At 68.2% G+C, this 230686-nt stretch carries 216 protein-coding genes and 5 pseudogenes (1 of these 221 cut by a window edge); 91 read left to right on the top strand and 130 right to left on the bottom strand.

Going from position 1 to position 230686, the window contains the following annotated elements; genetic code table 11:
- The 10 genes from IRT45_RS07405 to IRT45_RS07360 all read left to right on the top strand — a co-directional run.
- A protein-coding gene (locus IRT45_RS07405) for an ABC transporter permease (protein WP_194805116.1) crosses the window boundary here: on the top strand, positions 1-112 show its 3' end. 920 nt of this gene lie to the left of the window's left edge; the window shows 112 of its 1032 coding nt (coding positions 921-1032); the start codon falls outside the window, past its left edge; it ends in the stop codon at positions 110-112.
- Positions 109-1038, top strand: a complete 930-nt coding sequence (locus tag IRT45_RS07400; RefSeq protein WP_194805115.1) for an ABC transporter permease — start codon at positions 109-111, stop codon at positions 1036-1038. The genes IRT45_RS07405 and IRT45_RS07400 overlap by 4 nt, the downstream gene beginning before the upstream one ends.
- The gene (locus tag IRT45_RS07395) at positions 1022-2023 is read left to right on the top strand and encodes an ABC transporter ATP-binding protein (protein ID WP_194805114.1); all 1002 of its coding nucleotides are present in this window, start codon (positions 1022-1024) and stop codon (positions 2021-2023) included. Before IRT45_RS07400 ends, IRT45_RS07395 begins: the two co-directional genes overlap by 17 nt.
- Complete coding sequence (locus IRT45_RS07390) at positions 2020-3042, top strand: ABC transporter ATP-binding protein (protein ID WP_194805113.1); 1023 nt, start codon at positions 2020-2022, stop codon at positions 3040-3042. The genes IRT45_RS07395 and IRT45_RS07390 overlap by 4 nt, the downstream gene beginning before the upstream one ends.
- Positions 3039-4160, top strand: coding sequence for an LLM class flavin-dependent oxidoreductase (locus IRT45_RS07385; protein ID WP_194805112.1), 1122 nt, complete (start codon positions 3039-3041; stop codon positions 4158-4160). Before IRT45_RS07390 ends, IRT45_RS07385 begins: the two co-directional genes overlap by 4 nt.
- A 3-nt stretch (positions 4161-4163) precedes the next feature.
- On the top strand, positions 4164-5306 hold the full coding sequence (locus IRT45_RS07380) for a CaiB/BaiF CoA-transferase family protein (RefSeq protein WP_194805111.1): 1143 nt from the start codon (positions 4164-4166) through the stop codon (positions 5304-5306).
- Complete coding sequence (locus IRT45_RS07375; protein ID WP_194805110.1) at positions 5303-6004, top strand: enoyl-CoA hydratase/isomerase family protein; 702 nt, start codon at positions 5303-5305, stop codon at positions 6002-6004. Before IRT45_RS07380 ends, IRT45_RS07375 begins: the two co-directional genes overlap by 4 nt.
- A 9-nt stretch (positions 6005-6013) precedes the next feature.
- Entirely contained in the window at positions 6014-6607 is a 594-nt protein-coding gene (locus tag IRT45_RS07370; RefSeq protein ID WP_228533817.1) for a hypothetical protein, read from the top strand.
- Positions 6604-7350, top strand: coding sequence for an alpha/beta hydrolase (locus tag IRT45_RS07365; RefSeq protein ID WP_194805109.1), 747 nt, complete (start codon positions 6604-6606; stop codon positions 7348-7350). Before IRT45_RS07370 ends, IRT45_RS07365 begins: the two co-directional genes overlap by 4 nt.
- A 170-nt stretch (positions 7351-7520) precedes the next feature.
- Positions 7521-8456 (top strand): oxidoreductase, encoded by a 936-nt coding sequence (locus IRT45_RS07360; protein ID WP_194805132.1) that lies wholly within the window; start codon positions 7521-7523, stop codon positions 8454-8456.
- A gap of 433 nt (positions 8457-8889) precedes the next feature.
- Here the strand turns inward: IRT45_RS07360 and IRT45_RS07355 are convergent.
- A pseudogene (locus IRT45_RS07355) lies at positions 8890-9309 on the bottom strand (hypothetical protein); the annotation flags it as partial.
- 293 nt (positions 9310-9602) lie between these two features.
- On the opposite strand from IRT45_RS07355, the gene IRT45_RS07350 reads away from it, so the two are divergent.
- Positions 9603-10955: an FAD-binding oxidoreductase gene (locus IRT45_RS07350; RefSeq protein WP_194805108.1), complete on the top strand. Its 1353-nt coding sequence runs from the start codon at positions 9603-9605 to the stop codon at positions 10953-10955.
- A 5-nt stretch (positions 10956-10960) separates the two neighbouring features.
- On the opposite strand, the gene IRT45_RS07345 is transcribed toward IRT45_RS07350, so the two are convergent.
- Both IRT45_RS07345 and IRT45_RS07340 read right to left on the bottom strand, forming a co-directional pair.
- Complete coding sequence (locus tag IRT45_RS07345; RefSeq protein ID WP_194805107.1) at positions 10961-11827, bottom strand: sulfurtransferase; 867 nt, start codon at positions 11825-11827, stop codon at positions 10961-10963.
- Positions 11827-12708: a LysR family transcriptional regulator gene (locus IRT45_RS07340; protein ID WP_194805106.1), complete on the bottom strand. Its 882-nt coding sequence runs from the start codon at positions 12706-12708 to the stop codon at positions 11827-11829. Before IRT45_RS07340 ends, IRT45_RS07345 begins: the two co-directional genes overlap by 1 nt.
- Positions 12709-12965: 257 nt before the next feature.
- On the opposite strand from IRT45_RS07340, the gene IRT45_RS07335 reads away from it, so the two are divergent.
- From IRT45_RS07335 to IRT45_RS37970, 9 genes and pseudogenes are all read left to right on the top strand, one after another.
- Positions 12966-14153 (top strand): LLM class flavin-dependent oxidoreductase, encoded by a 1188-nt coding sequence (locus IRT45_RS07335; protein ID WP_194805105.1) that lies wholly within the window; start codon positions 12966-12968, stop codon positions 14151-14153.
- On the top strand, positions 14150-15328 hold the full coding sequence (locus IRT45_RS07330) for an acyl-CoA dehydrogenase family protein (RefSeq protein WP_194805104.1): 1179 nt from the start codon (positions 14150-14152) through the stop codon (positions 15326-15328). Before IRT45_RS07335 ends, IRT45_RS07330 begins: the two co-directional genes overlap by 4 nt.
- Before the next feature lie 53 nt (positions 15329-15381).
- Entirely contained in the window at positions 15382-17073 is a 1692-nt protein-coding gene (locus tag IRT45_RS07325) for an ABC transporter substrate-binding protein (RefSeq protein ID WP_194805103.1), read from the top strand.
- 29 nt (positions 17074-17102) lie between these two features.
- A complete protein-coding gene (locus tag IRT45_RS07320; RefSeq protein WP_194805102.1) occupies positions 17103-18059 on the top strand; it encodes an ABC transporter permease in 957 nt (318 codons plus the stop codon).
- Between the two features lies 1 nt (position 18060).
- Positions 18061-18954, top strand: a complete 894-nt coding sequence (locus tag IRT45_RS07315) for an ABC transporter permease (protein WP_194805101.1) — start codon at positions 18061-18063, stop codon at positions 18952-18954.
- Positions 18951-20627: an ABC transporter ATP-binding protein gene (locus tag IRT45_RS07310; protein ID WP_194805100.1), complete on the top strand. Its 1677-nt coding sequence runs from the start codon at positions 18951-18953 to the stop codon at positions 20625-20627. The genes IRT45_RS07315 and IRT45_RS07310 overlap by 4 nt, the downstream gene beginning before the upstream one ends.
- Positions 20628-20685: 58 nt before the next feature.
- On the top strand, positions 20686-21447 hold the full coding sequence (locus tag IRT45_RS07305) for a DUF1684 domain-containing protein (RefSeq protein ID WP_309240823.1): 762 nt from the start codon (positions 20686-20688) through the stop codon (positions 21445-21447).
- The gene (locus IRT45_RS07300) at positions 21444-22475 is read left to right on the top strand and encodes a ketopantoate reductase family protein (RefSeq protein ID WP_194805099.1); all 1032 of its coding nucleotides are present in this window, start codon (positions 21444-21446) and stop codon (positions 22473-22475) included. The genes IRT45_RS07305 and IRT45_RS07300 overlap by 4 nt, the downstream gene beginning before the upstream one ends.
- Before the next feature lie 274 nt (positions 22476-22749).
- Positions 22750-22884 (top strand): annotated as a pseudogene (locus tag IRT45_RS37970) (IS110 family transposase); the annotation flags it as partial.
- Between the two features lie 18 nt (positions 22885-22902).
- Here the strand turns inward: IRT45_RS37970 and IRT45_RS07295 are convergent.
- Entirely contained in the window at positions 22903-23259 is a 357-nt protein-coding gene (locus tag IRT45_RS07295) for an NUDIX hydrolase (RefSeq protein ID WP_228533908.1), read from the bottom strand.
- A gap of 327 nt (positions 23260-23586) precedes the next feature.
- Between IRT45_RS07295 and IRT45_RS07290 the strand changes: the two genes are divergently transcribed.
- Both IRT45_RS07290 and IRT45_RS07285 read left to right on the top strand, forming a co-directional pair.
- Positions 23587-25152, top strand: coding sequence for an MFS transporter (locus IRT45_RS07290; protein WP_194805098.1), 1566 nt, complete (start codon positions 23587-23589; stop codon positions 25150-25152).
- A gap of 97 nt (positions 25153-25249) precedes the next feature.
- A pseudogene (locus IRT45_RS07285) lies at positions 25250-25708 on the top strand (IS3 family transposase); the annotation flags it as partial.
- Between the two features lie 145 nt (positions 25709-25853).
- Here IRT45_RS07285 and IRT45_RS07280 read toward each other — a convergent pair.
- Positions 25854-27236: an ATP-binding protein gene (locus IRT45_RS07280; RefSeq protein WP_194805096.1), complete on the bottom strand. Its 1383-nt coding sequence runs from the start codon at positions 27234-27236 to the stop codon at positions 25854-25856.
- A gap of 268 nt (positions 27237-27504) precedes the next feature.
- Between IRT45_RS07280 and IRT45_RS07275 the strand changes: the two genes are divergently transcribed.
- The 3 genes from IRT45_RS07275 (at position 27505) to IRT45_RS07265 (ending at position 29369) form a co-directional block, all read left to right on the top strand.
- Positions 27505-27732: a hypothetical protein gene (locus IRT45_RS07275; RefSeq protein ID WP_228533815.1), complete on the top strand. Its 228-nt coding sequence runs from the start codon at positions 27505-27507 to the stop codon at positions 27730-27732.
- Between the two features lie 61 nt (positions 27733-27793).
- A complete protein-coding gene (locus IRT45_RS07270) occupies positions 27794-28402 on the top strand; it encodes a GPP34 family phosphoprotein (protein WP_194805095.1) in 609 nt (202 codons plus the stop codon).
- 82 nt (positions 28403-28484) lie between these two features.
- The gene (locus IRT45_RS07265) at positions 28485-29369 is read left to right on the top strand and encodes a hypothetical protein (RefSeq protein WP_194805094.1); all 885 of its coding nucleotides are present in this window, start codon (positions 28485-28487) and stop codon (positions 29367-29369) included.
- Between the two features lie 52 nt (positions 29370-29421).
- Here IRT45_RS07265 and IRT45_RS07260 read toward each other — a convergent pair whose 3' ends face one another.
- Both IRT45_RS07260 and IRT45_RS07255 read right to left on the bottom strand, forming a co-directional pair.
- Positions 29422-30093, bottom strand: coding sequence for a response regulator transcription factor (locus tag IRT45_RS07260; RefSeq protein ID WP_194805093.1), 672 nt, complete (start codon positions 30091-30093; stop codon positions 29422-29424).
- Complete coding sequence (locus IRT45_RS07255) at positions 30071-31039, bottom strand: phosphatase PAP2 family protein (RefSeq protein WP_194805092.1); 969 nt, start codon at positions 31037-31039, stop codon at positions 30071-30073. Before IRT45_RS07255 ends, IRT45_RS07260 begins: the two co-directional genes overlap by 23 nt.
- Positions 31040-31501: 462 nt before the next feature.
- On the opposite strand from IRT45_RS07255, the gene IRT45_RS07250 reads away from it, so the two are divergent.
- Positions 31502-33466, top strand: a complete 1965-nt coding sequence (locus tag IRT45_RS07250; RefSeq protein WP_194805091.1) for a potassium transporter Kup — start codon at positions 31502-31504, stop codon at positions 33464-33466.
- Positions 33467-34143: 677 nt separating this feature from the next.
- Here IRT45_RS07250 and IRT45_RS07240 read toward each other — a convergent pair.
- The 4 genes from IRT45_RS07240 to IRT45_RS07225 form a co-directional block, all read right to left on the bottom strand.
- A complete protein-coding gene (locus tag IRT45_RS07240; RefSeq protein WP_194805089.1) occupies positions 34144-35478 on the bottom strand; it encodes an FAD-binding protein in 1335 nt (444 codons plus the stop codon).
- An 88-nt stretch (positions 35479-35566) separates the two neighbouring features.
- Positions 35567-36355 (bottom strand): SDR family NAD(P)-dependent oxidoreductase, encoded by a 789-nt coding sequence (locus IRT45_RS07235; RefSeq protein ID WP_194805088.1) that lies wholly within the window; start codon positions 36353-36355, stop codon positions 35567-35569.
- A 195-nt stretch (positions 36356-36550) separates the two neighbouring features.
- Positions 36551-37267, bottom strand: a complete 717-nt coding sequence (locus tag IRT45_RS07230) for a hypothetical protein (RefSeq protein ID WP_194805087.1) — start codon at positions 37265-37267, stop codon at positions 36551-36553.
- 234 nt (positions 37268-37501) lie between these two features.
- Entirely contained in the window at positions 37502-39445 is a 1944-nt protein-coding gene (locus IRT45_RS07225) for an FAD-dependent oxidoreductase (protein WP_194805086.1), read from the bottom strand.
- Positions 39446-39582: 137 nt separating this feature from the next.
- Between IRT45_RS07225 and IRT45_RS07220 the strand changes: the two genes are divergently transcribed.
- The 5 genes from IRT45_RS07220 to IRT45_RS07200 are packed head-to-tail and all read left to right on the top strand — an operon-like array spanning position 39583 to position 45114.
- Positions 39583-40620: an ABC transporter substrate-binding protein gene (locus IRT45_RS07220; protein WP_194805085.1), complete on the top strand. Its 1038-nt coding sequence runs from the start codon at positions 39583-39585 to the stop codon at positions 40618-40620.
- A 44-nt stretch (positions 40621-40664) separates the two neighbouring features.
- Complete coding sequence (locus tag IRT45_RS07215; protein ID WP_194805084.1) at positions 40665-41447, top strand: SDR family NAD(P)-dependent oxidoreductase; 783 nt, start codon at positions 40665-40667, stop codon at positions 41445-41447.
- Positions 41448-41451: 4 nt separating this feature from the next.
- Positions 41452-42612: an ABC transporter ATP-binding protein gene (locus IRT45_RS07210; RefSeq protein WP_194805083.1), complete on the top strand. Its 1161-nt coding sequence runs from the start codon at positions 41452-41454 to the stop codon at positions 42610-42612.
- Positions 42612-44309, top strand: a complete 1698-nt coding sequence (locus tag IRT45_RS07205) for an iron ABC transporter permease (RefSeq protein ID WP_194805082.1) — start codon at positions 42612-42614, stop codon at positions 44307-44309. The genes IRT45_RS07210 and IRT45_RS07205 overlap by 1 nt, the downstream gene beginning before the upstream one ends.
- Before the next feature lie 40 nt (positions 44310-44349).
- The gene (locus IRT45_RS07200; protein WP_194805081.1) at positions 44350-45114 is read left to right on the top strand and encodes an SDR family NAD(P)-dependent oxidoreductase; all 765 of its coding nucleotides are present in this window, start codon (positions 44350-44352) and stop codon (positions 45112-45114) included.
- A gap of 30 nt (positions 45115-45144) precedes the next feature.
- Here the strand turns inward: IRT45_RS07200 and IRT45_RS07195 are convergent, their stop codons facing one another.
- The 14 genes from IRT45_RS07195 to IRT45_RS07130 form a co-directional block, all read right to left on the bottom strand.
- On the bottom strand, positions 45145-46095 hold the full coding sequence (locus IRT45_RS07195; RefSeq protein ID WP_194805080.1) for an MBL fold metallo-hydrolase: 951 nt from the start codon (positions 46093-46095) through the stop codon (positions 45145-45147).
- 65 nt (positions 46096-46160) lie between these two features.
- Positions 46161-46496 carry an EthD family reductase gene (locus tag IRT45_RS07190; protein ID WP_194805079.1) on the bottom strand — a complete coding sequence of 112 codons (336 nt, stop codon included), beginning with the start codon at positions 46494-46496 and terminating at the stop codon, positions 46161-46163.
- 68 nt (positions 46497-46564) lie between these two features.
- Positions 46565-47188, bottom strand: coding sequence for a TetR/AcrR family transcriptional regulator (locus IRT45_RS07185; RefSeq protein WP_194805078.1), 624 nt, complete (start codon positions 47186-47188; stop codon positions 46565-46567).
- A 43-nt stretch (positions 47189-47231) separates the two neighbouring features.
- Complete coding sequence (locus tag IRT45_RS07180; RefSeq protein ID WP_194805077.1) at positions 47232-48743, bottom strand: class I adenylate-forming enzyme family protein; 1512 nt, start codon at positions 48741-48743, stop codon at positions 47232-47234.
- A 48-nt stretch (positions 48744-48791) separates the two neighbouring features.
- Entirely contained in the window at positions 48792-49844 is a 1053-nt protein-coding gene (locus IRT45_RS07175; RefSeq protein WP_194805076.1) for an NAD(P)-dependent alcohol dehydrogenase, read from the bottom strand.
- Positions 49844-50626, bottom strand: coding sequence for an SDR family oxidoreductase (locus IRT45_RS07170; RefSeq protein WP_228533898.1), 783 nt, complete (start codon positions 50624-50626; stop codon positions 49844-49846). The genes IRT45_RS07175 and IRT45_RS07170 overlap by 1 nt, the downstream gene beginning before the upstream one ends.
- A 13-nt stretch (positions 50627-50639) precedes the next feature.
- Complete coding sequence (locus IRT45_RS07165) at positions 50640-51398, bottom strand: SDR family NAD(P)-dependent oxidoreductase (protein ID WP_194805075.1); 759 nt, start codon at positions 51396-51398, stop codon at positions 50640-50642.
- Positions 51395-52597 carry an acyl-CoA dehydrogenase family protein gene (locus IRT45_RS07160; protein WP_194805074.1) on the bottom strand — a complete coding sequence of 401 codons (1203 nt, stop codon included), beginning with the start codon at positions 52595-52597 and terminating at the stop codon, positions 51395-51397. The genes IRT45_RS07165 and IRT45_RS07160 overlap by 4 nt, the downstream gene beginning before the upstream one ends.
- Before the next feature lie 29 nt (positions 52598-52626).
- The gene (locus tag IRT45_RS07155) at positions 52627-53577 is read right to left on the bottom strand and encodes a phosphotransferase family protein (RefSeq protein WP_194805073.1); all 951 of its coding nucleotides are present in this window, start codon (positions 53575-53577) and stop codon (positions 52627-52629) included.
- A complete protein-coding gene (locus IRT45_RS07150) occupies positions 53574-54716 on the bottom strand; it encodes an acyl-CoA dehydrogenase family protein (protein WP_228533893.1) in 1143 nt (380 codons plus the stop codon). Before IRT45_RS07150 ends, IRT45_RS07155 begins: the two co-directional genes overlap by 4 nt.
- A 94-nt stretch (positions 54717-54810) precedes the next feature.
- Positions 54811-55962, bottom strand: a complete 1152-nt coding sequence (locus IRT45_RS07145; protein ID WP_194805072.1) for a thiolase family protein — start codon at positions 55960-55962, stop codon at positions 54811-54813.
- Positions 55959-56336 carry a Zn-ribbon domain-containing OB-fold protein gene (locus IRT45_RS07140; RefSeq protein ID WP_194805071.1) on the bottom strand — a complete coding sequence of 126 codons (378 nt, stop codon included), beginning with the start codon at positions 56334-56336 and terminating at the stop codon, positions 55959-55961. Before IRT45_RS07140 ends, IRT45_RS07145 begins: the two co-directional genes overlap by 4 nt.
- Before the next feature lie 47 nt (positions 56337-56383).
- A complete protein-coding gene (locus IRT45_RS07135) occupies positions 56384-57172 on the bottom strand; it encodes an enoyl-CoA hydratase/isomerase family protein (RefSeq protein ID WP_062964233.1) in 789 nt (262 codons plus the stop codon).
- 89 nt (positions 57173-57261) lie between these two features.
- Positions 57262-58407 (bottom strand): acyl-CoA dehydrogenase family protein, encoded by a 1146-nt coding sequence (locus tag IRT45_RS07130; RefSeq protein ID WP_194805070.1) that lies wholly within the window; start codon positions 58405-58407, stop codon positions 57262-57264.
- Positions 58408-58498: 91 nt separating this feature from the next.
- On the opposite strand from IRT45_RS07130, the gene IRT45_RS07125 reads away from it, so the two are divergent.
- The 4 genes from IRT45_RS07125 (at position 58499) to IRT45_RS07110 (ending at position 62103) form a co-directional block, all read left to right on the top strand.
- A complete protein-coding gene (locus IRT45_RS07125; protein WP_194805069.1) occupies positions 58499-58885 on the top strand; it encodes a nuclear transport factor 2 family protein in 387 nt (128 codons plus the stop codon).
- A complete protein-coding gene (locus IRT45_RS07120; RefSeq protein WP_194805068.1) occupies positions 58882-59295 on the top strand; it encodes a hypothetical protein in 414 nt (137 codons plus the stop codon). Before IRT45_RS07125 ends, IRT45_RS07120 begins: the two co-directional genes overlap by 4 nt.
- A 289-nt stretch (positions 59296-59584) precedes the next feature.
- Positions 59585-59953 carry a helix-turn-helix domain-containing protein gene (locus IRT45_RS07115; protein ID WP_194805067.1) on the top strand — a complete coding sequence of 123 codons (369 nt, stop codon included), beginning with the start codon at positions 59585-59587 and terminating at the stop codon, positions 59951-59953.
- A gap of 227 nt (positions 59954-60180) precedes the next feature.
- Positions 60181-62103, top strand: coding sequence for an AAA family ATPase (locus IRT45_RS07110; protein WP_194805066.1), 1923 nt, complete (start codon positions 60181-60183; stop codon positions 62101-62103).
- A gap of 87 nt (positions 62104-62190) precedes the next feature.
- Here IRT45_RS07110 and IRT45_RS07105 read toward each other — a convergent pair whose 3' ends face one another.
- Positions 62191-62814, bottom strand: coding sequence for a hypothetical protein (locus IRT45_RS07105; protein ID WP_194805065.1), 624 nt, complete (start codon positions 62812-62814; stop codon positions 62191-62193).
- Between the two features lie 230 nt (positions 62815-63044).
- Here IRT45_RS07105 and IRT45_RS07100 point away from each other — a divergent pair, with 230 nt between their 5' ends.
- Entirely contained in the window at positions 63045-63497 is a 453-nt protein-coding gene (locus tag IRT45_RS07100) for a GNAT family N-acetyltransferase (protein ID WP_194805064.1), read from the top strand.
- A 675-nt stretch (positions 63498-64172) separates the two neighbouring features.
- Here the strand turns inward: IRT45_RS07100 and IRT45_RS07095 are convergent.
- On the bottom strand, positions 64173-64349 hold the full coding sequence (locus IRT45_RS07095) for a hypothetical protein (RefSeq protein ID WP_194805063.1): 177 nt from the start codon (positions 64347-64349) through the stop codon (positions 64173-64175).
- A gap of 583 nt (positions 64350-64932) precedes the next feature.
- Here IRT45_RS07095 and IRT45_RS07090 point away from each other — a divergent pair.
- Positions 64933-65892 (top strand): Ku protein, encoded by a 960-nt coding sequence (locus IRT45_RS07090; RefSeq protein WP_194805062.1) that lies wholly within the window; start codon positions 64933-64935, stop codon positions 65890-65892.
- Positions 65893-66080: 188 nt separating this feature from the next.
- Entirely contained in the window at positions 66081-66845 is a 765-nt protein-coding gene (locus IRT45_RS07085) for an RDD family protein (protein WP_194805061.1), read from the top strand.
- A gap of 87 nt (positions 66846-66932) precedes the next feature.
- On the opposite strand, the gene IRT45_RS07080 is transcribed toward IRT45_RS07085, so the two are convergent.
- The 9 genes from IRT45_RS07080 to IRT45_RS07040 all read right to left on the bottom strand — a co-directional run bounded on the left by IRT45_RS07080 (position 66933) and on the right by IRT45_RS07040 (position 75327).
- On the bottom strand, positions 66933-68195 hold the full coding sequence (locus IRT45_RS07080) for an acyl-CoA dehydrogenase family protein (protein ID WP_194805060.1): 1263 nt from the start codon (positions 68193-68195) through the stop codon (positions 66933-66935).
- 125 nt (positions 68196-68320) lie between these two features.
- Complete coding sequence (locus IRT45_RS07075; protein WP_194805059.1) at positions 68321-68758, bottom strand: DUF4189 domain-containing protein; 438 nt, start codon at positions 68756-68758, stop codon at positions 68321-68323.
- A gap of 97 nt (positions 68759-68855) precedes the next feature.
- Positions 68856-69227 (bottom strand): metal-sulfur cluster assembly factor, encoded by a 372-nt coding sequence (locus IRT45_RS07070; RefSeq protein ID WP_036502473.1) that lies wholly within the window; start codon positions 69225-69227, stop codon positions 68856-68858.
- On the bottom strand, positions 69220-69717 hold the full coding sequence (gene sufU, locus IRT45_RS07065; RefSeq protein WP_036502476.1) for a Fe-S cluster assembly sulfur transfer protein SufU: 498 nt from the start codon (positions 69715-69717) through the stop codon (positions 69220-69222). The genes IRT45_RS07070 and sufU overlap by 8 nt, the downstream gene beginning before the upstream one ends.
- A 46-nt stretch (positions 69718-69763) precedes the next feature.
- On the bottom strand, positions 69764-71023 hold the full coding sequence (locus tag IRT45_RS07060) for a cysteine desulfurase (protein WP_194805058.1): 1260 nt from the start codon (positions 71021-71023) through the stop codon (positions 69764-69766).
- Position 71024: 1 nt separating this feature from the next.
- A complete protein-coding gene (sufC, locus tag IRT45_RS07055; protein ID WP_194805057.1) occupies positions 71025-71801 on the bottom strand; it encodes a Fe-S cluster assembly ATPase SufC in 777 nt (258 codons plus the stop codon).
- A 51-nt stretch (positions 71802-71852) separates the two neighbouring features.
- Positions 71853-73046 (bottom strand): Fe-S cluster assembly protein SufD, encoded by a 1194-nt coding sequence (gene sufD / locus IRT45_RS07050; protein ID WP_194805056.1) that lies wholly within the window; start codon positions 73044-73046, stop codon positions 71853-71855.
- Positions 73046-74506: a Fe-S cluster assembly protein SufB gene (gene sufB / locus IRT45_RS07045; RefSeq protein WP_194805055.1), complete on the bottom strand. Its 1461-nt coding sequence runs from the start codon at positions 74504-74506 to the stop codon at positions 73046-73048. The genes sufD and sufB overlap by 1 nt, the downstream gene beginning before the upstream one ends.
- Positions 74503-75327 (bottom strand): helix-turn-helix transcriptional regulator, encoded by an 825-nt coding sequence (locus IRT45_RS07040; RefSeq protein WP_375540065.1) that lies wholly within the window; start codon positions 75325-75327, stop codon positions 74503-74505. Before IRT45_RS07040 ends, sufB begins: the two co-directional genes overlap by 4 nt.
- A gap of 163 nt (positions 75328-75490) precedes the next feature.
- On the opposite strand from IRT45_RS07040, the gene mptB reads away from it, so the two are divergent.
- From mptB to IRT45_RS07020, 4 genes are all read left to right on the top strand, one after another.
- A complete protein-coding gene (gene mptB, locus IRT45_RS07035; protein ID WP_194805053.1) occupies positions 75491-77188 on the top strand; it encodes a polyprenol phosphomannose-dependent alpha 1,6 mannosyltransferase MptB in 1698 nt (565 codons plus the stop codon).
- Complete coding sequence (locus IRT45_RS07030; protein ID WP_194805052.1) at positions 77185-78117, top strand: ABC transporter ATP-binding protein; 933 nt, start codon at positions 77185-77187, stop codon at positions 78115-78117. Before mptB ends, IRT45_RS07030 begins: the two co-directional genes overlap by 4 nt.
- Positions 78114-78902, top strand: coding sequence for an ABC transporter permease (locus tag IRT45_RS07025; RefSeq protein ID WP_039778882.1), 789 nt, complete (start codon positions 78114-78116; stop codon positions 78900-78902). Before IRT45_RS07030 ends, IRT45_RS07025 begins: the two co-directional genes overlap by 4 nt.
- A 91-nt stretch (positions 78903-78993) precedes the next feature.
- Entirely contained in the window at positions 78994-79968 is a 975-nt protein-coding gene (locus tag IRT45_RS07020) for a heme A synthase (RefSeq protein WP_194805051.1), read from the top strand.
- A gap of 67 nt (positions 79969-80035) precedes the next feature.
- Here IRT45_RS07020 and IRT45_RS07015 read toward each other — a convergent pair whose 3' ends face one another.
- Positions 80036-81088, bottom strand: coding sequence for an ecdysteroid 22-kinase family protein (locus tag IRT45_RS07015; protein WP_228533811.1), 1053 nt, complete (start codon positions 81086-81088; stop codon positions 80036-80038).
- Positions 81089-81297: 209 nt separating this feature from the next.
- Here IRT45_RS07015 and IRT45_RS07010 point away from each other — a divergent pair, with 209 nt between their 5' ends.
- On the top strand, positions 81298-81522 hold the full coding sequence (locus IRT45_RS07010) for a zinc ribbon domain-containing protein (RefSeq protein WP_063009005.1): 225 nt from the start codon (positions 81298-81300) through the stop codon (positions 81520-81522).
- 7 nt (positions 81523-81529) lie between these two features.
- Here IRT45_RS07010 and IRT45_RS07005 read toward each other — a convergent pair whose 3' ends face one another.
- The 3 genes from IRT45_RS07005 to IRT45_RS06995 are packed head-to-tail and all read right to left on the bottom strand — an operon-like array spanning position 81530 to position 83559.
- Complete coding sequence (locus IRT45_RS07005; RefSeq protein WP_309240821.1) at positions 81530-82402, bottom strand: class I SAM-dependent methyltransferase; 873 nt, start codon at positions 82400-82402, stop codon at positions 81530-81532.
- 25 nt (positions 82403-82427) lie between these two features.
- Positions 82428-83207: a transporter substrate-binding domain-containing protein gene (locus IRT45_RS07000; RefSeq protein WP_194805050.1), complete on the bottom strand. Its 780-nt coding sequence runs from the start codon at positions 83205-83207 to the stop codon at positions 82428-82430.
- A 1-nt stretch (position 83208) separates the two neighbouring features.
- Positions 83209-83559 (bottom strand): hypothetical protein, encoded by a 351-nt coding sequence (locus tag IRT45_RS06995; RefSeq protein WP_194805049.1) that lies wholly within the window; start codon positions 83557-83559, stop codon positions 83209-83211.
- Between the two features lie 82 nt (positions 83560-83641).
- Here IRT45_RS06995 and IRT45_RS06990 point away from each other — a divergent pair, with 82 nt between their 5' ends.
- Entirely contained in the window at positions 83642-84607 is a 966-nt protein-coding gene (locus IRT45_RS06990) for a quinone oxidoreductase (RefSeq protein WP_194805048.1), read from the top strand.
- Positions 84608-84611: 4 nt separating this feature from the next.
- Here the strand turns inward: IRT45_RS06990 and IRT45_RS06985 are convergent, their stop codons facing one another.
- Positions 84612-84887 carry a hypothetical protein gene (locus IRT45_RS06985; protein WP_228533809.1) on the bottom strand — a complete coding sequence of 92 codons (276 nt, stop codon included), beginning with the start codon at positions 84885-84887 and terminating at the stop codon, positions 84612-84614.
- Between the two features lie 18 nt (positions 84888-84905).
- Between IRT45_RS06985 and IRT45_RS37965 the strand changes: the two are divergent.
- The 3 genes and pseudogenes from IRT45_RS37965 to IRT45_RS06975 form a co-directional block, all read left to right on the top strand.
- A pseudogene (locus IRT45_RS37965) lies at positions 84906-85522 on the top strand (FAD-dependent monooxygenase); the annotation flags it as partial.
- Positions 85523-85633: 111 nt separating this feature from the next.
- Positions 85634-85996, top strand: a complete 363-nt coding sequence (locus tag IRT45_RS37960) for a hypothetical protein (RefSeq protein ID WP_375540067.1) — start codon at positions 85634-85636, stop codon at positions 85994-85996.
- A 145-nt stretch (positions 85997-86141) separates the two neighbouring features.
- A complete protein-coding gene (locus tag IRT45_RS06975; RefSeq protein ID WP_194805046.1) occupies positions 86142-87314 on the top strand; it encodes a hypothetical protein in 1173 nt (390 codons plus the stop codon).
- 177 nt (positions 87315-87491) lie between these two features.
- Here IRT45_RS06975 and IRT45_RS06970 read toward each other — a convergent pair whose 3' ends face one another.
- Positions 87492-88478 (bottom strand): heme o synthase, encoded by a 987-nt coding sequence (locus tag IRT45_RS06970; protein ID WP_194805045.1) that lies wholly within the window; start codon positions 88476-88478, stop codon positions 87492-87494.
- A gap of 438 nt (positions 88479-88916) precedes the next feature.
- Between IRT45_RS06970 and tkt the strand changes: the two genes are divergently transcribed.
- Genes tkt through pgl form a run of 5 tightly spaced genes read left to right on the top strand, consistent with a single transcriptional unit; the run spans position 88917 to position 95392 of the window.
- Positions 88917-91061, top strand: a complete 2145-nt coding sequence (gene tkt, locus IRT45_RS06965) for a transketolase (RefSeq protein ID WP_194805044.1) — start codon at positions 88917-88919, stop codon at positions 91059-91061.
- 3 nt (positions 91062-91064) lie between these two features.
- Complete coding sequence (tal, locus tag IRT45_RS06960; RefSeq protein WP_194805043.1) at positions 91065-92195, top strand: transaldolase; 1131 nt, start codon at positions 91065-91067, stop codon at positions 92193-92195.
- 5 nt (positions 92196-92200) lie between these two features.
- On the top strand, positions 92201-93763 hold the full coding sequence (gene zwf, locus IRT45_RS06955) for a glucose-6-phosphate dehydrogenase (RefSeq protein ID WP_194805042.1): 1563 nt from the start codon (positions 92201-92203) through the stop codon (positions 93761-93763).
- A complete protein-coding gene (gene opcA, locus IRT45_RS06950; protein WP_174376488.1) occupies positions 93760-94668 on the top strand; it encodes a glucose-6-phosphate dehydrogenase assembly protein OpcA in 909 nt (302 codons plus the stop codon). Before zwf ends, opcA begins: the two co-directional genes overlap by 4 nt.
- Complete coding sequence (gene pgl, locus IRT45_RS06945; RefSeq protein WP_194805041.1) at positions 94661-95392, top strand: 6-phosphogluconolactonase; 732 nt, start codon at positions 94661-94663, stop codon at positions 95390-95392. The genes opcA and pgl overlap by 8 nt, the downstream gene beginning before the upstream one ends.
- Before the next feature lie 160 nt (positions 95393-95552).
- On the opposite strand, the gene IRT45_RS06940 is transcribed toward pgl, so the two are convergent.
- Together IRT45_RS06940 and IRT45_RS06935 are read right to left on the bottom strand one after the other, a co-directional pair.
- The gene (locus IRT45_RS06940; protein WP_228533805.1) at positions 95553-95798 is read right to left on the bottom strand and encodes a hypothetical protein; all 246 of its coding nucleotides are present in this window, start codon (positions 95796-95798) and stop codon (positions 95553-95555) included.
- An 81-nt stretch (positions 95799-95879) separates the two neighbouring features.
- Complete coding sequence (locus IRT45_RS06935) at positions 95880-96872, bottom strand: alpha/beta fold hydrolase (protein WP_194805040.1); 993 nt, start codon at positions 96870-96872, stop codon at positions 95880-95882.
- A 54-nt stretch (positions 96873-96926) separates the two neighbouring features.
- On the opposite strand from IRT45_RS06935, the gene IRT45_RS06930 reads away from it, so the two are divergent.
- Both IRT45_RS06930 and IRT45_RS06925 read left to right on the top strand, forming a co-directional pair.
- Positions 96927-97763 carry an SDR family NAD(P)-dependent oxidoreductase gene (locus IRT45_RS06930; RefSeq protein WP_194805039.1) on the top strand — a complete coding sequence of 279 codons (837 nt, stop codon included), beginning with the start codon at positions 96927-96929 and terminating at the stop codon, positions 97761-97763.
- A gap of 67 nt (positions 97764-97830) precedes the next feature.
- On the top strand, positions 97831-98322 hold the full coding sequence (locus tag IRT45_RS06925; RefSeq protein WP_194805038.1) for a flavin reductase family protein: 492 nt from the start codon (positions 97831-97833) through the stop codon (positions 98320-98322).
- Between the two features lie 9 nt (positions 98323-98331).
- Here the strand turns inward: IRT45_RS06925 and IRT45_RS06920 are convergent, their stop codons facing one another.
- Positions 98332-99192, bottom strand: a complete 861-nt coding sequence (locus IRT45_RS06920) for a LysR family transcriptional regulator (protein ID WP_194805037.1) — start codon at positions 99190-99192, stop codon at positions 98332-98334.
- Between the two features lie 64 nt (positions 99193-99256).
- Between IRT45_RS06920 and IRT45_RS06915 the strand changes: the two genes are divergently transcribed.
- Entirely contained in the window at positions 99257-100426 is a 1170-nt protein-coding gene (locus IRT45_RS06915) for a YbfB/YjiJ family MFS transporter (RefSeq protein ID WP_194805036.1), read from the top strand.
- Here the strand turns inward: IRT45_RS06915 and secG are convergent.
- The 4 genes from secG to IRT45_RS06895 are packed head-to-tail and all read right to left on the bottom strand — an operon-like array spanning position 100413 to position 103240.
- Positions 100413-100646: a preprotein translocase subunit SecG gene (gene secG, locus IRT45_RS06910; protein ID WP_030518417.1), complete on the bottom strand. Its 234-nt coding sequence runs from the start codon at positions 100644-100646 to the stop codon at positions 100413-100415. The genes IRT45_RS06915 and secG overlap by 14 nt on opposite strands.
- A gap of 20 nt (positions 100647-100666) precedes the next feature.
- Positions 100667-101413, bottom strand: coding sequence for an SDR family oxidoreductase (locus IRT45_RS06905; protein ID WP_194805035.1), 747 nt, complete (start codon positions 101411-101413; stop codon positions 100667-100669).
- 34 nt (positions 101414-101447) lie between these two features.
- Positions 101448-102632: an NADH:flavin oxidoreductase gene (locus IRT45_RS06900; protein WP_194805034.1), complete on the bottom strand. Its 1185-nt coding sequence runs from the start codon at positions 102630-102632 to the stop codon at positions 101448-101450.
- A 2-nt stretch (positions 102633-102634) separates the two neighbouring features.
- The gene (locus IRT45_RS06895; protein WP_194805033.1) at positions 102635-103240 is read right to left on the bottom strand and encodes a TetR/AcrR family transcriptional regulator; all 606 of its coding nucleotides are present in this window, start codon (positions 103238-103240) and stop codon (positions 102635-102637) included.
- A 166-nt stretch (positions 103241-103406) separates the two neighbouring features.
- On the opposite strand from IRT45_RS06895, the gene IRT45_RS06890 reads away from it, so the two are divergent.
- The 3 genes from IRT45_RS06890 (at position 103407) to IRT45_RS06880 (ending at position 107730) form a co-directional block, all read left to right on the top strand.
- Complete coding sequence (locus IRT45_RS06890; RefSeq protein ID WP_194805032.1) at positions 103407-104546, top strand: LLM class flavin-dependent oxidoreductase; 1140 nt, start codon at positions 103407-103409, stop codon at positions 104544-104546.
- Positions 104547-104611: 65 nt separating this feature from the next.
- Positions 104612-105292, top strand: coding sequence for an FMN reductase (locus tag IRT45_RS06885; RefSeq protein ID WP_039778921.1), 681 nt, complete (start codon positions 104612-104614; stop codon positions 105290-105292).
- 122 nt (positions 105293-105414) lie between these two features.
- Complete coding sequence (locus IRT45_RS06880; RefSeq protein WP_375540064.1) at positions 105415-107730, top strand: thiamine pyrophosphate-dependent enzyme; 2316 nt, start codon at positions 105415-105417, stop codon at positions 107728-107730.
- Between the two features lie 56 nt (positions 107731-107786).
- On the opposite strand, the gene IRT45_RS06875 is transcribed toward IRT45_RS06880, so the two are convergent.
- On the bottom strand, positions 107787-108962 hold the full coding sequence (locus tag IRT45_RS06875) for a cytochrome P450 (RefSeq protein ID WP_194805031.1): 1176 nt from the start codon (positions 108960-108962) through the stop codon (positions 107787-107789).
- A gap of 110 nt (positions 108963-109072) precedes the next feature.
- On the opposite strand from IRT45_RS06875, the gene IRT45_RS06870 reads away from it, so the two are divergent.
- Positions 109073-109915 (top strand): SAM-dependent methyltransferase, encoded by an 843-nt coding sequence (locus IRT45_RS06870; protein ID WP_194805030.1) that lies wholly within the window; start codon positions 109073-109075, stop codon positions 109913-109915.
- An 86-nt stretch (positions 109916-110001) separates the two neighbouring features.
- On the opposite strand, the gene tpiA is transcribed toward IRT45_RS06870, so the two are convergent.
- The 8 genes from tpiA to IRT45_RS06830 form a co-directional block, all read right to left on the bottom strand.
- Entirely contained in the window at positions 110002-110787 is a 786-nt protein-coding gene (gene tpiA, locus IRT45_RS06865) for a triose-phosphate isomerase (protein WP_030514034.1), read from the bottom strand.
- A 2-nt stretch (positions 110788-110789) separates the two neighbouring features.
- The gene (locus IRT45_RS06860) at positions 110790-112010 is read right to left on the bottom strand and encodes a phosphoglycerate kinase (protein WP_194805029.1); all 1221 of its coding nucleotides are present in this window, start codon (positions 112008-112010) and stop codon (positions 110790-110792) included.
- A 4-nt stretch (positions 112011-112014) separates the two neighbouring features.
- Positions 112015-113034 (bottom strand): type I glyceraldehyde-3-phosphate dehydrogenase, encoded by a 1020-nt coding sequence (gap, locus tag IRT45_RS06855; protein WP_194805028.1) that lies wholly within the window; start codon positions 113032-113034, stop codon positions 112015-112017.
- 406 nt (positions 113035-113440) lie between these two features.
- The gene (whiA, locus tag IRT45_RS06850; protein WP_036502574.1) at positions 113441-114424 is read right to left on the bottom strand and encodes a DNA-binding protein WhiA; all 984 of its coding nucleotides are present in this window, start codon (positions 114422-114424) and stop codon (positions 113441-113443) included.
- A complete protein-coding gene (gene yvcK, locus IRT45_RS06845) occupies positions 114415-115503 on the bottom strand; it encodes a uridine diphosphate-N-acetylglucosamine-binding protein YvcK (protein WP_194805027.1) in 1089 nt (362 codons plus the stop codon). Before yvcK ends, whiA begins: the two co-directional genes overlap by 10 nt.
- Entirely contained in the window at positions 115500-116441 is a 942-nt protein-coding gene (rapZ, locus tag IRT45_RS06840; RefSeq protein ID WP_194805026.1) for an RNase adapter RapZ, read from the bottom strand. Before rapZ ends, yvcK begins: the two co-directional genes overlap by 4 nt.
- 104 nt (positions 116442-116545) lie before the next feature.
- Complete coding sequence (gene uvrC, locus IRT45_RS06835) at positions 116546-118636, bottom strand: excinuclease ABC subunit UvrC (protein ID WP_194805025.1); 2091 nt, start codon at positions 118634-118636, stop codon at positions 116546-116548.
- 53 nt (positions 118637-118689) lie between these two features.
- Positions 118690-119544, bottom strand: a complete 855-nt coding sequence (locus IRT45_RS06830; protein WP_194805024.1) for a LysR family transcriptional regulator — start codon at positions 119542-119544, stop codon at positions 118690-118692.
- A 71-nt stretch (positions 119545-119615) separates the two neighbouring features.
- On the opposite strand from IRT45_RS06830, the gene IRT45_RS06825 reads away from it, so the two are divergent.
- The gene (locus tag IRT45_RS06825) at positions 119616-120656 is read left to right on the top strand and encodes a bile acid:sodium symporter family protein (RefSeq protein ID WP_194805023.1); all 1041 of its coding nucleotides are present in this window, start codon (positions 119616-119618) and stop codon (positions 120654-120656) included.
- Here IRT45_RS06825 and IRT45_RS06820 read toward each other — a convergent pair.
- On the bottom strand, positions 120634-121920 hold the full coding sequence (locus IRT45_RS06820) for a winged helix-turn-helix domain-containing protein (RefSeq protein WP_194805022.1): 1287 nt from the start codon (positions 121918-121920) through the stop codon (positions 120634-120636). The two genes, IRT45_RS06825 and IRT45_RS06820, sit on opposite strands and share 23 nt — an antisense overlap.
- Before the next feature lie 127 nt (positions 121921-122047).
- Here IRT45_RS06820 and IRT45_RS06815 point away from each other — a divergent pair, with 127 nt between their 5' ends.
- Positions 122048-123718: an FAD-binding dehydrogenase gene (locus IRT45_RS06815; RefSeq protein ID WP_309240820.1), complete on the top strand. Its 1671-nt coding sequence runs from the start codon at positions 122048-122050 to the stop codon at positions 123716-123718.
- Here the strand turns inward: IRT45_RS06815 and IRT45_RS06810 are convergent.
- A complete protein-coding gene (locus IRT45_RS06810) occupies positions 123715-124281 on the bottom strand; it encodes a hypothetical protein (protein ID WP_194805020.1) in 567 nt (188 codons plus the stop codon). The genes IRT45_RS06815 and IRT45_RS06810 overlap by 4 nt on opposite strands.
- A 146-nt stretch (positions 124282-124427) precedes the next feature.
- Positions 124428-125147, bottom strand: a complete 720-nt coding sequence (locus IRT45_RS06805) for an MBL fold metallo-hydrolase (RefSeq protein ID WP_194805019.1) — start codon at positions 125145-125147, stop codon at positions 124428-124430.
- 160 nt (positions 125148-125307) lie between these two features.
- On the opposite strand from IRT45_RS06805, the gene IRT45_RS06800 reads away from it, so the two are divergent.
- Complete coding sequence (locus tag IRT45_RS06800) at positions 125308-126006, top strand: haloacid dehalogenase type II (RefSeq protein ID WP_194805018.1); 699 nt, start codon at positions 125308-125310, stop codon at positions 126004-126006.
- A 91-nt stretch (positions 126007-126097) separates the two neighbouring features.
- Here IRT45_RS06800 and IRT45_RS06795 read toward each other — a convergent pair whose 3' ends face one another.
- A complete protein-coding gene (locus IRT45_RS06795) occupies positions 126098-128146 on the bottom strand; it encodes an MFS transporter (RefSeq protein WP_194805017.1) in 2049 nt (682 codons plus the stop codon).
- 248 nt (positions 128147-128394) lie between these two features.
- Between IRT45_RS06795 and IRT45_RS06790 the strand changes: the two genes are divergently transcribed.
- Together IRT45_RS06790 and IRT45_RS06785 are read left to right on the top strand one after the other, a co-directional pair.
- Entirely contained in the window at positions 128395-129198 is an 804-nt protein-coding gene (locus IRT45_RS06790) for an ABC transporter ATP-binding protein (protein WP_194805016.1), read from the top strand.
- Positions 129199-129285: 87 nt separating this feature from the next.
- Positions 129286-129699 carry a DUF3291 domain-containing protein gene (locus IRT45_RS06785; protein WP_194805015.1) on the top strand — a complete coding sequence of 138 codons (414 nt, stop codon included), beginning with the start codon at positions 129286-129288 and terminating at the stop codon, positions 129697-129699.
- Positions 129700-129709: 10 nt separating this feature from the next.
- Here IRT45_RS06785 and IRT45_RS06780 read toward each other — a convergent pair whose 3' ends face one another.
- On the bottom strand, positions 129710-131179 hold the full coding sequence (locus IRT45_RS06780) for an amino acid permease (protein ID WP_194805014.1): 1470 nt from the start codon (positions 131177-131179) through the stop codon (positions 129710-129712).
- A 100-nt stretch (positions 131180-131279) separates the two neighbouring features.
- On the opposite strand from IRT45_RS06780, the gene ggt reads away from it, so the two are divergent.
- Complete coding sequence (gene ggt, locus IRT45_RS06775) at positions 131280-133223, top strand: gamma-glutamyltransferase (RefSeq protein WP_194805013.1); 1944 nt, start codon at positions 131280-131282, stop codon at positions 133221-133223.
- Positions 133224-133227: 4 nt separating this feature from the next.
- On the opposite strand, the gene IRT45_RS06770 is transcribed toward ggt, so the two are convergent.
- The 4 genes from IRT45_RS06770 to IRT45_RS06755 all read right to left on the bottom strand — a co-directional run bounded on the left by IRT45_RS06770 (position 133228) and on the right by IRT45_RS06755 (position 136197).
- On the bottom strand, positions 133228-133731 hold the full coding sequence (locus IRT45_RS06770) for a PH domain-containing protein (protein WP_194805012.1): 504 nt from the start codon (positions 133729-133731) through the stop codon (positions 133228-133230).
- Positions 133732-133735: 4 nt separating this feature from the next.
- Positions 133736-134215, bottom strand: a complete 480-nt coding sequence (gene ribH, locus IRT45_RS06765) for a 6,7-dimethyl-8-ribityllumazine synthase (RefSeq protein ID WP_194805011.1) — start codon at positions 134213-134215, stop codon at positions 133736-133738.
- A gap of 29 nt (positions 134216-134244) precedes the next feature.
- Positions 134245-135495: a bifunctional 3,4-dihydroxy-2-butanone-4-phosphate synthase/GTP cyclohydrolase II gene (locus IRT45_RS06760; RefSeq protein WP_194805010.1), complete on the bottom strand. Its 1251-nt coding sequence runs from the start codon at positions 135493-135495 to the stop codon at positions 134245-134247.
- A gap of 81 nt (positions 135496-135576) precedes the next feature.
- A complete protein-coding gene (locus IRT45_RS06755) occupies positions 135577-136197 on the bottom strand; it encodes a riboflavin synthase (RefSeq protein WP_194805009.1) in 621 nt (206 codons plus the stop codon).
- 490 nt (positions 136198-136687) lie between these two features.
- Here IRT45_RS06755 and IRT45_RS06750 point away from each other — a divergent pair, with 490 nt between their 5' ends.
- Positions 136688-137155 carry a hypothetical protein gene (locus IRT45_RS06750; RefSeq protein WP_228533803.1) on the top strand — a complete coding sequence of 156 codons (468 nt, stop codon included), beginning with the start codon at positions 136688-136690 and terminating at the stop codon, positions 137153-137155.
- Here the strand turns inward: IRT45_RS06750 and rpe are convergent.
- The gene (rpe, locus tag IRT45_RS06745; protein WP_036502611.1) at positions 137127-137789 is read right to left on the bottom strand and encodes a ribulose-phosphate 3-epimerase; all 663 of its coding nucleotides are present in this window, start codon (positions 137787-137789) and stop codon (positions 137127-137129) included. The two genes, IRT45_RS06750 and rpe, sit on opposite strands and share 29 nt — an antisense overlap.
- A gap of 123 nt (positions 137790-137912) precedes the next feature.
- Between rpe and IRT45_RS06740 the strand changes: the two genes are divergently transcribed.
- Together IRT45_RS06740 and IRT45_RS06735 are read left to right on the top strand one after the other, a co-directional pair.
- A complete protein-coding gene (locus tag IRT45_RS06740) occupies positions 137913-138335 on the top strand; it encodes an anti-sigma factor (protein ID WP_036502614.1) in 423 nt (140 codons plus the stop codon).
- Positions 138336-138529: 194 nt separating this feature from the next.
- Positions 138530-139261: an RNA polymerase sigma factor SigF gene (locus IRT45_RS06735; RefSeq protein WP_194805124.1), complete on the top strand. Its 732-nt coding sequence runs from the start codon at positions 138530-138532 to the stop codon at positions 139259-139261.
- A gap of 8 nt (positions 139262-139269) precedes the next feature.
- On the opposite strand, the gene IRT45_RS06730 is transcribed toward IRT45_RS06735, so the two are convergent.
- Complete coding sequence (locus tag IRT45_RS06730; protein ID WP_194805007.1) at positions 139270-140199, bottom strand: LysR family transcriptional regulator; 930 nt, start codon at positions 140197-140199, stop codon at positions 139270-139272.
- Positions 140200-140302: 103 nt separating this feature from the next.
- Here IRT45_RS06730 and IRT45_RS06725 point away from each other — a divergent pair, with 103 nt between their 5' ends.
- Positions 140303-141505 (top strand): YeiH family protein, encoded by a 1203-nt coding sequence (locus tag IRT45_RS06725; protein ID WP_194805006.1) that lies wholly within the window; start codon positions 140303-140305, stop codon positions 141503-141505.
- 13 nt (positions 141506-141518) lie between these two features.
- Here the strand turns inward: IRT45_RS06725 and IRT45_RS06720 are convergent, their stop codons facing one another.
- From IRT45_RS06720 to IRT45_RS06690, 7 genes are all read right to left on the bottom strand, one after another.
- A complete protein-coding gene (locus IRT45_RS06720; protein ID WP_375540063.1) occupies positions 141519-142853 on the bottom strand; it encodes an RsmB/NOP family class I SAM-dependent RNA methyltransferase in 1335 nt (444 codons plus the stop codon).
- Positions 142847-143095, bottom strand: a complete 249-nt coding sequence (locus IRT45_RS06715) for a hypothetical protein (protein WP_194805004.1) — start codon at positions 143093-143095, stop codon at positions 142847-142849. Before IRT45_RS06715 ends, IRT45_RS06720 begins: the two co-directional genes overlap by 7 nt.
- A gap of 297 nt (positions 143096-143392) precedes the next feature.
- Positions 143393-144316, bottom strand: a complete 924-nt coding sequence (gene fmt, locus IRT45_RS06710; protein WP_194805003.1) for a methionyl-tRNA formyltransferase — start codon at positions 144314-144316, stop codon at positions 143393-143395.
- Positions 144317-144877, bottom strand: a complete 561-nt coding sequence (gene def, locus IRT45_RS06705) for a peptide deformylase (protein ID WP_194805002.1) — start codon at positions 144875-144877, stop codon at positions 144317-144319.
- A 67-nt stretch (positions 144878-144944) separates the two neighbouring features.
- Positions 144945-145967 (bottom strand): triacylglycerol lipase, encoded by a 1023-nt coding sequence (locus IRT45_RS06700; RefSeq protein ID WP_194805001.1) that lies wholly within the window; start codon positions 145965-145967, stop codon positions 144945-144947.
- Positions 145968-146022: 55 nt separating this feature from the next.
- Complete coding sequence (locus IRT45_RS06695) at positions 146023-146679, bottom strand: PadR family transcriptional regulator (protein ID WP_375540062.1); 657 nt, start codon at positions 146677-146679, stop codon at positions 146023-146025.
- 100 nt (positions 146680-146779) lie between these two features.
- Entirely contained in the window at positions 146780-147361 is a 582-nt protein-coding gene (locus IRT45_RS06690) for a TetR/AcrR family transcriptional regulator (protein ID WP_194805000.1), read from the bottom strand.
- 73 nt (positions 147362-147434) lie between these two features.
- Here IRT45_RS06690 and IRT45_RS06685 point away from each other — a divergent pair, with 73 nt between their 5' ends.
- Positions 147435-148274 carry an NAD(P)H-binding protein gene (locus tag IRT45_RS06685; RefSeq protein WP_194804999.1) on the top strand — a complete coding sequence of 280 codons (840 nt, stop codon included), beginning with the start codon at positions 147435-147437 and terminating at the stop codon, positions 148272-148274.
- A gap of 44 nt (positions 148275-148318) precedes the next feature.
- Here IRT45_RS06685 and IRT45_RS36715 read toward each other — a convergent pair whose 3' ends face one another.
- The 14 genes from IRT45_RS36715 to pyrR form a co-directional block, all read right to left on the bottom strand.
- Positions 148319-150514 (bottom strand): primosomal protein N', encoded by a 2196-nt coding sequence (locus tag IRT45_RS36715; RefSeq protein WP_375540066.1) that lies wholly within the window; start codon positions 150512-150514, stop codon positions 148319-148321.
- 338 nt (positions 150515-150852) lie between these two features.
- Positions 150853-152067, bottom strand: a complete 1215-nt coding sequence (gene metK / locus IRT45_RS06675) for a methionine adenosyltransferase (protein WP_036502629.1) — start codon at positions 152065-152067, stop codon at positions 150853-150855.
- A 199-nt stretch (positions 152068-152266) separates the two neighbouring features.
- Positions 152267-153484 (bottom strand): bifunctional phosphopantothenoylcysteine decarboxylase/phosphopantothenate--cysteine ligase CoaBC, encoded by a 1218-nt coding sequence (gene coaBC, locus IRT45_RS06670; protein WP_194804998.1) that lies wholly within the window; start codon positions 153482-153484, stop codon positions 152267-152269.
- A gap of 53 nt (positions 153485-153537) precedes the next feature.
- Entirely contained in the window at positions 153538-153813 is a 276-nt protein-coding gene (gene rpoZ, locus IRT45_RS06665; protein WP_025350704.1) for a DNA-directed RNA polymerase subunit omega, read from the bottom strand.
- Between the two features lie 64 nt (positions 153814-153877).
- Positions 153878-154459 (bottom strand): guanylate kinase, encoded by a 582-nt coding sequence (gene gmk / locus IRT45_RS06660; protein ID WP_039779181.1) that lies wholly within the window; start codon positions 154457-154459, stop codon positions 153878-153880.
- Positions 154460-154466: 7 nt separating this feature from the next.
- The gene (gene mihF, locus IRT45_RS06655) at positions 154467-154787 is read right to left on the bottom strand and encodes an integration host factor, actinobacterial type (RefSeq protein ID WP_030513994.1); all 321 of its coding nucleotides are present in this window, start codon (positions 154785-154787) and stop codon (positions 154467-154469) included.
- Positions 154788-155402: 615 nt separating this feature from the next.
- The gene (gene pyrF, locus IRT45_RS06650) at positions 155403-156227 is read right to left on the bottom strand and encodes an orotidine-5'-phosphate decarboxylase (protein WP_194804997.1); all 825 of its coding nucleotides are present in this window, start codon (positions 156225-156227) and stop codon (positions 155403-155405) included.
- Complete coding sequence (locus tag IRT45_RS06645; protein ID WP_194804996.1) at positions 156224-156610, bottom strand: hypothetical protein; 387 nt, start codon at positions 156608-156610, stop codon at positions 156224-156226. Before IRT45_RS06645 ends, pyrF begins: the two co-directional genes overlap by 4 nt.
- 14 nt (positions 156611-156624) lie before the next feature.
- Complete coding sequence (carB, locus tag IRT45_RS06640) at positions 156625-159951, bottom strand: carbamoyl-phosphate synthase large subunit (protein WP_194804995.1); 3327 nt, start codon at positions 159949-159951, stop codon at positions 156625-156627.
- A gap of 70 nt (positions 159952-160021) precedes the next feature.
- A complete protein-coding gene (gene carA / locus IRT45_RS06635) occupies positions 160022-161140 on the bottom strand; it encodes a glutamine-hydrolyzing carbamoyl-phosphate synthase small subunit (protein WP_194804994.1) in 1119 nt (372 codons plus the stop codon).
- A gap of 37 nt (positions 161141-161177) precedes the next feature.
- Positions 161178-161693, bottom strand: coding sequence for a transporter (locus IRT45_RS06630; RefSeq protein WP_194804993.1), 516 nt, complete (start codon positions 161691-161693; stop codon positions 161178-161180).
- The gene (locus IRT45_RS06625) at positions 161693-163033 is read right to left on the bottom strand and encodes a dihydroorotase (protein ID WP_063009055.1); all 1341 of its coding nucleotides are present in this window, start codon (positions 163031-163033) and stop codon (positions 161693-161695) included. The genes IRT45_RS06630 and IRT45_RS06625 overlap by 1 nt, the downstream gene beginning before the upstream one ends.
- A gap of 43 nt (positions 163034-163076) precedes the next feature.
- Positions 163077-164042, bottom strand: a complete 966-nt coding sequence (locus IRT45_RS06620; protein ID WP_194804992.1) for an aspartate carbamoyltransferase catalytic subunit — start codon at positions 164040-164042, stop codon at positions 163077-163079.
- Positions 164039-164701 (bottom strand): bifunctional pyr operon transcriptional regulator/uracil phosphoribosyltransferase PyrR, encoded by a 663-nt coding sequence (pyrR, locus tag IRT45_RS06615; protein ID WP_082856957.1) that lies wholly within the window; start codon positions 164699-164701, stop codon positions 164039-164041. Before pyrR ends, IRT45_RS06620 begins: the two co-directional genes overlap by 4 nt.
- A gap of 208 nt (positions 164702-164909) precedes the next feature.
- On the opposite strand from pyrR, the gene IRT45_RS06610 reads away from it, so the two are divergent.
- Positions 164910-165776 (top strand): alpha/beta hydrolase, encoded by an 867-nt coding sequence (locus IRT45_RS06610; RefSeq protein WP_309240819.1) that lies wholly within the window; start codon positions 164910-164912, stop codon positions 165774-165776.
- A gap of 134 nt (positions 165777-165910) precedes the next feature.
- On the opposite strand, the gene IRT45_RS06605 is transcribed toward IRT45_RS06610, so the two are convergent.
- Complete coding sequence (locus IRT45_RS06605) at positions 165911-166723, bottom strand: alpha/beta fold hydrolase (protein WP_194804990.1); 813 nt, start codon at positions 166721-166723, stop codon at positions 165911-165913.
- A 249-nt stretch (positions 166724-166972) separates the two neighbouring features.
- Between IRT45_RS06605 and IRT45_RS06600 the strand changes: the two genes are divergently transcribed.
- The 3 genes from IRT45_RS06600 (at position 166973) to IRT45_RS06590 (ending at position 169147) form a co-directional block, all read left to right on the top strand.
- Positions 166973-167143 (top strand): hypothetical protein, encoded by a 171-nt coding sequence (locus IRT45_RS06600; RefSeq protein ID WP_194804989.1) that lies wholly within the window; start codon positions 166973-166975, stop codon positions 167141-167143.
- Between the two features lie 589 nt (positions 167144-167732).
- Entirely contained in the window at positions 167733-168359 is a 627-nt protein-coding gene (locus tag IRT45_RS06595) for an alpha-ketoglutarate-dependent dioxygenase AlkB (protein WP_194804988.1), read from the top strand.
- Positions 168360-168406: 47 nt separating this feature from the next.
- Positions 168407-169147, top strand: a complete 741-nt coding sequence (locus tag IRT45_RS06590; protein WP_194804987.1) for an HD domain-containing protein — start codon at positions 168407-168409, stop codon at positions 169145-169147.
- Positions 169148-169151: 4 nt separating this feature from the next.
- Here the strand turns inward: IRT45_RS06590 and IRT45_RS06585 are convergent, their stop codons facing one another.
- Complete coding sequence (locus IRT45_RS06585) at positions 169152-169703, bottom strand: DUF4334 domain-containing protein (RefSeq protein WP_194804986.1); 552 nt, start codon at positions 169701-169703, stop codon at positions 169152-169154.
- 293 nt (positions 169704-169996) lie between these two features.
- Here IRT45_RS06585 and IRT45_RS06580 point away from each other — a divergent pair, with 293 nt between their 5' ends.
- Positions 169997-171139: a serpin family protein gene (locus tag IRT45_RS06580; RefSeq protein WP_194804985.1), complete on the top strand. Its 1143-nt coding sequence runs from the start codon at positions 169997-169999 to the stop codon at positions 171137-171139.
- A 65-nt stretch (positions 171140-171204) separates the two neighbouring features.
- Positions 171205-172449, top strand: coding sequence for an SLC13 family permease (locus tag IRT45_RS06575; protein WP_194804984.1), 1245 nt, complete (start codon positions 171205-171207; stop codon positions 172447-172449).
- Here the strand turns inward: IRT45_RS06575 and IRT45_RS06570 are convergent.
- A complete protein-coding gene (locus IRT45_RS06570) occupies positions 172439-173011 on the bottom strand; it encodes a helix-turn-helix domain-containing protein (RefSeq protein ID WP_309240818.1) in 573 nt (190 codons plus the stop codon). The genes IRT45_RS06575 and IRT45_RS06570 overlap by 11 nt on opposite strands.
- A gap of 88 nt (positions 173012-173099) precedes the next feature.
- Between IRT45_RS06570 and IRT45_RS06565 the strand changes: the two genes are divergently transcribed.
- Positions 173100-174077 (top strand): zinc-binding dehydrogenase, encoded by a 978-nt coding sequence (locus IRT45_RS06565; protein WP_194804982.1) that lies wholly within the window; start codon positions 173100-173102, stop codon positions 174075-174077.
- A gap of 14 nt (positions 174078-174091) precedes the next feature.
- Here the strand turns inward: IRT45_RS06565 and IRT45_RS06560 are convergent, their stop codons facing one another.
- The 5 genes from IRT45_RS06560 to IRT45_RS06540 all read right to left on the bottom strand — a co-directional run bounded on the left by IRT45_RS06560 (position 174092) and on the right by IRT45_RS06540 (position 177401).
- A complete protein-coding gene (locus IRT45_RS06560) occupies positions 174092-174649 on the bottom strand; it encodes a hypothetical protein (protein WP_194804981.1) in 558 nt (185 codons plus the stop codon).
- A 105-nt stretch (positions 174650-174754) separates the two neighbouring features.
- Positions 174755-175012, bottom strand: a complete 258-nt coding sequence (locus tag IRT45_RS06555) for a YciI family protein (RefSeq protein WP_194804980.1) — start codon at positions 175010-175012, stop codon at positions 174755-174757.
- On the bottom strand, positions 175012-175521 hold the full coding sequence (nusB, locus tag IRT45_RS06550; protein ID WP_062997731.1) for a transcription antitermination factor NusB: 510 nt from the start codon (positions 175519-175521) through the stop codon (positions 175012-175014). Before nusB ends, IRT45_RS06555 begins: the two co-directional genes overlap by 1 nt.
- 99 nt (positions 175522-175620) lie before the next feature.
- Positions 175621-176184: an elongation factor P gene (gene efp / locus IRT45_RS06545; protein ID WP_036502667.1), complete on the bottom strand. Its 564-nt coding sequence runs from the start codon at positions 176182-176184 to the stop codon at positions 175621-175623.
- 80 nt (positions 176185-176264) lie between these two features.
- Positions 176265-177401 carry a Xaa-Pro peptidase family protein gene (locus IRT45_RS06540; RefSeq protein WP_194804979.1) on the bottom strand — a complete coding sequence of 379 codons (1137 nt, stop codon included), beginning with the start codon at positions 177399-177401 and terminating at the stop codon, positions 176265-176267.
- Positions 177402-177566: 165 nt separating this feature from the next.
- Between IRT45_RS06540 and IRT45_RS06535 the strand changes: the two genes are divergently transcribed.
- The 4 genes and pseudogenes from IRT45_RS06535 to aroB all read left to right on the top strand — a co-directional run bounded on the left by IRT45_RS06535 (position 177567) and on the right by aroB (position 181778).
- Positions 177567-178148: a prepilin peptidase gene (locus IRT45_RS06535; RefSeq protein WP_228533801.1), complete on the top strand. Its 582-nt coding sequence runs from the start codon at positions 177567-177569 to the stop codon at positions 178146-178148.
- A gap of 44 nt (positions 178149-178192) precedes the next feature.
- Positions 178193-179413: a chorismate synthase gene (gene aroC / locus IRT45_RS06530; RefSeq protein ID WP_084512986.1), complete on the top strand. Its 1221-nt coding sequence runs from the start codon at positions 178193-178195 to the stop codon at positions 179411-179413.
- A gap of 56 nt (positions 179414-179469) precedes the next feature.
- A pseudogene (locus tag IRT45_RS36710) lies at positions 179470-179985 on the top strand (shikimate kinase); the annotation flags it as partial.
- Positions 179986-180641: 656 nt separating this feature from the next.
- Positions 180642-181778 carry a 3-dehydroquinate synthase gene (aroB, locus tag IRT45_RS06520; protein ID WP_194804977.1) on the top strand — a complete coding sequence of 379 codons (1137 nt, stop codon included), beginning with the start codon at positions 180642-180644 and terminating at the stop codon, positions 181776-181778.
- 49 nt (positions 181779-181827) lie between these two features.
- On the opposite strand, the gene IRT45_RS06515 is transcribed toward aroB, so the two are convergent.
- The 7 genes from IRT45_RS06515 to IRT45_RS06485 all read right to left on the bottom strand — a co-directional run bounded on the left by IRT45_RS06515 (position 181828) and on the right by IRT45_RS06485 (position 190212).
- Entirely contained in the window at positions 181828-182301 is a 474-nt protein-coding gene (locus IRT45_RS06515; RefSeq protein ID WP_228533799.1) for a B-4DMT family transporter, read from the bottom strand.
- A gap of 48 nt (positions 182302-182349) precedes the next feature.
- Entirely contained in the window at positions 182350-183192 is an 843-nt protein-coding gene (locus IRT45_RS06510) for a shikimate dehydrogenase (protein WP_194804975.1), read from the bottom strand.
- A complete protein-coding gene (mltG, locus tag IRT45_RS06505) occupies positions 183182-184906 on the bottom strand; it encodes an endolytic transglycosylase MltG (protein ID WP_194804974.1) in 1725 nt (574 codons plus the stop codon). The genes IRT45_RS06510 and mltG overlap by 11 nt, the downstream gene beginning before the upstream one ends.
- Entirely contained in the window at positions 184899-185507 is a 609-nt protein-coding gene (gene ruvX / locus IRT45_RS06500; RefSeq protein WP_194804973.1) for a Holliday junction resolvase RuvX, read from the bottom strand. Before ruvX ends, mltG begins: the two co-directional genes overlap by 8 nt.
- Positions 185507-188173 (bottom strand): alanine--tRNA ligase, encoded by a 2667-nt coding sequence (gene alaS, locus IRT45_RS06495; protein WP_194804972.1) that lies wholly within the window; start codon positions 188171-188173, stop codon positions 185507-185509. Before alaS ends, ruvX begins: the two co-directional genes overlap by 1 nt.
- A 75-nt stretch (positions 188174-188248) precedes the next feature.
- Entirely contained in the window at positions 188249-189553 is a 1305-nt protein-coding gene (locus IRT45_RS06490) for a replication-associated recombination protein A (RefSeq protein ID WP_228533835.1), read from the bottom strand.
- 68 nt (positions 189554-189621) lie between these two features.
- Positions 189622-190212 (bottom strand): TetR/AcrR family transcriptional regulator, encoded by a 591-nt coding sequence (locus tag IRT45_RS06485; RefSeq protein ID WP_194804970.1) that lies wholly within the window; start codon positions 190210-190212, stop codon positions 189622-189624.
- Between the two features lie 67 nt (positions 190213-190279).
- On the opposite strand from IRT45_RS06485, the gene IRT45_RS06480 reads away from it, so the two are divergent.
- A complete protein-coding gene (locus IRT45_RS06480; protein ID WP_194804969.1) occupies positions 190280-191239 on the top strand; it encodes a TauD/TfdA family dioxygenase in 960 nt (319 codons plus the stop codon).
- 1 nt (position 191240) lies between these two features.
- On the opposite strand, the gene IRT45_RS06475 is transcribed toward IRT45_RS06480, so the two are convergent.
- Positions 191241-192410: a phosphotransferase family protein gene (locus IRT45_RS06475; RefSeq protein WP_194804968.1), complete on the bottom strand. Its 1170-nt coding sequence runs from the start codon at positions 192408-192410 to the stop codon at positions 191241-191243.
- A 249-nt stretch (positions 192411-192659) separates the two neighbouring features.
- Between IRT45_RS06475 and IRT45_RS06470 the strand changes: the two genes are divergently transcribed.
- On the top strand, positions 192660-193706 hold the full coding sequence (locus IRT45_RS06470) for a hypothetical protein (RefSeq protein ID WP_194804967.1): 1047 nt from the start codon (positions 192660-192662) through the stop codon (positions 193704-193706).
- 6 nt (positions 193707-193712) lie between these two features.
- On the opposite strand, the gene IRT45_RS06465 is transcribed toward IRT45_RS06470, so the two are convergent.
- Together IRT45_RS06465 and aspS are read right to left on the bottom strand one after the other, a co-directional pair.
- A complete protein-coding gene (locus tag IRT45_RS06465) occupies positions 193713-194687 on the bottom strand; it encodes a DUF389 domain-containing protein (protein WP_194804966.1) in 975 nt (324 codons plus the stop codon).
- A gap of 116 nt (positions 194688-194803) precedes the next feature.
- Positions 194804-196594, bottom strand: coding sequence for an aspartate--tRNA ligase (gene aspS / locus IRT45_RS06460; RefSeq protein WP_194804965.1), 1791 nt, complete (start codon positions 196592-196594; stop codon positions 194804-194806).
- Positions 196595-196818: 224 nt separating this feature from the next.
- Between aspS and IRT45_RS06455 the strand changes: the two genes are divergently transcribed.
- On the top strand, positions 196819-197718 hold the full coding sequence (locus IRT45_RS06455) for a neutral zinc metallopeptidase (RefSeq protein WP_194804964.1): 900 nt from the start codon (positions 196819-196821) through the stop codon (positions 197716-197718).
- Positions 197719-197864: 146 nt separating this feature from the next.
- Positions 197865-198365 carry a hypothetical protein gene (locus tag IRT45_RS06450; protein ID WP_228533797.1) on the top strand — a complete coding sequence of 167 codons (501 nt, stop codon included), beginning with the start codon at positions 197865-197867 and terminating at the stop codon, positions 198363-198365.
- 89 nt (positions 198366-198454) lie between these two features.
- Here IRT45_RS06450 and IRT45_RS06445 read toward each other — a convergent pair whose 3' ends face one another.
- From IRT45_RS06445 to IRT45_RS06430, 4 genes are all read right to left on the bottom strand, one after another.
- On the bottom strand, positions 198455-199534 hold the full coding sequence (locus IRT45_RS06445) for a 2-oxoacid:ferredoxin oxidoreductase subunit beta (RefSeq protein WP_194804962.1): 1080 nt from the start codon (positions 199532-199534) through the stop codon (positions 198455-198457).
- On the bottom strand, positions 199531-201483 hold the full coding sequence (locus tag IRT45_RS06440) for a 2-oxoacid:acceptor oxidoreductase subunit alpha (protein ID WP_194804961.1): 1953 nt from the start codon (positions 201481-201483) through the stop codon (positions 199531-199533). Before IRT45_RS06440 ends, IRT45_RS06445 begins: the two co-directional genes overlap by 4 nt.
- A gap of 171 nt (positions 201484-201654) precedes the next feature.
- The gene (locus IRT45_RS06435; RefSeq protein ID WP_194804960.1) at positions 201655-202698 is read right to left on the bottom strand and encodes an Rv2578c family radical SAM protein; all 1044 of its coding nucleotides are present in this window, start codon (positions 202696-202698) and stop codon (positions 201655-201657) included.
- A gap of 90 nt (positions 202699-202788) precedes the next feature.
- A complete protein-coding gene (locus tag IRT45_RS06430) occupies positions 202789-203781 on the bottom strand; it encodes an NAD-dependent epimerase/dehydratase family protein (RefSeq protein WP_194804959.1) in 993 nt (330 codons plus the stop codon).
- A 172-nt stretch (positions 203782-203953) separates the two neighbouring features.
- Here IRT45_RS06430 and IRT45_RS06425 point away from each other — a divergent pair, with 172 nt between their 5' ends.
- From IRT45_RS06425 to IRT45_RS06415, 3 genes are all read left to right on the top strand, one after another.
- Entirely contained in the window at positions 203954-204277 is a 324-nt protein-coding gene (locus IRT45_RS06425; protein WP_062997762.1) for a type VII secretion target, read from the top strand.
- A 3-nt stretch (positions 204278-204280) separates the two neighbouring features.
- The gene (locus IRT45_RS06420) at positions 204281-205954 is read left to right on the top strand and encodes a hypothetical protein (protein ID WP_194804958.1); all 1674 of its coding nucleotides are present in this window, start codon (positions 204281-204283) and stop codon (positions 205952-205954) included.
- A gap of 207 nt (positions 205955-206161) precedes the next feature.
- Positions 206162-207031, top strand: a complete 870-nt coding sequence (locus IRT45_RS06415; RefSeq protein ID WP_063014369.1) for a TIGR03619 family F420-dependent LLM class oxidoreductase — start codon at positions 206162-206164, stop codon at positions 207029-207031.
- A gap of 25 nt (positions 207032-207056) precedes the next feature.
- Here IRT45_RS06415 and IRT45_RS06410 read toward each other — a convergent pair whose 3' ends face one another.
- From IRT45_RS06410 to hisS, 3 genes are all read right to left on the bottom strand, one after another.
- The gene (locus tag IRT45_RS06410) at positions 207057-208064 is read right to left on the bottom strand and encodes a malate dehydrogenase (RefSeq protein WP_194804957.1); all 1008 of its coding nucleotides are present in this window, start codon (positions 208062-208064) and stop codon (positions 207057-207059) included.
- A 700-nt stretch (positions 208065-208764) separates the two neighbouring features.
- A complete protein-coding gene (locus tag IRT45_RS06405; RefSeq protein ID WP_194804956.1) occupies positions 208765-209421 on the bottom strand; it encodes a hypothetical protein in 657 nt (218 codons plus the stop codon).
- Between the two features lie 91 nt (positions 209422-209512).
- Positions 209513-210790 (bottom strand): histidine--tRNA ligase, encoded by a 1278-nt coding sequence (gene hisS / locus IRT45_RS06400; RefSeq protein WP_194804955.1) that lies wholly within the window; start codon positions 210788-210790, stop codon positions 209513-209515.
- A gap of 165 nt (positions 210791-210955) precedes the next feature.
- On the opposite strand from hisS, the gene IRT45_RS06395 reads away from it, so the two are divergent.
- Both IRT45_RS06395 and IRT45_RS06390 read left to right on the top strand, forming a co-directional pair.
- Positions 210956-211822, top strand: coding sequence for a peptidylprolyl isomerase (locus tag IRT45_RS06395; protein WP_194804954.1), 867 nt, complete (start codon positions 210956-210958; stop codon positions 211820-211822).
- Positions 211823-212022: 200 nt separating this feature from the next.
- The gene (locus tag IRT45_RS06390) at positions 212023-212598 is read left to right on the top strand and encodes a hypothetical protein (RefSeq protein WP_194804953.1); all 576 of its coding nucleotides are present in this window, start codon (positions 212023-212025) and stop codon (positions 212596-212598) included.
- A gap of 91 nt (positions 212599-212689) precedes the next feature.
- Here the strand turns inward: IRT45_RS06390 and IRT45_RS06385 are convergent, their stop codons facing one another.
- From IRT45_RS06385 to IRT45_RS06320, 14 genes are all read right to left on the bottom strand, one after another.
- On the bottom strand, positions 212690-213076 hold the full coding sequence (locus IRT45_RS06385) for a DUF4913 domain-containing protein (protein ID WP_233224818.1): 387 nt from the start codon (positions 213074-213076) through the stop codon (positions 212690-212692).
- Positions 213073-214902, bottom strand: a complete 1830-nt coding sequence (locus IRT45_RS06380; protein WP_194804952.1) for a type IV secretory system conjugative DNA transfer family protein — start codon at positions 214900-214902, stop codon at positions 213073-213075. Before IRT45_RS06380 ends, IRT45_RS06385 begins: the two co-directional genes overlap by 4 nt.
- A 36-nt stretch (positions 214903-214938) precedes the next feature.
- Entirely contained in the window at positions 214939-215559 is a 621-nt protein-coding gene (locus IRT45_RS06375) for a hypothetical protein (RefSeq protein WP_309240817.1), read from the bottom strand.
- Positions 215556-217259, bottom strand: a complete 1704-nt coding sequence (locus IRT45_RS06370) for a M23 family metallopeptidase (protein ID WP_194804951.1) — start codon at positions 217257-217259, stop codon at positions 215556-215558. The genes IRT45_RS06375 and IRT45_RS06370 overlap by 4 nt, the downstream gene beginning before the upstream one ends.
- Before the next feature lie 10 nt (positions 217260-217269).
- Positions 217270-217539 carry a transposase gene (locus IRT45_RS06365; RefSeq protein ID WP_227463133.1) on the bottom strand — a complete coding sequence of 90 codons (270 nt, stop codon included), beginning with the start codon at positions 217537-217539 and terminating at the stop codon, positions 217270-217272.
- A 35-nt stretch (positions 217540-217574) separates the two neighbouring features.
- Positions 217575-220883, bottom strand: a complete 3309-nt coding sequence (locus tag IRT45_RS36705; protein ID WP_228533793.1) for a hypothetical protein — start codon at positions 220881-220883, stop codon at positions 217575-217577.
- A 6-nt stretch (positions 220884-220889) separates the two neighbouring features.
- The gene (locus IRT45_RS06355; protein WP_036502826.1) at positions 220890-222380 is read right to left on the bottom strand and encodes an SCO6880 family protein; all 1491 of its coding nucleotides are present in this window, start codon (positions 222378-222380) and stop codon (positions 220890-220892) included.
- Positions 222377-223852 carry a hypothetical protein gene (locus IRT45_RS06350; protein WP_194804950.1) on the bottom strand — a complete coding sequence of 492 codons (1476 nt, stop codon included), beginning with the start codon at positions 223850-223852 and terminating at the stop codon, positions 222377-222379. The genes IRT45_RS06355 and IRT45_RS06350 overlap by 4 nt, the downstream gene beginning before the upstream one ends.
- An 80-nt stretch (positions 223853-223932) precedes the next feature.
- Entirely contained in the window at positions 223933-224766 is an 834-nt protein-coding gene (locus IRT45_RS06345; protein ID WP_194804949.1) for a hypothetical protein, read from the bottom strand.
- Positions 224767-224865: 99 nt separating this feature from the next.
- Positions 224866-225129: a hypothetical protein gene (locus tag IRT45_RS06340; protein WP_306304678.1), complete on the bottom strand. Its 264-nt coding sequence runs from the start codon at positions 225127-225129 to the stop codon at positions 224866-224868.
- Complete coding sequence (locus IRT45_RS06335; RefSeq protein ID WP_030513931.1) at positions 225126-225422, bottom strand: hypothetical protein; 297 nt, start codon at positions 225420-225422, stop codon at positions 225126-225128. The genes IRT45_RS06340 and IRT45_RS06335 overlap by 4 nt, the downstream gene beginning before the upstream one ends.
- A gap of 106 nt (positions 225423-225528) precedes the next feature.
- On the bottom strand, positions 225529-226173 hold the full coding sequence (locus IRT45_RS06330; protein WP_030513930.1) for a hypothetical protein: 645 nt from the start codon (positions 226171-226173) through the stop codon (positions 225529-225531).
- On the bottom strand, positions 226170-227042 hold the full coding sequence (locus IRT45_RS06325; RefSeq protein ID WP_194804948.1) for a hypothetical protein: 873 nt from the start codon (positions 227040-227042) through the stop codon (positions 226170-226172). Before IRT45_RS06325 ends, IRT45_RS06330 begins: the two co-directional genes overlap by 4 nt.
- A 13-nt stretch (positions 227043-227055) precedes the next feature.
- Positions 227056-228180: a hypothetical protein gene (locus tag IRT45_RS06320; RefSeq protein ID WP_194804947.1), complete on the bottom strand. Its 1125-nt coding sequence runs from the start codon at positions 228178-228180 to the stop codon at positions 227056-227058.
- 916 nt (positions 228181-229096) lie between these two features.
- On the opposite strand from IRT45_RS06320, the gene IRT45_RS06315 reads away from it, so the two are divergent.
- Complete coding sequence (locus IRT45_RS06315; protein ID WP_309240816.1) at positions 229097-229975, top strand: DMT family transporter; 879 nt, start codon at positions 229097-229099, stop codon at positions 229973-229975.
- Here the strand turns inward: IRT45_RS06315 and IRT45_RS06310 are convergent.
- A partial coding sequence (locus IRT45_RS06310; RefSeq protein WP_194804945.1) for an ACT domain-containing protein occupies positions 229951-230686 on the bottom strand: 736 nt, incomplete at its 5' end. The genes IRT45_RS06315 and IRT45_RS06310 overlap by 25 nt on opposite strands.

The following is a 230686-nucleotide window of genomic DNA, read 5'->3' as shown; positions in this document are numbered from 1 at the left end:
GCTGCTGGTGACCTCCGCGGTCGTCCTGCTCGGCACTCTCGCGCTCGGTGCGCTGCAGATCCTGCTCGATCCCGCCGCACGCCGCGGCACCATTCCAGGAGGGCGGCGATGACGACGCTACGCACACTTCTCGCCAATCCCAGCGCCCGCATCTGCCTGCTGATCCTCGCCGCGGTGGCGTTCCTCGCCGTCTTCGGCAGCGCGCTGGCACCGTATGACGCGCTGCGGCAATCCCCGCAGATCCTGCAGGGCCCCAGCGCCGATCATCTGCTCGGCACCGACTATGTCGGTCGCGACGTACTGAGCCGGCTGATGGCCGGCACGCGGCTGTCGGTGGTCGGTGCGATCGAGGCGGTCTCGGTCGGGCTGTGCCTGGGCGTGCCTTCCGGTCTCGCGTCGGTGTGGGCGGGGCGGGCCGGTGAGTGGATCGGGTTGCGGATATCCGAGACGCTGACGGTACTTCCCTTCACCGTCTTCACCATCGCGGTGGCCGCGACCCTCGGAAACGGTATGAACCAAGCCATGGTCGCGGTCGGGATCCTGTCCGCACCGATCTTTTTCCGCATCAGCCGGGCGGTCGCACTCGGACTGCGCAGCACCCAGTACGTCGAGTCCGCCGAGCTGATGGGCGCGTCCACCTGGTGGATCTTGCGCACCCACATGTGGAGCAAGGTGGCGCCGAATGTCGCGGTGGCCGCCGCACAGGCCACCGGTGCCGCCTTGCTGGTGATCGCCTCCCTCGCCTTCCTCGGCGTCGGTGTCACACCGCCGGCTCCGACCTGGGGCGGCATGCTGGCCTCCGATCTCGGCTATCTGGAACTGCAGCCGTGGGCGCCGCTGCTGCCGGGCATACCGATGTTGCTCACTGTCGGCGCCCTCAACATCCTGGCCGACTGCCTGCGCGAGGCGAGCTCGGATGCCCCCCGTGCCCGGCGCGGACTGTTCGCGCGGCTGCTCGGCCGCGGTCTGTCGCTCCCGGCCACCGTGACGAAACCCGCGTTCCCCACCGAGGAGTTCGACCGTGTCACTGTCCGATGATCCGACCGTCACCGATCCGGTGCTTCGTGTCGACGGCCTGAACGTCGACGTCGCCGGTGGCCGTCGGGCCCTGCGCGATGTCTCCTTCCAGATCCGACGGGGCGAGACCGTCGCCCTGGTCGGCGAATCGGGGTCCGGTAAGACACTGACCTGCCGCGCCGTCCTCGGACTGCTCCCGCCAGCGGTCGAAATCACCAGCGGCACGGTCACTTTGGGGTCAGGCGACTCTGCCGTAGATCTCACCGGCGCCCGGCCCGCCACCTGGCGGCGGCTGCGTGGCATCCGGCTGTCCGCGGTGTTCCAGGATCCCGGTTCCTACCTCAACCCCTCACTCACCATCGGCTACCAGGTCGCCGAACAACTGCGGGTGCGCGGCAGTCTCGGCCGCCGGGCCGCGCGCGATCGCGGCCGAGAACTCCTGCGCGAGGTGGGGATTCACGATGCGGAACGAGTCGAACGGCTGTATCCGTTCCAGCTGTCGGGCGGGATGCTGCAGCGGGTACTCATCGCCGTCGCGATCTCGCTCGATCCGGAACTGCTGATCGCCGACGAGGCCACGACAGCACTCGACACCGTGGTGCAGGCCGAGATCTTGGAACTGCTCGAACGGTTACAGCGCCACCACCGGCTCAGTCTGCTGCTGGTGACGCACGATCTGGCGGTAGTCGCCCGGACCAGCCATCGCGTGATGGTCATGTACGCGGGTGAACTCGTCGAGTCCGGGCCGACCGAGGAGGTACTGCGCAACGCACGCCACCCCTACACCCAGGCCCTGCTCCGTGTCGCGTCGCTCGGCGACTGGTCGCGGCGCACCCTGGAGACGATCGACGGGCAACCACCCGCCGCGGGAGAAGAGATCGACGGCTGCCGCTTCGCGGCGCGCTGCCCGCACGCCGGGCCCGGCTGCGCGGACGGTGCGATCCCGCTTCGCGAGGTCGGCTCGGACCATCTCGCCCGCTGCGTCCGGGACCGGGTGGCCGCATGAGTACCGCACCGCTGCTGCGGATCACCGATCTGTCGGTCACCTACGCGGTGCCGCGCCGCGCCGTCGGGCTGGGCACCGGCGCGGCCCTACAGGGCGCGAGTCTGGAGGTGTATCCGGGCGAGATCGTCGGAATCATCGGCGAAACCGGTTCCGGCAAAACGACATTGGCTCGCGCCACGGTCGGGCTCACGGCTCCCGCAGGCGGCACCATCGAGTTCGACAGGCGGGAGCTCACCGGGCTGCGTGGCCGTGAACTGAGAAAATTCCGGCGGCAGGGCCGGATTCAGCTGGTGTTCCAGGATCCGCTGCGATCACTCGACCCCGATCTCACCGTCGCCCGTCTCGTCGGCGAACCGCTGGAGGTGGCGGGCGGCATCGACAGTGCCACCCGCCGGGAACGGACCGACCGCGCGCTGCGCGAGGTCGGCCTGGATCCCGACACGGTACGCGAGCGCCGCCCGCGCGAGCTGTCGGGAGGGCAGCGGCAGCGGGTGTCGCTCGCGCGCGCCATCGTGACCGAACCACAGCTGCTCATCTGCGACGAACCGGTCAGCGCGCTCGACGTCTCCAACCGCAATCTGGTGCTGAATCTGCTCGACCGGCTGCGGCGCGACCTCGGAGTCGCGGTCGTGATCATCGCGCACGATCTGTCCTCACTGGCGGGCATCGGCGATCGGGTGGCGGTGTTCTACCGCAGCCGCCTGGTCGAACAGGGTCCGCTGCGTGACGTGCTGACCCGCCCGGCCCATCCGTACACGGCCCTGTTGGTGGCGTCCGCGCCGAGCCTCGGCACTCAGTCGGCCATCCGGCCCGACGACATCAGGGTCGAACGCGAGCCCGCCCCCACCGGCGGCTGCGTATTCGCCGACCGCTGCCGGTTCGCATACACCGAATGTGCCACGCAGCCAGAACTTTTCGAGGTGGAGCAGCGCTGGTCCGCCGCCTGCCACCTGGCCGGCCGGTGGTCCGGCACGGCATCGGAAAACAGTCACACCACACTCACGAAGGGCGAGCGATGAGCTACGACGACGTCGAGATCCTGGGCATGATCGGCACTGCCGACGCCTCCGAGACACGGCCCGGGAACGGAGCGGTGATCGACCCGGACTATACGATCCGCTTCGCCCGCGCGCACGAGGACGGCGGATTCGACCGGGTGCTGATCGGCTACGGCTCCGGCTGGCCCGAGGGCTCCCAAGTGGCGGCGGCCGTCGCCGCGCACACCGAACGACTCGGCCTGCTCGTGGCACACCGGCCCGGTGTCGTCCATCCCACGCTGGCCTCGCGCACCTTCACGACGCTGGATCAGTTCTCCGGCGGGCGGGTGGCGCTCAACATCGTCACCGGCAGTACCGACGTCGAGCAGCGCCGCGAGGGCGACTACCTTCCGCACGACGAGCGGTACGCGCGCACCGACGAATATCTCCGAATCCTGCGCGCCGCATGGGATACCACCGGACCTCGCGACTTCGACGGCGACTACTACCGGTTCGAGGGTTTCCACCCGCACGTCCCGCCGCACGGCAACCGGCACCTCGAACTCTTCTTCGGCGGCAGTTCCCCCGCGGCCTACACGGTCGGTGCCCGGCACGCCGACACCTACATGCTGTGGGGCGAGCCGCTGCGCGAGACCGCCGAGCAGATCGCCACCGTCACCGAACGAGCGGCGGCCGCGGGCCGGGACCGCAGGCCCCGGATCTCGGTGTCGTTCCGGCCTATCCTCGGCGCCACCGACGAGGCCGCCTGGGAACGGGCGCATCGCATCCTGGACACCATCAACGGCGGCGCGGACAACCTGCGCGCCAACCAACTTCACCCGCGCGGCGCCGAACCGCAGAACGCGGGTTCGCGGCGACTGCTGGCCGTCGCCGAGCGGGGCGAGCTGCACGATCGGTGCTTGTGGACCCCGACCGCGAAGGCGGTGGGCGGCGGCGGCAACTCCACCGCGCTGGTGGGTTCGCCGGAGACGGTGGCGGCCGCGCTGCTCGACTACATCGAGATCGGTGTGAATACGGTACTGATCCGCGGATACGACCCGCTGCAGGACGCGATCGACTACGGCCGCGATCTGGTGCCGCTGGTGCGCCAGGAATTGGCCCACCGCCGGGCGACCCGTTCCGACCGGGCGGTGGTCTAGCGGATGCGGCCGTTGCACGGTGTGCGTGTCGTGGAGTTCGCCCACGTAGCGGCCGGTCCGTTCACCGGGATGCTACTGGCGGATCTCGGCGCCGACGTGGTCAAGGTCGAGCCGCCGACGGGCGATCAGATGCGCGCGTGGCCGCCCTTCGCCGACGACGATGACGAGCGGTTCAGCCACAACTTCGCCTCGGTCAACCGCAACAAGCGTTCGGTGGTCGCCGATCTGCGCGATCCCGGAGATCTGGCCCGGGTCCGCGATCTGGTGGCGGCCGCCGATGTGCTGGTGGAGAACTACCGGCCGGGGGTCCTGGACCGGCTCGGCGTCGGCTACGAGCAGGTGCGCCATCCCGGATTCGTGTACTGCTCGATATCCGGTTACGGCCTGACGAGTCCGTACGTCGACCACGGCGCGTACGACGTTGTCATCCAAGCGATGTCGGGACTGATGAGTGTCACCGGCGAGCCCGGCGGCGGGCCGGTGAAAGCGGGGGTTCCGGTCGGCGATTTCACCGCCGGGTTGTATGCCGCCTACAGCATCGCCGCCGTGCTGCCCCAGGTCCGCGCCGAGAGCCGGTCCGTGCGGCTGGATTGTCCGATGCTCGACTGCCTCATCGGCGTATCGGCGCTACAGACCAGTGAATTCTGGGGCTCCGGTGTGGAACCGGCCCGGCTCGGCACCGCCCATCCGCGCAACGCGCCATATCAGGGATTCGCCGCCGCCGACGGCGATTTCACCGTCGCCGCGGGTAACGATCGGCTCTGGGCGGCGGTCGCCGAGGTGGTCGGGGCACCCGAACTGGCCGACGATCCGCGATTCCTGACCCAACTGGACCGGGTCGCGCACCACGCCGAACTGGCGGCAATCCTGCAGGAGCGCTTCGCGAGCGCGAGACGCGACCATTGGATCGCCGAACTGCGTGCGCGGGGCGTGCCGTGCGGCCCGGTCAACTCGTTCGGCGACATCCTCTCCGATGAGCACGTGCACGCGACCGGATTGGTCGGTTCCCTCGACGTCCCCGTCGCCGGGCCCACCCCGACGGTCGTCTTCCCGGTACGCATCGAGGGCCAGGACCCCCGCCTGGACCGAGCCGCACCGCGGTTGGGCGGTGACGACGAGATCTTCGACGAGTGGTGTGGCACATGACCCTCGCCATTCATCGCGGCCGAGTCTGGCGGGTTCGTCTCGACCGTCCGCAGGCCGCCAACGCACTGTCGTCCGAACTCGTCGAGGCCCTGCACGATGCACTCGAGGAAGCGGCTGCCGTTCGACCGGAAGCGCTTGTACTGGAAGGTAATTCACGGCACTTCGCGGCCGGGTTCGATCTGACCGGGCTGTCCCGCGAATCGGACGCCTCCCTCGCCCATCGATTCCTGCGGATCGGGTCATTGCTCGAACGGCTGGCCACCGCGCCCTACCTCACGGTGGCCGTCGTCGAGGGCGCCGCGATCGGTGCCGGAGCGGATCTGGTCGCCGCGTGCGATCACCGGCTCGCCGGACCGGACGCCCGATTCGCTTTTCCCGGAGCACGTTTCGGCGTCGTGCTCGGCACCGCTCGCCTGCGCGCGATCACAGATCCCGCGATCTTCCTGGGCGGCGACCCGGTCACCGCCGCGGCCGCCGGGCGACTGGTGACCGGCACACCCGGTGACCTCTCCGGGATCCTCGACGCCTGGGCCCGCATCGACTCCGCAACTCGCCCCGCACTGCTGGCCGAGACCCGGCCCGTGCACGACCCCGACGCCGCACTCGCCGCACTGACCCGATCCGTGCTCGCACCCGGCCTGCACGACCGCCTGACCACCTATCGCCGGCGCGTCCTGTCCGCTCGAATCCCCCAGTGAGGAGCTGGAATGACCCGACCCCCGATCGTCCCGATCCAGACCGGCATACCGGAGTTGGCGACGTTCGCCGACACCGTCGCGCGCCTGATCGACGACATCCCCGACGAGCGCTCGCTGACGGCCGCCATCCGCGACGAACTCACCGCCGTCCTGACCGGCGGACTCGAACTGCCGCCGGGCAAGACGCGACCCGATCCCGATCACTACGTCATGTATCCGCTGCACGTCGACCCCGACGGCGCCTTCTCCATCGCCGCCGCGGTGTGGAACGTCGGGCAGGGAACACCGGTTCACGGCCACGAGACCTGGGGTGTGGTGGGAATTCACAGCGGCATCGAGGTCGAGACCCGCTACCGCAAGCCGTCGACCGAGGACGTGCCGCTCGTCGAGGAGGGCACTGCGGAGTGGTCCGCCGGTCAGGTGACGGTGTGCTGCACCACCGACGACGACGTCCACCAGGTGCGCTGCGGCGGCGACGAGCCGGTGATCGGAATCCATGTATACGGCGCGGATATCGGCACTCTGCCGCGCCGGTCCTACAACCCGGAAACCGGTGCGGTGCGCTGGTTCACATCCGCCTGGGCGGAAGGAGCGACCGAATGACAACGACACAGGCACATCCGGCAACCGGCGTGTGGGACGAACCCGAGGGCGCCACACCGCGCGGCACCGTCATACTGCTACCCGGACGCGGGGAGACCGCCGGATCGTACGGTCGTCTAGGCCGGCGGCTCTCGGCCGACGGTTATCGGGTGCGGTACGTGCCGGTGGCACTCGACGATTTCGCAGGGACCCGAGCGGCCGTCGAAAAAGTACTGGCCGACGAGTCACTGCCGGCGCCGCGGATCCTGCTCGGATCGGACAGCGGGGCTACGCTGGCGGCGCGGCTCGTCTCGGACATACCGGTGGAAGGTGCTGTGCTGGCGGCAATCGCTCTTCCCTCCCCCGCGCCACGAAGCTCCTCGACCGATGCGGTGGGCACCGAATGGGCGGACGAGGTCGATGCCCGCACCGCGTGCCCGGTGCACCGCGCCACGATATCAGCGGACGGCGAATTCACCCGCGGCGCAATAGCATTGCCGGTGCCGTGGCAGACGGTCGCGATCGGAGCACACGACCGCCCGACACTAGCGCTGCACGGCACCGACGACCGCATCACCCCCCTGGCCGCGGCGATCGACGCGTACACGCAGGCACCGCGCACCGATCTCCGCCTCGTACGGGGCGGCCGACACGACGTGCTCAACGATGTCGCGCACCGCTCCGTGGCCGCGACAATCGTGCTGTTCCTCGAGTCGCTGCGGCTGGGCGCTGAGGTCCCGCCGATCGTGACCCCGAAACTCTGACCTGCACCCGCAGTATTGTTCGCCATCACCTCGAACGTGACGGCGAGAAGCTGAGCTACGTCCTGGCCCAGGTGTACCGTATCGACAACGGAAAGCTCGTCGAGTATTGGGAGTATCCGGAGCCGGCCTTTTACCACGCGTGGCGATTCCCCCGACGTGAGCGAGGTGAAATGAAAATGAACCGGCGTCAGCGTTGGACGGCTGACGCGATACCGGATCAATCGGGGCGCACTGTCGTTGTAACAGGCGCTAATTCGGGTATTGGGTACGAGATCGCCGCTGCTCTTGCGCGTCGCGGAGCCCGCACGGTGCTCGCCGTGCGAGACATCGGCGCGGGAATCGAAGCTGCCGCCAGAATCGCCGACTCTCAACTCGGCGCTACCGTCAGCGTGCAGCAGCTCGATCTCGCATCCATGCGATCTGTCAGATCCGCGGCCGCCGAACTGCGCGCAAGCTACCCCCGCATTGACCTGTTGATCAACAACGCGGGGCTGGTCGCGTTTACGAAGGGATCCACCGAGGAGGGCTTCGAACTCCACTTCGGCGTGTGTCACCTCGGACACTTCGCGCTGACAGGCTTGCTCTTGGATATGCTGACGAACACACCCGGAGCCCGAATCGTGACCGTGAGCAGTTTCGGCCACCGCATGGCTGGTGACGGCATCGACTTCGCCGACCCACACTGGCAACGGCGTCCCTACAAGTGGGTACACGCCTACGGCCAGGCCAAGCTCGCCAACCTGCTCTTCACATACGAACTCCAACGTCGGCTGGCTGCGGCCTCGGGTACGAACGCCATCGCCGTGGCAGCGCACCCGGGCACGACGAAGACACACCTCGTTAGGGACGCCCCGATATCCATACGGCTGCAGAACAGACTGCTCGGCAGCTTGCGTCAAGGCGCTGCGATGGGAGCACTGCCGATATTGCGCGCCGCAACGGATCCCGCAGTTGTAGGCGGCCAATACTTCGGTCCCAGAGGACTGGGCGAACTACGAGGCCATCCCCGGATCGTCAGCTCATCTGCCACCTCCCGCAATGCCCTGCTTCAGCGCAGATTATGGGAGATGTCCGAGGACCTCACCGGTGTTCGGTATTCCGTATGACCACCGACGAAGCAGTATCTGAAGTGTTTCGGAGGACGGAAGCTCACATGTCGATGGGGAACCTCCAACCGCAAGTGGTGTCTGAACCCGCAGCGCCACATCGGCTCTCGAAGCGGTACATCGCGCCGTCGTTCCGATCATCGCTTCCGCCCACAATGACACGCTGTTCGTCGCTCGCCGCTGTGTCGACGCCCATGCCGGCGTCGTTATCGACCCGATGGGCAGCTGCATCCGCAAACAAGTCCGCGCAGCCGCTAGTACTGCGACGGCAGTTAAGTTTGCGGTCGTCCCCGCCGGCGGTAGTGGCCGAGTCGGGCTTGGTGTTGCCATCGGCGGCGCCAGCTCGACCAGGCCCAGACATGCTCGGCGGAGCGTGTGTGGCGCAGGACCAGGTGTGCGAGCAGGCGGCGGATCTCCGGTAACGTGAAGGCGATCATGCCTTCGTCATGAACTCCGAGTCCCCTTTTGCGGCAACGGCTTTGGATGCGGCGAGCCAGGCCGGTGCGAGCATGGACAAGGTGATGTGGGCATACCATGCCCGGAAGGTCCGGACCTGGTAGTGGTCGAGTCCGGCTTCGTTTTTCGCCTGCTGGAACGCTTCCTCGATGTGCCAGCGTGACCCTGCGACCCAGGCGAGGTCGGTCAGGGTGGAGCGGCGAGGCCCGTAGCAGACGTAGTAGGCGATCTGCTCGGGGTCGCTGATCGAACGCCGGGCCAGCACCCAGTGACCGCGGCCGAACTCGACGTCATCGGGAATACCCGCCGCGCGGCAACGGTCACGGTCCTCGATCCAGGACTGCGGGATATACAACTCCCGATCGACCAAGGCGTGCCCGTGTTTCGACGCGTAGGCCGGATCGGACCAACCACAAGGGAGACTGCAAGAACCGACAGTGGTAATGGAAAGTTCCCATCCGCATAGAGTGACTACATGAAATGCTTGCGTCGCGTATCCGCATTCCGGACATGGCGCAAAATGGTTGAGTATTTCACTCCATAACGATCAAGGGCCAGGCGGTCAGGCTCGCAATAGGCAGTGATCGGATACTTCGATCGTTGCGAGCGGCGCAAAGCTCCGGCAAGCGGAGAAAATGAACCAGCGCCCCGTTGCCACGCCGGCGCACGCGGACCCGAAGGAGTACCTCGATGACCATTCCCGCCACCGGGCCGAAGTCGATCACGGGGACGGTCCTCATCGGCTCCGCGATCCCCGAGCACGTGAAGTCGGATCGATCGGCTCATCGGGCCGACGGGCAGCCCGAGGTGCTGGTGTGCGCGGCGACCGTGGACGACGTGCGGCGGGCAGTGGAATTCGCGGCGGAGGCCGGGCTGACGGTGGTCGTGCGAGGGGCCGGCACCGGGCTGGCGGGTGGCGCGAGTGCCGGTGCCGGTTCGCTGATCCTCGACGTCAGTGGGCTCGACCGAATTCTGCGGATCGCCGAGGCCGACGAGTACGCGGTGGTGGAAGCCGGTGTCAGCGGCGCGGTGCTCGACGCCGCGGCCGCCCGGGCCGGCCTGCGGTATGCGCCGGATCCGGCCAGTGTCGCGATCTCGACGATCGGGGGCAATATCGCCACCAACGCGGGTGGGCTGCGATGTGTGAAGTACGGGGTGACCGGCGATTCGGTGTTGGGCCTGAGCGTGGTCCTAGCCGATGGCAGGCTGCTGCATACCGGACGACGCACCGTGAAAGGCGTCGCGGGACTGGATCTGACGAGCTTGTTCACCGGCTCGGAGGGCACTCTCGGCGTGATCGTGTCGGCGACGGTGCGGTTGCAACCGATTCCGGTGCGCACAGTGACGGTCGCCGCCTATTTCGATGACGTCGAGCAGGCGGCCGCGGCCACAGCGGCCGTACTAGCCGCGCGGGTACGGCCCGCGATGCTGGAATTGCTCGACGGGGCATCGCTTCGGGAGGCCCAGGAGTGGTCGGGGGTGCGCGGTGCGGCGGCGGGCGCGTTCGTCGTCGCCCAGACCGATGGTTTCGGTGCCGACGCAGAGGCCGCGATCGTCGAATCGACGTTCGCGCGCTTCGCTTCCCGCGTGTCCGTCGGCACCGATTCCGCCGCCGCGGACGAATTGCTCACGGTGCGCCGCGCAGCTCTTCCCGCACTGGAGCGGCACGGCCGGGTACTCATCGAGGACATCGCGGTGCCGCGATCACGGATCGGCGAGGCCGTGCGCCGGATCACCGAGATCGCCACCCGGCACGACAGCAGGATCTACACCTTCGGCCATGCCGGAGACGGAAATCTGCATCCCATCATCGTCGTTCCCGAGCACGACCTCGCAGCCCTCGGGCGTGCCGAGAACGCGGCGGACGAGATATTCGCCACCGCATTGCAACTGGGCGGCACCATCACCGGTGAGCACGGCGTGGGGCTGCTCAAGCGGCGCTGGTTGGAGCGCGAACTGGGACCCGACGCGCTGCAGGTTCAGCGCGCGGTCCGGCGCGCGCTGGACCCCTCCGGGCTGTTCAATCCGGGAAAGATGTTCTGATCGGGTCAGTCCGGCGGCGCCGCCGCGGCGACCGGACGCCCGGCCTCCGCGCTCCACTGCGACCACGACCCCGGAAACAACGCCGCGTCGATGCCGGCGATCCGCAAGGCCGCGATGACCACGGCGGCGGTGACCCCGGAACCGCAGTAGGCGCCCACGGCTCTCCCGCCACCCACCTGCGCGGACGCGAAGATCGAGTCGAGTTCTGTTGCGGGACGGAAGAATCCGTGCTCGTCGAGCAGGCCGGCGTACGGGACGTTGACGGCGCCGGGAATATGCCCGGCCACCGGATCGACCGGCTCACTGTCCCCACGGAACCGCTCGGGTGCCCGTGCGTCGATCAGAACTCCCGCGGTGGTGAGCCCGGCCGCCCCGTCCGCGGTCACCGTGTTCGCCGCGCCCGCGTACAGGTTGTCGTGCGCAACCGTGAGATCGCCGAGCGTCGGCTGTTCGTTGCCCTGTGCCAGGTCGCGACCGATCCCGGTCCAGGCGGCGAGCCCGCCGTCGAGGATGCGTACATCGGTGACGCCGGCCGCGCGCAGTACCCACCACGCGCGCGCCGAGCCCGCACGATTCCAGTTGTCGTACACCACGATCGGCACTCCGGTCCGCGCGCCCCAGCGCCGCGCTGCCGCCTGCAGCCGGGCGCCCGCCGGTAGCGGATGGCGCCCGCGCCCGGTGATCGAATGGTCGGACAGTTCGGATTCGAGGTCCACATAGGCGGCACCCGGAATGTGGCCGGCGCCGTAGGCTTTCCGGCCGTCGGGCTGGTCCAGTTGCCAGCGCACGTCGAGAACCGTCACGGGCACCCCGGCATCGAGCCGCTCGGCCAGTTCCTCGGCGGTGATCACACTGTCTGTCCGCGAAGTCATTACGCGACTCCCCTCAGCCGGCGGCCGGTGATCGAGTGATAGTGCGCGGTGATCGCGTCGACGGCGGTGTTCTCGATATCGTGACCGAGTCCGCGCCGGGCTACCAATCGCACATCGATCGAGCCCATCGCGGGCAGCTCCCGGATCTCGGCGAGGCCACCGGGCGGAGCCGTAAGAAACGGCAGCAGGGCGATCCCGAGACCGGCCTTCGCGGCCGCCACCACGCCGTCCAAATTGCCGGATTCCGCGGTCACGGCGACCTGATAGCCCAGCGCGCCAAGCTTCTGCACGGCCCGCCGCCGCAATCCACAGGGCTCCTCGAACGCCACCAGCGAGATGGGCCCCGGTGCGGGCGGCAGCTGCCAGGTGGTTCCCGCGACCCAGCGCAGATCGAGCAGGCCCACCTCGGCGCCGACCGGCTCGGTGGTGTTGCCGCCCAGCACCACCGCGAGATCCACCACGCCCTTACTCACCGATTCCGTGAGCGTGGTGGAGCGATCGATCCGGAAATGCAGATGAGCGTCCGGATAGGCGGTACGCAGGACAGCGAGCAATTCGGTCAGCAGCCCGTCGCCCGCATGCTCGGTCGAGCCGATGGCGATCTGCACCGGCGCCGATCCGGCGAAGCGAGCGAGCACTTCGTCCTGGGCGTCGAGCAGTTTGCGCGCCTCGGCCACCAGGCGTTCGCCGTCCGGGGTGAAATACGAACCGCGGCCGTGCCTTTCGACGAGCGACAGCTTCAGCCGCCGTTCCAGCATGCGGATGTGCTGGCTGACCGTGGGCTGGCTCAGATGCAAGGCGTCCGCCGCACGCCGGAACCCGCCGGTCTCGGCGATGGTCACCAGCGTGCGCAGGTGCGTCAAATCCAGGGGATCCGCCATAAACTTCAGCCACCTTCTGAACGGCACAATAAGTTCGACCAGTTAACGCTGCCCCGCGGGACTTGCATACCTTTGAAATCGACCGGATCAGAATTCCTCGGATATTTCTTTCACCCTATCGGTCGTTATCGGGTAATCGAATCGAATTTCACGATTCGAACTCTGGTTTTCGCGCTCGGCGGCTCATTAGCATGACGTTCCGTGTCCGGCCGTGATTCGGTGCGCGCACATCCGAGACCAATGCCGGAAGGACTGTCATGACCGTGGAAACCAGTGCCGAACCGGTGCCGGCCACCGCCGCACCGACTGTGGAATTCATCAGCCTGACGCATACGAATCCCTCAACCGAACTCGAGCCGATTCCCACCCGCGGCATCGATCTGCCCTTCGTGAAGCGCTACGTCCGCACCCTCGAGGACGCCGGATTCGACGCGACGCTGCTGCCGTACGGATCGTCCAGTGCCGATTCGTTCGTGCTCGCCTCGGCGGTCGGTCAGCTCAGCGACACCTTGAAGCCGATCGTCGCGGTACGCCCCAACACGGTATTCCCGACGGTCGCCGCCCAGCAGCTGGCCACCCTGGACCAGCTCACCGAGGGCCGGGCGGTACTGCATCTGATTTCCGGCGGAAACGATGCCGAACAGGCACGACAGGGCGACTATCTGCCCAAGGACCAGCGTTATGCGCGCACCGGCGAATTCATCGATGTGCTGCGCCGTGCGTGGACCGAGAAGGAGTCGTTCTCGTATGCCGGCGAGCACTATCGCTTCGATGATTTCGGCCCCGGATTCCCGCCCTACGGCGACTCGATTCCGATCTCGTTCGGCGGGCAGTCCGATGCCGCGTTCGCGATCGGCGCGGCCACGGCGGACATCTTCGCTTTCTGGGGCGAACCGCTGGCCGACGTCAAGGGCCAGATCGAACGCGTGCACAGCATCGCCGCGGCGGCCGGGCGCACCGAACGCCCGCGCATCTGGGTGACCTTCCGCCCGATCATCGACCGCACCGACGACCTGGCCTGGGCCAAGGCGCATGACTACGTCGAACGGATCGCACGCAATCTCGACAACAGTCCGCCGCGCAAGCGATTCACCGGCGCACCGCAGAACGTCGGCTCGCAACGAGCGCTGGAATTCGCTCAGCGCCAAGAGATCTACGATCGCGCGCTGTGGACGCGTACCACCGCGGTGACCAATGCCGCCGGTGCGTCGAGCGCACTGGTGGGCAGCCCGGAGACGGTCGCGGCGGCGATTCTGGACTACATCGATCTGGGTGCGAGCTTGGTATCGATTCGCGGCTACGACACCCTCAACGACGTCATCGACTACGGACGCTACGTGCTGCCGCTGGTTCGCCAGGAGTTGGCGCATCGGAAGGCGACCGGCCGGCGCGGCACCCTGCAGTCGGAACACCTCGGCGCGCTCGCAGCGGCGGCCCGCCCGTGACCACCGCACCGAGCGGATATCCGGCGTTGACAGTTCCGGATACCTCGCCCGCCGCCCTGGCGGCGCTGACGACCGAAATCGCCGCAACCGCAGCCGAATACGACCGATCCGGCGATGTTCCGCTCGCCGGCTTGCGCGCCGCGCATCGCGGTGGGTACCTCACCGCCACGATCGCCGCCCGCTACGGCGGACCCGAACTCGATCATCACCGGGTGGCGCGAATTCTGGTGGCTCTCGGCGAGGGCGACCCGTCGGTCGCGCTCATCGCGGCGAACAATCTCGGTGTGCACCGGACGCAGACCGACACCGGCGGCTGGCCCGATACGGTCTACGCCGAACTGGTGCGGCGCTCACTCGACGGCCCGGCGCTGGTCAACGCCGTCCGTGCCGAACCGGAGCTGGGCGCGCCGGCCCGCGGCGGACTGCCCGCCACGATCGCCCGCCGCACCGAATCCGGCTGGATCCTCGACGGGCGCAAGTCTTTCGCCACCGGCGGACGGGCGTTGACCTACCACGTGGTGTGGGCGGCCACCGACGAATCCCCGCAGCGGGTCGGACATTTCCTGGTTCCCGCCGACGCGGCGGGCATCACCTGGCACGACACCTGGGACCATCTCGGATTGCGGGCCTCCAACACCCACGACGTGACCTACACCGGGGTCGCGGTGCCCGCGGAAAACTTCCGCGAGATCCCGTTCGTCGACGGGGTGTATCGCGATCCGGCGGCGACATCGGGGCCTGCCTCGTTCGGGCATTCGGCCCTCTACGTCGGCGTGGCGCGCGCCGCCCGCACCGCATTCACCGCGTACGCCCGCGCGCGCGTGCCCTCCGCGCTGGGTAAGCCGATCGCCGAGACCGAGCGCATCCAGGCGGTGGCCGGCGAGATCGAGAGCCAGATCGTGCAGGCCGAAACCCTGCTGTACGGCACCCTGCACCGGCTCGCCGCCGAGGAACCCGGTGTGCCGCAACAGCTCTCAGCGGTCAAGGTGCTGATCGCACGCTCCGCCATCGCGGCGGTCGAGACGGCCGTCGCGGCGCTCGGCAACGCGGCGCTGACTCGGCACAACCCGCTCGAACGGCATCTGCGCGACGTGCTGTGCGTGCGGGTCCATCCGCCGCAGGAAGACGCCGCACTGCTGGCCGCCGGCCGCGCGATCCTCCGGCCGGGCGCGTAGTCCCGGTTTCCCTGTCCATCCATACTTTTCGTTTCGTCGCGAGGACCATCCCGATGCCGACCTTCCTGAAGCCCACCCCGCACCGCCGCAAGCGCCGATGGCGCACGGGGGCATTCGCGCTCGCCGCTGCCACCGCGCTGCTCGCGAGTGCCTGCGGCGGTGGGGGCAACGACAGCGGACCCTCCGGAGAGGGGCGCGACCCGGTACGCGGCGGCACCTTGCGGCTGGCGTTCTGGCCCGACAACGCGGCCTTCCCGTGCATCGATCCATTCCAGGTGTATTGGATCGAGAGTCGTTCACTGATCCGCAATTTCGCCGATTCCCTGACCGATCAGAACCCCGACACCGGGGCGATCGTGCCCTGGCTGGCCACCGGATGGCAGATCAGTCCCGACGGCCGCGACTACACCTTCACCCTGCGCGACGGAGTGACCTTCGCCGACGGCGCTCCCCTGGACGCCGCGGCGGTCAAAACCAACTTCGACGCCTTCCTCGATGAGACCCGTCGGACCAACGGCACGGTCTTCGGCGCGAGCTACATCGTCGGCCTGGAATCGACCGAAGTGGTCGACGCCAAGACGGTGAAGTTCCACTTCTCCCAGCCGAATTCGTCGTTCCTGCAGGCGACCTCGACCACGAACCTCGCCTTGCTGTCCCCGGCGTCGTTCCGCAAGACTCCGCAGCAGCGCTGCCAGGGCGACATCGCCGGGTCGGGATTGTTCGTCCTCGACAAATACGTCCCGGGTGAGAGCGTCTCGCTGAGCCGGCGCACCGGCTACCACTGGGGTTCGGCGTTGAGCAAGAACACCGGCGAGGCGTATCTGGACGGGGTGAAGGTCAGCTACGTCGCGGAGGACAGCGTCCGCACCGGCAACCTGGTCTCCGGCCAGATCGACATCGCCTGGCCGCGCAATCCGTTCACCGTCGAAGACCGGCAGCTGATTGCGCGCTCCGGCGCCTATGTGCGGTCGCGGCCGCTGCCCGGCGTCTCGTACACGCTGTATCCGAACGTGTCGGACGGGCATCCGCTGGCCGATGACCAGGTCCGCGCGGCGCTGTACAAGGCGATCGACGTGAAAACCTATGCCACAACGGTTTTCGGGTCCGACTATCCGGCCGTCGGCGGACCTTTCGACAGCACCACACCCTACTTCGTCTCGCAGGCCGCCAAACTGAACTACGACCCACAGGAGGCCGGGCGGCTCCTCGACGCCGACGGATGGCGCCTCGCACCAGGCGACCAGTACCGGTCGAAGGACGGCAAGCGGCTCACTCTCACCCAGTTGATCACCGCGTCCAGCCCCGGTGCCGAGCTGTTCCAGGACCAGCTGCGCAAGGTCGGCATCGACCTGCAGTTGAAGGTGGTCACCAACGCGGAACGCCCCGGCGCCATCGCGGGCGGTCAGTACGATCTCATCGAGAACTATTTCACCCGTGCCGATCCGGGTGCCCTGCAGTACATTCTCGTCGAGCAACTGGCGAATTCGAAGGCTCTGGCCCGGAATGCCCAGCATCCCGCGACCGCGGCCCGGGTGCGTGATCTGTTCACGCAGGCGGTACAGGCGACCGACGAGGCGCAGCGGCAGCGGGTCTACACCGAGCTGCAGAACGTCCTGATCGACAACGGTGTCACCTTCCCGCTCTTCGAGCGCCTGCAGTACGCGGGAATCAGGAACCAGGTCAACGGATTCCGATTCACCTCGGAGAGCTTCTTATCTCTCGGCGACACCTGGATTCAACCCTAGCGCCGTCCCCGCGAGAGAAGGAAAATACCTTGACCAGATACGCTGCGCGCCGCATCGCACAGGCCGTCGTGGTGCTGTGGGCGGCGTTCACACTCACCTTCGTCGTGCTGTACCTCCTGCCCAGTGACCCGGTCTCGATCCAGCTCGGCGCGGCCGGCATCGAGACCGATTCGCTGACACCGCAACAGCTCACCGCCGCCAAGGCGGAGTACGGACTCGACCGGCCGATACCCGATCAGTACCTCACCGCGCTGACCGGCGCACTGCACGGCAACTTCGGCACCTCGATCGCCAAACATATGCCGGTGACCCAGCTGATCGGCGACCGGCTCGGCGGGACGCTGCTGCTGAGTGTCCTCGCCGGAACTCTTGCGGTGGTGGTCGGCACCGTCGTCGCCTACCTCGCCGCGTTCGTCCGATTCCGGCCGCTGCGCACGGTGCTCGACCGGATACCCGCGCTCGGTGTCGCGATCCCCTCGTTCCTGGTGGCGCTGCTACTTATTCAGGTCTTCGCCTTCGACCTGGGCTGGGTGCCGTCGTCGGGTAGCACCGGATGGCGGTCGCAGGTGCTGCCGGTCGTCACCATGGCGCTACCGTCGTCGGCCCAGCTGGCCCAGGTACTCACCCACAGTTTCGACGAGACATTGGGTGAGCAGTACATCGTCACCGCCAGGGCCAAGGGGCTGTCGCGGTCCGCAGTGCAACTGCGGCACGCGTTTCGCAATGCGCTGCTCCCGGCGCTGACCATCCTCGGACTTCTGGTGGGCACGACGGTAACCAGCGCGATCGTCGTCGAAACGGTGTTCAGCCGCAACGGGATCGGCCGGCTCGCGCAGGAAGCCGTACTGGCCAAAGACATTCCGGTGGTGCTGGGCATCGTCGTCATCGCCGCGACCGGATTCGTCCTGGTCAATCTGGTCGTCGACCTGCTGTACCCACTCCTGGATCCTCGCATCACACATGCCACGAAAGCGGAGGTGAGCTGACATGGTCCAGGTCCTGGCCGAGGCTCCGGAGGACATCGTCACCGCAGCGGATCCCGCGATACCGCGACGCCGCCCACTGCTACGCCGGAATGCGGTGCGGCTGGCGCGCCGGCCCGGATTCGTCACAGCGCTGGCGATCGTCGCGGGTGTGATCGCCTCGGCCTTCGTGCCGTCGGTGTTCACCTCCTACGACCCGTACGCCACCGCACCGGCCCAGCGACTGCGACCACCCAGTGCGACACACCTTTTCGGTACCGACGATGTCGGGCGGGACCTGTGGGCGCGCACGCTCTACGGTTCGGGCCTGACCGTGCAGGCAGCCCTCATCGCCGTCGGCATCGCCCTGATCGCCGGGCTGGCCCTCGGACTGGTATCCGGCTTCTTCGGCGGGGCCACCGATTCGGTCGTCATGCGCGGAGTCGATGTCCTGCTGGCGATTCCGGGGCTGCTGTCCGCCTTGGCGATCGTGACCGCGCTGGGATTCGGAACCATCCCGGTGGCCATCGCCGTCGGGGTCGGAATCCTGCCCGGCTTCGCGCGAACCACGCGGTCGGAGGTATTGCGCGTCAAGACACTTCCGTACGTCGAGGCCGCCCGTGCCGGCGGCGCCTCGTGGCCGAGGGTGTTGCTGCGCCATGTACTGCCCAACTCGTGGGGGCCGGTGCTGGCGTTGTCGGTGCTGGACTTCGGAACCGCGATCATCGCCGTCGCGGCACTGAGCTTCCTCGGCTTCGGCGCGGCGCCACCGCAAGCCGAATGGGGGTCGCTGGTCGCCGGTGGCCGCAACTTTCTGGTGACCGCGCCGTGGGTGTCGCTGTTGCCCGGCGCGGTGATCGTGTTCACCGTGCTGTCGCTCAATCACATCGCCAAGACGCTGCAGGAGTGGAAGCGATGACGAACGCCGCCGCAATCGCGGAAACCGTGGCCACGCAGGACTCGGCGATCGTCGAGATCGAGGGACTCGAGGTCGGCTACCGGCGCGAGGGCACCGTCGAACCGGCTGTTCGCGATGTCGCGCTGCGCGTTCACCGAGGCGAAATCGTCGCGCTGGTCGGCGAATCCGGGTCCGGCAAGACCACCACCGCACTCGCCGTCATCGGCCTGCTGCCCGATCGGGCACAGATCACCGGCGGCTCGGTCCGCGTCGCCGGAACCGAGCTCGTGGGAGCCGGTGAGAAGACCCTGCGAGCGCTGCGCGGCGCGACGGTGGGGTTGATTCCGCAGGACCCGATGGTCGGGCTGAATCCGACCCAGCGGATCGGCAAGCAGGTGGCCGAGGCGGTGAAGCTGCGCGGCCTTCGCGGCCCCGAACTGCATGCGGAGGTGCTCGACACCTTGCGCCGGGCGGGGCTTGACGAACCGGAACGCCATCTGCACCGGTACCCGCACGAATTGTCGGGCGGCCAGCGCCAGCGCGTGCTGATCGCCATCGCTCTGGCGGGTAAGCCCGACCTCATCATCGCCGACGAGCCCACCAGCGCGCTCGACGTAACCGTCCAGGCGCGCATCCTCGACCATCTCGAGTCGTTGGTGCGTGGCAGCGGTACCGCACTGCTGATCATCACCCACGACCTCGCCGTGGCCGCCGACCGTGCCGACCGGGTGGTGGTGATGCGGCGCGGGCGGATCGTCGAGGAGGGCACGCCCGCGGCGATCCTGATCGACCCCGAGCACCCCTACACGCGCGGCCTCATCGCCGCCGCGCCGGCTCTCGCCCACGGCGGAGTGGTCGAACCCCGGTTCACGCTGCGGCCCGACGAGGTGGAGGTGGCCGAACCGATCCTCGAACTCGTCGCGGTGTCCAAGGAATTCCGTTCCGCGCGTGGCACTCCCGGGCGGCCCACCACTCTCGCCCTCGACGACGTCTCGATTCGCGTGGCAGCCGGGCGCACCCATGCGCTGGTCGGCGAATCGGGGTCCGGGAAGACCACGACCCTGCGCATCGCCATGGCGCTGACCAAACCCACGACCGGCACCGTCCGTTTCGACGGCACGGATCTCACCGGGCTCAGCTGGCGGCGGCTGCGACCGTTGCGGCGCCGCTTCCAGCTGGTGCACCAGAATCCGTTCGCGTCCTTGGATCCCCGATTCACCGTCGGCGACAGCATCGTCGAGCCACTGGTGTCCTTCGGCATCGGCGACCGGCGTAGCCGCCGGGCACGAGCCCTGGAACTGCTCGACCAGGTAGCGCTACCACGCACCTTCCTCGATCGACGCCCCGCCGAACTGTCCGGCGGCCAGCGTCAGCGGGTCGCGATCGGCCGCGCGCTGGCGCTGGAGCCGGAGGTGGTGCTGCTCGACGAACCCGTGTCGGCCCTGGATGTTTCGGTGCAGCAGCAGATTCTCACGCTGCTCGCGGATCTGCAGCAACGGCTGGGCCTGACCTATGTGTTCGTCTCTCACGACCTCGCCGTGGTCGGGCAGCTGGCACACACCGTTTCGGTATTCGAACGCGGAAGGGTGATCGAATCCGGCCCGGCCGCAGAGGTGTTCCGCAACCCTGCGCACGAGTACACCCAGCGACTGCTCGCGGCGATACCCGGCCGGCGCGCCACGGCCCCGTCCTGAGCGCGCATTGCTCTGCCCCGCAGCCACATTCAATCCAAAACATCGGAAAGGCATAACCGTGACCGCATCCACGACACCGGACATCGACCTGTGGTCGGCCGACTGGCACACATGGCGGGCCGAACGTATCGCCCTCGCCACCGCCGCGCACGGACTGGCCGCGGCGATCGGTACCCACTGGCTCGGCGACGAGCCGATCCATATCGACGGCCTACCCGGTGCCTGGGTTGCGGTCGACGGCCGCGCCGTCGGCGCGGACGCGCACGGGTTCCGGGTGGAACTCGAACCCGGCCGTGGACATGTACTCGGCGCCCTTCTGCTGCAACCACTGATTCGGGCCGGCGAACTCGCGCTGCGGGTGTTCGACCCCCAGGCCGCCACCCGGACCGGACTGGCGGGTATCGACGCATTCGCCCCCGACCGCGCGTGGGTGATCGAGGGCGTCGCCGAAAAGATCTCGGCCACACTGCGACTCGACCACATCGACGGATTCGTCAGTGAGAACGCGGCATCGCGCATCCATCTCACCGTCGGCGGCCGTGACATCGCATTCGAGGGCGTGCGCACACCCGAAGGAGACACGCACATCACCTTCGCCGACGCCACCAACGGCACCGAAACCCAGCGATTCCGCTTCCTGACGGTGCCGCCGCCGGACCACAGCGGCCGGGTCACCGTCGATTTCAACCGCGCCTATCTGCCCCCCTGCACCTTCTCCGACCACTACCTGTGCCCCCTCCCACCGGCCCCGAACCGGCTCGACATCCCGATCCGGGCGGGCGAAACCCGCCTGCGCTACAGCGATTCGGCACCGCGGTGACCCGCTATGTGATCGTCGGTGCCGGAGCGGTCGGGACGACGCTGGCCGTGGAACTGGCCGACAGCGGACAGGACGTCCTACTCATCGCCCGCGGCGACGCGCGACGGTACTTCCAGCAGCACCCGGTGAAGTATCACACCCCCACGGGCATCCGGAACGTGCGCCTGCCCGTCGCGGCGACAACCGACGACTTGGCGTTGCACACCGGCGATATCCTTGTACTCACCGCCAAAACCCAGGATGTGGGTGCCGCCGCCGAGGACATGGCCTGGCGCGACGTTCGAAATCCCGACGGCGCCGTGATAGGCCTGGCCGCTGACCACATCCCCGTGGTGACCGTGCAGAACGGGTTGGCCGCCGAAGGCATGGTGGCTCGCTGGTTCGCCTCCGTGATCGGCGCCGTCCTGCTGGTTTCCGCCCGCTACGAGCGCCTCGGGGAAATTCACGTCGGCGCGAGCCCGACCGTCGGCGCGATGATCGCCGGACTCGCCACTGGTGACTCCGCCCGCGGCGGAAGTGCCGTGGCAACCCTGGTCGACGACCTCGGGAAAGCGAACTTCCATGCCGAGGCCGTACCGGATATCCGCGCCCACAAAGCCGCGAAAATCCTGCACAGCGTGAAGAACGGTCTCGAGGTTCTCAGCGGCGCCCCATCCGCCAAGGCCGCGGTCGGTGCCGCATTGGTCACCGAAGCCCGGCTGGTTCTCGCCGCAGCCGGAATCACGTTTCACGAGCCGGTCGCGCTCGCCTCCGCCTTCAGCCGACAACGCGCCACCCGAAACACCGCACCCCCAGGGCGCCAATCCACCTGGCAGAGCTTCGCACGCGGCGCGGCCAGCAACGAAATCGATTACCTCAACGGCGAAATCGCACTGCTCGCCCGCCTGCACGGCGTCGCCGCGCCGCTCAACACCGCGCTGCAACAACTGCTGGGCCGAGCCACCCGCGACGGCGGCGGACTGGACCTCCCCGGACTGAAGACCTTGACGAATCTTCTGCCCGTGCGCGACAGTGCCCCCCGGAGGTGAACACCCCCGCCCCTGGCAAACACTGCTGTCAACAACTCGAGAAGGCTGGATCTGGCCCAGACCTCGTAATTGACCAGCTTCGGGATGCGAAGGGGCGGTAGACAGTTCATGATGTCGCCGGTGCCCTGATCTTGGTCCGATGAGTGTCCTGTTTCCGCATCTGGATGGTCTGCTGCACGGATCGGTGACATCGTGACCTGCCCCACTGGTTGGGTTCCAACTCCGGTTGCCAACTGACAGCCTTACCGAAAGGCTGGCCCGCGTGCCACACGCCAGCCGTGCCTATTACACGCGAAAACGTGACGAGGGCAAGAAACACAACGCCGCCCTCATCTGCCTGGCCCGCCGCCGCTGCGACGTCCTCTATGCCATGCTGAAAACCAAACAGCCCGACCGGATCCCTGCGCCTGCAACGACCTTACCGGGATTACGCCGCGCCGAAGCCGTCCTCCAGATAGGCCAGCGCGCCCGCGTTCCGAACACGGCATGCCGCTGCCACGCGGCGAGCCAACACCTCCGGTAGTCGTTTCGCGACTTCGGCCTCATTGCACCATGCCCAGCTGCGAAGCTCTTCCGCTTGGAGAGTGATCGCGGCCGTCTGGTCGGCGCTGAGCATCCCACCGTCATAGACAAACATCACCCCGTCACTGGGATAGAGCCCCGGCGGAACCCAATCCACCGCCAACGAGCGACCTATCGGCACCGTCAGCCCGAGCTCCTCCTCAATCTCCCGGGCGGTTGCTGCGAGGGGCGACTCGTTGGCTTCGACAACCCCGCCCGGCAGTTCTCAGTAGTCCTTATACGTCGGCTCGACCAGCATCACGTGGTCTCGCTCGTCGACGAACAACGCACCGGCCCCCATCCGCTTACGCGGCAGTCTGGCAACGTCTTCAACTCGTTCAGACTCCATGAGGCGCAACACTATCTACCCCGACCACACGGCGCTTGACGACGCAGGCACGGCCAGGTTGACGAAAACCATAGGGCCCCCCGGGGCAACAGGTCGGACGTATCGGATGATACGATGATACGGTAACCTTCTCAATATATCACCGGTGAAAGTCCCTGGCCGACGGCCGATCGGCGTTAGAGAAAAGAAGGTCCATAACCGATGCGTTCCGTGGTGATTCGATGGCTCGGACTGGCGGCCCTGTGCTTCGCCGAGCTGCTGGTGTTCCTGGACAACACCATCGTCAATGTTGCGTTGCCGAAGATTTCGATGGATTTGGGTGCCGGCACGTCCGGATTGCAGTTGGTGGTGGATATGTACACCCTCGTGTTCGCCGGCCTACTCCTGACCGGCGGTTACCTGGGTGACCGCTTCGGCCGCAAGACTGTGCTCGTTATCGGAATCACGGGGTTCGCGGTGGTGTCTGCGCTTGCGACGCTATCGGCAGACTTGGGACAACTGATCGCCGCACGGGCAGGCCTCGGACTCTTTGCCGCTCTTGTATTTCCGGCCACCCTCGCCATCGTGGTGATACTGTTCGACAACCTCAAAGAACGCGCAATCGCGGTGGCGACGTGGGCCGCCGTTGCCGGAATTGCCGCCGCGATCGGCCCCGTAGTGGGCGGGTGGCTGCTCGACCATTACTCGTGGGGTTCGATCTTCTGGATCAATGTTCCCGCCGGTGTCGTTGCCCTGTTCGGGGTTGCGGCACTTATCCCCCCCAATAAGAATCCCGACGTCGGACGCTTCGATCTCGGTGGCGTACTGCTGTCCATGGCCGGCATCTCGATCGTTGTGTACAGCGTGATCGAGGCGCCGAACCACGGCTGGCTCACCGCCCGCACGATCGGTGGGCTCGTGGTTGGTGCGGCGGTGATCGCAGGCTACGTGGTATGGGAGAACCGATTCTCATCGCCATTGTTCGACATCCGCCTATTCCGTGACCGCAGGTTCGCCGCGGCGGCGCTGCTGATGACATTCGGCATGTTCGCCCTCATGGGATTCGTATTCCTGATGACTCAATATTTTCAGGGCGTCAAAGAATTTTCTCCCTTGGAGACCGGCATTCGAACACTGCCTTTCGCCATCGCGATAGCGATTTTCGCCGGGCCGAGTATGTGGTTGGGCTCAAAGACAGGAGAGGGGCGAACCGCCGTGATCGGATCATTTATCATGGCCCTGGCCTTCTGGCTGACCATACGGTACGACGCAGACACGTCGTACTGGGGCGTGATCGTGCCCGTCATGGTCACATTGGCCGCGGGCGTGGCGCTTGTCTCGGGGCCGGCAACCTTTATGGTGCTCAACGAGCTGTCAACTGGGCAGGTCGGCGCAGGATCTGCGGTCAACGACACGAGTCGCGAACTCGGCGGAACTTTGGGAGTCGCCGTACTCGGCTCAATCCTGGCGTCGGTGTACTCCGGGAAGGTAAACGCCGGTTTGGCAGCCATCCCATTGCCCCAGCCGACACACGACGCGGCGACGAATTCCATGTTGACCGGGGTTCAGGCCGCTCGCTCAATTCCCGGCCCCATAGGCACCAAACTCGGTGGCCTCGTCAAGGATGCCTTCCTCGACGGCTTCCACGTCGCGTCCCTCGTCGCGGGAGGTGTTGCAGCAGTCGCCGCTATCGCTGGATGGCTTCTACTCAGACCGAGTCCGCAGACACGGACGAACCACAACCTGACGGACACCTCGGAGACGAAGCCGGCGTCGCCAGTGAGCTGAGATGAGGTTCCCCCGCTAATCCGGAGGGCTTGATGTTCCCCCGCTTCGACGGAGTTGGTTTGCTTGACTTCTTGGTCGTCCTGCTGGAATCCAAGCGCGTGAGGGCAAGGTGTATTGCGCGGTCGTGCTGGATGTGTACTCGCGGCGGCTGGTCGGCTGGTCGATCGACTCGTCGCAGACCGCGGCGCTTGTGACCAACGCGCTGGGCATGGCGATCGCGAACCGTTCCCCGCAGGCCGGGACGATCATTCATTCCGATCAGGGGGTGCAGTTCACCTCCTGGGCCTTCACCGACCGGGCCCGCAAGTCCGGGCTGGTGCCCTCGATGGGGTCGATCGGGGACTGCTATGACAACGCAGTCACCAAATCCTTTTGGGGCAGAATACAAACCGAGTTGTTAAACCGTCAGCGATGGAGAACCCGCATCGAGTTGGCCAACGCGATCTTCGAATACCTGGAGATCTTCCACAACCGACAGCGCCGTCATTCAGCCCTCGGCATGCGGACCCCGATCGAGTACGAGATGATGCAGCCATCTATCCAACCCGTGGCCTGAAGTCCAGTATCCCGACTCCATGAAACCGGGGGAACATCAGTATCCGCGGCCGCGGACTGCCGTGATCAGAGGGGCTTCGCCGTGTTCGGCGAGTTGACGCTGCCGGGCCCGAGACGGGTCGTCGCTGATCCTTGGTGCGACATGGTCAGGGGCCGGGTGGGAGAGGAAGCCCGACTACGACGCGGGTTCCGCCCTGGGGTGAGTCCTCGATGGTGACTGTGCCGTGGTGGGCGGCAACGATTTCGGCGACGATCGCCAGTCCTAGTCCGGTGCCGCCGCTGTCGCGGCCGCGGTCGTCCTGCAGGCGGACGAATCGCTGGAGGACACGTTCACGTTCAGCGACCGGGATACCCGGTCCGTCGTCGTCGACGATCAGCTCCGCGCGCGTAGCTGTCTGCCTCGTGTGCAATTCGACGACCGAGCGGGAGTGAACAACCGCATTGCCGAGCAGGTTTCGTGCTACCCGCGTCAGTGATCGCGCGTCGCCGCGGAGTCTGACCGGGCGCAGGTCCGTGGTCACCGTCAGGTCGTCGCGGCCGCGGACCGCCGCGAGGGCGATGGCGGCGACATCGTCGAGGTCGACGTCGGTGGTGTGCAGAGTCAGGCCATTTTCGTCGGCCGCGGCCAGGGTGAGCAGGTCGTCGATGAGATAGCGCATGCGTTCGGCTTCCGGCAGGAGCGTGTCGGCGGCGAGATCGGTGTCGAACGCGTGGGGATGGTCGCGGGCCAGCTCCAGGCCCCCGAGGACGGTGGCCAGTGGGCTGCGCAGTTCGTGGGAGGCATCGGAGAGGAACCGCCGCTGGGCGAGGTGGCCGGCTTCGATACGGCCGAGCATTTCGTTCATGGTGACAGCCAGCCGGGCGACCTCGTCGCGCGCGGTCGGCACGGGCACCCGTTCGGCCAGATCGGTGCTGCCGATCCCCGCGACCCGGGACCGGATCGCCTCCACCGACCGCAGCGAACGACCGACCAGCGCATAGGTCGCCCCGGCAGCGACCACCACCACGACCGGGGCACCGACAGCCAACGCGATCGCCACCTCCGCCATCGTGTCTTCCACCGATTCGATGTCGGCCGCCACCACCACCGTGACCGGTCCGGCCGGGGACTCGACCGGGCGTGCCGATAGCCGCAGATCGGAATCTCCACCCACCGACTGTCCGACAACGGTCTGCGCGTTCGGCGCCAGAGGCGCAGCGGCGCCGCCGGAGGATCGAAGGATCCGCCCGGATGGGTCGGTGATTTCGACGATCTCGACGTATCCGTTCGGTGCGAGCAGCGCGGGGTTCAGCGCTGCGGGTGCGGTCGTGCGCAGTTGCGCGGTGATGTCATCGAGCCGGGCGGTGGCGGCAGCGTCCACGGTGCCGATCAGCGATCGATACAGCAGCCACAACATGATCCCGGCACCGAACCCGAGCACCACGGTGATGACCGCGGTGGCGACCAACGCCGAACGAAGCCGCAAACCCCACCGCGACGGCGGCCACAACGGTTCCAAACGCTCGCTGATCCCCAGTGGCCGCCGCATACCGACTCCATCCCGTCTCCGCTACACCGTGACCACATTGTGGGCGATCGATGCCCCTGCTCGGCCATCGCTCTCAGCGTCATCACAGCAGGCGCCTGCGATGGTGGCATCGACACCGAATCAGGTGTCCTCGACCGCGCCGCGCCCACAGTCCACGGCGTCGTGTCCCGACACATGTCGTCTGCCGAAAGCCCGCGTCGAATGCAACATCTGATCCTCACCTACGGCGTTGTCGCCATCGTGGTGCTGATGGCCGCCGAATCAGCGTGTGTTCCGATCCCCTCGGAGGTCCGCGGCCCTCGCGATCGTCGGCTACTTCGCCGGCGCGAATTGGCAACATGTCGAAGACGTTCTGCGTGGCCCGAGTTATGCCGTCGCGGCGGTCGTGGGTCTCGCGATCGTGACGGCCGCGGTGTTGTATCTGCGTCGGCGCTCACGCCGGCAAGCCGGTTCGGTCCGCGCCGTCGACGCCCAGCCCGGAAAAGCCGCCCGATGAGATACCGTCCGCGCCACGACTTCTCAGCGATTCCACAGCCGCCCTGCGCCAAGGTGAGCCCATGACCCCGATTGCGCACGATCTGTTGTGGCTGCTGCTCGACGACGACACTGGTCGGCTTGTCATCGACAGGCATACCACCGGCCTGGCGTTGACCGTCGCTGCTTTCGCCGACAACTCCAGCGGCGCAGGGCACCACAGGCCGACCGCGCCACCGCAGCGGCTTCGCAGGCGGTCACTGGATGCACTGCACGCCACCCACCGCGTGCGCCCCCGCCGCACCCGGTTCGGCGGCGTGATCTCCCGAACGGCATGGCCCACCACGGATCTGCTCGGCAAGCAGGAGCTGCGCCGCTCGCTGCAGCGCGCACTGTTCGACGCCCAACCCGCCGATGACGCGACCCGTGCGTTGATCGCGGTCCTGCACGGCGTCGACGCCCTGGCCATCCAATGCCCGCGATGGTCACCCCGTGAAACGGACTATTGGGCACGGCGATTCATCGCACAGCACGCCGACTGCGCCGACATCGCCGAATCGCTGGCACACGTCGAACGTGAGGCGCTCGCCGAGTCCCTCAGCTTCGGAGCTCGGGCGGTGTTCGCCAACCAGCCGCTGCGGTCCGCGACCGGCACATCTGCGCAGAGAACTTCCACTCCGACACTGGAGTGAGGGTTTCACAGCGTCCTCTCAGCAGCTGTGGCGCAGAATGCGCGACCGTACGCCCGCTTCGACGAAGGAGTCGTCTACGACCATGACAGCGCAGACCGACAACGCGTTCATCCACTACAAGCTGCCGCAGATCACGGTCATGTTCTGGGTGCTCAAGATCGCCGCTACCACCCTGGGCGAAACCGGTGGCGACATGATCTCGCAGACCTTGAAGCTCGGCTACGTCGCGGCCACGGTGTTGTTCCTGGCGATCTTCGTCGTCAGCCTTCTCGCTCAGCTGCGGGCCCGCCGCTTCCATCCCGCCCTGTACTGGACAGTGATCGCCGCGACCAGCACCGCGGGCACCACCATGTCGGATCTGATCAACCGCGGGCCCGGTCACGACACCTCCACCGACGGCGGCCTCGGCTACGGCGCCGGCGCGGCCATCCTCATCGCCGGACTGGCGATCGTGTTCATCATCTGGAAATTCAGCGGGCAAACCTACGACGTCACCAACATCACCACCTTCCGCGGTGAACTGCTGTACTGGGCGGCGATCCTGCTGTCGAACACCCTCGGCACCTCCACCGGCGATTTCCTGTCCGACAGCTCCGGACTCGGCTACTGGGGCAGCGCCTTGTTGATCGGCGCGATCATGGCCGCCATCCTGGCCGCCCACTACTTCACGAAGATCCCCGGCCCGCTGCTGTTCTGGATCGCGTTCATCCTCACCCGCCCCCTCGGCGCCACCGGCGGCGACCTGCTGTCCAAGCCCCGCACCTCCGGCGGGCTCGGTTTGGGTACCTATGGCACCTCCGCGGTCTTGTTCGCGATCCTGGTCCTCGGCATCGCCTACACCCACTGGCGCCACCACCGCGACCGATCCGCCACCGAGTTCGAACCAGTCCTCGCCGCCGACCGTACGCACACCACCGCAACGGATCCGGCCACCGCAGCCGAGCCGACGATACGGCCGGCCAGATGATCGCACCGCGACAGGGAACAGGCGTCGCGGGCTCGAGGCCGAGCCGGCGGCCCTATGTTTCCTCGAGCCGGTAGCCCACGCCGCGGACCGTTTCGATGCTGTTGCGGCCGAACGGTGTGTCGATCTTGCGGCGTAGGTAACCGATATAGATCTCTACGACGTTGGTGTCGCCGGCGTAGTTGGTGTCCCACACCGAACGCAGGATCTCGGTCTTGCTGACGACATCGCCGCAATGGCGCATCAGATACTCGAGGACCGCGAATTCACGTGGCGTGAGCTCGATGTGCTGCTGTCCGCGCTGCACGCGGTGACGACCGGGATCCAACGACAGATCGCCGACGGTGATCACGGGTGGGCGCTCCGTGGCGCCGCGACGTTGCAGCGCGCGCAGCCGAGCCGTCAACACGACCTGGGAGAACGGTTTGGTCAGATAATCGTCAGCCCCCAGATCGAAGGCATCGACCATGTCGTAGTCGCCGTCTTTGGCAGAAAGCATCAACACCGGAGTCCAGATGCGGCGCTGCCGCAATTCACGCACGACCTCGTAACCATTGCGGCCCGGCAGCATGATATCGAGCACGATCACATCGAAGTCGCCGCTCGCGGCGAGATCGAGTCCCTCCACACCGTCATGAGCGACTGCCACAACGAAGCCCTCCGCCCGCAAACCTCGACGCAACGTCTCGGCCAGGGAAACCTCGTCATCCACCACAAGAACGCGCACGAACGCCTTCCCTCCTACTTCCCCTCAGCCCCTGCTCCGCCCGTGGACAGCGAAACCTCATCTCGGACAGAACCTCGTTCTCTCGGGGCACCGGTACGCCGCTGATCCGGCGACCCGGTGACGGCCGTGCCCGTTCTCCGGACCGCCGAGACGGACAGCACCGACTGTCGGCGACAACCAAACCAGCAAATGTGGCCGCAATCAGTGTGACCGCCGTGCCGAGTACCGCGCCCCCGACCACATCGGTAAGCCAGTGAACGCCCAGATACAGCCGCGTGGCCGCGACCGTGGCGACGATTACAGCGGCGCAGACACTGGCAACCGCGGTACGTACGTACCCGGGTCGAGTCAGCACGAATACCACCAGCACGGCACCGACCATGGCCGTGGTGCCTGTGGTGTGGCCGGACGGGAACGAGAAATCGGATTCCGCAGTCAAATGCAGAACAGCGGGAGGACGCGCCCGCGCGACGACATACTTCGTCATTGTGCTCACACCGGCCGCGAAACCCACTGCGCCCAGGACGAATACGGCCGGCACAGCACTGCGCCGCCGCCACGCGAGCACCCCCGACACGATCACCGCCAACGCCACCACACCGACCGGACTGCCGAGCTCGGTGATCACGAGTGCCCACGCAGTCGCGGTACCGTTGCGGTGGTCTACGAACCACCGCAAGGTGGCCGCATCGGCACCGGTGATCCACCCGGAACCAGCGACCTGCACCGCCACCACCACGAACAGCGCCGACACCACGAGCGCTCGCACTGCGCACCAGCCGACCCGCACGCCCGACCTCGACGAGCCCCCGATCCTGCCGGCGAAACCGGAGAGGGCGAGCACTGCCGCACCCACCGCGGCCGCACCGACCGCGATTTCCATGCTCGACGATTCGGTGCGGACCTCATCCAGCAACCCGTGGAAGACATCGACAATCGCTGACACATACCCAGTGTCGCGAAGCAACGCTGTGGAAACGCTGAGCGATCCGAAATGCCGTGCGGCGCGTCACCGCACGCGTTCGCTACCACCGAGCGCGCTGGACGTCACGGCGGGCTAGGGCTCCCGCGTCTGCGGGCCATCTCGACGATCAGCCCTATCCTCGTCCGTCCCTCCATCGCGGGCGAGACAGACGCCGGCGCGGCAGGCGGGGCCAGCGTCCTGCCTGCCGCGCCGCCGCCTGCCACGCTCACACCCACCGGCCCCTATCCACGACCGGCCTCGCGCCCCACTCGACCGTGACGACACGAATGCTCTCGGCCGAAACCTTTTACGGGGTCGCAGGAAGGATCGTGCCCGACCTTCCCTGGTCAGCTGGTGGGTGGTGTGCTCGCCGCTCGGGTGATACTGAGCCCACGCCGCGCTGTATCGTCCGACTGGCGTGACACCACGACGTGGAGGAGCACCATGACAGGGGCGAAGGGCACCATCGGAGGCGGCCCCGCGTTCGAGGTGGAGCCGGGTCAGCCGCCGAGCCACCGCGATACCGTGCGCTGGAGTGTCGTGATCGGCGCGCTGGGGGTGGTGTTCGGCGATATCGGGACGAGCCCGATCTACACCCTGCAAACCGTATTCGACCCGGGCGACCCCCATCCCGTGCCGGTGAACACCGACAACGTGTTCGGCGTGGTGTCGTTGGTGTTCTGGTCGGTGATGATCATCGTCACCGTCACCTACGTCCTGCTCGCCATGCGCGCCGACAACGACGGCGAGGGTGGCATCATGGCACTGATCACGCTGCTTCGCCGATGGAGTTCACCACACGGGCGGAAAACGGCCATCGGCCTGGCCGCGCTCGGAATCTTCGGCGCCTCACTGTTTTTCGGTGACAGCATGATCACGCCCGCGATCTCGGTACTGTCGTCGGTCGAAGGCATCAAGGTCGTCGAGCCGGCCTTGAAAGACCTTGTCATCCCGGTGACCGTCGTGATCATCGTGGCGCTGTTCGTGGTGCAACGCCGCGGCACCGCCACGGTCGGCCGGATGTTCGGCCCCATCATGGTGCTGTGGTTCCTCACCATCGGCACCTGCGGCATCGGCGGCATCGCGCACAATCCCCGCATCCTGCAGGCACTCTCGCCCACCTACGCGCTGGGCTTTCTGGCCGGACACTTCGGCACCGCGTTCTTCGCGCTCGCCGCGATCGTGCTCGCCGTGACCGGCGCCGAAGCGCTCTACGCGGACATGGGACATTTCGGCCGCCGCTCCATCACCCGGGCATGGCTGATCCTGGTCTTTCCGGCCTGCATCCTCAGCTACTTCGGCCAAGGCGCGCTCATCCTCGACAATCCCCACAACATCAGCAGCCCCTTCTTTCTGCTGGCAGCCGGTTGGGCACGACTTCCACTGGTGCTGCTGGCCACCGCCGCCACGGTCATCGCCTCACAAGCGGTGATCACCGGCGCATATTCCGTGGCCTCCCAGGCAGCGCAACTGGGCTACCTGCCGCGGCTGCGCATCGCCCACACCTCCGAATCCACGATCGGCCAGATCTACGTCCCGTGGATCAACTGGTTGCTGATGGTCTCGGTACTCACCCTGGTCTTCGCCTTCCGCAGCTCGACCGCGCTGGCCTTCGCCTTCGGCATGGCAGTGACCGGAACCATCACCATCACCACCCTGCTGTTCTTCTACGTCGCGCGAACCCGCTGGCATATCCCCCGCTGGATCCTCGCCGCCACAGCACTCCCGCTGCTGACCATCGATCTGCTGTTCGTCGCCGCCAATCTCACCAAGTTCGCGCACGGCGCCTGGCTGCCGCTGCTGATCGGCCTGACCGCATTCACAGTCATGACGACCTGGCAACGCGGCCGCCAGATCGTGACCGCCGAACGAATCCGGAGAGAAGGATCCCTGCGGACATTCGTCGACGAACTCGCCGAAGGCACACCCGCCACGACGCGAGTCCCCGGCACCGCCATCTTCCTCAACCGCGGCAAGGAAACAGCACCACTGGCCTTGCGCGCCAACGTCGAACACAACCACGTGCGCCACCACCACATCGTGATCCTGTCCATCCACACCGAACCCGTCCCCCGCATCCCCGACAACGAACGCATCGCCACCGACCCTCTCGGGCCGCCCGACGACGGCATCACCCACGTCACCGCCCGCTACGGCTACATGGAGACCCCCGACGTTCCCCACGCGCTCACACTCGTCGACCGACGAGACACCGAAGGCCCGCTCGATCTCGACCGCGCGACCTATTTCCTGTCCACGATCGAACTCCGCCGCGGCACCACCCCAACCATGGCCTCGTGGCGCAAACGCCTGTTCATCGCCACCTCCTACATCACCGCCGACGCCGCCGACTACTTCGGGCTGCCACGCGAGCGCACCATCATCATGGGCTCACAAATCGAGGTATAAGGCACGAGATCCGGCACCGAGGCTGGACGACCCGCACGACCACGACCAACGAGCCGCCGCAGACTACCTCCAACTCCTTGCCGGCGCGCCGACGGTGTGGTTTACCGGCCACCTGCCCGGGGACACAACATCGTTGGTGGGCACGGACATCGGCCTGTTCGCCATCGCCACGGACAGGCGCGACCCCGGATCAGGGCGCGCCCTCGGATCGGCACTTCCGATGACAACTTCATGGGGCTGACCGTCAATCCCGGCCGCCGATCATCTGTTCGCCTCTGGAAACCCCGGACCGTCGAATTCGGCACCGAGTCGTCTGAGACCGATCGAGAGCATCGACGGCGACCGTTCCTGGACACCGAAATCCTTGACCGGAGAAGCGCACTGCCACTTCTTGGCCGCCACCGACGGCAACCTACTGATCGGCTTCGATGACGACGCTGGCGCGCTCACCGGTGCCGGTTTCAGCTGGATGCCGGAGCCGAGATGGCCGCGACGCACTCGCCGTCACCGATCCCTATACCGATACCGAAAAATGGGCCATGAAATGGGTGGGCTTGCGGTCGAAGCGGATGTTCAGCGGACCGCTGTGGGCACAGTGACCACGAGCGACGACAGCAGCAGCATCCTTCTCCCGCAGGTTTCCGTCAGGGCCGGGACACGGGTTCGCCGGTGTTGGATCAGGCTATTCCAGCGGTGTGTGGCGGTGCCGCGGCGTCGGCTGCAGCCAGGCCGAAGACCAGTGCGGGAGCAATGCCGCCGGCATAGGCGTGGTCGTAGAGGCCGCCGGCGTCTGATCCCACGGCATACAGTCCGTCTACGGTGCCGCCTGCCGCGGCGAGGACTCGGCCGTGCTCGTCGATGCGGATCCCGTGGAACGGGAAGGTCAGAGCGGGACAGGCTTCGATCACGTAATACGGTCCCCGGTCCAGCGGGGCCGAGTCGTGCACGCGTGCGGGGTGGACTGCCGCGCCGGCCGCGTTCACCGCGCGGATCTCGGCCGCGATCGCCGCACCGTCGTAACCCCACTCCGTTGGCAGATAGGCAAGGTCCTCGAGGGTCTCGGCCATTCCGCACCGGCCGCCGCGGCGCTGGGCGAGCTCGAACTTGTCGACCGCGACCGCGCCCTCGACATAGCTGCCGAGGACCCACTCGCGATACACCCGCTCGTCGGCGATCAGCAGTCCACGCGACTCCGGCTGCTCGAGCAATCGCATCGTGGTGAGGTGATCGCCCAGGGTCTCATCGGTGAATCGGCGGTTGTCGAGGTTGAACAGGAGCGCGTGCTCGCTGTAATACAGCGACAGCGCAACGAAGTCGCCCGAATCGCGGAACGGTACCCCGGTCGGGACGAGGTGTCCGTAGAACCCGGACCGGGGCTTGCCGGTTGCGGCGCCGACGGCCTCTGCCAGGCGCAGGCCGTCTCCGGAACTGGCCGGGTTCGACCGCAATTGCATCACGCCTGCATTCGGATGGATGTTCTCGGCGGCCAGTCCGGCATCGGCCTGGAAACCGCCGGTGGCGAGAATCGTTGCGGCGGAATCGACCTCGATCTCTCTGCCGTCCGGCAGGCGCAGGTGCGCACCGGTGATCGCGCCGCCTCGGCTGCGCAATGCAATCGTTTCGGTCTCGGTGAACAACCGCCCGGCGGTGCCGACCCGCCGACGGCATTCGTCGAGGTACTGGTTGGTGTCGAATTGGTGGCCGAGGCCGTAGCGCAGGATCGGCACGGCCGCAGCGCATTCGACACCGAGCGACTCGACCCAGGCGATCGCGCCCCCGAACCCGTCCACGAGCGCCCGGCGCAGCGCCGGATCGCCGCCGGGGTTGATCTCATCCATCACTTCGTGGGTCGGCGCAGTCCACGCGTACCCGGCGAACCGCGCCGATCCGCCCACGGCCGCCGCCTTTTCGACCACCACGACCGAGCTGCCACGCTCCAGCGACCGGGCCGCTGCCGTGAGCCCGGCCATGCCCGCACCGATGACAAGCACGTCGGCCCGGATTACTCGCATGATTACTCCCTCATCGAAACCGCTGCCGCACAACGCGGCTCGCGGTGGGATACAACTGAAATACGCCCGATCCGGCGATCGCCGAGCGTCAGACGGTGAACCTTCCGCCATTGCTCAGCAGCACCGCACCGATGACGTTCGCCGCCCCCGGGGAGGCGAGGTACAGGATGTTGTCGGCCAGTTCCTCGGCTGTCGCGTAGCCGCGGGTGGGGCCGCTGTTCATGGCGGCCCGTAGATGCGCCGGCGTGCGCGCGGCCATCCCGGTGTCGACCGGACCGGGCGCTACGGTATTGACCCGGATTCCCAGGGGCGCAACCTCCTTGGCGACCGCCTGACTCAGTGCGTGCACCCCGGCCTTGGACGCGGCGTAGTGCGGATATCCGATCAGAGTGTCGAAGGCCGAGGAGGAACCCACGGTCACGATCGACCCGCCCCCTGTTTCCCGCATCACCCGGACCGCCTCGCGCAGCACGAAGAAGGTGCCGTCGAGATTGATCGCCATCACCCGCCGCCAGTCGGCGTCGTCGAGCCGGGTGATCACATCCACCGGTTCGTCGCGCTCGGCGGCCTCGTAGATCCACTGCTTGCTCGTGGGATCGTCGACACCGGCCGCATGCACCACCACGTCGACCCGACCGTGCTGGGCCACCGCAGTGTCGAACATCTCCCGCACCCGGGCCGGGTCGGCGACATCGAGCCCAGTGCAATGGCCGACGCCGAGCGCGGCCGCATTCCGCGCGGCCGCGTCCGCATCGATATCGCACAGGTACACCGCCGCGGCGCCACGCTGGGCGAGCAGTCGCGCGGTCGCCGCACCGATACCCGATCCAGCGCCGGTCACCACTGCGACTTTTCCCTCGAAGCGGTCTGCGGTCATCATTACCTCCAGATTCTGCGCGGTTGCATCCGGGCGAGCGCCGGCGCGCCGTCGATGCCGGGCAGCGCCGCCCCGTACCCCGGCGAGGTCACAGCTGTCCGGCTCGGGTGACCATGAAGTCGCCGGGGCGTGGGCGCGCTCTCGGGTGCGGTGCCCAGGGTCACGCGGAGCCGGACCCCCCGCGGTGGGTGCGGATTACTTGGCGGGAGCCGGTCCGGGTGCCGGTACGGCCGGGGCGGGTTCGTTGATGGTGGTGAAGTACTGCACGGCGGCCATGACGGCGACGGGTGCGGTCACCAGAAGTTGCCCGGCGGCGGTGCCGAGTGCCCCGATGGCCACGATGCCGCCGAGGCAGCCGACGGCGGCGGCGGGGACGAACGGGCCGAACATGCCGATGATGGTCGCGGCGGCGACGGTGGCGCCCGCGATGCCGCCCAGGACGCAGCCGACCGCGGCGCCCCCGAGTCCACCGACCATGGTTCCGATGGTGGCGCCGGTGGTGATGGTGGTGACCATGCGGTTCCAGGCGGCTTGTTCGCGGTCGTACTGGGTCTTCCACGGGGCCTGCTCTTCGTAGGGCAGGGCGACGGGACGGTATGTGGCGTGGGCCAAGTCGAATTCGGGTGTGAGTGTGGCGGTGCGGCCGTCGATCGCGGCGGCGATGGGGAAGACGAAATCGTCCACCCGGAAGGACAGGTCGGATCCGGCAAGTACGGTTCCGTTGGGGCTCTTGATCGTGAAGACGCCGTTGCCGGCGTCGAGGCTTCCCGCGTCGATGGTGACGACGGTCCCGGTCGGCGTGGCCGTGGTCCGGTAGTGGACGGCCTCCGATTGTGGTGCTGCCTGCGCGGTTCCGGCGATGCCCACGGTGGCTCCGGCGACCAGTGCGCACATCGCTGCGATTTTCCTCATCGGTGATTCCTCTCATCGGGCTCCTCGGCGTCGCTGCCGAGCAGGTGTGGTTCCGGCGTGCTGCCGGGGAGGGCCGTCGGCCGGTGTGGCGGACGGACCCTTCAAAGGAGTCAGGGGTGGCTCGCTCGCCGGGGTGCTGTATTCCATTCGGGCAGAGCACGTTCCAGATTCCGATACCGCCGGGGGGACGGCTTCACCGGAATCTGGCCCTGGGTCGGCCCGTGTTGTCGCGGGTCACGCTGCGGTGATCGGATGCCGACTCGAGGTGATCGCCTGAGCGGCGGCGTACCCCTCCGCGATGGCGTGCGCCACGCGACGCGGCACGGTCGCATCGCCGATCACCTGAATCCGGGCGTGTGGCAGCTCCTGCGCGAACGGCTGCCAGTCTCGGGCGATGCGCTCACCCACCGTGACGAACAGGTCGCAGACCAGTCGAGTCCTCTTGCCGGACAGATTATTTCGGTATGTGACAAGAGTTTCCGATGTCGAATCCGGCGCGGGGGCCGTCTCGACAGGTGAGGCCTCCACGATGAAGGTCACCGGACGGCCCGCCAGCCGTTCGCGCAGCTGGACCCGGCTCTCCATGGGAAGCGATGTCCCGAATCCTGGTCCGGGGACGAGCACGGTGACCTCGGCGGCGCCGGCCTCCAGCGCCGACTCGATCGCTCCGACAGCCGGCCAGTACCCGAAGCCGTCGTCGGCGACGACCACCCGGCTTCCCGGCCGAATCCGGTTCCGGTCGACGATGGCCTCGGTCGCGCGGCACGCTCCCGCCGTCGACATCTCCGTCGCGCCCGTGGCGATGATGATCTGGTCGAAGCCGTCCAGATCCGCAGGCCGCGCGGTGTGTTCGAGCCGTAGCGTCGCGGCGCCGATGTTGTCCTGGTAAAACCGAAGCAACCGGGCCCACCCGTCGCGATGAGGTGCGTGCGCGGCGGCCCGTAGCTGGCCGCCGATGTGAGCGCCTGCTTCGAACAGCGTGACATCGTGGGTGGGCGTCAGTCGCAGGGCGGCCTCCAGTCCGGCGGGTCCGGCGCCGACGATCGCCACCCGGTTGCCGGTCCCGGGCCGGCGGCCGAGCCGCAGCGGCATCGCCGGCCGGTCGCCCGAGCCGCCGGGCCCCAGTTCGGGATTGACAGAGCACAGCAGCGCCGGCGTGAAAGTGCGGCAGTCCTCGTTGCACGAGACGCACGGGCGGATCGCCGAATCGTCACCGCGGAGCAGTTTCCCCGCAATCTGCGGGTCGGCGATGAACGGCCGCGCCAGACCCACGAGGTCGGCGCCGGCGTCCAGTGCCGACTCGATGTCGCGGCGGGACCGGAACGCCTGGGAGACCAGCAACGGTCGCGTCGTCGCGGCACGCAGGCGGGCTCCGTGTGTCAGCAGCGGCGGCAGGTCGGTGGCCATATCGCGCACATAGGTGGTGCGAACACCCACGGTCACATTGATGTAATCGAACATCTCGAGCAGCGGGAGCAGCGCGCACAGCCCGTCGATGTCCATGCCCGCCTCTTCGGCGCCGTCGATCGAAACCCGTACGCCGAGAGCGAGTTCCGGGCGGGCATCGGTGAGCGCCGCGTGCAGCCGGTGCAGTATGCGGGCCCGGCCGGAGATCGTGCCCGCGTCGGCGCGGTGGTTGGTGGGCGCGGAGAGGAACTGCGCGAGCAGATAGCCGTGTGCGGCATGCAGTTCCACGGCGGCGAAGCCCGCGTCGGCGGCATGCCGCGCACTTACGACGAAATCGTCCACGACCCGGTCGATATCGGCCTCGGTCATCATGCGTGGGCGTACCGGTTCCCGCGGCGACCGGATCGCCGACGGCGCGAGCGGATGCCCCCAGATCTCCGCTCCGAGTGTCTCGCGCCCGAGATGCACCAGCTGACAGACCGGTATCGCGCCCTCCTGAGCGATCGCCGCGGCGCGCCTGCGCAGCCCGTGGACCGCCTCCGGCCGCCACGCCTCGGTGGTGTTGCCGATCCGGGTGGTCGATTCCGGGCTCACCACCGTTCCGCCGGCGATCACCATCGCCGCACCACCTGCCGCGCAGCGGCGCCAGTACTCGTCGTCTCCCGGCAACGCCAGACCACCTGCGACGGCTCCGGACCCATGCGCGGTGGCCACCAAGCGGTTGACCAGGCGTAGCGAGCCGATCTGCACCGGCGTCGACAGGGTATCCACGCATGCCTCCTTGAACTGGATTCAATTCACATTATTGCCACAGAGTGATTGACACCACAAGGCATTCTGGCTAGTTTCTCAAACTGACATCAGTTCAGTTAGGTGGTTCTGTGATCTACCAGCAAACACATAGCATCATGAAGATCCTGTCGAAGGGCGTCGCCGTCGGCGCGATCGTTGCCGCCGTCGCGGGCCTGACCGCCTGCGGTGGCACTTCCGGGACGACGAAGCCGGCATCGGGCAGCTGGTCGGACGTAGTCGCCGCCGCGGAACGCGAGGGCAACGTGGTGCTCTATTCCAGCCAGAAACCGGCGAATCTGGAGTCCCTGAAGCGGGCGTTCGAGGCGAAATATCCACGGATCCATATGCAATACGTGCGCGGGACCGACGCGGATCTCAATCCACGGGTGGAAACCGAGAACAAGACCGGCAAAGGTACAGCAGACGTGCATATGCTGACCGACACGGCCTGGGTGCAGAACGCCGCGCAGTCCGGTGCCTACTCCTCCGATCTCGTGGGGCCAGATCTGCACGCCCCCGAGTACCATCCGGAAGTCAGTGTGCTGCGCAACCGCTTCGCGCTGGTCGGAGCCGCGGTTTTCGCACTCGGCTGGAACACCGCGGCCGTCCCGGGCGGGTTGCACGACCCACGCGACATTCTCGATTCGAAGTACCGGGGCAAGATCGGCATCACCAACCCCACCGGTATCGCCGCGTACGTCGATATGTACCAGTACTACGAGAAGACCTACGGTTCGGACTACTGGAAGCGGCTCGCCGAGCTCGCGCCACGGGTGTACCCGAGCGCGCTGGGCATCGCACAGGCGCTCACCTCCGGTGAAATCGCCGTCACCCCTTCGGTTCAGCCGTTGAACACCGAGGTCGCCGCGGGCGCGCCGGTGAACTGGGCGCTGCCACATTCGCCTTTCGGAACTCCCTGGTACAGCGAGGTCACGAAGGTCGCGCCGCATCCGAACGCCGCGCAGGTGCTGGCTAATTTCATGGTCACCCGCGAGGGGCAGGTCGCGCTCAATCCGGGCTATGCCGCTGCCCTACCGGATATTCCGGGCGCGGTCGCCCTGGCCCAGGACCTCCCCACACCGGATACGGCAAACCTCACCCCGGAGAAGGTTTCGCAGTACTCCCGCGCCTGGTCCAAGCGCTTCCAGGGCTGATCACCGGTACCAACCCGACCACTCTCATCGATGAAGGACAGCAGATGTATGAAACAGCCGAGCCGCTACGCGGTGTCAATGTGCTGGTGACCGGGGCATCCGGGGGAATCGGCGGCGCGACGGCGGAACTGTTCGCCGGACGTGGTGCCACGGTCTACCTCACCGATGTCGACGATGCCGCGGGCAAGGAGCGAGCCCGGCGGCTCGGGCCCGGCGCACACTATCGCAAGCTCGATGTCACTGCCGAATCCGATTGGCAGGCAGTCGTTTCCGAGATGGCGTGGGCGGACCACCCGCTCCAGGTGCTGGTCAATTGCGCCGGTTCGGCGCTGAAGGCACCGCTCGAGCACACCACGCCGGAGCAGTTCCGCACAATTGTCGATCAGCATCTGGTCGGCACCTTCCTGGCCTTGCGGACCGCCGCGTCGGCCATGTCCGACGGCGGGGCGGTCATCACGATCTCGTCGCTGCGCGGGGTACTGGCCACGGCCGAACTGGGTGCCTACGGGGCCGCCAAATTCGGGGTCCGCGCGCTGACGAAGGTCGCGGCCCTGGAGCTGGCCGGTCGGGGTATCCGGGTCAACTCGGTCTGCCCCGGCAGCATCGAGACCGATATCACCGCAGGTCCGGGCTTCGAATCCGATGACGTCCAGGCATATGTGCGCAGTATCCCGATGCAGCGCCGGGGTTCGGCCGACGAGGTGGCCAAGGTGATCGCATTCCTGGCCGGCGCCGACAGCGCCTACATCACCGGTGTGGATCTGCTCGTCGACGGCGGCACCGGCGCGGGCGTCTACACCCCCAAGCGACAGACACTGGAGGCATGAGCCGATGTCGCGATTCAAGATCGCCGAACTGACCAAGACGTACGGATCCAACGTTGTCGTCGATGAACTCGACCTCGAGATCGAGGAGGGGGAATTCGTCGTCCTGCTCGGCCCCAGCGGATGCGGGAAGACGACCACGCTGCGCTGCCTGGCGGGATTGGAAACCCCACAGGGCGGCTCGATCACGTTCAGGGACCACGTCGTATTCGATGGCCCGGCCCGGACGAACGTGCCCCCGCACAAGCGCAATATCGGGATGGTGTTCCAGTCCTACGCGCTGTGGCCGCATATGACGGTCCGGAACAACATCCGGTATCCGCTGAAGGTACGCAAGCGCAAGCAGGCGATCGCCGACGGCGCGGTCGAGGCCGCCGCGGAGATGGTGGACTGCGGCGCCCTGCTCGATCGCTATCCCTCCCAGCTCAGTGGCGGGCAGCAACAGCGAGTGGCCGTGGCGCGTGGTCTGGTCGCACAACCGGATCTGGTGCTGTTCGACGAGCCCTTGAGCAACCTCGATGCGAGGCTGCGTGATCAGGTGCGTAGCCAGATCCACCAGCTACACCAGCGATTGGGCTTCACCGCGGTCTTCGTGACCCACGACCAGGCCGAGGCTTTCGCGCTCGGGGATCGCCTCGCGATCATGAAGTCCGGCAGGATCGAACAATACGACGCACCGGAACGAGTCTTCGAGAATCCGGTGTCGGAGTATGTCGCGGCCTTCATCGGCATGGCCAACCGGCTCGAACTCCACCGCGAGCACGACGGCTGGCGAACGTCGGCGGGCGATTCCATCGACCTGACTCACGCGCTGGTCCGGGACTCGGCCGATCGGGGCACGGCGGCGGTCGCGCGACTGCGTCCCGACGATGTGGTGTTGCATACGTCGGCCCACGATGTGCCGTTGGGAAACATCGTCCTGAACGCGGAACTGGTCACCTACGAATACGGTGGCCGCTACTTCGATGTGACGGTGACGACCGGCGGCGAGAAGTTACTGCTGCGAGCGGACGCCGCGGTACACGGCCCGGCGCTGCGCAACAGCCGCCCCGGGGCTCCGGTCGTGGTGAGCTTCTCGCCCGCGAACCTTCGGATCTTCTCCACCGCAGGCGATCTCGATCCAGCGCCACCCGTGGCGGTGCCGGTGAGCGCGGGAGGACCGGCCTGATGACTACGCTGAGTATCCCCGCCGCCCGACCGATTGCGATTCCGGCGCAGTGGCGGGCCCGGATCGGATATCTGGTCCTGCTCGCGGTTCTCGCCTATCTCGTCGTCGTGCCGATGATCCGATTGCAGGCACTGGCGTTCGAGAACGGAGCGCAGGGCTACCGAAGTCAGTACGGCCGCTACGACATCGGCGAAACGATTCGGACCACGATCGTGCTGGCCGTCGGATCGCTGGTGATCGCCATGCTGCTCGGAACCCTGCTCGCCTTCGCCGCGAGCCGGCTCCCGGCCCGCCTCTCGTTCCTGCGTATCATCCCGATCCTGCCGATCGTGATGCCCGCGGTCGCCAATATCGTCGGCTGGACATTCCTGCTGTCCCCCGGACCGGGATATCTGAATGTGCTGCTGCGTCACCTGCCCTGGTGGAGCGGTTCGGATACCGGACCGGTCGACGTCTACACGGTGCCCTGGATCGTCATCCTCACCGGTTTCAGTCTGACCTCGTTCGTCTACCTGTTCGTCAGCGCCGGCATGCAGAGCATCAATTCCGAACATCTCGAAGCAGCCCAGATCAACGGGTCCTCGACGGTGGGGGTGTTCTTCCGGGTCGTGCTTCCGCTGCTGCGCCCGTCGTTGGTCTACGGCGGCGGCATCGCCCTGCTGCTGGGCCTGGGCCAGTTCACCGGGCCGCTGCTGCTCGGGCAGAACAAGGGTGTGCAGGTTCTGACCACCGACATGTACCACCGAGTTTCGGAGTCACCGGCGGATTTCGCCGCAGCCGCGGCAGCGGGTTCGCCCCTGGTGCTGTTCGGGCTCGCGGTGGTCCTGATCCAGAAGGGGTTGCTGGGCAACCAGAGCCGGTTCGTCACCCACGGCGGAAAGGCCTTCTCGGCGCCGCCGGGTCGCTCCGCCTGGGCGTCGCTGACTCTGCTGATCTACGCCCTGTTGGCCCTGGTCGTCCCCCTGCTCGGGCTCGTGATCGTCTCGTTGACGCCGTATTGGTCGGGCTCGCTGTCCCCGGACATCCTGACGCTCGCGAATTTCCGGAGTCTGGCCTCGAACCAGTCGATCGTGGACTCGGTCGTCACCAGCGTCGTCACCTCACTGATCGCCGTGGCCATCTGCATTCCCATCGGCTACGCGGTGGCCACATTGCTGTTGCGCGGCAAGCGATTCCGGGTCCTCGCGGTGATCGCCGACCTCATCACCGTGCTGCCGATGGGAATTCCCGCGGTGATCTTCGGTGTGGGATTCCTGCTGACCTATACCGAGCCGCCGCTGATCCTGTACGGAACCCGCACGGTCATCATCCTGGTCTACATCGTCCTGATGCTGCCCTACGCGATCCGGATGCAGATGACCGCGCTGCTCGCACTCGGTAACACCTACAGCGAGGCGTCGGCGACCAGCGGAGCATCGCCGATGGTCACGAACATCCGGGTGATGCTCCCACTGATGCGCCCGACCGTACTCAGCGCCGTCGCGCTGATGTTCATCCTGCTCACGCACGAATTCGCCGCCTCACTCCTGGTGCGCGCATCGACCACCCAGGTGATGGGAACCCTGCTGTTCGATCTGTGGCAGAACGGCTCCTATCCACTGGTCGCCGCGATGGCGCTGCTCATGACCGCGGTCACCACCGTGGGCGTGGCGGCGGCGATGCTCGTGGGCGGCCGGAACGTGTTGAGCAATCTGTGATCCGGAGGCGACGGCCGAGGCCGGAAGTGGAGATGTACATATGACGGCCGGCCGTGCGCGATTGCGCGACAAAGTGGTCCTGTTGACGGGATCCTCCGGTGGGATCGGCGTGGAGATCGCGCGGCGGCTGGCCGGCGAGGGCGCTGTGCTCGTCCTGACGGATCTGGATGCCGAAGCGTGTGCGCGGATGGCGGCGGACATCCCGGATCCCGAACGCCATCATGTGCTCGAGCTGGACATCGGCGATGAACAGCAGTGGCGCGCCGCGGTCGAGGCGATCGCCGAACGTTTCTCGCGCCTGGATGTGCTCGTCGCCAACGGCGCCATCGGCAGCCTGGCGACGGTGGTGGACGAGGATCTGGAGCGCTACAACAAGGTGATCGCGATCAGCCAGACCGGTACCTGGCTGGGTATGAAGCACGCCGGTGCGCTCATCGAGCGCACCGGCGGAGGATCGATAGTCAACCTCTGCTCGATACTGGGCACCGTGGGCGGTCTGGGCAACAGCCTGGCGTATGCGGCGGCCAAGGGTGCGGTCCGGACGATGACCAAGAATGCGGCCTTGTACTGGGCCGCCAAGGGGGTCCGGGTCAATTCGATCCACCCGGCATTCATCGAGACCCGCCAGCTGCTCGACCGATACGAGGGTAGTGATCGCTACCGGGCGATGCTCGAGCACACCCCTATGGGCCGGCTCGGCCGCGCCGAGGAGGTCGCCGCGGCGGTCGCATTCCTGGCCGGCGACGATTCGACCTTCATCACCGGCAGCGAGCTGTATGTCGACGGTGGGTGGACCTGCGCCTGAGCGGGACCGGAAACGACGGTGTGGACGTCTTCAGCGGGCAGTGCTGAAGACGTCCACACCGTCGTTGTCCTTCGCGGTCAATACATTTCGAGCGACCAGCAGGTCGAGATGCGCGAGCGTCTCGCAGGTGGCGAACATCTGATCGAAGGTGCCCAGAGTGTCGAAGCTGCGGTCGTGCCGCGTCCAGGTCAGTGCCCGGGCCACGGCCGAACCCGTGCAGGGCGCCAGTTCACCGACGACAGCGACCGTCTGGGCGAGTCTCTCGTCGTGGTGCGCGAGGAGTGCGCGCGCACGCCGGCCGACGCTCCCGCCGGGCATACCGTGGGCCGGCAGCATCACGGGCGTGTCGTCATCACTCAGCAGTGTCAGCGAGCGCAAGAAGTTCTCCAACGGCAGTTCCCACGGGCCGAGCTCGAAACCGATCGAGGGGGTGATCGTCGGCAGCACATGATCGCCGGTGAACATCAGTTTTCGATCGAGGTCCTCGAAGACCATGTGGCCCTTGGTATGTCCGGGAGTTGCCCGGGCGTGCAGACGATACCCGGCCAGGTCGACGTCGCCCGGCCGCAACCAGTGGTCGGGGGGTTCCCAGTCGTGCGGATCGAAGGACTCGGCCAGGCTGCCGGCCCGGGCGCGGGTGGCGAGAGCGCCTGCGCCCGCACGGCGCAACTCGTGCAGGGCGTTCTGGGGCTCATTGGTGCCGAGCCGTCGGACGGCCTCGAGGCCAGGGGATTCACCGGCGCCCAGATGTACCCGGCAGCCGTGCCTTCGACGCAGTTCGACGGCGAAGGTGTAGTGATCGCGATGCACGTGCGTCACGAACACATCGTGAATCTCGTCGGGGGAACGGCCGATTCGCGCCAAGCCGGCGGCGAGTTCGCGGTAGGTGTCCGGCCGATGCCAGCCCCCATCGATCAGCGCGAGACCGCCCCCGGTTTCCAGGACGTACACATTGACCGCGCGCAATCCGTCCTGTGGCATTTGCAGCGGAATGCGATGGATGCCTTCGGCTATCGGATAACACCCAGGTTCCGCCCAGTGCTTACTCACGCGCCCGGCTCGGCGAGCGGCACCATCGTCCGTTCGTCGCCGAACCAGATCATGCGCCTGCCCCGCATCGCGCCGACGTGCCGCACCGCGGCCTCCCATTCCGGACTCGCCAATGCGGCGTCGAGCGCCTCGCGGGATTCGAAGCTCAGGATCGACAGCCCGTCCCAGCCCGCCGACTTCTCGTCCATCGACTCGAGCAGATCGGTGTGCTGCCAGCGCAGCAATCCGGGCAGCGGATAGGTGACCTCGGCGTGCCCGCCGCGCCACCACTCGATGAACTGCTCATGCGACCAGTCGCGGGGGCGGGATGCCAGAACCAAGAGGTTGTACACGATTCTCCTAATTGAATTCTGTTTAGTTTCTGCGGGCAAGCGGAACCGGTCCGGATGCGCCTCGGGATCTACTCGACCAGGAGCCGGACGGTCGCGGCGCTGATCGTCTCGGTGATCTCGGCCAGGCTGAGGTCGCCGTCGGGCCGGTACCAGCGCCAGATGCTGACGATCATGCCGAGGATCAACTGCCCGAGCAGGCGCGGGTCGCCCTCGGCGAACACACCGGCGTCGATACCACGCGAGATCAACCCGGACCAGTTCTGTTCGATCTCCTGCACGAGCTCGCGGGAGCGCAGCCGTTCTGCCTCCTCCTTCTCGGACTGGCGCGGCGCGACGAGCAGATCCATATGGCTCTGCAGGATCCGCCGCTGCAGGGCGTCGGTCGCTGTCCCGGCCAGGGCGGCGGCGACCGCTGCGCGCAAGGCTTGTTCGGGATCATCCTGATTCTCGGTGGCAGCGGCGAAACGTTCGACGGAATCCGCCAGTTCGAGGCGCATGATCGTCAGCAGGCAATGCGCCTTGGATTCGAAGTAGTGATACAGCGCGGTCTGGCCGATGCCGACCTCGTCGGCGACGGAGGCCCATTTGGTCTGCTCGTAGCCGACCTGCCCGAATTTCTCGATGGCAGTGCTGAGGATGTGGCCACGCTTCGAACGGGCGCTCTCACGGCGAACTTCGGTATCAATAACCATCAGTGAATCCCCCGGACCTCTTGTGTATCGAGATTGATCAACTCTACCGTACCTGAGCTGAAGTCGGGTCAACAGCCACGGCCAGGCGGGTTGCCATGCGAACCGCCTCCGGGCGGTCCAGTTTGCCGACCCGGTTCTGCGGCAGGTCCTGCACGGTGAACAGGTACTCCGGCCACTTGAACTTGGGCACATCCGCCGCCGCGAGCTGGGTGGTGACGTTGTCCAGCGTCAGCGGTGGACCATCGGTGACGACGAGCGCGGCCGCGCGCTCACCCAGCAGATCATCGGGTACCGCGACGACACACACCTGGACGATCGCGGGCAGACCCGCGATCGCCGCCTCCACCTCGTTGATATCGATGTTGCGGCCGCCGCGGATGATGATCTGCTTCTGCCGTCCGAGCACGCGGATCGAACCGTCACCGGCCACCTCGACCAGATCTCCGGTGGGCAGGAACCCGTCGGGGGTGAGTTCGGGCGGTACCGGCACCCCGTCCCTGGCATACCCCACGAACAGTGACGGTCCCTTCACCTGAGCGTCGCCGACCTCGCCCGGCCCGAGGATGTTACCCGCGCCGTCGACGGCCCGGACCACGGTGCCCTCGAACGGGCGTCCGTCCCGGCCGAGGCGGATCGCGGGCGGGTCATCCGGCCGCGGCGTGGTGTGGCCGAGGCATTCGGACATGCCGAACACCCGTAGGAAGGTTGTGCCGAGGCGGTTCTCCGCCGCGGCCATGGCACTCTCGTTCATCGGACCACCGCCGACGGTGATCGCTCGCAGAACCGGCACGCCCGGGGCATCGTCGACGAGCGACAATTGCAGGGCCATTGTCGGGACCAGCATCGTCCAGGCGACGCGATGGTCCGCCATCGCGGTCAACGCGGCGGCCGGGGACCACTTGTCGATCGTCACCATGACCCCGCCCAGGTAAGCGGGCAGATACATGCCGAAGCAGAACGCGGCCACCGATGAGAGCGGAACGAACGCTCCGACGGCTTCGCCCGGCTGTATGCCCACGACATCGATCGTGCGCGCGCAGGCATAGCGGATCGCCTCCTCGGACTGCACGACACATTTCGGCCGACCGGTGGATCCCGACGTCATCGCGATGGCCGTCCCGCCGCGCCAGCGTTCCACCGGGCCGAACGGCCCCGGCCGGGCGCACACCACTCGACCCGCGAAAGCGGGCTGCCGGATCGAAAAGGCTGCGGGCACCTCCCACCGATCCAGTGTTCCGGGTTCGGCGAACACCAGATCCGGCGCGATATCCGCGACAGCGAGCCGGAACTCCGAGTCGGCGGCGTGCGGGCTCAGCACCGCGACGACGCCTCCCCGCATCCCGACCGCGAGCGCGGCGGCCACGGTGTGCCAGGTGTTGCCCGCCTGGACCAGGACGGTCGGGGCGCCCGGATCGGTCGCCTCGATGCGGGCCGCCAGCGTCGAAGCCGCCGCGATGATCTCACCGAGGGTATGCTCGCCGAACTCGTCGACCACCGCGATCCGATCCGGGCTGCGCTCTGCCCGTTCGAGCATTTCCTTCGCGAGTATCTTCATCGTCTGTTCCCTCGTGTGACTGTCGGTTCTTCGCTGCGTACTTGCCGTTCAGCGCTGCAACGGTGGCGGAATCAGCACGGCGCGTCCGGTGATGTCGCCGGCGCGCAGACGCCGGTAGATCTCGGCCCCCTCGGCCAGTGGGTAGGGGGTGGCCGCCACCTGCAGGGCGCCGCGTCGCGCCATGTCGATCACCGCGACCAGGTCCGCGCGCGGACCCCAGAATGGTGCGGTGACCCGCCAGCCCGCGGCGAGGCCGACGGTCTTGCCGACCTCGATCAGTGCGCCCGCGCTGCCCACCACCGTCAGGCGGCCGCCCGGCGCGAGCAGGCGCGTCGCGGGCTGCGCCGTATCCGGTGCGCCCGCGAAATCGATGATCACATCCGCACCGTCGGTCACCGCCGCACGCAGCGAGTCCACATCGTGGTACGCCGCTTCCGCGCCCAAGCGCACGGCCATCTCACGGGCGTCCGCCCGGTTGTCGACGGCGAGAATCCGACCGGCGCCCATATCGCGGAGAATCTGCACGCCGAGGTGGCCGAGGCCGCCGACTCCGATCACCACACAGGTCGCGTGCGCATCGATCAGGTCGGCGTGTTCGTGAACCGCGTGATAGGCGGTCAGGCCTGCGTCGGTCAGTGGTGCGGCCACGATCGGATCCAGACCGTCGGTGCGGACGAGATGCCGGGCAGACGGGACCAGTATCGCCTGGGCCAGGCCACCGTGATATCCGAGGCCGTTGCCGATGGGCGCCGGCGCGCCGGTCGCGCGCGGCCGCAGCCGCAGGCAGTAGTTCTCCCTGCCCCGCGCACAGTTGCGGCAGTGGCCGCAACTCCAGATGCCGTGCACCACAACGGTTTCGCCCAGCCATCCCGGATCGGCGTCCGGTCCGGCCATGAGCACCGTGCCGGCGACCTCATGGCCGAGCGTGAGGGGCAACGGGCAGTCGAAACTCGCCGCCGCCGAGTCCATGACATGCAGATCGGATCGGCACAGTCCGGCCGCGGTGACCTGCAGGACAAGCTCCTCGCCGACGGGCTCCGGTGCCGGCACGTGCCGCAGCACCGGAGGCCTGCCCCATTCGGTCAGCTGTACTGCCAACATCAGCGGGCCGTCCATCCGCCGTCGACCACCACCGTCTGGCCGGTCATATACGACGACGCCGCCGAGGCCAGGAACAGCACGGCGCCGTCGACCTCTCCGGCGGAACCGCCCCGGCCGAGCATCGTGTTGCGTCGCACCCAGCCGGCCGACTTGTCGTTACTGAACAGCCCGTCGGTCATCTCGGTATCGAACCACCCGGGCACGACCGCATTGACGCGAATCCCGCGAGAACCCCACTGACCGGCGAGTTCACGGGTCAGGCCGAGAACCCCCGCCTTGGAGGCGGCATAGCTCGCCCCGCCGATCGGCGCGGTCGAGGCCAGCCCGATGATCGAGGAGATGTTGATGATCGACGCGCCGCGCCCCTCCGGCAGCGCGGTGGCCGCGGCGAGGGCGAGATGGAATCCGGCGATCAGATTCAGTTCGAGCAGGGCCGCGAAACCCGAGGCCGATTCCTGCTCCGCGTGCGGAGGACCGGCCATGCCCGCATTGTTGACCAGCACGTCCAGGCGGCCGGTCTGTTCGTAACAGCGTTCGACCAACGCCCGGCGGTCCTCGTCGAGGGTCACATCGCAACGGACCGGGACGATGCCCGGGTCACGCTCGGCCAGGGCGGTCAGCCGGTCGGTGCGGCGGGCCACGGCGAACACTGTGGCCCCGGCACCGGCGAGCGTCTTGGCGAATCCGAGGCCGAGGCCGGACGAGGCGCCGGTGACAACGGCGGTCCGGCCGCGCAGGCCGAACAGCCGGGTGAGGGTATCGGTAGTCGTATCGTCGGTCAGCACAGCATCCGCCTCAGTACACCGCGGTCCGGCCACCGTCGACCGGAATGACCGTGCCGGTGGTGTAACTCGCCGCGTCACCTGCCAAATGGGTGACGAGCCCGGCGATCTCCTCCGGCCTGCCCAGCCGTCCCGCCGGCAGCCGATCGACGATCTTCGAGATGAACTCGTCGTCCCAGTGCTCGGCCATATCGGTCGCGAATCCGCCCGGCAGGACGCAGTTCACCCGCACGGCGGGCGCGTACGCCTGGGCGAAGGCCAGGGTCAACGCGTTGAGGCCGCTCTTCGCGGCGGCGTACATCGTTTCCGGCGGGCTCGGTCGCAGGGCCCCGATGCTGGAGATGTTGATGATCGATCCACCACCGGCGGCGGCCATCCGGGCTCCGGCCAGGGCCATCAGCCGGAACGGCCCCTTCAGATTGACCTCGATGGTCTTGTCCCACAGCGCTTCCGTCACGGACGTGAGATCGTCGGCCACCGGTGCGATGCCGGCATTGTTGACGACGATGTCCAGGCGCCCGAACTCCGCGATGATCCCGTCGAGGGCCGGCTCGATGCCATCCCACTTGCCGACATGCAGTTCCAGCGGGTGGGCGCTGCCGACAGGGGAATCACCCAGTGCCGCAACCGCTTCCGCACAAGCGGAGAACTTTCGGCTCGACACTATCACCGTGGCGCCCGCATCGCGCAAGCCCCTGGCGATGGCCAGGCCGAGCCCTCGGCTGGCGCCGGTGACCAGTGCGACCCTGCCGGTCAGATCAGATGTGTTCATCGGTAGTTCTCCACCTCGAGACGAGCGATTGTGCGCAGGTGCACCTCATTGGGACCGTCGGCGATCTGCAGTGCCCGGGTGATGGCGTACATCCGGGCCAGGACGGTGTCGTTGCTGACTCCGGCAGCGCCGAAGGTCTGCACGGCGCGATCGACGACGGTGTGTGCCACCTCCATCGCCGCGACCTTGATCGCCGCGACCTGTGAGCGCACCGCGGCGTTGCCCTGGGTGTCCATCAGCCAGGACGACTGCAGTACCAGCAGCCGGATCTGATCGATCTCGATGCGGCTGCGCGCGATCCACTCGCGGACCACCCCGCGATCGGCGAGCGGACCACCGAACGCGGTGCGCTCCAACGCCCTGCGGCACATCAACTCCAGGGCCCGTTCGGCCATGCCGATGGCGCGCATCGCGTAATGCATCCGCCCGGGCCCGAGCCGGCCCTGCGCGATGGCGAAACCGTCGCCTTCGGCGCCGAGCATGTTCGCCGCGGGGACCCGGACGTCGGTGAACTGGACCTCGCCGTGACCGAGGCGATCGTGGAAGCCGAACATCGGCAGATCGCGCAGTACCTCGATGCCGGGGGCGTCGGCGGGCACGAGGATCATGCTCTGCTGGCGGTAGGTCTTCGCCGCGGGATCGGATTTGCCCATGAAGATGATCAGCTTGCAATCCGGATCGAGAACTCCGGAGGTGTACCACTTGCGCCCGTTGAGGACGTACTCATCACCGTCGCGGCGAATCGTCGAGGTGATGTTGGTGGCGTCCGAGCTGGCCACCGCGGGCTCGGTCATCGCGAAGGCGGAGCGAATACTGCAGTCCAGCAAGGGTTTCAGCCATTGCTGCTTCTGCTGTTCGGTGCCGAACATGGCCAGGATCTCCATGTTGCCGGTATCCGGCGCCGAGCAGTTGATCGCCTCGTTGCCGATCACCGACCGGCCGGCCACCTCGGCCAGCGGCGCGTACTCGAGGTTGGTGAGTCCGGCGCCCAAGCCGTCGTGGGTCATGAACAGGTTCCACAACCCCCTACGCCGGGCCTCGGCCTGCAGATCCCGCATGATCTGCGGCTGCTCATGCGGGTTGGCGGCGGCGGCGATCTGCGCGTCGTACACCGGCTCGGCCGGATACACGTGGCCGGTCATGAAGTCTTCGAGTTCGACGAGCAGATCCTGGGTGCGGGCGGAGTAGGAAAAGTCCACAGTGCGGCTCCTGGGCGGAAGGGCGAGGGTCAACCGGCGAGTAGCGCGGTTCCGGTCTCGATGAGGCGAGTGATGGTGGCGGGCAGTTTTTCCTGGTCCGGATCGTGATGCCGGCCTTCGCGATGCCGGCGCAGGTTGTGGCCCATGATCGCGGCCATCTTGAGCCGGCCCAGCGCGTCGAACCAGGTTTGCTCGGCGAGCGAGGGCCCGCCCCCGCAGTAGATGTCGAGCAGTTCCGCCGCGCTGGGCAAACCGGGCACCTGCCGGCCGACACCGGGGAAATTGCTGCCGTCCGCGAAGACATGGAACCAGCCGAGTTCCACACGCGGATCACCCATGCTCCAGATCTCCCAGTCGATCAGAGCTATCGGTTCCGACCCGGCGGAGATGATGTTGCCCAGGCGATAGTCGCCGTGCACGAGCCCCGGCGTGATCGGCTCGGGGATTCGGCGTTCGAGGGAAGCCAGCAGCCGGTCACCACCGGCGACCAGTTCGGGTGGCACGGCGCCGAGAGTGCGCGCCCAGCGAGCGAGTTCCTCGGCCGGTGTGAGCGCGGGCGCGGAAATACCGGCCGCGTCCACCGCGTGGAGCGCGGGCAGCAGCCGCGCGGCACGGCGCATCCGGGCCGCGGCCAGCTCCGGTGCGACCGCGGGATCGTCGAGCACCGGCTCCAGCGACTCACCGGCGACGAGTTCCATGGCGAACCAGGCGGGTTCGTCGCTGTCCACCACCGCGATACGTGGCACCGGCACCGGTGTCTGCGCGAGTAGCTGCATGATGCGGGCTTGGCGCAGCATGTCGTGGCGGCCGATCGGCCTGCTGCCCTCCGGCACGGCCTTGACGACATACGGTTCGCCGGTGGTTTCCACCCGGAAGGTCAGGCCGGAATGGCCACCGGGCAGCCGTTCGAAAGACGTGAGTCGCACGCCGAGATCGGTGTGCAGTCGCGCCGCGACCCGCTGTTCCAGTGTCGGGCTCATGGGCGCGGCTCCTTGGGCAGGCCGAGTACTCGCTCGGCGATGATGTTGTGCTGAATCTCGTCGGTGCCACCGGCTATCCGGTATCCGGGCGCCCCGAGCACATGTTCGGTCCACGCGAAGGTGCCCCACGCGCCGGAGTCGGCGGTTAGGTCGCGGCCGAGCAGCAGCCGCACGACCTCGGAGGTCCGGGCCATCGTGTCGGTGGCAAGCAGCTTCCCGATCGATGCCTCGGGGCCTGGGTCGCGCCCGGCCACCACCGCCGCGGCGACCCGCATGGCGGCAACACGCTGCACATACCCGCGGGTCACCAGGTCGGCCACTCGGTCGCGTTCGAGTTCGGTCAGACCACGATCCAGATTCCCGGCCAGCGCGATCGCGCGATCGGCATTGGCCAGGCCCAGGTTGGCGCCGTCCAGGCGCTCGGCCGCCAGTACCGTCAGCGCGACCTGCCAGCCTTTGCCGACGGGCCCGAGCCGGTCGCCGTCGTCGAGGCGGACGTTGTCGAGGTAGACCTCGTTGAAGGAACTTCCCCCGGTCATCTGCCGGATCGGGCGTACGGTGACGCCGGGAGCGTGCATCGGTACCAGGAATACGGTCAGACCGGCATGTTTGGCGCCGGCCGGATCGGTCCGGCACACCGCGATGCCGATGTCGGCGATCCGGGCGCCGGAGGTCCACACCTTGTGCCCGTTGAGAATCCAGCCGCCGTCGTCGGTGCGGACCGCGCGGGTCCGCACGGCGGCCAGATCCGAACCCGCCTCGGTCTCGGAGAAGAGCTGGCAGGCGATGACATCGGTGCGGAGCATCGCCCGGACATATCGCTCCCGCTGCTCCTCGGTGCCCCACTGGTCGATCGTCGGCGCCACCAATTGCTGTGTCACCGAGAACATTTCGGTGCGCCTCGGCAGGTCGAAGCCCTCCTCGGCGCGCCGGAAGGCGAGCACGTACGACAGTGGGAGCTCGCGGCCGCCGTAGGCGCGCGGCCAGTTCAGCGCACCCCAGCCGGCGTCGAATTTGGCGCGTTCGTAGGCACGCACGCGGTCGGTCTCGGCCCGCTCCTGTGCTTCGGTCCAGTTTTCGAAGACCGCGACCGAATCGGATCCACTACCCCAGGGACTCTCGGTGCGGGGTGAGGCCATACCGGCGAGCCAGGATGTGGCTTGTTCGACGAACTGGGCCAAATCGGGAATTGAAGGTTCGGTCACTGCTCTTCTCTCGATCGCTCTGCTCGGCTCACACCGAGAGCACGGTGCAGGCGCTGATCCCGGGCGCCCCGTAGACGTGGGTGAACCCCACCCGCGGCGATCCCGGAACCTGCCGGGCGCCCGCGGCACCGCGCAGCTGGGTGATGATCTCGTGGACCTGGCGCAGGCCGGATGCGCCGATCGGCTCACCGTTGGCGATGCAGCCGCCATCGGTGTTGACCGGCAGGCGTCCACCGATTTCGGTGTCGCCCGCGGCGAGTATCGCCTCCTGTTCGCCGTGTTCACAGAACCCGCATTCGGCCATGTGCATGATTTCCGCACCGCTCTCGGTGTCCTGCAGCTGTGCGACGTCGATGTCGGCGGGCCCGATGCCCGCCTCCTCGAATGCCGCGGTCGCCGCGTCGGAGCTCACGCTGACCGGTTCGCCGCCGCCCAGGACGGCCGGGCTGAACACCTCGAACGAGCCGAACCGGCGGGTGCGGTGACTGATCGCGCGCAAGCGGATGGGCTGTGCAACGCGGCGGCGGGTCACCGATTCGCTCGCAACGATCACCGCGGCGGCACCGGTACCGGGTGAGCAGAACATGAACCTGGTCAGCGGGTCGTTCACCATGGGTGCCGCGGCGATCTCCGCCGCGGACATCGGTTCTCTCCGCCAGGCGTTGGGGTTGAGACTGCCGTTGCGGTAAGCCTTCTCGGCGACCTTGGCCAGCGTCATGGTCGAGATACCGTGCAACCGCATGTACCGGTTGATCTTCGCGCCGAAGAATTGCGTGGTGACCATGAGCCCGGCCTCGCCGTACCCGTGCGGAAGACCCCACTCCTCCGGCGTCGGATCGAACGCACCGCGCGGATGCTTGTCGAACCCGACGGCCAACGCGATCTCGGCGGTACCGGAGCGGACGGCGTTGACCGCCCCGAGCAGTGCGCTACCGCCGGTCGCGCAGCCGTTCTTGACGTTGGTGAACGGTATCCCGGTGCAGCCCAGTTCGGCGACGAGAGTGTCGGCCAGACCGGAGCTGTCACTGCCGCCGCACGCCAATTGAATGTCCTGCCAACGTAGTCCGGCATCATCGAGCGCGGCGTTGATAGCGACGACCGCGAGCTGCCTGCCGGTGAGATCCGGTTGCCTGCCGAACCGGGACAACCCGGTGCCGATGATCGAGACCGATGGTGTCACTGCGCCTTGCCTTCCTGAATGAACGTGCGGGTCGCGAACCGGGGCACCGGCGCGACGGCGACCAGCCGCACCTGTGCCCCATCCAGTTCGGCGAAGTCGGTGCAGTCCAGAACCGCCTCGATCCTGACGCCTTCCGGAAGTTCGACATATCCGACCGCGAACGGTGAAAACCCTTCGGCCGGAGCGACATAGGGCGGTGACTTGGGCGCGAACCGTTGCACGGTGTAGGCCCAGACCACGCCGTGGTCGCTGAGCGGAATCGTCGTCACGGTCGCGGTGGCGCACCGTCCGCACATCGTGCCGGCCGGGAATGCGACGGTGCCGCAGGTCGTGCACCGGCTGCCCTCGAGTGTGCGGAGCTCCGCAACGCCCATGTCTTTTCCTTCCGAAATCGGCTGAAAGGCTCGAACCGATCAGTGATTCAGCGACCGACCCACTTCGGTTCGCGCTTCTCCAGGAAGGCGGTCACGCCCTCGGCGGCGTCCTCGGACTGCAGTGCGTTGCCCACGGCCAGGTGCTCCATCACCATCAGCGACTGGATGTCGGCGTCCAAGCCTCGGTCGATGGTCATCTTGGTGAGCTTCATCGCGAACGGGCTCTTATCGGCCAGCGGGGCAACGAAATCGGCGACCAGCTGGTCGAGCTCGGCGGCAGGGGCGGAGGCGTTGATGAGATCGAACGCGGCGGCCTCCCGGCCGCTGAGCAGCTTGCCGGTCAGCATCAGCTCCTTGGTCTTGCGGATGCCGATCATGCGCGGCAGCCGGTAGATCGGGCCCGCGCCGCCGAACAGGGCCCGGCGGATGTGGAAATCGCCGATCTTGGCGTCGTCGGCCGCGACGGCGAAATCGCAGGAGATCATCAGCTCGAAACCGCCGGCGGTGACGTAACCCTCGAGTACCGCGACCGATGGGGTGTTCATCGAGTACAGCCGGTCGCAGACCTTCGCGGAGAGCACCGCGACATCCATCGCGTTGGTCTGGCCGACGTAGTTCGCGCGCAGTTCGTTGAGGTCGAAGCCCGAGCAGAAGGTGTTACCCCGGCCGCGCAGGACCAGGACCTTGAGGTTGGGGTCGTTGTCGACCTCGACGATGATCTCGTCGAGGCGGTGCAGCAATTCGACGGTGACGGCGTTCTTGACGTGCGGGCGGTTGAGCCACACCCGCGCAATCTCGCCGTCCTTCTCGAGCACGATGTGGTCGGTGTCGATCATGTGAGTGGCCTCTTTCTGTCGGGGAGATTTTCCTGAACTGGATTCACTTCAGTTCTACCGTGCGATCCCGCTCGCCGTCAATACACCGTTCACAATCCGACGAGGCCGGCTATCGTGCCGCGGTGAGCTCGGGAACCGCCTTGTGCCGCTTCATTTCCCATGACCCGGCGGAAATAGGAGTGAGCCGGATGCTCCCAGGTGAAGCCGATCCCGCCGTACAGTTGGACCGCCTCGGCCGCAGTCTGGACAGCCGCGTCGGTGCAGACCGCACCCGCAACGGCGACCGCCAGCCGTGCCGCGTCCGGGTCCTCGGCGTAGGCCGCGGCCGCATAGCGGGACGCGGATCGCGCGCGCTCGAGCAGGACCAGCAGATCGGCGAGGCGATGTTTGACGGCCTGGAAGGAGCCGATGGCCCGATCGAATTGGCGGCGAGTCGAGACGTAGGACACGGTCGTCTCGAGCAGCATGTCGATGATGCCGGTGTTTTCGCTGGCGAGGGCGAGTGTGGCGAGATCACGCAAGCGGGTGGCCGCGGTGGCGGTACCCTCCGGCGCGGTGAGGACGACCGCCGGAGCGGCCCGTAGCGCCACGTCCGCCTGCCGGCGGGTGGGGTCCAGGACCACTCGCTCGGTTCGCACACAGTCCTCACCCGGACGCACGGCGAACAGGCGGCGTCCATCCGGGCAGTGCGCCGACGCGACGATCATGTCGGCGGTTCCACCGCACACCAGGTGAGTGACCGTGCCGTCGACGACCCATCCGGCCGACGTCCGGACCGCGCGCAGATCGTCGGTGGTGGTATCGAGGGCGCTGACGGTGGCCAGGAGATCACCGGCCAATACGCCCGCCAGCAGGAGATCGTCGTCGCCGGGGCGGGTCAGGAGCAGGGCCTGTACGCCCAGCACGGCGGAGCTGTAGACCGGTTCGCAGACCAGCGCGCGCCCGCACTCCTCGAGAATCGTCGCCAGTTCGGCCACCCCGTATCCCAGCCCGCCGCGATCCTCGGATGCGGCAAGTGCGGTGACCGACATGTCGTCGACGAGGGCCCGCCACAGCGATGCCGAGAATCCACGTTCGGTGGACGAGGCCTGGCGGACCTGGGCGATATCACCCCATTTGAGCAGCAACGCCCGGAGAGACTCGCGCAGGGCGGACTGCTCGGGGCCGGGGATGAATCCGGCCGGTTCGGAATGTGGCCAGCGGACTTCACCTACGTTGACCTGCGATGCGGACATGATTCTCCAATAGAGTTGAGTTCAGTTCAATTCTTGAGGGTAGCCACTGGAAGGCTCGACAAGAAGACCTTGACTGAACTAAGTTCATTTCATGAATTATCCGATCGAGGACTACTACGCCGTCGTCGACTCCGGCAAGCTCGGCGACGCCGTGGACCTGCTCGCCGAGGACGTCGAGTTCGTCATGGTGCTGCCGTCCGGAGTACGAACGGGCAGGGGCCGCGCCGCCATGCTGGAGTATCTGGGCGGTAGGCCCGATGTCGACCGCAAGCATCGGGTGCTGCGGGTGGCCGCCGACGGTGACATGCAGTTCGCGCACGGTGCGGTCATCGAGAACGGCACGGTGACCACCGGATACTTCGTCGCCGCCATGCACTTCGACGCGGCCGGCCGCATCGACCGTTACCAGGTCACATTCAACGCCGAATTCCCTGTGCTGCCAGGCGGATTCACTCCCGAAGGAGCACAACGAGCATGACGGCCACCGCCTCGACGCCGACCCTCGCGCGCTGGTTCGAATACATGGATTCCGACGACCCGGATCGGGTGCTGACCATGATCTCCCCCGATTTCGTCATGTCGGTGCAGTTCTCCCGGGGCGCCGGGCAGAGCACGGAGTTCGTCGGCGACCGCGATGGCTTGATCAGCTACCTGCAACAGCGGGAGAAGAGCACACTCGTCCATCACATCGACGCGGGCGCCGCGGTCGGCGCATACGAACTGGTACTCGGCCGGACCACTCGGGCGGGGACGTTCGAGGCATCGTTCAACGCCTCGGCCCAGTTCGACAGCGACGGCAAGGTACGGCGTCTGCTCATCGCCCGCACGCCCGAGGTCGCATTCGACGGGTTGACCGCCCGGCATGACGGCATCGATAGCCCCACATGAGCAGGATCGTTCGACCGTTCGAGGGCCGTGGAGTCGTGCGTCGAGCCCCGCCGGTTTACGGCTCATGCCAGGACCCGCACACGACCTTCGGTTGAGGCCTACATCCGTCCGGTCAGCAGGTCGGGGACGTGTGATGATCGAAGGTCGGCGTTCGGGTGGCGACATTGGCAACACAATGCGTGGGGCAAGGTCGGAGGGCCGCCGGTGACGAACTGGTTCCGGTAGTTGCCTGGTCGGGCTCCTTGGAAACTTCTCAAAACACTCGCAAGCCACCCAAATCCGCAATCTCGTGAAGCTGCTTGAAACCACATCCCCGCGGTCACCAGGCGCAACGCAAGTCAAGCCCCGCCGCCTCGATCACCGCTTCGGGCCTGAAACTATCGCCGAGATCGTGGCTGAATACGAATCCGGTTCCTCCACCAACCAACTATGCAAGCAGTACGGTTTGTCCAAAGGCAGCATGATGAAGATCCTTCGTGACCACGGTGTGCAGACCCGCTTCCAACCGATGTCCAAAAGCGAGATCGACAGAGCCGTAAGACTTTACGAAGCAGGAGACTCTATCAAGACCATCGCCGAAAGACTCGGTAAGGCGAAGGGCAGCGTCTGGAATGCGTTGACCAACAGCGGGGTCGAGATGCGACCGTCGACGCGATAGCAACGCTTCGAGCAGGTTGCCGACTGGGTGCAGGGCAGGCGCAAGATGGGAGATGGTCAAGCACGACATGTACGGGACGACTGTCGGTGTGTCCGAGTACCCTTCACAGCAGGTCTGAACCCGATGCTGTAAGTAACAGCCGAGCAACAGGATCTAACCGCACCACCATCGTGGCCACATCTCGCCGGGACGCAAGTCTCAGCCGGAAGATCTCGTAAGGAGAAGCGTTGCAGCTGGTCGACACCCAGGTGACCTACTACCGCTCGATCGAGGACTCGGAGCAGTTCGTCATCGAGCCCGACGTAACATGCTTGGTCGGCAAGAACGAATCCGGCAAGACAAACGTCTTACAAGCGCTCTATCGGCTAAAACCAGTCGAGAAGCTTGCCTTAGACGAGGTGATCGACTTTCCTGCTAATCTTTCCGATCCTCGGGATGATGAGGACGAGAAACTGGCAGTTGTAAGGGCGCGCTTTCGATTTCAACCGGAGGAGGTAGAACAGATCGAGCTTGAGCTTGGTAACGGATTCTTGCGCAGTCCAGAGTTCACGGTCACCTTGAATTACCCCGACTCCTACAAAACCTTCAACCTCGACTACGATGAATCGGTTGCTGTTGCGCACCTGAAATCAGCTCTCGACCTTTCACCTATCGCCGAAGCAGCAGTGGGACCGACAGCCTCCATCGCCGAATTGCTGGACGCTCTGGAAGGGTTGGAAGAGCCGCCATCGACGGCAGTTGCACTCGCTGAGAAAATCCGCAAATGGCGAAAACAGAGCATCGTACTTCACCTTATAGACAAATATGCCTCGCCAATGATGCCGACATTCGTGTACTTTGGCGATTACGATATCATGCCAGGCAAGGTGTCGATCCCTGACCTGGTTGCTCGTCGTGAAGCTGATCAGCTCAATCGGGGAGAAATGGCACTAGTCAGCCTGCTGGACATGGCTGGCGTGAAGCCGGAGGACTTCAAGAAAACCGATCGTCACGAGCGTCTGATACGCGAACTGGAGAGAAGCGGAAACATAATCTCGAAGGAAGTCTTCAGGTACTGGTCGCAGAACACGGATCTCGCTGTTCGGTTGAATATTCTTCCCGTGGAGGACGGTGCGGTTGCACCGTATGACAAAGGTCCGATTCTTCAGATTCGAGTATGGAACCAGCGCCACAGTGTTTCGGTCCCGTTTGACGACCGGTCCCGTGGCTTCGTCTGGTTCTTCAGCTTCCTAGCGTACTTCAACAAACTGGAGGTTGCCGGGGACACCGATCTGATCCTGTTGCTGGACGAGCCCGGACTGTCCCTGCACGGTCGTGCGCAAGAGGATTTGCTGAAGCTGATAGACAATCGGCTTGCGCCAAAGCATCAGGTTCTGTATACGACCCATTCGCCGTTCATGGTGTCACCCAAAAAACTGCACCGCGTGAGAACGGTAGTTGATCAGGACGAAGTCGGCACGAAGGTCTCAGCGGAAGTATTGAAAGCAGATGCTGATACCGCCTTCCCGCTTCTGGCGGCAATGGGAATCGAATTGACGCAGACTCTGTTTGTCGGCGAGGATACGTTGCTCGTTGAAGGACCGAGCGACATGATCTACCTCGATGTCCTCAGTGACGCAACCGAGACATCGGGGCGAACTGGTCTCGATCCCCGATGGGTCAAGACACCAATCGGCGGCTCCGGGAAGTTGTCAACCTTCGCGACGCTTCTAGGGGCCAATCAGCTTAATGTTGCCGTACTGATCGACTCCAGCACGCAGGATACACAGGCAGTGCAGCGTCTTCGCGACAACGGTCGCCTGGCAAGTAATGGGCTGGTTGAGATCAGCGAATTCACGACCGCAGAGGATGCTGACATCGAGGATCTGTTCGAGCCAGACTTCTACCTCGAACTTGTCAGTCAGGCATTCAAGGCAGACTTGTCAAAGCCGATCAACTTGGCAGACCTGACAGGGAACTCTCCTCGCATTGCGAAACGTGTAGAGGGCTACTTCCAGCGAAGTGGAATCGCGCGCGGTAAAAATAGCCACTACAAGCCAGCCGCACTGCTACTGCGCGAGCAGGCAAAATTCATACCTAAATTGAGTGACGCAACCCTTGAGCGAGCGGAACAGCTATTCATCCGATTGAATTCGCTGATCCGAAGCTAGTAGCGTCAAAGCCCGGCAGCCATGATCTGAACTCGAAAAGCTCTCGCAGCAAGGTGCGAACCGGCTGTAACCGGTTCGCCTGCTACTTCACCACTTGAAATAATCGGCACTACGTAAAACCTCAAACGCAAACTGTCGAACAAGCGCAAAATGTCCGTTATCTGGAGAAATCTCGACCCCCTGCGGAAATGGCGCGGGACCAGCGTAGGTCAAGTTTCCGGTTATTGTTAGTGCCCATTTCCCCGAAGACAACACTTCGTAGTACGGCTCAAGGTCATCGACGTGTGCGCCGCCGTCCTTGTTGGCCATACTCCAGACGATCTTGTACCGAGTGTAGTTCGTCCCGCTGTACTGGAAGACAACTTCTTGCTTCCACCATGCATCGAATGAAACTGCATGGAGAAATTCGGGCTGGCACATTGGAATCATCGTGACCGGTCGCGGACTGCTCAGGTCGATCCGCTCGTTGAGGTAGTCTTTCCAGGTTCCAAGCCCTCTCGATGAACTCAGCACGTCGCAACCTCCGCGCCCCAGCATGACCATCAAGGCATCGCTCCTTGCCGTCTGGTGAAAAAGCACTCGGAGTGCAACTGCCATCCGCAGCGCCTCGTCTTCGTGTCCCTGGTCGTACAGGGCCGCCGAACGTTCGAGGAAGTTCAGCTGTTCAGCAAGTTTCGCTTGCAATCGCTCTGACGGAGGCGAAGTAGTCACTGACCGTGCACCTTTCACCACTCCAGATCCGGGAGTGACACGGCGGCGCCTGACGCTGGTGCCGGATCAAGCATGCCCACTGCCGCTGCCGACAGCAAACCAATTGCGCCGAGCCTATGGGTGCAAATCAGCGAGCCCAGCACCGGTTCCAGCCACACGGGCATTGGGTGTGGCACGCACTTCTGCGTGAATGTCTATATCCAGCAACATCTTAGCTGTACGCTGTACCCGTGGTTTCTGAGCCCTTGGCGTCCAGCGACGGTGAACCAAGCGTGGTCCTTCTACATGCGACTGAAGAAGACCTTGCTGCGATCGAGCCTTGGTTCGATGATCCCGACACCCTCAAGTACCTTGGGGCGTTCACGACCGTGAGAGCCCCTGGTGCACGGCGATATATTGCCTGGAACCCCAACCGAGAGAGGGTCGCCTTTATCATGACGACCCCCGCGGAGGCAGCAGGCAAGGTTCTGTACAACCAGGTCGCCGTAGGTTATACCGTCACAGTCAACCATCGAAGTAAGGGTTACGGCGCGGCGACGGTTAGGGCCTTAATAAATCATCCCGATACTCAGGACGTGAAGATTTTTGAGGCAGGAATTCATGCGGGAAATGAAGGCAGTATCAAAGTTGTCGAACAATCCGGTTTTGGACTCTCATCGCTGACCTATAAGTTTCGACGGTGAGTTCAAGCAGCCGTTGCCTCAATCAAACTCGAATACCGTCTAGGTTTTCTGAGCCTGCATGTAGATCAAAGGGCTGCCCACGCATCATGGGCGATCTGATCGGAAGCTCGAATGCCTTTGACTCATAAGTGGGATCGCGAACGCCCATAAGAGTAAGCCGAAATACCAGGACCGTGGGTGCATGTGGAAGCTCATGTGCATGTCGACAGTGGCGATGTCGGCCGCCGGAAGGCACATGGCTGGTTCTTCCCGGGCGCCGACCGGTAGCGCCTGGATCGCACAACGCCGAATCAGGCGTCGCAACGGCGAGGCCGTCCAGGTGGACGCGCAAGCCCCCCAGTGCCGTTCGCAAGACTACGACGCCGCCCAGGTAGGCAACTCCGGGCAGTGACAATTCCTGTTGTGGCGCACCCGATCTGGCCGCATGAATCAGGCGCTGCTACGAACACGGTGAACGTGGCAACGACCTCAGGGCCCGTGCGCTGGGAGAAGTCCCGCAGGAAGTCGAGAATCTCCGCCGGCCCGCGGCGTCGGAGGTGTCTAGGTGAAAAAGGTTGTATGCCAGGGAGTCAACGATGCGCAATGTGCGTACTTGGTTGCAGCGAGATCATCACGAACGTCTCCATTTCGTCCTCAGCCCATGCCGCCGACGTCGTGCATTTGTCGAACCGATCCTCAACCCATCGCCCCGGCAGAGAATGGTTCACCGTCGTGTCCGGAACCATCACGCCGATCCTCGGCGAACGCGCCGTACGACTCGAGACCGGCCGGGCCGCCGAGTTTTCCACCATGCTCGCCCACGCCGTCAAGACGCACCACATCCCAGCAGAGATCCTCGTCATCCTCGAGCACGACGACCGCGCACCCATCGCCACCCCCGGCGTGAACCGCCCGACTGTGCGGCGCGCACCGTTCCGGGCCGCTGGTCTCGGCCGGCCGGGTGCTACCACAGGAACTCGCCGGCCTCCGCCCCGAGCAGTTCAGCAGCGCCAGAGCCTCGACGTACGCGGATCCCGCCGGCGCGGAATAGAGTACGGGGCGCTGATCGAGGGCGAGCGAGTCTCAATCGACGGTGATCTCCCCCGACGACCGGGTGGCGGAAGGTCTTCGTGAGTATCGGTGCGGCCTGGACGTAGCCGCCGAGCGAACTCTGGAATGTTTAGATGCGCATATATTCGTAGCGCAACATTGCACGCCAGCCAAGGCGGACAAAACGGCGAATCGACCCTGACGGGCAGTTCGGCTGTCGGGCGCGAAACGTCTCGAAAGTAGCACTGGACGTCGGCAAACGACGTCTGTATCAGGACGTCCACAGGACGTCACAGGTCCACAAACAGCAACAAACAGCAACCAGCAACACGCACCAACAACGACGAACCCGCAGGTCGCGCCGCTTCGCCGGACAAAACCAACCGGTCATCAGTAGCATCGAAGGGTGCGGTCGATCTGGAAAGGTTCCATCGCGTTCGGGCTGGTGAATGTCCCGGTGAAGGTTTATACCGCCACCGAGGACCATGACATCAGGTTTCATCAGGTCCACGCCAAGGACGGCGGGCGGATCAAATACGACCGGGTCTGCACGGTGTGCGGGCAGTCGGTGGCGTTCGCGGATATCGACAAGGCTTATGAGTCGCCCGAGGGTGACAAGGTGATTCTCACCGACGAGGACTTCGCGAAACTGCCGGTGGCCGAGAAGCACGAGATTCCGGTGTTGCAGTTCGTGCCGTCCGAGCAGATCGACCCGATCCTGTTCGACCGTAGCTACTACCTCGAGCCCGATTCCACGACACCCAAGGCGTACGTCTTGCTGGCGAAGACGCTGGATCAGGTGGATCGGGTGGCGCTGGTGCATTTCACGTTGCGGCAGAAGACACGGTTGGCGGCGCTGCGGGTGCGCGACGGGGTGCTGGTGTTGCAGACGCTGTTGTGGCCGGACGAGGTGCGCGCGGCCGAATTCGAATCGCTCGACGATGCCGCCGCTCCGCGATCGCAGGAGGTCGCAATGGCGCAGACGCTGGTCGACAGCATGTCGGAGGATTTCGATCCCGATCAGTACACCGACGAGTATCAGATCGAGCTGAAGAAGCTGCTCGACGAGGCGATCGAATCCGGATCCGACCGTGTCACCCGCCACGAGGAGGCCGAGCCGGCGCAGATGGATGCCGAGGTGGTCGATCTGGTGGCCGCGTTGCAGCGCAGTCTCGAAGCCACCGGCCGCGGTGGGGAATCGGGCAAATCGAGCCGGGGGCGCGCCTCGAAATCCGCCGCCAAGTCGACCGCGAAGGCGACCACCAAGCGGGCCGCGTCGAAATCCACCGGTACAAAATCGGCGAGCAAGTCGACTGCGAAGAAGGCGGCACCCAAGGCCACCAAGCAGACCCGCAAGGGAGCCTAGGCGGCGATTCCGGCGTCGTCGCCGAATCAGGCAATCGTGAGAAGGATATCCGACTGTTCGGCGCGCCCATTGCGCGCGGGTCGGCCATACTTTGGCGGGGCCTGGCGGTTACCGTACGGTGCAATCACAGTTCGACCCGGTCGGGGCCCGGATCGTCCCCGTACCACCAGCTTCCGGAGGAACCACATATGACCAACCCGTCGGACCCGAACGGCCCGTACGGCCAGCCGGGGCAACCGGGCTACGGGTATCCGCCCGCCGGCCCGCAGCCGGGCTACGGCGCACCCCCGCCGGGTTACGGCGCGCCGCCGCCCGGATATGCCGCTCCCCCACCGGGTTACGGCACACCACCTCCGGGATACGGTGCGGCACAACCGAATTACGGCGCACCCCCGCCCGGGGCGGGTTACCCGCCGGCCGGCCCGGGCTACGGTTATCCGCAACCCGGATACGGTCCGCCCGCGCCCTACGCCAACTGGTTCGCGCGTGTCGGCGGATACCTCGTGGACGCGCTGATCATCGGCGTGCCGTTCGGCATCCTCTACGGACTCGCGTTCGGTGTGGGCACGAAAGATATCGACTGCTCGGGCAACAACGACTCCTACGGTTCCTCGTACTCGTACTCCGCTTCGTGCACCGGCGGCGGTATGACGGCCATCGGCGTCATTCTGATGTTGCTGGCGTTCGCCGTCATGGCCGCGGCGGCGCTCTACCTGATCTATCTGGAAGGCACCACCGGTCAGACGCCCGGTAAGAAGCTGGTCGGCATCCGCGTGATCAAGGAAGCCGACGGTCAGGTACTCGGCTTCGGTATGGCCTTCGTGCGCAAGCTCTGCCACATTCTCGACAACGCCCTGTGCGGCCTCGGCTATCTGTGGCCGCTGTGGGACGAGAAGAACCAGACCTTCGCCGACAAGATCGTCGGCACCATCGTGGTGCAGGCTCAGCAGTAACGTCGCTGCCCAGCACTGTCACGGCCCCGCGGCTCCCTTATCGGACGCGGGGCCGTGTCGTGTAGCGAGCGCCGATGCCGGACGGCCTCATACGCCCTTGGGCGCGTGGGAGGACATGAATCCGAACAGATAGCCCGCCACTCGCCGCATCTGAATCTCCTCCGCTCCCTCGGTGATTCGATAGCGGCGGTGGTGGCGGTAGATGTGTTCGAACGGCTGGTGGCGCGAATAACCGAGGCCGCCGTACACCTGCATGGCGCGATCGGCCGCCTCACAGCACAATCGGTTGGCCCAGTAGTTGCACATCGACACCTGCTCGGAGGCGGCGAAGGTGCCGCGGCGATCCATGGTCCACGCGGTTTTGTGGATCAACGTGCGCAGCATCTCGCACTGGGTGTGCAATTCGACCAGCGGGAACTGGATCGCCTGATTGTCGGCGAGCGCCTTACCGAAGGGCTTGCGCTCCTTGGCATATGCCACGGCCCGATCGATGCAGTATTGCGCCGCTCCGAGACTCGACGCCGCCTGGCGAATCCGGTTCTCGTTGAAGAAATGCTGGACGACCGCCAGCCCGCGGCCCTCGGGACCGAAGACGGCGTCGGCGCCGACGCGCACGTCGCGCAGGGTGACGCGCCCGTGATCGGTGGGCATGTTGAAGGTCCACAGATATTCCTCGACCGTGAATCCGCGGGTATCGGGCGGCACCAGGAATGCGGTGATGCCGGTGCCGTCCCCCGCTTCGCCGGCGGTGCGCGCGAAGATCAGATCGGCGTCGGCGGTGTGAATGCCGGTATTCCAGGTCTTCTCGCCGTTGATCACCCAGCCGCCGCCGTCGCGCACCGCGCGGGTGTCCATATGGGTGGCGTCGGAACCGTGTTCGGGTTCGGTGATGCCGAAGGCGAAGAATTTCGTGCCCGCCGCCAGGCCCTCCACCCACTCCGCTCGCTGTTGCGGCGAACCGTATTCCAGCATCAGCAACAGGCCCACATTGTTGGCGACCACGGCGTGTTCGTTCTGCAGATCGCAATGCAGGCCCAGCCCCCTGCGGGCGAGATGTTCGCGAATGACGGCCATATCGAGATTGGTGCCGCCGCGGCCGCCGAATTCGGGCGGGAACGCGTAGCGGTAGTGCCCGGCGGCGTCGGCGCGGCGGCGGGTCTCGGCGAGGAGATCCTCCCAGTCGGCACTGGGCAGCCCGCCGCGATCCCAGTCGGTGCGTGCGTCTTCACGGCGGTGGTCGAAGAAGCGGATGTTGTCGTTCTCGCGCTCGAGCGGCACGATCTCACGGTCGATGAAGGCATCCAGTTCGGCCAGATAGTCGCTGAGCTCGGAGGGTACGTCGAAATCCACTGCTGCTCCTACCGTTTCGGCCGGTCCGGCGATTCGGCCCTCACGATATCGCGCGGCATGCCTTCTCGGGGAAAACAACGGCGGCCGACCTGCCATGCAGGTCGGCCGCCGTCGGTTCGAAACGGTCAGTGCGCGTTCGCGGTGCAGCTGGTCAGGGCGATGTTCGCCGGACGCGGGCTCGCGCTCCCCAGGTCGGGGAACGGCGGCGCGCTCGGCCCCAGGAAATCCCTCGCCTGCTTCTCGGCCTCGACCTGAGTCGGACCCCAGCCCACCGCGATCCGGCCGTCCGCTCCCTGAGCGACCGCACCGCAGCCGTTGCTGAAATCCAAGATGACGCGGCAGTCACCGCGACCACAGTGCGCTCGGGCCGCGGCATCCGCGCTGGGCGCGTCGGCGAAGTTGGTGGCCGCGGCCACCACTCCGCTGCTGTCGGAGTAGGCGATCGCACCGTGCAGGTCACCATCGGCCTGAGCCGAACCGGCGGCGCCGGCCACCGCGAAACCCGCACCGGCCACCGCCGCGACGGCCGCCGAGCGGATACGCCGGGAAAACTGTTGGGACATCCGTGAATCCACCCCGTTCAAGTCTGCGTACTGGACGCAGGCGATCCTGCTCCACAGCGGCCCCGGATGTCCACTTCCCCCTACCCGGTGGCGAGAATCAGACCGTGAAGCCCAGGGCGCGCAGCTGCTCGCGGCCGTCGTCGGTGATCTTGTCCGGACCCCACGGCGGCATCCAGACCCAGTTGATCTTCAGATCTTCCACCAAACCGCTGCGCACCAGCGCGTTTCGCGACTGGTCCTCGATCACGTCGGTGAGCGGACAGGCCGCGGAGGTGAGGGTCATGTCGAGGACGGCCACCTCCTCCTCGAGCCGCATCCCGTAGACCAACCCCAGGTCGACGACGTTGATGCCGAGTTCGGGGTCGACGACGTCACGCATCGCCTCCTCCATGTCCTCAAGCAACGCGACCTGCTCCTGGGAGAGTTCGGCCTCGGTGTTCGGCTGTTCGGTTGCCGGCGTCTCAGTCATGAGCTTCCCCATTTCCGGCGGACCCGTTGCCCATGGTCCGCTTGGTCTCTTCGGCCGAGGTTATCCGCACCACGGCATCCTTGAACGCCATCCAGCCCAGCAGGGCACATTTCACCCGGGCCGGATATTTCGACACACCGGCCAGCGCGATGCCGTCGCCGATCACGTCCTCGTCGCCCTCGACCGTGCCGCGGCTCGAGATCATCTCGCTGTAGGAGTCGACCACCTTCAGCGCCTGCTGCACGGGCTGGCCGATGACCTGATCGGTGAGGATCGAGGTGGCGGCCTGGCTGATCGAGCAGCCCTGCCCGTCGTAGGACACATCGGCGACGTCGCCGTTGTCGTCGATGTGCACCCGCAGGGTCACCTCGTCACCGCAGGTCGGGTTGACGTGATGCACCTCGGCACCGAACGGCTCCCGCAGTCCGCGGTGGTGCGGATGCTTGTAGTGGTCCAGGATCACTTCCTGGTACATCTGTTCCATACGCATTGCGAAATCTCACGCCCCGTTCACTGGTCGCTCGCGCTCGCCGGATTCAACGGTCGGCCACCCCGAAGAATTTCTGTGCCTTACGGACCGCGGCCACCAGCGCCTCCACCTCGTCCAGCGTGTTGTAGACGGCGAAGGAGGCCCGGGCGGTGGCGGGTACACCGAGCCGGCGCATCAGCGGCCAGGCGCAGTGGTGTCCGACGCGGATGGCGACACCCTCGTCGTCCAGGATCTGGCCCACGTCGTGCGGGTGGATTCCGTCGACCACGAACGACACCGCGCCACCGCGGTCCACGTTCTCGGTCGGCCCCACGATGTGCACGCCGTCGATCGCGCCGAGCCCCTCCAGGGCGGCACCGACCAGCGTATGCTCGTGCGCGGCAACGGCTTCCATCCCGATCGCGTCGAGATATCGCACGGCCGCGCCCAATCCGACCACCTGCGAGGTCATCGGCACACCGGCCTCGAACCGCTGCGGCGGCGCCGCGTAGGTGGTCGCCTCCATGGTGACCGTCTCGATCATCGATCCGCCGGTGATGAACGGCGGGGTCTCCTCGAGCAGAGCGTAGCGGCCGTAGAGTACGCCGACACCGGACGGACCCAGCATCTTGTGCCCGGAGAACGCGGCGAAGTCGACGCCGAGCTCACGGAAGTTCACCGGCATGTGCGGGACCGACTGGCAGGCGTCGAGGACCACCAGCGCGCCGACCGCCTTGGCGCGGCGCACCATCTCGTGCACGTCGGCGACCGCACCGGTCACATTCGACTGATGGGTGAACGCGACGACCTTGGTCGCGGGTGTCAACTCCAGCGAATCCAGGTCGATGCGCCCGTCGTCGGTGATGCCGTACCACTTCAGGGTGGCGCCGGTGCGACGCGCGAGTTCCTGCCACGGAACGAGATTCGCGTGATGCTCCAGTTCGGTGACCACGATCTCGTCGCCCGGTCCCACGTGGTACGGGAAGCGGTCGTCGGAGAACGAATACGTCACCAGGTTCAGCGATTCGGTCGCGTTCTTGGTGAACACGATCTCGTTCGCCTCCACACCCACGAAGCGCGCGATATCGGCCCGTGCGCCCTCGTAGGCGTCGGTCGCCTCCTCGGCGAGCTGATGCGCGCCGCGATGGACGGCGGCGTTGGTGTGGGTGAGGAATTCGCGTTCGGCGTCCAGGACGGCCAGCGGTCGCTGCGAGGTGGCCCCGGAATCCAGGTACACCAACGGTTTTCCGTCACGCACCGTCCGGTTCAGGATCGGGAAATCGGCCCGGATCCTGGCGACGTCGAGTGTGCGTGTCACAGCGGTCATATCAGGCTCCCGCGGTCGCGGTCTGTGTGAAGCGGACGTAGCCGTTGGCGTCGAGTTCGTCGGCCAGCTCCGAGCCGCCCTCGGCGACGATGCGGCCACCGACGAACACGTGCACGAACTGCGGCTGGATGTAGCGCAGGATGCGGGTGTAGTGGGTGATCAGCAGGACGCCGCCGTTCTCCCGCTCCTGGTAGCGGTTGACGCCTTCGGAGACGATGCGCAGCGCGTCGACGTCGAGGCCGGAGTCGGTCTCGTCGAGGATGGCGATCTTCGGCTTGAGCAGGCCCAGCTGCAGGATTTCGTGGCGCTTCTTCTCACCGCCGGAGAAACCCTCGTTGACGCTGCGGTCGGCGAAGGCGGCGTCGATCTCCAGCTCGCCCATCGACTCCTTGACTTCCTTGACCCAGTGGCGCAGCTTCGGGGCCTCGCCGCGCACGGCGGTCGCTGCGGTGCGCAGGAAGTTCGACATAGACACACCGGGCACCTCGACCGGGTACTGCATGGCCAGGAACAGCCCGGCGCGGGCGCGCTCATCGACGGACATGGCCAGCACGTCCTCGCCGTCGAGGGTGATCGAGCCCTGGGTCACGGTGTACTTGGGGTGACCGGCGATGGCGTAGGACAGCGTGGACTTGCCGGAACCGTTCGGGCCCATGATGGCGTGGGTCTCACCCGACTTCACGGTGAGGTTCACGCCCTTGAGGATCTTGATGGGCTCGCCGTTCTCGTCCGGATTGGCGACTTCGGCGTGCAGGTCCTTGATTTCGAGGGTGGTCATTGCATTCCTTCTGGGCTGGTGGAGGTTTCGGGCTGCCGGGACGCGCCGGTACTAGGCACCGATGGCGGCGAGTTCGGCCTCGATGGCCGACTCCAGCCGCTCCCGGATCTCGACGACCGCGATCTTCTGGATGATCTCGTGGAAGAAACCACGCACCACCAGGCGGCGGGCAGCCTCCTCCGGAATACCGCGAGCACGCAGGTAGAACAGCTGCTCGTCGTCGAATCGGCCCGTCGCCGAGGCGTGTCCGGCGCCGATGATCTCGCCGGTCTCGATCTCGAGGTTGGGCACCGAATCTGCGCGCGCACCGTCGGTGAGCACCAGATTGCGGTTGGCCTCGTAGGTGTCGGTGCCTTCGGCCTCGGCGCGGATCAGCACGTCGCCGACCCAGACGGTGCGCGCATCGGGCTTGGCCGAACTCGGATCGCCCTGCAGCGCACCCTTGTACAGGACGTTGGACTTGCAGTGCGGCTGCGCGTGGTCGACCAGCAGGCGCTGTTCGAAGTGCTGCCCGTCGTCGGCGAAGTACAGGCCCAGCAGTTCGGCGTCGCCGCCGGGACCGTCGTAGCGCACGGTCGCGGTAAACCGGACCAGATCGCCGCCGAGGGTGACGTTGGTGTGCCGCAGGACGGCGTCGCGGCCCAATCTGGCGTGATGGGCGGTGACGTGCACGGCGTCATCGGCCCAGTCCTGGACCGCGACCACCGTCAGCTTGACGCTGTCGCCGAGGACGAATTCCACGTTCTCCGCATAGGTTCCGCTACCGCGCTGGTCGATGACCACGGTCGCGGTGGCGAAGTTGCCGAGCCGGATCTGCAGATGTCCGAAGGCGGTGCTGCCCTCGCCCGGGCCGGTGACCCGGACGACGACCGGCCGCGCGACCTCGGTCTCGGCGCCGACGGATACCACGGTCGCCTGCTCGAAACCCGAATAGGCTTGGGCGGCAACACGATCGGTGGGCACCCCGCCCTCGCCGAGCCGGAGGTCGTCACGGCCGACGGTCTCGACCGTCACACCGTCGATCGCCGAGCCGTCGACGGCAGCGACCTCGATACCTGCCCGGCCGTCACGCACCGCGGTGCCGTCGTGCAGGCCACGCAGCCGGCGCAGCGGGGTGAAGCGCCAGGCCTCGTCGTGTGCCGAGGGCACCTCGAAGGCTGCCACGTCGAACGAGGCGAACAGCTCACCCTTGTTGACGGCCGGGATGCGGGCCTCGCCCGCGACAGCCACATTCTCGACCGGCATCAGCCGACCGCTCCTTCCATCTGCAGCTCGATGAGCCGGTTCAGTTCCAACGCGTATTCCATCGGCAGTTCCTTGGCGATGGGCTCGACGAAGCCGCGCACCACCATCGCCATCGCCTCGTCCTCGGTCATGCCGCGGCTCATCAGGTAGAACAGCTGATCATCGGAGACCTTCGAGACGGTGGCCTCATGCCCCATCGTCACGTCGTCCTCGCGGATGTCGACGTAGGGGTAGGTGTCGGAGCGGCTGATCGTATCCACCAGCAGCGCATCGCATTTCACCGTCGACTTCGACCCGTAGGCGCCCTTGTTGACCTGGACCAGGCCACGGTAGGACGCCCGGCCGCCGCCGCGCGCGACCGACTTGGACACGATGTTCGACGAGGTGTGGGGCGCCAGGTGCAGCATCTTCGAGCCGGTGTCCTGGTGCTGCCCCTCGCCGGCGAACGCCACCGACAGCACCTCACCCTTGGCGTACTCGCCGGTCATCCAGACGGCGGGGTACTTCATGGTGACCTTGGAACCGATGTTGCCGTCGATCCACTCCATGGTCGCGCCCGCCTCCGCCTTGGCCCGCTTGGTGACCAGGTTGTAGACGTTGTTCGACCAGTTCTGGATGGTCGTGTAGCGGCAACGGCCGCCCTTCTTCACGATGATCTCCACGACCGCGGAGTGCAGCGAGTCGGACTTGTAGATCGGCGCGGTACAACCCTCGACGTAGTGCACATAGGCGCCCTCGTCGACGATGATCAGCGTGCGCTCGAACTGGCCCATGTTCTCGGTGTTGATGCGGAAGTAGGCCTGCAGCGGGATGTCCACGTGCACGCCCGGCGGCACATAGATGAAGGAACCACCCGACCACACGGCGGTGTTGAGCGCGGAGAACTTGTTGTCGCCGGCGGGAATGACCGAACCGAAGTACTTCTGGAAGATCTCCGGATGCTCCTTGAGACCGGTGTCGGTGTCGAGGAAGATGACGCCCTGGGCCTTGAGATCCTCGCGGATCTGGTGGTAGACCACCTCGGACTCGTACTGGGCGGCCACACCGGCGACCAGGCGCTGCTTCTCGGCCTCCGGGATGCCCAGCTTGTCGTAGGTGTTCTTGATGTCCTCGGGCAGATCTTCCCAGCTCTCGGCCTGCTTCTCGGTCGAGCGCACGAAGTATTTGATGTTGTCGAAGTCGATGCCCTCGAGGTTGGAACCCCAGCTCGGCATCGGCTTGCGGTCGAAGATCCGCAGCGCCTTGAGGCGGGCGTCGAGCATCCACTCGGGCTCGTTCTTCTTCGCCGAGATGTCGCGCACGACGTCCTCGGACAGGCCGCGCTTGGCGCTGGCGCCGGCGATATCCGAATCCGCCCAGCCGTAGCCGTAGGTACCCAGCGAGGCGATGGTCTCCTCTTGGGTCAGGGGCTGGTTCTGGGGCGCATCGGATTCACGGCTCGCCGCGGTGGTCGACGTCATTCGGCACTCCTTCCGGAGTCGTTTCGAGCTGCCGCTGCGGGCTGTGCAACGGCGCGGGTGGCGGGCTGAGCATTGCTCGTCGGGGGATTGCTCGTCGGGGGAACGGACAGGGGTACGTGGGTGGTGCAGGCGCAGTCACCGTTGGCGATGGTCGCGAGCCGCTGCACGTGGGTTCCGAGCAGCTCGCGAAATGCCTCGAGTTCGGCGGCGCACAGCTCCGGGAACTCCTCGGCCACATGCGAGACCGGGCAGTGATGCTGGCATATCTGGACGCCCGAGCCGACCTTGCGGGTGGTGGCGGCGAATCCGGCGTCGCTGAACGCCTCGGCGATCTCCTCCGCCTTCTCCGAGGTGGCGGCCGGGGTGTGTTGAGCCAGGCGATCGATACCGGCGACGATCACACCGACGCGGCGGCGAGCGAAATCCATGATCGCGTTCTCGCCGCCGATCTCACGCAGCTGCCGCATCGCGGCTCCCGCCAGATCGTCGTAGGCGTGGCCGAGCCGGCCGCGACCGGCGGCGGTCAGCTGGAACTGCTTGGCGGGACGACCACGGCCCTGCTGTTGCCACGGCGCCGAGCGCATGGCCCGGGCCTCGCCGGATTCGATCAGCGCGTCGAGATGGCGACGCACGCCGGCCGGGCTCAGTCCCAGCCGCTGCCCGATGGCCGTCGCGGTGATCGGCCCCTCCTCCAGCAGCAGCTGGACGACGGCCGCGCGAGTATGCCCCTCACCGGCGGCGGCCGCGGGCGCGGCGGAAGGCCGGGCGCCCTGCTGACGCTCGGTATTCACCTCGTTCTCCCGCAAACCCACGGTTTTCACAACATCAGTGTGACGGAAATATTTCCCGCATTCTAGTAAGGGTGCCCTGAATCTCTCCCGGATACGGCTCCGACCTGGGCATCGAACCCCGGTGCAATATGTCACGGTCCGCGTCGCGACGTTGCGTCCGGCCCGGCGTCCACCCCGGCTACGCTTGACCTCCGTGGCGGTTGTGGAAGGCGCATGGCATAGGAGCATCGAGATCGGTCGCCGGGCCCTGGGCCTGGACGTTCCGCCCGCCGATCACACCATCGCGGTGCTACACACCGTCGAAGCCGACGCACCGGGGCTCGACAGCCGGGAAACCGCGCAGTTCAAGCGAATTCGGCTGCTCGGCGCCACCGGCTCGGTCCTCATGGCGATCAGCGCGCTGGGCGTCGCCGCCCAGCCGGTACTGCAGAATCCGGTCTCCGGAGTCCGGGTGATCGGCGTCTTCGCGCGCTGGCAGACCTCGTCGCTGGCGCTGTGCATGATCGGCACGGTCTTCGTGGTGATGGCGTGGCTGCTGCTGGGCCGCTTCGCGGTCGGCGGGTTCGGCGGCTCGCCGGTGCACCGGCTCAGCCGCTCCCAACTCGATCGCACCCTGCTGCTGTGGATCATCCCGCTGTCGGTGGCGCCGCCGCTGTTCTCCAACGACGTCTACTCCTATCTGGCACAGGGCGAGATCGCGGCCCGCGGCCTCGATCCGTACGCGGTCGGCCCGGCCACCGGCCTGGGCCTGCACAACGTGCTGACCTACAACGTGCCCAACATCTGGCGCGACACCCCCGCCCCGTACGGACCGCTGTTCGTCTGGATGGGCCGCGGCATCGCGCACGTGACCGGCGACAACATCATCGTCGGGGTCTGGGCGCATCGCTTGCTGGCACTGGCCGGGGTGGCGCTCATCGTCTGGGCGCTGCCGCGACTGTCGCGGCGCTGCGGAGTCGCGCCGGTCAGCGCGCTGTGGCTGGGCGCGGCCAACCCGCTGGTGCTGTTCCACCTGGTCGGCGGCGTCCACAACGACGCGCTGATGCTCGGGCTGATGCTGGCCGGAGTCGAGTTCTGCCTGCGCGCGCTGGCCACCGACCACGCCCCGGGGCTGGGCGGATTCGATCAGCGCGGGTGGCTGTTGCTGACCTTCGGAACCGTGGTCATCACCCTGTCGTCGGCGGTCAAGATCACCTCGATCATCGCGCTCGGATTCGTCGGCATGGCCCTGGCCCGCCGCTGGGGTCGCGGATGGCGGCCGCTGCTGGCCGCCGCGGCGGTTCTCGGCGCGATCACCCTGGTCACCACGCTGTTCGTCAGCTACACCTCCGGACTCGGCTTCGGCTGGACGCACACCCTCAACGCCGCCAGCACCGTGCGCAGCTGGATGTCGCTGCCCACGGCGATCGGCATCATCACCGGATTCGGCGGCGTCCTGCTGGGCCTGGGCGATCACACCACCGCGCTGCTGAGCATCACCCGTCCGATCGCCGGCGTGGTGGCGGCGCTGATCACCGTGCGCATGCTGATCGCCACCTGGACCGGGCGATTGCAGCCGGTCGGCGCGATGGGCGTGTCGCTGGCGGCGATCGTGCTGCTCTTTCCCGTGGTTCAGCCGTGGTATCTGCTGTGGGCGATCGTGCCGCTCGCGGCGTGGGCCACCACGCCCGCGTTCCGGGTTCCGGCCGTGGCGTTCTCCGCGGTCGTGAGCGTGATGCTGATGCCGCGCGGCGCCGATTTCGGGGTCTTCCAGATCATCGAGGCGGCGGTCGCGGTGGTGATCGTCGCGCTCGGATTCATCGCGGTGACCCGGAACCTGCTGCCCTGGCGTAACCGGACAGGGGTGTCTGCTCCGTCACAGCCGGGCCCGGCATACGGTGTCTCATCGTGAGCGCAGCCTCGGAACCCGCTGTCTGTATCGACGGTGTCGTGAAACGCTACGGCGATACCACCGCCGTGGACGGGGTCGCTTTCGAGGTCGGGCGCGCGGAGGTGCTGGCGCTGCTGGGGCCCAACGGCGCCGGGAAAACCACCACCGTCGAAATGTGTGAGGGGTTCCTGACCCCCGACGCCGGATCGGTGCGGGTGCTCGGGCTGGATCCGGTCGCCGACTCGGATCGCCTGCGCCCGCGCATCGGTGTGATGCTGCAGGGCGGCGGGGCCTATCCGGGTTCGCGCGCCGGCGAGATGCTCGATCTGGTCGCCTCCTACGCCGCCGATCCACTCGATCCGCAGTGGTTGCTCGACACCCTCGGCCTGCGCGACGCCCGCCGCACCCCGTATCGGCGCCTGTCCGGCGGTCAGCAACAGCGTCTCGCGCTGGCGTGCGCGCTGGTGGGGCGCCCCGAACTGGTCTTCCTCGACGAGCCCACGGCCGGAATGGACGCACAGGCCCGGCATCTGGTGTGGGAGCTGATCGATGCGCTGCGCCGCGACGGCGTCGGCATTCTGCTCACCACGCACATGATGGACGAGGCCGAACAGCTCGCCGACCGGCTGGTGATCATCGATCACGGCCGCATCGTCGCCGCCGGCACCCCGGCCGAGGTGACCTCCGCCGGCGCCGAGGGGCAACTACGGTTCAGTGCGCCGCCGAAACTCGATCTGTCCCTGCTGGAAAGCGCACTGCCGGAAGGGTTCTCGCCCAACGAGACCGCGCCCGGCTCCTATCTGCTGTGCGGCGACATCACCCCGCAGGTGCTGGCCACCGTGACCGCCTGGTGCGCGCGAATCGACGTGCTGCCCACCGATATTCGCATCGACCAGCGCCGCCTGGAGGATGTGTTCCTCGAATTGACCGGACGGGAGCTGCGCGGATGACCCGGACCGCCCCTCGTTTCACCCCCGGCACCTTCAGCCCCGCGCCGCGACCGGCTCCGCGCCTGGCCATGCTGGCCGCGCAGACCCGCATGGAGCTGATCCTGTTGCTGCGCAACGGCGAACAGCTCCTGCTGACCATGTTCATTCCGATCACGCTGCTGATCGGGCTGACCCTGCTGCCGTTGGGCTCGAGCCTCGGCGAACACCACAAGGTCGACCGGATCGTGCCGGCGGTGATGATGGTGGCGATCATGTCCACCGCGTTCACCGGCCAGGCCATCGCCGTCGGTTTCGACCGCCGCTACGGTGCGCTGAAACGCTTGGGCGCCACGGCATTACCGCGCTGGGGCATCGTCGGCGGCAAATGCGCGGCGGTGCTGATCGTGGTGGTGCTGCAATCGGTTCTGCTCGGGCTGATCGGTGTCGCGCTGGGATGGCGGCCGGGGATCGGCGGGCTGGCGCTGGGCGCGCTCGTCATCGCACTCGGCACGGCCACCTTCGTCGCGATGGGACTGCTGCTGGGCGGCACCCTCAAGGCCGAGATCGTGCTCGCGCTGGCGAACATCCTGTGGTTCGTGATGCTGGGGGTGGCGAGCCTGGTCTTCGCCTCGGACAACCTCCCGCACGCGGTGACGCTGATCGCGCGACTGATCCCGTCGGGAGCGCTGGCCGAAGCGCTGGATCAGGCGCTGCACACCAGTGTGGACTGGTACGGCATCGCGGTGCTCGTGGTGTGGGGCGTGGTGACGGGCTGGCTGGCGACGCGCTGGTTCCGCTTCGACTGAATCGTCGCGAGCCCGAACCGGATGTGACGGCAACGACACAACGTAGTAGCCCCCGTGCGGGCGCGGATCCGGCTGCGTCTACCATCGTTTCGTGCTGTCCCGCGCGTTTGTGCGACTCGTCGACTTTCTGCCGCTGCCCTCCCTGCGGGTGCAGCGCATCATCGCGTTGGCGGTGATCCTGTCCCAGGCGGGCATCTCGGTGACCGGCGCGATCGTGCGCGTCACCTCCTCCGGCCTCGGCTGCCCGACCTGGCCGCAGTGCTTCCCCGGCAGTTTCACACCCACCGCCCACGCCGAAGTTCCGGCGCTCCACCAGGCGGTCGAATTCTCCAATCGCATGCTCACCTTCGCGGTGACGCTGTGCGCGGCGCTGATCGTGCTCGCCGTGGTCCGGGCGCGGCGGCGGCGCGAGGTCGTGGTCTACGCCTGGCTGATGCCCGGCGGCACCATGCTGCAGGCCGTGATCGGCGGAATCACCGTGCGCAGCGGATTGCTGTGGTGGACGGTGTCGGTCCACCTGCTGGCCTCGATGCTGATGGTGTGGCTGGCGACGCTGCTGTTCGCCAAGGTCGGCGAACCCGACGACGGGGTCGACGTCGTCCAGGTCCCGGCACCACTGCGCTGGCTGACCGCACTGAGCGCGGTCGCGATGACCGGCACCCTCATCGCCGGCACCCTGGTCACCGGCGCGGGACCGCACGCCGGGGACAAGAGCACCGAGCGGCCGGTGGCACGCCTGCAGATCGAGATCGTCACCCTGGTGCACGCCCACGCCGAATTGCTCGTGGCGTATCTGGCACTGCTGGTCGGTCTCGGCTTCGGACTGGCCGCGGTGGGTATGACCCGCGCGATCCGGGTGCGTCTGATCGTGGTGATCGCCACGGTCTGCGCCCAGGCGCTCATCGGCATCGTCCAATACTTCACGCACGTTCCCGCGGCGCTGGTGGTCTTCCACGTCGGCGGCGCCACCGCGTGCATCGTCGCGACGGCGGCGTTGTGGGCCTCGATGCGCACCCGCGAACAGGTCACCGTACTCGCCCCCGAAGCAGCCGCCCGCGCTGCGTGAACCGGGCGCGCACGCTGCCGTCGTCACGCCCGACCGCGCGGACTCCTGCCTTCGCTGAGCGAGTGCACTACGCCGGTGTCCGCCCGAGTGCGTCCCAATCGCGGATCGCGGCGCAACTGCGACGCGCCATCGCGGCGAACATCTCGTCCCCGCGCGGCGTGACCGTGCCGTAGGCAGCGCCGAACACCGCCACCAGCGGCCCCTGCACCAGAGCGAAACCGTAGTCGCGCCGGCACTGATCCAGTGTGTAATCGCCGACGCCGTGGGAACACAATGCGCGCCAATAGGTTTCGATGATGGAGTCCTCGTGCGCGCGCCGGAGGTCCGGTTCGAGACCGGTGGCGACGAAATACGACAGATCACGCGCCGGCAATCCGAGACCGAGCGTCTGCCAGTCCAGCGCCCACACCTCGACCTCGCCGCTGTCATCGGAGAACATCAGATTGTCCAAGCGGTAATCGCCGTGGACGGGCGCGAAACGATCGGGCGCCGCGAGCAGCCAGTCGGCGATGCCGGGAACACAGGCGCGCAAGGTGTCGCGGTCGGCCGGGGACAGCCGCTGTCCCAGGCGCTCGAGGAAGACCTCCGTCGCCGGACCGTACAACTCCGACAAGGCCTGCGCCTCGGCCGCACCGTTGAAGTTCAGCCCTTCGATCGCCGACAAGCCGGGATCGCACCAGCGCGGTCCGTGCAGTCCCGCCAGATTCCGGACCGCCGCATCCGCCTGCGCCACCGTGCATCCCGCGATCTGATCGCCCTGGCGCGCCGGCGCGAGATCGTCGAGCAGCAGGGTGAATTCCGCTCCGTCACCGGCGAATTCGGCGAAATGGCAGGTGGGCACCCGCACCGAGACGGTGGGTGCGATCTCGCGGTAGAAGCGGATCTCCTGCCGATAAGCGCCCGCGACCATGGCACGCGCGGCCGGGTCGGCGGCGGGCAGTTTCGCCATCAACCGCGCGGGTGCCGATTCGCCGTCGATCTCGAGCCGGAACACCGAACCCATCTGCCCGGTGCCCACGGGCGTCGCGGTGACCGCGCGCACCGGTGTCGACAGCGCCCGGCTCAACCACTGTGGGCTGATCCGCTCGGCGTCCACCAGGACCTCCGCCATCGCCGTCATCCGCGGACTCCCTTCACCCGGACACAATGCCGGACATGTGTCCGGGACAGTAACACGGCCGGGCGGCTCGGATACCGGAATGAGGGAGGCGGATGATGCGGTCACCGCCCACCCAGGCCGGGCGCTCACCGACGATCGCGGCCGGATATCGAGCGAACTTGGCCGGACCCTGGCGATCCGGTCCGCCTCGCACGCGACATAATTTCCTCATGCCGACCTACGCCTACCGCTGCCGGGAATGCACGGAATCGTTCGAACTGACCCGGCCGATGAGCGAATCCGGCGACCCGGCGGTCTGCCCGGGTGGCCACCGCGACACCGTCAAACTGCTCACCACGGTCGCTCTGACCGGCAAGGCCGCGGGGTCGGGCGCACCGTCCGCGCCGCCCGCCCCGTCCGGCGGCGGTTGCTGCGGCGGCGGTTGCTGCGGCTGATCGCCAGTCAGACGCGATCGGCGATCAGCGCGCGTCCCAATCCGTAGGCCCGGGACTGCCGGGCCGGCACGCCGAGCCGGCGGGCCGCCTCGATCAGCTCGACGTCCGCGGTGACTGTGAGCCCGTAACGCGTTGTCAGCGCGGCCATTTCCGCGGGCCACCACGCTGACAGGTGCGGTTCGTCGGCGAGCGGGTCCCGGGCGCCGGCCAGCTTGCTGTACAGACGCATTCCGGCACGACCGAGTGCGGCGAAGCGGTTCGGAGTGGGATAGGTCGCGATCAATCGGCTGCCGTTCGCGCTGCGCGCGGCGACGACGGCCAGCGTCGATTCGACCTGCGGCTGGGTGAGATACGGCAGGACGCCCTCCCACACCCAGGTGGTCGTCGCGTCCGCGCGATGGCCCGCCTCGGCCAGGCGCGCCCCCAGGTCGTCGCGGCCGAATTCCACCGGCACATAGGTCAGCGACTTCGCGACCGGAACCAGCGCACCTACCCGGTCGCGCTTATCCCGTTGCGAGGCAGGATGATCCACCTCGAAGACATCGGCGGCGGGTTCGTCGGTACGCCAGGCCCGCCCGTCGAGTCCGGCGCCGAGCAGTATCAGCTGCGCGGCCGCCGCCTCGCGGATCGCCTCGTCGATGACGACGGTCCGGGTGGCCAGCACGGCGGCGGTGGCCGTCAGCATCTCGAATTCGAGCCGCTCCCGCCAGCCGCCGGGTGGCTGCGGTGCTCGCGCGCGCCGCACCGCCGCCCGTTCGTCGTCGTGAAGTAGTTGCGCCGCAATGGGATCCGAGAATCGCCCGACCGCCAGTCGCCCGTCGGCCACTGCCCGGCCCTGACAGACCAGCACCGCGGTCCGGCTCGCCGCTTTATCCGTCACCCGGTCGATTATGGTCGCGCGTCGCTCAGGCGGTGGCGTGCGGTCCGATCCACTCCGCGACCCGCCGGTCGACTCCCCCGGTGGCGAGCTGACTCGCCAGCCAGGAGTTGACCATCACCGCGGTCGGGACATCGTTCTTCGGCAGCAGGAACACCTTGCCGAAGGAGTCGAAGGGCGTCTCCGGGTGCAAGACCCGCAGTTCGGGATGCTGCCGCACGCGATAACGACCCTCCACCGAATCGGTGACGAAGACATCCGCGCGACCGGCGACGATCTGGTCGAAGATGGTGACGTTGTCCGGCCAGACGGTCAGCTGCGCACGCGGGAAATGCGTGCGGGCGAATTGTTCGTTGGTGCCGCCGCGGTTGACGATCACCCGCACCTGCGGCTGATCGATCTGCTCGATCGTCGCGTACTTCCCGGCGTCGTCGGCACGCACGATCGGGGTCTTGCCGTCGGTGCCGTAGCTCAGCGAGAAGTCGGCATAGGCGCGCCGGGCCGCGGCGTCGGAAATTCCGCCCACCGCGAGATCACAGGCGCGCGTGGCGAAATCGCTGCCCATCGACGCCCAGGTGGTCGGCACGAACCGCACCTGTCGCCCTAGCAGCTGTGCCATGTCGCGGATCAGGTCGATGTCGATGCCGCGGTAACCGCCGTGGCCGTCGGTCACCGAATAGGGCGGATAATCGCCGGTGGTGCACACCCGCACGGTCGCGGAGTCCTCGGCTCGCGCCGGTACGACCATCGTCAGGACCGCGGCCGCACCGGCCGTCGCGGCGGCGATCATCCGATGCCGCAGAGCCATCTCAGTTCTCGTTGCGCGCCTTCGGGAACCGGGCCTGACCGGCGACCCAGCCGGCCATCCGTGCCCAGTGTCCCTTCGCGGGCGTGGCGACCGAGCTCAGATCGCGATCCCAGTGCTCGGTTTCGGCGAGGCCGTCGACGGCCTCGACCACGGCCTTGGCGGTGGCCAGATCCGCGACGACCCGATCGCCGAGCACACCGTCGGCACCGACGAGGGTGATGCGGACCCCGATGCGACCGATCGGCTGCAGCACAGCCGTACCCGAACCACCGTGGGCGGCGACGAACTTCTTGACCGACTCGACGACAGTGGACGACGGCGCGACCGGGGCCGCGGTGGCGGTTTCGCTCATGGCGTGGAGTTTACCGTCCACTAGGGCCCGCCCGACCGCCCTACCGGTGTCGGCGGCACCAGGGGGTGTAGAACTGAAAGCCATGCGCGCCATTCAGGTCAGCGAACACGGTGGTCCCGAAGTGCTCGTCGCGACCGAGGTCGACGACCCTGCCATCGGGCCGAATCAGCTGCTCGTCGATACCGAGGCGGCCGGTGTCAATTTCATCGACACCTACATCCGCACCGGCACCTATCCGCAGGCGGTTCCCTACATTCCGGGTTCCGAGGGCACGGGCGTGATCGCCGAGGTCGGTTCGGAGGTGACCCAATTCACCGTCGGCGATCGGGTCGCGTGGGCGGCGGCGCCGGGCAGCTACGCGGAGAAGGTCGCCGTGGACGCCGCGGTGGCGGTGGCCGTTCCCGACGGAGTTCCGGCGGCGGTGGCGGCCTCGGCACTGCTACAGGGAATGACCGCGCACTACCTGATCGAATCGGTATACAAGCCGCAGCCCGGGGAGACGATTCTGGTTCACGCCGGCGCCGGCGGCGTCGGACTCCTGCTGACCCAGCTGGCCGCCGCCCGCGATATCCGCGTGATCACCACGGTGTCCACCGACGCGAAAGAAGAATTGTCCCGTGAGGCGGGCGCCGCACATGTGCTGCGCTACGGCGACGACCTCGCCCAGCGGGTGCGCGACCTCACCGACGGGATCGGCGTGGCGGCGGTCTACGACGGGGTGGGCGCGGCGACGTTCGAGGCGAGCCTGGCGGCCTTGCGCATCCGCGGCATGCTGGCGCTGTTCGGCGCCGCCAGCGGTCAGGTGCCGCCGTTCGATCTGCAGCGGCTCAATCCGGCCGGTTCGCTGTTCGTCACCCGTCCGACGCTCGCGCACTACACCCGGGATCGCGACGAATTGACCTGGCGGGCAGGCGATGTTTTGAACGCCGTCGCCGACGGAACGTTGCGGGTACGGGTCGGCGCCGAATATCCGCTGACCGAGGCCGCGCAGGCGCATCGCGATCTGCAGGCCCGCCAGACCACCGGGTCGATCGTGCTGCTGCCCTGAGCGGTCAGTAGTCGCGGCCGGTGAGCCCCCGGTAGACGAACCGGGTCAGCCCGGCCACCGCCTGCTCGTCGTCGAGGACGAGCACGCCCTCCTCCACCGCCTCCAGCAGCGCCCGCACCAGCAGGAACATCATCGCCACGCTGGTCTCGGCCGTGCTGGGCAGGCGGAGTCCGGCGGCCTCGAAACCGTCGACGTGGTCGACCACCTCGTCGAGTTGACCGGCGGTGAATCGACTGGTCAGCCGCGCGAATTCCTCGTCCACGAGCGCCGCCTGCGTCACCGCCCGCAGCACCGGCCAATGCCGGCGCGCGTAATGCCAGTACTGCTCGATATGGAATTCGACGGCCTGTGGCTTGGTGAAATCGGGATCGACGAGGTGCGGGCCACGCTGTCCGGGCCGGGCGGCACCGAAAACGTCGCGGCGCGATATCTGATCGGCGCGGACGGCGGCGCGGGAACCGTGCGGCGCACGCTGGGCATCCCGTTCGAGGGGACCACCGACGAGTCGATTCGCATGCTGCTCGGCGACGTCCCGGTCGACGCGCTCGATCACGACTTCGGATACTGGTTCGCCACCGCCGCGACACCCACCGCGGGTGTCGCGCTGACGCCGCTGCCCGGCGGCCGGCTCTTCCAGTTCGCGGCCCCGCTCGGAGACGATCCGCGGCCGACGCGCGCGGTACTGCAGGAACGGCTGGATCGGGTGAGCGGGCGCACCGATCTCACCGTCGGGGAACCGGTGTGGTCCACGGTGTGGCGGCCCAATATCCGGCTGGCGCAAGGTTCCGGTCCGGGCGCGTGTTCCTGGCCGGCGATGCGGCCCACGTACACCCGCCCACCGGCGGGCAGGGGATGAACACCGGCGTTCAGGACGCCTACAACCTGGGCTGGAAACTGGCCGCGGCGTTGAACGGTGATCCCGGACCGCTCGAGACCTACGAGTCCGAACGCCGCGCGGTCGCTCGGCGAGTGCTCGGCCTGAGTACGACACTGCTCGACAAACACCTCGAGGGACACGAGGACGCGATGCACCGCGGCACCGAGACTCATCAGCTCGACATCAGCTATCGCGATGCGGCCGACGCCGCCGGGCTCACCGCGGGCGACCGCGCGCCGGACGCCCCGCTGTGGCGCGGTGACGGTAGTGCGCTGCGCCTGTTCGACCTGTTCCGGGGCCCGCACGCGACCCGCCTGACGTTCGGAGCGCCGGCCGAGGCCACGGAAGTCGCCGGGGTGCGGGCGTATTCGATCGTCGCGCCGGGCCATCGGCCCGAACCCGGGCAGTTGATCGCGGTCGACGGCCACGCGTTCGCCGATTACGCGACCACCGCGGGCACGCAGGTGCTGGTGCGGCCGGACGGATACCTCGCCTGGCATCGGCAGGGGTGACCCGCCGACGACCCGGGCGCACCGATGGTGGATGATCTGTGCTGCCGCCCAAGCCGATTCGCCCGCTTCGCCGTACCGTCGTACGGTGGTCGGGCGGTCGCTCGGGGCGGCCGGCAGAACAGGCATCGGTCAGGGGTTGATCCAGATGTTGGTGAAGGTTCGCAACGACGACCCGTCGCGGCTGTCCAATTCCGAACGGACGGTGGCGAACTGGCTGAAGACCTGGACCGGCGCACACGCGTTACCCGGGATCGCCGTGGTCGCGGCCGGTGCCGCCGACGCGATCGTGTGGACGCCCAAGACCTGTGTGGTCGTCGTGATCAAGGATTTCACCGAACGGGCGAGCGGCACCCTCACCGTCTCCGGCTACCGGCCCTGGACCATCGGCGACCGCATCGCGCCGCTGTCGGGAACCGAGGCCGGAACCGAACCGATGACCGAGATCCGCGCCCGTACCGGCGAGATCGCCGAACTGTTGCGCGGCGCGCCCGGCCGCGAGCGGGTCGGGGTGACCGGCATGGTGCTGGTGATGCCGCAATTGAGCAGCCGGGTCTCCCTGGAGCAGGGTGACCTGCCCGACGGGATCGATGTGGTACTCGGTGACGGCCCGGCGGCCTTGCGCAACTACTTCACCCGGATCACCGCGGACGCACCCGACACCTGGAGCGCGACGCAGGTCGGCCAGGCCTTGGCCGCACTCGGGTTCGCCGCGGCCGCAAGCCATTCCGACCTCACCGCGGAGGGCTTCCCCGCCCGGCTGGAGCGCACTCCCCCGCCGCCGAATCCCGTTCCGTCCCGCGGACCCACACCGCCGGCGGGGGCGCCGCTTCCAGGGGCCGGTCCGGCCGGTGTCCCGGTCGCCGCCTCCGCTGCGCCGATGTCGCCGGGCGGTGCCCCGGTATCGATGGCTCGGCCGAACACGGCGGCGCACCCCGCGCCCGGCCCCGTCCCTCAGCCGGTCGCCGCCTCCGGTTTCGGCCCCGGCGGTCCCGCGCAGCCGGGTCCCGCGCCGGCCTACGGCCAGAATCAGCAGCCGTATTCGGTGCCCTTCGATCCGCGCCCGCCCGCGGCCCCGCCGCGACGCAACCGTAACCGCGGCCTGGTGCCGCTGATCCTGCTGGGCGTTCTGGTGGTGGTGCTGGCGTTGGCCGCCATGTGCACCGCGGGCGGCGGTTCCGGCTCGGGCCCCAGCCACGCCCCCGCCTCGGGTCGTACCAGCACGACGACCACCGCGCCCTACAGCCCAGCACCGGAACGCACCGTGCCGCCGTCGACACCCGGGCACGCGTGCTACCCATTCCAGCCCGGTTGCCCCTGAACCCAGCACGGACGGGTGCCTGCCGCTACGGCGGCAGGATGACGCGGGCGCGAGAATGACGCCACAGCCGGGCACCCGGCCGTACTCGGTACCGGTGCCGTGACCGCGTCCCGAGCCTCGGCGAGACCGAGGGCGCGATATAGCTGCTCGAGGCGCGGACCGGCGCCCGCGGTGATCTCAGCCGAACAGCGTCGAGCCGATGGTGTGCCAGCCGAGCACCGAGTCCACGGCCAGACCGCAGAACACCACGGCGAGGTAGTTGTTGGACTGCAGGAACAGCCGCAGCGGCTTGACCGACGCACCGCGTCGCACGCCGGAGTACAGCTGATGCGCCATCAGCAGGAACCAGGCGCCCGCGACGATCGCGACCGCCGCGTACACGACACCCGTCGCCGGAATCAGTGCCAGCGTCGCGAGCACGGTCAGCCAGGTATAGATGACGATCTGCTTGGTGACCGCGCGCTCGGTCGCCACCACCGGCAGCATCGGCACACCGGCCGCGCGGTAGTCGTCCTTGTAGCGCATCGCCAGCGCCCAGGTGTGCGGCGGCGTCCAGAAGAAGATGACGGCGAACAGCGCGATCGCGGGCCAGCCGATGGTGCCGGTGACCGCCGACCAGCCGACCAGGGCGGGCATACAGCCCGCGGCGCCGCCCCACACCACGTTCTGGGAGGTCCGGCGCTTGAGGCCGAGGGTGTAGACGAAGACGTAGAACAGGATCGTCGCGACCACGAGCAGGCCGGAGAGCAGATTCGCCTGCCACCACAGCCAGGCGAACGAGCCCGCGCCGAGAGCGACACCGAAGACGAACGCGTTGCGGGTCGGCACCGCCTCGCGCGCCAGCGGACGCTTCGACGTGCGCTTCATGACCTTGTCGATATCGGCGTCGGCGACGCAGTTCAGGGTGTTGGCACTGGCCGCACCCATCCAGCCGCCGAACAGGGTGGCCACGATCAACCGGATGTCGACATGGCCGCGGTCGGCCAGCAGCATCGTCGGGATGGTGGCCACCAGCAGCAGCTCGATGACCCGCGGCTTGGTCAGCGCGATGTAGGCGAGCACCCGGCGGGTCAGCTTCGACAGCGGGCCGCTGCCCTGGACACGGTCGACGAGCGCCGTCGCGGAGGAGCCATGCGCATCACCCGGCTGTTGCCCAATCCGCACTGTCTCTCCTCGCAGGTGGTGCATCGATCCGGTAGGGAAGCAACGGTGTCGGCGGCGTGGCGGGCCTCCCGCGCGCAGCCGTTTCCGCTGTCACCGCAGAGCGCGGCGCGGGCGGCGCAGCCTCTACTACAGACGATGGTAGACCCCCGCGTGTTGCGCTCCGGCACCCACCCGCCGCGAAAGCGCCCGTGCCGCAGGCGATCGGCCCCGGCCGGACCGGGCGGGAGTGCCACGTCACATATCCGCCGTCGGCCGCTGTGCGGAATCGCTTCGGCTCGGCACCTCGCCGGCTGTCATCATTCACCGTAATCCCGCGCACCTGCACGGGGTGCGGGCGAAGGGTTCCCCACTCGCGGCGATCATGCGACCTCTAGGGTGGTGGGTACAGCCCGCAAGCAGCCGTTGTACCCACACGAGAAGGTCAGGAGAACCTCGGTCGTGTCAGTCACAGACGACATCCGCGCCCTCACCCAGCCCGCACATCCGGCCGACTGGACCGAACTGGACACCAGAGCCGTCGACACCGTCCGTGTCCTGGCCGCCGACGCGGTGCAGGCCGCCGGCAACGGTCACCCCGGCACCGCGATGAGCCTGGCGCCGCTGGCCTACACCCTCTACCAGCGGGTCCTGCGCTACGACCCGAGCGATCCGGACTGGACGGGCCGCGACCGGTTCATCCTCTCCTGCGGGCATTCCAGCCTGACCCAGTACATCCAGCTGTACCTGTCGGGACTGGGCCTGGAACTCGACGACCTGAAGCACCTGCGCAAGTGGGGTTCGCTGACCCCGGGCCACCCGGAATTCCGCCACACCAGGGGCGTGGAGATCACCACCGGCCCGCTCGGCCAGGGCCTGGCCTCGGCGGTCGGCATGGCGATGGCGGCCCGCCGCGAGCGCGGTCTCTACGACCCGTCCGCCGCGACCGGCGCCAGCCCGTTCGACCACTTCGTCTACGCCATCGCCTCCGACGGCGATATCGAAGAGGGCGTCACCTCGGAGGCCTCCTCGCTGGCCGGCACCCAGCAGCTGGGCAATCTGATCGTCTTCTACGACGACAACCGGATCTCGATCGAGGATGACACCTCCATCGCGCTGACCGAGGACACCGCCGAGCGCTACCGCGCCTACGGCTGGCATGTGCAGGTCGTCGAGGGCGGTGAGAACGTCACCGGCATCCTGGAGGCGGTCGAGGCCGCCAAGGCCGTCACCGACAAGCCGTCGTTCATCCTGCTGCGCACGATCATCGGCTATCCCGCGCCGAACAAGATGAACACCGGCGCCGCGCACGGTGCCGCGCTGGGCGCCGACGAGGTCGCCGCCACCAAGGAGATCCTCGGCTTCGATCCCGGCCAGAGCTTCGTCGTCGACGACGAGGTCATCGCCCACACCCGCGGCAACGCCGCCGACCGTGCCAAGGCCGCCCGCGCCGTCTGGCAGGAGCAGTTCGACGCGTGGGCGCAGAACAACCCGGAGAACAAGGAACTGTTCGACCGGCTGCGCGAGCGCCGGCTGCCGAAGGGCTGGACCGAGGGGCTGCCCTCGTTCGAGCCCGACGCCAAGGGCATGGCCACCCGCAAGGCCTCGGGCAAGGTGCTGGCCGCGCTGGCGCCGGTGCTGCCGGAGCTGTGGGGCGGTTCGGCCGACCTCGCCGAATCGAACAACACCACCATGCCGGGCGTGCCGAGCTTCGGCCCGGCGTCGATCTCCACCGGTATGTGGAAGGCCGAGCCCTACGGCCGCACGCTGCACTTCGGTGTGCGCGAGCACGCGATGGGTTCGATCCTCAACGGCATCGCCCTGCACGGCCCGACCCGGCCCTACGGCGGCACCTTCCTGGTGTTCTCCGACTACATGCGCCCGGCGGTCCGGCTGGCCGCGATCATGCGGGTGCCGGCCATCTACGTGTGGACCCACGACTCCATCGGCCTGGGTGAGGACGGCCCCACCCACCAGCCGATCGAACATCTCGCCGCGCTGCGTGCCATCCCCGGCCTGAACGTGGTCCGTCCCGGCGACGCCAACGAGACCGTGTACGCGTGGCGCACCGTCCTCGAGCTCGAAAGTGCCGAGCAGCATTCGCATTTCGTGCCCGCCGACCACCCGCACACCGACGGCCCGTCGGCGCTGGCACTGACTCGCCAGGACGTGCCCACCCTGGAGGGCACCAGTTACGAGGGCGTCTCCCGCGGCGGATACATCCTGGCCGAATCCTCCACCGGCACACCGCAGGTGATCCTGATCGCCACCGGTTCCGAACTTCAGCTCGCCGTCGCCGCGCGCACTACGCTGGAGGAGCAGGGCATCGGCACCCGGGTGGTGTCCATGCCGTGCGTGGAATGGTTCGACGCGCAGGAACAGTCCTACCGCGACGAGGTGCTGCCCCCGCAGATCACCGCCCGCGTCACTGTCGAGGCCGGTATCGCGATGCCGTGGCACCGCTTCACCGGCAGCGACGGTGAGAACGTCTCGATCGAGCACTTCGGTGCCTCGGCCGACTTCAAGACCCTGTTCCGCGAATTCGGCATCACCGCCGAAGCCGTCGTCGACGCCGCGAAGCGCTCACTCGACAAGGTGAAGGGATAACCAATGGCACAGAACGAGAATCTCGCCGCACTGTCCGGAGCAGGCGTGTCGGTGTGGCTCGACGATCTGTCACGCAACCGGATCCGCTCGGGCAATCTCGCCGAACTCGTCGCCACCCGCAGCATCGTCGGCGTGACCACCAACCCGACCATCTTCCAGGTCGCGCTGAGCGAGGGCCACGCCTACGACGACCAGGTCAAGGAACTGGCCGCCCAGGGCGCCGATGCCGACGCCGCCATCCGCACGATCACCACCGACGACGTTCGCTCGGCCTGCGACGTGCTGGCCGAGGTCTTCGAATCGACCGGCGGCGTGGACGGCCGGATCTCGATCGAGGTGGACCCCCGGCTGGCCTTCGACACCGACAAGACCGTCGCGCAGGCGGTCGAGCTGTGGAAGATCGTCGACCGGCCGAATCTGTTCATCAAGATTCCGGCCACCGAGGAGGGCCTGCCCGCGATCACGCGCGTGATCGCCGAAGGGATCAGCGTCAACGTCACGCTGATCTTCTCGGTGCAGCGCTACCTCAGCGTGATGGGCGCCTACCTGGACGGCCTGCGCAAGGCGCGCATCGCCGGCCACGACCTGGCCCGCATCCATTCGGTCGCGTCGTTCTTCGTCTCCCGCGTGGACACCGAGATCGACAAGCGGCTCGAGCAGATCGGTTCCGACGAGGCGCTGGCGTTGCGCGGTAAGGCCGGAATCGCCAACGCGCGCCTGGCCTACGCCGCCTACCAGGACGTATTCGACGGGGGTAACCACACCTCGACGTACTCGCATCTGGCCTCCTCCGGCGGTAACCGGCAGCGGCCGCTGTGGGCGTCCACGGGCGTGAAGAACCCGGACTACTCCGACACCATGTACATCACCGAACTGGTGGCGCCGAATACGGTCAACACGCTGCCGGAGAAGACCCTCGAGGCGTTCGCCGACCACGGCGAGCTGCGTGGGGACACGGTGTCGGGCACGGCCGCCGACGCGCAGGGCGTGTTCGACGCGCTGACCGGCGTGGGAATCGATCTCGACGACGTGTTCGCCGTCCTCGAGCGCGAAGGTGTCGAGAAGTTCGAGAAGTCCTGGGACGAGCTGCTCACCGCGACCACCGCCGAGTTGAAGAGCACCGGAAGCAACTGACCGCGATGGCCGGCCAGAAGAAGACGGCCGCCCCGGGGAATCCGCTGCGCGAGGAGCGCGACAAGCGGCTTCCCCGGATCGCCGGCCCGTGCAGCATGGTGATCTTCGGGGTGACAGGTGATCTGTCACGCAAGAAACTGATGCCGGCCATCTACGACCTCGCGAACCGGGGGCTGCTGCCGCCCGGTTTCGCGCTGGTCGGGTTCGCCCGGCGCGACTACGCCGACGAGGATTTCGCTCAGGTCGTCCTCCAGGCGGTCAAGGAGCACGCCCGCACCCCGTTCCGGCAGGAGGTGTGGGAGCAGCTGGCGGAAGGTATCCGCTTCGTCCAGGGCACCTTCGACGACGACGCCGCCTTCGGCACGCTCGCGCAGACGCTGAAGAAACTCGACGCCGAACGCGGCACCGGCGGCAACCACGCGTTCTACCTGTCGATTCCGCCGAACGCGTTTCCGGTTGTGCTGGAACAGCTTTCGCGCACCGGGCTGGCGAAGCCGCCGGATGCGGGGCCGGGTAAACCGCAGCCGTGGCGGCGAGTGGTGATCGAGAAGCCCTTCGGTCACGACCTGCACAGTGCCCAGGAACTCAACGCCCTGGTCAATCGGGTGTTCCCCGAGGAAACGGTCTTCCGTATCGACCACTACCTCGGCAAGGAGACGGTGCAGAATCTGCTGGCGTTGCGGTTCGCGAACGAACTGTTCGAACCGATCTGGAACGCCAACTTCGTCGACCACGTGCAGATCACGATGGCCGAGGACATCGGATTGGGCGGGCGCGCAGGCTATTACGACGGCATCGGCGCCGCCCGCGACGTCATCCAGAACCATCTGCTGCAACTGCTGGCGCTGACGGCGATGGAGGATCCGGTCAACTTCCAGCCGCGGCAGCTGCAGATCGAGAAGATCAAGGTGCTCTCGGCGACGAAACTGGTCGAACCGCTGGAGGAGACCACGGCCCGCGGCCAGTACGCGGCCGGCTGGCAGGGCAGCGAACGCGTGGTGGGCCTGCTCGAGGAGGAGGGTTTCGATCCGGATTCGCGTACCGAGACCTACGCCGCGATCACGCTGAACGTCGACACCCGCCGCTGGGCGGGGGTGCCGTTCTATCTGCGCACCGGAAAACGCCTGGGGCGCAGGGTCACCGAGATCGCGGTCATGTTCAAGCGGGCCCCGCATCTGCCCTTCGATCAGACGATGACCGAGGAACTGGGCCAGAACGCGCTCGTCATCCGGGTGCAGCCGGACGAGGGCATCACCATGCGATTCGGGTCGAAGGTGCCCGGATCCAGCATGGAAGTCCGCGACGTCAACATGGATTTCAGCTACGGCGAATCGTTCACCGAATCCTCGCCCGAGGCCTACGAGCGGCTCATCCTGGATGTGCTGCTGGGCGAGCCGTCGCTGTTTCCGGTCAACGAGGAGGTCGAATTGGCGTGGCGCATCCTCGATCCCGTGCTCGATCACTGGGCCGAGGGCGGTAAACCCGAGTCCTACGAGTCCGGCACCTGGGGTCCGACCTCGGCCGACGAGATGCTCGCCCGCACCGGGCGCGAATGGCGGCGGCCATGATCGTGGACATGCCCGACACCAGTACCCGCGACGTGACCAAACGCCTGGTCAGCCTGCGGGAGTCCAACGGCGTGATCGCCATGGGCCGGGTGCTGACGCTGGTGGTGTGCACCCTGGATTCCTCGGAGGCCGAGGACGCCATCGATGCCGCCAACGACGCCAGCCGCGAACATCCCTGTCGCGTGATCGTGCTCGCCCGCGGCGACCGGTTCTCCGAGACCAAACTCGACGCCCAGATCCGGGTCGGCGGCGATGCCGGGGCGGCCGAGGTGATAGTGCTGCGGCTGCAGGGCGAACTGGTCAACAACGAGAGCAGCGTCGTGATCCCGTTCCTGCTGCCGGATACTCCGGTGGTGGCGTGGTGGCCGCGCGGGGCGCCGGAGTTCCCGTCGCGGGATTCGGTGGGCCGCTTGGCCATTCGCCGTATCACCGACTCCACCTACGCTCCCGATCCGCGTGCGGCGATCACCCGGCGGCTGGATTCCTACGCCCCGGGCGACACCGATCTCGCGTGGAGCCGGATCACGTTCTGGCGGGCGCTGCTGGCCTCCGCGCTCGATGTGCCGCCGTACGAGCCGATCGAATCGGTGACCGTCTCGGGCCTGGCGGAGGAACCCGCGCTCGACATTCTGGCGGGGTGGCTGGCGGCCAAACTGGACTGCCCGATCCGCCGGCAGACCGGGGAGTTGAAGGTCGTGCTGCATCGGGCGTCGATCTCGGTCGGGATCGAACGCCCGCAGACGGGCCGCACCGCGACCCTGACGCGCACCGGTGAGCCGGATCAGCGGTTCGCCCTCGCCCGTCGCGAGACCAAGGATTGCCTGGCGGAGGAACTGCGGCGGCTGGACGCCGACGAGGTCTACGCCGAGGCACTGGCCGGAATCGGGAAGGTGATCTATGAGTAAGCCGGAGATCGAGGTCTTCGCCGATCATGACGAACTGGTGCGGGCGGCAGCCGTGCGGTTCGTGCAGGTGGTTACCAGGGCTCAGGCCGAGCGTGGTTCGGCGTCGGTGGTCCTCACCGGCGGCGGCACCGGAATCGCCCTGCTGGAGCAGGTGCGCCTCGCACCCGGCGCAGTCGATTTCGGTCGCCTGGACGTGTTCTGGGGCGACGAGCGGTTCGTCCCCGCGGGCGACGCCGAGCGCAACGAGTTGCAGGCGCGCGAGGCGCTACTGGATCACGTGCCGGTCGATCCGGCGCGCGTGCATCCGGTCGCGACCTCCGACGGCGAGTATCCGGATCCGGTCGAGGCCGCCGCGGAGTACTCGGCGGCGGTGCACGCGCATCTGGCCGAGCACGGCGCATTCGACCTGCATCTGCTCGGCATGGGTGGCGACGCGCATGTGAACTCGCTGTTCCCGCATTCCGCGGCCGTGGCCGAGGAGCACGAACTCGTTCTCGCCGTGACCGATTCGCCGAAGCCGCCGCCGGTGCGCGTCACCCTGACCCTGCCCGCGGTCGCGCGCGCCCGGCACGTGGTCCTGGTCGTCGGCGGCGAGGGCAAGGCCGATGCGGTGGCCCAGGCCGTGGGCGGCGCGTCCGCGCTCGAGATTCCGGCGGCCGGGGCGCACGGCAGCGAAACCACGACCTGGATGCTCGACGAAGCCGCGGCGGCGAAGCTGCCCTGAGGGTAGTGCGGGCGACGCTGCCCTGAGCCGGGCGGCAAATCCCTGCTAGTCGTCGTCCGTCTGCGCCCACGCGGCGACAGGCAGGCTCAGATACACACCGACGAGGTGGCCCGCGGGCAGGATGCGGGCCACCTCGCCGCGTATGTGGGCCGCCCGGCGGTCACGATCGGCGGCGCGGTCCTTCGAACCACTTCGACTTCACTTCGATCAGCACGTCGATGTCGAACCGGTCGCCCGCCTCGGCGGATCGGCAGCGCACCAGGACGTCACCGGGTTGCAGGCAGCCGTCGTAGGGTTCCGCCGCACACGCGACCGCCACCGAGACGATATGTGGCAACTCCGCGACCAGCCTGCGCTTCGAATCGTCGGAGACTCGGTATGAGCACGTGACGTCGATGAGAGGCACGCGGCAAGCATGCCAGACCGTACATCGCCACCCTGCGCGTAGACGCTCCGGCCGCACCCGGCGCGGGGACCGGGCGAATCCCTACCGCAGCGCCGCATTTCGCGACGCATCGCCGGCGACCAGTTCGGCAAGGTGACGCAGGAGGAAGTCGTTCACCGCGCCGGTCCGCTCGAGTTGTACGAGATGTCCTGCGCCCGGGACTTTTTCGACCGCCCGCAGATCCGGCACGTGCGCGCGCAGCACCGCCAGCGGGTCGCGGCCGCTGAAACCTTCCATATCCGGGTCGTTCTCGCCGTAGAGGAAACAGGTCGGCACCGTGACCGTCGTGGGCAGGCCCTCGGTCAACTCCCAGTTGCGGTCCAGCGCCCGATACCAGGTCAGCCCGCCGGTGAAGCCGGTCCGTTCGAATTCGGTTGCCAGGGTGTCGAATTCGGATTCCGGCAGCCACGACCAGGGCAGTGCGGGCGCCTGCGGCAGCGCGTCGAGGTAACCGATGCCGGGCGGATTCTTCCACGTGTCCAGGTAATGGAACTCGCCACTGAGCGCGTAGTACACGCGAGCCAGGAATTCGCGTGGGCGCGCGGCCAGTTCGGCGTCGGCGACACCGGGCTGCTGGAAATACGACAGGTGCAGGAAATGACGTTGCGCGGCGCGCGTCCAGAACTCCGACGGCGCCTTCGGCGGCCGGGGCGCGTAAGGATTGTTCAGCACCATGATCGCCGCGACCCGCTCCGGCGCCCGCAATGCCAGCTCCCACACCAGCTGGGCACCGAAGTCCAGGCCGACGAAAACCGCTCGCTCGGCGCCGATCTCGTCGAGCAGTCCGAGCAGATCGCCGATCACGACCCGGTTCGTGGTCTCCTCCACCCCGCCGGGCGCCTCGGTGCGGCCGTACCCACGCAGATCCGGGGCGATGGCGTGATATCCGGCCGCCGCCAGCGCCGACAGCTGCCGATGCCACACGTACCAGCCGTGCGGAAATCCGTGGCAGAAGATCACCGGATACCCGCGCCCCTCTTCGGCGATATGCAGCCGAATCCCGTTGGTCTCCACGAACCGATGTGTCGGCCCCACTGCGCCTCCCAGGTACTAGAACACGTTCTCGTTTCACGGTAGTGTCCCGGAGTCGTGAACGGAATACTGACCGATCGAGTCGCCGTCGTCACCGGCGCGAGCCGCGGCATCGGCAAGGGCATCGCGCTGGAGCTGGGCGCGGCCGGCGCCACGGTGTACGTGACCGGGCGCTCCGAACGCCCCGGGCAGGTGCCGGGCACGGTGGCCGCGACCGCGAGCGAGATCGCCGATCTCGGCGGGCGCGGAGTGCCGTTCGTCTGCGACCACCGCGACGACGAGGCGGTCGCGCGGCTGTTCGAGACCGTGCGCGCCGACCACGGCCGGTTGGATGTGCTGGTCAACAATGTCTACAACTCCCCGGCCTCGGCGCGCTGGCTCGGCAAACCGTTCTGGGAGGTGCCGCCGAAGGCATGGGACGAGGGCTTCGATATCGGCGTGCGGTCCCATTACGCTGCCGCCCATTTCGCGGCGCCGCTGCTCATCGAATCGGGCGGGCTGATCGTCGACATCTCCTCACCGGGAGCCGAACATTTCACGCACAACGTCGTCTACGGCGTGGGCAAGGCCGCCGTCGACCGGCTGACCGCGGATATGGCGCACGATCTGGCCGGCACCGAGGTCACGGTGGTGTCGCTGTGGCCGGGAATCGTGAATACCGAACTGCTGCAGCTGGTTCCGGCCGATGCGCAGGGACGGCGGCTGATCACACTGCCCGGTGAGGGCACGTTCGATCTGAACGAGGCCGAGACTCCGCATTTCGCCGGGCGCGCGGTGGTCGCGCTCGCGGCGGATCCGGGCCGGCGTGCACGCACGGGCCGGGCATGGCGGGTGGCCGATCTGGCCGAAGCCTACGGGTTCACCGATATCGACGGTCGCGTGCCGCGCACGTGAGGGCCACCGTTGTCCTAGCCTGATGCGGCGGGCCGCAGCGAGCGGCACCGGCGGTGAAGGAGGGTGGATGGACGCGATCGCGAATTTCGACGCGCTGGTAGCGGCGGCGGACGCTCCGATCTATGTGGTGACGGTGGCGACCGAGTCCGAGCGCGCCGGTTGTGTGGTCGGCTTCGCGTCCCAGGTCGGCATCGAGCCGCGCCGATTCCTGGTGTGCGTTTCCGAGCTCAACCACACCTACCGGGTGGTGGCCGGCGCCACCCATGTCGCGGTGCATCTCGTCGATACCGGGTCGCGGGCCCTGGCCCAGCTCTTCGGCGCGGAGACGGGCGACGATATCGACAAGTTCACGTGGTGCCGGTGGCATCACGGGCCTGACGGCGTGGTGGTGCTCGACGAGGCGGCGGCCTGGTTCTCCGGCCGGATCCTCGAGCGCCACGATTTCGGCGACCATGTGGGTTTGCTGGTGGAACCGCTCGGCGGCCCGAAGCCGCCGGAGGGCACCACCGGACTGCGCTACAGCGACCTCGCCGATCTCACCCCCGGCCACCCCGCCTGAAGCGGTCCCCTAGCTGTTCGAGGCATCCTGGCCACTGACGGCGATATCGAGGAAACTCCGCACCGACCTGCCCGGCGCGGGCCGGGTTCGCCAGGCCAGCCGCAGGGTCGAGGGCGGAGCATCGGGGATGTCGAGGTAGGCCACGCCGGGATGCGGTGCTCGGGTGCGCGCCAGTTCGGGAACGGCACCGATCCCCCGGTCAGCGGCGATCAGTTCGATCCATTCGTCGAAATTCGTGCAGGTGACGATCTCGCGGCCGGATTCGGCGGCGGGCCAGCTGGTTTCGTCGGTGGTGCCGGAGATGGTGTTGACCACCAGCGGATGAGCGGCCAGATCCTGCCATCGCAGCGCCGGTGCGTTCGCCAGCGGCGAGCGGGTGGAGACCGCCGCCACCCGCCGCTCGGTGCCGATGATCCGCCCGCTCATCACGGCCGGCAGCCGAATCTCCTTGCGATACAGGGCGATATCGATACGCCCCGCCGCGACGGCAGCCACCGGATCGTCGATGCGGTGGATGCCGACCCGCCCGCCGCGCGCTTCGAAACGGGTGCGGACCTCGGTGAACCAGTCGTCGGGCAGCAGCCAGGAGAAACCCACCGACACCTGGGCCCGCAGCCGCAGATCGGCGGTCACCGCGTCGGCGTCGGCGACGATCCGGGTCGCGGCCGCCAGCAGATACTCTCCCTCGGCGGTGAGGGCGAAGCGCCGCGCGCTGCGCTCGACCAGCCGGCAGTCCAGAATCCGTTCGGCCTGCTGCACGGTGCGGGTCAGCGACGGCTGCGTGGTGTGCAGCCGCGCGGCGGCGCGGGTGTAGTTGGCTTCGTCGCACAGCACCAGGAACGCGCGCAGATGCCGCAGTTCCAGTTCCATGCGCTCAGCGTATACATCGTGCACAGGAAGCATTTCACCGGACCGCGACGGATCCGTAGCGTGAATGGATGTGACCATCGCACTTCCCCGCCAGGCATCCCTCGGGCCCGCCCTGCGCGCCTCGGCCGGCTTGGCCGCCGCCATGGGTATCGGGCGCTTCGTCTACACGCCGCTGCTCCCGGTGATGATCGACGCCGGACGCTTCGGCGCACACACCGGCGCGATCGTGGCCGCCGCGAACTACGCCGGTTACCTGCTGGGCGCGGTGGCGCTGGCACGCTTTCCGGAATACAACGGCGGCAAGGCTTTCCACATCTCGGCTGCCGCGCTGGTGACGAGTGAAGCGGCCATGGCGATTCCGGCGCCCGCGATACTGCCGATCATCGCGCGCACGGTGGCCGGTATCGCCAGCGCGGTGCTGTTCATCGGCTGCGCGCAGATCGCCGCCCGGCACGAAAACCGCAGGCGCGCAGCCGGTATCGCCTTCGCCGGAGTGGGCACGGGAATCGCGGCGACCGGTGCCCTGGTGCTGATCGCGCAATCGGTGCTGTCGTGGCAGGCGCTGTGGCTCGCCGCGTCCGGACTGACCGCGCTGCTGCTGTGGCCTGCCCTGCGGTTGGAGGTCGTCGCCGGCAGCCGTACGGGCGCGGCCACGGTGCGATCGAAACGCTCCTGGCGACTCCTGCAGACGACCTATTTCCTGGAGGGTCTGGGCTATATCGTGCTGGGCACGTTCCTGGTCGCCGCGGTCGGCGCCACCGGCCATCGGACGGCCGGCACCGCGATCTGGATCGTGGTGGGAGTGGCGGCCGCCCCGGCGACGGTGGTGTGGGGGCTGATCGCGCGCCGGGCGACTCCGGTGATCGCGCTGGTGGCCGCACTCGCGCTGCAATGTCTATCCGCGCTGTTGCCGACGCTGTCGGCCGGTGTCTGGCCGGCGGTGGTGTCGGCCGCGCTGTTCGGCGCGACCTTCATGGGGATCACTCTGCTCGCCCTCGAGATCGGCGACGATCTGGCCGGTCCGGGGGCGGCGGCGACCTTGACCGCCGGATACGGACTCGGCCAGATGCTCGGTCCGCTGGTGGTGGCGCCGGTGCTCGGCGACAGCTACGGCGCCGCGTTCACGATCGCGACGCTGATTCTGGCCGTGGCGGCCGTGACAGCGACCGCGATCGGATCGAGCCGGCGCCGCGACCCCGTTGCCGCGGCGCCCGCGCCGATCAGGCGAACTTGATCTCGAAGCCGATGCCGAGAATGGCGATGAACCAGATCAGGCCCACGAAGATGGTGATGCGGTCGAGGTTCTTCTCGACGACCGTGGATCCGGACAGGCTTGACTGCACACCGCCACCGAACAGGCTGGACAACCCTCCACCCTTCGCGCGGTGCAGCAACACCAGCAACACCAGCAGGACGCTGGTGATGACCAGGAGGATATCCAGGAACATTTGCATGCCGACAGTTTATGGGATGCTCAGCCGACCACCGAACCGGCCGTCATCCCGCCGTCGACGACGAATTCCGCACCGGTGCAGTAGCTGGATTCGGCGCTCGCCAGGAAAACCACCAGATCCGACACCTCGGCGGGCAGGCCGAGCCGCGCCCGCACATTCTCGCCGCGATCGACGGCGATCTCCTCGGTGACCCCGATCATCGGCGTGAGGATGCCCCCGGGATGCACCGAGTTGACCCGCACGCCCTCGGGCGCGAGTTCCAGCGCGGCCGACTTGGTCAGACCCCGTACTCCGAACTTCGAGGCGGTATAGGCGTGCATACCGCCCACGCCCTGGATACCGGCCGCGGAGGAAATATTGATCACCGCGGCCGGCCGGGCGGCCACCAGGGCGTCGCGCGCGGCGCTCAATCCCAGGAAGGGACCGGTCAGGTTGATATCGATGACTCGTTGCCACTGCTTCTCGGTGTAGGTGCCCAGCGGGCCGCCGTCGAGGACGCCCGCATTGTTCACCAGCACGTTCAACAGCCCGAATCGTTCGACGGTGGCGGCGACCGCGGCCTGCCAGTCGGCGGCCTCGGTGACGTCGAGGTGTACGTAGCCGGCCTGCTCACCCAGTTCCGCGGCCAGCGCCCGTCCCGCGTCGTCGGCGATATCGCCGAGCATCACCCGCGCCCCTTCGGCGACGAAGGCTCGCGCGTGCGAGGCGCCCATGCCGGAGGCGCCGCCGCTGATCAGGGCGACTCGGCCCGTCAAACGTCCACTCATGAATTCGTCTCTCTCTTCTCTCTGTCGATCCGGGTCAGTGGGCGGGAATGGGTGGGCCGTCCAGACGCAGCACGCATCGGGTGCCGGTGTAGATGCTGGGCATGCATTCGTTGCAGTGGATGCAGGCCGAGCGGGTGTCGGCGTCGGAGCGGATGCGCTGCAACAGATCCGGCTCGCGCAGCAGGGCGCGGCCCATCGCCAGGAATTCGAAGCCTTCGCGCCGCGCCCGCCGCATATCGTCGATATCGGTGATCCCGCCCAGCAGCACCAGAGGCATCGACAGCTCGCGTCGGAACTGGCGGGCCCGTTCGAGCAGATATGTGCCGTGATACGGGTATTCGCGCAGGAAGGCCTTGCCGACGAGCTTGAAGCCCAGCCGGGTCGGGCCGGGCAGCGTCTTGGCGAACGCCTGCCGTGGTGCGTCGCCGTGGAACAGCAGCATCGGGTTGAGCAGCGAACTGCCCGCGGTCAGTTCGAGAGCGTCGAGTCCGCCGTCGGATTCCAGCCAGGACGCCACCTGGAGCGATTCGGCCAGCGAAAACCCGCCGCGCACACCGTCTTCCATATTCAGCTTGGCAAGAATCGCCAGCCGGCCGCCGACGGCGTCGCGGACCGCCAGGGCGATCTCGCGGGCCATCCGCGCGCGATGTTCCAAGGGACCGCCGTAGGCGTCCTTGCGGCGGTTCAGCAGCGGGCTCAGGAACGAGCTGACCAGATAGTTGTGGCCGAAATGCAGTTCCACGGCATCGAATCCGGCCTCCTCGGCCAGCAATACCGCCCGCACGTGCGCGGTGACGAGATCCTGGATGTCGGCGACCGACGGCGACTGCATCATCTTCATGCTCAGCGGCGACCACAGCCGCGTCGGCGCCAGCGCCGGTGCCCGGTTGGAGGCGGCATTGGCCACCGGTCCCGCGTGGCCGATCTGCGCGCTGACCTTGGCCCCTTCGGCATGGATGGCGTCGGTGAGCCGCCGCAGGCCCGGTAGCGCCTCGGGGCGCATCCAGATCTGGTGACGATCGGTGCGCCCGCCCGGCGCGACGGCACAGTAGGCGATGGTGCTCATCCCGACGCCGCCGGCCGCGATCTCGCGATGGAACTCGATCAGTTCGTCGGTGACCAGCGCGTCGGGTGTGCGGCCCTCGAAGGTAGCGGCCTTGATCACTCGGTTGCGCAGGGTGATCGGGCCCAGATCGACGGGTTCGAAAATATCGTTCACTACTACTCCTGTACGGCGGATTGTGAAGCGGTGGCGGCGGGCACGGGCGGCGGCGCGCTCAACCCGGCGATGACGAATTCGCGCAGCGTCGCCACCGAGGACGGCGCGATGTCGTAGTCCTCGGTGCTGCCGAAGCGCATGATGATCAGGTCGAAGGCCAGCTGCCAGCGCCGGCGTGCCTCGCCGGTGGTGAGCTCCGGCAGCAGTTGCGACCACGACTCCATCCGGAACCACTGGTGCTGCCAGGACATCGGCCGCCGGCGCAGGATCAATCCGGCCAGCAGCCGCAGATGCAACCGGCCCATCGGGTCGGCGGCGAGGTCGACGAACGGCGCGAGCACCGCATCCACCACCGCCGGGACCGAGCTGGGCGCGGTGGCCGTGGCCGCTGCCAGACCCTCGGCCCACAGCGGTCCGAGCCGATCCTCGATCAGGGCGGCGATCAGCGCCTCCTTGGAACCGAAGTGGTAGTGCACCGCGGCCGGATTGGCGCCCGCGGCCACGCAGATCGCCCGCACCGAGACGTCCTCGTAGCGCTCGGTCAGCAGTAACCGCTCCGCGGCCGCCAGCAGTTTGGCCCGGGTACCCGCCACCACCTTCTCGCCCATGCGGTTAGTGAACCACGACACAGAACAGGCTTCAATCATTGATTGAATCAGTGAGACAAACTGCTGCGCAGCGGCCGTTTTTCCGATAGTGGACATGTCAAGGAATACTGGGGCACCTGCTCTCGTTCAGGTGATTGAACTTTTGATCAGACCTCAGGAGGCGGCCATGCAGTTCGGCATCTTCACCGTCGGCGACGTCACCGTCGATCCGACCACCGGAATCGCGCCCACCGAGGGCGAACGCATCGACGCGATGATGCGCCTGGCCCTGAAGGCCGAGGAGGTCGGGCTGGACGTGTTCGCCACCGGTGAGCACCACAATCCGCCGTTCGTACCGTCCTCGCCGACCACCATGCTCGGCTGGGTCGCGGCGCGCACCGAGAAACTGCAGTTGTCCACCTCGACCACTCTCATCACCACCAACGACCCGGTGAAGATCGCCGAGGACTACGCGATGCTGCAGCATCTGTCCGGCGGACGGGTCGATCTGATGATGGGCCGCGGCAACACCGGCCCGGTCTACCCGTGGTTCGGCAAGGACATCCGCAAGGGCGTCGAGCTCGCGATCGAGAACTATCACCTGCTGCGCCGGCTCTGGCGCGAACCGGTGGTCGACTGGCAGGGTCAGTTCCGCACGCCGCTGCAGGGATTCACCGCCACTCCCGCGCCGCTGGACGGCACGCCGCCGTTCGTGTGGCACGGCTCGATCCGGTCGCCGGAGATCGCCGAGCAGGCCGCCTATTACGGCGACGGCTTCTTCCACAACAACATCTTCTGGAACAAGGAGCACACCCAGGAGATGGTGCAGCTGTACCGGCAGCGGTTCGAGCACTACGGTCACGGCTCGGCCGACCAGGCGATCGTCGGTCTGGGCGGGCAGGTCTTCATGGCCGAGACCGAGGCGGCGGCCAAGAAGTTCTTCCGGCCGTACTTCGACAACGCGCCCGTCTACGGGCACGGTCCGTCGCTGGAGGACTTCACCGAGATGACGCCCCTGACCGTCGGTACTCCCGAGCAGGTCATCGAGCGCACCCTCGGCTTCGCCGACTACGCCGGTGACTACCAGCGCCAGCTGTTCCTGATCGACCACGCCGGCCTGCCGATCGACGTCGCCCTGGAACAGGTCGAGATCCTCGGCCGCGAAGTGGTGCCGGTGCTGCGCAAGGAATTCGAATCACGCCGTCCCGCACACGTTCCCAGCGATCCGCCGACCCACGCGTCGCTGGTGGCCGCCGGTCCGGAGGCGCCGCACCATCTGGTCGAGCCGGCGCGTGAGCGCCTGCTGGCCACCACCGAGCAGGCCTGATTCATCCCGTCATAACCATCGGACCGCCGTACTCATCCACCGCATCGAACGAGGGACGAAAACCCATGTCGCACACCGTTGTCGTACTCACCGCCGGGTTGTCGCAGCCGTCGAGTACCCGTCTGCTCGCCGATCAGCTCGCCGATGCGGTGGCCTCGGCCGTCGGCGCCCGCGGTGAGGCCGTCGACATCGAGGTCATCGAATTGCGAGATCTGGCAAGCGATCTCGCCGCCACGATGGTGTCCGGCGGTCTGCCGACCCCCGCGGTGGCGGCAGCGCGGGAGAAGGTCTCCGCGGCGGACGGTCTCATCGCCGTCACCCCGGTGTTCGCCGCGAGCTACTCCGGGTTGTTCAAGATGTTCATCGACGTGCTCGACACCGAGGCGCTCAACGCCATGCCGGTGCTCGTCGCCGCCACGGCCGGAACCGCCCGGCACGCGCTGGTGCTCGAGCATGCGATGCGGCCGCTGTTCACCTATCTGCGCGCCGTCGTCGTCCCGACCGGCGTGTTCGCCGCGACCGAGGATTTCGGATCGGCCGGACTCGGCGAGCGGATCCACCGCGCCGCGGCCGAATTCGCCACCCTCGTGGTCGCGGTACCGACCGGCGTGGACGGCTTCCTCCCGGAACCGACCCGGGCCCGGCAGTCGGGCAATCACGTCGGCGAGGTGACGCCGTTCGCGAAGCTCCTGGCGGGCCACACGGGGCATACCGAACGTCCCCATCGCCCGGCCGAGCAGCGGTAGGCACCCTCAGCCGACGATCGGTTCGCCTGCTGTAGCAGCCGAGTGAACATATCGGCAGGTTCCTGTGACCGCCCGCGCGCCGAATCCGGTGCGCGGGCGGTCACAGGCGACATGATGGAGGGGTGACAGCGGGCCCGGAAGAGCTTCTCGACGAATGGTTGCGTATTTCCCTGCGAGAGGTGCGGCCGGGACCGCGCCGCGCCGCCACCGATCCGATCGGCAGCGGCAGTCCGATCACCGTGGGGACATGCCTGGAGTTGTTCGACGCCCAGGCCACGAGCCGGCATCTGGATATCGCGGCGCGGCGGCTCGGTGTGGCGAAACGTGGGTTCTACAGCATCGGTTCCAGCGGGCACGAGGGCAATGTGGTGCTGGCGCAGGCATTGCGCAGCACCGATCCGGCGCTGCTGCACTACCGGTCGGGCGCGTTCTTCGTGCATCGCTGCCGGCAGGTCCCGGGACTGGATCCGATTCGTGACGTGCTGCTGGGTGTCGTCGCGGCGGCCGCGGATCCGATCTCGGGCGGGCGGCACAAGGTGTTCGGCAGCGCGCCCGCGTCGGTGATACCGCAGACCTCCACCATCGCCTCCCATCTCCCGCGGGCGATGGGTCTGGCGTTCGCCCTCGATCGGGCACGGGGGCTGGGCCGGGAAACGCCGTGGCCGCGAGATGCGGTGGTGCTGTGCACATTCGGGGACGCCTCGGCCAACCACTCCACCGCGATCGGTGCGATCAACGCCGCGATCCATACCGCGCATCAAGGTATTCCGATGCCGCTGCTGTTCGTCTGCGAGGACAACGGGCTCGGCATCAGCGTGCCCACTCCCCCGGACTGGATCGAATCGGCCTTCGCGTCACGATCGGGTCTGCGGTATTTCGACGCCGACGGTTCCGATCTGCGGCAGGCCCTGTCGGTGGCCTCCGCCGCCGGGGAATCCGTGCGCGCGCGGCGCCGGCCCGCCCTCCTGCGGCTGCGCACTGTGCGATTGCTCGGACACGCCGGATCCGATGTGGAGTCGGCGTATCGGCGGCCGGAGGATATCGAGGCCGACCGCCGCCGCGACCCGGTGGCCGCCACGGCCCGGCTCCTCGTCGAGATCGGCGCGGCGACCGCCGAGGAGGTTCTCGCCCACTACGACGCGATCGGCGCCCGAGTGGCGGCGACGGCGGCCCGGGTGACCGGGGAACCGCATCTGGACTCGGCCACGGCGATCCAGGCGCCCCTGATATTCGGAGGTGAACGACAGACGCCGGCCGCATCCGCGCCCGCCTCCGAAGCGGGGCCTCGCAGGGCACCCGGCGATTCCGGCTCCCGGGCGACACCGGTGGATTCCATTCACTCCTCGACCGACGGTCAGCCCCGTCCGCCGGGGCGCTCGCAGGCAGCACCGGGACAGGCAGCCGGGCGACCCGGGCCGATGACGCTCGCACAGTCGATCAACCACACCCTCGCGTCGCTGCTCGCCGATCAGCCCGATGTGCTGGTCTTCGGCGAGGACGTCGGTCGCAAAGGCGGCGTCTACGGGGTGACCAAGGGATTGCAGCGCGAGTTCGGGGCGCGGCGAGTGTTCGACACCCTGCTCGACGAGCAGAGCGTGCTCGGCACCGCGCTGGGCGCCGGACTCGCCGGATTCGTACCGATTCCGGAAATCCAATATCTGGCCTACGTGCACAATGCGCTGGACCAGATCCGGGGTGAGGCGGCGACCCTGTCGTACTTCTCCGCGGGGCAGTACCACAATCCGATGGTGGTGCGGATCGCCTCGTTCGCCTATCAGCGCGGCTTCGGCGGACATTTCCACAACGACAATTCCGTTGCGGCGCTGCGTGATATCCCCGGAGTGGTCGTCGCCGCGCCGGCCCGGGCCGACGACGCGGCCGCGATGCTGCGGCGGTGCGTCGAGGTCGCTCGCGGCGAGGGCCGGGTATGTCTCTACCTCGAACCGATCGCCCTGTACCACACCCGAGACCTGCACCGCCCCGGTGACGCCGGCTGGCTCGCCATGCCCGCCGACGATCCGGCATCGCTCAACCGCGCCCGAATCCACGGCGACGGTACCGATCTCACGATCGTCAGCTTCGCCAACGGCGTGCCGATGAGCCTGCGCGTGGCACGACGCCTGGCGGACAACGGCATTCACGCGCGCGTGCTCGACCTGCGCTGGCTCACACCGCTTCCCGTCGACGATCTGCTGCACCACGCCCGCGCCACCGGCGCCGTACTCGTCGCCGACGAGACCCGTCGCAGCGGCGGGGTATCGGAATCGGTGTGCACCGCACTGCTCGACGGCGGTTTCGACGGCCGTCTCGCCCGCGTCACCAGCGCCGACAGTTTCGTCCCGCTCGGCCCGGCCGCCGAACTGGTGCTGCTGAGCGAAGCGGCGATCGAGGACGCGGCGCATCGGTTGCTGGAATCGGGCCCGCGCTCCCAGGTTTGACGCACGCGGGGCGGGTGCGCCGAAGACCGGCCGCACCCGCCCCGGCATACGAATGCTCAGCGCAGCGTGACCGTTGTCGGCAGCGCGGCGAAACCGCGATTGTTCGAGGAGTGGACGCGCCGCAGCCCGGCCGGATCGACGTCGTAATCGGTGATGCGGGAGGTGATCTCCCCGAGCGCGGTCCGCAACTCGAGCAGGCCCAGATTCGAGCCCAGGCAGTGGTGGCGGCCGCTGCCGAAGACCAGCGCATCGGAGGTGTCGCGATCGAGATCGAAGACGTCGGGCCGGTCGAAGACCTCGGGATCACGGTTCGCCGAACCGGTCAGCAACAGCATCCGCGCCCCCGCCGGAATCGTGACGCCGTGCAGTTCGACGGCTTCGGTGGTGGTACGCAACTGCGACTGGGTCGCCGGGTCGTAGCGCATGCCCTCGGCGATCCAGTCGTCGACGCGCCCCAGCGCCGCGACCCGCTGGTCCGGATGCGCCCACCCGGCGTACCAGAGATTGCCCAGGGTGAGCATGCTCGTCTCGATACCCGCGCCCACCAGCAGGATCAGCACACCCACGATTTCCTCGGGAGTGAGCCGGTCGTCCCCGTCGGCCGCGTCGAGCAGTCCGGACAGCAGGTCGTCGGTGCGGTGCTTGCTGCGTTCGATGGTCAGTTCGGTGTAGTAGCCGACCAGGGCGCCGATCGCCTGCATCGCCTCCGGCCGCAGATCGGTCGACTCCTCCTCGGTGTACATGATCTCCATGCCGAGTTTGCGCACCAGATCGCGGTCCGCGCGCGGCACGCCGACCAGTTCGGAAATGACCTCGGTCGGGTACGGACCTGCGAAGTCGGTCATCAGGTCGAAACTGCCGCGGTCCAGCAGCGGCTCCAGGAGGTCGGTGGCGATCTCACGCAGTCGCGGCGCCAGCGCCTGCACCCGGCGCGCGGTGAACGCGCGCGTGACCAAACCGCGCACGCGCGTGTGTTTCGGCGGATCCATCGCCACGAAGGAGAAGAACTGCTCGGCCTGCGGACCCCAGAAGGCCGGTTCCATCCGCAGCCCGTTGGCGCTCGAGAAGCGATCCGAATCACGCAGTGCGGCAAGAACATCGGCGTAACGCGACAGCGCCCAGAAGTCGTCGTCGCCGTTGCGGAACACCGGCGCCTGCTCCCGTAATTCTGCGTAGACCGGATACGGATCGTCGTGAATGCCGAAATCGTACGGACTGAATTGCACTGACATCTTCGACCTCCCCAGCCGCACGGCAGGGGCCGCGCCGGTTCGCCATCCGAGCTGACAGGATGACAGTAGTCGATAATGGTTCGTCGCCGTCGACGGAAGGAAGAGGTGTCATGGAACCAGTGACCGGAGCACACCGCCCGCATACGGATCCGGTGGCGCCGCCCGGTATCGATGTCACCACCCCGCATCCCGCCCGGCGCTACGACTACTGGCTCGGTGGCAAGGACAATTTCGAGGCCGACCGCGCCTCCGCCGAAGCGGTGGCCGAGGCCTTCCCCAGCGTGCAGATCTCCGCGCTGGAGAATCGGGCATTCCTGCACCGAGTGGTCGGTTATCTGTCGGCCGAGGTCGGCATCCGGCAATTCCTGGATCTCGGCGCCGGCCTGCCGACCGCCGGCAATGTGCACGAGATCGCCCAGGCCGCCGCACCCGAATCCCGCATCGTCTACGTAGACAACGATCCGATCGTGGCCCTGCACGCCCGCAGCCTGCTCGACAGCGCACCCGAGGGCGCGACCGCGTATCTGGAAGCCGACGCGCGCGACCGCGAGCGCATCCTCACCCACCCGGACCTGATCGCCACGCTGGATCTGTCACAACCGGTGGCTCTGATGATGCTCGCGGTGGTGCATTTCTTCACCGACGACGATCGCCCCTACGACATGGTGCGGCAGTGGGTCGACGCACTGGCGCCCGGTAGTTATCTGGTGATGTCGCATGCCACCAGCGATCACCTGTCCGAGGAGGACCTCGCCGACAGCGAACAGGCCAACAAGCGCAGCGGTATCCCCTTCCGGCTGCGCTCGACCGCCGAGTTCAGCCGATTCTTCACCGGACTCGAACTCATCGAACCCGGGATCGGATCGATCATCAACTGGCCCACCGAATCCCACCGGGCCCATCCTCGGCCGGAGGCGGTATCGATGCTCGGCGCGGTGGCACGCAAACCCTGATCCGCTCCCTCCACGACATCGGCCCCGGTTCCGCGGAACCGGGGCCGAATCGTCATGCGCCGCAGGCGGTTTCCCGCCCGCAGCGATCAGGGCAGCGGACCGCCCGCGGCGATCGCCGACAGGGTCGCGAACTCGTCACCCTTCAGCGAAGCACCACCGACGAGCGCGCCGTCGATATCGGCGGCCGCGATGAGCTCGCCGACGTTCTTGGCGTTCACCGACCCGCCGTAGAGGATGCGCACACCCGCCGCGACCTCCTGGCCCGCCAGTTCGGCCAGTTCGGCGCGCAGCGCACCGCACACCTCCTGCGCGTCGGCCGGGGTGGCGACGCGACCGGTGCCGATCGCCCAGACCGGCTCGTAGGCGATGACGACCTTCGCGATCTGCTCCGGCGTCAGCCCCTTGAGCGAACCCCGCAACTGCTCGAGGTTGTACTGCACGTGGGTCTGCGCCTCGCGCACACCCAGCCCCTCGCCGATGCAGACGATCGGAGTCATGTCGTACTGCAGCACCTTCTTGGCCTTCGCCAGCACCGTGGCGTCGTCCTCGTTGTGGTACTGCCGCCGCTCCGAGTGGCCGACCACGACGTAGCTGCACGACAGCTTCGCCAGCATGGCCGCACTGATCTCACCGGTGTAGGCACCGGATTCGTGCACCGACACGTCCTGGGCACCGAAGGTGATCCGCAGCCGGTCGCCCTCGATGAGGGTCTGGATACTGCGGATGTCGGTGAACGGCGGGATGACCGTGACGTCGACCTTGTCGAAGTACTTGTCCGGCAGGGCGAATGCGATCTTCTGCACCAGGGCGATGGCCTCGAGGTGGTTGAGGTTCATCTTCCAGTTGCCGGCGATCAACGGTTTGCGTGCCATGATCAGCCCTCCCCGTCCTCGAGCACGCTGATACCCGGAAGCTGTTTGCCCTCCAGGTATTCCAGCGAGGCGCCGCCGCCGGTGGAGATGTGGGAGAACCCGTCCTCCGGCAGGCCGAGCGTGCGCACGGCCGCGGCCGAATCGCCACCGCCGACCACGGTGAACGCACCCTTACCGGTCGCGCTCACCAGCGCCTCGGCCACCGCGCGCGTCCCCGCGGCGAAGGCCTCGAACTCGAACACACCCATCGGGCCGTTCCAGAACACCGTCCGAGCCTCGGTCAGCAGGGCGGCGAACCGCTTGGCCGACTCGGGCCCGATGTCCAGCCCCATCCAGCCCTCGGGAATCTCGTTGGCGGCCACAGTCTTCGACTCCGCGTCCGCGGCGAACTTGTCCGCGGCCACGATGTCCACCGGCAGGTGGATGACGTCGGCGAAACGCTCCAGCAACTCCTTGCAGGTATCGATCATCTCCTCCTGCAGCAGCGAGGAGCCGACCGAAAGACCTTGGGCGGCAAGGAAGGTGAAGCACATACCGCCACCGATGACGAGGGTGTCGACCTTGGGGGCCAGCGCCTCGATCACGGCGAGCTTGTCCGACACCTTGGAACCACCGAGCACGACCGCGTACGGGCGCTCGGTGTCGGTGGTGAGCTTGCGCAGGACGTCGACCTCCGCGGCGACCAGCGTGCCCGCGTAGTGCGGCAGCAGTTCGGCCACGTCGTAGACGGAGGCCTGCTTGCGGTGCACCACCCCGAAGCCGTCGGAGACGAACGCACCGTCGTCGCCGACCAGCTCCACCAGCGCCCGAGCCAGCTTCTGACGCTGGGCGTCGTCCTTGCTGGTCTCGCGCGCATCGAAGCGGATGTTCTCCAGCAGCAGCACATCACCGTCGGTGAGGCCCTCGGACCGCGCGAGCGCGTCCTGGCCCACCACATCACCGGCGAGCTGCACGTTGCGGCCCAGCTCCTCGCTCAGCTTCGCGGCCACCGGGGCCAGCGAGAGCTTCGGGTCGGGTTCGCCCTTGGGGCGGCCCAGATGGGCGGTGACGACGACCTTGGCGCCGGCCTCGGCCAGCGTCTTGATCGTGGGCACCGAGGCGATGATCCGGCCCGGATCGGTGATCACGCCGTTGTCGAGGGGCACGTTGAGGTCGGAGCGCACGAGCACGCCCCGCCCCTCCACGCCCTCGGCAAGGAGATCCTGAAGGGTCTTGACTGCCATGGGTTTACAGCGACTTGCCGACGAGGCCGATCAAGTCGGCGAGGCGGTTGGAGTATCCCCACTCGTTGTCGTACCACGACACGACCTTGACCTGGTCGTCGATGACCTTGGTCAGCGGCGCGTCGTAGATCGAGGAGTGCGGGTCGGTCACGATGTCGCTGGAGACGATCGGGTCGACGTTGTACTTCAGGATGCCCTTCAGCGGACCCTCGGCGGCGGCCTTGTAGGCGGCGTTGATCTCGTCGATTCTCGCCGACTTGCGCAGCGTCGCGGTCAGGTCGGTGACCGAACCGGTCGGCACCGGCACGCGCAGCGCGTAGCCGTCCAGCTTGCCCTGCAGCTCCGGAAGCACCAGGCCGATGGCCTTGGCGGCGCCGGTGCCGGTGGGCACGATGTTCAGGGCGGCGGCGCGGGCGCGGCGCAGGTCGCTGTGCGGGCCGTCCTGCAGGTTCTGGTCCTGCGTGTAGGCGTGGATCGTGGTCATCAGGCCACGCTCGATGCCGAATTCGTCGTTGAGGACCTTGGCCAGCGGGCCGAGGCAGTTGGTGGTGCACGACGCGTTGGAGATGATGTTCTGGCTGCCGTCGTACTGGCTGTCGTTGACACCCATGACCACGGTCAGATCCTCACCCTTGGCGGGCGCGGAGATGATGACCTTCTTGGCGCCGGCGGCCAGGTGCCCCTTGGCCTTGGTGGCGTCGGTGAAGATGCCGGTCGACTCGACGACCACGTCGACACCCAGATCGCCCCACGGCAGTGCGGACGGGCCCTCCTTGATGGCCAGAGCCTTGATCCGCTGGTCGCCGACCACGATGGTGTCGTCGCCGTCGAGCGAGACGTCCTCCGGCAGCCGGCCCAGGATCGAGTCGTACTTCAGCAGCGTGGCCAGGGTCGCGTTGTCGGTGAGGTCGTTGACCGCGACGATCTCGATATCGGTGGTGCCGAGCGCTTTCTGCGCCTCCACCGCCCGGAAGAAGTTACGTCCGATACGACCGAAGCCGTTGATGCCTACCCGGACAGTCACGTTATCGCTCCTCAGCTTTCAAGCGGATTCATTCCGATGCCAGACCACCCTAATGCCCGGCCATAACATCACGGACACGCCCCTGCCGCGACCTCACCGGCCCGACGCTGCGCCGGTGAGCGTGTCTTCGCGCCGATCGCACCGAACCATCGCGGCCGCGGCCGCCGGCCCTGCCCACTCGCGGCGGGGATACCCATCTGCCAGGCTTTTCACCTGCCCCGGATCACCCGATTCGATGCCGGTAGGTTCGGTAGCGAAAGCCTATCGCACCGCGCTCGCTCGCGACGGCGTCACGATCGCAGGTGTGGACAACCACGAACCTGTGGACAAACCATCGCTCGTGCGGCACAAGGAGTTTCGCGGCGACGGTCCCGGGCCGATATCCGCGGCCCGGGACCGTCGCCGCTCACGCGTCTTCGAGAAGTTCGGCCGTGACGGCCGACTCGGTGTCGGGAATGCCCAAGTCCTTGGCGCGGCGGTCGGCCATCGACAACAACCGGCGAATGCGCCCGGCGACGGCGTCCTTGGTCATCGGCGGATCGGCCAGCTGGCCGAGCTCCTCCAGGGAGGCCTGGCGGTGCTGCACACGCAGCCGTCCCGCGGCGGCCAGATGATCGGGCACGTCCTCGCCGAGGATCTCCAGGGCGCGCTCCACACGAGCCGCGGCGGCGACCGCGGCCCGGGCCGAGCGGCGCAGATTGGCGTCGTCGAAGTTGGCGAGACGGTTCGCCGTCGCGCGGACCTCCCGCCGCATCCGGCGTTCCTCCCAGGTCAGGCGCGTGTCCTGGGCGCCCATCCGGGTCAGCAGCGCGCCGATGGCCTCCCCGTCGCGCACCACGACCCGATCGGTGCCGCGCACCTCGCGGGCCTTGGCCGAGATACCCATCCGACGGGCCGCGCCGACCAGGGCCAGTGCCGCCTCGGGGCCGGGGCAGCTCACCTCGAGCGCCGAGGAACGCCCGGGCTCGGTCAGCGAACCGTGGGCCAGGAAGGCACCGCGCCAGGCCGCCTCCGAATCGCCGATGCTGCCGCCGACGACCTGGGCGGGCAGACCACGCACCGGACGGCCGCGCACATCGAGCAATCCGGTCTGGCGGGCCAGCGCCTCGCCCTCCTTCGACACGCGCACGACATATCGGGAGGTCTTACGCAGACCACCCGCGCCCAGCACGTGCACATCCGATCCGTAGCCGTAGAGCTCGAAGATCTCGCGCCGTAGTCGCCGCGCGATCGAGCCCATATCGACCTCGGCCTCGACGATCACCCGACCGCCGACGATGTGCAGGCCACCGGCGAACCGGAGTAGGGCCGACAGTTCCGCCTTGCGTGCACTCACCTGCGAGACGGACAGACGGCTCAACTCGTCTTTCACCTCGGCTGTCATCGCCACGAGACCCGCTCCTTTCCACCCAACACGGACCGCACCTGCTGGACCGGATGCCGTCCTTCGACTCGAAGCCCTGCCAATTCCGGCCGAGGTTGGCGGATCACCTGATCCAGTGCGGCGGCTAGCTTTCCAGGGTGGTGCCGGTCCGTCCCCGCCTCGGCGACATCAGCGAAGGTTACTCGTGCACGCAGCTGTTCGGCAGCTCTTGCCACATGTTCGCGCTCCCTACCCTCGGGTACGGAGCCGGAGTCCACCAGCACATCATCGACAGCGAAATCCGGTGCGTGCTGGGACAATACATGCAGATGCCGTTCGGCGGAGAATCCCGCCGTCTCTCCGGGCTCCGCCGCCAGGTTCAGGACCAGCACTTTTACCGCGCGAGTATGCATCAGCGCCTCCCGCAGATCCGGCACGAGCATGTGCGGAATGACGCTGGTGAACCAGGATCCGGGACCCAGGACCACCACATCGGCGTGCTCGATCGCCGAGGTGGCCTCCGGACTGGCCGGCGGATCGGACGGGATCAGCCGGACCCGGCGCACCTTGCCCGGCGTGGTGGCCACCGCGACCTGACCTCGGATACACCGGCTCACCCGCGGATCGGCTTCCAGCCCGGAGACGTCGGCCTCGATGGTCAGCGCGGTCGGGGACATCGGCAGCACGCGGCCGGTACAGCGCAGGATCGCGGCCATCTCGTCGAGCGCCGCGACCGGGTCGCCGAGCACCTCGGCCAGCCCGGCCAGCACGAGGTTGCCGACCGAATGCCCGGCCAGCGCTCCCGTGCCACCGAAGCGATGCTGGGCCGTGCGCGCCCAGATCCCGTCGGGGTCCTCGGCCAGGGCGGCCAGCGCCATCCGCAGGTCGCCCGGCGGCAGCATGCCGAGTTCGGAACGCAAACGTCCGGACGATCCGCCGTCGTCTGCGACGGTGACGACAGCGGTGATGCGCTCGGTGATCCGGCGGGCGGCGGTCAGCGTGGCGTAGAGACCGTGTCCGCCGCCCAGGGCGACCAGCGTGGGATCGGCCGGATCGCCAGGTTTTTCCGAGGGGGAGGTGTCGTCACGATGGTCCGCGTCGGTCATTCGCGCCCCAGATCCCGGTGGACCACGCGGACGACATCGGTCGAGGCACTGTCGGGCCGGCCCAGCAGTTCACCCAGCTCCTCGGCGATCGCCACGCTGCGGTGCTTACCACCGGTACAGCCCACTGCCACGGTCATATATCGCTTACCCTCCTGGCGGTAGCCGCTGGTGGTCAGGTCGACCAGATGGCGGCAGGTATTCACATAGTCGTCGGCGCCGGGCCGTGACAGTACGTACTCACTGACCACGGCATCCTGCCCGGTATGTTCCCGCAATTCCGGAATCCAATGCGGATTCGGCAGAAATCGCACGTCGAAAACCATGTCCGCGTCCAGCGGAACGCCGTATTTGAATCCGAACGATTGGATCGTCACCTGCAGGGCCGCGGGCGCGCCGCCGCCGTAGGCCTCCTCCAATTTGCGGTGCAACTGGTGGACCGACAGCGCGGTCGTGTCGATCACCAGATCGGCGGCGGTCTTGACCTTCGACAGGGCCCGGCGTTCCGCGGCGATCCCGGCGGACAGCGTGCCGTCAGCGCTCTCGCTCTGCAGCGGGTGACGACGGCGGGCGAAGCCGAAGCGCCGGATCAGCACATCGTCGGAGGCCTCGAGAAACAACAGGCGGGTGCCGACGCCGTTGGCCCGCAGCTGATCGGTCACCCCGGACAGATCGCCGGTGAAGAAGCGGCTGCGCACATCCATGACCAGCGCCAGTTTGGTGATCGGCGGATCAGCGGCGGCGCCGAGCTCGATGAGCCGGCCGATCAGTTCCGGCGGCAGATTGTCCGCGACGTACCAGCCGAGATCTTCGAGGACTCGGGCCGCGGTACCGCGCCCGGCACCGGACAGGCCGGTGACGATGACCACCTCGACCGGATGCGTATCGGGCCGCGGCCGGAGGCCGGTACTCGCGTTGGGGTTCGATTCGACGCTCGTCATGTCCTATCGGGTTCCGTCCGTGGCTGCCATTCGATCATCCTGCCCGCCCCCACCGGCCGCGACCGTGCGCGCAGCGCCGGCGAAACCGAGCCGTGACCGAGACGTCATTCGGAGTTGAGTGCCGCGAGCACGGCCTTGGCCGTCGCCACCCCGATACCGGGCACCTCCGTGATTTCCTCCACCGTAGCCTGCTTGAGTTTGGCCACCGAGCCGAAGTGGGTCACCAGCGCGGTGCGCCGCGCCTCACCCAGCCCCCGCACCGAATCCAGGGCCGAGGCGGTCATCCGGCGGGAACGCTTACTACGATGGAAGGCGATGGCGAACCGGTGCGCCTCATCGCGCACGCGCTGCAGCAGGAACAGCGATTCGCTGGTGCGCGGCATGATCACCGGATCGGATTCGCCCGGCACCCACACCTCCTCCAGGCGCTTGGCCAGCCCGATCACCGCGACGTCGGTGATGCCGAGTTCATCGAGCACCTCGGCCGCGGCCGCCACCTGCGGGGCGCCGCCGTCGACGACGTACAGGTTCGGCGGATAGGAGAATTTGCGCGGACGCCCGGTGGCCGGGTCGATTCCGGGCGGCAGATCCGCGGGCTCCGCCTCGGCGGTGGCGATCGCCGCGGCGCCGGCCAGGTCCGTCGTTCCGGCCTCCGCCTTCGCCGCCGCACTCATCTCGTCCAGTTCCTTGCGCAACCGATAGAACCGCCGCCGGGTGACCTCCGCGATGCTGGCCACGTCGTCGGAGCGGCCCTCACCCGCGGCCTCCTTGATCGTGTAGTGGCGGTATTCCGATTTGCGCGGCAGGCCGTCCTCGAACACCACCAGCGAGGCGACGACATCGGTGCCCTGCACGTGGCTGATGTCGACACATTCGATGCGCAGGGGCGCGCTGTCGAGATCGAGCGCGTCCTGAATACCTTGCAGCGCGGCCGATCTCGCGGTCAGATCACCGGCGCGCTTGAGTTTGTGCTGGGCCAGCGCCTCCTGCGCATTGCGCTGCACGGTCTCCATCAGCGCCTTCTTGTCACCGCGCTGCGGCACCCGCAGCGCCACGGCCGAACCGCGCAGCCCGGACAGCCAGCCCTGCACCTGCTCCGGATCGCCGGGCAGTTCCGGCACCAGGACCTCGCGCGGGACCGCGGTGGCGGGGGTTTCGGTCTCGGTGTGCTCGGCGAACGCGGCCTGTTCGCCGTAGAACTGGGTGACGAACTGTTCCACCAGGGCGGCCAGTTCGCTCGGCCCCCGGCCGCCCTCGTCGATCGGCGCGGCGCCCGCGGCGTCTTCGGTACCGGCCCAGTTCAGATCCACCGCGTCACCCGATTTGTCGACGACCCAGCCGCGCTGGCCGCGCACCCGCCCGTCGCGCACGTGGAAGATCTGCACCGCGACCTCGAGTGCGTCGGAGGCGAAGGCGATCACGTCCGCGTCGGTGCCGGTACCGAGGACGACCGCCTGCTTCTCCAGCGCGCGCTTGAGAGCGGCGACGTCGTCGCGCAGCCGCGCGGCGGTCTCGAAGTCCAGATCCGTTGCGGCCGATTGCATTCGGCGTTCCAGTTCCCGCACCATGCGATCGGTGCGGCCGGACAGGAAGTCGCAGAAGTCCTCGGCGATGCGGCGGTGTTCGTCGGCGTCGACCCGGCCGATGCAGGGCGCCGAACATTTGTCGATGTAACCGAGCAGGCACGGACGCCCGATCTGCCTGTGCCGCTTGAACACTCCGGCCGAACACGTCCGCACCGGGAACACCCGCAACAGCAGATCCACCGTCTCGCGAATGGCCCAGGCGTGGGCGTACGGCCCGAAATACCGCACACCCTTCTTGCGAGCACCCCGATAGACGAACACCCGCGGATATTCCTCGTTCATACTCACCGCGAGCATGGGGTAGGTCTTGTCGTCGCGGTAGCGCACGTTGAAGCGCGGATCGAATTCCTTGATCCAGTTGTACTCCAGCTGCAACGCCTCGACCTCGGTGGAGACCACCGTCCACTCGACGCTCGCGGCGGTGGTCACCATCTGCCGGGTGCGCGGATGCAGCGACGACACATCGGCGAAGTAGGAATTCAGGCGGCTGCGCAGACTCTTGGCCTTACCGACATAGATCACCTGCCCGTAGGAATCCCGGAATTTGTAGACGCCGGGTTCGACGGGAATGGTGCCCGGTGCGGGGCGATAGGTCGCGGGATCTGCCACGCCACCAGGTTAACGACCGGCACCGACAGCGGATGACGCGCGGACCGTCGTCGTCATCGGTGCATCCGGTGGGCGCCGGCGAGGATCGCGTCGCAGAGTGCCTGCTCGGGTTCGGAGAGCCGGCTGTGCCGGCGCAGCAGCACGAACTCCAGCTCACCCAATTCCGGCAGCTTCTCGTCCTCGACCGCGAAAAGCCCTGGCGGAAGCAGGGTTTCGGCGTGCGCCACGACTCCCAGACCGGCCAGCACCGCGGCCCGCAGCCCGAGCTGGCTGTCGCTGACGCAGGCGATCCGCCAGGTCCGGCCCTCCCGCTCGAGTGCGCGCAGTGCCACGTGCCGGGTCAGGCTCGGCGGCGGATAGGTCACGACGGGCACCGGATCGACGATGTCGCCGACGCCCGAGCGCCCGGCCCACACCAGCCGGTCGCGCCATAGCAGTTCCCCGTGCCGCTCGCCGGGCAGCCGTTTGGCCACCATCAGGTCCAGCTCCCCCGCCGCCATTCTCGTCTTGAGGTTCTCGCTGAGCCCGACGATCAGTTCCAGATCCACGCCCGGATGCGAGCGCTGGAATTCCAGCAGGACGTCGGGCAGTTCGCGGGCCACCAGGTCGTCGGAGGCGCCCAGCCGGATCAGTCCGGTGAGGCGGGAATCGGAGAAGTAGCGGTCGGCCTGGGCTTGTGCGTCGAGGATGCTGCGCGCGAAGCCGACCATCGCGGCCCCGTCGGCGGTCAGCGCCAGATTGCGGGTGTCGCGGCGGATCAGTTCGCGGCCCGCGGCCTGCTCGAGCCGGGCGATATGCCCGCTGACCGTGGACTGGCGTAGACCGAGGATGCGGCCCGCCGCGGTGAACCCGCCGGCGCGTTCGACCGCCAGGAAGGTGCGCAGCAATTCCGGATCGAACACACTCATCACGATACTCGTTCATAGATATCGCTTCCATCGACTTTGGCGATCAGTGCCTCGCGCCGTACCGTGGCGAGGTGACGTTGCTGGCCAAACTCCGTATCGACGGCTTCCTGCTGGGCTTGTTCGCGGCGATGGCCATCGGCCTGATCCTGCCCGCGCGCGGCGGCGCGGCCGACGTCCTGGGATGGGTCACCAAGGTAGCGATCGCCGTGTTGTTCCTGCTGTACGGCACCCGGCTCGAACCCCGCGAGGCGCTGGCCGGCCTGCGGCACTGGCGGCTGCACACCACGGTGCTCACCGCGACCTATGTTCTGTTCCCGCTGCTCGGCCTGGCGATGCGGCTGCTGGTCCCCTCGGTGCTCAGCGACGAGCTCTACACGGGAATGCTGTACCTGTGCCTGCTGCCCTCGACGGTGCAGTCCTCGATCGCCTTCACCGCCATCGCGCGTGGCAATGTCGCGGCCGCGGTGGTCAGCGCATCGGTGTCGAACCTGCTGGGCGTCTTCCTGACGCCACTGCTGGTGATGCTGCTGATGCAGACCACCGGTGACGCCACCGTCTCGCCGATGTCGATCGTGGAGATCGTGGTGCAGTTGCTGCTGCCCTTCATCGCCGGTCAGCTGCTGCGACCGAAGCTGCATCGGTTACTGGCGCACACCACCCTCACCAAGGTCGTCGATCGCGGTTCGGTGTATCTGGTCGTCTACGCGGCCTTCAGCGCGGGCATGGTCGAACACGTCTGGCAGGGACTGGCCGTGGGCCGTCTGCTGGCGGTCGTGGGTGTGGCGATCGTCCTGCTGGCGGTGGTGCTGGGCGTGACGGCGGGCGCGGCCCGGCTGCTCGGATTCGAGCGGGCCGACCGCATCGTGGTGATCTTCTGCGGATCCAAGAAGAGTCTGGCCACCGGCCTGCCGATGGCGACGGTCCTGTTCGCCGGACATCCGGTCGGCCTGATCGTGTTGCCGCTCATGATCTTCCACCAGATCCAGCTGATCACCTGCGCCGCGCTCGCCGGGCGGTGGGGTCGCGCCGCGGACGAGGCCGAGGCGGCCCGCACAGCGGTCACCTCCCCCGACGCGGCGGTCCCGGGCATCACCCCGGCTCCCCGACGCTGACCCCGGCCGGCACCGAAAGCCGTTCGCGGGCAGCCACTTCGACGGCCAGCGCCGCCGCCAGATCGCCGCGTTCGCCGACCACGACGGTCTCGAGCTCGAGCCACCCGGCCATCGCCTCCAACTGCCCGGCCAGTTCGTGAGCGATACGCGCGTGCGGCCGATCGGGTTCGGCGAACGCTCCGAGCACGTGCAGCCGGCCGCTCGCACGGTCCGCGCGCAGGTCCACCCTGCCGACGAGCTCACCGTCGAGCAGGAACGGAAAGACGTAATAGCCGTGCACCCGTTTGTGTTCCGGGGTGTAGATCTCGATCCGGTAGTGAAAATCGAACAGCCGCTCGGTCCGGGGCCGGAAGAAGATCAGCGGGTCGAACGGGCACAGCAGGGCAGCGCCGTCGACCCGCCGTGGGATCCGTGCCCCGGTACGCAGGTAGGCCGGCTTGTCCCAGCCGTCCACCCGCACCGGCTCGAGTTCTCCGGCGTCGACCAGCTCGGCCAGCGCCGGTTCGCACTGGCGCCGATGCAGCCGGTAGTAGTCGCGCAGGTCGGTCTCGGTGGCCACCCCCAACGCGTCGGCGGCCCGCAGGACCAGCTCACGCACCGCCTCCGCTTCGTCGACGCGGCGGCTCACAACCTCGGCCGGCAGCACGCGCTCGGTGAGGTCGTAGTGCCGCTGGAAGCCGACCCGCTTGTCCACCGAGAGCTCCCCGGTGGCGAACAACATCTCGCACGCGACCTTGGTGTCGCTGTGGTTCCAGCCCCAATGGTCCTTGCGCCGCGGGCGATTCAGCTCGAGCTGCCGTTCCACCTCCGCGGCGGTGCACGCCCCGATCTGGTCGATCACGTTCAGCACCCGGCCGGGCAGATCGGGATTCTCGTCGAGTACCCGGCGTGCCCCGCCCCAGCGGCCGTGCGCGTAGCGGGCCATCCGCCACCGCAGCAGCGGCCAATCCTCCACCGGAATCAGCGCCGCCTCATGTGCCCAGTACTCCACGAGCCGGCGCGGCCGCCGCGCACTGTGTTCCCATATCGCCTCGTCGAGCAGCGTGCGATCGTAGGCGCCGATCCGGGCGAACACCGGCGCGTACTGCGCCCGTACCACCGCCGCGACCGAATCCAGCTGCAGCAGTTTGGTATTGCGGACGACGCCGAGCACGGTGCGGCGGCTCGCGCCCCCGGATCCGTCCGAGCGCTCGCGGGCGGCGGTGGCGAATCCCTGGGCGGCGAGTGCGGCCCGGCGGGCCGCGGCGGAGGTGATGGTGCGCACGCACCGAATCTGCCATGGCCCACCGACAGATATGCCGGAGCCGGGGTCGCGACGGCTCGAATCTGCTACCTTGAACACGGTCGATACACGAATGTATCCAAATCGCGCCGAATGCGGAGGAGTGCCCGTGGCACCGTCACAACAGCCGGATGTCATCGTCGTCGGAGCCGGGCTGGCCGGACTGGTGGCCACGTACGAACTGACGCGTGCCGGAAGGCGGGTGCTGGTACTCGACCAGGAGAATCGCAACAATCTCGGCGGGCAGGCGTTCTGGTCGCTGGGCGGATTGTTCCTCGTCGACAGCCCGGAACAGCGGCGCCTCGGCATCAAGGACTCCTTCGCGCTGGCCTGGCAGGACTGGCTGGGCTCGGCCGGATTCGATCGCGACGACGAGGACCACTGGGCTCGCCAGTGGGCGCGCGCCTACGTCGAGTTCGCGGCCGGGGAGAAACGGCAATACCTGCACGATCTCGGTTTGCGGGTGACTCCCCTGGTCGGCTGGGCCGAACGCGGCGGCGCCACCGCCGACGGGCACGGCAATTCGGTGCCTCGCTTTCACCTCACCTGGGGTACCGGGCCGGAGGTGCTGCGCGTCTTCCTGGAACCGGTACTGGCCGCCGAACAGCGCGGACTGGTCGAATTCGCGTTCCGGCACCGGGTCGACGATCTGATCGTCGAGGACGACGCGGTGGTCGGCGTGCGGGGCAGCGTCCTGGAACCGAGCGACCTGGATCGCGGCGTGGCCTCGTCGCGAACGACGGTGGGCGAGTTCGATTTCCGTGCCCCGGCGGTGCTGGTGTCCTCCGGCGGTATCGGCCACAACCACGACCTGATCCGCAAGAACTGGCCCACCGAACGGCTCGGTCCCTGCCCGCAGACCATGATCTCCGGCGTGCCCGCCCACGTCGACGGCCGCATGCTCGCGATCTCCGAATCGGCCGGCGGGCGCATCGTGAACCGCGACCGGATGTGGCACTACACCGAGGGCATTCACAACTGGGACCCGATCTGGCCCGATCACGCCATCCGTATCATTCCGGGACCGTCGTCGCTGTGGTTCGACGCGAACGGAAAGCGTTTGCCCGCACCGTGTTTCCCTGGTTTCGACACCAACGCCACGATGAAGGCGATCCTCGACACCGGCTACGACTACTCGTGGTTCGTGCTCACCCAGTCGATCATCGAGAAGGAGTTCGCGCTCTCGGGTTCCGAGCAGAATCCCGACATCACCGGCAAGGACCTCAAACTCACCCTCAAGAGCCGCGCGGCCAAGGGTGCCCCCGGCCCGGTCGAGGCGTTCAAACGGCACGGCGTGGACTTCGTCGTCGCCGACACCCTGCCGGAACTGGTGCGCGGCATGAACGAGATCGCGCGCGGCCCGCAACTGGACGTCGCCGCGCTGGAACACCAGATCGTCGCCCGCGATCGCGAACTGGACAACAAATACAGCAAGGACGCGCAGTTGATGGCGGTCGCCAACGCGCGGCGCTCACTCGGCGACAAACTGGGCCGGGTCGCGGCACCGCACCGGATTCTCGATCCCGCGCACGGTCCGCTGATCGCGGTACGCCTGAACGTGCTGACCCGCAAGACGCTGGGCGGTCTGCAGACCAACCTCGACTCGCAGGTGATCCGCTCCGACGGCGACCCCTTCCCCGGCCTGTACGCCGCGGGTGAGGTCGCCGGCTTCGGCGGCGGTGGCGTCCACGGCTACAACGCGCTGGAAGGCACCTTCCTCGGCGGATGCATCTTCTCCGGTCGCGCGGCCGGGCTCGCGCTGGCCCGGCTGCCGCGTTAGGGCCGCTCCAGGCTCTTCGCGCCGACGGTGCGGGTCAGGCTGAAGATCGGCAGGCCGATCACCAGATGTTCGATGGCGGTGGACACTCCCACCCAGATATCGCTGGACAGCGTCAGCGGGATGACCACCGCGGCCGCGATGAGGATCCCGACGATCCAGGCGAAGAACATGTCCGGTGACGGCGTGCCCAGATGCAGCAGGTACCAGAGCACGCCGGCGAGCAGGGCACACAGGAACGCGACCACGGCGAACCAGTAGCCCTGCTCGGCCATCGGGTTCCAGACCCCGAACTTGCCGCTCTCGGTGGCACGGGTGGCGACGACGTCGATGATCCACGCGCACAGCCAGGCCGCCAGCGCGGTCACGACCGCGGTGGCGAGCACCCCGCCAGCGAACATGCCCACGTTGACCTCGGGCCGCCGGGGCGCGGGCGGCGCTCCGCCCGGCGTCCGGTAGGGCTGGTATGCGGGATCCTGCCGGTAGGCGGGTTCCTGATACCCGCCCGGCTGATAACCGCTGTCGTACCGCGTGGTGTGCTGCTCACGCGGATCCTGGGGATGCACCGCCGATCACCTCCGTCGAATGTGTGTGCCGAGTGTAGGGCCGTACCCGCCGCTCGGCGCGCCTACGGCATACCCGGTGTCGCGGCGGCATACACCCGCCCGCCGTCGTGCGCCGGATCGAGGCGCCCGGTCCGGCGCGGAACCGATCATGCTGGACGTAAGCGTCTCTCGTAGTCCGCCGCCAGTGCCCGCAGCGCGCCGGCGCCTGCGCCGGCGAAGCTGGAGCCGTGCATCACCGCCAGGGTCGCCGGATTCAGCTCCGCCAATCCGTACAGGGCGGCTGGTACCGCGGGTCCCAGTGACGTCGCCCGGAAGACGTCCTCGGCGAGAACGGCCGGACCGACCACGTCGGATTCGGTAAGTGCGGGTCCGTCGCCGACCTGGGTCATGAGATCACCACAGAACAGCACGCCCGTGGTCTCCTCGTAGAGCACCCGCGACTCCCAGTTGTGCGGTGCGTGCGGAGTGTCGATATGACGGACGCGGCGCTCGCCCAATTCGATGACCTCCCCGTCGGCCAGCGGGCGTGGCGGCCGGTCGGCGAGATCGTCGAGCGAGACCTGACACCCGAGAATTCCGTGTGCCACCTGCGCGTGCGGCGCGGCGGCGAGAAACAGGTTCATCGCCCCGCATTCGTCGGCCTCGACGTGGCCGAAGGTGATCCAGCGCAGTCGTTCGACCGGCACGATCGCGTTGATCTGCTCGCTCACCAGCGGGAACAGCGCGCGCATGCCGCAGTGGAACAGCAGCGGCTCCTCGTCGACGACGAGGAACTGGTTGAAGCTGAATCCGGTGGGACCGACCTCCGGCACGAAGGTGGATATCCGGTAGATCCGGTCAGCTATCTCATCGGTACGGGTCTGCATGATCTCGCTCCCATCCGGGCCTCGCGCGTCGGCGGGATCACCGACGGCGGCGCGGACCCGCTGTCTCCGAGTCGACCCCCGAATCAGATGTTATCCAGATCACACAGCGGGGTCGATAGGCCGCGCGGCTCGCCGGCCGGCCGCCGATACGATCGCGAGCATGAACGATCGGCCGAAGGCTCTGCTGTTCGACGTCCAGGGCACCGCCACCGATTTTCATTCCACCGTCGTCGCGGCGGCCGCGGCACTGCTCGGGCAGCGGTATCCCGGCCGGGACTGGTCCGCGTTCGTGAACGATTGGCGCGCAGCGTATTTCCGTGGCACCGCCGCGGTCGGCGACCATTGGGTCAGCGTCGATTCGATCTATCGCACCGCGCTCGACGACCTGCTCACCGAGCGCGGCATGGAGGTAACCTCCGATGTCCGTGCCGAACTGAATTCCGTGTGGAAACGCCTGGATCCCTGGCCGGACGCGGTGCCGGGCCTGACCCGCCTGCGACGCCGCTATACGCTCGCGACCTTGTCGAACGCCGACGTCGACGCGGTCGTCGGCATCACCCGGCACTGCGATTTCCCGTGGCACGCGGTGTTCACGGCCGAGATGGCGGGTGCGCACAAACCCGATCCCCGCACCTACCGCATGGCAGCGCACTACCTCGGCGCCCAGCCGTTCGAGATCATGATGGTCGCGAGCCACAAGTACGACATCCGGGCCGCGGCCGCCCTCGGCTTCCGCACCGCCTTCGTCGCACGACCGCTCGAATTCGGCGATCCGGCCCTGGCGGACACCGCCTTCAGCGACGAATTCGACCTCAATGTCACAGATTTCGAGGATCTGGCCGACCAGCTGGAGTGCTGAACCGCATCGGCGAGCACACCCGCCGGCATTCGGCGATCGAGGTACAAAACGCACATGCCGCCCGTTCCGGACCTCGATACGCGGCGCGGAACTATCCCGCAGGCGCCGGCTCGGCCGGCGGCGCGGCCTCACCCTCCGCCGATTCACCTGCGCCGGAAGCGCTTTCGGTAACCGACACCGGCTCTGGCGAGGTCTGCGTCCCGCCATCCGTTTCCGCCAGCGCCACGAGTTCCCGGCGCACGCGCAGGTCGTGTTCGGCGGCATCGGCGGCGGCCCGCTTCGGACTCCAGCGCCCGGCCATCAGGAACACGAACGGCAGGAACAGCACCTGGGCGATCAGGCAGATCCACCACCACTGCCGCCACTGCACCGGAGAATCGGCGGCCGCTTGTTTCACCTCGGGGCCGTGCGCGGCGACATAGGCCAGATCATCGGCCGGGACGGTAGCCACCGCCTGCAATTGCGATTGTGCGGTAACGAGTTTCGGGCCGACCGTGCTCGCGACCGCGAGCTGGTCCCGCGGCACCTGCTGGGTCGCGGCCAGCCGCCCCGCCGCTTCGGCCGGGCTGATGCCGAACTTCGCCGCCACCTGACCGACCGCGGCGCCCGCGGCCCGCGCATCGGTCGGATTCACCGCCAGGGCGCCGAGCGTCGCCGGATCCACGGCCTGCAGTGTCGCCAATTCCTGCGGATAGCGCGCGTTCAACGCGATCGTGGCCTGGATGTCGGCGGGCGCCGCGCCGGTCAGCTTCGTCAGTGCGGCCATCTGCGCGGCCGGATCGGCGGGATTGCGACCGAGTTGCGTCATGGTCTCGGCACCGACGGTCTGGATGGTCGCCAGCTGCGGTCCGTACTGCGCCTGGATCTCCTGCAGTCGCGGACCGTTGTTGACCAGTGGTCCGGCCGCGTCGACCACCATCAGCAGACCGAACAGGGTGAAGGTCACCACCGTGCGCAGCACACCACCCCACACGGCCAGCCCGACCGCGGTCGCGGCCGGATTGCGGCGCTCCACGGTTTCGGTGAAGCTCGCCATCCAGGTGGCGTAGGCGATGCCGCCGCCGACCGCGATGACCATCATCACCACCGCGAACGAGTAATAGCCGGTGTCGGGATGATCGGTGTAGCCGAGGAAGACGTAGAGCCCGACGATACTGATCAGGGCACCCAGGATCATGAACGGCTTGCGCACCTTGAGGATGTCCGACACGATGCCGGTCACCACCAGCGCGATCGCGTTCGCGATCCAGTACCAGTTGCCCAGCGCATTGGCCTGCGCCGGTGTGAAACCGAAGTTCGTCGCCAGATAGACCGGCAGGAACGACACGATGGTGTAGAAGAACGCCAGGAAGATGCTGATGGCCAGAGCCGAGCCGACCACGTCGACGCGCATCATCTGACGCCACTGCCCGCGCTCGAGCGCCTCGACGTCCAGCCCCTTGGCCCGCGCCTCGACCAGGGCCCGATCGCGCAGGCTCACCATCACCTGATCACGCAGGCGCGGACTCAGTTCGCGCAAACCGATCACCGCGACGACGGCGACCGCACAGCTGATCACACCGCACAGGCGGTAGTGGAACTGCCAGTCCGGGTGACTGTCGAGGGTGCGAGCGGTGATCTCGCTGGTGACGAGCGCGCCGATCACCGGCCCCAGGGTCCAGAAGCCCATCGCCGAGGCCCGGCCCAGCTGCGGCGAGAAGTCCCGGATCAACGCCGGGGTGGCCACCAGCACCGCACCCTCGACCACGCTCACCACGCAGTAGACGACGAGATAGGCCATCTTCGTGGTCGCCGCCGGCAGCGCGAACAGGGTGAGCAGCGAACAGATCACCACCCCGTAGGCCACGATATTGGCCCGTCCCCAGCGATCGAGCAGCCCCGCCGCCACCGAGGCCGCGGCGCCGAAGGCCGCGCCGATGATGAAGATCCACACGAAATAGGCGAAGGAGAGGTGGAAGTAGGCGATCAGCTGATTTCCGACCGCGCCCGCGACGAAGAGCTGGTAGTACAGCACGATCGAGGTGATCACCACGAGCGTCAGATACCAGGAGCGGGCGGGGGTATCGGGATAGTGCGGTAGTTTTCGCCGCCACAATCCGGTGAGCACGGTGGGAGCGGCTGCTGTCGAGGTCGAGCTCATGGTCGAGATGCCTTTCTGACCACGGCATCTCGTCGCGGGACGATCTCTTGTGATTCCGCACGAGCACCGGGTGGGAAAAGGGTAGCGACCAATCGTGATCCACATCACTTTTCCGGCAACTCGATCGAACCGACCGATCCGATTGCGGGGCACATACCGACCGGTCGACGGTTGCCGCATATTCGCAGCGCTTTTCGCACACTCCGCGACCTATCAGCTTGTCTGAGGAGTTTGCTACCGTGGGGTCCATGGTCGACTCCCCCATCCTGCAGGTGGACGCCGTAGATTTCGTGCGCAACCGCAATCCGATCCTGTCCGCGGTGTCGCTGACGGTGCGCGCCGGCGAGCACTGGGCACTCCTGGGCCCCAACGGCGCCGGCAAGACCACACTGCTGAAGATGCTCGGCGCGTTCGAACATCCCACCCACGGCGGCGTGCACGTTCTCGGCCATCGGCTGGGCCGGGTGGATATGCGCGAATTGCGCACGGCCATCGGCCATGTCGACCCGCGGCACAATCCGCCCTACCCTCTCACCGCGCACGAGGTGGTGCTGACCGGGCTGACCGGTACCGCCGATATCAAGCAGCGCTGGTCACCGACGCCCGAAGACGATGTCGAGGCGGATCGGCTCATCGAACTCATGGGGTTGTCGCATCGCCGCGACGCCCGCTGGCCCACCCTGTCCCAAGGTGAACGCGGGCGCGCCCTCATCGCCCGGGCGCTGATCGCCGAGCCGCGGCTGCTCCTGCTCGACGAACCGGCCACCGGCCTCGACGTCGGCGGCAGGGAACAGCTCATCGACCGGATCGATCTGCTGCAGGCCACCCATCCCGAGCTGGCGTCGGTCCTGGTCACCCATCACCTCGAGGAATTACCCCCGGGAACCACCCATGTGCTGCTGCTGCGCGCGGGACGGTGCGTGGCGAGCGGACCCGTGGACGAGGTGCTGACGAGCGGCAACATCAGCACCTGTTTCGACCATCCGATCCGGCTGACCCGCACCGACGACGGACGCTGGCATGTGCGGGCGGAGCGCAGCGTACGCGCCTGAAACCAATCTTGTCATTGACAAGATTGGGGGAACATGCGATGTTGGGCAGGCGTCAGCATTCACTCACGTCGTCGAAAGTTCTCCGCCATGCCCACACTGCCCTGGGTCACCGTCGAGCGGCCCACCACCGAGACCGTCCAGATCATGGCCTCGCGGCTCGAAGTCCGGTCACTGCGGCACGTGCCCGGATTTCTCGCCACCTCGATCGTGCTGCGGCGCCAGGCCCGCCGCTCCCCCGGCGCCCTCGGTATCGCCCTGAAGGCCGACCTCACCCGCCGCACGTTCTGGACCCTGTCGGCCTGGACCGATCAGGAGGCGATCGGCGCCTACGCCCACACCGATCCACACGCCTCGGCCATCGTGCGCGCCCGCGCGGTGATGCGCGAATCGACGTTCGTGTTCTGGTCCGTTCCCGCCGCCGACCTGCCGATCGACTGGTCCGAGGCGCGACGCCGCATCGCCGAGGAACGCGAGAAGCGAAGCAGCACAGCCACTCTCTAGAGAGGCCGGATCAGTCGTCGACCGGGACCGACTCCGAACGCCTGGCCGGCTGCTCGTCCTCGGGCGGTTCCCGCAGCCGCGCCACCTCCAGTACCCGCGAGCGGGCCGCGAACCAGCCGACGATCAGCGCCGGGATCAGAATCACCAGACTCGCCACCGTCCAGGTGCCGACCGGGTGATCGAAGGCCATCAGCACCAGCATCGCGGCCAGGAAGACCAGGGTCGCGATGCCGGTATACGGGGCGCCGAACATGCGGAACGCGGGACGTTCCAGCTCACCACGGCGCCAGCGCCGCCACAGCGCCAGCTGGCACAGCACGATCGTCGCCCAGGACGACAGGATGCCCAGCGACGCGATGTTGAGCACGATCTCGAAGGCGCGCGCCGGCACGAGGTAGTTGAGCCAGATGCCGACCAGTGCGATCAGACTCGTCAGCACGATGCCGCCGTAGGGCACACCGCGGCTGTTCATCCGCGCGGTGAATCGCGGTGCGCTGCCGTTGACCGCCATCGAGCGCAGAATGCGTCCGGTCGAATACAGACCGGCGTTGAGACTCGAGAACGCGGCGGTGAGCACGACCAGGTTCATCACCGAACCGGCATGCGGGACACCCAGTTCGGCGAAGAAGGTGACGAACGGACTCTCGTCGGCGTGGTAGGCGGTGTAGGGCAGCAGCAGCGCCAGCAGGATCAGCGAGCCGACGTAGAACACGGCGATACGCAGGATCACCGAGTTGATGGCGCGCGGCATGATCTGCTGCGGATTCTCGGTCTCCCCCGCGGCGGTGCCGACCATCTCCACCGCGGCGTAGGCGAATACCACTCCCGAGGCGACCGTGACCAGCGGCAGCACTCCGGTCGGGAACCAGCCACCGGACTGCGCGACCAGCCCGAAACCCGTTGCGGCCCCGTCGACCCGGAATCGCCCGCCGAGGAAGACGATGCCGATGATCAGGAACGACACCAGCGCGACGACCTTGATCAGCGCCGCCCAGAACTCGAGCTCACCGAACCATTTGACCGAGATCAGATTCACGCTCAACACCAGGCACAGCGCGATCAGCGCCAGCACCCACTGCGGGATCGCGCCGAACGCACCCCAGTAGTGCAGATAGGTGGCGATCGCGGTGGTGTCGACGATGCCCGTCATCGACCAGTTCAGGAAATAGGTCCAGCCGGCGATGAAAGCGGCCTTCTCCCCGTAGAACTCACGCGCGTAGGAGACGAACGACCCTGACGAAGGCCGGTGCAGCACCAGTTCGCCCAGAGCCCGCAGGATGAAGAAGACGAATACCCCGCAGACCGCGTACACGAGGAACAGTCCCGGCCCCGCGTGCGCCAGCCTCCCGCCGGCGCCGAGGAACAGGCCGGTGCCGATGGCGCCGCCGATCGCGATCATCTGCAACTGCCGCGGCTTGAGGCTCTTGTGGTAGCCGCTGTCCTCCGCGGACAGGTGCGTCTGTGCTGGTGTCTCGCTCATCGGTGGGGTGATCCCTTGGTCGAGGTCGGGGCGGCTCGACGTTACCCGGTGTGGGAACGATGCCCGGCGTGGTGGGGCAGGTGCGCGTTAAAGTGCCTGCATGAGGCGCACGCGAGCGATTCTGGCCGGCGCGAGCGCCGCCCTGCTGCTGACCACCGGACTGCTCACGGGCTGCTCGCCCACCACGTCCGAGGCCGGCCGAAGCTGCGTCGAAGGTCCGGACGGCACTCCGATCACGGCCGCGGCGGGACCGGCGGCGAGTGCGACGAATCTGGCCACCAATCCCGAGATCGCCACCGGATACCGCAGCGATATGACCCCGGTACGCACCCACACCTTCGCGGTCTCCACCGCGAATCCGCTGGCCACCCACGCCGCCTGCGAGGTCCTGGCCGACGGCGGCACCGCGGCCGACGCGCTGATCGCCGCGCAGACGGTACTGGGCCTGGTCGAACCGCAGGCCTCCGGGATCGGCGGCGGCGCATTCCTGCTCTATTACGATGCCGCGACCGGATCGGTCGACGCCTACGACGGTCGTGAGGTCGCCCCCGCCGCCGCGACCGAGAACTATCTGCGCTGGGTCAGCGACACCGATCAGTCGATGCCGCAACCGAATACCCGTGCCAGTGGACGGTCGATCGGCGTGCCGGGCGTGCTGCGACTGCTCGAGGCCGCCCATCGCGACCACGGCAAGCAGTCCTGGCGCGATCTGTTCGGTCCCGCGATCTCGCTGGCGGACAACGGTTTCGACATCAGCGCCCGGATGGCGAGCCAGATCGCGCAGTCGGCCCCGGACCTGGCCCGGGACGCGAATGCCAGGCAGTACTTCCTGCAGCCGGACGGCTCCCCCAAACCACGGGGCTTCCACCTCGCCAATCCGGCCATGGCGAAGACGTTGAGCGCCGTGGCCTCCGACGGCCCCGACGCCTTCTACACCGGAGCGGTCGCCCGCGACATCGTCGACGCGACAGCGACCACCAGCGGTGGCCGCACCCCGGGCCAGATCTCGCTCGACGATCTCGCGCGATATCAGGCGAAGAAACGCACCGCCCTGTGCACCGACTACCGCACCCACCGGATCTGCGGGATGCCCAATCCGTCCTCCGGCGGTATCACCGTCGCCGCGACCCTCGGGATTCTGGAGAATTTCGACCTCGCCGGCCTGTCCCCGGACCGTCTCGACCGCAACGGCGGCATACCGAAAGCCGAAGCGGTACATCTGATCTCGGAGGCCGAGCGGCTCGCCTACGCCGACCGCGACAAGTACATCGCCGATCCCGATTTCGTTCCGCTGCCCGGCGGCTCACCCGCCGCACTGGTGAACAAGGACTATCTGAAACAGCGAGCGGCCCTCATCGACCCGAACCATTCCATGGGCACCGCGCAGCCGGGTGACTTCGGTCCGGTCCCGCTCGGCACCGACGCGCAGCAACCCGAACACGGCACCAGCCACATCTCCGTGGTGGACCGGTACGGCAACGCCGCGACCATGACCACCACCGTCGAATCGGCGTTCGGATCGTTCCATCTGGTCGACGGATTCGTCCTGAACAATCAGCTCACCGACTTCAGTGCGCAGCCAGCCGATGCGGCCGGTGTGCCGCTGGCCAACCGGGTACAGCCCGGGAAGCGGCCGCGCAGTTCGATGAGCCCCACCCTGGTCTTCGATCGGACGCCGGACGGGTCGCGCGGTCAACTGGTCGACGTCGCCGGGTCCCCCGGCGGTTCGGTGATCATCCAATTCGTGGTGAAAACGCTGGTAGGCCTGCTGGATTGGCATCTGGATCCGCAGCAGGCGGTCTCGCAGGTGGCCTTCGGCGCGGCGAACACACCGGTGACCGGGGTGGGCGGGGAACATCCCGCGATCGACGCCACCGACAACGGCGCCCACGATCCGCTGGTGCGGAAACTGCGCGAGATGGGGCATCAGGTCTCGGTGGACCCGCAGTCCAGCGGGCTCAGCGCCCTGCAGCGCGAGAGCGGCGGCTGGATCGGCGGGGCGGATCCCCGGCGGGAGGGCATCGTCCTCGGCGACGCCCGCTGACGGGTCAGTCCTGCTGTGCGGCGGTGTATTTCGCGCCGAGTTCGCGGAAGCGATCCATCGCCCGGGCGGCGTGATCCTTGTCGTTGACGCGGATCGCCAGCATCGGAACGTATTCGTCGCCAGCCAATTCCAGTCGCGCCCAGGCCTTCTTGTCCGGAATCGCGACGCCGCGAATATCGGCCCAGCGGAACTCGTTGTCGCCCAGGATGTTGCGCACGACGACGCCCTGCGGTCCGACGCGCACCCGCGGCCGGGTCAGCAGCAGCACGGCACCGGCCAGCAACAATCCGAAGCAGATGATCGCCACCTGATCGGCACCGCGGAAGTTCACCCCGGTCGTCGAATTGCTGGACAACGCCCCGGCCAGAATGAACAACACCGCGATCACGGCCGCCACGATGCGCGCGGTGCGCACCGCCCGGCGCGGACGCACCTCGAGATCCCACTGCTGTCCGTCCGCGGCCGGGGGCCGCGGACCGCGTTTGAACAGGTGCACGACCGGCGGCATCGGTTCAGGCTTCTCGGCGCAGCGCGCGCAGGGTCAGCGCGGCATCCAGGGCCGCGGCACTCGCCTGCTCACCCTTGTTCTCGGCCGAATCCGGCAGGCCCGCGCGGTCGAGGGCCTGCTCCTCGGTGTTCACCGTGAGCACCCCGTTGGTGACCGGTGTGCTCTCGTCCAGCGACACCCGCGTCAGCCCGGCCGTCACCGCGTCGCAGACGTATTCGAAATGCGGTGTGCCCCCGCGGATCACGACACCCAGCGCCACGACCGCGTCGTGCGTGCGAGCCAGCGCCTGCGCGACCACCGGCAACTCCATCGCCCCGGCGCAGCGCACCACCGTGATCTGCTCGACGCCCGCTTCCCGGGCCACCCGCTCGGCATTGGCGAGCAACGTATCGCAGATGGTGGTGTGCCACCGCGAGGCGACGATGCCGACCGTCAGGTCCTTCGCGTCCGCCAGCGCGAACTCCGGTACACCCGTACCGCTCATCGACCGATACCCCTTTTCACGAATTCTGACTACTGCGCGGTCTCGCCGAGGTCCAGGTCGTCCAGGCCGACCAGGTCGTGGCCCATCCGGTCGCGCTTGGTGCGCAGATACCGCAAATTCTCCGCATTGGCCCGCACCGGCATCGGCACCCGTTCGGTGATGCTCAGGCCGTAGCCGTCCAGGCCGACCCGCTTGGCCGGATTGTTGGTGAGCAGCCGCATCGACTTGATGCCGAGATCGACCAGGATCTGCGCCCCGGTGCCGTAGTCGCGGGCATCGGCGGGCAGGCCCAGTTCGATATTCGCGTCCACGGTGTCGTGCCCGGAATCCTGCAACTGATAGGCCTGCAGCTTGTGCATCAGGCCGATGCCGCGGCCTTCGTGCCCGCGCATGTAGAGCACCACACCGCGTCCCTCGGCGGCGACCATCTCCATCGCGGCATCCAGCTGCGGGCCGCAATCGCAGCGCAGCGAGCCGAATACGTCACCGGTCAGGCATTCCGAGTGCACACGCACCAGAACGTCGTCACCGGCGTCGATACTCAGATCGCCGCGCACCAGCGCCACGTGTTCGACGTCGTCGTAGATGCTCTTGTAGCCGACGGCCTTGAATTCGCCGTACTTGGTGGGGATGCGCGCCTCGGCGATCCGCTCCACCTGCTTCTCGTGCTTGCGGCGCCACGCGATCATGTCGGCGATCGAGATCAGCGCGAGTTCGTGCTCGTCGGCGAAGATCCGCAACTCTTCGGTGCGGGCCATATCGCCCTCATTCTTCTGGCTGACGATCTCGCAGATCACGCCGGCCGGGCTCAGACCGGCCATCCGGGACAGGTCCACGGCCGCCTCGGTGTGGCCCGGGCGCCGCAGCACCCCGCCGTCCTTGGCGCGCAACGGCACGACGTGGCCGGGCCGGGTGAACTCGTCGGCGCGGGAGGCCGGGTCGGCCAGCAGGCGCATGGTCGTCGCGCGGTCGGCGGCGGAGATACCGGTGCTGATGCCCTCTCGCGCGTCCACCGACACCGTGTAGGCGGTGCCGTGCTTGTCCTGGTTCATGGAATACATCGGCGGCAGGCCCAGCCGATCGCAATCCGCACCGGTCAGCGGCACACAGATGTAGCCGGAGGTGTATCGGATCATGAAAGCCACCAGCTCGGGGGTTGCCTTCTCCGCGGCGAAGATGAGGTCGCCCTCGTTCTCCCGGCCCTCGTCGTCGACGACGACGACCGCCTTACCGGCGGCGAGATCGGCGACTGCGCGCTCGATGGTGTCGAACCTGGTCACGTCTGCTGTGCTCCACTTCGGATTAGGTGCGACTCGAGCCTACTGGGTCGGGTCGCCGGTACGACGTCGCGGTTGCTCCGGTCAGCCACGCTGCTGGAGTCGCTCGACATATTTGGCGATGACATCGACCTCCAGGTTCACCGTGGTGCCGGCGGGCGCGGCGCCGAGGGTGGTGAGTTCGCGGGTGGTGGGGATCAACGAGACCTCGAACCAGTCGCGATGCCCGGGCTCGCCGCCGTCGTCGACGCCGAGGCCCGACACGGTCAGCGAGATACCGTCCACGGTGATCGACCCCTTCTCGACCACATAGCGAGCCAGATTGCCGGGCAACGAGATTCGCACGACCTCCCAGTTGTCGGAAGGGGTGCGCGACAGGATGACCCCGGTGCCGTCGACATGGCCCTGCACGATGTGGCCACCGAGCCGGCTGTTCACCGCCGCGGCGCGCTCCAGGTTCACCTTCGACCCGATGTCGAGTTTGCCGATGCCGGAGCGGTTGAGCGTCTCCCCCATCACGTCGGTGGTGAAGCTGTCGCCGTCGACGACGTCGACCACGGTCAGGCAGACCCCGTTGACGGCGATGGAGTCGCCGTGGCGGGCATCGGAGGTTACGGTCGCGCCGCGAATCGTGAGCCTGGCCGCGTCCGCGGACCGCTCGGCGGCGACGATCTCGCCCAGCTCCTCCACGATGCCTGTGAACATCCGTATCTCCTGTCAGCCCGGCGCCCACCGCGTAGGGGCGTCCGTTAGCGCAAACGGTGCCGGCGGCCCGGGGTATTCCCCACGGGCCGCAGTGTCATCAGCGTAACGACGCGCTGTAGCAGAGCACATCCGGCCGTCCTACGGACCGGTCGTGGCCGGACATTCGAGACTTTCGGACCGGAAAAGCGCACCGAACCGGGCGCCGTATCGGCGACGCGCCGAGCCGACCGAGCAGCTCCCCTGCCCGAGGGCCGTATCGCGGAATGCCGAAAAGGAATAGCGGGACAATCCCAGGAAAAGGGAATCGAATTACGGTTTTCACCGGTCGAATATCCGGCTTCTACCGGCTCGGATCGCGGCCGAATTCAATTTGTTACCCACGTGACAGCGAATTCAACCCCAACGCTTGCACCAGGGCGAATTCGGTAGCAATATTGTTATGCAGTTGATTCCAACAGTTCATTGGACAACAACCTCATGGGGGTGCGGCGTGACCACGGTGATCGATACGTCTCTCACGGATCGTTGCGAGCGGTATCGCCGCGTCTTTCATCTCCCCGCGGCGGTGGACGACGCATCGCGGCATATCGTGCTCGAAATCGGGCAGCAATTCGGCGCGGTCACCATGCCCGCCGATCTGGGTGAGCGGGTCCTGCGCCAGCTCACCCAGTCCGGACTGGTCACTCCCGTCGTGCACCATCCGCGGGCGCGGCGCTGGACCTTCATCACCGGCCCGTCGTGCTCCGCCGGCGTCAGCACATCCGTTGCGGCCGAACTGTTCCGGCTGTACACGACGGTCGCGTGCACGGGCAGTCACGTGGTGCTGCCCTCGGCCGAGGACGAACGGACCGGCTATCGGATCTGGGTCCAGACGCCCGACCATCTCGAGGCGGTCGTCCCCATGGCCGCGGTCGTGGAGGCCGCGCGGCTCAGCGCCGCGCCGCCTGCTCCTCGATGACCTTCTCGCGCAAGGCTTCCACGGTCGCGGCCGGATCGTCCGTGCCGTACACCGCGGACCCGGCGACGAAGCAGTCCACACCGGCCTCGGCGGCGGCTTCGATGGTGTCCATATTGATGCCGCCGTCGATCTCGACGACCAGACGCAATTCACCGCTGTCGACGAGCCGGCGGACCGCGCGCGCCTTCTCCAGCACGTGCGGAATGAACGACTGACCGCCGAATCCCGGCTCGACGCTCATCACCAGCAGCGTGTCGAAATTGCGCAGGATTTCCAGGTACGGCTCGATGGGGGTATTCGGTTTCACCGACAATCCGGCCTTGGCGCCGGCGGCGCGGATATCCCGGGCCACCGCGACCGGATCGTCGGTCGCTTCCGCGTGGAAGGTCACGTTGTAGGCACCGGCCTCCGCGTACGGGGGCGCCCAGCGGGCCGGATCCTCGATCATCAGATGGCAGTCCAGCGGGATGTCGGTGGTCTTCAGCAGACTCTGCACCACCGGCAAGCCGAGGGTCAGGTTCGGTACGAAGTGGTTGTCCATCACGTCGACGTGCAGCCAGTCCGCTCCCTCAACGGCGCGTACTTCCTCCGCCAGACGAGCGAAATCAGCGGACAGGATGGACGGCGCGATCATCGGCGACGGCCGGTGAAAGTGGGAATTCGAGAGGGACACAGCGCGTGAGTGTACTGGGTCGATCACACCGGTTTTCGGCACTGTCGACGATTGCGCGACGCAAAGTTGGGTAGCCTTCGTAGGGTGATCAACATGTCGGCTGAAGAGGGACTGCGCAGCACACCCGTCGAAATCGGAGTGGCGGCCACCGTGTCGCAACTGCCCATCGTGCGCGGATTGGCCGAAACACTGGTCCTGCTCAGCGATTTCACACTCGACGAGGTCGCCGACATCCGGCTGGCCGTCGACGAGGCGTGCTCGACGCTGATCGAACTCGCCGTTCCCGGTAGCACCCTGCAGTGCCGCTTCACCGTCGGTGACAACGATCTACTCGTGCGGGTGGCCGGGATCGCGGCCACCTCGAAACTGCCCGACCAGCGCAGCTTCGGCTGGCATGTGCTGCGGACCCTCACCGACGGCATCGACGTCGCGCAGGAGCCCTTCGATTCGGCGATTTCCGGATACCCGACGGTGGTCGAATTTCGCCGGGTCCGGGGGAAGGCGTAGTGGCCGACGAGAACAACGTGTTCGAGGCCGAGGACGCCGAGAACACCGCGGGTACGGCCGCGAGCGGATCCCCTGACGACACCGGCGCCGAGGACGGCGAGGGCCGCACGGACGGCGGCGAGGCCACTGCGGACGACGAGGAGGACGGCGACGAGGTCGCCGAGGTCACCGGTTCGGTCTCCGGATACGACGATGTGAACCTGCTGTTCCAGGCATTGTCGGAGGCCGGTGACGACCGCCGCGCCGAACTGCGCGACGAGTTGATCAACCGCTGTATTCCGTTGGCGGACCACATCGCCCGGAAATTCAGCGGCCGGGGCGAACCGTTCGACGACCTGACACAGGTGGCTCGGGTCGGGCTGGTCCACGCCGTCGATCGTTTCGACGTCTCGCGCGGCTCGAACTTCCTGTCCTTCGCGGTGCCCACCATCATGGGCGAAGTGCGGCGCTACTTCCGCGACAACACCTGGGCGATGCGAGTTCCCCGGCGCGTCAAGGAGACCCATCTGCGCATCGGTTCGGCGATCGATTCGCTGTCGCAGTCGCTGGGCCGCTCCCCGACCGCCAAGGAGATCGCCGCCGAACTCGACATCCATCCCGACGAGGTGACCCAGGCCGTCATCGCGGGCAACGCGTACCAGCCCAGTTCCATCGACGCGGTCTCGGTGGGCCGGGAGACCGAGGCCTCGCTGCTGGACACCCTCGGCGAGGAGGAGTCGCAGTTCGACCGGGTCGAGGAGTACGTGGCGATCCGACCGCTGCTCGCGGGCCTGCCCGAACGGGAACGACGCATCCTCACCATGCGTTTCTTCGAATCGATGACGCAGACTCAGATCGCGCAGCGGATGGGGATATCGCAGATGCACGTCTCCCGGATTCTCGCGAAAACCCTTGCGCGGCTGCGGGAGCAGAGCGCCCGCGAGTGACGCCGGCGCTACGCCGGATCCGGCATAGCCGGTGTCGCGGCGCGCTGGGCGTGCACGATGGCGGACACCAGTTGTCCGGCCGGGCCGCCGAGTTTGCGCGGTGGACGCCACACCGCGCGCAGGGTGCGGCGCAGATCCAGGCCCGCGACGGTGACCGCGCGGAGTTCGCCGCGTTCGAGTTGGTCGCCGACCGCCAGCGTGCTCAGCACCGCCGGCCCCACGCCGCCGAGCACGCTGGTGCGGATGGCCGCGGCGCTGCCGAGCTCCAGAAGTGGTTCGGCGCGTGGGTATTCGGCCAGCGCGACGTCGAGAGTGCTGCGAGTGCCGGATCCGGGTTCGCGCACCACCAGCGGTGTCGCGGCCAGTTCGGCGACGGTGAGCGGTGTGCGGCGGCGCGCCCAGGGGTGCCCGGGATGCACCACGACGAGCAGTCGATCGTGCGCGACCGTGACGTGGGGCAACCCGTCGGGCACCGCCGGCGATTCGACGAATCCCAGATCGCACTCCCCGGCCACGAGCCGGTCGCACACGTGGCGCGAATTGTGCACCTGGAGATGGACTTTCACATCCGGATGACCGCGGCGGAACGCGCCGAGCCAGCCCGGTAGCAGACATTCCGCGACCGTCATGCTGGCGGCGACGGTGAGTTCGGCCTCCTGATCGGTGCGCAGTGCGGCGGCGGCGTCGAGTAGCCGGTCCAGATCCGCCAGCACCTCGCGCGCCCAGTGCACGACGACGGTTCCGGCGGGGGTCAGCGTGGAGCCGCGCGGTGAGCGGCGCAGCAGGGCCAGCCCCAGCCGATGCTCCCACTGACGCACCGCACGGCTGGCGTTCGGCTGCGCCATGCCGATCGAGCGTGCGGCCGCACCGAGACTGCCGTGGTCGTCGATGGCGACCAGCAACTCGAGGAAACCCAGGTCGGGACGCACATCAGCCATACCTGAATCATATGCATTGAGCCCAACACATATCACCAGGATATGAGCGTGATGCCGTTTCGGCCGCTACCGGACCCCACCGATTCAGGAGACCGTTGTAGTCATGACAAGTCTGGATTCCTCGCGAGCGGCCGGGGCCGCCGACGATGTGCCCGGCGCCACCGAGCCGGGCGCGGCCGAGCGCGCCGGTGCTACCGGCAGGCTCGCGACCGGTTCGCGGCGCGGTATCGCATCCTCCGGCACGCAGACCACGGTCCGCACGCCACGGCGGCGGTGGCATGCCCGGCTCGGGCGAAACGGAGTCGCGGCCGGGTGCTCGGGCGCGGCCGGCGGGCCGGATATCGTCCCCGGGTTGACCCTGACGGTCGCGATCACCGCGCTCGTGCTGGGTATCGCCCAGTTCACGCCCACGGTCAGCCCGCTCCTGCTGGCGATCGTCGTCGGGGCGGTCCTCGCCAATTGCGTGCCGTTGCCGCAGCGGGTGCAGCCGGGGCTGCAGTTCTCGGCGAAGCGGCTGCTGCGCGTCGGTGTCGCGCTGCTCGGCCTGCAGCTGACATTCGCCGACATCCTCGGGCTCGGCCCCGCCGTGATCGCGGTGGTCGTCGCGATCGTCGCCCTCGGCATCGGCGGCACGATGTTCATGGGCCGGCTGCTGGGATTGAGCTGGACGCAGCGACTGCTGATCGCGTGCGGATTCTCCATCTGCGGGGCGGCCGCTGCCGCGGCGGTGGACGGCGTGGTCGACGCCGAAGACGAGGAAGTGCTGACCGCGATCGCGCTCGTGGTCGTGTTCGGCACGATCATGATCGGCGCGCTGCCGCTGTTGTCGGGCGCCCTGGGCCTCGACGATCGCACGGCCGGGATCTGGGCCGGTGGTTCCGTGCACGAGGTGGCACAGGTCGTCGCGACCGGCGGCGCGATCGGCGGCGCCGCGCTGACCGTCGCGGTCGTGGTCAAACTGGCGCGGGTGGTGCTGCTGGCACCGGTGCTGGCGGTGATCGGCTGGCAGGTCCGGCGGCGCGAGGACACCGCGCCCGGCACCCGCAGGCCGCCACTGATCCCGCTGTTCGTCGTCGCCTTCCTGGCCTGTGCCGCACTGCGCACCACGGGGCTGCTGCCCGAATCGGTACTCGCCACGGCCAAACTGCTCCAGACCGCGCTGCTCACCGCCGCCATGTTCGCCCTGGGCGCGGGCGTGCGCCTGGCCGCCCTGCGCCGCGTCGGGCCGCGCCCGTTGATCCTGGCGCTCCTGTCGACCGTGTGGGTGGCCGGCATCGCCCTCACCGGTGCGGTTCTGGCCGGCTGAGCGGTCCGCGATGTCAGAGCGGCTTGCGCAGAGCGGCCATGAACATCGCGTCGGTGCCGTGCCGGTGGGGCCACAGTTGGGCGGCCGGACCGTCTCCGGTGTCGGTGACTCCCGGCAGCAGCGTTCGGGTGTCGAGTTGTTCGGCGTCGCGGCGGCGGACGAAATCGGAGACGACCGACACGGTTTCGGCCAGGTGCGGGGAACACGTGGAATACACCACCACACCACCCGGGCGCAGCAGATCCCATGCGGCAGTGAGCAATTGGCTCTGCAACGTGGTCAGGTCGCGCACATCGGCCGGAGTGCGCCGCCACCTCGCCTCCGGGCGCCTGCGCAGCGCGCCCAGCCCGGTGCACGGCGCGTCGACGAGGATGCGGTCGTAGCCGGGTTCCAGCCCGGAGTCGCGGCCGTCGACCACATGGACGCTGACCGGAAGGCCGCGAGTTGCCTTGCGCACCAATTCGGCTCGGTGTTCGGCGGGTTCGACGGCGTCGACCCGATATCTGTCGATATCGGCCAGAGCGCCCAGCAGGGCGGTCTTACCGCCGGGGCCGGCACACAGATCGAGCCAGCGCCCACCGTCCGCACCGAGCAGCGGCGCCCGGGTCAGCGACAACGCGACCAGCTGGCTGCCCTCGTCCTGGACTGCGGCCATCCCCTCGCGCACCGCGTCCAGCTGCCCCGGATCGCCGCTGTCCAGGTACACCGCATACGGTGACCAGCGGCCCTCCTCACCACCACTGACCAGCGCCAATTCCTCGGCGGTGATATCGCCGGGCCGCGCCACCAGGTGCACGATCGGCCGTTCGTCGTCGGCGGCGAGCAGATCGCGCAGCTCCCCCGCCCGCGCACCGAGTGCGTCGGCGAAGGCCTGCGCGATCCAGACCGGATGCCCGAATTCGAATGCCACGCGGCCGACCGGATCCCGCGGCGCCAGATCCGCCACCCACTGCTCCGGTGTCCGCGCCGCCGCCCGGCGGAGTACCGCGTTCACGAAACCGGCTTTGCCGCTACCGGATTCGGTGCGCACCAGATCGACCGACGTATCCACCGCGGCGTGTGATCCCACTCGGGTCCGCAGCAGTTGATAGACGCCCAGACGCAGGACGTCGAGCAGCGGGCCGTCGATCTCCGCGATCGGACGTCCCGCGCAGTCGGCGATCACCGCATCGAGGACGCCCATCGCGCGGCAGGAGCCGTAGGCGAGTTCGGTCGCGAACGCCGCGTCGCGCCCGGACAATCCGTATTCGCGCAACAGGACGGGTAACACAAGGTTCGCGTACGCGTCGCGCTCACGCACCGCTCGCAACACATCGCGGGCGACCAGCCTTGGAGCGTCACCTACCACACCGCGTCGTCCCTGAATCCGGTCTGCGGAGCGACCGGCCCGGCGCACATCACCGTCCGCCCGACGGGAATCCGCGCCGCGCGGCGAATCGTCGCCGCGGGAATCCCGACGCGGCCCACGCCGCGGGTCGGCACCCCGCGACGGTTTTCCGGCGCCCCCGCGCCGCGCGGAACCCGCGCCTGCCGCAGGTCGCGACGACTTCTGCTGCCCCACGGCAGGTTTCCCAGCCGACCTAGGGCCATCGGAGGCTCGTTTCGAGGTGTCATCGCCGGGTGCGGCATCGTGGCCTCGTCCCGATCCGGCGTCGGCGCGCCCGGCACTGCGAGCACTACTCTCGCCGGAGCGTCGCGCCCGGTCCTGCGACGAATCGAGCCCCTCGCGCCGACCGGCCCGAGTGGCATCACCGTCCCGGCCGCCCGAACCTGCCTTCGCGTCGCCGCGATGCCGAGATCCGTTGTCCGCCCAGCCTTTTCTACGGCCCGTATCGCTCGTTTTCCGGCCGTCGCGGTCGGGTCGTTCGCCTTCTCGACGTGGGCCGGTCACTCGACCACCGCACCGGGCTGCAGGCGGGCGCCGCGGGCCCAGTCCAGGGCGGGCATCATCCGTTTGCCCTGGGGTTGCACCTGATCCAAGCGCACGGCCGTGGTGGCGGTGCCGATGTAGACGCCGGATTTGCGCACCTCGATCACCCGCTCGGGCAGCTGGTCCTCGACCAGTTCGACCGGCCCGAGTTTCAGTCGCTTACCGTCGATCTGGGTCCACGCGCCCGGCGCGGGGGTGACGGCGCGAATCCGGCGGCCGACCGCCAGCGCCGGTTGATCCCAGCGGATGTGCCCCTCGTCGGCCTCCACCTTGGGCGCATAGGAGACACCCTCACCGGATTGCGGCACGGCCTGGACGGTGCCGTCCTCGATGCCGTCGAGGGTGGATTCGAGCAGTTGTGCACCGGAGACCGACAACCGCTCCAGCAGAGCGCCGGCGGTATCGGTGATGCCGATGCGTTCGGTGACCACCCCGTAGACCGGCCCCGTGTCCAGACCTTCCTCGATACGGAAGGTCGAGGCGCCGGTGATCTCATCGCCGGCCAGAACCGCCGCCTGCACCGGTGCCGCGCCCCGCCAGGCGGGCAGCAGCGAGAAGTGCAGGTTGACCCAGCCGTGCCGCGGGATGTCGAGCACCACCCGCGGCAGCAGCGCGCCGTAGGCCACCACCGGACAGCAGTCGGGATTCAGATCCGTCAGTGCCGCAACGAATTCCGGCTCCGAAGGTTTGCGCGGAGTCAACACCGGGATGCCGTATTCGTCGGCCAGCCGCCCGATCGGCGAGCGTGTCACCTTGCGACCGCGCCCGGCCACCGCATCCGGCCTGGTCACTACCGCCACCACCTCGTGGCGCTCGGATTCGATCAGCCGCCGCAGGGACGGCACGGCCGGTTCGGGAGTCCCCGCGAAGACCAGGCGCATCTACTCGCCCCGCCCGGACTCGGGACGGCTGCCGGCCACCTCGGCCGCCGACATCACCGTCTTGCCGGCGACGAACCACTCCGATTCCCGCACCGCGCGCATGGCCTGCTTGCGGGTGGCCGGTTCCAGGCGCTGCAGATACAGCACGCCGTCGAGATGATCGGTTTCGTGCTGCACGCAGCGGGACAGGAGCCCCTCGGCCTCGAATTTCACCGGCTCACCGTGCATATCGACCCCGCGCGCGACCACGCGGTGGGCGCGGGTCACGTCGTAGCGCAGTCCCGGAATCGACAGGCAACCCTCCGGGCCGGTCTGCTCGTCGGTGCCGAGGACTTCGAACACCGGATTCACGATATGGCCGGCGGCATCACCGGTGTCGTAGACGAACACCCGCAGGCCGACACCGATCTGCGGTGCGGCCATGCCGACGCCCCGACTGGCGTGCATGGTGTCGGTGAGGTCGGTGACCAGCTGCTCGAGGTCCCTGTCGAAGGCGTCGACCTCGTCCGCGCGGGCACGCAGGACGGGATCGCCGAACAGGCGAACGGGCTGGATTGTCACAGGCACACTCCCGGGCGAGACGACATTGCGGTCGCCCCAGTTTACGGGCGGCCGGAAATCCGTTTCGTCAGGAATGCGCCCCCAGGATCACCTCGCCGATTCCGGTACCCAGCGGCACGTAGGCGCACTGCGGCAGCGGCGCGTGCTCGGGGTCGAGCAGGGTGAGCAGAAGTTGCTGGACGAACGGGTCGTACACCATGTGGAAATGCCCGGTCAGGTCGATGGGGCACAGATCCTGGAGCACGATGTTGCGCGCACCCGGACCGGTCAGGGCGATATTGGTGTAGGGCTGGATCATCTCGTCGACGCGGCTGCCGACCGTGGTGTACCGCACACCGGGGACCGTGTCGCCGCCCGCGTTGAGTTCGCGCATGAACGGCGAGCCCTGGGCCTGCTGAACGGCGGCGAGCGAGGTGACCTGCTGATAGGCGTTCCACAGACCCGGCACGGCATCGGCGAGCGGAACCAGCCCGTACATCTGGCCGCCGTAGCTGGGCGAGGCGAGTCCGATCCACTGATCGACCTCGGGAGCCCCGCCGAGCTTGTCGATGTAGTACCGAGTGATGTTGGCGCCCTGGGAAAATCCGACCAGGTCGACCTTGTCGGCGCCGGTGGCCGACAGTACCTGGTCGACGAAGGCGCCGAACTGTCGCGATGATGCCCACAGATCCTCGGTGCCGTAACTGGTCGCATCCGGTTTGCCCCCGTAGTCCGGGGCGAAGACGCAGAAGCCCGCGGCGACGAGTTGTGGGCCTATACCGCCCCAGTCGGTATAGGCGGTGGCGTCGGTCCCGTGGGCCAGGATGACCGGACGCGGATGCCGGGCGCTGGGCCGGCAGGTGAGATCGTTGGTGCCCCACGGCGTGGCGCCGGGGTGCGCTTTCAGATAGCGCGAGGCGGTGAGATGGTTGCCCTGTGGTGGTCCCCATTCGGTCGGGACCACCACCGGGCGGGTGTCCGGCGGCGGCGATGCGGGAGGTTCGGCCCAGGCATTCGCGCTGCCGCCGAACACCGCTCCACATGCCGCCACCGCCGCGAATGCCCTACGCCAGGCGAGGCCCCCGTCTCGATGTTTCCGACCTCGTCCCATATTCCGATTGTGCGCCGTCCGGACCGGTACGTGCGACGGGCCAACGGTATTCGTCTCACTCGGCCGCGGTGGTGTCGTCGTCGGCGAGGATCCGGTAGATCGAGCGCCGGGCCTCGGTGAGGACCTCGGCCGCCTTACCGGCCTGTTCCGGAGTGCCTGCGCGGGCGACCTGCCCGACCGCACCCATCAGCTGGCCGACCAGTTCGCGCAGGTCAAGCGCCTGATCGCCGACGCCCTCGCGAACGTCCTGCCAGGGATCGCCCAGTTCGTCGCGGTGTTCGCTGACGTACTCGGCGCCCGCGTCGGTGAGTTTGGCGGTTTTGCGACCGGCCACCTTCTCGATGATCACCAGGCCCTCGTCCTCGAGCTGGGACAGCGCCGGGTAGATCGAGCCGGGGCTGGGCCGCCAGATGTCGTCGCTACGCTCGCGGATCTGCTGGATCAGCTCGTAGCCGTGCATCGGCCGTTCCTGCACGAGCAGCAGGATCGCCGCGCGCACATCTCCGCGCCGTCCGCGCCCACCGCGACCGCGCCCGCGACCGACATGGCCGCCCGGACCGAATCCGGGCCCGAAATCCGGGCCGAAGGGTCCGAAGCCGTGTCCGCGCGGGTGGCGACGGAACTGTTCGTGTCCGCCGCGTTCCTGCGGGTCCGGCCGGGGCCCGCGACGGCGGCCGCGACCGAACCTGTCCATGTTCTCCATGCGTTCCATGATGTGCCTCCTCAGGCATTGTCTTACGTTGACGCAATCAACGATATATCGGCAATGCATCTTTGACAAGTATGGGACGCGCCACAGCACGGGTGACGGTTCAGGCCGCGAGCGAATCGATCCAGCGTTCCAGCCGGTCGCCTTCCGTACGCATCAGTTCCGGATCGCGAAAGGTATTGGTGAGCAAGGAGATTCCCTGATAGGAGGCAATGAGCGAGACGGCCAGTTCGCGCGCGTCGGCCCGGCCCATCTGCTCGAATTGCCGCTGAACCCAGGCCAGCAACACGCCCATCACCTCGGCCAGCTCCCGCTCCATTCCGTCGGAGCGTTTGTCGAGTTCGGTGGCCAGGGTTCCGGACGGGCAACCGTATCGGGCCGCGAGATCGCGTTGGCCGACCCAGGACCGGATCAACGCCCGCAGGCGATCGGCAGGCCGGGCTTCCCGGTCGAGTTCGGCAAGGAAGCCCTCCAGGGTGTGGGCGTGAGCGCCGATTGCCGCCTGAATCAGCTGATCCTTGGTCTTGAAGTAGTAGTAGACGTTGCCGACCGGCACCTCGGCGGCCCGGGCGATGTCGGCGATCGTCGTCTTCTCCACCCCTTGCCGATGGAAGACCTCGGCGGCCGCGGCGGCGAGCCGTTCACGCTTGCCACCGGCCCGCTTGCTGTCGACTGAGTTAGTCATACAACTGACTATAGACACCCCGCCGACGATGCCGTACGGTCAGGTTAGTCAGTCAACTAACTTAGGAGTGACGATGATCGTGGTAACCGGAGCGACCGGTAACGTCGGACGGCCGTTGGTGCGGATGCTCGCCGAAGCCGGTGAGAAGGTGACCGCCGTATCCCGCCGCCGTCCCGACGACCTCCCCCACGGCGTGCGGCACATCGCGGCCGATCTGACGAAGACGGGCGAGGTCACGGCAGCCCTCGACGGTGCGGAGCAGCTGTTCCTCCTGCTCGCGCCGGGATCGCTGGCAGCAGATGTGCCGGAAGTGCTGGCCGCGGCCCGGGATGCGGGAGTGCGGCGCATCGTCCTGTTGTCATCCCAGGGCGTCGGAACCCGGCCCGGCAGCGCCTCGCACGGACAGTTCGGCAAGCAAGTCGAAGTTGCCGTCCGGAACTCGGGGCTGGAATGGACCATATTGCGGCCGAGCGGTTTTCAATCGAACGTCGCGATGTGGGCGGACGCGGTGCGCACGCAGCGAACGGTCACCGCGCCGTTCGGTGATGTCGCGATTCCCTTCGTGGACCCCGACGATATCGCCGCCGTGGCCGCCGTCGCCCTGCGCGAGCCCGGCCACGCCGGCCGGACCTACGTGCTGACCGGTCCCGCGCCCGAATCGCCGCGTGACCGGGTGCGGGACTTGGCCGAAACGCTCGGCGAGCCGGTGCGTTTCGTCGAGCAGACAGCCGAGCAGGCGTACGCGCAACTGCTCACCGTGATGCCCGCCGACGCCGCCGACACCACGCTGGCGATCATCGGTGCGCCGACTGCCGAGGAACTGCGGGTCAGCGGCGATGTCGAGGCGGTCCTCGGCCGGGCACCGCGGCCCTTCTCGGCGTGGGCGCGACGCAATATCGACATGTTCCGCTGACCATCACCCCGCGCCGCGCCCGCCGCGCCGAATCCGCTTGTGCCTCAGCCGATGTCGACCGGATCGATCTGCACCCGCAACGGACCGTCCGAGCGATGACTACTGCGCACCGCCAGCGCGGCGGCCAGTGCGCGCGACAGCGCCGAGCCCGCCCGCCGGTCGACCCGCAGAATCATCCGTTCGACCTCGGCGGGCGCGGCGTCGCCGGAGAACGGGGTGCGGGCGCCGGGCGGCAGCGGTACCGGGCCCAGCACTTCGACGCCGTCCGGAAGGGCCGTCTCACCGAGGAGCTCGCCGATGGTGGCGGTCGTCCCGTCCACGGCGGCCAAGCGCACCGCGGGCGGGAAGCGGACCTCGCTGCGAGCGGTCAATTCGTGGCGGGCATGGCCGATCGGATCCCAGCGCACCAGCGCCTGCACCGTCGGCAACGCCGGTTCGGCCATCACGAGCACTTCGCCGGAGGGGCGGACCAGGGCAGCGGCGGACATCCAGCGCCGCAGCGCATCCTCGGCGGCCCGCAGGTCCGCTCGGCCGAGCAGCGCCCAGCCGTCGAGCAGCAGCGCCACCGCGTAGCCGCCCGGCACCGTGGGCTCGGCACCGATGGTCGCCACCACCACCTGCGGGCCGTCCGGCACCGTATCCAGCACGGCGGTGCCGCCCGAACCGCGGATCGGCACACCGGGAAAGGCCCGACCCAGTTCCTCCGCGGTGCGCTGGGCGCCGATCACCACCGCCCGCAGCACCCGCGAACCGCACGTGCCACACCGGAAGGCCGGTTCCACCTTGCCGCACCAGCGACAACTCGGGCTCTGGGCGATATCGCCGGAAGCCTTGCTGCCCAAGGGAACTGCCGCTGGTCGGCGTTCACCGGCAGTCGTATCCGTGCGTACGGGATCCGGATCCCGCGGGCCGGCATGTCCCGCTGGATGATTCCCGGCGGTTGTCTCACCGGCCCGGCCGGCGGCGGTCACATCACGGGCCGACCGCACCGACCCATTCCGGGACTGCCCCCCGCTCCGGGAATCGGTGGCCGGCCGGGCCTCCCGCCTGCCCCAGGTACCGCTCTCCGGCAGCGACAGCGGGCCGTTGCAGTGCCTGCAGCGGGCCGGGGTTCGGCATGTGGCGCACGCCAGCGCCGGAACGTATCCGCGTCGTGGGACCTGCACCAGCACCGGGTCACCGGCGGCCAAGGCCCGGCGCGCCGCCGCGAAGGCGGTGCCGGGGATGCGGATCGCCCGCGCCATCGGGTCGCGTTCCAGCGCGATATCGCTGTCACCCGGCGCGTGGATTCGAGGGGTGTCGGCGCGCAACGTCTTCCGGTCGGCGATCAGATCGTGCGCCCATCCGGATTCGACGATGGCCTGCGCCTCCGCCGTCCGCGCGAACCCGGCTACCACGAATGCCGCACCGGTTTCGTGCGCGCGCAACATCGCCACCTCACGGGCGTGCGGATAGGGTGCGCGCGGTTCGGCATAGGTGTCGTCACCGTCGTCCCACACCACGATCAGGCCCAGTTCCCGCGCCGGCGCGAAGACCGCACTACGCGTCCCCACCACCACCCGCGCCGAACCGCGCAACACCGCGAGCCAGCGCCGGTACCTCGCCGCCGGACCCAGCCCCGCCGACAACCCGACCACCGAATCCCCCACCAGCGCAGCACAATCCGCGACCACCCGGTCCAGATCGCGCTGATCCGGAACCATCACTATCACGCTCCGGCCGCTCGCGACGGTCGTCGCCGCCAACTCCGCGAGACGGCGCGGCCACTGCTCACCGGGCATCGCCTGCCAGGCCGCGCGCGGACCACTGCCCCGCCGCAGCGCGGACAGGAAGGACTCGCCGTGCACATAGCGGGACCAGGCCGGGAAATCCTCCGGAATCTCCGGCAGTTCCACGGGTTTCGGTTCGGCCGCCTCGGTGCGCGCATGGCGCGGTGGAATTGCCAGCCGCAGCACGTCGGCGCGGGTGCCGGCGTATCGCGCGGCGACCGCGGACACCAGCCGGACGGTATCCGGGGTCAGCACCCGTTCACCGGACACCACCCGCTGCAATGGCTGGATTTTGCCGGAATGCTCTGTGCGCGTGAGCCGTTCGAGAATGTATCCGTCGACCAGGCGGCCGGAGAAGCGCACCCGCACGCGCACCCCGGGCTGGGCGAGCTCGTCCATCTCCGGCGGTACCGAATAGTCGAAATCGCGGTCCAGATGGGCCGGTTCGAGCAACGGCAGCACCCGGGCGATCGGCTTGTCGAGCCGGGTTTCGCGAGCCTTCTCGCCCGCGGTGCGCGAATCCGCGACCGCATCGGAGCCGCGCTCTTCGATCGCCGCCGGGTCCGTTGTGTCGGATTCGGCATGCGGCGCTATCTCCTGTGCCGCAAGGGTTTCCGGTGCCGGGAGTGATCCGCGGACCACACCGGGCGTGTTCGCTTCCGGCGATACGTCCGGAGTCCCGGGAATGTCGGAGGATTGCGCGTCCAGCGGCGCCGCGGACGACGACGCGGGCACGCAAACGGCGCCCTCCGTCGGAACGGAGGGCGCCGTCGGTTCTACCGCTTCCGCCACGGCAGGCGCGGACCCGATCAGAGACCGGCGGCCGCGCGCAGTTTGTCGGCGCGGTCGGTACGCTCCCACGGCAGGTCGATATCGGTGCGGCCGAAGTGGCCGTAGGCGGCGGTCGGTGCGTAGATCGGCCGCAGCAGGTCCAGATCGCGGATGATCGCACCCGGGCGCAGGTCGAAGACCTCGCCGATCGCCTTCGAGATCTGCGACGGATCGACCTGCTCGGTGCCGAAGGTCTCGACGAACAGGCCCACCGGTGCGGCCTTGCCGATCGCGTAGGCCACCTGGACCTCGACGCGGTCGGACAGGCCGGCGGCGACCACGTTCTTGGCCACCCAGCGCATGGCGTAGGCGGCCGAGCGGTCCACCTTCGACGGATCCTTACCGGAGAACGCGCCACCACCGTGACGGGCCATACCGCCGTAGGTGTCGACGATGATCTTGCGGCCGGTCAGGCCGGCGTCGCCCATCGGGCCGCCGAGGACGAACTTGCCGGTGGGGTTGACCAGCAGCCGGATGTCGGAGGTATCGAGCGGGTTGGGCAGTTCCAGATCGGCCAGGACCGCGTCGACGACCTTCTCCCGGATATCGGGCGCCAGCAGATTGTCCAGGTCGATATCGGCCGCATGCTGGGTCGAGAGCACCACCGTGTCCAGCCGGACCGGACGATCGCCCTCGTATTCGATGGTGACCTGGGTCTTGCCGTCCGGGCGCAGGTAGGGCAGCACACCGGACTTGCGGACCTCGGTCAGCCGCCGCGAGAGCCGATGCGCCAGCGCGATCGGCAGCGGCATCAACTCGGGGGTCTCCTTGGTGGCGTAACCGAACATCAGGCCCTGGTCACCGGCGCCCTGGCGTTCGATCTCGTCGTCGGACCCGCCGACGCGCGCCTCGTGCGAGTGGTCGACACCCTGCGCGATATCGGGCGACTGTGCGCCGATGGCGACGTTCACGCCGCAGGAGGCGCCGTCGAAGCCCTTCGCCGACGAGTCGTAGCCGATCTCGAGCACCTTCTCGCGCACGATGGTCGGAATATCGGCGTAGGCCTCGGTGGTGACCTCACCGGCGACATGGACCTGACCGGTGGTTACCAGGGTCTCGACCGCCACCCGGCTGTGCGGGTCCTCGGTGAGCAGCGCGTCGAGGATGGAATCGCTGATCGCGTCACAGATCTTGTCCGGGTGACCCTCTGTGACGGACTCACTCGTGAATAGCCGGCTACCGGACGTGCGCACAGTTGTTCCCTCTCCCTCAACGGGTTTCTCATGTCGGGATGCGACAGTAGCGGCATCGCGTCACCGCACAACCCTTTACCTCAGACTATTCCAAACTTGCCACGGCCGGGCGGAGCACCGGCGTCCGGCCCCCGAACCCGCTGACGCGAGCATCCGGACCGCGTCGCCATGGCAGCGGTGCGGCCGAACAGCTTGCGGCTCAACGCAAGAGCGGGCCCAGCGCATCGAGTACCCGGCTGGCGAGCAGCGCCTTGGAACCGTGATCCAGCGCCTGTTCGGTGCCGTCGGCGCCGAGCAGCCAGCCGTCGTTGTTGTCGACCTCGAACGCCTTACCCTCGCCGACGGCATTGACCACCAACAGGTCACAGCCCTTGCGAGCCAGTTTCGCCCGCGCGTGGGTCAGCACATCGCCGTGTTCGTCGCCGGTTTCGGCGGCGAAACCGACGATCGCCAGGCCGCCGAGTTGCCCGTCGCGCCGTGCCTGCACCAGCCCGGCCAGAATGTCGCGATTCTTGGTCAGTTCGATCGAATTCGGTTCGTGCGCACCCTTTTTGATTTTCGCGGCGGCCACGTTGACCGGCCGGAAATCGGCGACCGCGGCGGCCATGATGACCGCGTCCGCGCCCGCGGAATGCTTGTCGACGGCGGTGCCCATCTGCTCGGCGGTCGTCACGTGCACGACCTCGACCGCGGCGGGCGGCTCCAGGCCGATGGTGTTGCCGGCGATCAGGGTGACCTGGGCACCGCGCTGAGCGGCTACCCGGGCCATGGCATAACCCTGCTTGCCGGAACTGCGATTGCCGAGGAACCGGACCGGATCGAGCGGTTCGCGGGTGCCACCCGCGGAGACGACGACGCGGCGACCCTCCAGATCGCGGGGCAGCGCGTCGGAGCGCTCGAGCAGCAGCGAGGCCAGCGCGAAGATCTCCTCCGGTTCGGGCAGGCGGCCGGGACCGGTATCGGCGCCGGTGAGCCGCCCGGAAGCCGGTTCCATCACGGTCGAGCCGTGAGCGCGCAGCGTGGCGACGTTGGCGACCGTGGCCGGATGCTCCCACATCTCGGTGTGCATCGCGGGAGCGAAGACCACCGGACATCGGGCGGTGAGCAGCGTGGCGGTGAGCAGATCGTCGGCGCGGCCGGAGGCGGCGCGCGCCATCAGATCGGCGGTGGCCGGGGCGATGACCACCAGATCGGCCTCCTGGCCGATGCGCACATGCGGCACCTCGGGCACATCGGCGAAAACCCCGGTGTGCACCGGATTGCCCGACAGCGCCTCGAAGGTGGCCTTACCGACGAACTGCAGTGCGGACTCGGTGGGAATGACTCGGACGTCGTGCCCGGTCTCGGTGAACTTACGCACCAGCGAGCACGCCTTGTAGGCGGCGATCCCGCCGCCCACGCCGACAACGATTCGCATCTGAATCAAGCCTCTTCGGTCCGGTGGAGAGACAGCGGGTTACGACCGCAGGGTCACTCGCCCTCGGTGTGTTCGAGCAGGTCGGAGTGGATCTCGCGCATGGCGACCGAGAGCGGCTTCTCCTGCAGGCCCGGCTCGACCAGCGGCCCCACGTACTCGAGGATGCCGTCGCCGAGCTGGTTGTAGTAGTCGTTGATCTGACGCGCCCGCTTGGCCGCGTAGATGACCAGCGCGTACTTGGACGACGTGCGCTCGAGCAACTCGTCGATCGGCGGGTTGGTGAGGCCGACCGGGGTGTCGTAGGCGGGCACGGTCTTGGTGTCGCTCACTAGGGAGGCTCCTGCGGGTCGATGGGGAGTTGCTGTTCGAGACGAGTTCGCGGATCGCCCGCGGTCACCTCGAATTTGTGCTAACGAACAACGATACCAACTGCTCACAGGCCGTGGTCACGTCGTCGTTGACGATCACGATGTCGAACTCGTCACACGCGGCGAGTTCGGTCTTCGCGGTGGCGAGCCGGCGCTCGATCACCTCCGGTGATTCGGTGCCGCGGCCGGTCAGCCGGGCCACGAGTTCCTCCCAGCTGGGCGGGGCCAGAAAGACCAGCAGTGCCTCGGGCATCGCCGCTCGGACCGAGCGGGCGCCGGCGAGGTCCACCTCCACCAGGACCGGTTTCCCGGCGGCCAGTGCCGCCTTCACGGGAGCGGCCGGGGTACCCGACCGTTGCAGGCCGCCGTGAATGTCGGCCCATTCGAGCAGTTCGCCTTCTTCGATCATGGTGTCGAAGTCGGCACGGGTCACGAACCGGTAGTCACGGCCGTCGACCTCCCCGGGCCGGGGGGCCCGGGTGGTGGCCGACACACTGAACACCAGTTCCGGCAGCCGTTCCCGGACGCAACGGACCACGGTGGACTTGCCGACGGCCGAGGGGCCGACCAGTACTACCAGCCGACCCTTCTGTGTGTGTTCGACCACCCTCGGATCAGGCTTCGAAGTCGAACTTCGCCAGCAGCGCCTTGCGCTGCCGGTCGCCCAGGCCCCGCAGGCGGCGGGTCGGCGCGATCTCCAGCTCGCTCATGATCTCGGCCGCCTTGACCTTGCCAACCTTGGGCAGGGCCTCCAGCAGCGCGGATACCTTCATCTTGCCGAGGACCTCGTCGGTCTCGGCGTCCTTCAGGACCGTCTTCAGGTCAGTGCCGCCACGCTTCAAGCGCTCCTTGAGCTCTGCCCGAGCGCGGCGAGCGGCAGCCGCCTTCTCCAAAGCAGCGGCGCGCTGCTCGTCAGTCAGCTGGGGAAGGGCCACGGTTCCTCCGTCTCATCGTTCATTGCTAGATCTACCTCCGGTAACCCGGTGGTCTCAGCGACCGTACCCACGCGGCGCTCCGATTGCGAACCCACCCCCCAGGTCAGCGCCCGATTCGGGTATTCGAGCCCGTTACCGGGCAGGTCACGCGACCGAATGCGCCCGGTCGCGGCGCAGGTCCGGAGGATTTCGTCGACATGCCGATGACCTGGGCTTATCCCGCTTTCGACAGGTTCGGCGGCGGATTCGAGGCCAACCGGATGCGACCGTAACCGACCCGTAATCGCGCGACCTGGAACTTTCTGAAAATTCTCCGCGTGTCGCGAATTTTTACCCCAGCGTGTCGCGGTGTGGCGCGACGGTGCGGACACGCTCGGCACCGGTCGGCGACACGCGGAACAGGGCTGTAAGGCACTCCGGAAGGACCGCTGAGCCGGAAAAACACGTGTGTGTAACTTCCCACCCGGGAACAGGCACGTGCGCGTGCGAACGAGCCGCAAACGCAAACAGACCGGTCGCCTTCCGGAGGGACAGCCGGTTCGCGGCACGGCAGCGCGTCGCGGACGCGATCCGCCCGGGCCCGCGACGGCTCACGCCGAACCCGGGCGGAACGGATCAGGCCTGCAGGAAGGCGAATTCGTCGGCGAGCTTGTGCATCTTGGTGCGCATCGCCGCGACCGAAGGCCCGGCGCCGAGCAATTCCCGGGAGACGTTGGGGACCACGGCCGCGAACCGGTCGGACGGGATCAGCGCGCGGATCGACTCCGCTCCCCCGCCCTGGGCGCCGACGCCGGGCATCAGCACGGGACCGTTGAGCTTGCTCACGTCGACCGGCTCGATGAGCGTCGCGCCGACCACGACGCCGACCGATCCGAATTCTTCCCCGGCGTTGCAGCCGGCCGCCTCGTCGATCATGATCTGCGCGACACCGCGACCGTCGGCCGCGGTGACGCGCTGCACCTGGGCGGCCTCCGGATTCGAGGTGGCTGCCAGGACGAAGACCCCGCGACCGGCCGACCGCGCGGCGTCGAGCGCGGGCGAGAGGGCACCGAAGCCGAGGTACGGCGATACCGTCACCGCATCACTGGCCAGCGGACCCTCGCCCAGCCAGGCCCGCGCGTAGGCGGCCATGGTCGAGCCGATATCGCCGCGCTTGGCGTCGGCCAGCACCAGCGTGCCGGCCTCGCGCAGCGCGGCGATGGTGTCCTCGAGCACCACGATCCCGCCGGAGCCGTACTCCTCGAAGAACGCCACCTGGGGTTTCACCAGCGCCACCCGGCCCGCGAACACCTCGACGCAGATGTCGGAGAACCGTTTCAGGCCCTCGACGTCCTCGCCGAGTCCCCAGGCACGCAGCAACTGCGGATGGGGATCGATACCGGCGCACAGCGGGCCCAGCCGGCCCATCGCGCCGGCCAGCCGCGGGCCGAACGGCGTCACCGGCTCGCCCCGGCGCCCGCCAGCTCGTCCCCGGCCGGAGCGGCCGGGGTCTGCGCACCGGCGGCGGCCCCGGATTCGGCGTAGGCATCCTCACCGCCGTAGGCGAGCAGTTCGTCGGCCTGGGCGAGAACCTCGTCCGCGCGGGCCAGCACCGCGTCGGTGAGCGCGTCCGCCTCGGCGTCGGCGTCGGGCGCGGGCTTGCGCCCGATCGGCGGGATCGCCCGGAAACCGACCGTGCTGTAGCCGCCGACGTTGCGCATCCGGCGGATGTCACCGCCTCCCGGCGGCGCCGCCTCCGCCGCGCCGAATCCCCGAATCCGCCGAGTCGTCGCCCGACCGGCCCCCGGGGGCCGGACTCCCGCGCCGAAACCGATGGCTCCCACCGTTATCTCTCCTCTTAGCCGCGCAATACGGCGTGCAGCTCCTGCAGCGAGCGCACCCCGATACCGCCGTTGATGGTTGCTTCGATGCCCTGTACGGCTGCAGCCGCACCCTGAACCGTCGTGATGCACGGAATGTTGGCGCCCACCGCGGCGGTACGAATCTCGTAACCGTCCACGCGGGGCCCGGAGTTACCGTAAGGCGTGTTGAACACGATGTCGATCTCGCCGTCCTTGATCTGATCGACGATCGACGGTTCGATCGGCTCGCCGTTACCGGACGCGGGCACCGGATCGGATTGCTTACGCACCCGCTCACACGGAATCCCGTTGCGCCGCAACATCTCCGCGGTGCCCTCGGTGGCGAGGATCCGGAAGCCCAGATCGTGCAGGCGCTTGACCGGGAACACCATGGCCCGCTTGTCACGATTGGCGATCGAGACGAACACCGTGCCGGCGACCGGCAGCGAACCGTAGGCCGCGGACTGGCTCTTGGCGAAGGCGGTACCGAAATCGGCGTCGATACCCATCACCTCACCGGTGGACTTCATCTCCGGCGACAGCAGCGAGTCGATGCCGGTGCCGTCGGGACGGCGGAACCGGTGGAAGGGCAGCACCGCTTCCTTCACCGCGACCGGGGCGTCCATCGGCGCGTGCCCGCCGTCGCCCTCGGCCGGCAGGATGCCCTCCTTGCGCAATTGGGCGATGGTCGTACCCAGCATCACCCGCGCGGCGGCCTTGGCCAGCTGCACCCCGGTCGCCTTGGAGACGAACGGCACGGTCCGGCTGGCGCGCGGATTGGCCTCGAGCACGTAGAGCACGTCGTCCTTGAGCGCGTACTGGACGTTGAGCAGGCCCTTGACGCCGATGCCCTTGGCCAGTGCGGCGGTCGAGCGGCGGACCGCCTCGATATCGCTGCGGCCCAAAGTGATCGGCGGCAGCGCGCAGGCCGAGTCGCCGGAGTGGATACCGGCCTCCTCGATGTGCTCCATCACGCCGCCGAGGTAGACCTCCTCGCCGTCGCAGAGCGCGTCGACGTCGATCTCGATGGCGTCTTCCAGGAAGCGGTCGACCAGCACCGGATGTTCCGGGCTCAGTTCGGTGGCACGGGAGATGTAGCCCTCGAGCGAATTCTCGTCGTAGACGATCTCCATACCGCGCCCGCCCAGCACATACGACGGGCGGACCAGCACCGGATAACCGATCTCCGCCGCGATCTGCTTGGCCTGCTCGAACGTGGTGGCGGTGCCGTACTTCGGCGCGGGCAGACCGGCGGCGACCAGGACGTCGCCGAATTCGCCGCGATCCTCGGCCAGGTCGATCGCCGCCGCGGAGGTGCCGACCACCGGCACCCCGGCGTCGGTGAGCCGCTGCGCCAGACCCAGCGGCGTCTGCCCGCCGAGCTGCACGATCACCCCGGCGACCCGGCCCGATTCCGATTCGGAGTGGTACACCTCGAGCACGTCCTCGAAGGTCAGCGGCTCGAAGTAGAGGCGGTCGGCGGTGTCGTAGTCGGTGGACACGGTCTCCGGGTTGCAGTTGACCATGACCGTCTCATACCCGGCCTCCGACAGCGTCTGCGCGGCGTGCACACAGGAGTAGTCGAATTCGATGCCCTGGCCGATGCGGTTGGGCCCGGAACCGAGGATGATCACCTTCTCGCGTTCGGGCTGCGGCGCCACCTCCGACTCGGCGGCCGGATCGAGTTCGTAGCTCGAGTAGTGGTACGGCGTCTTGGCCTCGAATTCGGCGGCGCAGGTGTCGACCGTCTTGTACACGGGCCGGATGCCGAGGCGGTGGCGAAGTTCTCGCACCCCGTTCTCACCGGCCAGTTCCGGTCGCAGCGCGGAGATCTGGCGGTCCGACAGGCCGTTGTGCTTGGCGTAGCGCAGCAGCGGCTCGTCGAGCACCGGCGCCTGTGCGATCTCCGCGCGCAGGTCGACCAGTCCGGCGATCTCGGCGACGAACCACGGGTCGATTCCCGAGGCCTGCGCGACGTCCTCGATGCTCGCGCCCAGCCGCAGCGCCCGCTCCACCTGATACAACCGGCCCTCGGTCGGCACGCGCAGATCGTCGAGGATCTCGGCGACGTCGGTCCAGCGGCCGTCGGGCTGGGTCCAGAATCCGGCCGCCTTGGTCTCCAGCGAGCGCAGCACCTTGCCGAGCGCCTCGGAGAAGTTGCGGCCCAGGCTCATCGCCTCACCGACCGACTTCATGGTGGTGGTGAGCGTCGGGTCGGCGCCCGGGAACTTCTCGAACGCGAACCGCGGCGCCTTGACGACCACGTAGTCGAGCGTCGGCTCGAAACAGGCCGGGGTCTCCTTGGTGATGTCGTTGACGATCTCGTCGAGGGTGTAGCCGATGGCCAGCTTCGCCGCGATCTTGGCAATCGGGAAACCCGTCGCCTTCGATGCCAGCGCGGACGAGCGCGAAACGCGCGGATTCATCTCGATGACGATCAGGCGCCCGTCGCGCGGATCCACCGCGAACTGGATGTTGCAGCCGCCGGTGTCGACGCCGACCTCGCGCAGAATCGCGATACCGAGATCGCGCATCTTCTGATACTCGCGGTCGGTCAGGGTCATGGCCGGGGCGACGGTCACCGAATCGCCGGTGTGCACGCCCATCGGGTCCACGTTCTCGATCGAGCAGACGATGACCACGTTGTCGCGGCCGTCGCGCATCAGCTCGAGCTCGTATTCCTTCCAGCCCAGGATCGATTCCTCGATGAGGACGTTCGCGGTGGGCGAGGCGGCCAGGCCGCCGCCAGCGATACGGTCGAGGTCCTCGTCGTTGTAGGCCATACCCGAGCCCAGGCCACCCATGGTGAACGACGGCCGCACGACCACCGGGAATCCCAGGTCCGCAACGGTTTCGCGCACCTCGTCCATGGTGTAGCAGACCTTGGACCGGGCCGACTCGCCGCCGACCTTGGCGACGATGTCCTTGAACTTCTGGCGGTCCTCACCGCGCTGGATGGCCTCGAAGTCGGCGCCGATCAGCTCGACGTTGTACTTCTCCAGCACCCCGTTCTCGTGCAGCGCCACCGCGGTGTTGAGCGCGGTCTGGCCGCCCAGGGTCGCGAGGATGGCGTCGGGACGCTCCTTGGCGATGACCTTCTCGACGAATTCCGCGGTGATCGGCTCGACGTAGGTGGAGTCGGCGAATTCCGGGTCGGTCATGATCGTCGCCGGGTTGGAGTTCACCAGCGACACCCGAAGGCCCTCGGACCGCAGCACCCGGCACGCCTGGGTGCCGGAGTAGTCGAATTCGCAGGCCTGGCCGATGACGATCGGCCCGGAGCCGATGACCAGGATGTGGTGCAGGTCGGTACGACGTGGCATCAGGCTTCCTTCTGTGTCTTGCGGGACACCCGCACCCGGTCGGAACGACGAGTGGGCTGCGCATTGTGACTCATCGTTCCTCCATGAGACCCGCGAAGCGGTCGAACAGATAGGCGGCATCGTGCGGCCCCGCGGCGGCCTCCGGGTGGTACTGCACCGAGAACGCGCGACCGTCCACCAGGCGGACCCCTTCGACGGTGCCGTCGTTGGCGCAGGTGTGGCTGACCTCGGCGGCGCCGAACGGGGTGTCGAAGCGCTGTCCGGCCTCCCCTTCGAGCGCGAAGCCGTGGTTCTGCGCGGTGATCGAGACCGCGCCGGTGGTGTGATCGATGACCGGGACGTTGATGCCGCGGTGACCGAACTTCATCTTGTAGGTGCCCAAGCCCAGCGCGCGGCCCAGGATCTGGTTGCCGAAGCAGATTCCGAACAGCGGAAGTCCTTCGCCCAGAACGGATTTGGTGAGCTCGACCGCATCGTCCTGAGTGGCCGGGTCGCCGGGTCCGTTGGAGAGGAAGACACCGTCGGGCTTCAGCTCCTTGATCTGGTCCAGCGTCACGCCGGAGGGCACCACGTGCACCCGGATGCCGCGCTCGGCGAACATGCGCGGGGTGTTGGTCTTGATCCCCAGATCGACCGCGACCACGGTGAACCGGTGCTCACCGGCGGGCTCGATGGTGTACACGCCGTCGGTGGAGACCTCCCCGGCCAGATCGGCGCCGAGCATCGAGGCCTGACCGGTGACACGGCTCAGCAACTCCCCGGTCGAGGCCGCGGCGGCGTCACCGCTGAAGATGCCCGCCTTCATCGAACCGCGGGTGCGCAGGTGGCGCACCAGCGCGCGGGTGTCGATGCCGGCGATGCCGACGATGTGCTGGCGCTCCAGCTCGTCCTGCAGGGTCGTGGTCGCGCGCCAGTTCGAGGCCCGCTTCGCGGGGTCGCGGACCGCGTACCCGGCCACCCAGATGCGGTTCGACTCGTCGTCCTCGTCGTTCCAGCCGGTGTTGCCGATCTGCGGGGCGGTGGCCACCACGATCTGGCGGTGGTAACTGGGGTCGGTCAGGGTTTCCTGATAGCCGGTCATCGCGGTGCAGAACACCGCCTCGCCCAGCGTCTCGCCCTCGGCGCCGAACCGCCGGCCCCGGAACACCCGTCCGTCCTCGAGCACCATCACCGCGGCGCGGTCGCTCATTCGCTCACCTCGTTCACCAGAAATCCAGCCTTCACGTTTATTCGTCTCCCGTCGCCGCGCCGGTCTGTCCCGTCGCGGATATGGCCGTCCAGGCCGGATACACCGTCTTGTCGTCGCCGCGGAACCCGGTATCGACCTCGGTTCCCGTCGGCAGTTTCCAGCGAATAACCAGCACACCATTGTCGGTCATCACCTTGCCCGCGTGGCCGCGTTCGGTGCGGACCGCGGTGATGGACTCCTGCGGAATCCAGATCACCTCCGCGCCGTCGCGTTCCAGCAGGATCCCGCGTTCGAAGCGAGTCAGCTCCGCCGTGGCCCGGAAGCCCAGATCTCCGACCACGATGCGGTTCTGCCAGCTCGGAGCCAACGTGGTGCCGGTGTACAGCCCCGTCGTCGGCTCGAGCACCTGCGCTCCCAGATCCGCCGGCACCGTCGGCAGCTCCCCGACCGAGGAGGCCTGCTTCCGGGCCCGCACCAGCCAGGAGCGATACATCAACCACAGGAACAGGATGAACAGGGCAGCCAGCCCGATCACCCACAGTGTTCGCTCCATTATCGCCCCACTCTCCCCGCCAGGGCGGTCGTCACCACTCCGTCGCGGGCGGTGATCCGCCCGCGCAGCATCGTGGCGGCGACCTTGGCGGGCAGGGTCATCGCCTCGTACGGCGTGTTGTCGGAAATGCTCGCCAGCTCCCGCGCCCGCACGGTCCACGACGCATCCGGGTCGATCAGGGTCAGGTTGGCCGGTTCGCCGACCGCGATCGGGCGGCCCTGATCGTCGAGTCCGGCGATGCGGGCCGGGTTCTCGCTCATCACCTTCGCCACCCCGCGCCAGTCGAGCAGGCCCGGAGCGACCAGGGTCTCGACGATGATCGACAGCGCGGTCTCCAGCCCCAGCATGCCGGGACGAGCGGCGGCGAACTCGCAGCACTTCTCCTGTTCGGCGTGCGGGGCGTGGTCGGTGGCCACACAGTCGATCACTCCGTCGGCCAGGGCCTTGCGCAGCGCCTGGGCGTCGGAGGCCTCCCGCAGCGGCGGATTGACCTTGTTCACCGCGTCGTAGGTCTCCAGCCGCGAATCGTCGAGCAGCAGATGATGCGGCGTGACCTCGGCGGTGATCGAAATCCCTTGCGCCTTGGCCCATTTCACCAGTTCGACGGTGCCGGCGGTGGAGGCGTGGCAGATGTGCACCCGGGCTCCGGCGTCGCGGGCCAGCAGCGCGTCGCGGGCCACGATCGACTCCTCGGCCGCGCGCGGCCAGCCGGCCAGGCCCAGCCGGGCGGCGTTCGGGCCCTCGTGCGCGACGGCGCCCTGAGTGAGCCGCGGCTCCTCGGCGTGCTGGGCGATCAGCACGCCGAGAGATTTCGCGTACTCGAGCGCGCGGCGCATGATCAGTGGGTCGTAGACGCAGTGCCCGTCGTCGGAGAATATCCGCACCCGGCCCTCACCGGCGGCCATGGTGCCCATCTCGGCCAGTTGCTTGCCGGCCAGGCCGACGGTCACCGCGCCGACCGGATGCACATCGACCAGCCCGACCTCCTGCCCGCGCCGCCACACGTGATCGGTGACGACCGAGGTGTCGGCCACGGGATAGGTGTTGGCCATCGCGAACACGGCGGTGTACCCACCCAATGCCGCTGCGGCCGAACCGCTTTCGATGGTCTCGGTGTCCTCGCGGCCGGGTTCGCGCAGGTGGGTGTGCAGGTCGACGAAGCCGGGGAGCAGGATCCGGCCGTCCGCCTCCAGCACCTCGGCATCGGCGGCGACCTCGACGCCGTCGACGGCAGCACCGGATCGCGCGCCGAGCGCGACGATCACACCGTCGCGCACCAGCACGTCGACCGGCTCGCCCTCGCCGTAGGGACGCACGCCCCGGATGACCAGATCGCTCACGCGCCCGCACCTTCCACGTAGAAGCTCATGCTCATGCCGATGCTCATGCGACGGCCTCCCCCGCGCCGACCAGCAGGCGGAACAGCACCGCCATGCGCATGTGCACACCGTTGGTAACCTGTTGCAGCACTGCGGCTTTCGGGGAATCGGCGACCGCCGAGGCGATTTCCATACCGCGCAGCATCGGACCCGGATGCAGGACGACCGCGTCGTCGTCGAGCAGGGCCATGCGCCGCTCGTTCAGTCCGTAGGCGATGGAGTATTCGCGGGCCGACGGGAAGAAGCCGCCGTTCATCCGCTCGGCCTGCACCCGCAGCATCATCACCGCGTCCGCGCCGGGCAGCGCCGCGTCGAGCGAATGCGAGACCTGCACCGGCCACTGCTCGACCCCGACCGGCAACAGGGTGCGCGGCGCGACCAGCACCACCTCGGCGCCGAGGGTGTCGAGCAGGAAGGCGTTGGACCGCGCGACGCGGCTGTGCAGGATGTCGCCGACGATCACGATGCGCTTGCCCGCCAGCTCGCCCAGTCGCTGCCGCAGCGTCAGCGCGTCCAGCAGGGCCTGGGTGGGATGTTCGTGCGTGCCGTCGCCGGCGTTGACGATCGCGGGACCGGTTCCGGTGTAGCCGCCCGAACCGGTGTCCAATTCGCCGAACCAGCGGGCGATCTGATGAGCCGCCCCGGATGCCGGATGCCGCACGATCAGCGCGTCGGCGCCCGCGGCGTGCAGGGTCAGCGCGGTATCGCGCAGCGACTCGCCCTTCGAGACCGAGGAACTCGAGGCGCTGACGTTGATGACATCGGCGCTCATCCATTTGCCCGCGACCTCGAACGAGACCCGGGTGCGGGTGGAGTTCTCGAAGAACACGGTCATCACGGTGCGGCCGCGCAGGGTGGGCAGTTTGCGGACCTCACGGCCGAGCAGCGCCTGTTCGAAGCGCTGGGCGTCGTCGAGGAGTTCGGTGGCGGTGGTGCGGTCGAGGTCGGTGACCGAGAGCAGATGCCTCACCGCTCATCCCCCTGATGCAGATAGACGCCGTCGTGACCGTCGTGTTCGCTGAGCAGGACGGACACGTCCTCACTGCGCGAGGTGGGCACGTTCTTGCCGACGTAGTCGGCGCGGATCGGCAACTCCCGGTGCCCGCGATCGACCAGCACCGCCAGCTGCACCGCCCGCGGGCGGCCCAGATCGCGCAGACCGTCCAGCGCCGAGCGCACGCTGCGACCGGAGAACAGCACGTCGTCGACGAGAACGACCAGCGCGTCGTCGATGCCGCCCTCGGGGACCGAGGTCCGTTCCAGCGGGCGATGCGGGCGGTTGCGCAGGTCGTCGCGATACAGCGTGATGTCGAGCGAACCGAGCGCGGGACGCACGCCGGAGAATTCCTCGATGCGATCGGTCAGCCGCGCGGCCAGGGTGGTGCCGCGGGTCGGGATGCCGATCAGCACCACCCGGGGCGCCTCGGGATCCGACGAATCCAGCGCGGTCTTCTCGATGATCTGATGCGCCATACGCGCGATGGTCCGGCCGACATCGGAGGCGGACAACAGTTCACGCCCGGCGCGGACCCACTCGGGGTCGTGCCGCTGCGAATATTCGGCAGCACTCGACCTGGCGGCCCGTTCTTCGGGCGCGACGCGGCCGCCGCGCTCTTCGGGCACGGCCATGCCGACCTCCTTCCCCGCCTCACCGGACGGTCCGTTAAAGGATGTCTTTTCGATGCCTGAGCGTAGCAGCGCCGCCCCGGCCTCCCCTCGGCGGGGGTCCCGCTGTGAGCCCCGCCACCTGCGGCTATGCCGACACATCACGCAGGCGCCACAACCGTTGGCCGGGACTGTTTCATACAGCGTAAACCGGATATGGGATGCTCGGAGGGTGAGCAACGACGCCGACTTCACCGAGCCCCGCCGGATCACCTTCCGCGGCCACGGCGGCATCGCCCTGGCCGGGGAGAGCTGGGGGCCGGCCGACGGCCCGCTGGCGGTCTTCCTGCACGGCGGCGGCCAGACCCGGCACTCCTGGAAGGAATCGGGCGCCGCGCTGGCGAAGGTGGGGATGCACGCCGTCCTGCTGGACGCCCGCGGTCACGGGGAGAGCGACTGGGCGCCGGACGGCGACTACTCGCGCACGGCGATGACCGCCGACCTGCTGGACATCCTCGCCGAACTCGACCGGCCCGCCATCGTGGTCGGCGCGAGCATGGGCGGATTGACCGCACTGCTGGCGACCGCCCGCCCCGGCCGTGAGCGCATCGCCGGACTCGTTCTGGTCGATGTGGTGCCGCGCCCGGAACACAAGGGCGTGGAACGGGTGATGAACTTCCTCGGCGGCCATCCCGAGGGCTTCGCCTCCCTGGAGGAAGCCGCCGATGCGGTGGCCGAATATCTGCCCCACCGCCGCCGGCCCCGCAACCCCGAGGGCCTGCGGCGCAATCTGCGGCTGCGCGAGGACGGGCGCTGGTATTGGCACTGGGATCCGGCGATGATGTCGAGCCGGCCCGAGGACATCGAACTGCAGACCAGCGACCTCGAGGATGCCGCTCGCGCGCTCGAGATCCCGGTGCTGCTGGTGCGCGGACGACTGTCGGACGTGGTCAGCGAACAGGGTGTCGCCGACTTCCGCGCGCTGGTGCCGCAGATGGAGTACGTCGAGATCACCGGTGCCGCGCATACCGCCGCCAGTGATGTCAACGACGAATTCTCCGACGCGGTGGTCGATTTCGTGCGTGCGCACCTGAGCTGATCCGGGCCGCCCGGATCGGCGCTGTGCCGCAGCTGCATATCTGTCACAGGCAATCGGTGTGACGTCGACATACCGTCGTGGTGAGGCAGGCTATCTGTCACCGAGTTCGCAGTATTGGTGTCACAAGGCGCAGGTCAGTTGACGGTTGCGGTGCGCCGGATTTCGGTAGCTACCTTGCTGGGGACCTCGAGCATCGGTACGTGTCCTACATCGGTCAGCATGCACACTCGCCGGTTTGCGGTGGGGGTGACCAATTGCGCGCCGTATCGAGACGGTGGAATCACGCGGTCGCGTGCGCTGAAGACGATCGTGACCGGCGGGGTGATCTGGTCGATGATCTCCAGAGCCGTGTCGGTGGGCCAGATCGCGTTGATGTCGCGTGCGGTGCAGTGTCCGGCCGATTGCAGGGCGATCGAAGCCAGGTCGGGTGCGACGCGTCCTGGGCGGTGGCACATGGCACGCATCGTGGTGGCTTTGCCGATGGCGGCCAGGGTCGGGTTCGAGAAACCGCGGGACATCGGTGCGAGGTAGGACATGACTTGGAACTTTCGCCGGAGTCGTTCGGCGTGGCGGCTGCCGCGCTGCCACAATCCCGCTGAGGCTACGGCGGTCACGCTGCGCGCCCGGCCGCGCCTGGCGAGCTCGAGCGCCAGCCAACCGCCCAAGGAATGACCGGCGATATGCGCAGTCTCCCAGCCGGTCTCATCCATTAGCGCTTCAAGATGATCAGCCCCTGCGGCGACGGTCAGTGGCCGGTCACCGGCCGGTCCTCCCCAATGGAATGGCAGAGTCGGCGCGAGAATGTCGAACTCACTCGACAAGCTATCGATCACGCCGCCCCAGCAATGCCAAGTCAGCGTGAACCCATGCACCAAGAGCAGCGGCTCCCCCGCACCGCTTCTGCTGAGCCCCGCCGGTGTTGTCGAATAAATTGACGTGCTGTTCATGCCCGTCCGCCGCCCCTTCTGTTCTCCTCCAAAGCGATTCGAGATCGCCTTGAGCGCCCCTTGTCCGCCACTGCCGGACTCGTGAGGATGCTACAAAGGGGACCGTGCGGTGTCTACTACGACCGGTAGTTGAAGTTGGGTCGGCGACGTTCAAGGGGGCTAACCGGCGGGTCGCCATCCTGGGATCCGAGCGGCGACCACTGCCCCAACACCTTGTTCGCTGCCGCAATGACCCAAGGCGGTTTCGCAATGGCCATCCCATCCCCGGACCTCTACTACCAACTGCTGCCGGTCCACCACGTCGGCATCGACCCCAAACGCGGGGTGAAGATCCGCGGCCTGCACTACGACGGCGCCGCTTTGGACCCCTACGCAACGTTCTCTCGAATCGGGGCGGGAAACACAAGCGCCGCTACGTGATCCGCCACGATCCACGCGACGCCCGAACAGTGTTCTTCCAAGACCCCACCACACACCTCTGGCACCCCTTGTCTTCACCGACCTGCACATGCTCACCGAACTCATCAGCACCACCTGGCCCACCGCCCGCGCCTAGCACCCACGACTACTCTCGCGGAAATCGTCGACGAGCACATCGAAAGAACGCCCCAACGTCCACGTCCCAACGGGCGACACCCCTCCACCAAGAACCGACCTCCGCTGGCGGCCAAACCATGCGGCGCAGCTCCTGACCACTGCCTCCCGTCTCCTGGCCAACGCGAACCAAGCAGAAACCGCAGCCGCGATCGATGAAATGGTTCAAAACGACCCCACCGGCCAACTCTGGAAAAGGCTCTTCCTGCGCGCCCGAAACTCCTGCTCACCAGGTCTTCGCTCCGTGATAGCCGCCTACGCCGATGCCCACCCCAAACCACCGCTTGGCCGCCCACCACAGACGCCGGTGACAGATGTGCTGCCGAAGTGACAGATGTGATGCTTCGGCACAGGCGCCGGACACCGGCACGTCCGATGCTTGAACATATGTTCGATAGAACGTAGATTCGAACGCATGTCGACACCGCTGCAGAGATCGCTGTTCGACGGCTTCGGCGATATCGAACTGGGGCCGTTGGACGGCGTGCGCCGCACCCAGCTGACCGAGGGCGCGTGGGTCGACCTGCTGCCGGGATGGTTGCACGGGGCCGACGAACTGTTCGAGCGGCTGGCCACTCGCGTGCCGTGGCGAGCCGACCGCCGCCCGATGTACGACCGCGTGGTCGACGTGCCGCGTCTGCTGCGGCATTACGGCGAGAACGAGCCCTGGCCGGATCCGATCCTGGAGGACGCCCGCGCCGCGCTGAGCAGCCATTACGGCCCGGAACTCGGCGAACCGTTCCGCACGGCCGGTCTGTGTTACTACCGCGACGGCGAGGACAGCGTCGCCTGGCACGGCGATACCGGTGGCCGCGGTTCCACCCACGACACCATGGTCGCGATCCTGTCCATCGGTGCGCCGCGGGCCCTGCTGCTGCGTCCGCGCGGCGGCGGCGCGAGCATCCGCTATCACGTCGGGCACGGCGATCTTCTCGTGATGGGCGGCTCCTGCCAGCGCACCTGGGAACATGCGGTGCCGAAGACGCGGCGGCCGGTGGGTCCGCGGATCAGCATTCAATTCCGTCCGCGCGGGGTTCGCTGACAACCCGGCGACGGCGGATTGTCACCGTGGCCCGCTAGATTGGGCGGATGGAGTTCATCGGGGCGGGAATTCTGGCGGCCATGCCGTTGCACACACTCAGCGATGTGCACGGCGAGGAAGGGCTGCGGCAGCGGCTGCTGCTCGAGTCGCAGCGCAAACTGGCCGATCCCGAACGGGTCGACACGGCACTGGAATTCGTGGCCGACCTGCATCGCGACGATAATTACGGCCGCGAGCCGTATCTGAATCATCTACTGCGAGTGGCGATCCGCATCGTGAGCCACTACGAGGTGCACGACACCGATCTGGTGCTCGCGGGACTGCTGCACGATGCGGTCGAGGATCACGCCGCCGACCTGGTCGCTCTCCGCGGTGAGCATGATCCGGACGGGGACTCCACACCGGCGGCACTCGCGGTGCTGACCCGGCGGTTCGGCGAACGCGTATCGAATCTCGTTGCGGCGGTGACCAATCCGGCTCACGACTCGGACGAGGACCGGCATATCCGATATCGCGACCACGTCGCCGCGAGCCTGGACCGCGATCCGTGGGCCCGGGTGGTGAAGATCTCCGACTTCACCGACAACGGTGTCGGCATCCTCTATGCCGACGAACAGGCCGTCATGTCGAAACTCGCCACCAAATACCGGCCGCTCACCGCGGTCTACCGCGAACTGATCACCCGCCCGGACACGCCGCTGGCACCGCATGTCAAGCAGCACATTCTCGAACAGCTCGACACCGCCGACGCCCGCTTCGACGTGATCCTCGCCGCCGGGGACGACTGAGCGGTCAGGAGCGGTCGCGGCGCAGGATGAAGAAGTACGGGTCGCTCAGCCCGCGCATATCCATCACACCGAGCAGGGTGTCCTCGTCGACGCGACGGAAGATGTCGACGATGGGCAGGTGGTCGTAGATCATGGCCGCGCTGACCTTGCCGCGGAATTCGATCTCGCGCAGGCGCGCACGAGCGGTACGGGTCCGCAGCAGCGGGCGTAACGCCGGCAGCATGCGCCGCGCCGCCCGGAATGCCGCCGCCGGCAGGGTTCCGGCCAGCCCCAGCGGCACCCGGCGGGGGTCGACCGGAAAGACCCGGCCGTCCGGCCCGGCGAACAGCAGCGGCTGCACGTCGTCCGGAGAGTCGAACTGCTTTCCGTACCAGCCGGATTCGACGAGCACACCGGCCCACGGATGTCCGGTGTCCAGTTCGTCGCCGGTCCAGCGGCCGGTGGTGATCTCGGTGACCGCGACCTCCGGCAGGCTGTCGTACAGCTGCCACGCCTGCTCCGGGGTCATGCGACCCGCGCGAAGTTCCGCCAGACGGGCCGTACCGGCACCAGCCATCCCTACCTCCTGGACCTCTCGCGGACCGTTCCGCCTCGGAAGGATGACACACACCGGCCGGGACACCTCAACACGTTCGGCCACGAAGACGTAGTTTCGGCCACTGTTTCCGCGGGCGTGACGCAGACCACGCGCCCGAGGCTGGACCTCGAGTGCGGTTGAGGAACCAGACTCGTGGGCAGATCGGTTTTCGGCCGATCGTCCGGGCGATCAGTTCCGGACGCGCCCCTGCCGCCCACGTACACCCCGGCAGGGGCGCACTGCCGTCGGTGCCCGTCGGTAGGCTTTCGCCCATGCACCCGAGCCTCGCACCCGATGTGGCCGCCGCCAACGACCTCACCGGAAAGTGGTGCGCCGCAGCTGGTTCCGAGGATTTCGTACTGTCCGGCTGTGGCATCTGGCCGCTGCTCGCACTCCTGGCCGCGACGGCCGGCGAGCCGGCCCGCGGCGAACTCACCGCGGCGGCAGGCATTCCCGCGGCATCCGCCCACGACGCCGCGATCACCCTGCTGCGCCGGATCGAGGCCGCCGAATCGGTGCGCGCGGCACTCGGAGTGTGGGTGCGCGACGATATCGCGCTGCGCGAGGAGTGGATCCGTTCCCTGCCGCCGGGGACGGTCGGCGCGCTGCGCGGTCCGGCCGGGCTCGACGACTGGGCGCGTCGCCATACCGACGGCCTGATCGACCGTTTCCCGGCCCGGATCGACGCGGCGACCGCATGCGCACTGGCCACCGCCGTCGTCGCCCGCACGGCGTGGCGGCAGAGCTTCCACGCCGATGTGCTGGAACCGTCGAGCGGTCCGTGGCGGGGCCACCGCGGGCCCGCTCTCGCGCGGTACAGCACCGACCTCGGCGACGCCGCCGTGCTGCGGGCCGGCACACCCGTCTCGCGCGTGGTGGTGCGCGGCGCGTCCGATCTGGATGTGCATCTGCTGCTCGGCGAGGACGGTGTCACGGCCCCGGCGGTGCTGGAGGCAGGGCTGGGGGCCCTCGACGGTTCGGTGGAGACGCGCCGGCCCGCCCTCGGCACCGCAGCTCCCGGGCTCGAGGTCCGGCAGGTGACCGCTGTATCCGACACCCTGCGAATCCAGGTGCCGCCCTTCGCGGTTCGATCCACCCACGACCTGCTGCTCGCGCCGGAGCTGTTCGGCCTGACCGCGGCGACCACCGTCGCGGACAACCCGTTCCCCGGCCTCTCACCGATCCCGCTGCGGGTAACAGCAGCCGCCCAGGACGTCTGCGCCCGGTTCACCGCCGACGGTTTCGCGGCGGCGGCCGTCACCGCGGTCCTCATGGAACCGACCGGCATGCCGCCGGCGCCGGCCGCTGCGCTGATGATCGCGGTGAACTTCGACCGTCCCTTCGGCTTCCTCGGCGTCCATCGGCCCACCGGGCTGGTGATCGTGGCCGGTTGGATCGCCACTCCCGCGTCGTGAACCGCCCCGCCGGACGCGAGCGGACCGGCACGCGCCGGCGTGCGCCGTGGTGCGATGATGGCCCGATGTCCGAACCGGTGGCGCCCGAGCGCAACGTGCGCGACCCGGAGCCGGAGGAAGCCTCCGCACCGCGTGTGCTGGACTGGATCCGCATCGCCGTCCTCGCGGCCGGAGTCCTGTGCGTGCTGACCGGATGGCTGCCGCGCGCCGACGCCGAGGCGAATATGCGCCGGATCGGACCACTGCTGCTGTTTCTGGGCAGCGTGATCGTGCTGGCCCATCTGGCCCGGCGCGCACAGGTTTTCGACGTGATCGCCCATCGGATCGCGATCGCCGGCCGAGGGCGCTATCCGGCGCTGTTCGTGCTCTGCGTCGGCTTCGCGGCCGTGACGACGATGGTGCTCAACCTCGACACCACGGCGGTCCTGCTGACACCGGTCATGCTGGCCTTGGCCCGGCCCGCGCGGATTCCACCGTTGCCGCTGGCCATGACGACGTTGTGGCTGGCGAATACCGCGAGCCTGCTGCTGCCGGTGTCCAACCTGACCAATCTGCTCGCCGCCGACCGCATCGGACTCGATGCCACCGGATTCGCGGCCAGAATGTGGCTGCCCCAGGTGATCTCGCTCGCCGCGACCATGGCGGCCCTGTGGATCTGGTATTGGCGGCGCGGCCGCCGCGGCACCGATCGCTACGTGGCACCGCCGCCGATCCGGCTGGAAAATGCACGGGAACGGGCGCTGTTCGCGACGGCCGGCGGCGCCTGCGCGCTGTTCGTCCTGGCGATTCCGTTCGTCGGCGACCACATCGGCTATGCCGCACTCGCGGCGGCCGTCCTCGCCATCGCCGGATTCGCCGTGTTCGACCGCGATGCGCTGCGGCCGTCGCTGATCCCGTGGCAGCTGCTGATCTTCGTGATCGGGTTGTTCCTGGTCATCCCGACTCTGGGCCGGTACGGACTCTCGGATCTGATGGCCGCGCTGATCGGCACGGATTCCGGTGCGGCCGGGGCCTACCGCGCGGCCGGGGCGGGCCTCGGACTGTCGAATATCGTCAACAACCTGCCCGCCTACACGGCGGGTGAGGCGGTGATACCGCCCGAGCACCGAAACCAGCTGCTGTCCTTGCTGATCGGGACGAATGTGGGCGCGATCGCCACCCCGTGGGCCTCGCTGGCGACGCTGCTGTGCCTGGAGTTCTGCCGCTCCCATGCGGTCCGGGTGCCGCCGGTGCGGTTCGTCTGCACCGGGCTGGCGCTGGCGGTGGTCGCGACCGCGGGTGCGGTGGGCGGCGTTCTGCTCACGGGCTGACTACGGCCAGCACCACCTGCCGCACGGCCGCTCGCAATCTCGTACTTTCGCCCGCACGCACCGCGGCGAGGGCGTAATCGCTGCCCAGCATGCCGAACAGCAGGTGGCCGACCGCCTCGGCGTCGAGGTCCGGACGCGCCTCGGTCAGCAGCTTCGTGATGTGTTCCGCCCACGTGGCGTGGAATTCGGAGGTGCGCGGATGCGGGGGCACGCTGCGGTAGGCGGCGACCATCAGTTCGACGTTGTCGGCGACCATCGCGGCCATCGCGTCGAAGAAGGCGAGCAGCCGCTCCCCCGCCGGCGCGCCCGGGCCCAGCGGAGGCGGCCCGTCGGTGATCGCCGCCCGCAGCGTTTCGGCCGGTTCGGCGACCATCGCGTGCAACAGCCCGGCGCGCGAGCCGAAACGATGAAACACCGTGCCTTTGCCGACTCCCGCCGTGGCCGCCACTCGGTCCATGGTCACGGCCTCGGCCCCACCCTCGGCCAGCAGCGCCCGAGTCGCATCGAGGATCGCACGGCGGTTGCGCGCCGCATCGGCTCGTTCTCTGCGCTGCTGCGCCACTGTGCACTCCAGTCCCGTTGACAAACTTGACCAACGGTCCATATTCTTCCCGGAATATCTGGACCGTTAGTCAAGTTATGAGGTCGATATGCAGGCAATCGTAATGACCGGGGTCGGCGGACCGGAGGTCCTCGTCGTGCGCGACGTGGACGAGCCCACCCCCCAGCCCGGCGAGGTGCTGATCCGAGTGGAGGCGGTCCCGGTGCTGTATCCGGAGACGATGTTGCGGTCGGGCATGTACCCGACACCGACGCCGACGCCCACGGTGTTCGGAACCCAGGCGGTCGGCGTCGTCACCGCCGTCGCAGGCGACGTCGACCCGGAATGGAAAGGGCATCGGGTCCTGGTGGCGCGCAACGACTTCGGCAGCTACGCCGAGTGGATGTGCGCCCCCGCCGAATCCGCGGTCCGCATCCCGGACGGACTGGCGAGCGATGCCGCCGCGGCGGTCGCGATGAGCGGATCGGTGGCCCTCGCCCTGCTGGAGGCCGCGGCACTCACCGGTACCGAAACCGTCCTGATCGAGGCCGCGGCCACCGGCATCGGCGGTTATCTCACCCAGTTGGCGGCCCGATCCGGCGCCGCGCACATCATCGCCACCGCCGGCGGGGCGGCCAAAACAGAGCGTGCCCGCGAACTCGGTGCGCACACGGTCGTCGACCATCGCGATCCGGACTGGCCGCGGCATCTCGGCGAACGCCTCGAAAACGCCACTGTCGACGTGGTTTTCGACTCGATCGGCGGCGAGAGCGCGGCGGCCGTCCTCGATCTGATGACCCCACTGCGGGGCCGGATGCTCGGCTACGGCTGGCTGGCCGGCGCCCCCGCCCAGGTCACGACCATGGATCTGATCATGCGCGGACTCACCTTCACCGGCTGCTCCGGACCGCGGTGGCTGGCCGGGGTGGCGGCGAAGCGGGCGGCGGCACTCGAACTCGCCGCCGCCGGTGACCTCACCGTGCTGATCGACAGCGTCCTACCGCTGGCGGATGCGGCCGAGGCGCATCGGCGAGTCGACGAGCGCGCGACCTTCGGCACGATCGTGCTACGACCCGCGACCGCCTGAGCGCACGAGCCAGCTCACTTCGGTTGCGCCAGACAGAATGTCGTCTGCGGATCCGACAGTGTGATCACACTGTCGGACTCCGGGCCGCACAGCGTGTCGTCGGATTGCCCGTCGATGCGCTGGGCGACACGGAAGCTCGCCTCCGAGGATGTGCAGTCGGCGTACTTGTAGCCACTGAGCGGCGAATCCGCGTAGCACAGACCCGCCTTGAAATTAGGCGCCAGGCACAGATACGCCAGCGTGCCGCCATTGAGAGTTTCCTCGTACGAGGTGAAATCGGCGCCACAGTCGACCTTGTCGTTGTGCACCTGCGCGACCTTGTAGACGGCCTTGTCGGAGGCGCAGGTGACCGGTTCGGTATCGGAATCGACGGCCGAGGCGTTGATCACGTTGATGCAGTCACCGACCTTCGCGCGGGCGGTATCGGATTTGTTGTGATCCTTGGCGACCTGAACCCCCTTGTCGACACCCTTTTCCACCGCCGAGCAACCGGTCGTGGCCAGGGTTACCGCCGCGACGATCGCCGGGGCGAGACGCAGCGCCGCGCGCGCTGTCGCCGAATTGAACCGCATCCGTTCCACCTTTTCTAGGTCAAGTGACCGGAACAGTATGCGGGCCCGGCGGGGATCCGGGAAATTTAGCGGGTTTGTCCGAATTCAGGGGCGCGAGAGCATGACTCAGCCCGTGATCTCCCATTCGTGGATCGTCAACTCGGAGGCGCCGGTGGTGTGAATGGGATCGGTCCACACCAATTCCCTTGCTGCCGACGAATTTTCGGCCAGCACCACATATGCCCCGCCGCTGCCGTCGGTGAAGCGGCCGGTGCAATCCAGCCGACCTCGCGCGCGCACCTCGGCCAGCCATTCGCGGTGCGGTTCGATGACCGCGTCGGACCAGGCCGGCGTGCGCATCGCGAGAACGAGATATTTGATCATCACGCCCCGCCGTCGCGGCGGGTCGCGGCCGCGGCGGCGCGTACCTGGTCGGCCAGCGACACGATGCGGCCGAGCACGCCGTTGACGAACGCGGGCGAATCGTCGGTCGACAGTTCCTTCGCCAGCTCGACGGCCTCGTCGACCGCCACCACGGGCGGAACGTCGTTGGCGTGGAACAACTCCCACACCGCCACCCGCAGAATGGCGCGGTCCACCGCGGGCAATCGGCCCAGGGTCCAGTCCTGCAGGTAGGACTCGATGGTGCCGTCGACCCGGTCCAGATCGTCGGCGACGCCTTCGACGAGGGTACGGGTGTAGGGATTCACCGGGGCGACCTGTTCGTCGCGACCGGCCAGGTCCAGACGCTCCACGACCAGATCGGCCGGGTCGACGTCACGCGCCTCGGCCTCGAAGAGCAGATCCACGGCCCGGCGGCGGGCCTTGTGCCGGGCTCCGAGTTTCTTGTGGGTGGACTTCTTGTCCACGGGCTGATCAGCCACGATCACCATTATCCCGTTCGCAGTGTCGACGGCGGCGCGTGTGATACCGGAAAGCCGATACGCGCGCGCCGCCCATGGTCCGGCGCCGGGCCGGTGGATCCGCCAGGATCAGGCGTTGACCCGGCCCAGGTAGCCGCCGTCGCGCGAGTCGATCTTCAGCTTGTCGCCGACGTTGATGAACAGCGGCACCTGCACCTCGGCACCGGTCTCCAGGGTCGCGGGCTTGGTGCCGGCGCTGGAGCGGTCGCCCTGCAGGCCGGGCTCGGTGTGGGTGACCTCGAGTTCGACCGTGACCGGGAGCTCGACGTACAGCGGCGCGCCCTCGTGGGTGGCGACCTGCACGGTCATGTTCTCCAGCAGGAAGCCGGCGCCCTTGCCGATGGTCCGCTCGTCGATGCCGATCTGGTCGAAGGTCTCGCCGTCCATGAAGATGTAGTCCGACCCGTCGTGGTACAGGTAGGTCATGTCCCGGCGGTCCACGGTGGCGGTCTCCACCTTCACGCCGGCGTTGAACGTCTTGTCGACCACCTTGCCGGACAGCACGTTCTTCAGCTTGGTCCGCACGAACGCGGGACCTTTACCCGGCTTGACATGCTGGAATTCGATGATCTGCTGGAGCTGACCGTCGATCTTCAGCACGAGGCCGTTCTTGAAGTCGCTGGTGTCCGCCACTGTCCTCGGATCTCCTTGTTAGTACTGTTCGACGTTCTGTAGGCCGGGCCGTAGGGCCCGGCCCGGTGGGGCAGCCGGGGTCAGTCGACCACGGTGAGGTCTTTGGTGGTGTGGGTGAGCAATTCCGGACCCCCCGCACGAACCACGAGCGTGTCCTCGATGCGAACTCCGCCGCGGCCGGGGAAATACACACCTGGCTCGACGGTCACCGCCACGCCATCCAGAAGTGTACCGGTCGCGGTTTTGGCGACCGGAGGCGCTTCGTGGATCTGCAGTCCGACACCGTGCCCGAGGCCGTGCACGAACAGGTCGCCGTGCCCCGCCGACTCGATCACCGAGCGGGCCGCGGCATCGACCGCCGCACACGACGCACCCGGCTTCAGCGCCTCACGGCCGGCCCGCTGTGCCTCGTGCACGAGCTGATAGATCTCGCGCTGCCAATCGGTCGGCTCGCCGAGGACCAGCGTGCGCGTCATATCCGAGTGGTAGCCGCCGACCACCGCGCCGAAATCGAGCTTCACGAAATCGCCGGCGGCCAGGATCGCCCCGGTCGGGCGATGATGCGGCACTGCGGAATTGGAGCCGGCGGCGACGATGGTCTCGAACGCGATCGCGTCGGCGCCGTGCTCGAACATCAGCCATTCCAGCTCACGCGCGACCTGGCGCTCGGTGCGGCCCGGGCGCAGCCCCCCGCGCTCGAGAAGGGTGGCCAGCGCGGCGTCGGCGGCCGCACACGCCGTGCGCAGCTGCTCGACCTCGTAGTCGTCCTTGACCGTGCGCAATTGCTCGACCAGCCCGGGCGCGGGCACGAATTGGAGCCCGCTGCCCTGCTCGACGAAGCCGCGGTGCTGGTCGACCGTCACGACGTGGCTTTCGAAGCCGACGCGGCCGATCTGCCATTCCCCGGCCAGTTCGACCAACCGCCGCGCACTGGCGCGCGCGATCTCGGCGCGCACGTCGGGCACCTGTTCGCCGACCTGGGTGAGATAGCGGCCGTCGGTGCAGATGACGGTCCGCTCCCCGTCCTCGCCCACCTGGCTGCCGTCCCAGGAGTGCACCAGCAGGGCGGCGTTGGAGCCGGTGAAGCCGGTCAGGTACCGGATATTCACCAGATCGGTCACCAGCAGGGCATCGACCCCGTTCTCCACCAACAGGTCTCGCAACCCGGCCCGACGCGCAGCGTGGTCGGGACGCCGGGCACCGTCATCAGCAGACATGGCTGCCACGCTACCGCTGTCGTGTTGCGAGGCCGTCACGCCGTCTCCCGCGCCCCACGGCCGCGACCGGCGGCGAGCCGGTGTTACCCATCGGGTGTTCACAACTGTTGCGGTTGTCCACATTTCAGGTTCGCGGGCAGGGTGGCCCCTCGCCGACGAGAGACGATGGCTGCCATGACCACCGCCGCCTACCTCGCCCTGATCGTCTGGGGTGTTGCGCTCAGCGTGATCGATATCCGGACCAGGCGCCTGCCCGACGTACTCACCCTGCCGGGTGCGGCGGTCGTGCCGATGTTCGCGGCCTCGACCGGCCGTGCCACCGCCGCGATCGCCGGTGCGCTACTGCTCGCCGTGCCGTATCTGCTGACGCATCTGATCGCTCCGGCGGCGTGCGGGGCCGGGGATGTGAAATTGGCACTCGGCACCGGTGCGGCCGCGGCGTGCGGCGGGCCGTCCTGCTGGGTGTGGGCCGCGATCGGCGCGCCTCTGCTGACCGCCTCGGCCGGGGTCGGCGTGCTGCTCGCGGCAGGTGTGGCCGCTCGCGCCGCCGGCGAGTCCGGTGCCGGCGGCAGGCTGTTCGCGCGCGTCCGGAAGGGCGCCGCGATCGGGCCCGCGCCTCCCGGCGGCCGCCCTGCCGCGCCCGGCGATCCGGACCGTCGTCGGGGCGTGTTCGGCGCCTCGATCACCGTGCCGCACGGGCCCGCGATGTGCCTGGCTACCGTTGCGGCACTGTGGCCCACGGTGTAGCCGCGCGGACACCGATGTCCGGGGAACCGTTGTGACGTGGAAAGATGGAGGTCGTGTTGCGCTGGATTACTGCTGGTGAGTCTCATGGTCCCGCTCTTGTCGCCATCGTCGAGGGGATGGTGGCCGGTGTCGAGGTGACCTCGGCCGATATCGCCGCGCAACTGGCGCGACGGCGACTGGGCTACGGGCGCGGCGCGCGGATGAAGTTCGAGGCCGACAAGGTCACCGTGATCGGCGGTATCCGCCACGGCCGCACCATGGGCGGCCCGGTCGCGATCGAGATCGCCAATTCCGAGTGGCCGAAGTGGACCGAGGTCATGGCCGCCGACCCCGTCGACGAGGCCGAACTGGCCGAACTGGCCCGCAACGCTCCGCTGACGCGTCCCCGTCCCGGCCACGCCGACTACTCGGGGATGCTCAAGTACGGCTTCGACGACGCCCGCAATGTGCTCGAACGCGCCAGCGCCCGCGAAACGGCCGCCCGGGTCGCCGCGGGCACGGTGGCCCGGCAGTTCCTGCGCCAGGCGCTCGGCGTCGACGTCGTCTCCCATGTGGTCTCGATCGGCACCGCGGCGGCCCGCCCGGGTTTCGTGCCCACCGCCGCCGATCTCGAGGCCGTGGACGCCAGCCCGGTCCGCGCATTCGATCCCGAAGCCGAAACCGCGATGATCGCCGAGATCGAGGCCGCCAAGAAGGACGGCGACACCCTCGGCGGCGTCGTCGAGGTCGTGGTCACCGGACTGCCGGTCGGGTTGGGGTCGTTCGTCAGCGGCGAGCAGCGCCTGGATTCGCGGCTGGCCGCGGCCCTGATGGGCATTCAGGCCATCAAGGGTGTCGAGGTCGGCGACGGATTCGAGACCGCACGCCGTCGCGGCAGCGCCGCCCACGACGAAATGCGTCCCGGCCCCGACGGGGTGCTGCGCTCCACCAACCGCGCCGGCGGCCTCGAGGGCGGTATGACCAACGGCGAAGCCCTGCGCGTGCGCGCGGCGATGAAGCCCATCTCCACCGTTCCGCGCGCACTGTCCACCGTGGATATGGCCACCGGTGACGAGGCCGTGGCCATCCATCAGCGCTCCGACGTCTGTGCCGTGCCCGCCGCCGGTGTCGTCGCCGAGGCCATGGTCGCGCTCGTGGTGGCGCAGGCCGTCCTGGAGAAGTTCGGCGGCGATTCCCTCGCCGAGACCGTCGACAACCTCACGACGTACCAGAAGCGTGTCCAGACCCGCCCGCACATCCCGGGCGTCGTGGCGTCGGAGGCATGAATGGCTGATCCCGCGCGCGGCACCGCCCGGGTCCGGCGCCCGGGACAGCCGTCGTGATCGTTCGCAGCGACCCCAGCCGGCCCAGCGTGGTCCTCATCGGCCCGCCCGGTGCCGGTAAGTCCACGATCGGGCGCAAACTCGCCCGCGAACTCGGCGTCTCGCTCTACGACACCGACGCCGGGATCGAACAGGACACCGGTCGCAGCATCCCCGACATCTTCGCCACCGATGGAGAACCGGAATTCCGGCGGATCGAGGAACGCGTCGTACGCCGCGCGATCCTCGCCGAACACGGCGTCGTCTCCCTCGGTGGCGGTGCGATCCTGTCCGCGGCGACGCGGGAGTTGTTGCGCGGGCGCACGGTGGTGTACCTGGAGATCAGCGTGTCCGAAGGACTGCGCCGGACCGGGGCGTCGACGAATCGGCCGCTGCTCAACGGCGACGATCCGAGCGCGAAATATCGCGAACTGATGCGCGTACGGCGCCCGCTCTATCGCGAGGTGGCCTCCATCCGGATTCGCACCGACGGCCGCAGCCCGGGCCGCGTCGTCCGTGCCATTCTGGCCAAACTCGGCATCGAACCGACCGAAACCCCCGCGCCGCAACAGGATTCGACGAGCGCCGAACCCACCGGCACTCGCCGCTCCCGTTCCCGGGGGCTCCGTCGCCGCACGCGCGCCGCGGCCGACGCCACCCAGCCCACCGCCGCATCCGGCGAAACCGAAGCCGCACAGACGGATTCGCCCGAGACGGACCGCACCCAGCCGCGGCGCCGGGCGCGGCGTTCCCGCCGCGGCGGCCGGCGGCACTCCCGCAACCGGACCGGCACCCCGCCCGAGGCGGTGCCCATCGGACCGGCCCCGGACCGGCCCACGGTCACCCTGGAACCGGCGGCAGGCGGCGGGGCTGCGAAACCCCCTGCCACACAGCCGAATACACGGCCAGGGCGGGTCCGACGCACCGCCACCCGCGCCGCCGGCCCGCCCGCGGCGAGCCACGACCCCGGCGCGGCCGCGGCACCGCATCCGGAACCCGCGCGACCGGTCCGCTCCGGCCCGGAGACACGGCCGGCACACGCAGCCGGCGAAACACCTTCGCCCGCCGCACGTCTCGCGGGTGACACCGCGCAGACCGCGCACGACGCGGCGCCCGGGGCCGGTCGGTCCCGGCGCGCCCGCGCCCGCCGGGCACGCACACGACGAGCACTAGAGGAATCGGAGCAGCACACATGAGCGAGCCCACCCGCATCGAGGTCCGTACCGCCGATCCGTATCCGGTGATCATCGGCCGGGGGCTGCTCGGCGAACTGGTCGAGCAGGTCGCCCGCCATCCCGGAGTGCGGACGGTGGCGATCTTCCATCAGCCGCCGCTGACCGAGACCGCTGAGGTGGTGCGGCACGCGCTCGCCGAGCAGGCCGTCGGCCCGCACGGTGACACCCTCGACGCACATCGCATCGAGATTCCGGATGCCGAGGCCGGTAAGGATCTCCCGGTCGCAGGCTTCTGCTGGGAGGTGCTCGGCCGTATCGGCCTGACCCGGCAGGACGTCGTGATCAGCCTCGGCGGCGGTGCGGCCACCGATCTGGCCGGGTTCGTCGCCGCCACCTGGATGCGTGGTGTGAAGGTCGTCCACGTGCCGACCACACTGCTCGCGATGGTCGACGCGGCGGTCGGAGGCAAGACCGGAATCAACACCGAGGCCGGCAAGAACCTGGTCGGCTGCTTCCACGAGCCGTCGGCCGTGCTGGTGGATCTGGTGACCCTCGAAACGGTGCCGCCCAACGAGATCGTCGCCGGGATGGCCGAGATCATCAAGGCCGGATTCATCGCCGATCCGGTCATCCTCGATCTGATCGAACGCGACCCCGCCGCCGCCCTGGACCCGAAGGGCGACGTGCTGCCGGAGTTGGTGCGCCGCGCGATCCAGGTGAAGGCCGATGTGGTGGCCGCCGACCTCAAGGAGGCGAGCCTGCGCGAAATCCTCAACTACGGCCACACCCTCGGCCACGCGATCGAACGCCGGGAACGCTACCGGTGGCGCCACGGTGCGGCGGTGTCGGTCGGTCTGGTCTTCGCGGCCGAACTCGGCCGGCTGGCCGGTCGCCTCGACGATGCCACCGCCGATCGCCATCGCGCGATCCTGGAGAGCGTCGGCCTGCCGACCACCTATGACGCCGACGCACTGCCGCAGCTGCTGGAAAGCATGCAGACCGACAAGAAGACCCGCTCGGGCATTCTCCGATTCGTGGTTCTCGACGGTCTGGCCAAACCCGGCCGCCTGGAAGGTCCCGACCCGTCGCTGCTGGCCGCGGCCTACGCGACCATCGCCCGCGAGGGCAGCCCCGCCGGCGGAATTCTGCTCTAGGACACGAAAATCCGGGCCGCGGAGACGATCCGCGGCCCGGATGAGCCGATCAGGCCGGGGAGGCCGCCGCCGGAGGCACCGAGGATTCGCTCTTGCGCCGATCCCGGCCCACCAGGAAACGGCCGATCGCCACGCCGACCATCGCCGGAATGAAGATCATCAGCACGATGAACGAGGCACCGGCGGTCAACTCGAACAGCAGACCGTTGTCGCCGAGATCGAACTTCGGCACGAAATCCAGCAGCCACGCCACCAGCCCGCTGCCCACACCACCGACCACGCCGGCCTTCAGCCAGCGCATGGTGAGGTCGGCGCCGCCGCGCTCCGGATCGGGATTGGCCCGCCGATCACTGCGACCGTCGATCAGCCCCCAGGCCACGCCCGCGACGACCAGCACGACCAAGCACAGGATGCGCATCCACGAGCCGTTGGTCGGCGAGTAGATCATGCCGAAACCCAGCAGGGTTCGCAGTACGACGGTCAGCGCACCGAGGACTATGGCGCGCAACACCCACGAATTCATGTCGATCACCTTAGCCTGTGTTGTGACGTCATCGAATTGGAACCCGTTCTAGAAGTCACGAAGATCCAGAGCCGCTGCCATCGCCGCTCGCGGCGCGGGCCGTCCGGTGAACTGTTCGACCTGGCCGTAGGCCTGATTCAGCAGCATCTGCAATCCGCTGATGACGGTATGTCCCGCACGCCGCACGGCCGTAGCCAGCGGCGTCGGCCACGGGTCGTAGATGGCGTCGAGCACCACCGGCGCCGCCGCGACCGCGTCGGCCACCACCGCCGCACCGGCGGCAGGCACCGAACTGACCACCGCGTCGGCGCGCGCACACGCCGCGCGCACCCGATCGGCGTCGAAATCGGAGAACTCCGTCGCCATCCCGAGCTGCCGCGCCAGGGCGAGGGTCGGCTCGGCCCGGTCGGCGTCGCGCGCGACCACGGTGACCGTCTCGGCGCCGAGTTCCGACAGCGCCAGCAGCGCCGGTCGCGCGGTACCGCCCGCCCCGAGCACGACCGAGCGGCGCACCGATTCGACGCCGCCGCCCTGCAACGCGCCTCGCACGCCGTCCACATCGGTGCAATCGGCTCGCCACCCACCGGCCGTGCGCACCAGGGTGTTGGCGGAGCCGACCAGGACGGCACGCTCGGTCCGTTCGCCGGCGTAGTTCAGGGCCGCGACCTTGCCGGGCATCGTCACCGACAGCCCGACCCAATCCGAATCCAGCCCGTCGACGAGGCCGGGCAGTTGCTCGCCGGTGCATTCGATGCGCTCATAGGTCCAGTCCAGGCCCAGCGCCCGATAGGCGGCCAGATGCAGTTGCGGTGACCGCGAATGCGCGATCGGGCTGCCCAGCACCGCGGCCCTGCGTCCCGGTTCCGGCGACCCCGTCCCGTTATCGGCCACTGTCGAGAATTCCGCTCTGCTGGGCGCGTTGGATATTGCGCAGATGTTCGCTGTAGCTTTCGGCGAACATGGTGGTGCCCTGCTTGTCGACGGTGACGAAGTACAGCCACGGTCCCGGCGCCGGATTCTCCACCGCGCGCATGGCATCCAGCGACGGTGAGGAGATCGGTGTGGCCGGCAGTCCCGGCATGGCGTAGGTGTTCCACGGAGTCTTGCGGGCGCGGTCGGCGTCCGTGGTGGCGACCTCGGTGCGGTCGAGGGTGTAGTTGACCGTGGAATCGAGCTGCAGCGGCTGATCGACCGCGAGCCGGTTCACGATCACCCGGGCCACCTTCGACATGTCCTGCGGCAGCGCCTCCCGCTCGACCAGCGAAGCCGCGATCAGCGTCTGGTAGGGGTTGAGTTTGTTCGTCGCCCCCGACTGCAACAAGCCGGTCGTCTCGTAGCCGGCGGCGCTCTCGCTCACCAGCTGCGCCAGAATCTGCTCGGGCGTGCCGGACGGATCGAAATCCCACGTGCCGGCGGCGATCATCCCTTCGAGCTGGCGGGTGCGATCGGGAACCTTGCGCACGGCGTCGACGGCCCAGGCCGGAACGCCCAGGGCGGTCGCGTCGGCGGTGGCGCCGGCGGCATCGAGTTGTTCGTAGGTGACGCATTTCTTGTCCGCACCGGTCCCGACGCAACTGGCGTCGGCGATCTTGCGGTAGATGCCCTCGTTGCGGGCGCCGGTGTTCACATCGGTGGAGTCGTGCAGCCGCCGCCCTTCGGAGACCACCACATTGCCCACCCGGGAATTCTTCTTCAGCAGGGCCGCGACCGCGTCGATGCCCTTGCTGTGCGTCGGCACCGCGTAATAGCCCGGCTGCACCGACGTGATGCCCGAATTGCGCACGGCCGCTTGATAGAAGGCCCCGCTGCTGCGCACGACCCCCTTCTCGACCATGGTCTGCGCGATCTGTTCGGCGGTGTCACCGGTGTGCACCTGGACCACGGCCAGCGGGCCGGGCGATCCGTCGAAATCCTCGGGTCCGCCCATGGAGCGGATGAACTTGTATCCGGCGTAGCCACCGGCCACCACGAACAGGACGACGAATACGCAGCCCAGAACGACCAGATTCCGCCGCCGGCGCTGCCGCTCGGCCGCCTTACGGGAGGCCACGCGAGTGCGGCGACCGCGCCCACCGGACGAGCCCGACCGGGCCGGCCGGCCCGCGCCGCGCGCCTTCTGTCCCCCCGCGGACTTGGCGGCACCGCGGCGACTCCCCCGCTGCGCCTCCCGCAGTGAGGCCGCGCCGGCCCGGGTGCCGCGACTGGCGGCGGTCGCCGGTTCCGGCTCCTCGTCGGCGATCGGTTCGATATCGGTCTCGGAGTCGTATTCGTCGCGGCGATACCGATGGCCGCTGCGGCCGGTCCGCTCGTACTCCGGTTCGGCGTAGTCGTCGGCGTAGTCCGGGTCGGCGTAATCAGGATCCGGGTATCCGGCGTCGGCGAGCTCGTGGTCATAACGAGCGTCGTATCCGGCGGCGGGCTCGGCGTAGCGCGCGGCCGGTTCGTCTTCGTCGACGTAGCGCGGAATGACGGCGGTGTCGTCGTCCTCGTAGTCGTCCCACTCGTCGGTGGCGCTACGGTGCGCACCACCGCGCCGGTAGCGCCGCTGTTGCTCGTCGGCGCGCCGGCGCGAGCGTTCTCCGGCCCGGGACCAGCGGTCACTCATCCGACCACCTGGCCTCGTCTGCACCGGCCGAGTTCAACACCGCACTCCGTTCGTCCAACCACCCTTGCAGGATCGACACGGCGGCCGCCTGGTCGATCACCTGCCGCCGGCCGCGCGCGCGAACTCCACTGTCCCGCAATGCACGTGCAGCTGACACCGTAGTCAAACGTTCGTCGGAAAGTCGTATCGGCACACCAGGAATCATGTCCCGCAAACGTCGCGCGAACCGGGCGGCCAACTGTGCGGACGAGCCACTGGCCCCGCGTAATGTGCGTGGTAGACCGACGATTACCTCGACCGCCTCGTATTCCCGCACAATCTCGGCTACCCGGATCAGATCGGTTGCCGGACCTCGTTTTCCACCCTTGACGGTCGGGACCGTCTCCACCGGCGTCGCCAGGATCCCATCCGGGTCACTGGCGGCCACTCCGATGCGCACGGTTCCCACGTCGATGCCGATCCGCCGGCCGCGACCGGGATCGGTTTGCGCGCTGGGGCGTTCGGCCGGGATGTCGTCCGGCCGGGCGGCCCCGGCTTCCGGAGCCGCCCCCGATCGGGACGGCTCCGGTTCCGCGGGCTCCGAATTCTCGGAATTGTCCATCAGGCGGCGATCTCGGCCACCCGCGCGCGCACGCCGGCCAGGCCGGCCTCGATACCGGACGGATCCGAGCCGGCGCCCTGTGCCATCTCCGGCTTACCGCCGCCGCGGCCCGCGATACTCGGACCGAAGCTGCCGACCAGATCGCCGGCCTTCACACCGAGTTCCTGGGCGGGCTTGTTCACCGCGACCACGAACGGCACCTTGCCGTCGGCATTGCCGAGCAGCACGACCACCGCCGGTTCACTGCCGAATCGGCCTCGGATATCGGTGGCCAGCGTCCGCAGATCGCCCGCGCCCACGCCCTTCGGGGCCGCGGCCGCGACCAGCAGCACCTTGCCGACCCGCTGGGCCTGCTCGACGTAGGTACCGGCCTGCGACAGTACGGCCGCTGCCTTGGTGCGCTCGAGTTCCTTCTCGGCGACCTTCAGCCGCTCCACCAGTTGCTCGACCCGGGCCGGCACATCCTCGGAGGGCACCTTCAGCGAGGCTGCCACACCGGCCAGCAGGGCCCGCTCCTTGGCCAGATACTTGTAGGAATCCAGCCCGACGAACGCCTCCACGCGGCGCACACCGGAACCGACCGACGATTCGCCGAGCAGTGTGATCGGCCCGATCTGCGACGAATGCTCGACGTGGGTGCCACCGCACAGTTCCATCGAGAACGGCCCGCCGATCTCGACGACCCGCACCTCGGACCCGTAGTTCTCGCCGAACAGCGCCAGCGCGCCCATCGCCTTGGCCTTGGGCAGATCGGTGACGAAAGTGTTCACCGGGAAGTCCGAACCCACCGCATCGTTGGACACGGCCTCGATATCGGCCTTCTGCGACTCCGAGAGCTGGCCCTGCCAGTTGAAGTCGAACCGCAGATATCCGGGCTTGTTCAGCGAACCGGCCTGAACGGCGTTGGGGCCCAGCACCTGTCGCAGCGCGGCATGCACCATGTGCGTGCCGGAGTGGCCCTGGGTGGCGCCGCGCCGCCATGCCGGATCGACCTGCGCGAGTACGGCATCGCCCTCGGTGATCTGCCCGCGCTCGACGGTGGTTTTGTGCACCCACAGCTTCTTGGCGATCTTCTGCACGTCGTTGACGCGCAGTTCCGTACCCGAGGCGGTGAGGCTGCCGCGGTCGGCGATCTGACCACCGGATTCGGCATAGAGCGGGCTGCGATCGAGGATGACCTCGACATCCTGCCCGGCGGTCGCGGTGGGGACCCGCACACCGTCGGCGATGAGGGCGAGAACCCGTGCCTCGGTGGCCAGTTCGTCGAATCCGGTGAATTCGGTGGCGCCCCGGTCGACCAGCTCCTTGTAGATCGACAGGTCGGCGTGGGCGTGTTTGCGCGCCTGCGCGTCGTCCTTGGCTCGCTGCCGCTGCTCGGCCATCAGCGTGCGGAATCCCGACTCGTCGACCTCGAGCCCGGCCTCGGCGGCCATCTCCAGGGTCAGGTCGATCGGGAAGCCGTAGGTGTCGTGCAGGGTGAACGCCTCACTGCCCGCGATGGTGCGCCCGCCGGTGGCCTTCACCTCGGCGACCGCGTCGTCGAACAGTTTCGACCCGGTGCTCAGCGTCTTGAGGAAGGCGGTCTCCTCACCGACGGCGACGGTCTCGATGCGGGTGAAGTCGGTGGCCAGTTCCGGGTACGAGGGCGACATGAGATCGCTGACGACCTTCATGAATTCGCCGATCACCGGCTTCTCGGCACCCAGCAGCCGGGCCGAGCGCACGATCCGGCGCAGCAGCCGGCGCAGCACGTAGCCGCGGCCGTCGTTGCCGGGGTTGACGCCGTCGGCGATCAGCATCGCCGAGGTGCGGGCGTGGTCGGCGATGACGCGGAAGCGCACGTCGTCGGCGTGTTCGACGCCATAGCTCTTACCGGTCAGCTCCTCGGCCTTGGAGATGATGGGCCGCAGCAGATCGGTTTCGTAGACGTTGTCGACGCCCTGCAGCAGCATCGCCACGCGTTCGATGCCCATACCGGTATCGATGTTCTTCTTCGGCAGCGACCCCACCGGCGGATAGCCCAGCTTGGGGCTCTGCTCGCCGCGGATGTCCTGCATGAACACGAGATTCCAGATCTCGAGGTAGCGATCCTCGTCGGCGACCGGGCCGCCCTCGGCGCCGTATTCGGGTCCGCGGTCGTAGTAGATCTCCGAGCACGGCCCGCCGGGACCGGGCACGCCCATATCCCAGTAGTTGTCCTTGCCGTCGCGGAACTGGATGCGCTCGGTCGGGATTCCGGCGACGCGATGCCAGATCTCGGCGGCCTCGGGATCGCTCTCGTAGGCGGTGACCCAGATCCGCTCCGGATCGAACCCGAATCCGCCTTCCTCCTGAGACTTGCTGATCAGCTCCCAGGCGAAGGTGATGGCACCTTCCTTGAAGTAGTCACCGAAGGAGAAGTTGCCCGCCATCTGGAAGAAGGTGTTGTGGCGGGTGGTGACGCCGACCTCTTCGATATCGCCGGTGCGCACGCATTTCTGCACGCTGGTCGCGCGCGCGAACGGCGGCGCCTCCTGGCCCAGGAAATACGGCTTGAACTGCACCATGCCCGCATTGACGAACAGCAGGTTCGGGTCCGGCAGGATCAACGAGGCACTGGGTACCTCGGTGTGGCCGGCACGGACGAAGTGGTCCAGGAAACGCCGTCGGATCTCGTGGGTCTGCACGAATATCCAGCCTACCGGGCGCGGTCCAGCCGGTTTTCAGCGGTCGTGCGGCGCGCCCGCGTCTCCACCCCTGTCTCAGCGACCTCGGACGATCCGCCGCAGCTTTGTCACCCGCGGCCCGATCTCACGCTCGTAGCCGTGATCGGTCGCGGTGTAGTAATCGGCGCCGACCAGTTCGTCGGGCGGATACTGCTGGGCAAGGATCCCGTCCGGATGGTCGTGCGGGTATTTGTAGCCCTGCGCGTTGCCCAGCTTCGCCGCGCCCGCGTAATGCCCGTCGCGCAGATGAGGCGGCACCGCACCGGCCTTACCGGCCGCGATATCGGACATGGCCGCGCCGATGGCCGCCGCGACCGCACCCGATTTGGGCGCGGTGGCCACGTGGATGGTGGCGTGCGCGAGCGCCAGCTGCGCCTCCGGCATACCGACCAGCTGCACCACCTGCGCGGCGGCGACCGCGGTCTGCAGGGCGGTCGGATCGGCCATGCCGACGTCCTCGGACGCCTGGATCATCAATCGCCGCGCGATGAAGCGCGGATCCTCGCCCGCGCTGATCATCCGGGCCAGGTAGTGCAGCGCCGCGTCGACGTCGGATCCCCGCAGCGATTTGATGAACGCGCTGATCACGTCGTAGTGCTGATCGCCGGCGCGGTCGTAGCGCACCGCGGCCTTGTCGACGCTGGCCTCCACCAGATCCACGTCCACCGTGCCGTCGAGCGACGATTCCGCCGAGGCCTCCAGGGCTGTCAGCGATCGGCGCGCGTCGCCGCCGGCGATGCGGACGATGTGGTCGAGCGCCGCCTCGGTGACGGTGTACTGCCCGGCCAAACCTCGCTCGTCGTCGATCGCGCGACGCAGGACGGTGCGAATATCGTTGTCCGACAACGACTTCAACTGCAACACCAGCGACCGCGACAGCAGCGGCGACACCACCGAGAACGATGGGTTCTCCGTGGTCGCCCCGACCAGCAGCACCACCCGGTTCTCCACCGCGGCCAGCAGGGCGTCCTGCTGGGTTTTGGAGAACCGGTGTACCTCGTCGATGAACAGCACGGTCTGCTCCCCCGCGAGCAGCCGCCGCCGCGCCAGCTCGATGACCGCCCGGACTTCCTTCACTCCCGCCGACAACGCCGACAGCGCCTCGAAGCGACGGCCGGTCGCGGTCGAGATGAGGGCGGCCAATGTCGTCTTGCCCGTCCCGGGCGGGCCGTAGAGCAGCACCGATGCCGCACCCGAGCCCTCGATCAGCCGGCGCAGCGGCGATCCGGGGCCGAGCAGATGCTGCTGGCCGACCACCTCGTCCAGGCTCGCGGGCCGCATCCGCACCGCCAGCGGCGACATCCTGCCCGCCGGCGGCAATGCGGCGGATGCGCCGGACATTTCCTCCACCTCCGGCGCCTCGAACAACCCTTCGCTCACGTCTCGACGGTACCGATGAGCACCGACATTCAGGACGAGGTGGGGTCGGGCCGCAGGATCCGGGCGGCCTGCGCCTCGATCGACGCGCGCAGTTCGGCGTCGGTCAGTTCGCGCAGGCCCGCCGCGCTGCGCAGGAACGGCTCGAGCAGTTGCCAGCCCATGGCGAACGCGGCCAGATGGGCCACCGCCAGTCCGGCGGCGCGGTCGCTGTCCATCCGCGGCCGCAGGTTCTCGATCAGCATCGCCATCACCGGGAACTGTTCTTGCAGCTCACCGACCGGATAGCCGTCGAGGATGCAGCGGGCCAGCACGGTCAGATGCCGGCGCAGCCGGGGATCGGTGGCGGTGAGCTGTCCGGCGGCGGCCAGTGCGCCCGATTGCTCACCGAGATAGCTCAGCACGGCCCCGACCAGCTTGTCCTTCGCACCGAGATGCCGGAACACCAAGCCGTGGTTGACCCCCGCGCGGTCGGCGATGTCCCGGATCGAGGTCGCGGCCGGGCCGCGTTCGGCGAACAGGTCGGCGGCGGCCTCGGTGACCGCCGCGACGACCGCCTCACGACCGACCGGTCCGGTGCCGGAGTCGTCGCGGCGCGGAGTCGATGGCGGGTTCTCGGACATCGGGCTACAGTAGCGAATACCGGTGTAGTCAATTGACTACAGTCGTCCGATCGCCGAAGGAACCGCCATGACGCAGACCACCGCCGCGGAGACCGAACCGCGTCCGCACTACCCCGTGAGCTCGTTTCAACTGCCGGGTTTTCCGCTGATCGCGGGCCCGTTCACCCATCTGGTCGCCGAACGCGACCGCCTGGCCGCACTGCGCTGGCAGCATTTCGACGCCCGGCAGGCCGGCGTCACCCTCGGCGCGGAGATCAGCGGCGTGGATCTCACCCGCGAGCTGCCCGCGGAGGTGATCGCCGAACTGCGCCGGGCGCTGCACGAATACAAGGTGCTGTTCTTCCGCGGGCAACCGCTCACGCCCGCCCGCCACGTCGCGTTCGCGGCGCGTTTCGGCACCCTCGAGGTGCATCCGTTCATCCCGTCCAATACCGAGCAGCCGGAGCTGGTCCGCTTCGAGAAGACGCCGGCCATGGCGGGCGTCGAGAACATCTGGCATCACGACGTGACCTGGCGGCCGCAGCCGTCGATGGGCGCGATACTGCACGCCGTCGCCGTTCCCGAGATCGGCGGCGACACGCTGTTCTCGGATATGTACGCCGCCTACGAGGCCCTCGATGCCGAGACGCGGAACCGGATCGACGACCTCACCGCGACCCACGACTACACCCGCGCTTTCGGCCGCGGGCAGACCGCCGAGGCACAGGAGGCGATGCGGGCCCAGCATCCGCCGGTCAGCCACCCGGTGGTGTGCACGCACGAGGCGACCGGACGCCGGCACCTCTACGTCAACCGGATCTTCGTGGACCGGATCGACGGCATGGATCCCGAGGCGAGCCACGACCTGCTGGACCGGCTCTGCCGCCAGGCCGACTATCCCGAACACCAGGTGCGGCTGCACTGGGAGCCCGACACCGTCGCCTTCTGGGACAACCGGGCCGTGCAGCACTACGCCGCCAGCGACTACTGGCCGCAGACGCGAATCATGGAACGGGCCTCGATCGTCGGACCGCGGCCGGCCCGCTGAGTCACTCCTCCCAGAGTTCCTCGAGGGTGGCGGAGACATGCTCGGCGAAGTCGCCGAGCGTGTCGTCGCCGGTGCAGCGCGCATCCTCGGCCAGCGCGGCCCAGCGGTTGATCAGCGCGGCCGAGCGGGGTACCGACAGGCCGTGTTCGCGGGCCGCGGCGATGCGGGTGTGATCGGCGGGCAGGAACCAGAAGGTCGTCAGCCACACCCAGATGAGCCGGGCCTCGAGGATGCGTTCGGCCAGCAGGTCGTCGTCGGCGAGCGCGGGCCACACGCCCACGACCTCCGAGCGCCAGGCCTCGACCATCTGATGGGCACGCTCGCGGGAGAGTTCGAAATCGCACAGGCAGCCCGGAAACGAGACCAGCGCATAGGCGATGTCGAGGGTGGCGTCGCGGAAACCGCCCCATTCGTAGTCGAGGAACCGGGCACCCTCGTCGTTGAGGATCACATTGTCCGGACACAGGTCGGAGGGGCTGAACGCGCGGAAGCGGCCCGCGGAGAACAGGCGATTGCCCCGCACGATGCGTTCCGCGATCTCGCCCGGCACCTCGATGCCGACGTCGCGGGCCAGCATTCCGGGTACCTCGCCGATCGCGGCCTCGGCCTGCTGGGCGATGCCGTCGACCCGGTGCACGACCTCCACCCGCCGCAGCAGCGCCACGAAATCGGCCTCCCGGCCGACCGTGGCGGCGTGCATACGGCCCAGCGCCTGCGCGAACGCCATCTGGGCGTTGCGGGTGGCGGGTTCGGCGCCCGTTTGCAGCACCGAGGTGAGCGACATGTTCTCGCCCAGATCGCTGAGGATCAGCAGCCGATCCGGCAGGCTGTGCGCCAGCAGATAGGCGCCGGGACGGTGCTCGCTGCTGAGTGCGGTGGTGAACTGGTAGGACACCGCCTCGCGCAGGAACGCCGAATCGATACTCGCGACCCCGGGCGCCAAGCCGCCGATCCGGCGCTCCTGTGCGGCGCCACGGACCTGCTTGACGATCAGGGTACGAGGAAGTGAGAACGAGTTCTCCGCTACGCGTACGCGCAGCACCGTCGTCCTGCCACTGCCGCTGAGTTCGATCGGATCGCTCAGCTTCACCGCAGCACCCATGCGCTTCGTGAGCAACTGTTGTGCCGCGGACACGACTTCGGCGGCGCGTTCGGCCAATAGTGCGGTCATCGCCAACCAAGTTACTCGCTCCAGGTCACTTTCAGCGAGCGGTTCGGCAACCTTTCGCGCGTCGTCGGCGTGTCCCCGCCGAGCGGCTGCGACCGGACCGAGATGCTCATTACGCTCATCGTCGACCGGGTCGCGGATCCGGCCCGATGCCCCGGCCCGTCGCTTGACACACCCGGCCGTGTCCGGTTGTGTCGAAATCTCAACTGCAGTGTGCCGCACCAGAACCCAGGTGATTCGAAAGGTCCGACGATGACCGACTCCCCGCAGTCCGCACCCCGCGACACCGGCGAAGGCGGTGAACGGCGACCGGAGAGCCGGCCCGGGCAGCATCCCACCGGTCCCGTCCGACCCGGCGCCGGGCCAGGCGAACATCCCGCAACGCCGGGTCGGCCCGAAATGGCCGGAGCCACGGGATATCCGCAGTTCGAGGGCTCCGGCACCCCGCAGTACGGCGCCCCCCAGTACGGCGGTGAGCCGCCCCAGGTCAGCCCGGGCGGGGTGCCTCCGGTGGCGCCGCCACCCGGAGCGCACGGGCAGCCCGGCCCCACCTATGGCCCGCCCGGCAGTGTCCCGCCGGGCGCCTATCCGCCGCCCGCCGACCCGGGCTGGGGCGCACCGGATAACGGCATGCCGGCGCAGGGCGCGCCCGGGTACGGCGCGCCGCCGGGATACGCCGGCGCGCCGGGGCTCAATGTCGGCCGGGCGCTCGGCTTCGCGTGGGATCGCTTCCGCGCCAACCCGATTCCGTGGGTCGCGATCACGCTCGTCGGATTCGTCGCATATCTGATGGTGACCGTGGTGGTGAACGTCACGCATATGAATTCGCTGATGCCGGTGGTGCTGATCGGCCTGCTCGCCGCGGTCGTGGTCTGGCTCCTGCAGGCGGCGATGATCCGCGGCGCGCTGTACGAAACCGACGGCACGCCACCGGATTTCGCGTCGTTCTTCGGCTTCGTCAACGCCGGCAACGTGTTGATCACCGCCCTGCTCGTCTTCGTGGCGGCCTGCGTCGGCGCGGTGTTGTGCATCGTGCCGGCGCTCGTCGTGGGCTATCTGTGCATGTTCTCGCTGCACTATGTCATCGACCAGGATCTCGATCCGTTCAGCGCGATCAAATCCAGTGTGCAGCTGGTGGTCTCGAATTTCGTGCCGACACTGCTGCTGGCCCTGACCGTGGCCGCGCTGACGATCGTCGCCACCGCGCTGTGCGGCATCGGTCTGCTGGTGGTGGGACCGCTCACCGCCATCGCGGTCACCTACTCCTACCGGATGCTCACCGGCGGCCTGATCGCCTGAGCAGTCTCATTCGTCGCCGCCGAACCGCCAGCGCGACAGTATGTTCGGTCGCTCCGGACGTGGCGGGCCGAGCGCGTGCCCGTGATGGGGACGCAATTGCAGCACGATGATGCCCGCCACAACGATGCCGACCATGTTCACCCCCAGCTGGCCGATCGACTCGAATGCCTTGTGCCATTCGCCGACGGTGGCGGCGACCGCGGCGAAACCGGCCGCCGGAATCGTCGTCACCGAGATGAACACGCCGACCAGAGCCGCCGATTTCGCGGTGACCAGCGACATCATCCCCGCCGCACCCGCCAGCAACGCCACCACCAGCGAGAACGGGCCCACCTCGTAGATGAAGTCCACATTGCGGATGGCGTGGATGCGGTCGACGGTGATCCAGCCGAACTGTTCCCATACCAGCGACGCCAGCGTCGCGATCCCCATCGCCACCGGAAACCCGATCAGCAAGGCCAGGATCGAACGGCGGGCGAGGCGGAAGTCCCGGCGCACGACCGCGACCGCGACGGCGGCGAGCGGCCCGAACTCGGGGCCGACGACCATGGCGCCGACGACCGTCACCGGTGAATCGGTGGCCACGCCGACGACGGCGAGCAGGCACGCGATCGTGATGAAGGACAAGAAGGTGGGGTTGAGCGTCGATTCCTCGTGGGTCTGGGCGAGCAGTTCCTCCCAGACGATCGCATCCGACGGATCGCCCGGCGCCGCCTCGACCGCGCGGTCGGCCGGTGCCGACAGCACCGTTTCCACCGGCGAGAGCATGATGCCGCCGTAGTCGCCGATGCCCAGCCCACGCAGACCGGCCAGCACATCGTTGGCCGATTCGCGAGCGATATCGGCCTGGACGAGATCACCGGGCGGCTCGACCGAGGCGCCGCGCTGCACGGTGATCAGCGTGGCGCCGGGTTCGGCGCGCAGCGCGGTCACCGCGGCGTCGGTCGACTCCGGTGGGCAGACCGCCCGCAGGTGCAGCACCTCAGTCCCCTGTCGTCGGCACGATCCTCCGGCACCGAATGGCGCCGGACGATCTGCAGACTAACCGGTGCGCGGCCGCGACTGCCCACAACCGCGGCGGCACATCCGGTTCCGGATCAGGCCGAGGCGGCCTTCGGCTTGCCGTGCTCGTCGAGCACCACGTCGAGGCCGGCTTCCTTGCGCTGCTGCGCGGTGATGGGCGCCGGCGCCTCCGTCAGCGGGTCCACGCCGCCACCGGACTTCGGGAACGCGATGACCTCGCGAATCGAATCCACCCCGGCCAGCAGCGCGGTGATGCGGTCCCAGCCGAAGGCGATTCCCCCGTGCGGCGGCGCGCCGAAGGCGAAGGCGTCCAACAGGAATCCGAACTTCTCCTGCGCCTCGTCGTGGCTGATGCCCATGACCTTGAACACCCGCTCCTGCACGTCGCGGCGATGGATGCGGATACTGCCGCCGCCGATCTCGTTGCCGTTGCAGACGATGTCGTAGGCGTAGGCCAGCGCCGCGCCCGGATCGGTGTCGAAGGTGTCGATGGACTCCGGCTTCGGCGAGGTGAACGCGTGGTGCACCGCGGTCCAGGCCGAATGTCCCAGTGCCACATCGCCGCTCGCGGTGGCGTCGGCGGCGGGCTCGAACATCGGCGCGTCCACGATCCACACGAACGCCCAGGCGTCCTCGTCGATCAGTCCGCACTTGCGCGCGATCTCGCCACGCGCCGCGCCCAGCAACGCCCGGCTCGACTTCGCCTCTCCGGCGCCGAAGAAGATGCAGTCACCCGGAGCGGCGCCGACGTGCTTGGCCAGGCCCTCGCGTTCGGCGTCGGACAGGTTCTTGGCGACCGGGCCGCCGAGGGTGCCGTCCTCGCCGACCAGGATGTAGGCCAGGCCCTTCGCCCCGCGCTGCTTGGCCCATTCCTGCCAGGCGTCGAGCTGGCGCCGCGGCTGGCTCGCCCCGCCCGGCATCACGACCGCGCCGACATACGGCGCCTGGAAGACCCGGAAGGAGGTGTCCTTGAAGTACTCGGCGCATTCGGTGATCTCGATGCCGAAGCGCAGATCTGGTTTGTCGCTGCCGTAGCGGCGCATCGCCTCCGCGTAGGTCATGTGCGGAATCGGCGTGGGGATCTCGTGGCCGACCAGCTTCCACAGCGCGACCAGGATGTCCTCGGCCAGCAGGATCACATCCTCCTGCGTCACGAAGCTCATCTCCAGGTCGAGCTGGGTGAACTCGGGCTGGCGGTCGGCGCGGAAATCCTCGTCGCGGTAGCAGCGGGCGATCTGGTAGTACCGCTCCACGCCCGAGACCATCAGCAACTGCTTGAACAGCTGCGGGCTCTGCGGCAGGGCGTAGAACTTGCCGGGCTGCAGCCGCGCGGGCACCAGAAAGTCGCGCGCGCCCTCGGGGGTGGACCGCGTCATGGTCGGGGTCTCGACCTCGACGAACGCATGCTGGGCCAGCACCTCGCGGGCGGCGGCGTTGACCTTCGACCGCAGCCGGATGGCGTGCGCGGGGCCCTCGCGGCGCAGATCGAGGTAGCGGTACTTCAGGCGCGCCTCTTCGCCGGGCTGCTCGTCGAGCTGGAACGGCAGCGGCGCGGCCTCGTTGAGCACCACGAGTTCGGTGACGTTCACCTCGATCGCACCGGTGGGCAGGTTCGGGTTCTCGCTGCCGTTCGGACGTCCCTCGACCACACCGGTGACCTGCACGCAGTACTCCGCCCGCAGCTTGTGGGCCTGTTCGGCCGGCACACCTTCGCGGAAGACCACCTGCGCGACCCCCGACGCATCGCGCAGATCGATGAAGATCACGCCACCGTGGTCTCGCCGCCGGGCCACCCAGCCGGTGAGGGTGACGGTCAGACCGGCGTGCTCGCTTCGCAGCGAACCAGCCAAGTGGGTGCGCAGCACGGGAATCCTTTCGACGACACGGTGCACCGGGCACGGAATGACCTGGTGCGCCCCCATGGTAGTGAGGCGCGTCGGCCGGACGGAAACCGATATCCGACTCTCCGTCTCACTCGGCGGACACGACGCCACTCGTCTCCCGAGCCGCGGACGCTCATGCCAAGCTGTAGAGGTTGTTTCGGCTGACCAGCGCCGAGCAGCCCACTCGATCCACAGGAGCAGCAACGATGACCTTCAACGAAGGTATGGATATCGATCCGGACCGGGTCTCCACCGGCGGCGGCATGGGCCCCAAGCTCGCCTTGGGCGGTGGCGGTGGCTTGATCGTGCTGATCCTCGCGGTGCTGTTCGGTGTGAATCCGGGCAATCTGCTCGGCAGCGGAACCTCGGGAACGCAGACCGGTGGCGTCGACACCTCCGTCTGCAAAACCAACGGTGACGCTAACCGGTACGCACAGTGCCGGGTGGTGCTGACCGCGCAGAGTCTCGACGGCGTCTGGGGCGGGGTCCTGCCGCGTCAGACCCGGGTGCAGTACACGAAACCCGGCGTGACGCTGTTCACCGGGTCGGTCACCACCCGATGCGGCAACGCGACCAGCGCGGTCGGCCCCTTCTACTGTCCGGCGGACCGCAAGGCCTATTTCGATACCGGGTTCTTCCAGGAGCTGCGGGACAAGTTCGGGGCGGCGGGTGGTCCGCTGGCCGAGGAGTACGTGGTGGCGCACGAATTCGGCCATCACATCCAGAACCTGCTGGGCGACAGCGGGCGTGCGCAGCGCGATCCCAAGGGGCCTGATTCCGGATCGGTTCGACTCGAATTGCAGGCCGACTGTTATGCGGGCCTGTGGGCGAGCTACGCGGACAAGACACCGGCGCCCGGCGGTTCCCAGCCGCTGCTGAAGCCGTTGTCCGACAGCGACATCCAAGACGCGCTCTCCGCCGCGGCGGCGGTCGGCGACGACCGGATCCAGAAGGCCGCGACCGGCCGGGTGAATCCGGAAGGCTGGACGCACGGTTCGTCGAACGAGCGGCAGAAGTGGTTCCTGACCGGCTACCGGAACGGCCAGGTCGCGGCGTGTGACACCTTCTCGGCACCGGATCTGAACAATCCGCCGGCGCTGCGCTGAGCGGGGCCGGGCGGAGCTTTCGAACGGGCGGGCCGGGCGGATGCCGGCAGCTGTGCGGGCACAATGATCGACGAGACCGGGACGGGCGGAGGGCAGGAGTGAACGACATGCGGGTTATCGGCGGTGCGAGACGAACAGTGCCGGGTGTGCGGGTCGCCGTGGCGGTATGCGCCGCGGCGCTGACGGTGGCCGGTGGCGCGCTGACGGCCGTGGCCGACGAACCCGCGGCCGGATTGTCGGTGGCGCTGACCACGATTCCGGGCGGGGAGCACGCCGGGGTGACGCCGGCGCCGACGCTGCTCGTCTATGCGGACGGGCATGCGGTGAACAGCCCCGACGCCGCCGATCCGGACCGTCCGGCCGACAAGGCGCCGCAGCAGCGCAACGGACACGTCTCCCTCGACGCGGTCCATGCCGCCGCCGACGAGGCGAAGAAACTGGCCGCCGCGGATCTGGGCATGCCCAAGGACGGCAGCGGCGGGTCCACCCTGCTCGATTTCCTGGGCGCCACACCCGACCAGGACGTGCACCTGGTGGTGTACTCCCCCGGCGGCACCGACGGACTCACCGACGCCCAGAAGGCGGACCGCACCCGCTTCGCGGACCTGTGCAAGAAGTTGGTCGACGCGTTCGTCGCCGACCGCTGATTCCGGCCCGTACGCCCCGGTCGGGGCCTCGCGCTCGGGGAGCCGAAAAGCTCAGGGACCCAATCGTTGCGGGTCGCCGGTCCTCCGGATCAGCCGACGGTCCAGGTTTCGCGGCCGTTGAGCAGATCCTGCAGCGACTGCGGCCCGACCGGTGCGCGTTCGACCGCCACCGCGGTCTGCGCCCGGACCCCGTCGTCGTAGGTGGGCCGGGCGACGTCGCGGAAGATGCCGATCGGGACGTGGGTCAGATCCTGGGAGGTCAACCGCGAGAGCGCGTAGGCGTATTCGGACCGTTCGCAATGGGCGTCGTGCACCACGATCTCACTCTCGGCAACCTCCGACGACGCGACCACCTCGAGCCCGAAACCGTTGCGCACCACCGCGAATTCGCCCTCCGCGCCGAAGCGGATCGGTTCCCCGTGCCGCAAGCGGATCAGGTGGGATTCGGCGTTGTCGCGGCGCAGCGCGTCGAACGAGCCGTCGTTGAAGATCGGGCAGTCCTGCAGGATCTCCACGAACGAGGTGCCACGGTGTTCGGCCGCGGCGCGCAGCACCTCGGTGAGGCCGGCGCGGTCGGAGTCGAGGGCGCGCGCGGCGAAACTCGCCTCGGCTCCCAGCGCCACCGACAGCGTGTTGAACGGGTGGTCGATCGAGCCGAGCGGCGTCGACTTGGTCACCTTCCCCGGTTCGGAGGTCGGTGAGTACTGGCCCTTGGTCAGGCCGTAGATCCGGTTGTTGAACAGCAGGATCGTCATGTTCACGTTGCGGCGCAGCGCGTGGATGAGGTGATTGCCGCCGATCGAGAGGGCGTCGCCGTCGCCGGTGACGACCCAGACCGACAGATCCGGCCTGGTCACGGCGAGTCCGGTGGCGATCGCCGGGGCACGGCCGTGGATGGAGTGGATGCCGTAGGCGTCCAGGTAGTACGGAAACCGGCTGGAACATCCGATACCGGAGACGAACATCAGGTTTTCCCGCCGCAAGCCCAGCTCGGCGAGGAAACCGCGCACGGTCGCCAGAATGACGTAGTCACCGCATCCGGGGCACCAGCGCACCTCCTGATCGGAGGTGAAGTCCTTGACCTTCTGCGGGCCGTCGGCGCCGGGTACTCCGGAGACTCCGGTCAAGCCGAGATCGGCGCCGATGAGCGAGGTGTCGACGATGGTCATCGGTGTCCCCCTGTCGTGCGATAGGTCGCCCGGGCCCGGGCATCGAAGGCCTTGTTCTGTTCCAGCTCGCCGATGGATCCGTCCAGTGCGGCGTCGATCACGCCGACCAGTTCCTGGGCGGAGAAGGCGGTCCCGGCCACCTTCGTCCACGGCTGCACGTCGACCAGATATGTGCCGCGCAGCAGCAACGCCAGCTGGCCGCCGTTCATCTCCGGCGCGACGACCCGGCGGTAGCGGCGCAACACCTCGCCGGTATTGGCGGGCAGCGGGTTGAGGTACCGCAGATGCGCTTGCGCGACCGGTACGCCGCGGCGGCGCGCCCGCCGGCACGCCTCACCGATCGGGCCGTAGGAACTGCCCCAGCCGATCAGCAGCAGATCGGCGGTGCCGTCGGGGTCGTCGACCTCGAGGTCGGGCACCGCGATGCCGTCGATCTTCGCCTGACGCAGGCGGACCATCAATTCGTGGTTGGCCGGATCGTAGGAGATGTTGCCGCTGCCGTCGGCCTTCTCCAGGCCGCCGATCCGGTGCGCGCGGCCGGCGGTTCCGGGCCTGGCCAGTGGCCTGGCAAGGGTTTCCGGGTCGCGCGCGTAGGGCTGGAACGATTGCCCGGCCGCGGCGCCCTCTTCGGCCGGCGGTTCGAATGCCGGATCGATCGGCTCGAGGTCGCTGACTCGTGGAATCGACCACGGCTCGGATCCGTTGGCGATGGCACCGTCGGACAGCAGCAGAACCGGGGTGCGGTAGGTGAGCGCGATCCGCGCCGCGTCCACCGCGGCCGCGAAACAGTCCGCCGGGGAGCGCGGAGCCACTACCGCGACGGGCGATTCGCCGTTGCGCCCGTACAGCGCCTGGAGCAGATCGGCCTGTTCGGTCTTGGTGGGCAGGCCGGTCGAGGGACCGCCGCGCTGGACGTCGATGATCACCAGCGGCAGTTCCGTCATCACCGCCAAGCCGATAGTCTCGCTCTTGAGCGCCAGTCCGGGACCCGAGGTACTCGTCACGCCGAGCGCGCCACCGATCGAAGCACCCAGTGCCGCACCGATTCCCGCGATCTCGTCCTCGGCCTGGAAGGTGGTGACACCGAAGTTCTTGTGCTTGCTCAGTTCGTGCAGGATGTCGGAGGCCGGCGTGATCGGATAGGTACCGAGGAACACCGGCAGCCCGGACAGTTGCCCGGCCGCGATCACGCCGTAGGCGAGGGCGGTATTGCCGGTGATCTGCCGGTAGGTGCCCGGCGGCAGCGCGGCGGGCGCGACTTCGTAGGTGGTGGCGAAGGTTTCGGTCGTTTCGCCGTAGTTCCAGCCGGCCCGGAACGCCAGCACGTTCGCCTCGCCGATTTCCGGTGTGGCGGCGAACTTCTCGCGCATGAAGGCCTCGGTACCGCCGAGCGGGCGGCCGTACATCCACGACAGCAGCCCCAGGGCGAACATGTTCTTCGCGCGCTGGCCGTCCTTCTTGCCGACCCCGGCCGGTTCGGTCGCGGTCAGTGTCAGCGACGTCATCGGCACCCGGTGCACCACGAAGTCACCGAGACTGTCGTCGGTCAGCGGATCTCGTTCGTAGCCGACCTTCGCGAGGGTGCGTTTGGTGAATTCGTCGGTATTGACGATGACCGTCGCCCCTCGTGCGAGATCGTCGACGTTCGCCTTCAGTGCGGCCGGATTCATGGCCACCAGCACGTCGGGCTGATCGCCCGCAGTGAGGATGTCGTAGTCGGCGATCTGAATCTGGAACGACGACACCCCGGGGAGCGTGCCCTGGGGTGCGCGGATCTCGGCCGGAAAGTTCGGCTGGGTGGCGAGGTCGTTGCCGAAGGCGGCCGCCTCGTGGGTGAATCGGTCTCCGGTCAGCTGCATACCGTCGCCGGAATCACCGGCGAAGCGGATGACGACCTTCTCCAATTTTTCGCTGCCGGTGGGGCCGTCAACGCCCTGATTCGACACCATGCGCCTGCATCACTTCCTCGTAGGGATGAGGTACCACACGCCAAGTTACTCCGCGGCTCGCCGGAGAATCCGTGGAACGAACAACCCGGCGAGCATGCGGTACAACGAATTTCGGCCGCGAGCGACCGGGCCCCCAGGGGCCGGTGGGTCCGCCGGTATCCGGCGGAACGATCAACCGAACAACGCCAACTGCGGGTCGGACCGTATTGCCTGCACGTCACCGTCCGGCTCGGAGGAGCCCGCGGCCCGGCCCCGCGCCGGTAGGTCCCGGTGCCGATCGAGCCGATACCGGGCCAGCAGTGGATCCACTCGCTGCCGTAACCACGCAGAGTACTCCGGTGTGACGTACGCCCCACGACCGTACAACTGCCGGTATCGCCGCAGCAGCGCCGGGTGAGTTTCGGCCAGCCATTGCAGGAACCAGCCCCGGGTACTTCCGCGCAGATGCATGGGCAGCACGGTGGCCCGCGCCGCGCCGGACGCCGCGATCGCGCCGAACAATCGGTCCAGGTGGTCGACGTCGTCGGTGAGATACGGAATGACGGGAGCCACCATCACGTTCACGTCGAATCCGGCCTCCGCGAGCGTCCGCACCAGGTCCAGCCGCGCCCGCGGGCCGGGTGTACCCGGCTCGACCGCGCGGTGCAGCTCCTCGTCGACCGTCGCGATCGACACCGCCAGGCTCACCGGCACCACCCGGGCCGCTTCCACCAGCAGCGGCAGGTCCCGCCGCAGCAGCGTGCCCTTGGTGAGGATGGAGAACGGCGTCTGCGCGTCGGTGAGGGCGGCGATGATCCCCGGCATCAGGCGGTAACGTCCCTCGGCGCGCTGGTAGGGATCGGTATTGGTGCCCAGCGCGACCGGGTCGCGCCGCCACGTGCGCCGGCGCAATTCCTGGCGCAGCACCGCGGCCACGTTGGTCTTCACCACGATCTGGGTGTCGAAATCACGCCCGGCGTCCAGGTCCAGATATTCGTGGGTGGGGCGGGCGAAGCAGTATCGGCAGGCATGCGAACAGCCGCGCATCGGATTGATCGTCCATTCGAACGGCACCGCCGAACGCTGTGGCACCTTGTTCAGCGCGCTCTTACACAGCACTTCGTGAAAGGTGACACCCTCGAAGTCCGGTGTCTGCACGCTGCGGACGAATCCGGCACGCTCCAGTCCTGGGAGCGCGCCGTCGTCGGCTGCCGGGTTCTGGTTCTGCCATCGCACCCGTTCAGTCGAACACCCGTTCGATACGATGTCAAGGACCGCGCCGCACACGCACCCCGTTCATGCCGCGGCGCCGTCCCGGAACGACCGTCAGGCCATACTGCTCGCGACTGTGCGCACAGACTCGCCCTTATAGAAGGCCACCAGGTCACGCACGGTTTCCTCGGTCGGCCGGGGCAGGTAGCCGAGTTCGGTCCGCGCCCTGGTCCCGTCGATCTCGGGCGCCGACAGCAGCGCACCCATCGCCGCCCGCGACACCCGGTCGCTGCCCAGCATCTTCCCGATCGGTTCCAGCACCGGCAGCGCCCCGGAGATCACCTTGGCCGGAATGGCGAAGCGCGGGCCCCGTTTCCCGTTCACCTGGGCGGCGAGCTGGGTGACCTCGAGCATCGTCACCATCGCCCCGGACAGCAGATAGTTCTCACCGGTGCGCCCGCGCTCGCCGGCGAGAATCAGGCCGGTGGCGACGTCGCGCACGTCGACCAGATCGAATCCGCCGCCGATCATCACCGGCACCCGTCCGCGCGCGGCATCCCACAGCGTCGTATTGATCCGGGAGTCGGAGTGATCGACCGGGCCGTACACACCGGACGGATTGCAGATCACGGCGTCCAGACCCCGGGCGACGACCGCACGCAATTCCACCTCGCCCTGGAATTTGGAGCGGTCGTAGACGGGCAACGCCGGATCGACCGAGCGCGGCGCGTTCTCGTCGATGCGGCCGCCGCAGCTGTACTGGTTGAAGGCGTGGATCGAACTGGCGTGCACCATGCGCCGGGCGCCGACCGCCAGCGCGGCTTCGGCCACGACCCGCACACCTTCGGTGTTCACCCGCCAGGCCAGGTCGTTGCGATGCGCGAGAGTGATCACGGCGACCAGGTGGTAGACCACTTCCGCACCGGCCAGAGCCGAACGCATCGAGGCCGGGTCCAGCACGTCGCCGCTCACCCAGGTCACACTCGGATCCGTGGCGCCGGAGGGCCGAACCCGATCGATGGCGGTCACCTCGTGACCGCGCTCCACCAGCTGGTGGAGCAGATTCGTGCCAAGGAAGCCGGCTGCGCCGGTGACTGCGACCTTCATGCGATGAGAATATAGAACCCGTTCTAATTTGCAACAAGTTCTAGTTTGCCGGACTCGAACCGCGTCGGCCGGGTCGGTTATATTGAGCCCAGCCCAGCCTCCGGTCGACACCCGGTCGCGCGGCTAATTCGACGTTGACGAATGTTGACCACGATGATTGGGGGGCAGTTCGATGAGCGATCTCACCGCTGACCAGAGCGCGATCAGCGCGTTCGGGGCGGCACATCAGAGCATCGGCACCGAAATCGCGGGCGCGGCCGATATGGACACCGCGACGCACGTAGCTGCGATGACGCCCGTTTTCGGGCTCATCGGCGCCGACTACCTGGCGATGTTCGCGGCGGCGCAGGTCCTGCACTGCAGCGATGTCAACGACCTGTCGGCCAAATGTAATCACTTGGGGCAGTCCGCATTCGGCACCGTCGCGATCCTCGGCGACAACGACGCGGCCGCCGCCGGCGCCCTGGGCGCCATCGGCAACGCGATCGGAGGCTGATCGGTGCACACCATCGGTTCCGGTAACGACAGCGGAGTCATCGCCGCCCCGGCCGCCCCCGCGGCCGACACCTCACCGATCGCGCCCGCCGCACCGGCCTCCGTCCCGGACGCCACGTTGGCCTCGGCCGCACAGCAGGGCCCGATCACCGATATCCCGCTGCCGCAGCTGCCGCCGGATACGCCGCCCGCCTCGGCACCGGCCTTCACGACCGCGCGGAAAGAGTTCGAGGACAACGGTTCCCACGGAATCGGCGCTCCGCACCTGCCCGGCGGGGGTTCCGGCGCCCCCGATGCCGGTCATGCCCACGCCGGAGTGCTGGGCGACGCCGCGTCGCCGTTGCTCGGCGCCGGCCACGACGTGGTGCATCAGGCCGCCGGTGCACTCGGCGGAGTACCCGGCGCGCAGCACGTGCTCGACGGCGCCCAGGCGGCACTGAATCAGGCGCCCGCCGCACTCGACAGCGCCGCCGGTGCGGTCCAGCAGGCCGCCGCCCCGGTCACCGCGGCAGTGCCGGCGAATCTGCCGCCCATGCCCGCCGATCCGGTGGCCGCGCTGATGAGCGGTATGGCGCTGCCCGCACTGCCGGGGATCGACGTGCTGTTCAAACCGTTCCTCGACCTGCTGTCGAGTTTCGGCACCGGTGTGATGGGGGCACTCAATCCGGCCGATCTGCTCAGCCAGTCCTCACAGGTCATTCAGAGCGCCATGCAGATCGGCATGGGGGCGATGAAGTCGGTCGAGCAGGTCTGGCAGGGGCAGTCGGCCACCAGCGCCCAGACCGCGGGCCAGCAGGTGCAGGCCCACGGCGAGGACGCCAGCCAGCGCGGCTTCGACATCTCGAAACTCACCGACGAGGCCGCGGCGGTGGTGCAGCGCGGCAACGTCCAGCTCACTCAGGTCGTCCAGTCCTTCGCGACCCAGGCCGGCGCGCTCGCTCCCGTCGCTTTCACTCCCCCGGGCCAGGCCACGCTGATCGCCGCGGCCACCGAACATCTCGGCCAGGCGGTCACGATCGTGAACGCCACCCGAGGCGAATTGGGCGGCTACACAGGCCAATTGGCGAATGTGGTCAACCAGCTCGCCGGCCAGTACGCGCCACAGGCGGCCGATGCCGCCCAGGCGGTGGCGCAGAACGTCGGGCAGCCGATCGTGGAGCAGGCCCAGAGCCTGCTGTCGGGCGGCGGCGCGGACACCCAGGCCGCCGGCCTCGGTGACCTGAGCGGCTCCGGCCTGTCCGGAGCTTCCACGCATGCCAGCGCCTTCGGCGGTAACGGCGCGCACCCGGGTTCCATGAGCGGCACTGGCGGTGGCGCACTGAGCGGCCTCACCGGCGGACTCGGCGGCACCGCGTCGGGTGGCGGCGCGGCGGCCAAGCCCGGCCTAGGGTCCGCGGTGCCCGGCACCCGCCCCGGGATCCCCGGGATGCCGTTCGGCCCGGGCATGCCCGGTACACCCGGCCAGGGCACGCCCGGTTCGGGTTTCATGGGCGGCGGCACACCCGGCGCGGCCGGGCAGCGCAACGCCGACGAGGATCGCGGCCGCACGGTGCAGAACTACCAGAGTCTCACCGGCAACACCGACCTCACCGGCCCGCTGGGAGAGACCACGCCCGAGGTGATCGGCCAGACCCATTCCGACGAGCTCATCAGCGATTACGAGAACGACCAGCTCTGATCGCCGCGACGCGGCAGCCGCATCATCGCCCCGGATGGCCCGGACCGTACGGTCCGGGCCATCCCCTTCGGGAGCGAGACTTAGAACAGGTTCATTCGACCGTTCAGCGGCCGAACTCGGGACAACGCACTGCCTATCCCACTAGGATCGCCAGCACAACTAGAATCTGTTCTAGTTTCATATCGGCAACACCCGAGAGGACCACCGATGCGTTTCACCTACGCGGAGGCGATGACCGATCCGGCGCATTACGTACCGCTGGCACAGGCCGCGGAGGCGGCCGGATTCCACAGTATGACCATCGCCGACAGCGTCGCCTATCCCGCGGAGTCGGATTCGACCTACCCGTACACCCCGGACGGCAACCGGGAATTCCTCGACGGTAAGCCGTTCATCGAGGCGTTCATCCTGTCCGCCGCGTTGGCGGCGGTGACCACGACGCTGCGGTTCACTCCCTTCGTGGTGAAGCTGCCGATCCGCCCGCCGGTGCTGGTCGCCAAACAGGCCGCCTCCCTCGCCTACCTCAGCGGCAACCGTTTCTCGCTGGGCGTCGGCATCAGCCCGTGGCCCGAGGACTTCCAGATCATGGGCGTGCCGTTCGAGCGGCGCGGCAAGCGCATGGACGAATGCATCGAAATCGTCCGCGGCCTCTCGCGCGGCGAATACTTCGAATACCACGGCGAGTTCTACGACATCCCGAAGATCAAGATCACCCCGGGCGCCACCGAACCGCTCCCGATCCTGGTCGGCGGGCACAGCGATGCCGCGCTGCGACGCGCCGTGCGCCTGTGCGACGGGTGGATGCACGCCGGCGGCGATCCCGAGGATCTCGACCGCATGCTGGCCCGGTTGAACGAGTTGCGTTCCGAGCGTGACGCATCCACGCCGTTCGAGATCCACGCGGCCTCGCTGGACGCCTACACCACCGACGGCATCAAGCGGCTCGAGGACAAGGGCGTCACCGACGTGATCGTCGGCTTCCGCTACCCGTACGTCGCCGGCGACGACACCGAACCGCTCGCGGACAAGATCGCGCATCTGGAGAAGTACGCGGAGAAGGTCATCGCCAAGGTGTGATCGGCGGCGCGAGCGGTCGATCGGCTCAGCCGCGCTTGGCGAAGCCGAGATCGATCACCGCCTCGCGCTCGGCCGCGAGTTCGGCGACGCTGAGATCGATACGCGCACGCGAGAATTCGCCGATCTCCAGATCCGGCACGATCGAGTACTCACCACCGGCGCACGTCACCGGGAACGAACTGATGAGCCCTTCCGGCACCCCGTAGGAGCCGTCGGAGGGCACCGCCATCGACACCCAGTCACCGGTGGCCGTGCCCAGCACCCAATCGTGGATGTGGTCGATGGCCGCGCTCGCCGCACTGGCCGCCGAGGAGGCCCCGCGCGCGGCGATGATCGCGGTTCCGCGCTGCTGGACGGTGGGGATGAAGGTCTCGCGCACCCAGGCCGGGTCGTCGATCACGCGATCGGCCGGCTGCCCGCCGATCAGCGCGTGGCTGATATCCGGATACTGCGTCGCGGAGTGGTTGCCCCACACCGTCATTCGCGTGATCGAAGAGCCCGGGGCGCCACTGCGCGCGGTGAGCTGGGCGATGGCCCGGTTGTGGTCGAGGCGGGTCAGCGCGGTGAAGCGCGCCGCCGGCACATCGGGCGCATTGCTCATCGCGATGAAGGCGTTGGTATTGGCCGGATTTCCGACCACCAGCACCTTCACATCGTCGGCCGCACTGGCGTTGATGGCCGCCCCCTGGTCGGTGAAGATGGGCCCGTTGGCCGCCAGCAGATCCGAACGCTCCATCCCGGCGGTGCGCGGGCGGGCGCCGACCAGGACGGCGACCGAGGCGCCGTCGAATCCCACCCACGGATCGTCGCTGATGTCGATCGAATCGAGCAGCGGGAAAGCCCCGTCCTCCAGCTCCATCGCCACCCCTTCGACGGCGCCGACGGCCGCCGGGATCTCCAGCAACCTCAGCCGCACCGGCGTCTGCGGCCCGAGCATGGCACCGGAGGCGATGCGGAACAGCAACCCGTAGGCGATCTGACCGGCGGCTCCGGTGACGGTGACGGTCACGGGCGTGCGGGCGGCATTGCTCACGACAACTCCTTGTTCACGAGAACTCGACGGTCGGCTTCGATCTTCACCCTAACGACCCTCACCGGCCGAAACCCGGCAGCGTGAGCAACCAGACAACCCGAGCGGATCCGTACCGTCCCGCAACCGTTTTCGACGATCCGTCCGGCGGGCTCGCCCGCCACCCGCACACGCGGAAGGGGTGCCACCCCTCCGGCGGCACCCCTTCTCGCGACAGCTCAGATGCACCAGACGACACTGCCCAAGGGGAAGCAGATCGCGACGGAACCGTCGATGTCGCTCGCCGACGGAGAGGTGCCCGATGGGGTCGCGGCAGACGCGGCGGGGGCTACGACAGCACCGAGTGCCACTGCGATGGCGGCAACCGCGGCTGCTTTGCGGAATTTGATGGTATGCATGGCGAACCCTTCGTTTTGTACGACTCCGATCCTGAAAAACTTGCGAGTCTCAGTGTTCGCTGTGCGCGTGGGTATTTCCAGACAAGAAAGTGTCAAACCAGGAGTTACCGGATACCGGTGCGGTCACAGACCTGGCCAGGTGCCCAAAATCGAGCCGATGAAGTAAGCCAAAAGATTGCCCACCGGGGCGGATGCCGAAACATGCCTTTACCCCACCTCCGCGCCGCCGTTATGGAACCGTGACCGTGTACCGTCCGCACGGCTCCCTGAGCGACGAACTATGTCCGATTCATCCCGAACGGCGATCAGGAGGTGGTGTCGCGGCTCAGCGTCGCGATATCGCTGTCGCTCAGCCGCACCGGCTGCACGATGTCACGCGCCCGCACCAGCTGCACCGCCCGATACAGCGGCCGCTCCTCCAGCCCGGCGTCACGAGCCTCCGCCCGCAACTGCCCGACCAGTAATCCGGACAATGCCAGTGCGGCGGCCAGCTCCGCGGACGAGAGCGCGTCGGCGAGCGTGCGCAACCCCAGGATGTGCAGTTCGCGTCCGCTGCCGGCGTCGGTGTACATCGCCAGCGGTACGGTCTGGGTCCGGTCACCGGCGGTGATCCGCAGCGCGATCCGGCTCAGCCGCCCCGGGTACACGAGCACCTCGACACCCGTCGCCGCGGCGACGTCGAGCCGTCGCCGGCCCACCAGCGTCCGAGCCTCGATCACCGTGCCCGACAACCACATTCGCCGCCGCCGGACCGCCAGCGCATAGATCGCCGTCGGCGCGCCGAGCACCCCGCCGACCACGACACCGGCCGGCCAGCTCACGACCAGCCCCACCACCACGCCGACGACGACACCCGCGCCGATCGCGCCCAGCGCCAGCCGCCGCAGCATCGGCGCGTACAGCTCCGGGGCGATGAGGTCGAGGCCGACCGGTTGCGGCGCAGCGGAATTCGCGTCGTTCACGAGGCCGCGCTCATCCGCACGCGCCGGACCGGACGGGCCGCTGACCGGAAACCGATGCGCGCGACGGAATTCGAGACATGCTCGGACCGTACTACCGCTGCCCGGCCAGCGCCGCCGACACCTGCGCCACGACCTCGGCGAGCGGGATCTGACGCTGGTCGCCGGAGCCGAGGTCCTTCAGGCCCACCTGTTCGTCGGCCAGGTCACGATCGCCGAGGACCAGGGCGAACGCCGCACCGGACCGGTCGGCCGCCTTCATCGCGCCCTTCACGCCACGCCCACCGTAGGCCAGATCGACCCGGATCCCGGCCGCGCGCAGTTCGGCCGCGAGCACGACCAGCCGGGCCATCGCGGCCTCCCCCAGCGGCACGCCGAACACGTCGACCCGCGCCGGTTCGCCCGCGGCCTTACCCTCGGCCTGCAGCGCCAGCATGGTGCGGTCGATGCCGAGCCCGAACCCGATCCCGGACAGCGGCTGGCCGCCCAGTTCCGCCATCAGCCCGTCGTAGCGGCCACCGCCGCCGATACCGGACTGCGCGCCCAGGCCGTCGTGAACGAATTCGAAGGTGGTCTTGGTGTAGTAGTCCAGGCCGCGCACCATGCGCGGATTGATCACGTACGGCACGCCGAGCGCGTCCAGGTGGCCCAGCACCTGCTCGAAGTGCGCCTTCGCGGAGTCGGAGAGGTGGTCGAGCATCAGCGGCGCGTCGGCGGTCAGGGCGCGGACCTCCTTGCGCTTGTCGTCGAGCACCCGCAGCGGGTTGATCGCGGCGCGCCGGCGGGTGTCCTCGTCCAGCGGCAGCGCGAACAGGAATTCCTGCAGAAGTTCCCGATACTGCGGCCGGCAGGTCTCGTCGCCGAGCGAGGTGATCTCGAGCCGGAAGCCCTCGAGTCCCAGCGACCGGAAGCCCGCGTCGGCGACGGCGATCACCTCGGCGTCCAGCGCCGGATCGTCGACGCCGATCGCCTCCACGCCCACCTGCTGCAACTGCCGGTAGCGACCGGCCTGGGGCCGCTCGTAGCGGAAGAACGGGCCGGAATAACACAGTTTGACCGGCAGCTGACCACGGTCGAGACCGTGTTCGATCACCGCGCGCATGACGCCCGCGGTGCCTTCCGGCCGCAGGGTCACACTGCGTTCGCCGCGGTCGGCGAAGGTGTACATCTCCTTGGTGACCACATCGGTCGATTCGCCCACCCCGCGTGCGAACAGCGCGGTGTCCTCGAAGACCGGCAACTCCACATGCCCGTATCCGGCCAGTCGCGCGGCGCGCACGAGGCCGTCCCGTACGGCGACGAACTCCGCCGAGGCGGGCGGCACATAATCCGGAATCCCTTTCGGGGCGGTGAAGCTGCTGGTCTTGGTCACAATGGTCCAGTTTCCCCCACCCGGACGCGGCAAGTCCAACCGGTTCGGCCTCCACCGAGCCGAGCTGGGCAATTGTACGGAACGATCCGGGGAAGTTAGGGGTCGTCTCAGGAAGTGATGGCACACTCTTATGCCGATACGCAACCGACACGGGAGGACCGGGTAGTGCCGACCAACGAACAGCGACGAGCGGCGGCCAAGCGCAAGCTGGAACGCCGACTGGAGCGACAGGCGCAGCGTGCGCGCAAGCGTAAGCAGCTGGCGATCGCCGGATCGGCGCTCGGTGTGGTCGTGGTCGTCGCGGCCGGCGTCGGGATCTACTACCTGACCCGCGGCGACGACACCCCCAGCGCCGCGGCCAAGACGCCCGACGCCTCGCTCTCGTCCACCCCGCAGGCCGCTGCCCCGCCGGAGGCCAAGCCGAAGACCGCGACGGTGAGCTGCGCCTACACCGATGGGGGCCAAGCCGCCAAGCCGGTGCACAAGCCCGAGCAGACCGAGGTCTCGACCACCGGCTCCCCGAAGGTCGCCATCGACACCAATCGTGGTCCGATCGGCATTTCGCTCAACGCGGGTGAATCGCCCTGCACGGTCAACAGTTTCGTCAGCCTGGTGCAGCAGAAGTTCTACGACGGCACCCCCTGCCACCGCCTGACCACCGGCGAGGGGCTGAAGGTGCTGCAGTGCGGCGATCCCAGCGGTCAGGGCAACGGCGGGCCGGGGTACGCCTTCCCCAACGAATACCCGACCGACCAATTCGCCCCCGGCGATCCCACCGCGCAGCGCGTTCCGGTGCAGTACAAGCGCGGCGTGGTGGCGATGGCCAACAGCGGCCCCGACACCAACGGCAGCCAGTTCTTCCTCGTGTACGGCGATTCCCAGCTGCCGCCGCAGTACACCATCTTCGGCACCGTCGACGAGGCCGGGCTGAAGACGCTCGACGCCATCGCCGAGGAGGGCGTCGAGGATCCCTCGACCGGTGACGGCGCGCCGAAGCAGCCGGTCACCGTGAAGACGATGCAACTGAGCTGAGCCCCCGGCGCGGCCCCGGATCCGCCTGCGATGGACCGGATCCGGGGGTTAGGCTGCCCTGCTCCGCGCTGGTAATCTCGTAGAACGGACTGCGCTGAAGGTGGGGCGCCGCCACCGCGAATCGACCGTTCGTGTGGCGGAGTCCGATACGAAGCATCAGAATCGTCCACAGAGACAACTGCAGCATCGGGGAGCAGGCAATGGCCGAGGAACTCGACGACATCGGCCGCGAGACAGCGGCTTTGATGAGGCAAATGTTGCAGCTTGCGACACTGGTCGCACTGCGCACCCGCGAACGTGGTCAGCGAGAAGCCGAAGCGCGCGTGAAGGTCACCCAGGAGCGGGTCAAGGAGACCCGCGAGCGGTTGCTGCGCGAGGCCCGCGAGGCCAAGGCGAAGGATCCGCGCAACCTGGAGTTGGCGCGGATGCTCGAGCGCCCCGCTCTGGAACGGGGTATCTCGCTGGAGAAGGACCGCCTGGAACACTCCCGGGTGGCGCGCGGCGCCCGCGCCGCAGCCGATCGGCAGAAGGCCCGCGAACGCGAACTGACCCGCTACGACTCTCCGGAGCGGCGGCAGGCGTTGGCCGCCCATCTGTCCCGGGTCGGGGTGGCGCCGGAATTGGCGGCCGTGCGCATGCTCATGGATGTCAGTCAGGCGCAGCCGCCGCAGGCGGCGGTCCGCACCCGGCCGGAGGAACCGCCGCGGGTCACCCGGGCGCGGGAACACGACGAGCGGATGCGCGAACGCGAGCGCAACCGCGAACGCAACCGCTGACCCACCCGCTCACGACTGTGCCGCCGACCCGGAACGGGTGGCGGCACAGTCGTTTTCGCGGCAACCAGGCGGGTCGGCCCAGGCCGGCGAATCAGCCCTTGTTCGGATCGGCCGCGCTGGGCTCACCGAACATGCCCTGCTGGGGCGGAGTGAGTGGGAGGGGGCTGAGCATGTCCTTGTGGCCGTTGCGCACACTGCAGTACTTGAACGGCCCGCGCGGATCGAACAGCTTGTTCATATGTGGGTCGGCATGTTCGAGAAACCAGACACTCATCCCGGTCTGGCCGTCCTGGCGCAGGTATTCCCATGCGCGCCACAGCGCTTCGAGCCGCATGGCCGCCTCTGCGTGCTTCCACCACTCCGGGCACCACACCGTATCGGTGAGGTCGGTGACCTGGCGCCGATAGATGAGGCTCAGGAAGTTCTCCACGAACTCGACCACATTCGAGTAGATCATTTCCTCGGGCTGGTCGTTCACAGCGGGCGAACCTCCTCGGGCTGTCCGTAGGTTGCGGGCGGCTCACCGGGCATCGAACCGCCGTCGAGTACGGTGCGCTCGCCCACGAGGTCGCTCATCGTGGTGCGACGCTGCGGATCATGCTGTTCGATCGACTTGCGCACCTCGGCAGCGTACTCCCCTTCCCACCACGGCATGGTGCGCACGAGAACCGCAGGCGCACCAGAGGAGAACACTACGGCGCGGCCGCGCGGCAGGGTTGCCAGTGCATTCGCGTTGAGGGTTCGCGAGGAGCCCAGCGAACGCGAATAACTTTTGCCGCCTTTGGATTCCGAGACCGACGACGAAATGGAGTCGTAGTCGCCGATCGCCTCCGAGCGGGCCGCCAGGAATGTCATATCGTCGACACCGGGGCCGAGGACCTTGATATTCGCCGCCGCCCACAGCGCCTCCATACCGGCCTGACCCCAGCACCGCACGCCCTGTGCCCAGGACTGCAGCACGGTCATCACGACGATGCCGCGAGAACCGAAGTGACTGTACTGCTTCGGCAGATCCTTCCAGCGCACGATATTGGCCGCCTCATCGAGCACCGCGAGCAGCGGGATCGAGAGCCGACCCAGGTGCTGGGTGGTCGCCTTCCGCATCGCGACGTCGACGACGGCCTCGGTCAGAGCACTCACAAGTGGGCCGGCTGAACCGCGCCCCTCCAGCGACAGGCAGTAGAGGGTGGAATTCCGATCCAGAAAATCCCATTCATCGAATTGGTAGCGATCCCCCGGGGTCACCCACTGGTGCACATTCGACAGTTTCAGACAGCGAACCATCTTCTTCGCTGTGCCGAAAACGCCATCTTTGGTGCGGGATTCGGCATTGTATTGCTGAGCCAGGCCTGCGGCCGAGAAATGGTGGCTGGCACCGCGCAACACTTGAACGGGCTCGATGTCGTTCGGGTTCGTCACCCACTCCCACACCTGGGTGATCGGCCGTCCCGCCACAGCTGCGGCCAAGAACAACCCTGCCAGCAAATCTTCCGCCTCCGGGTCGAAATAGCTGTCGGTTGTTCCATCGGCGCCGTCGTCAGCGTCGGCGAAGTGGCCGGCCAGTCGGGCCGCGCGCATCTCACATCCCTCGCGGCGGGCGTCCACCCACGACAGCGGATCCCAATACCAGGTCGGCTGTTCTCCCGCGACGCCCTGTGGATCGAATACGAACGTGCGAGACCCCTTGCCCTCCCGCACATCTCGGGTCGCGTCGACCACATCGCGTTTGTTGGAGGTCACCAGCACCGGGCCGATCGCCGACAGGATCGCCGGAATCACCCGGGAGGTCGTCTTACCCTGGCGCGGACCCCAGATGTCGAGATGCAGATCCTCGTAGGAGCCGAACAGCATCACGCCGTCGATCACCCCGACTCCGATCGGCACGCCGGGCGAATCCTCGTAGCCGAGGCGCACACCCAGCTGCTGAGCCTTGCTCCGGACCCCGGCCTCGGTGAGGGCCGCGATCGCCCCGCCGCTGCCCATGTACTGGGCCTTGTCGTCGACGGGCAGCTTCCCGCGGCTGCGGCGCTTCTTCATCTCCCGCCGCACGAACACGATGCCGACGACGACGAGCACGACGAGCAGCACGATCACCGTGGAGGCGGTCGGCCACGTCAGTTCTCCGCGGGCGATCTTCGCGATGCAGGCGATCGGATTGATCGGTACGTCCTGGGGCGCCGTCGACAGCTTGTTGCCCAGATGCAGTGCGGCCCAGAGGGTGCCGACCACCGCGAAACCGATGTAGATCAGATACAGGGCGAGGTCCGGTCCCGGATCGGCCGGGTCCTTCACCTTCTTCGCCATCTCGCCTCCTGAGGTGACCGAGTCTGTGGCCGTGGCTCAACGGAATCCGTCGAGCCGCCAGCCGTCGGGGGTGCGGACGACGGTGGCGATCACCGTCGTGGGGGGTAGCGTCTCGCGGGAACCGTCGGAGTGCACGGCGGTCTGCTCGATACCGATCTTGAACTGCTGGTGGTCCGAATCGCCGTTGCCCGGGGCCTGTTCGCCGGAGGCGAAGGTGAAGGCCTCCACGCGCACGCCCGAACGCCCCCATTCGGCCCAGCGCAGTGTCGGTTTCGGGGTCTCCTCACCCGGCGGTGCGTCGAGTGTGCGAAGCAGGCTGGGGCCCAGCCACTTCCGCGCCCGGGCCAGCGACGCTCCCTGCGCCTCGGTGGCCGGATACCAGGTGAAGATCTCGCGCAGCGCGGCGACGGCGACACCGTCGGGAGTGCCGGGGTCGGGTGCCGGGGCGGCCTCGAGCTGACGCGGTGTCGACGTGGCCGACGCCGGTGGTTCGGCCTGCTCGGACCCTCCCGCGCAGCCGGACAGCAGTGCGACGCTCACCACCAGCATCACCACCAGGTTCGCGTAGACGGCCCGTGCCGTAGGTCGGCGGCCCGGCGCCCGGAACGCCGGGCGCTGTCTCCAGGTTATCGGTCCCGCACCGGGTCGTGCCGTCACAACACCCTCCGTAACCGCGCGTCGCCGGGGACGGGCGCCTCGCTCACGCCCGAGGGGTCGCTGGAACGGATCATCCTGCCGTTGCCGGCGTAGATGCCGACCTCGGCCGGGCCGCGCAATCCGAAGCGGGAGAACACCAGATCGCCCGGCTGAGCGTTGCGCATCGGCACCTCGGCACCCGCCTCCCACTGTTGTTCCGCGGTCTGCGGCAACGTCTTCGCGCCCGAGGAGGCCGCGAACACCGCGGCCGAGGTCAGGCCGGGACCGTCCAGTCCGCCGCCGGTCGGTCCCTGCGGACCACCACCACCCCACACGTACGGGGTGCCCATCCACTGCTGGGCCGCGGCGAGGATGTCGGCGCCGGCCGACCCGTGGCCGGGCTGGAATCGGCCCATCGATCCGGGCGCCCGGTACTGCGCCTCCATGGCGAGGATATTCGTGACGTAGGGCCGGGTTTCGGAGAAGTGGGCGGCCACCTGATTGGGCATCCCACCCGAGGCGAGGACCGCCCCCTCGCCCGCGTTGTAGGCGGCCAGCGACAGCGGCACCACATCGCCGTGCACCTTGCCCTCGCCGATCCACCGCTCGACCTGATGGGCGATCGAACACATATAGCGCCCCTGGGCGATGATCGCGTCGCCGTCGTCCCACAGGCTGGCCTGCCCGTTGCCGTCCGCGTCGAGCAGGTACGGGCGTCCGTCGTCGGGATCGGTGGCCCGGGCCGTGGTTGGCAGGAATTGCGCCAGCCCCTCGGCGCCGGCGGGCGAGGTGAGCCCACGCTGAAACCCGGATTCCTGACGGCCCTGGGCCGCCAGCACCGACGCGGTGATCTCCGGGCACAGCGAACCCGCACGCCGATACCAGATTTCGAGTTCCGGCGGCACCTTGCCGTCGGCGAGCGCGCCGCCGGCGCTGCCGAATCCGCGGCTGCACAGCGGGTTCGCCGAATAGGGGAAGGCGCCACCGCCGCTGGGCGTCAACGCGCCGTCGAGCCACGGCAGCGGATCGATCTGATGACCGCCCGTCAGGCGCCCACCGGGCACGATCTCGAAATGCAGGTGCGGACCGGTCGATTCGCCCGCCGATCCGACCGCGCCGATCTCCTGACCGGCCCGCACCCGCTGCCCGACCCGCACCTTCACTCCGCTCGCCCACTCGTGGCCGTAGACGGCGGAGAAGGGACGGCCGTTGACGTCGACGGAGTCGATCACGATCCAGTTTCCGAAACCCGAGGCCGGACCGGCGGCGACGACGACACCATCGGCCACCGCGAACTCCGGCGTGCCGTCCGGCGCGGCCAGATCCACACCGAGATGGGTACCGCCGCGGGCGCCGAACGTGTCCGACACCGTGAACGATCCGCCCGGCAGCGGCCAGGTACGCCGGATCGGCGCGATCCCCGCGGCCAGCGACGGTGCGCCCATGGCGCTGGGATTCGCCTGTGCCGCAGGGATATCCGCGGCACTGGGAGTCGCCGAGCTCGTACCGCGCGGGTCCGTCGTCGCGGTCGGTGTGGTGGCACCCGACTCCGTCACCCGCGCCGCCCACGGCGCACCGGAGGTGTCCGGCAGCCCCGAACCGGGCGCGGTCGGCTGATCGGCGCACGGATCCTCCGAGGAGGGCAGCACGATCACCACCACGAGAGTGATCAGCGAGACGACACCGCCGAGGACGAGGGCGGTGAGGGTTTTCGCGTTCACCGCGCACCCGTCATGTCGCGCGGCGGGTTTCGTTCAGGGTTTCCACCAGGGTGCGATTCATTTCCGCCGCAGCCGCCAACTGCTGTTGCAGCAGCGCCACTTTGCGGCGCAGGGCCACGGCGTCCATTCGTTCCAGGCTGGGCCCCTCCGCGGCACGCACCCAGTTGCGCACCGAATTCGTGTGCACGCCGATCTGTTCGGCGACGACCCGGCAGGCCTCCGACTCGCTGCGCAGCTTGTCAGTGAGCGCGACGACCTGTTCCACCGCCGCCTTCCGCACCTGCGGCGACACTCTCCGGTATGACCTGTGCGGCATCACGCGGCACTCCCCTCGTCGCCCCGCCGGGCCGTGGATTCGGTGAATTCGCTGAAACGCTGGTTGGTCTCGTGGATTCCGCTCTCTTTTTCCGACACGGTGAACTCCATGTGGAACGGGATGCCAGGGCGGCGATCCTCACCGATCTTGAGCAGGAACTTTCCCGTGCCCGGCGCGGGCGGGCGGGCCTGCCCCGGTTTGAGCGCCTCTCCGGTCAGCGCCTGCGGCGCCGACCAGCTGGTGACCATCTCCTCCTCGGCGGAGGTGAACGGGATCGTCGAGTCCAGGCGGCTGATCTCCTCGGGCGGCAGCGCGCCGAAGATCTTGGCGCGCGCGCGTTCCAGGAAGCCCAACGCCTTCGCGATCGCGGCCTCGGATCCGAGTGATTGCAGGTCCTTGATGGTGTGGCTGATCATGATCAGCGAGGTCGCCATGCCGCGTTGCAGTCGGGTCAGTTCGTCGACGCGATCGACCATGAAGTCACCGAGCCCCAGCACCTGCCACAGCTCGTCCATGACGACCTGGAAGTACCGCTGCGGCCCCAGTTTGCCGTCGGCGAGGACGTGCGCGGCCTCCACCGAGGCGAAGCCGTCGGCCCAACAGGCCAGCATCACACCGGCTTTGAGCTTCTTGTCCCCGGTCGGGATGTGCGAGACGTCGATACAGACCGCCACCGAGGAGGTGTCGATCGGCGTGGTGGTCTGACCGTTGAAGACCGCACCGAACGGCCCCTGGGTCAGTGCACGCAGCGACCGCCGCAAGCCCTTGGTGGCCTCGTGGTATTCCTCGGTGGTGTCGGCGCCGGCGTCGAGCATCAGCTCCTGGCCTCCGCCGACCACCACCTCGAGCAGATCCTCCATGATGGGCGGTGATTCCGGCGCGAAGCCGCTGCCCTCGCGGTACAGGATGCGCAGCGCCGTGGAGATCAAGGTCTCCTCGTAGTCGCGCACGCGCGCGCCACGCACGAGTTCGACCAGACCGGCGATCAACGTGACCTGGCGGGCGCGCAGTTCCTGGGTCACCTGCAACTGCAGTTCGGGGAGGTCGTCCAGCAGCGGGACGATCGAGCCGAGCACACCACCCGCGAGCGGATTCAGTTTGCCGTGCCCGTAGCCGAGGTCGATGACCTGCCCGCCGACCATCTCCACCAGCTTGCGGTAGTCCGGTTTCACATCGGCCAGGATCAGCGGCGTGATCCCCTGTGCGACACCGCCGAGCACGATGCGGCGCACCAGCGAGGATTTACCGAAACCGTTGAGCCCCAGCACGAACAGGCTCGGCGCGGTGATGAAGCTGCCGCGCATGAACCAGTTCATGGGGTCGAAGCACACCGGCGCGCCGGTATGCAGATGCGAGCCGAGCGGGGTGCCGATCAGCGGGGCGCCGGCACCGACCGACCACGGCCACAGGCCGGCGACCTGCGCTGTGGTGGCGCGGTATTCGACCGGGCGGCCCACCACGTTCATCCGGCCGCCGCCGGCGCCGACATAGCCGCGATCGGTCAATTGCGCCGTGCCACGGTCGAATCCGTCCTCGACGACCGATTCGATGCGGGCCGCGGCGTTGACGCGGCGCAGGTCGTCGGTGCGGATCCGGAACGCCGCCCACGCGGCGCGCAATCCGGCGCCCTCGCGGGCCACCGCCTCCAGGCGCGCGCGGGCCGCATCGTCGAGCAGGGGCGGGCCCTGATTCTTCTTCTTGACCGGTTTGCTGCGCCGATCCCGCCGGTTGCCCGCCTCGGCATCCGCTCGGGACGCTCGCGACAGCTGTTCGTAGGAGGCCATTTTCGAGCCGTTGCGATCACGCAGCGTGCGCTGACCCCGTCCCGTGCGCCGGGCGGGCGGTGTCTCCGTGCGCCGGCGCGCCGTTCCGGCGCCGTATTCGGTACGCGTACTGCGCCGCGGCGCCGGCTCGTAGTCGCCGGTCATGTAGCGCCCTCCACGCGTCTCGGGCGATACCTGGTCGAACCCGGCCGGCAGCTCGGCCGATTGCGGGGTGCCATGCGCATAGGACATCTCTCGATCGTCGGGCCGGTCCTCCGGCCCGCCCACCCGGCGCCGGGTACGTGCCCCGGCCGAATTGTCATGCGGCGCATCGTGGCCGGCGGCGCGGGACGCGGACGCGGTGTCACCGCCGGAGCGCGCCGCGATCCGGTCGTCGGCGGCGGCGCCGCCCGCCGCATCGGCTGCACCCCTCGTGCGGGCGCGCGCCGATTCGGTGCCGGCCGCGGAGGCGTCCCGCTCGGTCTCCTCGGCCCGGGCGGCGCGGTCGCCGTCCACGAGGTCCGCACCCTGGTCCGGTGAGTCGTGGTCGCTCGGCACCGGGCGCGTCGCGGTCGGCGAGTCCACATCACCGGGCGATGGCGGAACCGCTCCCGCCACGCTCCCGTCCCGCCTGGACTCCTCGGCTGTCCCGGCCCCTTGCTGTCGAAGGCCACTCGCTGTCGTAGGCGTCACCGTATCGCGATGGGCACCATGGCTTTCGCGGTCTGCGCTGTCCTCCGTGCCCGCGACCCGGCTACCGGCTCGCGACGTCGCCGTGCGGGTCGTCGCGACGTCGTTGCGCGTCTCGTCATTCTCGGACAACGTGGTTCGCGGTGCCGCGTCACCGTTCGATCCGGCATCGCGGCCCGGGCGCGTGCTCGACCGTTCGACATCCCGGCCGCCGTAGGACCGGTCGCGTGCCGATTCCGGCGTCGACCGGCCGCCCCGGTTCCGCTCGGACTCGATCGCGTTCCCACCCGCGCGGCCGCGGGCGCCGCTCCCCTCGCCTGCCCCGCGACGGTTCTCGTCGCGCCCGACCGATCCGTCCCGGTCACCGCTCGCCGGACGACGGCGGCCGGGCTCCGGCTCCGCCCGCCGCGTCGAACGCTCACCGGCAGATCCGGGCCTGCCCGCATCGTCACCGCGCCGGCGCGGACTGCCCGAGCCGCGCTCGTCGGAGATCCGATCCCCGCTCGAACGGCGTTGCGGTCCCGCACCGTCCACACCGGCACCCGTGCGCGAATGCCCCGTCGCACGCCCACCGCGTTCCGGCGGCGCAGCGGCGTCCGGGCGAGCGCGCTCGCCCTCCTCGCGTCGCGCTCGCCGCCGCGCCGGCCGCAGCGGTACGTCGTCCCAATCGGCAGGTGCGCCACCGTATTCCGAGCGGGGCAGGCCGGGCGCGTAGGCCTCGACGCCCCACTCGTCGTCGTGGGCCGTCCGCGTGCGCGGCCGGGCCTGGACCGGGTTCTCCGGATCCACCACCCGCTCGCTGTAGCGCGGTGGTTCGCCCCGGTAGCGGACCGGTGGCTCGTGCTCACCTGCCATCTGCGCTCACCCCGCCAATGCCTTGGGAATACTCGCGTGTTCCGGCAGGATCACCCCGCAGCCGAGTGAGGCCGCGAAGGCCGCCGCCTGGTAGCGGTAGCAACGCCGGATCTTCAACCGGGCCTGTGTGGACAGGTCGCGGGTAATCGCTTCGATCCGCGGCAGATCACCGCGCAGCGGTTCGGTGATGGTGACGAGCGCGCCGAACCGGGTCACACCGTGGCCTCGCGCCTGTTCCTCGCGGGCCTGCTGGGTGGCGCCGACCCGCAGCGTCGCCGAGGCGGAGACCACGCCCCGTTCGCTCTGCTGCGCGACCAGCGCGTTCTTGTAGTCGTCGTCCACGATCTCGGCGGCGTCGGCGGCCGAATGCGGCCGGTAGACGATCGCGATCCGCTTGCGCGGGACCTCCGGATTCGGCGCCAGCAGCCGCTGCAGCACCCGCTCGTCGACCGCGCCCTCGGGTGCCGCGTCCATCTCCCAGGTGACCGAGCGGCCGCCGTCGTGAATGAACTGATCCCAGCGTTCCTCGTGCGAGATCGGGCCCGCGTCGGCCCAATCCAGCCCGTGCCCGCCGATCTCGCCGGCGGCCACTTCCAGATCGGCCTGCGCGGCCGGGTCGTAGCTGCGGCGGATGAACGAGATCACCTCGTCGGCCGACATCGGCTGCGCGCGCACGCCCGCTTCGGCCAGCGCCGCGCAGATCCCCGGCAACCGGCGGCCGATCTCGACCGCCTCCTCGGCCGGATTCTTGCGTCGTTCGGCGGTGGTGGCCTTGAATGTGAGCGCCACTCGCGGCAGCAATTGCACCCGCTCCTGCGGCAATTCGGTCGCCAGCTCGTACATCACCTGCTGTGCCAGCGCCGGCGATTCCGGCCGGGTGATGGTGGAAACCTCGGTGAGCAAGCGGTTTCCGGTCTCCGGGACGGTGTCGATCACCGGTACCACCGCGACGATGTCGGAGGTCTGGCCCAGCGAGGCCAGGAAGGTGCCCCAGGCGGACACCCACCGATCGATCACCGGCTGGTCGACCGCCTCGTGTCCCTGCGGCCAGGCCCGCAGCACGACCGTGTACTGCGCGAACTGCGGCAGATGGATCATCCCGAAGCTGTAGCCGCCGGCGTCGATTCCCTCGTACAGCCGCGAGGGCGCCATCAGTCCGGGCAGGCGCGCGACGCCGCCGGGAATGCGGGAGAACCGGCCGCCGCGATAGACGTGCTCGCCCTTGCTGCGGCCGCGCAACCAATGGAACATCATCAATCCCGTCTCGTAACCGGAGCGGCCCCCCGTCCGCCACACCAGTGGAACCATCACGACCAGACCGATGATCGCGACGAACAGCGCCGGTTTCGGCCCGGCGACCAGCGCCGTCATCAGGGCGGTGATGACGACGACGAAGCCGAGCACCGTCTCCCCCCAGCGCAACCCGAAAAGGCCTGCGCTGCGGGGCTTCTGCCACAGCCCGTACGAGCGGCGCTCGTAGGTGTCGGTCGTCGTCATCGCGGAATGGTGCTCCTGCCGAGGTCGGGTGCGCGGTTGGCCCAGCGGTCACCGGCGATATCGCCCATGGCTTCGTCGGCGCGGTTGAGGTGCGCGCCCGCGGCCCGGGCCGTCGCGATGTTGTTCATGGCTCGCGACGCGCCGGATGGTACCGCCGCCGCACCGCCGGGGGCGCGCGGACTCGCGGGCGCCTGCTGACCCCCGCCCCCGCCGCCCGGGCGCGGGCCGCGCGGCGGCACCGGCCGGGGACTGCCGCCGCGACCGGTTCCGCCGGGCGGACGCTGACCGCCGTTGCGGCCCACGTATCCCGGCGCGCCGGCCGCCGCCTGGCCACGCACTCCGACCGCCTTGGTGCCGACCGCGCCCAGCGCCGCCGCACCCAGCAGCAGACCACCGGTGGCGGCCAGACCCGAACCGCCGCTGCCGACGATCGCCACCGCCGGGGTGACCAGTCGCATCAGCGCGGGCAGGACGAAGGCCACACTGCACAGCAGCACGATGGCGACCAGCATCCGCTGCGCCTGATCCGCATCGGGCAGACCCGAGGTCGGCGTGGTCGAGTTGGTGTCACCGGCGGCCACGAAGGCGATCATGTACACGATCGCGGCCACCGGTTTCCACAGCATGAAGGCGATGATCCAGCCGATCAGCTTCGGATAGGCCTGCCGCCCGGTACTGGTGCCCGACGCCGCCGCGGCCAGCGGCAGCACGCCCGCGGCCACCACCAGCAAGCCCTGGCGCACGATGGCCAGCACGATCTGCGCCAGCGCGCCGAGCAGGCCGACGATCGCGATGATCAGCACCAGGCCGGGCGAAAACGCTTGCAGCTTGGACGTTTTCACCATCAGCTCGGCCAGGCTGCGGGCATTGCCGTTGGTGGCGTCCTCGATCACCCACTGCGAGAAGCGGTCCGAGGCCTGTGTACCCGCGACCACCACCGCGCCCAGCATCCAGGAGCTGAAGATCACCCGGGCGAACATCCGGAACGATTCCGCGGCCTCGCTCAGTGCCGCACCGCGTCTGGCTTCGGCGAGTCTGGCGCCGGACAGGATCACCGACACGATCAGCAGCAGGATCTGCGCTTGATAGGTGTAATCGTTGATCTTCTGGAACAGCGCTCCGCCGTCGCTGATGCGATCGTTGGGCACCTTCATCCAGAAGGTCAGCGCCAGGATCAGCGCCTCACCCAGGCCGTTCATCAACGAGTCGACCACCTTGCCGAAGGTGGAATCCCACGCCTTGTCCTTCACCGCGTTGGCGGCGTCACCGGGATGGGTGGCGGCGTTACCGGCCTTGCACGCCGCGGAGGCCGCGTCGCCGAGCGATACGCCGGGCAGGCCCAGACCGTCGAGATCGTCGTGGATCTCGTTACAGGTCTGGTCGAATCCGTAGGTCTGCCCGTAGGCCACCGTCGGGGTCGCGATCATGACGGTGAACACGACCGCGAGGATCGTGACGATGCGCCTCACCATGAGATCCACTCCTCGATGCGTCGCAGGGAATCGATCCGGACCATCGGCTGACTCTCGTGCCTTTCTCGAAATCGCCGTGCTCACCATCGGGTCCACCCCTGCAGGGTGTCGACGTATTCGCTCGGCGTGGCTCTGCTGTCGGTGGGTTTGAGCCGCCAGTCCCCGTTGTCCCACACCATGACCAGCCGGATCGCCGCCCACACCTGTTTGCCGTCGTTGACCGGCCCGCGAGCGGCGAGCCGCACGATCGCCATATCGTCGGCGTAGTTCTCGATCTGGAACGCGTCGGGGGCGACCAGGTACTTGGTGATCCGCGCCGGCTGCTGATCGGGCAGTTTGCCGTCACCGCGCGCCTTGTCGTAGGCCGCGATCTGCTGGGCCGAGACCCGCACCTGACGCACGTACAGATCCCGGTCGCCGGGCCGCGCGTTGAGCCGATAGGTGATCTGCGCCGCCGCCAATGCCGCCCCCTGCGGTGTGTGGGAATAGCCGACGGCCAGCCCCTTGTCGTCGATCCGGGTCGGACCGTCGCTGGTGGAGAACGGCACCGAGGCGCCGTAGACCCGCTGCCAGCCACGTGGTTCGGTGGTGCCGGCGGGTGCCGCGGTCAGCCAGTCCGGATCCGACGAGTCGTGCTGCTGTGCGGAATTCTGCGGAAGTGGTTGTCCCGCGGGATTGTTGGGTATATCGACGCGGCGACGGAACAGATCCGTATCCGGTTCGGCGAATCCGGTCGCGCCCGAGCCCGCGACGGGCGAGGGCGGCGGATCCGTTTTCCGGGCATCGGAAGAGGAGGTGTCACGGCCGACGTAGACGAAAACGCCGACGATCACGATCAGGGCGATCACGGCCGCGGAGACGATGACACCGAAGGAGATGCCGCTGCGCTCGTCGTAGGTGTCCTTGTTGCTCATACCGTCACCTCCCGTCGCAGGTCGTCGTCGAATGTCGCGTCGTCGAATGTGGTTGTCGCCGTGGTGTCATCGGCGGGCATGCGGAAATCTGTCACCGGCTCACGCGGGAAGCAGGGTCAATGCGATCGCACTTGCCGAACTGGCGACGATGGCGCCGATCAGGCTCATCACGATGCCGTGCGAGGCGTCGTTGACGGCCATGTCGTCGCGCATCGCCGACCACAGCCGGCCCGCGGAGATGATCATCCAGGCCAGGCACAGCAACAGCACGCACCACAGTAACCAGTTGATCAGCTGCATGATCGGTTCGATCACGTCCGCGGGCATCTGCTTGTAGGCCAGCACGATCGCGGCGCCCCTCACGATCCGATGACTGCGTTCATGATCGTGCCCGCACTGGTGGCGACGATGCCGCCGATCATGGCGCCCGCCACCATCTTCGGCGATTCCAGCCCGCCGCCGGTCCACTTCTCCCAGGCGAAGCGGCCACCGGCGTAGGTGATGCCCAGGATGCCCGACAGCAGCACGAACCACGTGAAGTAGCGCACCAGTTTCATGAGCTTGTCGGCGGCCGGCGGCGTCTCGGGTGTCGGATTCCCGACCTGAGCGAGAACAACGCCGTACGTCTCGTGTACAGCGGCCAGGATGGTACTCATCGAGCGTCCTTCTCAATAGGTGATCGGAATACAAAGCCGGGTACCGGAGGTACACCGTCGGAAACAGCTGTCGGCGTGGTCGCGGCAGCACAACGTCCAGGCACGATCATCGTTGCTCCTCCTGTTGCGAACCGGCGCCGACCGTCTCCCGCACCAGGTCGACGATGCTCATTCCCAGCGCGTCCACCTCGTGCGGAACTTCTTGCAGCGGATCGAGTTTGCGCTTGCGCTGCTGTGGCGGCGGGTCGCTCGGCGACCACACCGGCAGCTGATCGGGTTCGACCAGCGTCCACTCCTCGATCCAGGGCATCTGCCACACCTCCCCGGCCAATGCGCCGACCACATCGCGGTAGCGCCGGATCTCGGCCGGGATCCGTCCCGGGCGCGCGGCCACGGTCACCAGGCCCAGCACCTCGCTCGGTCCGGCGAGTCCGGCCCGGTGCTGGCGCAGCAGATCATGGGCGCGGGTCAGCCCGGCGATGGTCTCGCGGGCGACCAGCACCACGAAAGGTGATTCGCGTTCGAACACACCGGGCCAGCGCCGGTGCGAATCCGCCGCAGGCGCAAGCACATGCGCGAGGGTACTGGCTCCCGCGCCGCCGTGCACCCCCAGCAACCACACCAGCGGCGCTCGTCCGGCGCCCGGCACCGGGCGGTCCCAGATGGGCGCGCGACGGGACTCCGCCGGTGCGACAACGCCTGCCGCAGGCGGGTTTTCGGATGAGCGAGGTTCCTTCATGGCCGCGGTCATGATGCCATCCCAGCCAGCAGCCGCCGGTACGCCCTCCGGGTTTCGGCGTCGAGTGCGTTGTGGCGCACCAGCTCTCCGCGCGCCAGGTGGGTGTCGTAGGGGATCTCGCGGATGTCGCGGACCCAGCCGGTGAGATGTTCGCGCAGGTGATCGGCCACTCGAGAGTCGTTGCCGGGCAACTGATGTGAGATCACGATGGTGGTGTCACCGACGATGCCGCCGCCCTGCCCCTCGGCGTGGCCGCCGAACTCGTCGTCGAGCCATTCCAGCGTGACCCGCAACCGGTTGGCGGCGTCGGCGCGCGCCGGAATCGACAGCACCAGAGCCACTTCCGCGTCCTCGAGCAGTGGCCGCAGCTGACGCGCGGCGATCGGGCTGCCGCCGTCGTAGACCGGGGTGTGGCCGGCGTCGGCGACGGCCCGGGCCACCGTCAGATAGGTGGCGCGGCGGCGCAGCGGGGAGGCGTCGCGCCACAGCAGGCCGATACCGGAGCTCGCCTGGGAGAGACATTCCTTCAGCGGCGCCGGTTCGTCGTCACCGCGGCCGTACAGCCACTGCTGCAGACTGATCGGACTCAGATGTTCGTCGGCGCCGCGCAGGGCCAGATCGCTGCCGGCGACGGTGGCGTCGACGGCCACCGCCGCGGCCTCCGCGCCCAGTTCACCCGCGAGTCCCAATGCGGTGGTGGTGGTTCCGGCCCCACCGCACCCGCCGACGACCAGAATCGGGCGCGGCAGCCCGCCACCCTCGCCGTCGTCACGTCTTCCCTTGCGCAACCGGACCACCGGCGCCCGTCCACGCGGTCGCGAGCTCGCCGCGACGTCCGCGTCGGACGTCTCGTCGAGCCATCGGCTCCAGTCCTGTCCCATCTCAGCTCTCCTCTTACCCGGCCGTGATGCCCGTGATCAGGGTGCGGCCGCCGACCACCGCGGTGGTCACCAACTGCTTGTCGTAGGTGGCGGGGGTCGCGCCCGGCCGCCGTTCGGTCACCTCCACCGAATACCTGTTCTCGTCCAACGTGACCACTCGCACGCAATAGTCGGTGCCCAGCGGCACCGAGGCGATGCCGCGCTGGATCACCGGCGCCGGCGAGACCGCCGCGTTCGGCGCGACCACCTCGCGCGCTCGCTCGGCCGAGCGTTCGACGTAGAAGGCGTGCTGGAACCACATGATCGCGTCCGGCCCGGAATCGGTGCCGCCGACCTCGGCGCCGCGCATCACGCGCGCGGTCCGTTCGGTCGGGCAGTGCGCCGCCGAACCCACCCGCGCGCCGGAATCGGCGCCGAACGCCGAGGTGAGCCGCAGCATCGGAGCCTCGTCGCCCACGGCCGGCCGTACCGGCAGCGGCGCCGTCGACTGTTTACCGTCGTCACCGGAGCGCAGCAGGTACAGCGCGAAACCGCCTGCGACCGCCAGCAATAACACGGCTACCGCCAGGACGAGCGCAACCCGCAACCGGCTCGGGCGGATGTAGTCGCGCAGGGCCGGAGAGGCCGGGCCCGGGTCGCGGCGCACGGTCCGGCCCGCGCCGCCGTCACCGTGCTCGCGAGGCGGCAGAATCCATTCCGGTGTGTCCACGTCGTCGCGCTCGTCGGAATCGTCCAGCGGCGAACGCGCCCCGGATCCCTCCGCATCGTCGCCGTCGGCACCGGCCGGCCGCGTTCGGCGGCGGCCACGGGCGCGGCCCTCGCCGGTCTCGGCATCGCGGGGCAGGCGCAGCACCTCACCCTCGTGGACGGGATAGTCGTCGTCGGGCCCGGGCGCGTGGCTGCCGACCCAGTCGGTCCAGCCGCCGACGAATTCGCTGCGTCGCGTGGCCGGTTCGTCGGCGAACGGAATGTCGAACGGTTCCGGCTCGGTGTCGCGGATGTAGTGCGGATACCGCGCCGCTCCAGGTTCCGCCTCGTCGTCGACGGCGTCGGATTCCCCCGGCGCGGCCGCGGGCACGGCGTGTTCGGGTTCCAGCGCCGGGAACCACCGTTGGACTTCTTTGTACGGCTTCAACATTCCCTCATCCCCGCGGAGCCGGGCACGTCGTGCAGCATCGTCGGACCCTCTCGGCGATCAGTTCGTGGAGAACGGGTAGTTGTTGTCAGCGGTACCGCCTCGGGACGACACCAACGGCACACCACCGGGTGCGGCGTCACCGAGGCCCTTCCCGAACGGAAATTGTCCCGTACCCGACGAATTCGGCGAACTCGACGCGCCGTCCGACGCCGCCGAGATTCGGGCGATACCACATCCACGCAGGTCAAGGGGTGTGAACGGGGGCATCTCGAACGCCCGATCGAGGGCCGGCGTGGATGTGGGTGCGCCACATCCGCGGCGAAGGCCCGAGGCGACCGGTACGGTCGCCGCCGAGCATGTCAGCACGGTCAGCACGATCTGACCCCCTTTAAAACCCGCTGTCTGCAACAGTTCTGAGGGTCGAGTGCCACTGCGACCCGTCCGGCGATCATCATGTGGATTCGAGTTGTCGCCGAACATCGCGCGCACCCCGAAACGCAATAAACCGTAACAGAATCCGGCTCGGAGTGCAGGCCCTCCGTCGGTGCGCGAGCACAGCCGCGATCATGGTCCCCGAACCTTCCTACCTGCGTGAAGGATTCACCGTGGGCCGGGCGGCCGGCCCGGATCAACAGCCGTCGGAAGTCTCGGCAACATCGCGGCGAACGCGCAATTCGCGCCTGGCCGAAGGCAGCTCGACGCGACTGCGGATACGCCGCGAAATATGTTGCCGAACAATTGCCGTTCGCCCGTACCGGGAATTCCGGCTAGTCGGATGGACCGCACCGCTCGATGTCGGCGAATTCGCCGGTATCGCGCTCCTCCCGGCCATTCACCGGCCCCGCATCACACCGCTTCGGATCGGTACACCGATCCCGATGCCGTGGCCCCCGGCCGCGGGCGGCACACTGATCGGGTGAGCAACTTTCCCGTCGCCGCGGTCGTCTGCGCTTTCATCGGCGCCGTGCTGTTCGCGGTGTCGGCGGTCGCCCAGCAACGCGCGGCGGCCGATGTGCCGGCCGGTGACGCGCTGGTAGCCCAGCTCGTTCGCAATCCGCGCTGGTGGGCCGGCATCATCGGCGACGCCGGCGGCTTCGTGTTCCAGGTCGTGGCGCTGGCGCTGGGATCGGTGCTGATCGTGCAGCCGATTCTGGTGACCGCACTGGTCTTCGCGTTACCGCTGGCCGCGCACTACAGCCGCCGTCCGGTCACGCCGGTCATGTGGGCGCACGCGGTCGCGCTCTCGGCCGCGCTGGCCTGCTTCCTCGTCGTCGGCGATCCCACCGAGGGCATCTCCGACGCGCCGTGGTCGACCTGGATGTGGCCGCTGATTCTGGTTCTCGGCGTGGTCGCGGCGGCGGTCGTGGTCGCGGTGGTGATCCGGGTGACCGGATTGCAGGCACTCATGCTGGGGACCGCGGCCGGTCTGCTGTTCGGCGTTTCCGCCGCGCTCACCCAGCACGTCATCCAGCTGTTCGGACACGGCCTCACCACCGCGCTCACCAACTGGCAGACCTACACCCTGGTCGCCGCGGGCATCGTGGGGCTCTACCTGCAACAGCGCGGCTACCAGGTCGGGGCACTGTCGGCCTCGCTGCCGGCCTTCACCGTCGCCGAACCGCTCGGCGCCGCGTTCCTCGGTCTCACCGTGCTGGACGAGCGACTGCGGACCGGTACGGCCGGCACGATCGTCGTCATCGCCTCGGTACTGGTGATGTGCGTGGCCGCGGTCCGGCTGTCACGAGCCCAGGCGGAAATGCCGCCGGCGGATCAGGCCGCCGAGGTCACCCGGTAGACGTCGTAGACGCCCTCCACGTTGCGGACCACGTTCAGCAGATGTCCGAGATGCTTCGGATCGCCCATCTCGAAGGTGAACTTGCTGATCGCCACCCGGTCACCGGAGGTCATCACCGACGCGGACAGGATGTTGACCTTCTCGTCGGCCAGCACCTTGGTCACATCCGACAACAGCCGGGTGCGGTCCAGCGCCTCGATCTGAATCGCCACCAGGAAGACCGACGACGGCGACGGCGCCCACCTGACCTCGATGATCCGTTCCTGTTGCGCGCGTAGCGAATCCGCGTTCGTGCAGTCGGTCCGGTGCACACTCACCGCGCCGCCGCGAGTCACGAAGCCCATGATCTCGTCACCCGGCACCGGGGTACAGCATTTGGCCAGCTTCGCGACCGTACCGGGGGCGCCGGGGATTTCGACGCCGGCGTCACCGATGGTGCGCTGCCGCGCCGGCAGCGTCGACGGCGTACTCCGTTCGGCCAGTTCGTTTTCCACGTCGCCGACGCCGCCGAGCTGCGCCATCAGCCGTTGCACGACGTGATGCGCCGAGACCTGGTTCTCACCCACCGCCGCGTACAGCGCGGAGATGTCGGCATAGTGCAGTTCGTGCGCCAGCGCGGACATCGCGTCCACGCTCATCAGCCGCTGCAGCGGCAGACCGGAACGGCGGACCTCCTTGGAGATCTGCTCCTTACCGGCCTCCAGCGCCTCC

Origin of the sequence: Nocardia sp. BSTN01 (genome assembly GCF_015354405.1) — a bacterium.
Taxonomy (GTDB): domain Bacteria; phylum Actinomycetota; class Actinomycetes; order Mycobacteriales; family Mycobacteriaceae; genus Nocardia.
This window is presented reverse-complemented; position numbering and strand designations above follow the sequence as displayed.

Excerpts from the sequence above, each read along its gene's own strand:
- IRT45_RS06995 (WP_194805049.1), bottom strand. The coding sequence starts at position 83,559 with ATGAGCGAAACCGCCACCGCGGCCCCGGTCGCGCCGTCGTCCACTGTC.
- IRT45_RS06445 (WP_194804962.1), bottom strand. The coding sequence starts at position 199,534 with ATGACCATCGTCGACACCTCGCTCATCGGCGCCGATCTCGGCTTGACC.
- IRT45_RS06490 (WP_228533835.1), bottom strand. The coding sequence starts at position 189,553 with ATGTCCGGCGCATCCGCCGCATTGCCGCCGGCGGGCAGGATGTCGCCG.
- yvcK (WP_194805027.1), bottom strand. The coding sequence starts at position 115,503 with ATGACCGACGCGGACCATCGTGACGACACCTCCCCCTCGGAAAAACCT.
- IRT45_RS06925 (WP_194805038.1), top strand. The coding sequence starts at position 97,831 with ATGGACGCGATCGCGAATTTCGACGCGCTGGTAGCGGCGGCGGACGCT.
- IRT45_RS07200 (WP_194805081.1), top strand. The coding sequence starts at position 44,350 with ATGACGGCCGGCCGTGCGCGATTGCGCGACAAAGTGGTCCTGTTGACG.
- IRT45_RS06875 (WP_194805031.1), bottom strand. The coding sequence starts at position 108,962 with ATGTCAGTGCAATTCAGTCCGTACGATTTCGGCATTCACGACGATCCG.
- IRT45_RS06715 (WP_194805004.1), bottom strand. The coding sequence starts at position 143,095 with ATGGCCCTAGGTCGGCTGGGAAACCTGCCGTGGGGCAGCAGAAGTCGT.
- IRT45_RS06455 (WP_194804964.1), top strand. The coding sequence starts at position 196,819 with ATGACCTTCAACGAAGGTATGGATATCGATCCGGACCGGGTCTCCACC.
- IRT45_RS07380 (WP_194805111.1), top strand. The coding sequence starts at position 4,164 with ATGCGGCCGTTGCACGGTGTGCGTGTCGTGGAGTTCGCCCACGTAGCG.
- rpe (WP_036502611.1), bottom strand. The coding sequence starts at position 137,789 with ATGATCGCGCCGTCCATCCTGTCCGCTGATTTCGCTCGTCTGGCGGAG.
- IRT45_RS07180 (WP_194805077.1), bottom strand. The coding sequence starts at position 48,743 with ATGAAGATACTCGCGAAGGAAATGCTCGAACGGGCAGAGCGCAGCCCG.
- IRT45_RS07185 (WP_194805078.1), bottom strand. The coding sequence starts at position 47,188 with ATGGTTATTGATACCGAAGTTCGCCGTGAGAGCGCCCGTTCGAAGCGT.
- IRT45_RS06475 (WP_194804968.1), bottom strand. The coding sequence starts at position 192,410 with ATGACCGCACTATTGGCCGAACGCGCCGCCGAAGTCGTGTCCGCGGCA.
- mltG (WP_194804974.1), bottom strand. The coding sequence starts at position 184,906 with ATGAGTGACCGCTGGTCCCGGGCCGGAGAACGCTCGCGCCGGCGCGCC.
- IRT45_RS07120 (WP_194805068.1), top strand. The coding sequence starts at position 58,882 with ATGACGGCCACCGCCTCGACGCCGACCCTCGCGCGCTGGTTCGAATAC.
- IRT45_RS06785 (WP_194805015.1), top strand. The coding sequence starts at position 129,286 with ATGCCCACACTGCCCTGGGTCACCGTCGAGCGGCCCACCACCGAGACC.
- IRT45_RS06580 (WP_194804985.1), top strand. The coding sequence starts at position 169,997 with ATGCACCCGAGCCTCGCACCCGATGTGGCCGCCGCCAACGACCTCACC.
- IRT45_RS06890 (WP_194805032.1), top strand. The coding sequence starts at position 103,407 with ATGCAGTTCGGCATCTTCACCGTCGGCGACGTCACCGTCGATCCGACC.
- IRT45_RS07060 (WP_194805058.1), bottom strand. The coding sequence starts at position 71,023 with ATGACCGCTGTGACACGCACACTCGACGTCGCCAGGATCCGGGCCGAT.
- IRT45_RS06560 (WP_194804981.1), bottom strand. The coding sequence starts at position 174,649 with ATGCGGTTCAATTCGGCGACAGCGCGCGCGGCGCTGCGTCTCGCCCCG.
- IRT45_RS07175 (WP_194805076.1), bottom strand. The coding sequence starts at position 49,844 with ATGTTGGCAGTACAGCTGACCGAATGGGGCAGGCCTCCGGTGCTGCGG.
- IRT45_RS06695 (WP_375540062.1), bottom strand. The coding sequence starts at position 146,679 with ATGGAACGCATGGAGAACATGGACAGGTTCGGTCGCGGCCGCCGTCGC.
- IRT45_RS07375 (WP_194805110.1), top strand. The coding sequence starts at position 5,303 with ATGACCCTCGCCATTCATCGCGGCCGAGTCTGGCGGGTTCGTCTCGAC.
- IRT45_RS06730 (WP_194805007.1), bottom strand. The coding sequence starts at position 140,199 with ATGGCTGATGTGCGTCCCGACCTGGGTTTCCTCGAGTTGCTGGTCGCC.
- IRT45_RS07325 (WP_194805103.1), top strand. The coding sequence starts at position 15,382 with ATGCCGACCTTCCTGAAGCCCACCCCGCACCGCCGCAAGCGCCGATGG.
- fmt (WP_194805003.1), bottom strand. The coding sequence starts at position 144,316 with ATGCGCCTGGTCTTCGCGGGGACTCCCGAACCGGCCGTGCCGTCCCTG.
- IRT45_RS36705 (WP_228533793.1), bottom strand. The coding sequence starts at position 220,883 with ATGGCAGGTGAGCACGAGCCACCGGTCCGCTACCGGGGCGAACCACCG.
- IRT45_RS07235 (WP_194805088.1), bottom strand. The coding sequence starts at position 36,355 with ATGACCGCAGACCGCTTCGAGGGAAAAGTCGCAGTGGTGACCGGCGCT.
- IRT45_RS06700 (WP_194805001.1), bottom strand. The coding sequence starts at position 145,967 with ATGGGACGAGGTCGGAAACATCGAGACGGGGGCCTCGCCTGGCGTAGG.
- IRT45_RS06485 (WP_194804970.1), bottom strand. The coding sequence starts at position 190,212 with ATGTCCGAGAACCCGCCATCGACTCCGCGCCGCGACGACTCCGGCACC.
- IRT45_RS06595 (WP_194804988.1), top strand. The coding sequence starts at position 167,733 with ATGTCGACACCGCTGCAGAGATCGCTGTTCGACGGCTTCGGCGATATC.
- IRT45_RS06725 (WP_194805006.1), top strand. The coding sequence starts at position 140,303 with ATGACAAGTCTGGATTCCTCGCGAGCGGCCGGGGCCGCCGACGATGTG.
- rapZ (WP_194805026.1), bottom strand. The coding sequence starts at position 116,441 with ATGACGAGCGTCGAATCGAACCCCAACGCGAGTACCGGCCTCCGGCCG.
- IRT45_RS06335 (WP_030513931.1), bottom strand. The coding sequence starts at position 225,422 with ATGAGTACCATCCTGGCCGCTGTACACGAGACGTACGGCGTTGTTCTC.
- IRT45_RS06685 (WP_194804999.1), top strand. The coding sequence starts at position 147,435 with ATGATCGTGGTAACCGGAGCGACCGGTAACGTCGGACGGCCGTTGGTG.
- IRT45_RS07125 (WP_194805069.1), top strand. The coding sequence starts at position 58,499 with ATGAATTATCCGATCGAGGACTACTACGCCGTCGTCGACTCCGGCAAG.
- IRT45_RS06630 (WP_194804993.1), bottom strand. The coding sequence starts at position 161,693 with ATGGAGCGAACACTGTGGGTGATCGGGCTGGCTGCCCTGTTCATCCTG.
- IRT45_RS07350 (WP_194805108.1), top strand. The coding sequence starts at position 9,603 with ATGACCATTCCCGCCACCGGGCCGAAGTCGATCACGGGGACGGTCCTC.
- carB (WP_194804995.1), bottom strand. The coding sequence starts at position 159,951 with ATGCCACGTCGTACCGACCTGCACCACATCCTGGTCATCGGCTCCGGG.
- IRT45_RS06555 (WP_194804980.1), bottom strand. The coding sequence starts at position 175,012 with ATGATCAAATATCTCGTTCTCGCGATGCGCACGCCGGCCTGGTCCGAC.
- sufU (WP_036502476.1), bottom strand. The coding sequence starts at position 69,717 with ATGCGTATGGAACAGATGTACCAGGAAGTGATCCTGGACCACTACAAG.
- pyrR (WP_082856957.1), bottom strand. The coding sequence starts at position 164,701 with ATGGCCGTGCCCGAAGAGCGCGGCGGCCGCGTCGCGCCCGAAGAACGG.
- coaBC (WP_194804998.1), bottom strand. The coding sequence starts at position 153,484 with ATGCGAATCGTTGTCGGCGTGGGCGGCGGGATCGCCGCCTACAAGGCG.
- IRT45_RS07195 (WP_194805080.1), bottom strand. The coding sequence starts at position 46,095 with ATGCCACAGGACGGATTGCGCGCGGTCAATGTGTACGTCCTGGAAACC.
- IRT45_RS07135 (WP_062964233.1), bottom strand. The coding sequence starts at position 57,172 with ATGATCGACACCGACCACATCGTGCTCGAGAAGGACGGCGAGATTGCG.
- IRT45_RS07310 (WP_194805100.1), top strand. The coding sequence starts at position 18,951 with ATGACGAACGCCGCCGCAATCGCGGAAACCGTGGCCACGCAGGACTCG.
- aroB (WP_194804977.1), top strand. The coding sequence starts at position 180,642 with ATGAGCGAGCCCACCCGCATCGAGGTCCGTACCGCCGATCCGTATCCG.
- IRT45_RS06605 (WP_194804990.1), bottom strand. The coding sequence starts at position 166,723 with ATGAACAGCACGTCAATTTATTCGACAACACCGGCGGGGCTCAGCAGA.
- IRT45_RS06795 (WP_194805017.1), bottom strand. The coding sequence starts at position 128,146 with ATGAGCTCGACCTCGACAGCAGCCGCTCCCACCGTGCTCACCGGATTG.
- IRT45_RS06320 (WP_194804947.1), bottom strand. The coding sequence starts at position 228,180 with ATGTTGAAGCCGTACAAAGAAGTCCAACGGTGGTTCCCGGCGCTGGAA.
- ribH (WP_194805011.1), bottom strand. The coding sequence starts at position 134,215 with ATGAGCGGTACGGGTGTACCGGAGTTCGCGCTGGCGGACGCGAAGGAC.
- IRT45_RS07025 (WP_039778882.1), top strand. The coding sequence starts at position 78,114 with ATGACCCGGACCGCCCCTCGTTTCACCCCCGGCACCTTCAGCCCCGCG.
- IRT45_RS06770 (WP_194805012.1), bottom strand. The coding sequence starts at position 133,731 with ATGCCGCCGGTCGTGCACCTGTTCAAACGCGGTCCGCGGCCCCCGGCC.
- IRT45_RS06575 (WP_194804984.1), top strand. The coding sequence starts at position 171,205 with ATGTCCGAACCGGTGGCGCCCGAGCGCAACGTGCGCGACCCGGAGCCG.
- IRT45_RS07400 (WP_194805115.1), top strand. The coding sequence starts at position 109 with ATGACGACGCTACGCACACTTCTCGCCAATCCCAGCGCCCGCATCTGC.
- sufD (WP_194805056.1), bottom strand. The coding sequence starts at position 73,046 with ATGCCGGTCGAGAATGTGGCTGTCGCGGGCGAGGCCCGCATCCCGGCC.
- IRT45_RS07360 (WP_194805132.1), top strand. The coding sequence starts at position 7,521 with ATGAAAATGAACCGGCGTCAGCGTTGGACGGCTGACGCGATACCGGAT.
- IRT45_RS07220 (WP_194805085.1), top strand. The coding sequence starts at position 39,583 with ATGAAGATCCTGTCGAAGGGCGTCGCCGTCGGCGCGATCGTTGCCGCC.
- IRT45_RS06390 (WP_194804953.1), top strand. The coding sequence starts at position 212,023 with ATGGCCGAGGAACTCGACGACATCGGCCGCGAGACAGCGGCTTTGATG.
- secG (WP_030518417.1), bottom strand. The coding sequence starts at position 100,646 with ATGCAAATGTTCCTGGATATCCTCCTGGTCATCACCAGCGTCCTGCTG.
- sufC (WP_194805057.1), bottom strand. The coding sequence starts at position 71,801 with ATGACCACCCTCGAAATCAAGGACCTGCACGCCGAAGTCGCCAATCCG.
- IRT45_RS07290 (WP_194805098.1), top strand. The coding sequence starts at position 23,587 with ATGCGTTCCGTGGTGATTCGATGGCTCGGACTGGCGGCCCTGTGCTTC.
- IRT45_RS07265 (WP_194805094.1), top strand. The coding sequence starts at position 28,485 with ATGACAGCGCAGACCGACAACGCGTTCATCCACTACAAGCTGCCGCAG.
- IRT45_RS07150 (WP_228533893.1), bottom strand. The coding sequence starts at position 54,716 with ATGGCCTCACCCCGCACCGAGAGTCCCTGGGGTAGTGGATCCGATTCG.
- IRT45_RS07000 (WP_194805050.1), bottom strand. The coding sequence starts at position 83,207 with ATGGCTCTGCGGCATCGGATGATCGCCGCCGCGACGGCCGGTGCGGCC.
- IRT45_RS07015 (WP_228533811.1), bottom strand. The coding sequence starts at position 81,088 with ATGACGGCGATGGCGGAGGTCCTGGTGGACGCCGAGCGGATCAGCCCA.
- IRT45_RS06355 (WP_036502826.1), bottom strand. The coding sequence starts at position 222,380 with ATGACGACGACCGACACCTACGAGCGCCGCTCGTACGGGCTGTGGCAG.
- opcA (WP_174376488.1), top strand. The coding sequence starts at position 93,760 with ATGATCGTGGACATGCCCGACACCAGTACCCGCGACGTGACCAAACGC.
- IRT45_RS06470 (WP_194804967.1), top strand. The coding sequence starts at position 192,660 with ATGACCGACTCCCCGCAGTCCGCACCCCGCGACACCGGCGAAGGCGGT.
- IRT45_RS37960 (WP_375540067.1), top strand. The coding sequence starts at position 85,634 with ATGCACCGCGGCACCGAGACTCATCAGCTCGACATCAGCTATCGCGAT.
- zwf (WP_194805042.1), top strand. The coding sequence starts at position 92,201 with ATGGCCGGCCAGAAGAAGACGGCCGCCCCGGGGAATCCGCTGCGCGAG.
- IRT45_RS06425 (WP_062997762.1), top strand. The coding sequence starts at position 203,954 with ATGAGCGATCTCACCGCTGACCAGAGCGCGATCAGCGCGTTCGGGGCG.
- IRT45_RS06780 (WP_194805014.1), bottom strand. The coding sequence starts at position 131,179 with ATGAGCGAGACACCAGCACAGACGCACCTGTCCGCGGAGGACAGCGGC.
- IRT45_RS07155 (WP_194805073.1), bottom strand. The coding sequence starts at position 53,577 with ATGAGCCCGACACTGGAACAGCGGGTCGCGGCGCGACTGCACACCGAT.
- IRT45_RS07010 (WP_063009005.1), top strand. The coding sequence starts at position 81,298 with ATGCCGACCTACGCCTACCGCTGCCGGGAATGCACGGAATCGTTCGAA.
- pgl (WP_194805041.1), top strand. The coding sequence starts at position 94,661 with ATGAGTAAGCCGGAGATCGAGGTCTTCGCCGATCATGACGAACTGGTG.
- ruvX (WP_194804973.1), bottom strand. The coding sequence starts at position 185,507 with ATGGACAATTCCGAGAATTCGGAGCCCGCGGAACCGGAGCCGTCCCGA.
- IRT45_RS06540 (WP_194804979.1), bottom strand. The coding sequence starts at position 177,401 with ATGTCTGCTGATGACGGTGCCCGGCGTCCCGACCACGCTGCGCGTCGG.
- IRT45_RS06345 (WP_194804949.1), bottom strand. The coding sequence starts at position 224,766 with ATGAGCAACAAGGACACCTACGACGAGCGCAGCGGCATCTCCTTCGGT.
- IRT45_RS06790 (WP_194805016.1), top strand. The coding sequence starts at position 128,395 with ATGGTCGACTCCCCCATCCTGCAGGTGGACGCCGTAGATTTCGTGCGC.
- IRT45_RS06325 (WP_194804948.1), bottom strand. The coding sequence starts at position 227,042 with ATGGGACAGGACTGGAGCCGATGGCTCGACGAGACGTCCGACGCGGAC.
- IRT45_RS06870 (WP_194805030.1), top strand. The coding sequence starts at position 109,073 with ATGGAACCAGTGACCGGAGCACACCGCCCGCATACGGATCCGGTGGCG.
- IRT45_RS06690 (WP_194805000.1), bottom strand. The coding sequence starts at position 147,361 with ATGACTAACTCAGTCGACAGCAAGCGGGCCGGTGGCAAGCGTGAACGG.
- aroC (WP_084512986.1), top strand. The coding sequence starts at position 178,193 with ATGGAGGTCGTGTTGCGCTGGATTACTGCTGGTGAGTCTCATGGTCCC.
- IRT45_RS06920 (WP_194805037.1), bottom strand. The coding sequence starts at position 99,192 with ATGGAACTGGAACTGCGGCATCTGCGCGCGTTCCTGGTGCTGTGCGAC.
- IRT45_RS06830 (WP_194805024.1), bottom strand. The coding sequence starts at position 119,544 with ATGAGTGTGTTCGATCCGGAATTGCTGCGCACCTTCCTGGCGGTCGAA.
- IRT45_RS07385 (WP_194805112.1), top strand. The coding sequence starts at position 3,039 with ATGAGCTACGACGACGTCGAGATCCTGGGCATGATCGGCACTGCCGAC.
- IRT45_RS07230 (WP_194805087.1), bottom strand. The coding sequence starts at position 37,267 with ATGAGGAAAATCGCAGCGATGTGCGCACTGGTCGCCGGAGCCACCGTG.
- IRT45_RS06600 (WP_194804989.1), top strand. The coding sequence starts at position 166,973 with ATGGCCATCCCATCCCCGGACCTCTACTACCAACTGCTGCCGGTCCAC.
- IRT45_RS07365 (WP_194805109.1), top strand. The coding sequence starts at position 6,604 with ATGACAACGACACAGGCACATCCGGCAACCGGCGTGTGGGACGAACCC.
- IRT45_RS07250 (WP_194805091.1), top strand. The coding sequence starts at position 31,502 with ATGACAGGGGCGAAGGGCACCATCGGAGGCGGCCCCGCGTTCGAGGTG.
- IRT45_RS06480 (WP_194804969.1), top strand. The coding sequence starts at position 190,280 with ATGACGCAGACCACCGCCGCGGAGACCGAACCGCGTCCGCACTACCCC.
- IRT45_RS07210 (WP_194805083.1), top strand. The coding sequence starts at position 41,452 with ATGTCGCGATTCAAGATCGCCGAACTGACCAAGACGTACGGATCCAAC.
- IRT45_RS06380 (WP_194804952.1), bottom strand. The coding sequence starts at position 214,902 with ATGGCGAAGAAGGTGAAGGACCCGGCCGATCCGGGACCGGACCTCGCC.
- IRT45_RS07390 (WP_194805113.1), top strand. The coding sequence starts at position 2,020 with ATGAGTACCGCACCGCTGCTGCGGATCACCGATCTGTCGGTCACCTAC.
- IRT45_RS06590 (WP_194804987.1), top strand. The coding sequence starts at position 168,407 with ATGGAGTTCATCGGGGCGGGAATTCTGGCGGCCATGCCGTTGCACACA.
- IRT45_RS07070 (WP_036502473.1), bottom strand. The coding sequence starts at position 69,227 with ATGACTGAGACGCCGGCAACCGAACAGCCGAACACCGAGGCCGAACTC.
- IRT45_RS06860 (WP_194805029.1), bottom strand. The coding sequence starts at position 112,010 with ATGGCAGTCAAGACCCTTCAGGATCTCCTTGCCGAGGGCGTGGAGGGG.
- IRT45_RS07165 (WP_194805075.1), bottom strand. The coding sequence starts at position 51,398 with ATGAACACATCTGATCTGACCGGCAGGGTCGCACTGGTCACCGGCGCC.
- IRT45_RS06990 (WP_194805048.1), top strand. The coding sequence starts at position 83,642 with ATGCGCGCCATTCAGGTCAGCGAACACGGTGGTCCCGAAGTGCTCGTC.
- IRT45_RS06895 (WP_194805033.1), bottom strand. The coding sequence starts at position 103,240 with ATGGGCGAGAAGGTGGTGGCGGGTACCCGGGCCAAACTGCTGGCGGCC.
- IRT45_RS06975 (WP_194805046.1), top strand. The coding sequence starts at position 86,142 with ATGTTGGTGAAGGTTCGCAACGACGACCCGTCGCGGCTGTCCAATTCC.
- tal (WP_194805043.1), top strand. The coding sequence starts at position 91,065 with ATGGCACAGAACGAGAATCTCGCCGCACTGTCCGGAGCAGGCGTGTCG.
- IRT45_RS06585 (WP_194804986.1), bottom strand. The coding sequence starts at position 169,703 with ATGGCTGGTGCCGGTACGGCCCGTCTGGCGGAACTTCGCGCGGGTCGC.
- IRT45_RS07075 (WP_194805059.1), bottom strand. The coding sequence starts at position 68,758 with ATGTCCCAACAGTTTTCCCGGCGTATCCGCTCGGCGGCCGTCGCGGCG.
- IRT45_RS07280 (WP_194805096.1), bottom strand. The coding sequence starts at position 27,236 with ATGCGGCGGCCACTGGGGATCAGCGAGCGTTTGGAACCGTTGTGGCCG.
- tpiA (WP_030514034.1), bottom strand. The coding sequence starts at position 110,787 with ATGGCACGCAAACCGTTGATCGCCGGCAACTGGAAGATGAACCTCAAC.
- IRT45_RS07315 (WP_194805101.1), top strand. The coding sequence starts at position 18,061 with ATGGTCCAGGTCCTGGCCGAGGCTCCGGAGGACATCGTCACCGCAGCG.
- IRT45_RS07345 (WP_194805107.1), bottom strand. The coding sequence starts at position 11,827 with ATGACTTCGCGGACAGACAGTGTGATCACCGCCGAGGAACTGGCCGAG.
- IRT45_RS07205 (WP_194805082.1), top strand. The coding sequence starts at position 42,612 with ATGACTACGCTGAGTATCCCCGCCGCCCGACCGATTGCGATTCCGGCG.
- IRT45_RS06330 (WP_030513930.1), bottom strand. The coding sequence starts at position 226,173 with ATGACCGCGGCCATGAAGGAACCTCGCTCATCCGAAAACCCGCCTGCG.
- IRT45_RS07370 (WP_228533817.1), top strand. The coding sequence starts at position 6,014 with ATGACCCGACCCCCGATCGTCCCGATCCAGACCGGCATACCGGAGTTG.
- IRT45_RS06805 (WP_194805019.1), bottom strand. The coding sequence starts at position 125,147 with ATGCAGACCCGTACCGATGAGATAGCTGACCGGATCTACCGGATATCC.
- IRT45_RS07215 (WP_194805084.1), top strand. The coding sequence starts at position 40,665 with ATGTATGAAACAGCCGAGCCGCTACGCGGTGTCAATGTGCTGGTGACC.
- IRT45_RS07335 (WP_194805105.1), top strand. The coding sequence starts at position 12,966 with ATGACCGTGGAAACCAGTGCCGAACCGGTGCCGGCCACCGCCGCACCG.
- IRT45_RS06565 (WP_194804982.1), top strand. The coding sequence starts at position 173,100 with ATGCAGGCAATCGTAATGACCGGGGTCGGCGGACCGGAGGTCCTCGTC.
- IRT45_RS06755 (WP_194805009.1), bottom strand. The coding sequence starts at position 136,197 with ATGTTCACAGGCATCGTGGAGGAGCTGGGCGAGATCGTCGCCGCCGAG.
- IRT45_RS07270 (WP_194805095.1), top strand. The coding sequence starts at position 27,794 with ATGACCCCGATTGCGCACGATCTGTTGTGGCTGCTGCTCGACGACGAC.
- IRT45_RS06515 (WP_228533799.1), bottom strand. The coding sequence starts at position 182,301 with ATGAATTCGTGGGTGTTGCGCGCCATAGTCCTCGGTGCGCTGACCGTC.
- IRT45_RS06885 (WP_039778921.1), top strand. The coding sequence starts at position 104,612 with ATGTCGCACACCGTTGTCGTACTCACCGCCGGGTTGTCGCAGCCGTCG.
- sufB (WP_194805055.1), bottom strand. The coding sequence starts at position 74,506 with ATGACGTCGACCACCGCGGCGAGCCGTGAATCCGATGCGCCCCAGAAC.
- IRT45_RS06800 (WP_194805018.1), top strand. The coding sequence starts at position 125,308 with ATGAACGATCGGCCGAAGGCTCTGCTGTTCGACGTCCAGGGCACCGCC.
- IRT45_RS06905 (WP_194805035.1), bottom strand. The coding sequence starts at position 101,413 with ATGAGTGGACGTTTGACGGGCCGAGTCGCCCTGATCAGCGGCGGCGCC.
- IRT45_RS06440 (WP_194804961.1), bottom strand. The coding sequence starts at position 201,483 with ATGGTGTCGAATCAGGGCGTTGACGGCCCCACCGGCAGCGAAAAATTG.
- IRT45_RS06415 (WP_063014369.1), top strand. The coding sequence starts at position 206,162 with ATGCGTTTCACCTACGCGGAGGCGATGACCGATCCGGCGCATTACGTA.
- IRT45_RS07140 (WP_194805071.1), bottom strand. The coding sequence starts at position 56,336 with ATGGGCGTTGCGGAGCTCCGCACACTCGAGGGCAGCCGGTGCACGACC.
- IRT45_RS06430 (WP_194804959.1), bottom strand. The coding sequence starts at position 203,781 with ATGAAGGTCGCAGTCACCGGCGCAGCCGGCTTCCTTGGCACGAATCTG.
- IRT45_RS06915 (WP_194805036.1), top strand. The coding sequence starts at position 99,257 with ATGGATGTGACCATCGCACTTCCCCGCCAGGCATCCCTCGGGCCCGCC.
- carA (WP_194804994.1), bottom strand. The coding sequence starts at position 161,140 with ATGAGCGACCGCGCCGCGGTGATGGTGCTCGAGGACGGACGGGTGTTC.
- IRT45_RS07340 (WP_194805106.1), bottom strand. The coding sequence starts at position 12,708 with ATGGCGGATCCCCTGGATTTGACGCACCTGCGCACGCTGGTGACCATC.
- IRT45_RS07085 (WP_194805061.1), top strand. The coding sequence starts at position 66,081 with ATGACCAACCCGTCGGACCCGAACGGCCCGTACGGCCAGCCGGGGCAA.
- IRT45_RS07130 (WP_194805070.1), bottom strand. The coding sequence starts at position 58,407 with ATGTCCGCATCGCAGGTCAACGTAGGTGAAGTCCGCTGGCCACATTCC.
- nusB (WP_062997731.1), bottom strand. The coding sequence starts at position 175,521 with ATGGTGATCGTGGCTGATCAGCCCGTGGACAAGAAGTCCACCCACAAG.
- IRT45_RS06535 (WP_228533801.1), top strand. The coding sequence starts at position 177,567 with ATGGCTGCCATGACCACCGCCGCCTACCTCGCCCTGATCGTCTGGGGT.
- IRT45_RS06350 (WP_194804950.1), bottom strand. The coding sequence starts at position 223,852 with ATGGTGAGGCGCATCGTCACGATCCTCGCGGTCGTGTTCACCGTCATG.
- ggt (WP_194805013.1), top strand. The coding sequence starts at position 131,280 with ATGAGGCGCACGCGAGCGATTCTGGCCGGCGCGAGCGCCGCCCTGCTG.
- IRT45_RS07240 (WP_194805089.1), bottom strand. The coding sequence starts at position 35,478 with ATGCGAGTAATCCGGGCCGACGTGCTTGTCATCGGTGCGGGCATGGCC.